This window comes from Lactiplantibacillus paraplantarum (assembly GCF_003641145.1).
Taxonomy (GTDB): Bacteria; Bacillota; Bacilli; order Lactobacillales; family Lactobacillaceae; genus Lactiplantibacillus; species Lactiplantibacillus paraplantarum.
On sequence record NZ_CP032744.1, the window covers coordinates 57672 to 288357 of the forward strand.

Genomic DNA, 230686 nt, shown 5'->3' on the forward strand with positions numbered 1-230686 from the left:
GTGCCAGTTCACATTGAGCGCGGGGGTGCCGTTGAGTGCTTTAACGTATTTTTCAAAATTATCGAAGCACCGTTCCAAGAATTTGATAGAAGGGGCATCGACCATTTGACCATTCTGATCAAAGGCTTTAGCAGCGTAGCTTAACATGTATTCATTGCCGGGAAGTACCTGAGCATCAACTCCGGGCGCATTGAGAATATTGCGCAAGTCACCTTGAGCACGGCATGTCCCCTGTACGCCAAGGGAAGTACCAACTAACATGACTGGTTTATTAGCAAACGGATGGAGTTGGTATGAGAGCCATTCGATGACGTTCTTGAGTGCGGCTGGAATGGCATGATCGTATTCGGGTACACCAATAATAACCCCGTCTGCCTGGCTAATTTTATCATTTAAGATTTGAACGGTGGCTGGAATATCATCTTGATCAGGCTCATTGAATAGTGGGATTCCGGTAATCTCATTGACGTCAATCGTAGCCCGCTGACTAAAGTGGTGATTCATAAATTGTAATAGTTCACGATTGTAAGATTGTTGTGCAGTCGTACCAATCAAGGCGACATATTTCATAATCAACATTCCTTTATTATTTTTTAGTTTGATAAGTACATCGATTGTTTACGCTTTCAATATAATTAATCGTATAGAAAAAACAACCTTTAATTTTGACCAGTTTCGCAAAACACTATTGTGACAACGATAACAAGCGAAAGTTGTTTTATTCGATCAACGATTATTAAGTAGGAACTAAGCGAGCAGCAAACTTTATTTTAGTTTTTTATAAATTATATTTATAAAAAGGAAGCCAGTGATTGTCGTTGATTAAAATAAAATCTAATATATGAACAAAAGAGACGTCGTCTTAAGCCCTAGTACAGCTGATTTCATTACATTCACGGGTTAAGTATTGCTAAATTTTGATTGACAGACTTATAAATTAAGTTATGGTGATACTGAAAAAAGGAATACAGCTGTTGATGTCAGCTTATGTGAAAAAATTAACAATCAAGAAATCATTAGGAGGAATTGCAAATGTTGAGTCAAGTAAAATGGAAGGGCTTTCTTTTGCCGTTAGTCTTTGGAATTGGTCTCTGGTTACTTACACCACTACGACCGTTAGCGATTAGTATTATCGCGTGGCATCTCTTTGCTATTTTTGTAGCAACGATTATTGCTTGTATCACCAAGCCGTTGCCGATGATGGCCGTCACGCTGATTGGGATTGTTGTCGCGACGTTAACGGGTGTTTTTACGATGGACGAAGTCGCGACCGGTTTTGGTAATTCGACAGCGTGGATGGTTGCCATGTGCATGTTCATGGCTGCTGGTTTTATCAAATCGGGACTTGGCAAGCGGATTGCTTATTTATTTGTCAGCTTATTTGGTAAACGCACGTTGAGTTTAGCGTACGCCCTATCCTTTGTTGATGCCGTGTTGGCGATTGGTATTCCCAGCAATAATGCGCGGGTCAATGGCATCATGTACCCAATCATTGATAATCTTTCTCGTGAAATGGGCTCTGACCCAAAACAGGGGACCCAACGGAAATTAGGCTCATTTTTAGTTTTTACTGAGTATGAAGTTAATAATATTACATCAGGCCTATTTTTGACTGGCTTGGCTGGTAACATGGTTGCGATCGGCTTAGCCAAAATGCAGGGAATCACAGTGACCTGGATGCAGTGGTTCATGGCTGCCTGTGTTCCGGGAGTTTTATCGCTACTAATTATTCCGTGGGTATTATATAAAGTTTATCCACCCGAAGTTAAGGAAACCCCCGATGCGCATCGCTGGGCAACGACACGGCTGACGGCTCTCGGAAAAATGACCGCTAGTGAAAAAATTATGTCGGTAACATTTGTTTTAGCCATCATTTTATGGTTAGTTGGGACTAAGATTGGCATTGATGCTACCGAGGTTAGTTTTATTGCGGTCGTTATTTTACTAATTACCGGCGTATTAACCACCAAAGATTTGCTTAATGAAAATTTTGCTTGGAATATTTTAGTCTGGCTGTCAATCATTATGATGATGTCCAAGAAGTTAATGACGTTAGGATTTTTCCCTTGGTTTTCAAAAACGTTGGGGCATTTACTGAACGGGATGAACTGGATTAGTGTTCTAATTATTTTGTTTTTAGCCTATTTCTACTTACATTATATGTTTCCAAGTGTTTCAACGCAGATTTCAGCACTATACGCCGGCTTTTTATCCATCGCTATTGGTGCTGGCGTGCCCCACGTCTTGGCGGCTCTATTGTTGGCATTTGCTGGCTCAATCAACTTGTCTACGACGCCATATTCGGCAGGCCCTGCTGCATTACTATCAAGTACGGGTTATGTGACGAGTGCGGAGTGGTGGAAACTAAGCGCAATTGTGGGTGTCATTTTTAATATTATTTGGTTAGGTGGAGGGCTACTCTGGACGAAGTTATTAGGTTTGTGGTAAATACTTAATTATAAGCGGCAATTCGTGATCAGTACTGACTGCGAATTGCCGTTTATTTAGTGTTAAAATTAGTCAGCAAGTAAAACTGAGCGTGGAGGTATTAATGTGAATGAACGTGATTTGAAGTATTTCTGCTCATTAGTTGAGACGGGAAATTATACAGCCACAGCTACCCAGTTTCAGGTTACGCAACCCGCTATTTCGGCTGCTTTGAGACGTTTAGAGTCTGAATACCATGCGATCTTGTTAACACAGGCCAATCATCGAGCACAATTAGTAACGACTGCGGCCGGGCGTACCTTGTATATTAAGGCTAGCCAACTTTTAAAGGCTTTTTCTCAAATGGCGTTAGAAGTTCAGCACGCTAATGAACGGCAGGTCCGATTGGGTTTTTCAAACGTAGCGGGTGGAATCTGGCTCCCACGGGTGATTAAAAAATTTATATCAGTTCACTTATTGGATCAAGTAACGACGACGATAGCTGATTCTGAAAAGTTATTAGTTGATTTGCGGAATGGTAAGTTAGATGCGGCCGTGTTTTCAACACTGCTGCCAGAACACTCGACTGATTTACGGGTGAGCATCTTAGAGGAGCATCAGTTGCAGGTTTTGGTTAATGTCAATAGTCCGCTAAGCCAGCTAGAGACAATTCGCGCAACTGATTTACAAGGCATACCAATTATTGCTCGGCCCAAACACGCCTTGCCCCGGCTAGCGCTGGAACAGTATTGTCAGCGCGGTCGGATTAGCCCTAAGATTATTTATGAGGCGGCGACAAATGCGTTAGTTGAGGGACTGGTTGCCCAAAATATCGGTGTAGGGATGGTTATTGCAGGTTCCATCGTGTTAAGTGATCAGGTTGTGGGGATTCCATTGGCCCCTAAGGAACAATTACATTGCTACATGCAGCTGGCAGTCCGGAAGTCCTTTTTACCCAATACTAACCAGCAACAGTGCATAGATGTTTTGCGCCAAATTAGACAAACATTCGTGTGACTGCCGTGTAAATGTTAAGACAGAAAAATAGCGTTCAGACCGGCAATCGTCAATCTAAACGCTATTAGCTCACTTATTGCGCCAACATCTTCTGTGCAAATTCTTTAACGAGTTCAATCTGTTCAGCTTTGAGTTTACCCCCAGCACTGCCGATGATTTTCATGCCCTTGCCACCCATAACTTGATGAAAATGGCCAATTACGGGGATGCCCTTTTCAGTTGCGATCTTTGTGAGGGCCTTGTCCGAAACCATTTCGGGTCCTCCTGAGGTGGTAAATAATGCGATTTGCTTAACTTTCGTAGCATCTAAGCTTTTCATGAAAGCAGATGCCGATTTGTCGGGTTTTATAAAATAAGTTCCCCCGCCAAAGAAGAGCGTATCAGCTTGTTCAACGGGCGTGTCGATTGATTCTGCGGGGACGCCAGCCACGGTTGCGATTTGTTCGGCAAATGCCTGAGTATTACCATTACGAGTTTGATAACGAATTGCTACTGTCATGGAAAAAACCTCCAATAAATAAATTAATGTAAATTAGGTGCTTATAATTAGTATGACAGTCATAGGCACGGACTGCCTAAGTTGGTATACTATTGGTAACATCAATTCTAGTATAAATCGTTTTGAAATCGATTACAAAAATACTGGTGAAGTCAGTAATGGACTGTGAATCAGTGGCCACATGCCGGGTTACTGTTAATAGCATGATTGGTTAGATAATGGAAATCGCTGATTATCCGAAAGATAATGAGTGGTGGCGAACCAATTACATCATTGATCATCGGGTTGTCGTGCTCAAACGATCGATTTTTATCCGGTAATTGATGGCGAAACACATTGAAGCACCGGCGTCGCGTTGGGTATTCAGCATCTTAATTACTTTGCTGAGGCTAATGGCGATGATTGAGGTTGGGGAGCGTCAGCAAGTTGGGGTCCACCCGGTATTAGTTGGGCCAGAGAAAGGATGAGCGATCATGCCTAAAATTTATTTTTTATGTACGGGCAATGCTTGCCGTAGTCAAATGGCCGAGGGTTTTGCGCGACAATTATTAGGGTCAGCCTGGGAAGTTGCGAGTGCGGGCGTGGAAATTCACGGACTGAATCCGTTAGCTGTCCAGACAATGGCCGAAGTTGGCATTGATATTAGTGACCATACTTCTAAACTAATTGATGTGGCTTACCTTAATCAGTGTCAGGTTGTTGTCACACTCTGTGGTGATGCACGTGATCGCTGTCCGGTGACCCCGCCTACAGTGATTAAGTACCATTGGCCACTGCCTGATCCTGCACGGGCTACTGGCGCGACTAATGAACGATTACAAGTCTTTCGGCAGGTACGTGATCAAATTAAGCTGAACGTGACGACCCTAGCGCAAACGTTAAGTCAGAACTAAGTTTCAAGTGCGGCCTCTGTTTATAAACAGGTGAGTTAGAGACGTTCAGTAATCGTTTGAAATTAAAATTGTGATATTTAAAATTCGAAGCTTCCAAGCTACTCAAGCTTGGAGGCTTTTTTGCTGTCTGGATACGCGCTACTAGTAGTTCAGTGACTGGAGTAGCCAAGTTAGTTATATTTGTGAACGAAGACACATGTATAAAACCTACATTTAATAGTGGTAAAAAGTAGTGTTTTTACCCATTACCTCGAAGAGACTGACGCGTTAATATGAAAGCGTAGTCAAGATGAATGACCGGTCATCAGTTCAATAGGACTGTTCAAGTTAAAAAAATCACAATTTAGTTGGAGGAGGAATCAACGAATCATGAAAGATTTTAAAGATAAGGTCATGTTTATTACGGGTGCTGCACACGGATTTGGGCAAGTGATTGCTGAGGGTGCCGCCGATCGTGGTATGAAATTAGCCATGGTTGATATTGATGAACCGGCTTTGAAAGAGAGTTATCAGCACGTTCTCGACAAAGGTGCCGAGGCGTTGATGATTACAGCCGATGTTACTAAGGAAGCGAGTGTGGATGACGCTGTCGAACAGGCAATGGAAAAATTTGGTCGCATTGACTTGCTGATCAATAATGCGGGAATCGCATTACCCGGCCGGATTTGGGAATTGCCGACTCGTGATTGGGAATGGATCATGCATATCAATCTAATGAGTCAAGTCTATGCGATGAAGCGCATTATTCCCATTATGATTCAACAGAAAACCCACGCGGATATTCTTAACGTGGCTTCAATTGCCGGTTTGGTGGATACACCCGGAATGCCATCGTACCATGCCAGCAAGTTTGCTTCCGTAGGGATGACTGAGGCGACGGCTTATGATTTACAGCGTGCCGATATTGACATTGACATGCACGTGATGTGTCCAGGATTCGTGCAGACGGATCTCTATCACACTGAGAATCACCGACCAGCGCAATACAGTGATCCAACGGACCCATATTATCAAAGTGAAGCGTACTTAAAGGGGCAACAGTTTGCGAAGTATGTTATTACCAATGGGAAACCGATTGATACGATTGCCGATACCGTTTTTAAAGCCTTAGAGGATAACCGGTTTTATATTTTGACTCATCCCGAATATAACCCATTGATTGAAGATCGAGTTAAACGGATCGTCACGGATGGTGCACCAGACGTTCACATTATGGACGGGATTATGTAACAATCGTCACGCAGACAAAGGAGTGTTTTACCATGGCAAGTTTTATTGCAAGTGATCAGGATGTTAAGAACTTTTTGACGGCACCAAGCATGAATGACCAAGAAGGCATTGGGTTTGCTTATGCCACTGACGAAGCGGTGCTTAAGGCTTTAATTCCAGCTCCATTAAAATTAATGGCACCGGTAGTTTGCGGCTATGTCGTTCATATGGGCAAACCAACCTTCAGTGCCCCATACCTTGAAGAAAGTCTATTTGCTCTCGTTAGCTATAAAGATAAGATGATGGGGGCCTATCCAATCAATTTACTGCTCCACGGACCCGGCGCGGAAAGTGGTGTGATTGCAGGGCGTGAAGGTGCTGGAATTCCTAAGAAGCTGGCGGATGCCATCGAATTACGTCGGAATGACAACAGTGCGACGGCCACGGTCGAACGCCATGGCAAGACATTACTGAACGTTTCGTGGACGGCCGGTGAACTGAATGATCCGTCAATTATGAAACAATTTGCGGGGCAGCTCGCGTTAGGTAAGGAAGCCGAAATGAATAGTTTCTTCTACAAATATGACATTGATCAACATGAAGATGGGACGAACCATTTCAGTAATGTCCAATTAGTTGCGACTCAATTACGGTCCTTAGCTGATCAAGTTGAACCTGGGAATCTAAGCATTCAGTTGGAGTCAACCGATGATGATCCGTTTGGCGAACTGAAGGTTTTGAAGCCACTTGGCGCTGCATGGTTCCATTTTGATACGTCAGTGATGTTTAATACTTTGAAATTGGACGAAGTTGATGCCGCGACAACGATGCCTAAGCTTTTAACGGGCCGCTATGACCGGAGTTTCTTCAATCCAAAGGCAGCTACCTATATTATTTAAGCTGATTATGAAAGTGAGGAATAGCTGATGTCAGAAGCAGTAAAAAGTCTAGTGAACAATGATTTAGCAGACGTGATGTTTAACCGCCATTCAGTGCGGCAGTTTGACCCGGATGTCAAAATTGAGCGTGCTGAGTTACAAAAGATGATTGCGGAAGCAGCCACTGCGCCATCGGCATGTAATTTACAGTCATGGCACTTTGTAGTGATTGATACGCCCGAAGCAAAGGCTAAATTCAAACAGGCTGTGATGAAGTTCAATTATCCGCAAGTTGACAGTGCATCAGCCATCGTCTTTATTGCCGGTGATACTCAGTCGCACTATGTTTACCGCGATGTCTGGAACAAGGTTTATCAAGACGGTAATATTACGAAGGAGCGTTTGGATCAAATTCTGGGAACTTTCTTACCACTATATGAAAATGCAACGCCAGATTTCTTGAAATTTGATGCGACGATTGACTGTTCCGTTGTTGGGATGCAGTTGCTACTAGTTGCACGGGCTCATGGGTATGACGCCAATGCCTTCTCCGGTATCGATTTTGAGAAGATGATTCCAACATTGGGTCTTGATCCTAAACGATACGTGCCAGTAATGGGGATTGCGATTGGGAAAGCGGCACAGGAACCGCTGCATACCACCCGGTACGATGCTAAGACCCAGACCGATTTTCTCGGTTGAAATTAACATAATAAGTTTGTGAAAAGAGCGGCTAACCCGCTCTTTTTTTGAACGGCTGATAAGTTAAAGCTTAAATAAGAGCCACTGGTCAGTCCATCAGTAACCAGCTTTACAAAAGCGCTTACATTGCTTATGATGAAGGCGATAAGAGCGACTAAGGAGGCTAATCGATCATGCAATTAAAACCGTTATTGCGGCAGTTAGCTGCAGCATTTGAGGTAAACATTGATACAAAATTTACACATAATCCTGAAGTGACACACGTTCAATTTGTTGATATGACAGAAGCTTTGATGGTGCATCGCCTGTATTTGCAACCCGAATCGAGCCAGATTGTTCGATTATCTTATAGTTGGCACGGCCACCGGCGAACGGTTGGTGTGGTTAATTTGGGTGTGAGATTAACCACGGTGATTGCTGCTCAGAATCAGTTACTAAAATTGTTAATGACACTCGGTAAGTGTTTACATCATGATATTCAAATTCAAGCGGCCATCAATCAGCTAGCCATTAATGCGATTACGGCAGACTTTGATACAACATTGGCGCAAGCGGTCCGGCTGCTGAAAAATCCGCTGGCGATTATTGATTTAAATGGTGAGATTCTGACTCGTTCACATACAACGCAACTGAATGGAACGAGTATCCATGCGGCAGTTGAAACGAACCGGGTTGGCCAGTGGTTGTTGGATCATGGGTTTGCGCCGGACACGCCTGATTTTTTGACGCAGGTCTATGTGGCGGAGGATCGTTTGTCAGCAGGGCCGATGTTAATTACGCCATTAGCGAATGGAACCGAGCCCATTGGTTATTTAGTCATGCCGGCACTCAATCAACCGTTAAATGACCAGCAGGCACTCCTCATTAATGCGATTGGCCAGGTTATTGCTGGATCGTTAGTTAAAAATCAAATTATGCCGACTGCTGAGTCACAACGAGACCGATTATTGAATTTATTGTTAACTGAGCGGCAGGGAGGAACATTTGCTGATCAGTTTGCTGAACAACATGTGCAACTACCAACTGCGATGGTTCTGATTCGCTGTGAGCCATTAGCTGATCAGGCGCCGATGATTTTACAACAACGGCTCCAATATTTAATGTTACCACGGTTTAAGCAAGTGTTAGTTTCCACCTATCATCAGCAATGTATGGCGTTGATTTCAATTGGTTTGGCCGCATACAATCAGAATCAATTCAAAATAGCGCTCCAACAAATTACCAAGCAAGCAGATTGTCGCCTAATCGTTTCCCAACACTATGTTAATCCAGAAGATACGTTTGCGGCGTATACGGTTTGTGAACGAACGGCGCAATTGAAGACTGGCCGGGGTCGGGTGATTTTTTGTGAAGACCAGTTTTATAATTTAGCATTAGCTCGGGTCAATCATCTCGAAATTTTACCTTTCTTTATTAACCCGGCATTACGCTTGTTGCTGGCTTATGACCAGCAAAATCATGCTGAACTATTGCCGACGTTAGATGCATACTTACATGCGACTTGTAATTTGACCCGAACGGCTAAGCAATTATATGTTCATCCAAATACTCTGCGTAATCGACTACAACATATTAGTGAGTTAACGGGATGTGACTTACGGGATGCTGAAACGTGTTTTAAATTAGCCGCTAGTTTTAAATTACAGCAATTTTTAGTACAACATCAGTACCAGTATCGACCGGATATTCCAATCCCAACCCAAGACTAAGCGAAGCTAAAAGTGTGCAACCGGTTGTGAAAAGACGGCCGTGTCAGTAAAATTTAATAAATCGGTGAGTTGATAACTGTCAATAATAAACGCGTATTTATTGAGCTAAGAGGCACTGGCTGAACTATTCAGCATGAGCTGTATCATTAAAATAGTTATGCAACCGGTTGCATTGAGGCTGAAAGCGTTTTATAATGTAAGTGAGTTATAACAATGTCTTTCAAGGGCGAATAGGCTAAATCAAGTTTTGCAGTGTCTATAGATAATGGCATAGTTGTTTAATCAGTATAAATTAATTGTGTGGGTAATTCACAAGGAGGAAACATTAATGAGTAAATTTACGGATATTAAAGGGTTTGTATTTGATTTGGATGGCGTGATTGCGGATACGTCCGTCTACCACTCACAAGCTTGGCATCAATTAGCTGATGAGTTGGGCGTGGCCTGGAGTGAAGAGCTCGCCGATAACTTGAAGGGTGTTAGCCGAATGGATTCGTTGAATCTGATCCTGAAAACAGGTGGTAAGGAAAACGATTATACAGAAGCTGAAAAAGAGGCTTACGCGACTAAGAAAAATACGAATTACTTGAACCTATTGAAAGGTATGGATAAAACGGCAATTTTACCTGGTATTGAGGCCTTTTTAGCTGACTTAGCTAAGCATGGTTATCGCTTATCATTAGCCTCAGCTTCTAAGAATTCACCACTTGTTCTAGAACAATTAGGATTGGCACATTACTTTGAAGCACGGGTTGATCCAGCGACCTTAAAACACGGCAAGCCCGATCCAGAAATTTTTGCGCGTGGTGCAGAAGTACTGGGGCTTAAACCGGAAGAATGTGCGGGTGTTGAAGACGCTAAGGTTGGAATTCAGTCGATTAATGGTGCTGGTGAGACGTCGATTGGTATTGGGGATCCTGCCATTTTGACGGGGGCAGACGTTAACTTTAAGTCAACGAGTGAATTAACCTTAGCTAATTTGGAAGCAGCCTTAGCATAAAATCTATATGATCTTAATATTTAGGAACTATCTTGCAATCTCTAGTACTATTGAGATTAGCAAGGTAGTTTTTTTGCAAGGTGACGATCAATAAGCAATGTTTCACGTGAAACATTGCTTATTTAAATCTGTGAACAGCTATTCAAAATAGCAGAACTAGCCTAAAATAAAGAGGAGCTTGTTAATGATTGTTACCAATTAATATGGAGGAAACTATGAATAATGATCGTAAGTCTATGATGCCATTATCGCAACGACATCATATGACAATTCCGTGGAAGGACTTTATCCGTAATGAAGATGTGCCGGCTAAGCACGCAAGTTTGCAGGAGCGGACTTCAATTGTCGGTCGAGTTGGTATTCTGATGTTGTCGTGTGGTACGGGGGCGTGGCGAGTTCGTGACGCGATGAATAAGATTGCCCGCAGTCTTAACTTGACGTGTTCGGCGGACATTGGCTTGATTTCGATTCAATACACGTGTTTTCATCACGAACGTAGCTATACACAAGTATTATCTTTACCGAACACCGGCGTCAATACGGATAAGCTAAATATTTTAGAACAATTTGTCAAGGATTTCGATAAGCAGTATGCTCGATTAACGGTGGCGCAAGTACATGCGGCCATTGATGAGGTGCAAGTGCGCCCTAAACAGTATTCACCAGTGGTTTTAGGATTAGCAGCCGGATTAGCATGTAGCGGATTCATCTTTTTACTCGGCGGCGGTATTCCAGAGATGATTTGCTCCTTTCTAGGGGCAGGACTCGGTAACTATGTTCGTGCATTGATGGGTAAACGATCAATGACGACGATTGCAGGCATCGCGGTCAGCGTTGCCGTAGCTTGTCTGGCTTATATGGTGAGCTTTAAAATTTTTGAATATAATTTTCAAATTCTAGCGCAACATGAAGCTGGTTATATCGGGGCAATGTTATTCGTGATTCCGGGGTTCCCATTTATTACGAGCATGTTGGATATATCCAAGCTAGATATGCGTTCGGGTTTGGAACGGTTAGCTTATGCAATTATGATTACTTTGATTGCTACGCTGGTCGGATGGTTGGTCGCAACCTTAGTGAACTTTAAACCCGCTGATTTTTTGCCATTAGGGTTGTCACCATTAGCGATTCTTTTATTACGTTTACCGGCTAGTTTCTGTGGGGTTTATGGTTTCTCAATTATGTTTAATAGTTCGCAAAAAATGGCCATTACAGCGGGTTTTATTGGCGCGATTGCCAACACATTACGGCTTGAACTAGTAGAATTAACAGCCATGCCACCGGCCGCTGCGGCTTTTTGCGGGGCGCTCGTTGCGGGCTTGATTGCTTCGATTGTTAATCGCTATAATGGTTATCCACGAATCTCATTGACTGTCCCATCGATTGTAATTATGGTACCAGGATTATATATTTACCGAGCGATTTATAGTATTGGTAATAATCAAATAAGTGTTGGTTCGTTGTGGTTGACCAAAGCGGTATTAATTATCATGTTTCTACCATTAGGGTTGTTTGTTGCGCGCGCACTGTTGGACCATGAATGGCGTCATTTTGATTAATTAGACAGTATGGTATTGAAGATTGTTGAATGAATATAGTTTAAAAAGTCGTTTAACCACTGGACAGGAGTGTCTAGCAGTTAAACGACTTTTTGAATGGCCTTTGACTGAAAATTATTCGACGGAAGTTTACAATTAGAATAGCAACTTATTAAGGAGGCTGGTGATGGTAGCGATTACTAATTTAAGGTCATTAGGCGGTTATCGGAATGTGCATCAACAGGTCGTTAAAGATGGATTGATTTATCGGTCAGGACAACTTAATCAGTTAACGCCGGCGCAAAAGCAATATTTGGCGACAACGTTAGGAATTACGCGGATCATTGATATGCGGAGTGCTGACGAGCGCCATCAATTTCCCGATGTCACGTGGCCACAAGTACAGTATCAAGTGTTAGATGTATTGGCCCAGGTCATGAACAATGATGCGAGTTTGCAATCGATGGTCAGTAGCACAGGGGCAGTTCATGAGCGAATGATTCAGTTATATGAACAATTGGCATTAGACCCAACTGCTCGTCAAAGTTATCGCCGATTTATTCAATTATTACTAGTTCCAAACCAACCGCTAGTGTTTCATTGCTTTGCCGGCAAGGATCGGACTGGGGTCGGTGCGGCCCTGTTTTTGAAGATCATGGCTGTTAGCGATGAGCAGATTATGGCTGATTACTTGTTAACGAATCAGGCACGTGAGCACGCTAATCAGCAAATTCTGGCGACGATGGCGTCTCAATTAACGCCGGAACAGCAGCGGGCTGTTAGTCAGGCATTATTAGTAGATGCAGATTACTTGAGTCATTATTTTGAAGTTATCAGAGCCCATTACGGCACATTCTCAAATTATTTACAGGCTGGCTTAGAATTGACTACCAAGGAGTGTCAACAGCTGCGTCAATTATATTTGACTAGGTAGTCAAGAATCGTAAAACTGTAAAAATCACGTCAATGCTCAGTTGGAACTAGCCTGAGTACTGGCGTGATTTATCATTATTAGTGGTCAACGCTATCAGTTGACAATAGTTGGTCAAGCATGTGATTACCAGCTTGCAAATCAGCGTGTTGATAATGTTGAGCGCGAATGCGCATTGGATCGCCACCATGGTAATATTCGTACATTAATTGACGTTGGCCGAACCCGGCGCTGGTCAAATCGAAGGCTAAGTTCAACAGGCGAGACCGTTCTTGGGCCGTTGCCCGATCGGTGGTCAGAGCCTGGTTTAAGATAGCGGCGTTATCACCATTAAATTCTGCAAAGCTAGGTACGCCAACCATGGAACCGGCTGCTAAGTGTTGGGTTACCCTGAGCGCCTCATCATAGAATTCGGGAAGGTTTGAACGGACGGCCTGTAATGCTTGTAGACTTGGTGTATAGATGCCAAATTTATCCAAATGACCATCGTCTTCTGAGCGAGTGATGGTGCCTTTGATGAGCTCAAGATTAGCCGTCAAACGACCAAGTTTTTCTTGGACCCCTAGGAACCCATCTAAACCTAGGATATGTGCGATACGAATTGCCAAACTAGTTGCTAATTCGAGTTTGGTAATGCCACGAACCTCGTCTTGATGGGACGTATGAATGAACATGCCAGAATCAATGAAGAAACGATTACTCATTTCGACGTTATTTTCGACAAAAACCTTTGACCATGGAATAAAAGCGTGATCGAAAACAATGTAAGCATCGATTTCGTCAAGGGCGTTACTTAGAGGGTAGTCGTCGATTGAAGCAGCCGGATGGTCCAATAATTTACGACAAATAATTTTGACGCCGGGGTTATTGAGTGGTGTGGCAAAGGCGACGGCGTAACTACTATCACCATTTGCTAGCAATAACTCTGGTGGATTGAAGATCAGTAAGTCATCGGCAATGGGGGCCATTGTATTGACCATTTTGGCACCCGAAACAAAGATGCCGTCTTGGTTACGTTCAACGGTATGAACACCTGCGTACCCGGATGGAATATTATTAATGGCTTTTTGACGGTTGAGTTGTGGGTTTTGAAGGGCATGGCTAATGAAGATGTCGTTAGTTTTGATCTCCTTAGCGTAATTACGAGCATTCGCTGCAAAATTGGTATATTGGTTGTGTCCGAGGAAGGCAGCGCGTTCTGCTAAGACGGCCATACCAGTATTAAGAAAATCTGGTGTGCGCCCTAACATACCACTGTTACTTTGTGCAATTTCCTGATAAGCCCGGTGTTTTTGCCGCAAATCCTCAACGGTACGTGGCACTTTAAAATCAATATCATAGCGCTGACCGTTTTCTTGATAAGTGTGTACTTCAGCATGAGTATGTTGAAGTGCGTAATATTGGTTATTCAGGGCTAAAGTTTTACGAAAGATTGGGACGTCGGCGACATTGACGCGGTGTCCATTCAAATAGACCGCACGCCCATCATTGAGCTGTTCGATAGTATGCATGTGTATTTTCCCCCTAATGAAAGTTCTATTCCAATATACCACGAATGGAAGCGAATTCACTAGGTGCCCAATGTTTTAATTTAGTGCGCAGGATAAACGACATGAAAGCGTTCTAGGACCATTTGTGCGGTTTGGGGGTCAAAGAGCTGGTGTGCACTTTGGTACTCCTGTTCAAAAAAGACGTCATGAACGTGGCGCCAATAGGCATAGGTGCGGTCGCCTTCACCTTCTAAATAAGCGTGTGTCGCAGTGATGTCAAGGTAGGGGGTAATCATGACTTGGTCAGTACGAGTCACACAGACCGGTTGATCGTGGGCGTCTAAGATGACATCGTAAGCCCCAACTTTTGGAAGTGGTTCATCAGCTTCGTATAGATCATAAGCGCTGGTGGTAGCCGTCTTTGTGCCAGTTAGTACGAGTTGTGCGAGTTCATCGGCTTCGCTACCAAACTGATAGGCGCTCTGTAACGGGGTTGTTTTTGGCAGATTCAGTGTAGATTTAGCTTGTTCAAAAAAGGATTGGACATCCATTGTGGGGCCTCCGATTGGTTTTAGTTTTAAGTTTAGCATAAACTGACCATTGGCATTTTATTTAGCGTGGTATAATGACCCTATCTTGGGTAATTGCAGGCGATACCCAGACCAAACATTGCCGTTGTGGAAAGGACGAACCATGCGAATTAATGTGTTGCAACATACCCCAAATGAGGGGCCTGGCATGATTGCCGATTGGGCGCATGCCCATGGCCATACCATGTATGTCTATCATCCGTATCAATTCGGTGTTCTCCCAACGGCGGATGAGACGGAGATGCTTGTTATCCTCGGGGGACCGATGAGTCCCAATGATGATTTACCGTGGATCAAACAAGAGCGTCGCTTGATTCAACAACTATTAGACCGCAATGTGCCATTGTTTGGGGCGTGTTACGGCGCGCAACAGATTGTGAAGACCTTAGGCTATCCAGTCACTAAAGCTCCAGCTAAGGAGGTTGGTTGGGCGCCCGTTTATCGGCAGAGTACGGTGATCCCAGGAATTCCAGCCAGCTTGTCGGTACTACATTGGCATGAAGAAATGTTTGCCGTGCCAGACGAGGCGACTTTATTGTTTTCCAGTGACCGCGTGGCTAATCAAGGATTTGTATTCAATCATCGGGTCGTAGGCCTGCAATTTCACTTAGAACCAGCCGCGGATAATGTACGGGAAATGGTGGTTAATGATGGTCGTTATATTGCTGGTTCGGCTTTGAAACAAACGACAGCAGAAATCTTACAAACGCCGGTGCCAAGCCAGAATCAACAAGTTTTGAATACGATTTTGGATTATATCACGACTGAATAAAACTGTTAAAAATAGTGCGAAGGTGTTATCAAAAATACCGTTAGACCTTGATAGGGTTAACGGTATTTTTGTTCAGCAAACTGAACATCAATAAAAAGCCTGAATTTGTTGTAATTCTTTGAGATAACCAGTTTTTAATGCTTCGGGGTAAATAATTTTAACGTTGCGGCCTAATCCTAGTAAATAGTCGATCATATAAGCTAGTTCATCTTGATTATAGCCACCAACGAGGTAGTCTTGACCGTCCTGATGCTCTAAGCGCATATTAGGATAATTATTTTTCTGGACGTGTTCACGGCCCAGCGGTGTTAGCACGCATTTGTATCGTATGTTGTGATGGTCACGATCATAAGCGTGTTGCCGTTCGGCGAGTTGTTCCCAAGTGTATTGCGCTGGTTGCTCGCTGACTTGAAAAGACTTAATGGTATCACAGCGGTAAATTCCCCAAACATTACTGTCGAGATCGTAGCCACTGAAGAACCAAATTCCATGTCGATATAATAAATCAAAAATTTGAAATTTAGCGGTCACAAGCGAGGTTGTCAACTGGACAACCGTTTCATCAAGTATCGCTGTTAATAAATCACTTAAATGTGTCGGCGCATCTAGGTTAGGAATTGAGTAGTAGTTAACGACGCGCTGTAACTTAGCGACTTGGCGCTGATTACTTAAGGACAGCGTCGCCATGAGCTTTTTGTAAATTGTTTGGTAGGATTTTTCAAAAGGCGTCGCTGACAGTAAGCTGAGCGCTTTGAGTGCAAAAAAGAGCGCGTTGATTTCCTGACTATTCAATAGTATCGGGACCCATAGTTGTTGCTGCATGAGCTGGTAACCGCCATAACGACCGGGCTCAACGTAAAAAGATAAGCCAAGCTGTTCTAATGAGCTAATATCGCGCAGGGCCGTACGTTTGGAGATGTTAAATTCTTGCATTAGTTCTTTAACGTGAAATGTTTGTCGGTAGCTTAGAAAAATCAACTCTTGATTAAGGCGTTCAGAACGATTCATATAATTTCTCCTAAAAAACTATTTTAATGGTGACATAGACTGGCACCTTTTGACTGTAGTATATAACTGTTGTCAATTACGACCAACGATTAATTTAATCATAAGGAGATTTTTAAATATGCAAACTTTGATCATTAATGCTCATCCAGACTTTCGGAACACGGCGCACTACTCTATTCAGTTAGAACAGGCCTTTTTGCAACATTTTCAGAGTCGTTTCTCTGAGGATACTGTTGATATCATCAATCTCTACGATATGGCTATGCCACAAGCAACGGTACCTGAATTATTAGGAATTTGGGAAAAACAGGCTCAGCATGTGACCTTATCGGCTCGGGAGCAACAACTATTTGCAATCAATCAACAACTCTTACAGCAGTTTAAAGCTCATCATCGGATTGTGATCGCGATGCCGTTGCATAACTTCAACGTGCCAGCACGGTTAAAAGACTATATTGATAATATTTTAGTAGCTCGAGAGACTTTCCGTTACACTGAAAATGGGTCGGTGGGCTTGATGACTGATGACTATCGTGTCATGTTACTGCAGGCCAGTGGGTCAATTTATACTCGCAATGACCGTTACACACCAATGGAATTTTCACGGCTATATCTTGATAAGATGTTCACGGAAATCATGGGTTTTGATCAGTTTGAGATAGTACGGGCACAAGGGTTACAAACGCAAGGTGTCGATGTACCACAAGCATTGAAGCAGGCCAAAGTAGATTTGGCGGCCGCTTTTGAACGGTTTTATCATTAACGACAGTCGTTGTAATGATTAAAATAATTGAAAGGGTATTAGTGGTCTGATATTGATGGCCACTAATACCTTTTTCGACGTGCTGTGCAAAGTGACTGCGTAGTGCATGATTGGCCCAAAAGGATGTCTTGTTGTTAAAGCGGTTGGTTTTGAATTGAATGCCAGACTTACATGGGCGGGATTTGTCCCAATCTACGGTAGTGGCAGATCTTTACTAACCGTTTGGCGTTCAGAACCGGTATACTGGAAGCAGTAATTTAATAAGCGTGAAGGGAGCCCCAAATGAAACAAATTGTAGCGGGAATTATTGCGCATGTCGATGCGGGTAAAACAACGCTGTCCGAGGTGTTACTTTATCGGTCAGGTACATTGCGGCAATTAGGGCGTGTGGATAATGGCGATGCCTTTTTGGACACAGATACGCTTGAAAAACAGCGCGGCATTACGATTTTTTCACACCAAGCAAACTTACAATATAATGATATCAATTTAACGCTTTTGGACACTCCGGGTCACGTGGATTTTGCAACGCAGACGGAGCAAGTGCTATCCGTCTTAGACTATGCGATTTTAGTTGTTTCAGCGACTGATGGTGTTCAGGGATATACACGGACGCTATGGCGATTATTAGACCGGTATCACGTACCAACTATGTTATTTGTAAATAAGATGGATGCGCCGGGCACGGATGGCGAACAATTGCTCAAGCAAATCCAACAAACTTTATCGCCAGGTTGTGTGGCGTTTAATACGTTGGGGGCCACCACAGCTTGCGACAGCCAACCGATCCTCTCTGCAGCGACAGTTGAAGAGATTGCGATGCAAAATGACGAGGTGTTGGCAGATTATTTAGAGACGGGAGCGCTGAGTGATGAGACGGTCCGGCAAATGATTCAACGCCGGGAAGTCTTTCCGTGTTATTTTGGTGCGGCGCTCAAGTTAGATGGGGTTGATGCCCTGATGGCCGGCCTTGACTATTGGACAAAACCGCAGTCGACGAGTACCGATTTTGGTGCGCGAGTGTTTAAGATTACGCACGATGATCAGGGTGAACGGCTGACCTGGGTTCGAATGACCGGCGGAGAATTACATCCTAAAGATATTGTACTAGATGATCAGAAAGTCAATCAGCTGCGGATTTATAATGGCACTAAATATGCGACAACGCCTGTGCTGACGGCTGGAGCAGTTGGCACCATTACCGGTCTGACGGGAACACGACCGGGACAGGGGCTGGGTAGCGCGGCATCTGGTTTATCGCCGGCCATGCAGCCGGTACTGACTTATGCGCTTGATTCTCAAGCCGAAGAACTACATGCATGTTTGACAGCCTTGCGTCAACTTGAAGATGAGGATCCGCAATTACACGTGACTTGGTCAGAACCACTCCAGGAATTGCGAGTACAGGTCATGGGAACGATTCAGCTAGAAGTACTGCAACAAATCTTAAAAGATCGTTTTCAACTGTCCGTACAGTTCGGAACTGGGAGTATCTTGTATCAAGAAACGATTACCAAGGCGGTTGAAGGTGTCGGTCATTTTGAACCGTTGCGGCACTATGCGGAAGTACATTTGTTGCTGACGCCCGCACCGCGGGGAAGTGGGCTGCAATTTACGACCGATTGTTCATTGGAAGTACTTGGCCGCAATTGGCAACACCAAGTGGTATCAACGCTACAAGCCAAAACACAATTGGGTGTCCTGATTGGCGCACCTCTAACAGATGTTAAAGTAACACTGGTTAGTGGTCGGGCTAGCAATGTTCATTCAGTTGGTGGGGACTTTCGTGAAGCGACGTGGCGGGCGTTGCGCCAAGGCTTGATGATGCTAAAACAACGTGGTGATTGTCAGCTGTTGGAGCCGTGGTATCGGTTTCGTCTCGAAGTTGGTCAGGAACAAGTTGGCCGGGCGATGACTGATATTCAGCGGATGAATGGCCAATTCGATGCACCGGTCGCGAATACGAGCGTGGCCACGGATGGGACTGACTTAACGACAATTACGGGAACGGCGCCAGTAGCAGCGATGCAGGACTATTCACAGACGGTTCGAGCTTATACGCATGGGCAGGGGCAATTGGAATGTATCGTGGATGGTTATCGGCCGTGTCATAACGAGATGGCTGTTGTCGCTAAGGCCGAATATGTCCCCACAGCAGATTTAGAAAATACACCGGACTCGGTCTTTTGTGCACATGGTGCCGGTTATCCGGTAGCTTGGGATCAAGTGCCAGAGATGGCGCACGTCCCGTATGTTTATTCGGATACGGAATTAGCACATTTTAAGGCGCCATCAAAATAGAAATTGAGGAAATGCAGATGATGGATGTGACGTTTAATTCGACGTTTGCGGTAACCTTGCAACATGAGTTGCACCAGCCAGTATTGAGTTTGCCATTGTCGCTACAAATTGGTGATTTAACTCGGCTAACAACTGATGGTCCAGCACAGCTCGCCAACAGTGCCGATGACCCAATTGTTAAGCAAGCATTGGCAACATTAAAATCTCAAGTTAAGCCGGGGGCGGTACTACGAGTGTGGTGGTCCACCATGCCGGATGATTGGTTAGGGTTTGACTGGCTATGTCAGCAGTTAGCAGACACAGACGCACAATTGAGACAAGTGGTGGTGCCGCTAAGTCAAGTGATAACTCAGCCAGGTCTAGCTTTGCAGACCTTGGCTGATTTATCAGAAATACTGCCAGAAGATATTGCGCATTACTTACAGTTGGCACAAGTCGTTTCTAAGAACGAACAGCGTGCTCATAGTTATGAATGGCAAGCGCTTGTGGCAGAAAATGCGCCGTTACGGGTCAATCTTAACGGGCACTTAGTTAGTGTCGCCGCTGACTTTTATGACAGCTTGTTAGAACGCCAAATACAACCGGGACGCCCAGTTGTGCAAATTATTGGTGAGATGCTGATGCGCTACTCACTGGGCTTGCCAGACTGGTGGTATCGTGCACGCATCCAACATATCTTGTCGACGAGAGGATGATTAATGTGAAGAAAATTGCGCCCCTGTTTGTTGGTTTGGGGGCCGTTAGTTTTGGAATTCCTGCATCACTATTTAAGATTGCACGCCAGCAAGGAGTCGTCAATGGCCCACTGCTATTTTGGTCCTTTCTGAGTGCGGTTGTGATTTTAGGTGTGATTCAAATTTTCCGCCGAGCGCGTTTGCGTAATCAACAAACGAATTGGAAGCAAATCGGACTGGTAATTGCGGCTGGAACGGCTTCGGGATTTACTAACACCTTTTACATACAGGCGTTAAAGCTTATCCCGGTTGCTGTGGCCGCGGTAATGTTGATGCAGGCGGTCTGGTTATCAACATTACTAGGAGCAGTGATTCATCATCGGCGTCCTTCCCGACTGCAAGTGGTTAGCATTGTTTTGGTATTGATAGGCACGATTTTAGCTGCTGGTCTGTTTCCAATTACGCAGGCGCTCTCGCCGTGGGGCTTGATATTAAGTTTTTTAGCGGCATGCTCGTATGCTTGCACGATGCAGTTTACGGCTAGCTTAGGCAATAACTTAGACCCGTTATCGAAAACATGGTTACTGTGTTTGGGCGCTTTCATACTCATTGCTATCGTGTGGTCACCGCAATTAGTTACGGCACCCACCACGCCAGCAACAGTCGGCTGGGGAGTACTGATTGCACTATTCTCAATGGTTTTCCCACTGGTTATGTATTCATTGTTTATGCCGTACTTGGAGCTTGGCATTGGCCCAATCCTTTCTTCTTTAGAATTACCAGCCTCGATTGTTGTTGCATTTGTATTGCTTGATGAAACTATTGATTGGGTGCAGATGGTTGGCGTGGTCGTTATTATCACGGCCGTAATTCTGCCAAACGTGTTAAATATGCGACGAGTTCGGCTATAGTTCAGGTCAATACCAAACTCAAAATGAACATGTTGTACTGGATTCATTTTTAATTTTTGAGTGTACTGTGTTTTTTGTTTCACGTGAAACATTCATCTAATTGATGCTCTTTATGAATAGTTGGTGAATACCTTATTTATATCAATGATTAAATGCGCTTCACTTAAGGATAACTTGAATTGAAAGGTGGTCAGGCTGATGGCGCTAACTTATCGGATCGTCCGCGCTGAAGTAGACAGTGATTTTGGAAAAATTCGACAGTTATATTATGAGACCTGGCAATCAGCCTATCGTGATTTGATGCCCGCAAGTTATTTACAGCAATTAACGCCGGCAACTTGGCACCCGGAACGACGATGGCAAAATATGTTGTTGGCCATGACGGCTACCGGTGAAGTGGTGGGGGTTTGCACATTTGGTCCGGCCAGACATGCGAACTATGAGGGGTGGGGCGAACTGTATTCGCTATATGTTCACCCGCACTATCATCAGCATGGCATTGGTCAGCAGTTAATGATGCAAGCCCATCGCCGCTTGAAGGCAGACTATCCACGGAATTACCTACTTGTTCTGGCAAATAATGCCGTGGCCCAGCGTTTTTATCAACGTAATGGATTTCACGACACTGGTCAGATTTATGTCGATCATGCGCCGTTTGGTGTTTTGCATGAGCGGATTTTTGAAGATTAACGCAAAAAAACGAGCCTTGTGCCCGTTTTTTTATAGTTTAGCAATCAATTGGCGTGCGACCGCGCGTGCTGAGAACGGGTTTTGACCAGTGATCAATTGGCCGTCAGTAATGGCATATTCGCGATAAAATCGATGCTGACTAAAGATAGCACCGTGAGCAGTGGCTCGTTCACGGTTAAGGAATGGGACAATCCGCTGCTTGCCGGCAATCAACTCTTCAGTTGCGGTAAAGCCCGTAATAGTTTTGCCAGCAATCAAGTATTGGCCCGTTTGGTCTTTGATATTTAGGAGGCCAGCAATTCCGTGACAAACGGAAGTCACATACCCACCATGTTGATAAATGGCCAGTGCGATGGCTTGTAACTCAGGGTTGTCCGGAAAGTCCCACATCACACCGTGGCCCCCGGTATAGTAAATAGCAGTGTAATCATCGGGATCGACTTGACTAGGTTTGAGCGTGTTCTTGAGGGCCCGATTAATGAAATCAGGATCTTCATACACGGCCATCGTGGCGGCATCGGTGTATTTCATACTACGCGGGTCAAGGGGTACGAAGCCACCATTAGGACTAACGTAGTCAACAGCAATTTGAGCTTGCTGCATTTCATCGACGAACTCAGCGGCTTCGCCTAACCAAAGACCAGTCGGATCGTTAGTTCCTTGGTAACGGGTGACGTTGGTTTCAACAATTAAAACTTTTTTCATTAAGCATGTCTCCTTAAAAAGACTGATCTGAAGGCCAGTGGTTGGCTAATTAGGTTGAAGACTGATAATGATTTTACCGGTGGCGTGACCAGAATGCGAATATTCTAACGCCTTGTTGATGTCGGCGAGGGGGATAACCCGATCAATAACTGGGTTAATCACGCCCTGTTCAATTAGTTGTCGCAGGCGCACAAGTTGCTGGCTACTAGGTTGCATGAACAGAAACGAGTAGGTAGCCTGAGCTTGTTTTTCTAGTCGACTCAGTTTACGTGTTGCTAGTCCCAATAACCATTGCTTCCATAATGGTAGTCCGTAATCCTTCCCAAAACGCGCGTTGGGAAGGCCGGCAATGCTGACGATTTGACCGCCTGGCTTGATAATTTGAAAAGCGGCTTCGAGGGATCGCCCACCGCGAGTGTCTAACACGGCATCGTAATTGGATAATACATCGGCAAAGTCTTGTTGATGATAGTCAATGATTTTATCAGCACCTAGTGATTGAACGAGGTCAAAATGTTTTGCACTAGTGGTTGTTGCAACGTAAGCACCAAAATATTTGGCCAGTTGAATGGCAATAATCCCAATGCCACCCGAACCGCCGGGAATGAAAACTTTTTGTCCCGGTTGGATGTGCATTATATCGTGCAGTGCTTGGTAACTAGTTAAACCTACTAATGGAATTGCGGCAGCTTCTTCAAAATTAAGGTTGGCTGGTTTCAGTGCGATGGCTTGATGATCAATGGCGATAAATTCGGCAAAGGTTCCAATTCGATCTTTGGGTGCGCGACCGTAAACAGCATCTCCGACTTTAAAATCCGTCACTTGGGCGCCAACAGCAGTAATCGTGCCAGCAAAGTCACTGCCCATAATTAGTGGCATGGGGTATTGCAGTAACAATCTTAGGTCGCCATCTTTGGTTTTTAAATCAATTGGGTTGACGCTGGCAGCAATAATCTTGACGAGAACATCAGTGGGGGCTACTGTCGGAATAGGAACTTCCGTAACCGTGGGGGTTGTTTGTTTATATTTAGTAATAATAGCAGCTTGCATAGTGGACTCCTAACGTATTGGTTTAAAGGTTTAACATCTTGAACAAAGCATGCTGTTGATTTTAGTCGCTCACTTACAAAAAGTCAACGATTAATGCTTGACTTTCAAAATGGGCAAGCGTTAAATGGTTTAATAATACGAACGATATTTAGAGAGGTGTGTTTTCTTGGCAGAACGAACGATGGCAATCTTTAAGAAGGGCGTACCGATTTTTACGATTCTTCAAGACGAAAATCGGCAACGAATTTTGGTGATGCTGTGCCGAACTGACCAGATGACGGTTAACCAAATTACAGCGCAAATCGCCTTATCACGACCGGCTGTATCGCACCATTTAAAATTAATGCTGGATGCGGGTATTCTAGCAGTCAGCAAAACTGGGACGGAGCGTTATTATCGAGCTAATATGACGGCGACCTTAAAATTATTGAAGGACTTGACGGCATCATTAGAGACGGATTTGGCCCGGCCCAAGTCAATAGACAAATGAGCTGTGGCAAAAATAAATAAGGTTGAAAAAACAGGTATTACCAGAATAGAATTTATTCTGGTAATACCTGTTTTTAGTTCACTTAATAGTGAGACTGAGGCGTGTCTGAATAACGCCTTCAAACTAATGGTTAGCCGCACCGCGACGTACTATTAATTTGAGGATGGTACTTGAATATCTTTGAAAGTGTGCCGATAAAGTAGCCAGCCAAGTAGACATGTCAGGACATCGGCAACCGCTTGGGCCCAAATAATGCCAGTTAGTCCAAAGAACTGTGCCAGAATAACAATGGCGATACCTAGTAAGATTGCTTGCCGCGAAAGCGCCATGGCTAGAGCACTCAAACCCGCACCGACTGATTGAAAGACGGTTGTGAACACGAGAATGAAGCCTACTAATGGTGTCGTAATCAGCATTGCTCGCAACATGTGTGTGCCCATAGTGACAATGGCGGGTTGATTCATAAATAATTTAATGAGTTGAGGCGCAAAAATCATTAGGATAATCGCACAAATGGTTGCATAGCCACCTTCGACTTTTAAATCGAAGCGCAACGTTGCCCGCAGTCGTGACCAATTTTTAGCACCGTATGTGTAACCAATTAAGGGCTGGGCTCCAAAAGCAAAGCCGACCATGACCATCATAACGACCATGTAAACTTTTTGAACGATTCCCATAGCAGCCACGGCTTGGGCGCCGTATGCAGCTAAGTAACTATTCAAAATCATCATGCCAAAACTCTGGGTTAGGTTAGTCAGTGAGGCAGGAATCCCAACAGCGACGACGGCTTTCAGGGTTGGCCGTGAGATATGGGCTAACTTTGGTGCTAACGAGAGCGTTTTGGTTCGGCGCATAAAAAGGACTAACAGACTGGTGTTGACCGCGTACCCCAAAACGTTGGCAAAAGCGACGCCCGCAGCGCCCCAGTGAAAACCAAATAAGAATAGGGGATCGAGAATAATGGTCAGTACCGTTCCACTGATGGTCGCAATCATAGAGAGCTGGGCCAGTCCTTCGGTTCGAATAATATTACCAGGAACCAATGAAACGACAATGAAGGTTGATCCTAATACCAGAATACGATAAAAGTCGGCAATGTAGGGGCGGGTAGCTGCCGTGGCACCCAGTAATCCTAAAATCGGTTGCTCGAATAGTAATAATAAGGCTGTTAGTACTAAGCTAAGCGCAATCGCAATATAAAAACAGAAGCTACTGATCCGTGCACTCTGGTGATAATCATGACGACCAAGAACCCGTGAGATAACGGCGCTCCCACCAAGACCAAAAATATCACCAACTGCTAACATAAACGAAAATAGCGGACTACCGAGGGCAATACCGGCAACTAAATCAGCATTACCAGTCTGAGCTACAAAAAAAGTATCTGCTAGGTTGTAAATCATGCTGGCAACCATGCCAAGAACAACGGGAAAGGCTAAGTGAAAATAAGCTTTGGGAATCGGGGCCTTCTCAAATAAATCATTCATAAAAATAAGTCACTCCTTCTCTGAACGGTCGGTCGAAGCGTGACTAGACGAACAGAAAGATAATATAAGTTAATGATACGCTTGACTGTCAAGCTGCTCAAGGTGACAACCTGGGAAGGTCAGTTAGCTGGAGGAACGACAAAAAAGCATTGCCTAGTGTTATTAACAGCAATGCGAAAAATTAACGTGAATTTTTAAGAGATTAACGTAAGTCGATTTGGTGTAGGTTAGCCGGCATCTGACCAATATGATGGCCGACCGTTCCTGCGTGCATCGCTTGAGCACCACTGATAAAATGTGCGCCAGTGGCTGCAATTAATCCCATTCCTAACACTGTAATAATACTTAATACCATCATTATTCACCCGCTTCTGATTATTTCTGCACTTCTATTGTAGCGCTTACATTGTCGTTGTCATTTGAGTTGTATTAGAATGGAATTAAGGTTTTCACTTTTTCGGGTGGACATCAATATTGGCATAGAGTTAAGTCTGCACGGTGCTAGTTAATCTGCCATGAATCATGATTAAGACGTGCCATTTTTGTAAGTTCAAAAGCAGCCAGCTTAGGTCCGCTGGAAACAGTGCGAGTTAGCGTAAACTTGCTTAGTTAATGTGTCTTACGCCGACCTCCAGGCATTTCTGCCAATTGCCGGAACGTGGTGGGCACAGATTTGAGCCGAAAACCCACGTCTCAAATACTGGCCTTTCACTAACCAAGCACAGGACGCTTGCTAAGTGAAATTTCACCACTGGGCATTGTCAGAAACGCCTTCCAGTCGGGATAGCGTTCGAATGGCTGACAAGGATATACCCAACTTTTGCTGAATTTGTCGTTGTTTTTCATAAACGTTAATTTTATCAATCAACTGTCAGATTGAAAAGGTCTTGTGATAACTCACTATTTCTGAATTACCGTAGTAATAATTGAATATTTCGAAAAAGTGGAGAAGGCACTCTGATATTTAACTTAAAGGGTTCAGTATCAAAATAGCCAACGACAAATTGTACTGAGTTCAGTGGCCGTTCATCAGCCATTCGAGCGGCTTCCCGACTGGAGGGGCTGGTGACAATGCTCAGTAGCCAAATTATTCTTAGCTGGAAGTGGGTTGCTTCCGGCTTAGAATAAGACTCGTATTTGAGACTGGGCGGGTTGTGCACGGGCTCAAATCGACGTCGGCTTACGTTCCAGCAATTGTCACCCAGCCCCGGAGGTCGGAATCGGACGCGCATTGCTGACGAACAGGAATCCATCTGTTTGGCACGTTTTAATCAAGGTTAATGCTAAATAGCGGCTAGCATAACGCGTCAAAAGTATAAAATTTAGAAATGAAAGTGAGTGGTATTTTGGACGTGCAAGAAGGTTACATGCCATTCCATGGCTATCAAACGTATTACCGAATCGTGGGTGACCACTCTTCAACTAAAACACCACTAGTCTTATTACATGGTGGTCCAGGATCAACGCATAATTACTTTGAAGGTTTTGATGACCTGGCCGCTCAAACGAGACGACCGGTTGTGATGTATGATCAATTAGGTTGTGGACGCTCATCAATACCTGATGATGCGCAATTATGGCAAGCAACAACTTGGGTGGCAGAGTTACAGGCGTTACGTACGTATTTAGGTTTAGCCGAGATTCATTTGTTAGGGCAATCCTGGGGCGGCATGCTAGCTATTATTTATGCTTGTGACTATCACCCCGAAGGTATTAAAAGCCTGATTTTAGCCAGTACCTTGTCCTCGGCCCAACTGTGGGCCCAAGAACAGCACCGAATGATTCGGCTAATGTCCCCGGTAGACCAGGTCGCTATTGCGGATGCGGAACGGCAGCAAAATTTTACGAGTGCCGCCTATCTGACTGCTAATCAACATTTCATGGAACAACATGCTTCGGGACCAGTCACTGATGCGGACCCCGAGTTTCTACGGCGATCGAAACATGCAGGAACTACAGCCTACCGTGTGGCATGGGGACCTAATGAATATAATCCAACGGGGACGTTAGCGGATTATGAATATACTGAGAAGTTACGCCAATTGCAGGTACCAACTTTAGTGACCAGTGGGACTGACGATTTGTGTACACCATTAGTTGCTAAGACGATGGTGGATCACTTACCCAATGCGACCTGGACATTATTTCCGCATAGCCGACACATGGCATTTATTGATGAGACGCCGGTCTATATGGCGCGCTTACAACGATGGCTGGTGGCGCATGACTAGAAAAATGGTGCAAATCATTTCCCGGGAAATAAAAGTAAAAATTAGAGTTACTAAAACAAACACGATCACCAATCAGTCGATGATCGTGTTTGCTTTAGTGTTGGTAAATAAAGACCAATTGATTGGCTGATGAGCGGGTGGCATCAAATTGATAATCAGGATGGTCAAATGTGCGAATGGTGGCTACATCGGTGATTTGATGTTCAGCCATAAAGCGCACCATCGCACCGCGTGCCATTTTAGCTAGGGTTGCTTTAGTTTTTAGCTTGCCGTCAACGAGACTTGCAAAGACAATATCAATCATCATTTGGTGCGGAGCCAGATAAGGTGTAATGGTCTTGGCATACTCTTGAGAAGCGAGATTGATAATTGGTTCTGGCTCGGGGGTCAAGGCCTGATAGAGTTGATTGCCCCAAAATTCATAGAGGTTCTTCGCCTGACCGATGGCTAACCGTGCTTGCATCTCTAGCCGATAGGGGACGATACCATCGAACGGCCGGAGAATACCATAAAATCCTGATAGTATTCGCAAATTTGCTTGAAGGTAATCAAGAGCTGATTGGGTAAAGACGTCTGGGGCCATGTAGCGGTACTGAATACCACTATAACTGAGAATAGCGGGAGTCCGATTGCGGGTTAAGTCAACTTTTTGAAGCCAATCATAGTTTGGCTGTGCCAGCTTATCGCTGCAATGCCATAAAGTCTTGGCCTCAGAATAGCTGAGGTGTTGTAATTGGGTTAACAATTGTTGCGTCTGATCAAGATAGATTGGTTCAGTTAAGGTTGGAAAGGCATCTTGATCAATAATCATTTTTTTTGCAGGTGCAATGATAATTTTCATAAGGCCACTACTTTCGAAGAGTTGCTTTCATGATGATGAAGAGATTAAATCAAAAATTAATCTATAGAAATATGATAGCACATCAAACAAACATACGTTCCTTAAATTGTAAATTGCGGTATAATAGAACTAATAATCTGATTATCGAAGGAGTCTATTAATATGGATATTTCACTACTAAAACAAGTGGTTCAATCGACCAATAAGATTGCGCTTAGTACGGCGGTCAATAATGAAGCCGATGTTAAAATTGTCAACTTTGTCTGGTACGAAGATCAACCAGATACGTTATATTTCTCATCAGTCAAGACGAGTCCCGCTTTGAAAGTCTATGAACAGAATCCTGATATTGCGTTTATTACGATTCCTAACGATGGAACGGCCGGTAATCCATATTTGCGGGCACAACACGTTAAGTTACAGCGGTCAACGAAGACAATGACGGACTTGCTACCCCAATATTTAAAAACGGTTCCGAATTATCAACAGGTTTGGGATGCTATCGGGTCAACGTTAGTCGTTTTTGAGTTAAAACTGACTGATCTTTTTGTTGACGCGGGTGTTGGTGGCGAGAAGCAAACATTGACTTTTAATTAAAACTAGATTTCTATATTAAAAAGCGTTTCAAGACCGGCTTGGGTTAAGCTATGGTCTTGAAACGCTTTTTGGGTTGACAAAGTTAAAACTAGTTACGATGGCATTACTTCACGTAAGCGGTTCGATAATTGGCGGCACCGCTGAAATCATTGTAGCTGACGCCCCGTAAATGTGACTTAACGAGCAGGTGTGAACGGCCCTCATAGAGAGGGGTAACGGCCTGATCGGTTAGCGCTGTTTTAGCGGCTTGGACTAAGTCCTGATAGCGCTTGGTCGCGTTCAAAGCATCTGGACCATCGGCGGCTTGCATCGCCTGATCATAAGCCTTGCTTTGGTAGTGGCCCATGTTGGAGTTGCTGTCAGCAGTCAAAATCGATAATGATTGTGATGGGTCGGCAAAATCCATACTCCAGCTAGTTAGGTTAAGCTGGAAGGCCCCCTTAGAAACTTTTCCCAGCATTGCAGTAAATGGCATCGCCTTGATTGTTACCTTCAGTCCGGGGAGATGACTGGTCAATTGTCCCTGGATGAATTCAGCGACCTGATGTGAGTTGTCATCATCACCGCAAGTAATCGTCAGGGTTAACTGCTTTTGGCCTAGTTGTTGTTGCGCTTTACGATAGGCCGTCCTTGCCTGCTTTAGATTATAACTGACAGTACCGGCAACGGTCGCGTCATTGACAAAGTCGGCACCAGTTTTGGGATTCTTAGCCATATTGTGCACGCCAAAACTTTTGGCTGGAAGCGAACCATTTTCGAGAACTTTGTTGGTCAGTTGCGACCGGTTGATGGCTAAGGATAAAGCGGTGCGGAGTTCACGGTTGGCAGCCACGTGGTCATGGTGATTGTACTGAATAAAGCTGATTTGACCACCCGCAAGTGTTTTGAGTTCTTGATTGTTTTTATTTTGGACACTCTGTTCACCGTTAAGTGTCACACTATCTAAATGATTAGACTGATATAAGTTATAGGCAGTCGTATTGGACTTGATAACCTGATAATTAATTTGGTGCAGCTTTACCAGCTGGTGGTCGTAATAAGTTGGATTCTTTTTTAGCGTCCAAGTGTTATTAGTCCCGGTCCAGCCAGTAAGCGTAAACGGCCCGTTATATACGGTTGTCGCGGCGGAAGTCCCATACTTCTTCCCATATTTGTTAACCGCATTTTGATTGACTGGATAAAAGGTCGAAACGGCTAAAATCTTTTTAAAGTAGGCGACGGGTTTACTTAACGTAATCGTTAATTGATAGTCACCATTAGCTTTGACACCGAGGGTTGATGGCTTTTTCTTGCCAGCTGCAATAGCGTCGGCATTTTTGATGTTCGTGAAGACATAGGTGAATTCAGATTTACTTTTAGGATCAAGGGTTCGTCTCCATGAATAGACAAAGTCGTGAGCGGTCACCTTGTTACCGTTACTCCAGCGCGCATCGTGGCGTAATTGAATGGTGTAGGTATGCCCATTATTGGTGACAGTCGTCTTAGTAGCCAAGGCGTTGACCGGTTGGCTCTGACTATTCAGCCGATAGAGCCCTTCGTCAACTTGGGTGACTTGGCTATTAGAAACGCTGTCCGTCATTTTAGCAGGATCTAAGCTCATAATTTCTGAGCTAGCTGATAGATTGATAACTTGTGATTGTTTAGTCGTAGCTGAGTGCGAGTGGGCGTTGACGGTAAACCCGATGCCGCCAATAATGGCCACGCTGCTGATTGTTAAAATTAATTTGTGTGTTCCGGATAAACTCATGATTAGATCCTCCAAAAGAATAATTGTATTTGGTTAGTTTGATCCATGAGTTTTGCCATCGTTTTGTGACCATTGATTTCACCCCGTTTTTATCGTCAAAAAAACCGTCCTTATTCAGCCAATGCTGCGTTAAGGACGGTTTGATAACCGCGGTGCCACCTTAATTGAGTGTTCGCCAATTTAGCGATTAAATCACGCGTACACTCCTACTCCATAGGAAACTAACATTTCCCTGACAACTGACGTATGTCGCACGTCTTTCCGTACTCTTAACTGGCGTTAATTTCGGCAAAGCCCTCGGTGGTCCATTTAATTACCTGCGTTCGGCCATACTCTCAGCAACGATGACTCTCTGTGCGGGCACGATAATCTTGATCTCCACCTCATTGGTTTATAAGGACGATATTTTGTTGAAATGAGTATACCGCTTTAGAAAATCAGTTGTCAAGAGCCGGAAAAATATTGTTAAGCTAAATTCAGCTAGATAGAAAAATAGGCATTAGTCAGGACGATCGGCTTGATAGAGTTGCCAAGATGATATTGAGTAGCAAGTTTAAATTTTCTTCGTACGCATTAATTGCTTTCATTGTGTGGTAATAAAAATTATAATGACATCAAAGATGAAAACGGATTCAAAAATGTTTAATAAAGTTTAGGAGGGCTAATCATGAGTTTTAGAGTGGTTGCTGGTTATTTCGGTGAGTTTAGTGATGAGGCCAAACAGGCTAATCAAGACTTAGGCGTGATTGGGATGTCGTTTCAGTATCAATGTAATCTCGTTTATTCAGAAGGGGCGGGACCGAACTTTGGTTTTCGGACGGACACCCAGGCGATTGATGTGTTCGATGCGCTAAAAGTTGGCTACGATGGCTTTAAAGTGCAGGCCGGCCTAGTTAAAGCGATGGGATTAGTTGATTATCAATTGGTTGGTGGCCGTTACGAATTAGTTGGTCATGACTTTCGGGAATTGTCGTTGGCCGAAATCAATACGAACTTGGAGGCAATGCCCGGACTTTTGGCTCAGGGACCAATGCCGGTTCGTTATGTAACTTATCGTCGGACGGATGACCCCATCGATGTTGTTGGTTTTAGTGGTAACTGGGCGCTGGGGGACAGCGTTGGTTTTCGACAGTTAAGTGAGACATTAGCAGAACCACTGCAAGCACCATTGGCAGAACTGATTACAGCAATTGATCAGCTTGGCTTAACATTACAACAAATTGATCTGCCTACACCGCTAAATTCAACGTCACTTCCGCCGCATTTGAGTGCTGATGCTCATCAGGCAAACGTTGACGTGTGGGTGGCACTAACACAGCCACAGGGGGACGAGCAGCAGGCTTTGCAGGCTATTCGTGTCGCTCAGGAATGCAATCAAAAGTTGCGTGAAGCACTGACCCGTGTTTATTTGAAGTAGGATGTTTCACGTGAAACAATTGGTGATGTGCAATCCGTTATTTTCTTTAGTGTGTTGTATGATATGATACGCACGAACCGTAGCACATCTTCACGGGAGAAAATATGTTATTAGAGACTTATCAGCATCGCTCATTTATTAAACAATCTGGCAATATTTTAACGACGTCGCGATCGCGCGAAACACCTTTTGAGATTGGCTGGAACACTGAAATTCGAGCATATGAATGGTTGCGTCAGCAGTATCAGCAACACCGGGTGAGATTAAACAGGCAACATGCGTTGATTTGGGCGTGGCCGCAATCAACGATTAGTTATCCAATTGTTCCGCATACCGATCGCCGGGTAGCCATTGTGCATCTCTGGCTCGACGTCCCTGATGAATTGGTATTATTAATGAACTTTGAGGCCTGGACGATACCGCTCATAGGTGCGCGATTTATGGAAGATGATAATATTCCCATCGAACGTGATTGGGAAAAACTTTTCGATGAAGCGTGGCTGATTCAGCATGAATATGCAGCCAGCGATGATTGGCTGGATCATCAAGCGGTTTTTCCTTACGTGGATCGTGCTTGGATCAAGCGCATTAAGTATCTTCGCGGTTACCGCTAAGTTTAAGTCATAGGGAGGCGTGGTCTTGCGATGCTATCAACACCACATTTATTACAAGCAATTCAACAAACGACCACCGCAATTTTAAAAACAAACCTAGTTGGTATTTACCTGCACGGGTCCTACGCCTTAGGCTCATATAACGAGCAAGTCAGTGATTTAGACTATCTGATCGTTGTTCGGCGACCGTTAACGTTAGCTGAAAAACAGCAGTTAATGACAGCTACCATAACGCAATTGTGGCCATTAGCGCCACACAAAGGTTTGGAGTTTCACGTGCTGTTACTTAGCGTGACTCAGCATTTTGTGCATCCTTGCCCGTTTGATTTCCACTTCTCAAAATATCATTATGAACGTTATCAACAGGCACCACAGGCCTACCTAAAGGCAATGCACGGTACTGACCCTGATCTTGCCGCTCATTTAACGGTTGTGCGAGCAGCTGGACAAGTCTTGCTTGGGCCAGCCATTACTACTGTCTTTGGTCCAGTTCCTGCGGCGGACTACTGGGACAGTATCAAATCTGATATTGCGAATGCAGAAACGGCGATCGTTCAGTTACCGATGTATACGGTATTGAACCTGTGTCGAGTTCGGGCTTACCAACAAGACCAGTTAATTGTTTCTAAGCAGGCCGGGGGTGAATGGGGGTTACAACAGCTGCCAACACAGTGGCATCCATTGATCAGGCAGGCGTTAGCAGCCTATGCTGGTCAACAGGACGAACAGGTTATACGATGGTCACGACCAAACTTAGTGGCGTTTGCACGAATCATGTTGGCCGAGTTGGGTTTAAAATCAGAATAGTTTGTAAGTTTAACAAAAATGCTTACTAGTGATTAATCACCAGTAAGCATTTTTGTGTTCACCAACTTAAAGTCGGCTGTTATAAATCAAGAAACTAATGTAGCAAGTATCGCCATCTGGTAAATCATAGCCGGTATTTGTATTGCTACCGTCGTTTTCGTGTAAAACCACGAATTCACCTGAACCGTAATCTTGATCGTTTAAATATTTCACTAAACGTTCATCACATTCAGCTAAAGTCTTGCCGGTAACAACGCGCCGGTTCCAACCACGATGGATTTCAGTATTTGGATTAAGCATTTTCTCAACTCCTCTTAGCTATAAAGTCATCAATTGCGCTTGCCGAGCGGGCTGCCGATCAAGATCGGTACGCGTTAGGTCAGCGTCGATTTGGTGGGTACTGTTAAAAATAATGAAACGTTCACCAACGGCTTGGACTTGCTGGTAGTTATGGCTTGCCATGATGATAGTTTTGCCGGCAGCTTGTAGCCGTTGCAGTAGGGTTAGCATTTGCTGCTGAGCGGCAATCGTCAGGCCGTTCAGCGGCTCATCTAACAATAAAATTTCGGGGTTCAAAGCGAGGACGCTAGCTAGTGCCACGCGCTTTTTTTCACCACCCGAAAGTTGGTAGGGAACCCGGTCTGCCAAGTTAGCACAGTCTGTTAATTGTAAACAATCAGTGACGCGTTGTGCAACCATGGCTGCTGACAAACCTAATTGTCGGGGGCCAAAAGCAACTTCTTCAGTAACCGACGTGTTAAATAATTGAACGTCAGTATTTTGAAAGACCATGCCAATCTGCTGGTGGAGTTGTTGCCGTTGCTGGGCATCAGCTAAATAAGTAGCGGTAATGGCCTGGTCATGGAGCTGATAAGTGCCACTAGTTGGACTAGCTAAGCCACTCAAAAGGCGTAAGAGTGTTGACTTTCCAGATCCATTAGGTCCCATTAAGCAGACGAAATCACCTGCATGGACCGTTAAGTTGAGATTTTTCAAGCCACACGTATCAGGATAATCATAGCAAATATTTACCAATTTAATCAATACCACGTTAATGCCCCCAAAAAATAAATAGTACCCAAACGATAATTGCTGGACTTAGCGCTAAATAATCGCGCCAATGAGTATGGCTAACAGCCGGATGCGCGTAGTGACCATTGAAACCGCGTGCTTCCATGGCGGCGTACAGTTCTAGGGCGTAAGTGTAGCTTTTGAGATATAAGTTGCCAAATAATGCCCCAATCAAACGGTATGGGTGAGCAGCTGGTGCAACTGTCCGCAATTCTAGTGCTTCCATCGTCAGCAATAGATGTTGGCCGAGCATTCGTAAGTACGTGATCGCAATGGCCAAAGTCATAATTAATAAATCAGGGCAATGGAGTGCCTTCAAGCCAGTCAATAAGTCTTGAAATGGTGTGGTTAGGCGGTAATACTGAGCGTTTGCCAGCATTAGACTAGTTTTAAGACCAAAGAATAATAGCGTGGTGGGACCGGCCAGCCAGTAACTCGGTAGCACGAATAGCAGGGCTGCACCGACACTGATCAACCAACTACCCATAAAATGGCGTAGCTGATGCGGTGGTAACCATAGTAACTGGCACCCAACTAAGAGTGCTAGGCCCCACAACAGAAGGGGATTATTAATCAGTGCAATTAAAATAACCAGTAGCAGTAATCGAATTAATTTGAATTGCGGTGCCACGTGCCAGCGGGAAGCCACTGCTACTGGCGCGGGTTGGGCGAGGCGGTGGAGTAATTGCCGCAAATGTTGTTGATTGCGGTGCCAGAACTTCGCTTTGGTTGGCGGAGTTGGGGTTGTCGTCGTTGTTTGCAACCAAGCTGGAATATCAGTGTTGGGACGTATCGGTTTCATGTTGAAGGCCTCGAATCAAAAGTAGAAAAATCAAAACAGCGGTAATAGCCGATAAAATATAGCCGACACTGACTGGTAAGCCCGCAATGGCGTAATCACTGAACAGCGCCTGAAAATGGAACCCGTGGACCATTCCTTGAGGCGCGTGAGTACTCATATGCTGTTGTGCCAGTCGTTGTTGCAATTCTTGGGGACTCCATTCGCCCCAGGCCGTATTGCTAGCCAACAAGCCTAATGGTGATAGCACGGCTAATCCTAGCAACAGGGCGATCCATGGGCGTTGGTTGCGGCGAGTGGGCGTCTGATAGAGGTTAGTTGGTGCGACCCGTTTTACAAATTGAAAGACGAGTAGCGTGAAAACAACTTCAACCCAACCGGCCACTAATAAGTGGGCAGTCAGCATTGCAGGCACGGTAATATTGAGGCCGTACGGGCAGTATAAAGGTGCGCCACTTGCCGTATGAGCAAGTAGCGGTTGCAATCCTAGTTCAATACCAGCCACCAACGCAGCCATATTGATACCTAAATAAGCGCCAATTGCGAGCCCTAGTTTTTCGTGATGCCATTTTTGACCTAAGCGATAGCAGGCGTAGCCGACAAACGGCATGATGACCGCCATATTCAACGCATTGGCACCGAATGCTAAAATCCCGCCGTCACCGAATAATAGGGCTTGTAGTAGTAATGTCACGGTCAGCGCAAGACACGCCGCCCATGGGCCAATTAAGACAGCTAGCAGGGTTCCCCCGACCGCATGAGCCGTGGTCCCACCTGGAATCGGCAAGTTGAACATCATAATTAAAAAAGCCAATGAAGCGGCGATGCCGAGCATTGGCAGGGTTTCATGATGTTTTTTGATTTGAACTTTAACTTTTAAAACGGCGACGGTCCAGACGGGAGCCATCGCGGTGACCAACGTTCCGCAAGTTGCGGGACTTAAATAATTATCCGGAATATGCACGGATGAGCACCTCACTAATTTGCAATTTGATCTAAGAGGTAACTAACATCTTGAATAATAAATTTGTGATTTTTGACCGTAATGACGCCGTCTGTTCGTAATTCCTTGAGCATCCGGTTGACACTGCTCCGGGAGCTAATACCACAGAAACCGGCAATGTCGTCATTGGTGACCACAAAGTCAATCAGAATCCCTTCGTTAACTTTTCGTCCGAACAAATCAACAAGACTATAGATAAAGGCACAAATGGCTCCTTTTTTACCGTTCATGACCATCCGTTGCAGTCGAAGAATGTTTTCGGACAACTTTTTACGGTAATAATTTTTAACGTAGTTTTGCAGTTCGGGCGTGCTGTTGACGTACTTCCAAAAAGCGACCCGGTTGACTTGATAGAAAGTGGCGTATTCGGACTCAATACGGACGTTAAACGGTTGGTCCGTAGAACGAGAAACTTCATCACGCAGCAGGGAGATCACGTCGGGCTTGGCAATATAAGATAAATTATATTCGCGACCGTCTTGTAAAATAATGCTGTTTTTGATGATGCCGTCCTTTAAGACGTACGTATAGTGTTCGGCTAAACCATGATAAGTCAGGTAAGTATGCCGCTTTTTCTTGATTGTCGGCACGTGATGGGCTTCCAAATAACTTAGTAAATATTCAATATCGGTTAATACCATCTTAGTTTTTCAGTTCTTTCGTGAATAATTTTTAAGGTTGAGGTCAGTAAAAATAGCGATTCTCAACAGTAATCACGACGGTAACGCTACTTAAGCATAGCGGTTTTCATGATTGTGACAATCGCATTTAAAGTATACATTTGTTAACTATTTTTGAAAACTTAAAATGTAACGGACAAGTTATCCGTCTTCTAGTATAACAAAACGTGCATGTAAAAATTAGTTTTTAGAGAAAGAGGATGGCTAAAAGTCATGGTTGCAATTGATTTACCATATGACAAGCGCACAATTACGGCTCAGATTGATGATGAAAATTACGCCGGTAAGTTAGTGTCGCAAGCTGCAACATATCATAACAAATTATCAGAACAGGAAACGGTCGAGAAGTCGCTGGATAATCCAATCGGCTCCGATAAGCTGGAGGAACTTGCTCGTGGGAAGCACAATATTGTGATTATTAGTTCCGATCACACGCGCCCAGTTCCTTCACATATTATCACCCCGATCCTATTGCGGCGGTTACGGTCAGTGGCGCCCGATGCACGGATTCGGATCCTCGTAGCTACTGGTTTTCATCGGCCATCAACCCACGAAGAATTAGTGAATAAGTATGGTGAAGACATCGTCAATAACGAAGAAATCGTGATGCATGTCTCAACCGATGACAGTAGTATGGTCAAGATTGGCCAATTACCATCTGGCGGCGATTGCATTATTAACAAAGTCGCTGCTGAAGCCGATTTGTTAATCTCCGAAGGCTTTATCGAATCACATTTCTTTGCTGGCTTTTCAGGTGGTCGGAAGTCCGTTTTACCTGGGATTGCTTCATACAAGACGATTATGGCGAACCATTCCGGCGAATTTATTAACTCACCGAAAGCCCGGACCGGTAATTTAATGCATAATCCGATTCATAAGGATATGGTGTACGCTGCTCGGACCGCTAAACTCGCCTTTATTATCAATGTTGTTTTAGATGAAGACAAAAAAATCATTGGGTCATTTGCCGGTGACATGGAAGCTGCTCATAAAGTGGGCTGTGACTTTGTCAAAGAACTTTCTAGTGTGCCAGCCATTGATTGTGACATTGCGATTTCGACGAATGGTGGTTATCCGCTTGATCAAAATATTTATCAGGCCGTTAAAGGAATGACCGCTGCTGAAGCAACGAACAAAGAAGGCGGCACGATTATTATGGTCGCGGGTGCTCGTGATGGTCACGGTGGCGAAGGGTTTTATCACAACTTAGCTGATGTTGATGATCCTAAGGAATTTTTGGACCAAGCAATCAATACGCCACGGCTTAAAACCATTCCTGACCAATGGACGGCCCAAATCTTTGCTCGAATCTTAGTTCATCATCACGTGATTTTTGTGTCAGACCTCGTTGATCCTGATTTGATTACGAATATGCACATGGAACTGGCCAAGACGTTAGATGAAGCCATGGAAAAGGCCTATGCGCGCGAGGGTCAAGCCGCTAAAGTGACGGTTATTCCTGATGGTTTAGGCGTTATTGTGAAGTAGTATGGCAACCACAGCAGAAATATTGCAACAAGTGGCGGCAGGGCAATTAAGTCCGACGGCGGCTGCCCAACAGTTAGAAGCGGGCAAAACCGCGGCATTAGGTTTTGCCAATGTCGATTTAGATCGTCAACGCCGCAATGGCTTTCCTGAGGTCATCTACGGTGCTGGTAAGACGGCAACCCAAATTGTGGGTATCGTGCAAGCTTTGTCCCAACAGACGTTGCCGATTTTAACGACCCGGTTATCCGCGGAAAAATTCGCGGCACTCCAACCAGCGTTACCAACGGCTGTCTATCATGCCACTGCGCAGTGTATGACGGTCGGAGAACAACCCGCACCGAAAACACCAGGGTACATTGCCGTGGTGACGGCGGGGACCTCCGATCAACCGGTTGCTGAAGAAGCAGCGGTAACCGCGGAAACTTTTGGCAATCGTGTTGAACGGGTCTATGACGTGGGTGTTGCGGGAATCCACCGACTGTTTGCCAAGTTGGATGTGATTCGTGGTGCCCGGGTGGTCATTGTGATTGCGGGCATGGAAGGTGCACTGGCCAGTGTCGTTGGTGGACTAGTTGATAAGCCCGTGATTGCAGTGCCGACCAGCGTTGGTTATGGCACTAGTTTTCAAGGTATGACCGCGCTATTGACCATGCTCAATAGCTGTGCGTCGGGGATTACCGTTGTCAACATTGATAATGGCTTTGGTGCTGCCTACTCAGCTAGTATGATCAATCAAATGTAAGATTCAGTTAACTGAACAAGGAGAAGATAAATGCAAACACTTTATTTAGACGCTTTTTCGGGGATTAGCGGTGATATGTTTCTAGGTGCATTACTCGACTTAGGACTTGATTTTGAGCAATTAAAAACCGAATTGGCTAAGTTGCACGTGCACGGTTATGAATTAACGCAGCAACGAGAAGCTCAGAGTAGCATCTATGGCACGAGCTTTGATGTTCAGGTTGCAGGTGGTAAGGACCATGGCTTTGTGGAACGTCACCATCATCAGCATGAAGCTGGGCATCATCATGATCATGAAGCGCGTCATTTAGCTGATATTGAGGCGTTAATTGACGGCAGTGACTTATCAGATACCGTGAAACACCACGCGAAAGCGATCTTTATGGAAATTGCGCAAGCGGAAGCAACGGTTCATCACATGCCACTAGCTGAAGTTCATTTCCATGAAGTGGGTGCGTTGGATTCGATTGTTGATATTGTGGGTTGCTGTATTGGGTTGGAATTGATGCAGATTGATACCATCATGGCTTCACCGTTAAGTGATGGCAGTGGCTTTATTAACGTTGCCCATGGTCAGATGCCAGTTCCCGTACCAGCCGTGATGCAGATGCGAGTTGGTAGTGCCATTCCGATTCAACAACGGTTGGATGTGCATACTGAATTGATTACCCCCACTGGGATGGGCTTGGTCAAGACGCTCGTACGTGAATTCGGACCGCTACCGGAAAATGCCGTGCCAACTAAAGTTGGTTATGGGTTTGGTAAACGGGACACGGGTGGTTTCAATGCACTGCGAGCCGTATTATTCGAAAAAAAAAACTAAGTCAGCAAATCGTTAACCGGACGACCGATGCTGTTTTAATGATTGAGGCTAATCTGGATGATCAGACGGGTGAAGGACTGGGGTACGTGATGAACCAGTTATTAACGGCGGGCGCATACGATGTGTTCTTCACGCCCATTCAGATGAAGAAAGATCGGCCGGCGACAAAGTTAACGGTTTTGGGAAACGTTAACGATAAGGACTTACTGACTAAGTTGATTTTACAAGAAACGACGACGATTGGTGTGCGTTACCAGACATGGCAACGTACTATTATGCAACGGCACTTCCTGACGGTCGCAACGCCGTACGGTGACGTTCAAGTTAAAGTGGCGACATATCAAGATATTGAGAAGAAGATGCCGGAATATGCGGATTGTGCCCAGCTGGCACAGCAATTTCATATTCCGTTTAGAACGGTCTACCAGGCAGCCTTAGTGGCGGTAGACCAATTAGATGAGGAGGCGTAATTTTTTGGTACATCAGTTGATTGCTGAATTTATGGGCACGGCCCTAATGATTATTTTTGGGGTGGGTGTTCATTGTAGTTCCGTATTAAAGGGAACCAAGTATCGCGGTTCCGGTCATATTTTTGCCATTACGACTTGGGGTTTTGGGATTAGCGTTGCCTTATTCATTTTTGGCAATGTTTGCATTAACCCGGCCATGGTTTTGGCGCAGTGCCTATTAGGAAATATCGCATGGTCTTTATTTATTCCGTATTCCGTTGCGGAAGTGCTTGGTGGGGTCGTGGGCTCAGTGATTGTTTGGATCATGTATGCTGATCATTTTAAAGCCTCAACAGATGAGATTTCACCCATTACAATTCGGAACTTATTCTGTACGGCACCAGCCGTTCGTAACTTACCGCGGAATTTCTTTGTGGAATTATTTGATACATTTATTTTTATTTCGGGTATTTTAGCGATTTCTGAGATTAAAACGCCGGGGATCGTGCCGATTGGTGTTGGCCTACTTGTATGGGCCATTGGGATGGGACTTGGGGGTCCCACTGGATTCGCAATGAACTTAGCTCGAGATATGGGGCCCCGAATTGCGCACGCCATTTTACCAATTGCCAATAAGGCCGATAGTGATTGGCAATACGGTATCATTGTGCCAGGAATTGCGCCCTTTGTCGGGGCGGCAATTGCCGCTTGGTTTATGCATGGCTTTTTTGGAATTAACTAAATTAAATAGAAGAAGGGTTTTATTATGGCAACATTAGCAACAAAAAAAGCAACGTTAGTAGCAGCATTAAAGGATTTACAACGGGTCACCGTGGCCTTTTCTGGTGGGATCGACAGTACCTTAGTTTTGAAGATGGCGCTTGACGTCTTAGGTCGTGACAATGTGACCGCCGTGGTTGCGAATTCCGAATTATTTACGGATGAAGAATTCGATAAAGCGATGAGTTTAGCTGAAGAGTTAGGTGCTAACGTTCAAGGAACTACGCTAGACTACTTGAGTGATGACCATATCAAGAACAACACCCCTGACAGCTGGTACTATGCCAAGAAGATGTTCTACAGCCGGTTGAATGACATTGCGGCTAATAATGGTAGTGCCGCTGTCTTAGACGGTATGATCAAGAATGATGAAAATGATTATCGTCCTGGTTTGAAGGCCCGTAGTGAAGCGGGGGCCCGGAGCTTGTTACAAGAAGCTGATTTCTTCAAGACTGACGTTCGGGCCTTGGCACAAGAGCTCGGTTTGACGAACTGGAACAAGGTCGCATCATGTTCAGTATCATCACGATTCCCATACGGGACGACGTTGACGCATGACAATATTGCTCAAGTGATGGCCGCCGAAAAGTATTTGCGTCGTTTAGGTTTTCCAACGGTCCGGGTTCGTTTCCACGACGATATTGCGCGGATCGAATTACCAGAAGCACGGATCGGTGATTTCTTAGTCTTCAACGACCGCGTTAACCGTCAATTACAATCACTTGGATTCCGCTACGTTACCCTTGATTTAGGTGGCTTCCGTAGTGGTCGGATGAATGATACGTTGACGAAGGAACAATTGGCCACTTTCGCTTAGACTTACTAGAATTTACGATATTGGTGTCATGATTAATCAAAGATGGACGTCCGAGCGGCGGCGATTTTGACTCGCCCGTCCATCCGTTGATAACCGTAGCCCCAGCTGATACACACGTTACGGTTATCGTAAAACACCCCAAAAAACGCAGTCCAAGGCCGCCCTTGAACTGCGTTTTTCGTGTCTTCGGTTTTAGATCAACAGGCGTCAAAGGTCACGACGAGCTTACCAACGACTTGATCAGCTTGCAATTGTTGTAGGCCAGTCACAAGTTGATCACGGTGCAAGACCTGAGTAATTAGTGGGTCGACCTTGCCAGCTTGGACCAAAGCTAATAAGGCGGCGGTCATTTGCCCCAAATCGGCAACTTGCGCTGGGTTACCGCTACGGTGGGCGCCACCGAGGTCCAATTTACTGATAGTTACAACTTGATTACTTGGAAAGTGTTCCGGAGTTGCTAATACACAGACAAGCTGGCCATTGTAAGCTAAGCGCGGTAAGTCCGCATCAGCATGACCAATGGTATTAATGATCAGATCAACACCGTGCTGCTGCGTTAGGGCTTGAATGCGTGTGGTCACATCTTCATGATGGTAATCGATTTGGACATCGGGATGCAGCGGCGCCACGAAGGCTTGTTTGTGTTGTGAAACAGTTGTAAAGACCGTTTTACCAGCAGCTTTGGCGAGCTGGATGGCCATACTACCGACACCACCAGCACCCGCATGGATCAAAACTGTTTGCGCAGCAGTCAGGTTCGCTTTGCGTAAGAGGGCTTGATAAGCGGTCAATCCGGCGCACAAGCTAGCGGCGGCCGTTTCAAAACTTACAGTCGTTGGAATTTTAGCTAACGCGGCCGCTGGCAAACTCACGTATTCGGCAAACGTCCCATTATTGGCGAGATTAGCGTGCCCACAAACTCGTTCGCCAGGCCGAAAATTAGTGACTTCAGCGCCAACGGCTTCCACGATTCCGGCAGTGTCTAGCCCCAGCGTATGAGGAAATTGCCAGGCGGCGTTTCCACCCGTGACTAATTTAAAATCAACGGGGTTAAGCCCAACTGCTTGAGTCTTGATTAATACGTCGTCTAGCTCGAGGTCGGGCATGGGGCGTTCTTGCCATTGTAACTGTTCCATAGTTTGAGCGGATGGATCTGGCACAACCAGTGCTTGCATCTTCAATCACTCTTTTCTTAAAGACATATTTGCTTTTAATTATAACCGGTTAAGGCGCCAAAATTAAAATTTAATGCCTAATTGTTCAAAGGAAAATAGCGTTGATTCACTTAACAGAAAGGTTGACGTTAGCGGTTACAATCGTTAGACTGAGGTTAGCAATTGAATATTTTTAAACACTAGGGGTGTCCAAAAATGGGCTGAGATGGTGCTGTAAGTACCGATCCCTTTGAACCTGTAAGCTCAAACTTGCGTAGGAAAGTGTCACAGCTAATGTTAGCGGCCACTGGATCAATGCATGTTGATTGGTGGCCGTTTTTAATTGGTGTGACGGTCAATGAGGAGGAGAATTGCTATGGAATTACAATTATTGAATACTTTACGGGATCACAATCCGATTGTTTTTAACATTGCCAATTTTGTTACGGTTCAAGACGTTGCCAATGGGCTAAACGCGTTAGGGGCCTCGCCAATTATGTCAGCTGAAGTCCAAGAAGCGGAGACGATGGTCCAAATTGCCGGGGCTGTTTGCATTAATTTAGGAACACTGACCACCACCCAGATTGATCAAATACGAGTGGTTGGTAAGCTGGCTAATCAGTATCATAAGCCGGTCGTTCTTGATCCAGTGGCCGTTGGGGCGGTCCCTTACCGAAAAAAAGTCGCGCTAGAGTTACTAGCTGATTTTCAAGTCGATGTTATTCGGGGCAATGCTGGTGAAATTGCGGCATTGGCTGGCATGGATTGGCAAGCGAAGGGCATTGATGCGGGGAGCGGTCAGGGCGATCTGGTTGAAATTGCTCAAGCTTGTGCACAGCAATTCCAATGCTGTGTCATATTGTCGGGACCTACTGATGTTATTACGGATGGTCAGCGCGTGGTTAAAGTCGCTAATGGCACCCCGCTCTTCCAACGTCATGTGGGCTCGGGCGATTTACTTTCTAGTATCGTCGCGGCTTTTGCAGCCGTTAGTCCAACCGATGTTTACCAGGCGGCGCAAGTGGCTTGCTTAGTCTTAGCGGGAGCGGGGGAACTTGTCGCCAGTCAGCTGACGGCCGATCGTCCTGCCACATTTGCCATTGATTTGATTGACCGGCTGAGCTTAGTGACAGTGCCAGAAATTCAAACAATTGCTCAAATTAATTAAAATAATGAAGGGTCGCGAAGTTAATGAATGAATTTCCACAAGTGGCAACGATTGCTGGTACGGACAGTGGCGGCGGAGCCGGTGTCATGGCCGATTTAAAAACGATGCAGGCGCGTCACGTTTTTGGTACCGCGGTAGTCGTTGCCGTGACAGCTCAAAATACATTGGGGGTCCAAGATTTTATGGCAATGCCAACGAAGCTCATTGACGAACAATTTGCTTCGTTAGCAGCTGACTTAGACATTCGCGCTTGTAAAACGGGGATGCTTGCGGATGCTGAACACGTCCATGCCGTTGTTGAGAACTTGAAACGAGTTGATTTTGGGCCGCTGACAGTTGACCCAGTCATGATTGCGAAAGGCGGGGCGGCGTTATTAGCCGCGGATGCGATTAAAACGGTTCGCGACGAACTGATTCCGTTAGCGACCGTTGTGACACCGAATTTACCGGAAGCGGAACAATTGACCGGACAGTCTATCACTAGCAATCAAGCGATGGTTACAGCTGGACATGCGCTACAGGGGTTAGGTGCTGACAATGTCATTATTAAAGGTGGGCATGGTGATAATCCTGATTTAGCTAATGACTTCGTACTGTTGGCTGACGGGACCGCCTTTTGGCTTTCGGCCCCACGGATTGATACGGTGCGGACCCACGGCACGGGAGATACCCTATCGGCATGTATTACCGCCGAATTAGCAAAAGGACGGTCAATGGCTGCGGCCATTAAAACGGCTAAGGCGTACGTTGCTGGGACGATTCAGGATGGTATTCAGGTCGGGCATGGTCATGGCCCGTTGAATCATTGGGCAACCCCAAGTGAGCAGGTGATCGTTCATGACGCTTAAATTTGAACCCACACAATTACGTGCTTATTTTGTGTGCGGGACACAAGACGTGCCGGGACAGGATCTGAATGTGGTCGTCCAAACGGCCTTGGATGCAGGCATCACGGCATTCCAATACCGAGATAAAGGCAATAGCCAGTTGACTACGACTGAGCGTTTTGCATTGGGGCAGCAGCTGCGGGAACGCTGTGCGCAAGCGCACGTTCCCTTTATCGTCGATGATGATGTCGAGCTGGCACTCGCACTGCAAGCAGATGGAGTCCACGTTGGTCAAAAGGACGACCGGGTGACACAAGTTATTCAACGGGTCGCTAATCAAATGTTTGTCGGTTTATCTTGTTCAACCTTAGCTGAAGTGCAGATTGCTAACCAATTAGAAGGCATTGCCTATCTTGGTAGTGGTCCCATCTTTCCAACGACATCTAAGGTCGATGCGGATCCAGTCGTCGGGTTAGCCGGATTACAACAATTGGTTGTTGCTGCCAAGTATCCCGTTGTCGCCATTGGCGGAATTACTGTCGCGCAACTGCCAGCTATTGCGGCTACTGGTGCGGCTGGCGCTGCGGTGATCTCAATGTTAACGCGTAGTCCCGATATGGCTGCCACGGTCAAGGCGATGCTAACGGCTACGGAGGTGCACTGATGAAACATGGCGGGATTTTTCGGAGCCAATTTTTACTGTGGCTCGGTGCGGCTATCTCAATTGCCGAAATCTTAACAGGTACGCTGATGGCACCACTGGGGCTGACACGCGGATTGGCTGCGATTGTATTGGGGCACTTGATCGGCTGTGGTCTGTTCTTGGTTCCAGCCGGCTATTTGGGGGCTAAACTGCACCAGTCTGCGTTAGCGTCAGCCCAACTGGCTTTTGGTCGCGGCGGAGTGTTACTAGCGTCAGGGCTCAACGCCTTGCAACTCGTTGGCTGGACGGCGGTGATGATCGTCAATGCTCAGTTAGCCATGAATAGTATTAGTGGAAAGCTATTTGGCTTTCGAAGTCCGCTACTAATGGCAACGATCGTGGCGATTTTGATTATTGCGTGGTTGCTTATGGGCAGTCAGTTACTGTTCAAAATCAACAATGCCGTTGTAGGCTTGTTGGTGCTCGGGACGGTGTTAATGCTCGTAATGGTATTTATGGCACCGACAACTAGTCAGTCGATATCAACGGCTAGTATGACGTTTGGGCAAGCAGTTGAATTGAACGTTACGATGGCACTCTCATGGTTGCCACTAATTGGTGATTATACCCAGCGTGTTGATCGTCCTTTACCGGTCGCACTAGTCAGCGCGGGTGGCTATATGCTAGGCAGCTTAGTGATGTTTGTGACGGGACTACTAGTTGTGTTACGGACAGGTCAGACTGATATCACGGCATTGCTGACACGGTCCGGTTTAGGATTGGTTGCATTGCTGATTATCGTTTTTTCAACGGTGACGACGACATTTTTAGATACTTATTCGGCCGCCACGAGTTTGGCTAATCTGACCGGTAGTCGCCATGTTAATCGATTAGCCGTTGGTGTGACGGTAGTTGGGCTATTGATTGCGCTGACGGTTGCCATGACTTATTATCAGAACTTCCTGTATTTGATTGGTTCGGTCTTCACGCCGCTATATGCTATTATTTTCGTCACGTACTTTGTGCGGCACGCCACGTTACCATACTGGTTGAACTTTTGCTGGTGGGTTGTGGGAATTGTCGCCTATTATCAGTTACAAACCATTGATTTCATTGGTGGCACGACGCTATTAGTATTGGTTGGGCTGAGCATCGCCGTCTGGTTGACGGGAATTATCGTCAAACCAACTGCACTCAGATATCGCGAGCTTAGTCATTGACAATTAGATGTAAAAAGTAAATGATAATCCCATTGGTAATGCGCATGTTACCGTGGGATTTTTTTGAGAGAGGGCGACAGAATGGTTAAACCGATAATTGGAATCGCACCAGGCGTTGTGACAGTGAACAGCCAGATGTTCCCAGGGCGGGTCCGTGATTATGTGAATCGTGATTATTTGAAATCAGTAACGGATAATGGCGGTGTGCCATTGGTATTACCGGTAACGACCGACGCAACGACGATTGAACGATACGTTGGAATGATCGATGGTCTATTACTTTGTGGTGGTGCAGATGTGGCCTCATTGACGTATGGGGAGGAACCCCAGCCTAAATTGGGTGGGGTAAATCCGGAACGGGATCAGTATGAAATTGCGCTGATTCGTGCCACCCACGCCGTTGGTAAACCGGTGTTCGGTATCTGTCGGGGCTTACAAATCTTAAACGTGTGTTATGGTGGCAATCTTTATCAGGATATGAGTGAATTACCAGCTGGTCAGGGTACCTTAAAACATATGCAAGGACAATTGGCCGCTTACGGCATGCATCACGTGAAGGTCGTACCAGGTACGACCTTAGCTGAATATTTAGGCACCACTAGTGACGCAATCGCAGTCAATTCATTTCATCATCAGGCCGTGAAACAGGTGGCAACGGGCTTTCAAGTGGTGGCCCAAAGTGCGGATCAGGTTGTTGAAGCAATTGAGGCGACAGCTGGTGGTCTACAGTTGGGGGTTCAGTGGCATCCAGAAATGATGCAACAGGTAAACTCCGTGCAGGCGCGGTTGTTTGCGGCGTTTGTGCGAGCTTGTGTGGCGTAGATAGCATTGACTAGCAAATTGATAAAATAGGGCGTGGTTATTCTGAATTGTAGGATAACCACGTTTTTAATGTGCAACCGCAAAACCAATGAATGTTTCACGTGAAACATCTGAAATGGTGATGGCAACTAGATAACTAATTCAAGATATTGTAAGCTGACGTGTAAAACAATTCGTAAAGCTGTTAATACTGTCAGCGCTTTCGTATAATGGAATAAAGTTATTGCTAAGGGGGTGACCGCTATGGAACGAATTGAAGCTGGCATGAGCGTAATGACGTTGAAGAAGCAGACCTATCGGGTTATCGCTGTGATTAATCAGGGGCAAGAACTGTTAGTTCGCGCCCACGAGCCAGAAACAGCTGACATTGAAATAATTCCAGCGACTACAGTTGTTCAAGTAACTGAACAAAATTCAACAGACGATGCAGCCGTCGCATTGGATACAGTCACGGTCGTTGGCGAACGGTATGTCGATGATATTGTGGCAACGTTAACGACGCTCAGAGTGGGTATGGCGGTGTTGCTCCAGCGAGAAAGTGGCAATCAATACGATGATAATGCCATCTCAGTGTGGACGTTGCAACATGCTAAGTTAGGCTACATTGCCCGGTATCAGAACCAGCCGTACGCGGCACTGATAGATCAGGGGCAACGATTGTATGGCGTTGTGACGGTATTGGATCAGCAAAAACAGCATCTTGAATTGATGCTATGGCGGACTACTGCAGTCCCAAGTCCGATTGAGGCCTTGCAAATCCGCCAACGATTGGCTAAGCCGAGGACAAATTTAGGGGCAGTGCCAACGCATTCGTTACAGACACCGTTAGGAACAATTGTCATGATGTGTAATGGTCACCCGATTAAGTATCAGCAGGTTCCGTTATCGCCATGGTTGACGCCCGCTGATGAATTACACGTTACCAAACGTTATCTATTAACGCCCGATTGGTCACAAGTACCGCCGGACAGCCTCATTACTTGTCAAGTGACGGCGAAGGCCGACGTGGTTCAGCGGTGGCAAAATGAACACATTTCAGCAGCGGTCTTAACGAACGCCAGTAGCTTTTATGTGGTCGGTATCAGTGCTCAAACCAAGACGGGATTGAATGATAACTTGGTCGCTGATGCTGCGCAACCCACGGTTATTTACCGGGTTGGCCAGGTTAGTGCTCATATGCAGGCCGGCTTTATGGTCAGCTGGGCGCCGTTTGGTGATCCGCGCGTGCAACCAGCACTGAAATTAGCATTGCACTTCTCCTCGCAACCGCTAGTTCCTTACCATCCAGTAACACCTAGTCGCACCAACGCGACGTTTACGCAGCAAGAGTTGGCAGCCTTGTTAGTCTCCGCATTACCAAATTATCAGGGTGGTCAACGCTTAGAACCAAGCGTGACAGCGATAACGGTAGAAAAATTGCGTCAGACGTTAGGTGATCAGACGTATCATGCGCTGGCGAATTATCAGCGTCATGTTCAGCTAGTTGCGGGTAGTACGGAAGGTGTCAACGAGACCTTGTTACAGGCGTTGATTCATGCAGTCACGTATCATGAGTTGACGACCATGCACTATTACCAGCCGACTGTAGGGATGGTCGACCAGGTTATTTATCCGATTCAATTATTTAGCACCACGACTAAGGATGAGGATGATGCACAATTAGTGGGCTGCTTAGCGCTTTACAATTACGAAACGTTTGAAATCCAACAGGTGCCGCTGACGGCAATTGCTCGTATCGCGATTATTGCCGATCCGGAGCATCCCCAGACAACACCGGAGACGGAAAGTCCGGATTGGTTACGCATATTCTTACATGGGTGGAATGACGATTTTTGAACGAATAGTCAAAATTAATTTGCGTACGATTTTTGGTTAGGTTATTTGGTTGCCGAATGGGTCTGTAAATATTCCTGGGCGGCGTGAATCATATCTGCATTTTGTTGATTTAACAATGGCGGCAAGTTGTCGAAGTCAAAGTAGTCGAGTTTGAGTGTTTCGTCGGTGGCTTGGGTTAGAACATGGCCGCCAATGGGGTTTACAAGAAAGAGCGCACTGATTGTTTGGGCCACATCGCCGTTGGGATAAGCTGTCTCGCCTTTGTCAAAGATGGCAATCCGATCAACAACTTCGACATCAATGCCACTATCTTCCTTATACTCTCGTACGCAGGCCGTGGCATATGTTTCACCATATTCCAGATAGCCACCAGGTAAGCTCCAGTTGTGCGTATCGGTACGAAGATTCAGTAAGACTTGTTGCTGATCGTTGACTAAAATACCAGCGGCCGTATTCAAAATGATTGGTTTGTGACCAACCAAAGCCCGAATTTCTTTAATGTAATTTGCCATGACGAAACCTCGTTTCTAGTTTAATTACCCTTATTATACCGATAATTTCAGTCAAGTGTTGTTAGTTGATAAATTTATACCGAGTTAGCTTGAACCGCATTACAGCAAGTGTGTACTGACTATATGTCACTAAATGTGTTTGCGTCGATGCACTTTTTTAGCTAAGATAAAGGCTATATACTGTCAGCCGTGATAGTGTGAGTTCTTTGATTTTATGAAAAGAGAGTAATTTATGCAGAGAAAATTAAGTACGGGCCAGATGCAAATGATTGCACTGGGCGGCACGATCGGAGTGGGTCTGTTTATGGGATCCAGCTCAACGATCAAGTGGACCGGGCCGTCAGTGCTAATTGCGTACATCGTATCAGGGGCCTTTCTATACCTGATTATGCGGGCACTAGGTGAGATGTTGTATGTCGATCCGAATACCGGTTCGTTTGCCAAGTTTGCTTCTGAATATATTCACCCCGTTTTTGGATACTTGACGGCCTGGAGCAACATTTTTCAGTTCGTCGTCGTTGGGATGAGTGAAATGATTGCACTAGGCGGTTACTGCCGGTATTGGTGGCCGAACTTACCAGATTGGATTCCGGGTCTAATTGCCATTGTGTTCTTATGTGCGGCCAACCTGATCTCGGTTAAAATGTTTGGAACGCTGGAAACCTGGTTCTCACTTATTAAAGTGGTGACGATTATTCTGATGATTATTGCCGGTTTAGGTCTGATTATTTTCGGATTTGGTAATGGTGGTCATCCAATTGGCATCAGTAATCTATGGACCCATGGTGGTTTCTTCACTGGTGGGGTGAAGGGCTTTGTCTTCGCGCTAGCAATCGTGTTGGCGTCGTATCAAGGGATTGAACTGATCGGGGTCACAGCTGGTGAAGCTGAAAATCCACAAAGCACGATCGTTAAAGCGATTCGTTCAACGGTTGCCCGGATTTTAATCTTTTACGTCGGCGCCATCTTCGTAATTGTCAGCATTTACCCCTGGGATAAGTTAAGCCAGATCGGTTCACCATTTGTACAGACGTTTGCCAAGATTGGGATAACCGCCGCGGCTTCGATTATCAACTTCGTGGTTATTACGGCCTCCTTATCGGGAACAAATTCTGGAATTTATAGTGCGAGCCGAATGACTTACACGTTGGCGGAAAGTCATCAGTTACCAAAGAAGATGACGCTGTTAAACCGACACGGTGTTCCGTTTTATGCTGTGATTGCGATTGCGACCGGGATTCTAATTGGGGTCGTCTTGAACGTTGTGTTACCAATGTTTTTCAAGGACGCTGGTGAGATATTCGTGATGGTTTACAGTTCGAGTGTCTTGCCCGGTATGGTACCGTGGTTTGTTATTCTAGTGAGTCAAATTGCGTTTCGTAAGCAAAACGCAGCCAAGATGGCGAACCATCCTTTTAAAATGCCATTATCACCCTATTCAAATTATTTAACGTTGGCCTTCCTCGCGTTAACACTGGTCTTCATGTTTATTAATCCAGAAACGCGCTACTCAATTTTAGTCGGTGTTGTATTTCTGGTCATCATGACATTGATTTATTTCCATAAATACGCCGGTAACAAGGAAGAAACGTTGTAATCAAGAGTACTTGCCAGTAAATGGTGAGTGCTTTTATTTTGGGCTTTTATTGCGTTAAAATTAGGTATCAATATCAATATCAATATCAATATAATTATCAGGAAAAGTGGTGGCACGATGGTCAAGCAAGGACATTATGCAAAAGTCAGCAAACAGAAACGGTTACGACAATTAAAGCAACGACGTCAGGCCCAGGAGAAGCGGGCGATTATGCCAGAAATGGTTAGCGAATTTTTGCAAGTGCGTTACCACCTGACGCAAGCGGCAAAACAGCGGCCGGCGATGCGACAGATGATGCAACGTTTTATGGCACAGTGGTTAGCCGCCGGGCAAGCAGAATTGAGCGACAATGGTCAGACAACGTGGTCAGTAGTGGCATTGACGAAGCAAACGTTACAGACCTTTAATCGGCAGTTACCGTGGCAGGGGTATGCCTTAGTTGACCAGGAAATGGCGCGCTGGACGGCCTTTCTGAACAAGGAAGTGCCGGCTGTGCCGTTAAGTGAGCGGATTACGTTAACTGAGGCACTAACCCCAGCGACATGGCAGGCCTGCCTATCAGAGCAATTAGCTGTCAACGCTTTATTAGCATTAACGGGTGATTCACGACAATTGGGCCAAATAACGACTGAGCAAGTACGACAGCTACAAACCAGTATTCAAACAGCGACGGGGATTGATTGGGAAAAGGTTGCTCAGTTGCTTGATTCGACAGTAATTGCCCAGAATACACTTTCCGAAGCTGAGCTGGATGACAAAACGCGCCAATGGCTAGAAAAATTACAGAAGCTAACGCCACGAGATTTCAACAACCATGTTGAATGAATAGTCAAAAAAGGAGAATGATAAAATGCATTTTATCACGTCAGATCACGTTCAGTTAGATTATACGGATGAAGGCCAGGGGCAGCCAATCGTTATTTTGACGGGATTTGGTGGCGCTAAGGATATTTGGCGCGCTCAAATCCCGGTACTGATTCAGGCGGGCTACCGGGTCATTAATTTAGATGGGCGGTGCCAAGGTTTATCTGAGCACACGGCGAAAGGCTTACGTATGAGTCGTCGCGCGGTGGATGCGCATGAATTGATTGAAAAATTACAACTCGAACAACCAATTTTACTCGGTAATTCGATGGGGGCCGCGACTTGGTTTGCGTACGTGTCATTGTATGGTGATATGGGAATTAAGGCCCTGATCGACGTGGATCAGACGCCGAAGATGATCAATACACCCCACTGGCAATATGGGTTCAAGCAGGTTCAATGGCAGGATATTCCGGACTACTTTAGAATGCCGCTGGGACACTCGACATTCAAGCACATTGATGATGCGACGTATACGCGCGTCAAGGCAGTGGAAGCGCAGGCACCGTTCGATGCGAAATTAATGTTTCCGTTGTTGGTCAACCATGCGGTTCAGGATTGGCGGGATGTGATTCGCCAATTGACCGTACCGTTCTTGATCATTGCGGGTGCCAAGTCACCGTTCTTCAATCCCGACTTTGCGGCAGTGACTGCTCAAATGGCACTACGAGGACAGAGTGTGGTCATTCCGGAAGCTGGTCATATCGTGATGGCGGAACAGTCGGCAGCATTTAATAAGGCGTTGTTGGAATTTTTGGCGACGTTCTAAACGAAAAGCACTTTTAACACCTGTATTAAAGGTGATATTATGGTCTTGAATAGTAGTCCCATCAAACAGGTTTAGAATTGCATAATGTATTATGTAACATATTATGTTGTCTTGAATAGCAGCCCCATCAAAAACAGTTTCACGATACTAAAAAAATGGCTCACCAACTAAAACAGGTTGGTGAGCCATTTCAATTTGTTAACTAATTACTAATCAATCACGCCATCTTTGCCCATCCATCGGAACCGAATAAACTTTCCAATCTCGGTCACAATCAAGACGACGATCCCGCAAACAATCGGGATGCCCCAACCATACCAGAAGTTGATGCTAGTCGTATGGAAGACGGATTGCATGAATGGTAGGTAAATGATTCCCAATTGTAAGAGAATCAGAATACCAATGATGTAGAACGCCATCTTATTTTGGAAGAAGTACTTGGAAATGACAGGGTGGTCATTCCGCAAGTTGAAGAGGTAGAAAATCTTACCAAAGATGATGATGTTCAGTGACATGGTACTGCCGACGACGTTTGGTAGCCCAAGTGCAGTCAAGTAGTTGTAGGCGAAGATCCCCAATCCAGAAATTAAGAAGGAGACATAGCCGATTTCAAAGTAATCCAGTTTTGACAACAACCCAGACTTAACATTTCGGGGACCCCGGGCCATGATGCCGGCCTCGGGTGGCTCAAAGATGAACGCGAACTGAATGGTTAACGCGGACACCATGTTGATCCACAGTAATTGCGTCGGGTACAGTGGGAGCTCGTGGCCCATTAGAATGCTAATGATGACAACGAGACCTTCCGCGAAACTAGTTGGGAGTAAGAAGCGAATCGTCTTACGAATGTTATCGAAGACGTGGCGCCCTTCACGAACGGCGGCGACGATATCAGCAAAGTCATCGTCGGCCAGAACCATATCGGCGGATTCCTTAGCAACTTCGGTCCCCTTGATTCCCATGGCAACCCCAATATCGGCTTGCTTGAGGGCCGGGGCGTCGTTGACCCCATCACCAGTCATCGAAACGACGTGATTATTGGCCTGTTGGGCACGAACAATCCGTAATTTGTTATTCGGTGTTGCCCGCGCGAAGACATTATAATCATCGATGCGTGCTTGCAACTGCTGATCATCCATTGCGTCAATTTCAGGACCAGTAATCGCGTTGACGTTGGCGGCCAAGTTTAACTTGTTGGCAATTGCCATCGCCGTATCAGGGTGGTCCCCCGTGATCATTTTAACTTGCACGCCTGCTTGCCGTAATTCGGCGATCGCGGTCGCCGCTTCTTCACGAGGTGGGTCAATGATTCCAACTAAGCCGGCTAAATGCAGCCCACCAATGGCTTGTGCATCAATGGTGGTCACGTCATCGTCCACAACTTGGTAAGCTAACGCCACCACGCGTAAGCCATCAGCGGTTAAGTCGTCCATAGCGTTATCCCAGTATGCCGTTTGGTTAGCTTGGTCAGTTAAACGCAGGACGGTCGCGGGTGAGCCCTTGACCATCAGTAAGCGTTGACCATCTAAGTCGGCTAGGCGAGCAGAAAAACGGAAGGCGGAGTCGAATGGTAATGATTCGATTTCTTCAACCTCAGGATCATGACCAGTCATTTTACGATACAGCGTTGTCAAGGCACCATCAGTTGGTTCACCGGTCAGTTCCCAGCGATTGTTTTCAAAATGCAACTCAGCGTCGGTCGTTTGCCCGGCAATCTTCACGAGCCATTCCATCGCGCTATCTTGGTGCCAGTCGACCTGCTTACCGTTGAGCTTAAGATGACCATCGAAGTTAACACCACCGTTGTCATCATAGCCGACCCCGGTCACGTCAAACGTGTGCTCGGGTGTCACGACCTTAGTGACTGTCATTTCATTCTTGGTCAACGTCCCAGTCTTATCGGTGTTAACGATATCTACGGCACCTAAAGTTTCCACGGCGGGCAGTGACTTGACGATAACGTTTTTCTTTGTCATCTGTCGGGTCCCCATGGCTAAGACCACCGAAGTACTAGCCGGCAATCCTTCTGGCATCGAGCCAACCACCATCGTAATGACTGCGATTAGTAAAGTTGGCAAACTATAGGTGTCCATGACCATTCCTAACAGGAATAACAAGACAGCTGCTACCACAATGGCGATGGATAAGCCCACCCCTAATGAATTCAAGTTACGCATCAGCGGGGTAGTTGTTTGTTTAACGTCACTAACAGATTGCTGGATGTGGCCAATTTCGGTATCTTCGGCGGTAGCCGTGACAATTCCGAACGCTGAACCACTAGTAACTGCAGTTGATGCGTAGACCATGTTTTTGCGGTCAGCTAAAGCTAGGGCATCTTCTGACATGGGCTCTTCCTGTTTTTCAACGGGATTAGTTTCCCCAGTTAGAACGGATTCCTGCACGTTAAAGTTATCCGCAGAAATAAGACGCATATCTGCAGGCACGGCATCGCCAGCTTCCAAATTAACTAAATCACCAACGACTAGCTCACGAGCGTCAATTTCTAACTTTTTACCATCACGGATGACGAAGTTTTTAGAAATCAACATTTCTCGAATTCGTTCTAGCGCATTACCAGCTTGACGTTCTTGAACATAGCCAATAATCGCGTTAGCAATAATGACGAGCCCGATAACGATGGAATCAGAATAGTGGTGCATGAAGAACGTTAAGACCGCCGCTGCGGCCAAAATGTAGATAATACTATTATTAAACTGCTTGATGAATTGGACGAACCGGGATGTACGCTTAGTTTCCAGTTCGTTGCGACCGTCATGTTGTAAACGGTCGGCAGCTTCAGCAGTGCTCAATCCATTTTCAGGATCAGTCGCGTACTTAGTGGCTAAGGCTGATTCATCAAGCTGCCATAAGTTATCTGCATCGGGAGGGTTCTGGGTGTCGTTTTGCTCCTCGTTAGGATTCAACGACTGGTTGTTATCATTTATCATTCAATTCGCTCCTTGAAAATTAAATTATTACCGGTGAGGTTCTGTAAAATCACGACGTTTATTACGTGTTAAGTAGGCCAATTTCGCCACATCCTTTCTTAATTAGCGTTATTATAAATAATATTATATACGAACAATCCGGGTAATTACCATTAAAATATTTGACAAATTCATGACTAATTATTACGTTGGTTGCAATAATATATCAGATTTTTACTAGTTTGTCGCTGAAAAAGACTGGTTTTGCTCGGATTATCTTGAAAAGCGAATAGGGGGATTCAGGATGACTACTAAGTTAGCACTATTACAATATGATCCAGAGCCGGCAGCGGTGGTTGCACCAGACATGGATGGCCGCTTTACTGTTCCAGACAAACTACTCTACATATTTACTGGTGACGATTATTTTCAAAAATTTGTCACTCAGTATCACGGGTGCCGGTTAGGGCACTTCGATACGGTCACTAAAATCAGCTGGGTTTATCAAATCATTTACCATGGTCAAAAGTTAGCGGTAGCGCAAGCTCCCTTGGGTGCCCCGGCCGCAACGATGTACTTAGAAATGTTGATTGATTTTGGTGCTCAAACTGTTATTGCGGTTGGTAGTTGTGGTGCATTGACTGCATTACCGGAGTGTCAATTATTAGTGCCAACGGTGGCTTTACGGGATGAGGGCACCTCTTTTCACTATCTGCCAGCAGCTAATTGGGTGCCGCTTGATCCAAGAGCCATGCGAGCAATTGGGGTAACTTTGACTAAAGCCCAAGTCTCGTGGCAAATGGTCAAAACGTGGACGACGGATGCTTTCTTTCGTGAGACCGTGACTAAAGTCCAAGCCGTCCGCCAGCAAGGTTGCCAAGTTGTTGAAATGGAATGTTCGGCCCTAGCCGCTTGTACCGCGTTTCGGCAAGTTGCCTTTGGACAGTTATTATATACGGCGGACACCTTAGCACAATTAGATCACTATGATCCGCGAGATTGGGGTAAGGGGGGCGTCTTTACCGCTATTGAATTGGCAGCACAGAGTTTATTGAATTATTGAGCGGATAAAAAAGCGAGCAGTCTGGGACTGTTCGCTGATAGTAGTTAGTCTTCAGTAGGGTCCTTCATCAATAACCAGAGAACCAGGTAGGCAATAATGCCGGGAAACATTGGGGTGATGGCTAAAATGACAAACAGTAAACGTGTCACGTTAGTATTCCAATTAAAATGTTCGGCAATCCCACCGATCACTCCAGCAATCACTCGATTGTTTGCTGAACGATGAATATTGATTTTCATAAGTTAAATCCCCCTCGTATTAATCTAACTATAATGTAGCAGGTTTGGTTCGATAACGCTACTAATTTAATTGGTTGGAAACGGCGTAGTGGTAAGAACCGTGGTATAGTAGGTGATTTCAGTCAAAGCTTGGTGAAGTGCATGATCGTAGCGTTTGCTCAGGGGCGCGTTATCGATAAAATGACCGTTACTTTGTAGGGTTTGCGGTACGTTACCGATCGGTGTTGGCTTAGGTAATACGACCATTCCTAATCGTTGTAAAACTGGAACTAGTGCGGCTGCCCCAAATTGACCGCCCCGCATATTGTCAGAATATGAGATAATCTTAGCTGGTTTACGGGCGCCTTCGAATGCCAAAAAATCGAAGGCGTTTTTCAATCCAGCTGGCATCGCGTGATTGTATTCGGGTGTCAGGATAATGTAACCGTCCGCACTAGCCATATCGGTTAGCCATTGCTGCTGGTTAGCAGGTAGCTCGCGGTGCGGGTTCGCCATCGGTGGCTCGGGTTCATCGAAAAAGGGAAGCTGATAGTTGGCCAAATCTAAAAATTGGTAGTGAATCGTAGAATGAGTCGGTAATTGGTCAATGATTAATTTTAGATGGTTAAATAAAGCGCGGCCGTTAGCTTGTGACCGAGTACTCCCTAAGATGATTGCAATTTTAAACATAGTGGGACCTCCAGATGTTTTTATTGATTCTAATGAATACAAAATGATAGTATAGACTTAATAATATTAGTATGCAAGTATTTATTCATATGAATTAAAAGGAGCTATTTAAATGACAACACCATTAGTTAGTCAGTTGATGACGGAACTAAATCAATTTTTGACGCAGGATAGCGTTGATGATCAAGAAAAACGCTGGGCCATGCAACAAACGACTGATCCGCAATTACAAGCGGCATTAAAACAACTATCGACGACGGATATTAAAATTATGGCGTATCTGGGACAGCACGGGCCAAGTCGAGCTAAGTCGCTACCAGCACCAACGGGTCTTTCACAAGCAACGATTTCTCGTGGCTTGACCAAATTAGCTCGGTTAGAATTGGCCACTAAGTATCGTGATTTGACCAATAATAAAGAAATTCTCGTACGATTGACGGCGCTGGGTGAAGCGGGTGCCGAGCTGCATACTCAGTTGGATGCGGCGATTGCAGCCAAGGCACAAGCGATTGCTGATGACTACTCTGACGCGGAATTGACACGTTTTGTTAGCCTGATGCGCCGGATTCGCGAAATCAAAATTTAGCACTTGATGTTACCGAGTGCTAAATTGTTGCATTCCCACAAAATGGTGTTAGTATATATATCGAAGGTCAGGAAAGGTCAAACAAAGATTTGAATTACTGACCAGTATTAATAGCCAAGTGAAATTTTGAAAGGGGATTGTTAGTATGGCTAATACTTTAATGAATCGGAACGATTTCGGTATGTTGGATCCGTTCGAACGGATGGCACGCTCTTTCTGGGCACCATTAGAGAACATGGATCAAGTATTGAAGACCGACATTAACGAAACTGATGATCAGTATCAAGTGAAGGTTGATGTCCCTGGTATTGATAAGCAAGATGTGAAGTTGGATTATCGTGACAATGTGTTGTCTATCAAGGTTCAAAAAGATAGCTTTGTGGATCATGAAGATCAAGATCAAAACATTGTGATGAATGAGCGTCATACTGGCACCTTGCAACGGCAGTATATGTTACCAAACGTTGCGGCGGATAAAATTACGGCAACCCAAGCTGACGGTGTCTTAACGATTACGTTACCTAAGACCCAGCCGAGCGCGAATGACGGTCAAATTGAAATTCAATAATTAAAGCACCAGTAACAAGTAAGCGGCCCACCGATAATCAAATCGGTGGGCCGCTTTTTGACATCAACAATCGGTATGAACGATGACCGGTGGTTAGGTTGACTTGAAAGCTACCCCATTTGGTTAAGGTAAAATTTTTAACACAGACGATTCGCACAATTTCACTACTAGAAATACGTAGAAATTGGTGGGGTGGCAGTTGGTCCATTAAAGTGTGTAAGTGGCTATGAATAAGATAAGTACTAGTAGTTGTTTCACAATAAAGTCGTTTGTTGGCAGTGTAAAAACGTGACACCGATTGAAGTGGCAGCTTAATGAGTAAGCAATCTTGAAAAGTGTTAATGAATTGCTGATTGGTCAAGGCTTCAATATTTTGTTGCAGTTTTTTGATTGCCGAAGTTAACTGCGGGCCGTGAATAGTCACGAAGACCTGACGAATCGTTGCAGAGATGGCTAACTGGACTTGCATCGTTGATTTTCCCTTAAATGACGATTTTGATAAGCTCATTGTAGTGGAGACCACAGATTGACACTAGTGTTTATCGTTACTTGGTCAACTAAGCGGGCTAACTGGTCAGGAAATATGACAAAAAATTTCCCGGGAAATAATTGTCACTGGTGGTCGCTAAGTATGATAAGCTAATTAACGGTATAATACTTACTGAAAATTAGTGTCAGTTAGATATGGAGATGACGAGCATGGATGACGCAGAACGTGAACGCGGACCATGGCATCGTAATTTGATTGTTTTATGGTTTTGTACGTTCGTTGCGGGAATGGCATTTAGCGAAATTATGCCATTTCTTTCATTATTTGTTAGTCAGTTGGGTGATTTCACGAAGGCCCAGATTACATTTTATAGCGGGTTAGCTTTTGCAGCTGATTACGCGATTTCAGCAATTTCGGCACCACTGTGGGGCATCATTGCTGATAAAAAAGGTCGTAAGATCATGCTATTGCGCGCGTCCCTAGGGATGGCAGTTGCGATGGGGTTAATGGGTTTTGTCACGAATGTCTGGCAACTAGTTGTCTTGCGCGCGTTACAAGGTGTGTTTGCGGGCTTTATTTCTAATGCCCAAGCCTTAGTCGCGTCCCAAACGCCACGTAAATATAGTGGACGGGCGTTGAGCACTTTGATCACTGGTGCCGTTAGTGGTCAATTGTTTGGCCCAGTAATTGGGGGCTTGCTAGCCCAATTGTTTTCGATTCGAAACACGTTTTTTATCACGGCCGGATTATTAATGGTGGCGTTCTTATTGAGTCTGTTCTTTGTACAGGAACACTTCAAACCAGTCGCACATCATCGTGAACCAGGTGACAGTCGCAATCCTTTAGCAGCGTTTCAAAATCCGCGCTTGATTATTGTGATGTTATGTTCGACGGCCATCGTCCAATTTGGAAACGCCTCGATTGCACCAATCATTAGTTTATACGTGCGTGAATTGATGCATTACCGTGGCCCGATTACGGTTGTGGCCGGAATTATCGCAGCTTTACCGGGTATTTCAAACATCTTTTCAGCACCGCGCCTTGGACGTTATGGTGATCAGCACGGTTCTGGTAAGGTATTGTTATTTGGCTATATTTTTGCGGTGATTATGTATTTCCCACAAGGCATTGTTACGAGCGTCGTGGCCCTCGGAATTTTGCGGTTTGCCATTGGGATTTCAGATGGTGCGCTGTATCCAGAGATTCAAACGGTTTTGACTAAGAACACGCCAGTACACCTTACTTCAACGATTTTTAGCTATAATCAATCTTTTCAAGCTATTGGTAATATGTTCGGTGCCTTGCTCGGCGGCTTAGTGGCTGGTTGGTTCAATTACAACGCGGTATTCATTATGACGGCGTTGCTTTTGTTAATTAACCTCGGTTTAATTTTGTGGTTAGTTCCTGATATTTGGAAGAACGGCAAACGGACAGTTTCCTAGGTGTTTGGCAGTTAGTCTATTAAATCGGCTAGCTGCCTTTTTTGTGACTTGTCCTTGCACATGATATTAATTCGGTGTATCGTTAGTTTTATGAATATCGAAATAAGCAAACAAGAGCAAGCTGACCAGCAACGAGTCGCAATTTTTAAAGCACTGGCCGACGCTAACCGATTACGGATTATCCGGGTGCTCTATCAAGCACAACGGGAAATGACTTGCAGCGAAGTGGGGGCGCAATTAAATATTAGCAAGTCAACCGTCTCTTATCACTTTAAGGCCTTACGGTTAGTGGGTCTCACCAATACGCGACGAGAAGCACAGACGAAGTATCTATCCTTACAATTAGCGACCTTTAACCGGTTTTTACCGGGATTTTTAGCAACACTTTAGTTTTTTGCTTTTTAGTTCGACGATTATCGAACTAAAATTTTAGAAAGAAGATGTTAACTACTTATGACCACAACCCATCAACATAGCCGCTACTTAACACTTGGAATGATGTTAGCGGCAACGAATATGCGCTTACCAATTACAATGATGCCGGGATTAATCAGTTCTTTGAAGCGGACACTGGGTTTGCCGAGCTCGATGGCGGGCTTGCTGACCACGATTCCGTTATTGACGTTTGCCATTATGTCCCCATTGATTGCACATTGGGGGCGGCGCTTTGGCAACGAACTGACAATTTATATCATGTTGATCTTTTTGGCCGTTGGGAGTTATCTGCGGGTCATCCCAACGATTGCGGCCCTTTTCATTGGGACGTTATTAGTTGGGATTGGCGCGGACGGTGGCAACGTCTTGATCCCGGCGATTATTAAAGATAATTTTCCGACGAAGATTCCAATCGCAACTAGTCAATACACGCTGTCAATGCTATTAGTCGGTTCACTGGGGACGGGACTTTCGGGAGTGTTGGCGGCGCACTGGTCGTTACCACTAACGATGGCGGTGCTATCCGTGATTGGACTAATTAATTTGGTCGTCTGGTTGCCAAACTTGAAATATAATCATCGTGCACCAGCAGTTGCGATGACCGCAAGTGATGGGCAGTCAACGGTGACTCACGGGAGTGTTTGGCGACGGCCGCTAGCGTGGGTCGTTACTGCCTTTTTCGGCTTGCAAGCCCTGGTTTACTATTCATTACTGACTTGGTTACCAACGGTATTTGTTGCCCACGGTTTCTCCTTGATTGTGGCTGGTAATTTAGTTACGATCATGCAATTGAGCGGTCTACCGATGTCGTATTTAGTGCCAGCGACTTCTGGTCATCGGCGAGGCGTTTTAGCAATGATTATGGTGGTAGGTGTCGGTTTTATTGCCGGTATCGGTGGTATTTTATTTTGCGGAACGAGCTTTTGGGTGGCAGCACTGTCCTGCGTCTTGCTAGGATTAGGATCTGGGGCAGCCTTCAGCTTGGCGGTCGTCTTCTTTACGCAGAAAACGACTAATGGGTTTGAAACGGCTGACCTATCTGGTATGGCCCAATCCGCGGGTTATTTGTTAGCTGCCGTGGGGCCCGTCCTATTCGGCTGGTTAGGTGGTCAATTAGGTTGGGGGCCAGTACTCTGGTTGGCTATCATTTTTTCCGCGTTATTAGCATTATCTGGCAGCGTCATTTTCCAGCATGCGACGATTTATGAGTAATTGATATCACAATAATGCAGAACGAGATTGGCCAAAGTCAATTTCGTTCTTTTTTTTGGAACTTTATCTTTGCCTTAGAGCTACTCTAAGGGACTACACTAAGCATTATTCAATTAAGGAGGCCACAGTAATATGGCGATTATTCAAATTTTAACGGTCGTCGGTGTGGCGATCATTGGGGCAACCCTTGTAGGTGACCCAACCAAACAACGACAATCAAAATCAGTAAAGGGGCAAAAATAAAATGACAGTTTTAACGACAACGTACCAATTAACTAATGGCGTCACAATTCCGAAAGTTGCATTTGGCACATGGCAGATACCTGGTGGCGATGCAACGTATCAAGCCGTTCGTGCGGCCTTAACAGCGGGATACCGGCATATTGATACCGCGTTGGCCTATCACAATGAAGCTAGTGTTGGTCAGGCGATTCGTGATTCCGGTATTCCACGTGAGCAAATCTTCGTAACGACTAAATTACCGGCTGAAACGAAGTCGTATCAAGGGACATTGGGTGATTTTAATCGCTCACTGAAAAACTTGGGCTTAGACTACGTTGATCTTTACCTGGTGCATGCACCGTGGCCATGGGGACAGGTTGGTCGGGCTTACGATGAAGCTAACCTTGATGTTTGGCAAGCGATGGAAGCTATTTATCAAAGCGGTCGGGCGAAAGCGATTGGCGTCTCTAACTTTGCTGTCCGGGATTTGAAAAACATTCTCAATCAGGCGACGATACCGCCAATGGTCAACCAAATTCAATATTACCTTGGGTTCACAGAACCTAAAATTACCCGTTTTTCTGAAGAACATAAGATGCTTGTCGAAGCATACTCGCCATTAGCAACGGGCGGTGTCCTTGATAATCCCCAAGTGCAAGCTTATGCCGATAAATATGGCGTCAGTGTGGCGCAGTTAGCGTTGCGCTTCGTTTTGCAAAATGGGGTCTTGCCATTGCCTAAGGCGGTTAATCCGGCTCATATTGAAGCGAATACGCAATTGGACTTTACGATTAGTGCGGCCGATATGCAAGCTTTAAACGATTTGCCAGATGCGGCTGGTTCTTACATGCACAACCCAACGCAAGGTTAACGAACAAAATGTTTGACCGCACTTGGGTCGATAGGAGTAAACTGAACATAATTAATGAACGATAAGGAGCGATTTGATGACAACGATTAATGCAGCTAACGCGGGTACTTACGCGTTTGATGATCAATTTAAAGTTAACCGAATGGGTTATGGTGTTATGCAATTAACAGGTCCTGGGACGTGGGGCCCATACGCTGATTCTGAAAATGGGATCAAGGTGGTTAAGCAAGCACTGGAATATGGCGTTAACTTCTTTGATACCGCCGATTCATACGGTCCATGGTTTGCTGACCGGTACTTAGCGGCGGGCTTGAAGGATGCCGCTAATCGTGATCAGATCTTTATTTCTGATAAGGTCGGTCAAACGCGGCAGGGACCGAATGTGTGGACGCCACTTGGTGAGCCACGGTATCTGCGCCAGCAAGTAGAAGTTTCAATGATGACACTGGGGATTGACCATGAAGACCTAGTCTTCTTACATCGAATTGACCCTCATTACTCGATTGCGGATCAAGTCGGTGAACTCAAAAAGCTTCAGGATGAAGGCAAAATCAAGCATATTGGTTTGAGCCAAGTAACTGTTGATCAAATCAAAGAAGCCCAAAAGGTAGCCAAAATTGATGCTATCGAAAACCTTTATAATGTTGCCAATCACGGTGATGATGACGTTGTTGACTACGCGGCTTCACAAAAAATGGCTTTCCTCCCATGGTTCCCATTAGCAACGGGTGAACTGGCTCAGACTGGGAGTGTCCTCAGTACGATGGCTCAAAAGTATCAGGTGAGCCCAGCGCAAATTGCCCTAGCTTGGCTATTGAAGCGGTCCGATAATATCATCCCAATTCCAGGAACGAGTTCCATTGAACATTTACGGGACAATGTGGCAGCGGCCAACGTTGATTTATCAACGGCCGATTTTAATGGTTTGAGCCAATTAAGTGTTAAATAAGTATTTAGGTCGGGAGTTCCCGGCCTTTTTGTTTACCCAGCGCGAGTTAAACGGGCTTGAAATTCGTGGAATTGACAGTTAGAATGAATAAACATTGAATGAGAAAGAGGATTGAGCAGATGAGTACGCGTTTGATTAGTGATGAGCCAACAATTTATTTAGCAGGACCTTGGTTTACTGAGGGCCAACCAGAACGATTAGCTAAAATCGAAAAAATAATGGACGAATTAGGATTGGCTTATTATAGCCCACGGCTAGATGGCATCGATTTGACTCCGGATGCGACCGAAGCTGATCGAAACGCAGTATTTGCGGACAATGTTGACCATTTAAAGCGGGCCAAGTTAGTTGTGGCCGTGGTTGATGGCTTTGATACCGGGACCATCTGGGAAACCGGGACGGCATATGGCTTAAACATTCCCGTTGCCTATTATGGGGAAACGTTAGCTGACGGCACATTTAACGTCATGCTGGCTAAGTCCGGTAAAGCAGTTATTGAAAACATGACTGATTTAAAGGCTTTTCTACAAGATCCGACTACTGATAATTTTCAATATACGGGAACCATTCGCTAATTTGAACGATTAGTCAAAAATAAAAAGACGGACCACTTGAATTTAATGAGTGGCCCGTTTTTTTGTGCGACGAAAAGAAGAATAACTGTTACCCAGTGGCCAGCTATTTTAAAAATTGTAATATTTCTTAAAAACAATGTATTTAATTGGAGAAAAGTCAGCAAAAGGTGTTACGCTATGGGCAGAAATTGGTTGACTAGCACAAATATTAAGAAAGCACCAAACCGTAAAAAAAGTTTGGTTCAAACTGGACAATCACTATCCAAGTTGTATAATGTACCTGTAAGCGTTATCAGAATCTAATTCCTATTTTGGGGGCGTTATTTATGGTTAAAAGTAAAGCAATTATGATTGGTGCCGGGCTATCGAACATGGCTGCGGCGGTCTATTTGATTCAAGATGGTCATTGGGACGGTAAGGACATCACGTTCTACGGTGTGGATATGCACGGCGCGAACGATGGTGGTGCCACGACTGATTTTACCAATGAGTATTGGAATAAGAATCATCCGATGGCCAACACGACTGGGTATGTTGCCCGGGGTGGTCGGATGCTGAATTACCGGACGTACGTTGACTTAATGGATTTATTGGACCGGATTCCATCGGTAACTGAACCGGGGATGACGGCGGCCGAAGATACGCGTGATTTTGATGCGAAACATCGGACGTATGATATTGCCCGCTTGATGCAGGGTGGTAAAGGCATCATTAATGCTGGTAAGTTAGGATTCAACAATAAGGATCGGACCTTACTGACTAAGTTGATTATGATGCCAGATAAAGAAGAAACGAAGCTCGACAACGTTTCGATTGCAGAATACTTCAAAGATGATCCACATATGTTCCAGACGAATTTCTGGTATATGTGGGAAACGACCTTTGCTTTTAGAACCCAAAGTTCGGCGCAAGAACTACGGCGTTACATGCATCAAATGATTTATGAATTTACACAAATTGAACACTTAGTTGGTGTCAACCGGACGCGTTACAACCAATTCGAAAGCATGATTTTGCCATTGATCAAGTACTTGCAAGGGCAAGGTGTGACCTTCATTGATAATAAGATCGTTAAGGATTGGCAATTTAAAGACACGCCAATGCAAGACGAAATTACGGTGACGGGCTTAGTCATTGAGGATGCGCAGACTGGCGAAACGGAAGAAGTCGAAGTTGATGAGGACACTGCGGTGATCTTCACTAACGGTTCGATTACCGATTCTGCAACGATGGGTGATTACAACACACCTGCTCCCGAAAATATGGGTTATGGTGTCAGTGCTAGCCTGTGGAAGAAAGCGACTGAACGGTTCTATAACTTAGGGACGCCAGACAAGTTCTTCAACGATCGGAATGCTAGTGAATGGGTTAGCTTCACGTTGACGACTAAGAACCACTTATTCTTAAATGAAATCGTTCGGATTACCACTCAGGAACCCGGAAATGCGTTGAACTCCTTCTTATCAACCACGCCAATTACGCCGTTGAATCAAAAGGATGTGAACATGTCGATCGTGGTGCACCACCAACCACACTTTACGACACAGCAACCAAACGAAACCGTTCTGTGGGGCTACTTCTTGTATCCACGGCGCCAAGGTGAGTTCGTTAACAAGCCGTATATTAAGATGACGGGTAAGGAAATGGCTCAAGAATTAATTGGTCAACTTTCCAAAGTTGATCCGGGTCCGGGTAATATTAAGGATAAAGAAAAGGAAATCTTGGACAGTATCGTGAACAATATTCCGGTATACATGCCATATGCTTCGGCGCTCTTCAATAACCGGGCGAAGTCTGACCGGCCAGAAGTCTTACCAAAGCACTCAACGAACTTAGCCTTTACGGGTGAATTTGCGGAACAACCATACCAGATGATCTTCACGGAACAGAGTGCGGTTCGTTCTGGTGAGATTGCTGCTTATCACTTTGCGGGCGTTCCAATGGATAACTTGGTTAAGACACCACGGTACGATAAGGATCCAAAGACCTTGCTCAAGGCAACTAAAAAGATGTTTGATTAATTAAATGCTAGCTTGTCAGTGGTTAATGCTGATGGTGGCATGACTTAAAAACGCTCCCCATGAAAGGTGACTTTCATAGGGAGCGTTTTAGTGTGCATCACAATCATAACGGTTCGTCGAGACGCCGTGGCTAATCGGATCAGGCTGCTAAGCGGTCTAGTAATATTTGTCCACGCAGCTGATCAAATTTTAAGCTACTTTAGCTGCTATTTTAGATGGCGCATGTTTAGTAGTGGCTTTGACCGTGCGATGCTTTTTAGCCGCAATTTTGGCCGTTTTTTTAGCAGCTTGCTTGGCGGCTTTTTTGATTAATTTTGGCGCCACTTTTGTAGTTTTCGTTGGTTGGGCTAACGTTTTTTTAGTGGCGGGAGTCGTTACCTTTTTAGTTGGTTTGATACTTGCCTTAGGATGCTTGATCGTTAGCTTCGTTGCTTTTGCCTTGGTGGTCGTCTGCTTTGTCAATTTGATTGTCTTTTTAGGGGCTTTGATCTTAGGCGTTGTTTTCTTAGTGCTGGTGGCTTTAGGTCCAGCCTGCTTGGTGGTCTTCTTAGCAATTGTCAACTTAGTCTTCGGGGTTTTCTTGGTCGCTTTTAATTTAGCGGCCGGGGTGCTCCCTTTAATTATCGTGGTGGCTTTGGCCCAGCCGAGGGCCTTACCGTGTTCGCTGATGAGGTAATAAGTGGTCGACGCATGTTTGCCGGTTACTAAAGCAATCGCCTTAGTTGCCGTGTAAGTCTTTTTAGTACTGAGTTTCGCTTTGACCGGACTAACAAAGGCGATTGCCCGATCGGCGGCAAAGTGAATTGTATTCAAAGTCGTGGTGGTCTTCGCATGCAACGTGATGGCGGGGAAGTGAGTCGCTTTAGTGAGTGCATGGGTAGTGGCTTTTGGGGTTACCGTGGCGGCATTAGCCGTGGTGGTCATGGCAAATGGGCTGGCAGCCAATGGTAATGCCAAAGCAAGTGTTGCAACGACTGATGTTAATTTTTTCATTTCAAAATCCCCCTTAAAGTGAATCTTTTTTGATTCGCAGATAGTTTAGCACCTGGGCTGTTTGACAACAATCGTAATATCAATAAAATTATCAAAAAGTGCCGAGATTTAATCGTAATAATTAAAGGCCTGATAACAAACGAACTGTGATGCAAGATAACTGTAAGACTACTAAAAATTGTCGTTAATTAAAGAACTAACGTTCGCATCTGGTGGGGAAGTTATGGTATGCTAGAACGGTATTTTTACTGAAAGGGGTGGACGGCATTGCCAGCAGCAACAACTTTAATAACCCCCGCTGAAAATCGTTTCTTTCTGTTAAGTGAACGAGCTCGCCGGCGGACCACGCTCCAACAAATTAGTGCGTTATTACGCGCACACGTAACGGTAAAGGCTGACAGTGATTTCTTGAAACCGACTGTGCGTAATTTGATCTTACAAGATCATGGCCAATGGCTGACTGACTGTAGTCATGAGTGGCAACTTTTGGCAAGCCTGCCGTACGTTGTCAATCCGAGTGAAAGTCGACAAGCCTGGCATCATTGTGAGTTGTGTCATAAACCGGTTCGTTATGAGTACCATGTCCAAAATAAGCAGAATCATCGTGAGTTGATTGTCGGTTCTGAATGTGTGAAAAAGTTCATGAACGCCGAAACGCGTTACTTGATGGTGATTACGACAGAAGATAACTTTTATGCGGTGGCCCAGTATCAGACGCTGACTACCGCTGTACCAACAGTGCCAACAATCATGTTTGCCCAGCCATGGCTACCGCAATTACCAGCTGAGCGAGTCCCCCCAAGCGCGCAAGTTGCGACAGACAACGACCCAAACCGTCACGACGTACCTAAAACGTCGCACCAAGCAACTACCATTGCAGGAACTAAAGCCCGCTGAACAAACCTATCAGCGGTTAGTCCATGATGAACAAGCTGTGATCGAAGCAGCTGAGCAGGCGGCACGTCAAGCAATTGTGACCAATCAACAACAACGCCAGGCACAAGCACAGCAAAGTGCTGTGAAGGCCGAGCAAACCTTGCGCCAGAGTCACGCCTATCAACGTTATTTACAGCAGCTGGCGGCCATTATCGTGATGCGTCCGGAGCGACCAATGGCGAAGCAACAGTTTGAAAAAGTTACGCCACCAGCGACCGAACGCCCTTTGGTGAACTCTTATCAATTCGGGCAAATGGTGACTGAATATCGACAGACTGGAAAGATTCAAGTTCGGCGCCTAGCCATGCTTGATCATCAGTTCGTTGCCGCACTTAATCAGGTGACTCAACAGTTAGATGAACAACAAACGACGCGTTTTTATGACGATGTCTTCAATAGTTGTTGGGGCTGGCAGTATCATCAGCAGGCGACCCAACGTGCGGATTGGGAGCACTTATTGACGACCCGGTGGGGCCAATCATTGTCGCTGGCTTGGTTTGAACAATTAGCCACGCAAACGACGAGGTTACAAACTCAACAGTGGCTTGCGGACAATGCTGATGCCGGTATGCAAACAGCACTACAGCAACGTTTAGCTGCGCATGAAGACCGCCAACCGATTGCCCGTGATCGGATGACTAGACCGGAACTGCGTCAGTTTTGTTTGCGTGAACAACCCGCTGCGCCGACATTAGAAGCATTTGAACAGGTCTTTGACCAACAGTATCAATTGCCCGTCGACCGGCAAGCAACAGCCCACGAAACGTTGGCCTATTACTATATTGCGCGTCAATATCAAGGTGACCATCAGCGTGCATTACAACAACTGAATTGGTTATTGAAAGCCTAAATGTTTCACGTGAAACAAAAACGGCCACTGATTTTAATTTTCAGTGGGCGTTTTGAATTCAGTCGATGATGTTATTAACTATTAATGACGCTGTGGTAGCGAGCGGCTGCAAATTCATACAGCGGCCGGTTGAGTGGTGTGACCTCAACGGCTTCTTCAAATGGTGCCGTAACCATGGTGTCGTCAGCGTTCTTAGCGAGTTTGACGGCCCAAGTTGGATCATAAAGTAATTGTTGGCCCACTGCGACAAGTTCGGCAGTTTGTAACACAGTTTTGACATCGTCGCGGGTCCGGACGCCGCCAACACCAACTAGCGGCAATTTACCTTGTAACGCTTCGTGCACATAGGTCATGATGGATTTATCTTGATACTGCGAGTCTCGTGAAACACGATCATAGTTGTTGAGTGAGACATGAACGTAATCTAACCGACTTTCCCGTAGTTGTGAGAGTAGCCAAAGGGTATCTTCAAACCGGATACCTGGTTCTTCGAATTCTTCTGGTGAGAAGCGATAGCCAACGATGAAGGGCCGGTCAGCATATTGATCTACGGCTGCAAAGACGGCTTTTAATAATTCGTCAATAAAACGGAACCGTGCTTGTGGTGTGTGACCACCGTATTCATCGGTGCGGCGATTACTATGTGGTGAGAAGAACTGTTGGATCAAATAGGTATTGGCACCGTGTAATTCAATCCCATCAAAGCCGGCTTGAATCGCACGACGAGTTGCTTCGCCGAACGCTGCAATCGTTGCGTGAATCTCGTCAATCGACATTGCGCGTGGCGTTTCCGCATCGTCACGCAGGGCCGCAACGGCACTAGCAGAGACAATCTGTTCGCCATTTAGGACGTCTCGGTGCGTCATCCGACCGGCGTGAAAAATCTGAACGATGGCCTTGGCGCCTTGACTTTGAATACCATGAGCAAGTCCACTTAGACCGGGTAGCATACTGTCATGGGCGATGCTAAGTTCGCCATGCCACCCCTTACCAAGGTCTTCAACGTTGGCCGCCCCCGTAATCACGGCACCTAAGCCAGCGGCCCTTTGTGTGTAGTAGTCGATTTCGTCATGGGTGATACTACCGTTGTAAAAGCTTTGAGTGGTCGTCATCGGCGACATCATTAGGCGGTTGCGTAAAGTGACACCAGATTTGAATTTGAGTGGTTCGTTAAAACTAGTCACAATAAAACATCCTTTCGAGTCAGTTATACTTACTTTTTGTAAGGCTTGACTTCAGTTTAGCCGTTGAGATTGGGTTTATCAATTTTAAAGTCGCCGTTTTAAGTCGGTTTTGGCATAATGGTGTGAGCCGAATAGAATAATGGTCTCGTGACCATGAAAGATAAGGTTAGAGACAAATAAAATACCTTTGTCGACGTTAAACTGGTCGGCAAAGGTATTTCGAAATGTTATTCAAGGGTAGTACGAAAGACTAGTCATAACTTATCGTGGCAACATTTAAGCTTTAAACGGATTCCAGAAACGCCCACCGTTGACCTTAAAGAGGGTGATGCCGAGGATGATCAGCAGAGCAACTAATGTTAACGCGAGATAGTCATTACGTTTGAAACGTTGGGCCATGTACCAGCTGCGCCGTTTACCCTTGCCAAAACGCCGCAATTCCATTGCCTGACTGATGGTCTCGATTCGATCTAAACTTGAAAAAATCAGGGGAAGTAGAATCTGAATACCACCGCGAATGCGGGTCATAAAATGCGCCTTTTTCGACATTTCAAAGCCCCGAGCCTGCTGTGCCAGGCTGATAGTGCGGTAATCAGCTTGAACGTCTGGAATGTAACGCAACGCGATCGCTACCGAATAGCTGATGCGATAAGAAATGCCAATCTTATTGAGACTCGCAGCAAATTCGCTAGGATTAGTCGTCATGAGAAAAATCAAGGCGAGTGGCACGGCAAACTTGTACTTTAATAACAAATTAAATTCGTAAAAAAGTTGTTCGGCTGTCAAGTTAAAATAGTGATCAGCAGATCCCAGTAGTAAGTGTTCGGTGCCATAAATCGAGACGCCATAATGAGGCGCAAAGACGTACACCATCACTAAGTTTAAAACGGAAAAACCAATAATGACGTTAAGCACGAACGCAATGTCGCGATAGTGAATTTTTGAAAAGCGGAACAGAATCAGTGAAAAAAGCATCACACCGATTAAGTAACGCGTATCGTAAGTCATCATCCCGATAACTGATAAGCCAACAAAGCAGAGCAGTTTCGTACTGCCACTGAGTCGGTTTAAAAAGGTATGGCGGTCGTTGTACCCAATCAATAATTCATGTTGCATCTAACGCGCCTCCCGTTCAGCTTGGACGAATTTGGCGACGAATTCCGTCGGGTCCAATTGGTGTTCTTCCGCCAGGGTGTATAAACTTGTCTTGGCTAAGGAAGCTTGCTGAATAATGGATGCGTTGGTCAACACATCGGCTGGGCGAGCATCCATCAAAATGTTGCCGTGGCCCAACACAATCGTGCGATCCGTGTATTCTAACATTAGGTGCATATCATGCGTGATCAACATAATCGTCATGTTTTGTTCCTGATTGATCTTAGTTAAGAAGGTCATCATTTCAGTATAGTGCTGCAGGTCTTGGCCCGCGGTTGGTTCATCCAGAATCAGCATGGCCGGTTCTAAGACGAGAATAGCCGCAATCGTGACCCGCTTCTTCTGACCAAAGCTCAGTGCAGAAATGGGCCAATGCCGAAACTCATAGAGACCACAGACCTTCAGAACGGCTAGTACCCGTTGTTTCACTTCATCGTCAGTGACACCGCGGAGTATTAAGCCCGCCGCTACTTCGTCATAAATCATCGTTTTCGAAATCATCTGATTGGGATCTTGAAGAATGTAGCCAATCTGGTCAGCCCGTTCTTTGACTGATTGGTCAGCTAGAGAACGGCCGTTAAACCGCATTTCTCCGGATTGTGGCGTCAAAAAGCCAGTGATCAGGTTACTCAATGTTGACTTACCAGTTCCGTTTTGACCAACGAGGCTGATCATCTCACCTTGATAGAGTGTAAGGGTAACATCGTTAATAATCGGGCTAGTAGGCTCATAACCAAATGTCAGGTTTTTAATTGCAAGTAACGGTTGATCATGAACGACGGGTGTTTGTAATTGAACCCCTGCCGTCCAGTTTTGCAACGTCGCAGTGAGGTCGGGCACTTGTAAGGCTTGGAGGTTATCCAAGTGTTGGCAAGTCGCTAGATCAACACCGGCTAGTTTGAGTGCGGAAAGATATAGCGGTTCCCGTAGTCCTAATTGCGTCATGAGTGATTGCCGTAAAATCGTTTCTGGGCGGTCATTCGCCACAATCGTGCCATCTTGCATGACAATCAGACGGTCAATTGGTTGTTGTAAGACATCCTCGATACGGTGCTCAATAATGACGACGGTCAGTTCCTGCGAGTGCGTAAGCTGATCAATGAGTGCCATTGAAGCTTTGCCCGATGCGGGATCAAGGCTCGCTAACGGTTCATCAAATAGTAGAATTTTACTGTTGTCAATCAGGACACCGGCCATGGCGACCCGCTGCTTTTGACCACCCGATAATTCTTGCGGCCGATGGGTCAACAAATTTTGGAGATCGAGGGTTTGAGCCCACCGTTCAGTTGCTTGTCGCATGGCCGATTGCGATTGCTGATCATTTTCCAGTGAGAAAGCCATATCTTCAACTACGGTTAGCCCCACGAATTGGCTATCGGGATCTTGAAGCACGGTACCAACGTCTTGGGATAACGCAAAAATTGAACTTTCAGTAACCTTTTGCCCAGCTACGGTTGCCTGGCCCGTCACTGTTCCCGGATAGGATTGTGGAATTAGGCCATTCAGACAGCGCCCTAATGTAGATTTGCCGGAGCCAGAAGGTCCAGCAATCAATACTTTTTCGCCAGGATAAATCTCTAGATTAATATCGTGTAAAGTTGGTTCCGTTTGGCTGTTGTATTGAAATGAAAAATCTTTAAAGCTAATAATGGGTGCGCTCATGTTATTAACGTTCCTTTTTTAAGCTCCCACGTTGGGTCCGCGTCCGGGCATACAGGACTAGCAGAATGGTCCCAATGATGGCAACTGAGATGGAATCGGCGATCCAAGTAATGACGCCTTGAAGATAGACTTTGTTAGCCGGTTCATGGTAAATAATAATATCACCAGTTGGCGCTAAAAGCACCCAACCAATAAAGTTGACGATGATTTGGTAAATATTAAACCAGACTAATTTGGCCGTTCCTAATACACCATTTTCAATTTTGAGCCGATTCTTGGCTAGTCCGAAGGCAACCCCGATTAGACCGTCAACGATGACCCAAGTCCACCAAGGTGAGCCGTAAGTCACAAAGTCGTTCAAAGCATGACCGATAAAGACGGCCAAACCGGCTGCGACGGGTCCGAAAATAGCGCCTAATAAAGCCAAGAAGCCCATGGCAACGTTAACTTGGGTATTCGGGACACCTGTTGGGATAGCAACGAACTTCATGAGAACGAAGATTACGGCGGCACCGATCCCGGTAGCCACGACAGTACGGATTGAATTAGATTGCTTATTTTGCATGGTGTAACACTCCTTAAATATTGAGAATGAATAAGTTCTAATAACTGTTGATAAAAAAGCAAATTTGTTAATTCAGATTAATAAGGAACCAAAAAACGCGCCTAAAAGCGAATGCTTTCTAGGACGCGTTTGCGTGTTACCACCGAGATTTTCCCACAGGGACTTATCATGATCGTAACGGATCGCTCCGACTGAGATGGCCCCAGTAGCTTCTTCAAGACCATCTTCAACTAACCACGTCATCGTTTTGCACCAAGGAACACGACTCTCTAAGCACGTTAGCTAGACTACTCATCTTGTCACAGCTTTTTCTAATCTGAATTTAACTATTAAAGCATACGCCAAAGTTGATAGTGGTGCAAGTAAAACCGAACAGTTGAAGCCGGTTACATCTTAAACAAACGGAAAATCACGATAATAATAGTAAAATTCTGGTCGTGGCACCTTGGTTATTCGGGTCTTTAAGCTAAAATAAGCACGAATCATCGGTCAGAATGGTTGTTAATTAAACAAAGCCAATAAAAGTATATACAAATGATTTCATTTAGCTACTAAAAGGGGTAAACTAGTTGACAAGACCAAATGATAAAAGGGATGTGAGAAATTTGGCTTACAAATATGAAACGATTGCAGATAGTCTGCGTCAAGATATTAAGTCTGGTAAATATACGCCGGGCGAACTGATGCCTGATCAGAATAAATTGGCTGAAACTTTTGATACGACAAGAATTACGATCCATAAAGCCATTCAATTACTAATTATCGAAGGGATGGTTTACTCTAAGCGTGGTGCTGGGACCTTTGTTCGTAAAGACTTTGGTTTAACTGAACGGCGCCAAGAAACGTTAGTAGATCGGCCACTTGGGACGACACAAACTAATGCGGGTAAAAAAGTAACGAGTAAGGTACTTGAATTACAGGCCCGCTTGCCAACTAAGCGAGAAGCTGAACAATTATTAATTGATGAAATGGATCCAGTTTATGTCATTCGTCGGACGCGATACGTTGAGGGTAAAGTTTGGGCTTATGAACATACGATTATGCCAACTAGTATTGTGACACTGACGAAACAAGTTTTAGAGGGGTCCGTCTATGGCTACTTAGAAAAAAATAGTGGTAAGAAAATTGCGGGCTCACATCGGATTATTTCGGCATCGCGAGTCACAGCTGATGATGTAGCCGCAATGGGTGCGACTTTAAACGATCCCGTGTTAGTTATCAATCAAATTAGTTATATGGATGATGGTCAGCCCTTTGAAGTCTCTGAATCACATTTTCCGTATGAGACAAGTACGGTCGTGGCAGATGTTCAAATACATTAAAGTAATCGGTAACCGCAGCGATGAGTGGCTACCGATTTTTTAGTGGAAATTGGCTAATGGAGTTGCATTCAAGAAAACGGTGGACCATAATTAAATTGATATAAAAAGAAAGCGCTTTTATAAATTGATGATTTTTTTGGGGGGATAAGATTATGCCAGCTAATTTTTATCAACGATTAATTGATAAGTATGAACCAATGACGGAAGCGGCTTTTTTGGTCTTAGTCAGCGTTCGCCAGCCGATTACCAGTGAAGCTATTCCGCAAAAAATTGCCGAAATGACGAATAATCAGCTACAGTTGGGCTTAGGAACCTTGTTTACGAATTTGCATGCTATGACGAAAGATTACTTGATGACAGAGCGGGTCGACGAAAATGATGTCCATACTTACGAAATTACGGGGAGTGGCGAATCAGTGTTAGCAGCCGAGCGAAAACGACTGCAATTATTGAATCAAATTTGTGAGCAGGCGGGATTATAACGGATTGCGGGTTAATCTAACGGGGAAGTGAGTATATGTGGCGATATCAAATGGCGGTTAAGGGCTCAGAGCAGGAATTGCGGTGGCTCAATCATCAGGCACAACGCGGGCAATTACTGCGGCATATCAGGGGGAACTGGTATCAATTTCAAAAAACGACGACGCAATATCAAGTCTTTAGTGAATATGTGAGTGGCGCCGTTGCAACTGAAATTGACGACCAGCACACACCGTTCAAATTATTAGCACAGTTACAATTGACGAAGCCAGCCGTACAGGTGATTTATACGGGCACGGCTCAGGCTGGTTTGCAGGGGACACGAGTGGATCACCAAGACGCGCCGTTGCAGCTGAAAATTGCACTGGCACAACGAGGACATTTGTTAAATGTCATGAATATCAGGCTAGTGGTTGGTCTGATACTGGCCGTGATTGTGATTGGCCTGAACGTGAGTGATAACGTGGCCAGTTGGGGAATGTTTGTATGGCTGATCTTTACCTTCTATCCTGCGTGGCAAGCGAGTCGGATTCATAAGCAGGCGAACGCGCTACGAGTCATTACGCAACAGTATGATGATGCTTGGCGGCCAACAATGCATGTTTTCTTGAAAAATATGCCCGCCGAGCTGGATACAGAAAAAGTAACTAGTCTGGGGGCGTGGGTTTACGTAGGTCAAGATCATCACGGAATGTACTGGTATGACTTGAAGACGCTGGCAAGTGCAATGGAAATCAAGCAATCGCTACAACCTGTCGTGGGAGATAGCGTTTCTATATCGATTGTTAGCTGGCTTGGATTAGCACCGATTGGTTTTATTTAATTTAAAAATGGAAGTGGTTGGTATGTGGCGGCATCGGTTTTTAATAAAGGGTTCCGAACAGGAATTAGCGTGGTTAAATGCACAGGCTAATCGTCGGTATTTATTAACGGCCATTCGGGGTAATTGGTATCAATTCAAAAAAGTTGCAACGCGCTATCGCATTTTTAGTGAGTACGTACCACAAGCCGTTGTGGCGGATCTGAATAAACACAATAGTGCGTTTAAAGTATTAGCCAAAGTGCAAGTACAAGAGCCAGATATCCAGATTGTGTATACTGGTAGTGACCAACCAGCGCTACAACAAACGACCGTAACGTCCGGTAATCCCAAGGTGCGGTTACAAGTTGCATTACACCTACGTGATCAAGCAATGAACACAATTAACGTGAGTCTTTATGCGGGGGTCTTCGTGTGGGGACTGTTCTTGATTTTAATACTTCGGCAAGGTAATACTGATTTAATGGGCGTATGGATGTTATTCTTACTTATCGGTATCTTGGCGGTACTAGGGTTGTATCGGACGGCTAATAATTTACAGAAACAGATTAGTCAATTACGGCGAGACACAGAACAGTATGATGGTGCCTGGTTGCCAACAATGCACGTCTTTGTGAAGGGGCTGTCTGCGGAACTCGATACTGAAGTGCCAACGTTAAAATCATTAGGTCGCTGGACGCTGGTTGGCCATAGTAAGCAAGGGTTATATTGGTATGATTTACAGACACTGGCTACGACATCAGAAATTAAACAAGCCCTACAACCATTTGTTTCGACCGATACTAGTGTTGATGTGCTTAGTTGGCTAGGACTTGCACCGGTGGGCTGGTTTGTTTAACTGTTTAAAATCGTTTGTAAAATTAACGTATAAAGCGTTAGACTGTATAAAGGCTAACGCTATTTTGCGTCGACATGACCAACGATAATATAAATGATAAAAAGTGACATATAATCATAATAGTAGTATTCTAAATAAAAGACAAAGCTGGAATGGGTGGAGTACACGCAAATCATTTATTTAATATGGTTTTAATGCGCAGATTTTACTATAAAAAATTTTTTATTTGTCACAAATATTTCATATAATCGGGTTAAATTGTATAGTATAAGCTCGGTTGTGCTGAAAATAATCGGACTGATTACGCAGAAAGCTTAGTGAGGTGATTTTGATGCGACTTAAGGATTTAACAGGTGCGACTTTCAGCCGCTTGACCGTCATTGAACGGGCGGAGAGTGCACCTAATGGTAATGCACGTTGGTTGTGTCAGTGTTCATGTGGACGACAAGTAGTAGTCGATAGCTATCGACTACGGAAAGGGATTACTAAGAGTTGCGGCTGTTTACGAGCAGACGTTAGCCGAAAAAACATCTTTGAAAACCCAAAAACTCGTAAGAACATGGGACGTAGTGATAATTTGCCACTTTACCAAGGAACTTCGGTTGACCGCTTAAAACCGAATAGTCGCAATCGGAGTGGGGTCATTGGGGTTTCTTTTGATCGTTGCTCACAGAAATGGGTCGCTCGGCTAATGTATCGCGGTCGATTAGTCTTAAATCAACAATTTGCTGACATGGATGACGCCATCATGGCTCGCAAACAGGCAGAACAGCGCTATGTGATGCCCGTATTAGAGGAATATGCTAAATCAAGCGCGGATTAAGTCGCGTACATAATAAAGTCCGCCGAAAAAACTGGCGGGCTTTTTTGTTTATTACCCGGGAAATAATTAAAGCATTATGGGTAAAGTGAAGATTAATCAGTTGTGTTTGTTAAGCAAACTAGTTAGACTAAACAAGCAATTTAAATCAGAACGGAGGATTTTGAATCATGGAAATGGGTTTAGCAGGAAAAACGGTGTTAGTCACTGGCTCAACGAAGGGGATTGGTCGCGCCATTGCCGTGGCTTTTGCTAAGGAAGGCGCCGACGTAATCATCAATGGCCGACGTGCGGATACTGTGCAAGCCGTTGTCAATGAGTTAGCTACGGCTTATCCGGCAACAAATCCGATGGCCGCACCGTATGATATTAGTGATCCGCAGCAAGCCGATGAAATGTTTCAACAAATTCCAACGGTTGACGTTCTTGTCAATAATATGGGAATTTTTGGCCCCATGGCTTACGATGAGATCGATGATGCAACCTGGGAACGATTCTTTAAAGTGAATGTGTTATCTGGCAATCGGTTGGCGAAACATTATTTACCAGCCATGTTGGCCCAAGATTTTGGTCGGATTATCTTTATTGCGAGTGAAGAAGCAGTTATGCCATCGGGAGAGATGCCACAGTATTCGATGACTAAATCGATGAACCTTTCTTTGGCAAAGAGTCTGTCGAAACTAACAGTCGGTAGCCATGTAACTGTTAATACGGTCATGCCGGGGTCAACATTGACTGAAGGTGTTCAGTCAATGTTGGACGAGATGTATGCTGATTCGGATTTACCAAGGGATCAGTGGGAACATGATTTCATGGTCAACCACCGGCCGTTATCACAAATCCAACGTTTAATTCGTCCGGAAGAAATCGGCCGCTTAGCTGTGTTTGTTGCTAGTCCGTTTGCCAGCAGCTTTTCTGGTGAAGCGTTACGTGCGGATGGTGGCTTAGTGCCAACTATATTCTAGTAAATAATTATGACCAAGCACGACTTGAACTTAGCTTTGGTAGGGTGCGAGTCATACTAAAAAAACGTGGGACAAAACTAATTGTGCGCCGTTTCTTGAGAAGAAGTCTTTTTTTAAGAAACGGCGCACAATTTTTCTGTCAATATTGTCGAAATAGGCGCAAAAAGGTTGCTGCTTCCGCGCTCGTTTTTTAGTCTATCGTGAGGGTGCCTGAAAATTAGCAACTTTTAAAGCGGTAATTGGATATTAAATGTAAGTGGGTAGCGATTCTTAGGTGACACAACTAGCACGAGAGATTGATGATGAAGGGTTAAGTGAGCCCTTTAAAAAAAATATTTTTTATTGACCAGCTAGTCATTGACTTGCTGGTCAATAGCGTCTATGATAGCGACATCAATAAAAAGGACGTCCTAAGTTGGTAGCTATTGTTAAGAATGGGAGTGTGTTATATGAATAACGAGCCATTATTAAAAATTACACATTTACAGAAAAAATTTGGAAAGTTTCAAGCACTCAAAGATATTGACTTTGAGATTAATGCTGGGGAGGTATTTGGATTTATTGGACCAAATGGTGCTGGTAAATCAACGACGATTCGAATATTACTTGGAATTTTAAAGGCCAGCGCTGGTCAAGCAACAATCTTTGGACAAGATGTCTGGCAGGATAGTGTGGCGATTCATAAACGGATTGCTTACGTGCCAGGGGATGTCTACCTATGGCCGAATTTAAGTGGGGGTGAGATCATTGATTTATTCTTGAAATTAAATGGTGGTCAGCACACTGCTAAGACGGATGCTCTGATTAAGCGCTTTGAATTAGATCCGCGTAAAAAGGCCCGTACTTATTCTAAAGGAAATCGACAAAAAGTTGCGTTGATTGCGGCGTTTTCAACGGATGCCGACTTTTATATCTTTGATGAACCGACATCAGGCTTGGACCCGTTAAATGAGCAGACTTTTCAAACCGAAGTTCTAGCCTTAAAGCAACAGGGGAAGAGTGTTTTGCTATCCAGTCACATTCTCTCAGAAGTAGAAAAAATGTGTGATCGTATTGGAATTATTCGAGAAGGTCAAATTGTTGAGACGGGGACCCTGGCTGAGATGCGACACTTGACCCGAACCACTGTTGATGTGCAAACCCGACAACCATTGACGGATCTAGCAGCATTAGCGGGTGTCCACGGTGTTACTGAACGCCATGGTGAAAATCATGTCAGCTTAGCAGTTGATGCTGACCAGTTAACGACGGTGGTGCAATATTTAGCTAGTCGCCAACTCTTAACATTAACGACGACGCCACCAACACTGGAAGACTTGTTTATGCGTTATTATACGACGGATAAACGGACGGTTGAGGGGAAGTGAAACGGATGGCAACGCGATTATTTGCTCGAACTGGATTACTGATTCAGTTTAATCTAAGACGTGATTGGAAAAAATTGCTTATCTGGGTTGCTGTATTAACAGGGCTATTCACGGCGATTGCGGCAAAATTTGATGGTATTTATGGGACTCAAACAGCATTAAATGAAATTGTCAAGACACTCAAAATGCCAGCGATGATTTCCCTATTTGGAGCGTTTACGGCCAAGTCGCCCTATACGACTGCCAAAGTGTTTGCAACCGAAATGGTAGTTTTTATTGCCATATTTATGATTATTATGAATATTATGGTGGCTGTTGCCACGTCGCGGGGTGATGAAGATGACGGCTTGTTGGAGTTAGTCCGGGCTCACGCTGTTGGTCGGTTGGCTCCGCTATTGGCTGGCGTAGTCGAGCTGACCGCGCTGAACGGCCTAGTGGGGATTCTTTTTGGATTAGGGCTGACGGTTGCAAAACTTCCTGGGGCGACGATCCAAGGTAACTGGTTGATTGGCCTAGGATTAGGTGCACTAGGTTGGGCTTTTGGAATGTTGACACTATTACTTGCCCAGGTCATGAATAGCGCTAGTGGAACGACGATGTTGAGCTATGTGGTGCTGGGAATTATGTATGTCGCACGAATGGGCACGGATGTCAGTCACCCACGATTGACATGGTGGATTCCCTTTGGTTGGATTGAAAAACTAGATGCTTATCAGGCAAATCAATGGCTACCAGTTAGCCTGTACTTGCTGTTAGGAATCGGTTGTTTGAGTGTTGCGGCCCTTTTAAATGTTCAACGTGATTTGGGTGCAGGCTTGATCGAGCAACGACGTGGTCGACGCCAAGCTAGCTTGTTATTGCGTGGCCCGGCAACCTTATTGTGGCGTCAATCGCATGGCGTAATTATCGCATGGCTATTAGGTAACTTTATTCTAGGCGCATCGTATGCCTCTGTATTCAATACAATCGGTGATTTGGCTAAGAGTAACCCGATGATTAAACAATTATTAGGTGCATCGGCCTTAGCAGCAGCTAACCGGATGATTGTCAAAAATTTTATTGCGATTTTAGCCATTGTAATGGTGATTGTTGCCCTGATTCCAGCGGTTCAGTTAATGTTGAAACTAGTTAATGATGAGCAGAAGGGGTATCTTCATCAAGTCTATGCAACGGCAACGTCGCGGTGGCATGTGTGGGCTAGTTACACTGGGTGGTCACTCATAACTGGCATGGCCGTTTTATTAGCTGGCCTCAGCGGCATGTATTTGATGGGCTTAGTTAGCATGAAAGATCCAATCAATTGGATAACGTACTGGCACGTCTTTTGTGCTTATGGGCCAGCGATGTTAGTGATGGTAGCGGTGGCGAGTGTTTTAACTGGTTGGCTGCCTAAATGGCGCTATGCTGCTTGGGCATGGGTATTTTATGCCTTTTTCTCATTATATCTTGGTAACTTGATAGATTTGCCGAAGTGGGCCCGTCATTTGACGCCACTTGGTTTTGTTAATAAGGTTCCAATCAAGGCTTTGGATTGGGCCACTGGTGGCTGGTGTCTAGCATTAACTGTGCTACTATTAGTAGTAGCGGCATTGGGCTATCGGCGGCGTGATTTAGCTCAGTAAATGAAAGGAGTGCGTCACATGGTGGTAACACGATCAGTCCCTAAAGATCCTGCCAAAGTCGAACGTATTATGCAGGCAGCCATGCACGCATTTGCGGCGCATGGGTATCGCGATGCTAAGACGGATGCGATTGCATCTGTGGCAGCGGTATCAAAGGGACTAATATTTCATTATTACGGTAGTAAGCAGGGGCTGTACATGGCCACCGTTCAAACGGCAACGGATACGATTATTACCACAATTAATCAGCAGATTTTTGATGTGCCGGATGATTTAGTAACCTTAATGGTTCGAAGCGCCCAGTATAAGGCAGCGTTTGGTAAAGACCATCCGGATGAAATGAAAGTTATGATTGAAGCTTATGGTGCTTTGGAGCGATTGCCAGCAAAAATACAAGCGCAAATAAAAGTTTTGTATGCAAAAGCAATGGCTATTTCCCGGGAAATGATTGGCCGGGTACTTGATAAAATGCCGCTCCGCAAGGATATTGATCGTGAGGCAACAATTGCCTTGATCATGGGAGTCTATAATCAGATTTTTATGGAATTTCAGGCATACATGCGGGAGAACAATGACGTTCAATCGATGGATGATGTCGAATGGATGGTCAGTCGCGCAAAGGCTTATATGGGGATTTTAGAACATGGCTTTGTTGCGTCTAATTTAAAATCTGAGTAGTAATAATTGAAATAGAGCAGTGGTCTAATGTAAGTTTGGACTATTGCTCTATTTCGATCTGACAGTGGCTATTGATGATCATGGTTATTCGCTTTTTTCGTTTGAAGACTAAAAATGTGGTAAGTTAGACTTATTAGATGACGGATGAAGTGAGGGATCAGAATGGAATTACATTTAACGGCACGACAAACAAGATTGTGGCAGCGGCTATTGGCACTGACGCGTGACCAGCTAATGGGACTCTCAATGCAAATTGAATCGACTGGTCACGTTGATTCAGAGATGCTTACAACACTTGCTCAACAGTTTGGCTTAGATGAACCGTTGCCGAATGATCGACTGAGCCAACGTGTTTTATGTACGTTGGCCCTGGCACAGAGCTCGGCTGGACTAGCGCAGATTTTTGCAAGTAACTGGCAGGTCGAAGATATCGTGTTGACATTTGGAACGCCGCAACAGCGCCAACGGTATTTCACACAACAACGGATTTTTGGATTGGCGACATTACCATCACAAGTTACAACTAGTAGCACAGTTACGGCGACACCTGTCACGGCTGGCTGGCGATTATCTGGTACGGTTAAAGCGGTATTGAATGTTGCACAGGCGACCGATTATTTAATCCTAGCACAAACACCTTCGGATGCGATGGGGACTTTTATGGTTGCTGCTGATCAGCCAGGCGTCACTGTCGGTAGCCAAGTGATACCGTTGGGTTTGCATGGATTAGCGATGGCTGACATTCAACTTACTAGTGTACCAGTCACGGCAGCTGAGCAACTTGGTCAGTTGGGCCGAGGGCAACAAGTGATGCAGCGTGCGCAAAGTCTGGGGCAGCTATTTGCCGGTGCGATCACAGCGGGAATCTGGCAACATGCAACGGACCAGACGCGTCAATTGACATTGACAGAACAACCACCATTAGCAGACTTGTCACCAGTATTAGCACTTACAGCGGCCTTGCAGACGAGTGTTTTTAATGCGGCTCAGCAAGCGGATGATGAGCGTTCATTTACGAATGCTGCGCAATTGGCAGCTTTGTTTGCTAGCCAGAATGCGCTGACACCATTTGAAAAGCTGATGCCGCTGATGGGTGAGTTGGCGTATACGCAGCACTCGCCATTAGTTGCGTTGCGAAATGATGTAGCGACGCTACCGCTGATTGTTGGGACAACTGCCCAACTAGCACTGACATTTGCTGCGACGAGTTTGAATGATGAAGATGCTGACGTACCAACAACTGGGGGACGAGCGGTACCGGAACATTTGGTTGTGGCCGACTTGCATCGTGTGGTGAAACGTTTGAACTTGACCAAGGATGTGCCAGTCAATGTTGGGAGTATTGCAACGGCTAAGCGAATTGTGGCCCTGGGTCGAGGCGCCATGGAGCCAGCTGTGTTGCTACAAGCACAACAATTGGCCAAATGGATTGGAGCGGCAATTGCCGTTACTCAGCCGTTGACAGCAATGGAACAATTTAGTGTTGAACAACAGATTGGCGCAATGGCAGTGACTGTTGCACCCGAAGTATTGATTAATATTGGGGTAGCTGGTGATGATGATTATTTGGCGGGGATGGCAGGTGCTCAGCACGTCCTTTCCGTTAATGTGGATGAGCAAGCGCCGATTTTTAACCATTCCCAACAAATTTTTGTGGGTGCAGCGGCGGAGTTCTTGGCCGGGATGGTCGCGGCATTAAATTAATAGAAATTTCATAATAGGGCACCTGTAGGTTCGGGGGGGTGGCCTCCAAATAAAACACGAAAAAATATGGGTTGTGAGAACACGTCGCATATTTTTTCGTGTTTTATTTGAATTGAATACTAGTAGTCATCACTTAATCAGTGAAATAATTAGTGACTACTGTAATTTAAAACGAGTCGTTAATTTATCTAGAATTGGAATTTTAAATAAGGCAATCAAAATAATTGAGTAACAAATATAGGTGACAATTTCTTGAATAATACGAGTTGTCAGTAAAACTGACCATGGTGTTAAATACATGATGTGTAGCCATAAGCTATTCAAAAATAGATTAAGGATAAAGGCCACGATGAAGTTAGCGACCAGAACGCGTACTAAGGAAGTTTGCTGGTGAAAGGCCAGTCCAAAGATTAGCCCGGTCAAAAATGCGGTTAAGAGAAAACCAGGGGAAAAAAGTGAACTTAGGAAATAGTAACATCCCCAAGAGATTGGCGAGTGCGGCACTGCCCGCAGTAACCCAAGGTGAAAACAAACGTGCTGTTAAGGCGATGATAATGAAAGCAAAGGAAATCTTAGTTAACAATAATTGGATTGAAAGTAAGCTGCCTAAGATAATCTGCATCGCAATTAGCGCGCCAAGTAACGGAATCCGTTTAACTGTGAGTGATGATGTCATAATAGTTAATGCCCCCCTGAGTGTGTTGAATGTATTTTAGTGTAAATGATGGTGAAATGCTAGACCTGGTTTTATTAGTTATAGTTAGTATAAAAAATATCATCACATTAAACGCTATAACTTGTCATAGCGTTTAATGTGATGACTAATTCATTCATCTATATGGCTCCTGTTGGACAGGAGTCATAGTTATCGATACAATGTGGATAAAACTTAGCATGGAGGCGTCTAGATGGCATATATCACGAAGAAAAAGATTGCGAAAGCATTTCATGATGTTGTCTTGACGAAGGGCTTTAGTCGGACGTCCGTAACGGCAATTATGGATACTGCCGATTTTAGGCGACAAACATTTTATGATTATTTTCAAGATAAATATGAATTATTAACCTGGTTTATTGATGATACATTGGCGGAAACGGTTGAACGTAATCTGAATTATTTGCCCTGGATTGATATTATTAAGCTGGTTTGTTACGAACTAGATGCTAATCGACGGTTCTACGCGGAATGTATTAATTCCCAACATGAAATTGATGTGACCGCGTTAGTTGGTAATCACTTGGCAGCATTGTTAACTGAATTGACACAAACGCATACAGCTGAAACCGCAGCCTTGATTTGGCTACTGTGTTTAGGGATTGCACAATCATTAACACATAATATAGTTGCTAACCATCCTGAAGATTATGAAACATTGTCACAGGATGCAATTGCTGCAATCGAAATGACGCTCAAAATTTTGCGCTAGTTAGGCCAGGCAGCCGTTGTAACTGGCTGATTTAAGGCAGTTAACCAAGCAGGATCAGCTAATTTCAATAGGGTTAGGGACAGGCCATGCATGCCGTTAGAAGTTAAAAAGGTCCCCACCTTATTAAAGTCAATTTCCAATGCAGCTAAAGTGAGTAACTCATGAACATCATTATTGAACACCATGAGCTCCATTGGTGTTGTACCACCGAGTGAATTAACGAAAACCGCGTAATGATCACCGGCGTGCCATTGAAAATTAAGATGGAGTTTACTGATTAATTCTTGTGCCAGCAGTTCCGATGACTGGAAGGGTTCACGTCGATAACCAGGTTCACCATGAATACCAATGCCATAGTAGATTTCTCCCGGATTTAATGTGAACGATACCGTTGCTTGTCCTGGAATATGCGCGCCACTTGCCGCGACACCGATGGTATGAATGTTTGCCACTAGTGTGGATGCAAGTTGATTAAGTTCATTGATGGAAGCACCTTGAACAGCAGCGGCTCCGAGAATTTTATGAACTAAAATGGTGCCAGCAACGCCCCGACGTCGTTGTTTGAGGGAAGCGTTATCAACTGAAATGTCGTCTGCGACAATACATAGTCCGGTTTGCCAGTGTTCTGCTTGTAGTTGCTGTTGAGCAGCAGTGAATGCCGCAACGTCTGCTGGAAAATTCTTAACAATAAAAAAGGCCCGGCGTTGTTGTGTCACTTGCTTAGTAACTTTAATAATTTCTTGTGGTGTGGGTGGTTGAAAGACTTGCCCCATAATGGCGGCTGTCAGCATACCAGTTCCAACGTAGCCCCAGTGCGCTGGGTCATGTCCGCTACCCCCACCAGCAATTAATGGAACCTGATCATCTTGAAAGTTACGGTCATAGCATCCCAATGTATGAGGAACCCATGTTAAATTTGGATAGGCCCATTGAATACCCTGAATAGCTTGATTTAGGGCGTTTTGGGGTTCATTAATGATTTGCATTGAGACACCTTCTTAACTGTTAATTTAACTTTATTATAACGCATCCGAATTAATGGACTAATCGTAAAGTGGCGGACAAAATGAGGAAAGTGTCCATTATTTTTGAAAGCGGATTCATATAAAATGAACTTGTTAATTCGAGAAGGGAAGGACAGCAATATGAAAAAGATTATTAATGATCCTAAAAATGTCGTTGACGAGATGGTAGACGGATTGGTACGTTCCTATCCACAATACTTAACTAAATTATCGGATACAGAAGCGATGGTTCGAAGTGATCAAGCGTCAATGCAAGGTAAGGTTGGCATTGTTAGCGGTGGTGGCAGTGGTCATGAACCTGCCCATGCCGGTTTTGTTGGGCCAGGAATGCTTAGTGCAGCCGTAGCAGGGCAAGTTTTTACATCACCAACGCCAGATCAGATTTATGCTGCTATTAAAGCTGTTGATCAGGGCAAGGGTGTTTTCTTGGTCGTGAAGAACTATTCTGGTGATGTCATGAACTTTGATATGGCTAAGGATATGGCTGAATTAGATGATATTCAAGTTAAATCGATAGTGGTTGATGATGATATTGCTGTTAAGGACAGTCTGTATACTCAGGGTCGGCGGGGAGTTGCGGGAACCGTTTTTATGCACAAGATTCTCGGGGCAGCGGCTGATCAAGGAGCTAGTCTGGATGATTTGGCAAGCTTAGCAAAGCGCGTTTTACCAAAGATTAAAACCATTGCGGTTGCATTATCCGCAGCCACAGTGCCGGAGGTTGGCAAACCAGGTTTTGAGTTGGCAGATGATGAAATTGAGTTTGGCGTTGGTATTCATAGCGAACCAGGCTATCGGCGTGAAAAAATCAAGCCGTCGAAACAGCTTGTCCAAGAATTGTTAGGTAAATTGGATGATGAGGGAAAACTTCAGTCAGATCACCAATACGCGGTTTTAGTGAATGGTATGGGGGCAACCCCCTTGATGGATCAATATGTTTTTTGCCATGACCTATTAGATGAGTTGGCATTGCGTCAAATTAAACCAGCTTTTATGAAGGTTGGTAATTATATGACTTCTATTGATATGGCTGGCATCTCATTGACGATGTTTGAGGTGACTGATCCACAATGGTTAGATTACTTACTGTACCCGGTTAAAACGATTGCGTGGTCATAAGGAGGAACTGAAAATGTTAACAGTTGAAAACACAACGACATGGTTGAACAAATTTGCAGAACAGATTGAACAACACCAAAGCTATTTAAGCGAATTAGATACACCGATTGGTGACGGCGATCATGGTGGTAACATGGCTCGTGGCCTAGCAGCGGTTAAGACAGCACTAGCGACTCAACCAGATGATTTAACTAAACTTTTTCAAGTAACGGCGATGGCATTAATTAGCAAGGTAGGTGGTGCCTCGGGGCCATTATATGGGACGGCGTTCTTAGAAATGGCCAAGCAAAGTAAGACTGATACAGACTTAGACGTCTTGTTAGCAGCTGCGTTAGCTGGAATTGAAAAACGAGGTGGGGCTACAACGGGCGACAAGACGCTAATTGACGTGTGGGCGCCAGTTGTTCAGGCGGTTCAGGCCGGCAAGTTAACACAGACCGTTATTGATGACGCAGTTGCGAGCACCAAGCCGATGGTGGCTAAAAAGGGGCGAGCTTCATATCTAGGTGAGCGTTCCGTGGGTCATCTTGATCCAGGCGCCGTTTCAAGTGGTTATTTATTCACAACGTTATTAGCAACGGAGGGGATCTTATGAGTTTAGGAATTGTGGTTGTCTCACACGTTCCAGAAATTGCTGCCGGTGTCCAACGTCTATTAGCACAAGTTGCTAAGGATGTTTCGATAACGATTGCTGGGGGAACCGATGATCATCAAGTTGGTACCAGCATGGTTAAGATTACACAAGCATTTGAAGCCAATACGGCGGACGAATTATTAGCTTTTTATGATCTCGGTAGTGCCAAAATGAATTTAGAAATGGCCATTGAAATGAGTGACAAAACTGTTCATTTGTATGATACGGCTTTGGTTGAAAGCGCTTATACGGCAGCCTCGTTGTTGCAAGCGGATGTTTCACTTACGGATGTTGAAGCTCAATTAACGCCATTAAAAATAAAGTAGGACGGTGATTAAGCATGCACGGCTTTTTAGGTGAGTTTTTAGGCACCATGGTTTTAATTGTGTTTGGTGTTGGTAGTGGTGCCGCCATGAATTTGAAAGGTAATTATGCACGGCATCAAAATTGGACGTTTATCTGTTTGGCGTGGGGACTAGCGGTCACATTTGGTGTGTATGTTGCTGGCCAATTTGGTTCAGATGGTCATTTGAATCCAGCGGTAACAGTTGGTTTCGCGCTATTTGGTTATTTACCAGTGACCAACGTTGTACCGTATTTATTGGGACAATTCTTTGGTGCTTTCGTCGGTGCCATTATCATTATTATTCAGTATTATCCACACTTTCAAGCAGCCAAAACATCAGCAGATGGCAATCAAGTCGGTATTTTTGCGACTGGGCCGGCCATTAGTAATCCTGTATTTAACTTTCTGAGTGAAACGATTGCGACCTTCTTCTTTATCTTTGTGTTGTTGAATTTAGGTAATTTTACTCAAGGATTAAAACCCTTGATGGTGGGGCTGCTCATTGTAGTTGTAGGACAAACTTTGGGTGGAACGACTGGTTTTGCGATCAATCCAGCACGAGATTGGGCCCCACGGTTAGCCTATACGATACTCCCAGTTCCCAATAAAGGTACTGCTAATTGGAGTTATGCTTGGGTGCCGATGTTTGGACCATTACTAGGCGGGATTTTAGCGGCCGGATTGGAAACGATAATTGGATAGTTTTTTAACAGCTGTGGTTATTTTATTAGCCACAGTTGTTTTGTCATAGGGTATAATTAATAAAATAATGCAAATTTATGCAATCGCTTGCAATGAAGATGAAAACGTTTTATATTTAGTAGGATAGATTCAAATAGATCGGGGGGATCATGATGGCAACTATCAAGGATGTTGCCCAGCGTGCGGGTGTTTCACCTTCTACAGCATCACGTGCAATGCATGGTAGTAAGATTATTAGTAAACCAACACGTGATAAGGTCATTAAAGCGGCGCGAGAATTAAACTATGCGCCAGACTTTAATGCGCAGAACCTAGCAACTAAGGCTAGCAATACAATCGGGGTGGTACTACCTGTGGATCATCACGAGATCTTTTCTAACCCATTTTTCTTAGAGATGATCCGGGGTATCAATGAAGTATGCAGTAAAAATGGGTCAATGACGACATTAGCCACGGGTATTTCAAGTGACGAGCTGGTGCATAATATTGATGTCATGATTGCACAGGGACATATTAGAACTTTCATTTTACTGTATTCTGAAAAGGATGATCCGGTAGTTGAACGGTTGAAACAATTTGACGTTCAATACGTTGTGATTGGTAAGCCTTATCAAGAAGTCAATAAAACATCGTATGTTGATAATGATAATATTCAAGCTGGTACGGATGCGGCCCAATATTTAATTGACCATGGTCATCGCCGGATTGGTTTTTTATATTCTGATTTGTCACGGATGGTTCAAAGTGACCGGATGCTTGGTTATCAACGTGTGATGATGCAAAATCACTTACCAAATATTATGCTGGAAGAACGGTTTGAAACTCATGCAGCGGGTGTAAAAACACTACATAAGTTTTTTGAGCAGTATCCCGATGTTACTGGATTCGTGGCCGTCGACGATATGCTGGCACTGAAACTGCAACAGGTTCTTCATAATGATCCGGACTGGAAAGTAAAACAATTCTCACTAATTGGTTTTAATAATTCGATTTTTTCTGATTTGGCGCATCCCATGTTGACATCGATTGCAGTCTTTCCACAACGTTTGGGTGAAGAAGCTGCCAAGATTGCGATGGCTGATCATCCAGCTGATGAGCTATCGACAGCTGTGATTGTGCCGCATCAAATTGTTAAACGTCACTCAGTTCACCAAATTAAATCTTTACAGTAGTCAGTATATTACTGCTTAATAGGGGGCACTTTTGAGTATGGTAACGCTAAACGATGTCGCAAAAAAAGCCAATGTGTCAAAAATGACTGTTTCACGGGTCATTAATCATCCAGAGCAGGTGCGCCCTGAGTTACGAGAGATGATTTTAAACGTCATGACACAATTGAATTATCATCCTAATGCGGCGGCGCGGGCGCTAGTAGGACGCCGAACCCGGGTTGTCAAACTAACGATTTTTGAAGATATGGACACTACGGAACCTTATTACATGATGCTACTTGCAGGCATTGCGAATGAATTAAATCAGCATCAATACGCCTTACAAATTGCCACTCGAAATAGCTATGAGGTTGGTGAATGTGATGGGTACATTTTAACTGGCATTCGTCAGACTGACTATGCGTGGGTTGAGCGCTTAAATCAGCCGGTGGTCTTTGTTGGTAGTAATCGTCAGGGCTACGACTATGTCGATACGAATAATTATCAGGCGATTCATGAAAGTACGCACTATGCAGCAGAATTGGGATATACGCACCTGGTTTTTATTGGAATTGCAGTTGCGGAGCCCTTTGAGTTGGATCGTGAGCGGGGTTTTCGAGAATATGTTACGGCGCACCATATTAGTGCTCAAATTATTCGTTTAGCCAATCATTCGCACGTTGCAACGGCATACGTGAAGGCTCATTGGTCTGGGTTTCCACGGAATACGGCGTTTATTTGCGCGAGTGATCGGCTGGCAATTGGTGTTGAGACAGCAATTATCAATCAAGGCCGTCAAGTTCCTACAGAATATGGCGTTATTGGTTTTGATGGGGTGTTATTAAATCAGATTGCGGCCAAACGTTTGACGACTATGAAGCAACCGCTTGAAGCGATGGGGCGTGCTGCTGCACGGTTATTGTTAGCCAACATCACTAATTCTAGTAGTCTTTTAAAACCACATGATCAAGCAAAAATAATCATTAATTCACGGTTGTCGGTTGCCGAATCGACCCGTTAAGAGGAGTTTAAACAGATGAGCAAGCATTGGTATGATCAGCAAACAATTTATCAAATTTATCCTAAAAGCTTTAATGATAGTAATCATGATGGTATCGGGGATATTCCGGGTATTACGGCAAAGGTCCCTTATTTGAAACAACTAGGTATTACAACGTTATGGCTAAATCCGATTTATCGGTCCCCCCAGGTTGATAATGGGTACGATGTTTCTGATTATTATCAGGTTGATCCTAGTCTAGGAACCATGGCAGATGTTGAAGCGCTGATTGAGACGGTTCATGAGCATGGCATGTATCTTATTTTTGATTTTGTGTTAAACCATACCTCAGACCAGCATCCGTGGTTTAAGCAAGCAGTAGCCGATCCGCAGAGCAAGTATCGAGACTACTATTTATGGCAAGATCCCGCAGCTGATGGTGGGCGACCCAATAATTGGGGGTCGTTTTTTGGTGGTAGCGTCTGGACGAAAGATCCAGCGGGTGGGCCACAATACTATTTTCATTTGTTTGATAAACGTATGCCGGACCTTAATTGGAAAAATCCAGCGGTTCAACAAGCGATGCGTGATGTCGCTGAGTTTTGGGTTGAAAAAGGGATTGACGGTCTTCGTTTGGATGCCTTTATTCATCTTGCTAAGGCCGATTTTCGCCAAACCTATCCAAGCAAGGGTGGTGAGGCGACCCCGATTATTAGCGATATGTTTTATGCGCATTTGCCAAAAGTTCATCAGTACTTGCATGATTTTGTGGCTGCCATTAAGGCCAAACATCCCGAGACTTATGTGGTTGGCGAAGCATCATCCGCGGATCCACATTTGATGGTTGATTATACGAAGCCAGGAACGGATGAGTGTGATCAGGTGATTACGTTCAGGACTTTTGCGGATGATAATACTCAGGATGACCCAAGCTTTTCTGATATGTTTCAGCCCCGGCCGATGGATGTGACGGTTTATAAGCAAAACACGGTCGGTATTCAAGCGGCACTAGCAGACACCAGCCTCCCCACGCTTTATTGGAATAATCATGATATGGCGCGGGTAGCGACTCGTTATGGCGATCCTGACTATCCACAAGAAAGCGCTAAAGCACTGGCGACAGCCTTGTATTTGCAACGTGGAATTCCAATTATTTATTATGGTGAAGAACTAGGATTAACGAATATTCGTTACCAAAATGTTGATGATTTTGAAGATCAGACGGTACCGACCTTTGTTACCAGCGCAAAAGCTGCTGGCAAATCGATGGCTGAAATCATGATGATGTTGAATCGGACACATAAAATGGCAGGACGGGGACCAATGCAGTGGGATAATACGGCTTATCATGGTTTTTCTGATCACTTACCATGGAAGCATGGTGAGACCGATGGCATGAACGCTCAAGCAGAAATAGCTGATCCCGATAGCATCTATCACTATTATCAGCAACTATTAAGGTTAAAACAGCGTGGACTCTTCACTAACGGACAGTTTATTATGTTGGGAAGTACTGAACAGTTGTTTACTTACCTCATTGATGATGGTAACGAGCGGGCTGCGGTTGTCTGCAATTTAAGCGCACAGACACAAACTTATCCGTTACCATTTGTAGGTGGTGAAGTGTTGCTCACACAGGGACGTGCAATGTGTGAGCAGCGACTAGTTACTTTGCCAGCTTGGGGCAGTATAGTGGTTAAATCGGCATAATCAATGCTAGTGCAAATTTATCCTAAAATTGGTATGCATAAAAAATGTGATGTAATTTAATTAACTTATCAATCTTTATATTAATTGGTATAAAGGCCGATATACGAATAAATCCTAACGTTTGAAAACGTTAGGATTTATTTTTAGCATTATTCTGTTAACGTTAACATTACGAAAACGCTTGCGAAAGCGTTTGCATAGTTGCATAATAAATTATGGTAAATGAATTAAGATACTTCGCAAGGAGGAAGCACTATGAGTACTTGGAAAAAGTTGGGGATGGGTGTCCTAGCCACTGGTTTAGCACTCACGCTCGTAGGTTGTGGTAATAGTAAATCTTCATCTAGTAGTTCAAAGATGGATAAGACGTTAAAGGTTTCGGCGGATCCTTCATATAAGTCGTATATGAAGTCGGTGATTCCAAAGTTTGAAAAGAAGTACAACGTCAAAGTTAAGGTTTCATACAAGGCAATGCTTGATGAAGACGATGCTTTGAAGTTAGATGGCCCTTCAGGCAAAGGTCCTGATGTCTTAATGGCACCATACGACCGGGTGGGTCAAATGGCCTCACAGGGACAATTATCAACGGTTAAGTTGACAAGTGGTCGTTACAACGCAACGGGGAAGAAATCTGTTACTTACAAGAACAAGATTTATGCTGCACCTGTAACGATTGAATCTGATGTTTTGTACTACAACAAGAAGTTGATTAAGACTGCACCTAAGAACTTCAAAGAACTCGAAAAGTTAGCTTCTGACAAGAAGTATGCTTATGCTAATGACAAGACGAAGTCAGTTGCTTTCTTGACACAATGGACTAACTTCTACAACTCCTTTGGGGTTATCAAAGGCTATGGTGGTTATGTCTTTGCTGATGATAACACAAATGCTAAGAAGATGGGCTTGAATAATTCCGGTGCCGTCGAAGGTTTAACTTACATGACCAAGTGGTTTACGAAGTACTGGCCAAGTGGGATGCAAAATGTAACGTCAAACGAAAACTTTGTAACGTCACAATTTACGTCTAACAAGACGGCTGCTGTTATCGATGGTCCTTGGATGGCGGCTACTTATAAAAAATCTAACATCGATTATGGTGTTGCTGTCTTACCTAAGTTAAACAACGGTAAGGATTATCAAGCATTTGCCGGTGGTAAAGCTTGGGCAATCTCAAACTACTCTAAGCACAAGACGGCTGCACAAGCTTGGTTAGACTTCATCTCAAACAAGACTAACCAAAACAAGTTGTACAAGTCTGCTAGCGAAATCCCAGCAAATACGGCTGCTCGTAAGGAAGCTGTAAGTACTGGTGATGACATGGCTACGGCCGTTTCAAAGCAATACGATAAGGATGTTCCTTTGATTAACTTACCACAGATGTCAGAAGTTTGGACACCAGCACAAACAATGGTTACCAACGCTGCTAGTGGCAAGATGACACCAAAGCAAGCTGCTAATAAAGCACAAAAGACGATCTTAACTAATATCTCACAAAAGTATGATAAGTAATTAAAATTGTAATTTAAGGGGGCTGAAACAAAATTCGTTTTGTCTCAGCCTTTTTAAAAGAAAAAATGGACTAAATTCAGAATTTATTTAGGAAAGGGGTGCGGGCGACATGCAAGAAAAAGATGCAAAAAAAGCGCAACGCCTGTCAATTATTCCCGGGCTAGGTCAGCTGTATAATGGTCAGACCATTAAAGGTGTCGGCTTCATCGTTATTCTATTAGCGTTTGTTGCTGAATTCATTTTTGGTGGTTTCAGTGCATTTGCTAACTTAGTCACATTGGGTTCTGTCTCAATGGAAGACAACTCTTTGTTCATGATGATTTATGGGACATTGCAGATTCTATTGACGATCGTTTTCATCGTGTTTTATATTGCGAACCTTTACGATGCTAAACACGTTGCACAATTAATTAATAATGGTAAAAAGGTTTCCCATACGTTTAAAGAATTGGGAGCTAGTCTAGTGGATGGTGGTTTTGCTTATTTATTAACCACACCGGCCTATATCTTAATGATTTTTACGATTGTATTCCCGGTACTAGTTACATTACTGATGGCCTTTACCAACTATGATTTTGCCCATATTCCACCGGCTATGTTACTGGACTGGATTGGGTTCAAGAACTTTACGTCAATGTTCTTCCTGAGTAGTTATCGGGCAACCTTTAACGCTGTCTTTGGTTGGACCGTTATTTGGACGGTATGTGCGACCACGTTACAGATTATTATTGGGATTGCCACAGCCGTGATTGCCAACCAAAACTTTATCAAAGGTAAACGTTTCTTTGGGGTGATTTTCCTACTCCCTTGGGCAATTCCAGCGTTTGTTTCCATTATGAGCTTTTCAAATATTTTTAACGATTCTGCTGGTGCGATTAACGTGCAAGTGATCGGTCTATGGAATACTTTAGTCCCATTTGCCCACATTGCGCCAATCCACTGGATGACAGATACGTTCTGGACCAAAGTTGCTATTATTATGATTCAAGGCTGGTTAGGGTTCCCATATATCTACGTTATGATTACTGGGATTCTACAAGCCATTCCAGAAGATTTATACGAAGCTGCCACGCTAGATGGTGCGACAGTGATGCAAAAGTTCAACAAGATTACGTTGCCAACGATTTTTGCTATCGCAGCGCCAATCTTTGTGACGCAGTATACGTTTAACTTCAATAACTTCTCGATGATCTATCTGTTTAACCAAGGTGGCCCTGGTGATGTCGGTGCTAACGCCGGTGGGACGGATATCCTGATCTCATGGATCTACAAGTTAACAACGGGGACGTCACCACAGTATTCATTGGCCGCGGCCGTTACGTTGATTATTTCCGTCTTAGTTATTGGGATCTCATTGATTGTCTTCAAGAAGACCCACGCGTTTGAAATGGGGGACTAGTGTTATGGATAATGCACAAGCAGTGGCACCTAAGAATGCCAATTCAAAGCAAAATAGCGCGCGTCGGCACCGTTTCTGGAAAGAATTCTTTACGTATCTGTATATGGTCATTCTCGGCATTATTATTATTTATCCCGTTTTGATCACATTCATCACGGCGTTTAAGGATGCTAACGTGCAAGCCTTCGTCCTTGATTTTGGTGGCAAGTGGACGTTGGTTAACTTTAAGAATTTATTTACGCAAACTCTTTATGGTAGCTGGTATCTGAATACCATGATTATTTCCGTTTCATGTATGGTGATTCAAGTGATTGTTGTCACGCTAGCCGGTTATGTCTATAGTCGTTACCGCTTTGCAGGGAAGAAATTCAGTCTGACGTTTTTCATTGTCATTCAAATGGTTCCAACCATGGCTGCTTTGACTGCTTACTATGTCTTAGCTAACATGTTGAATGCTTTGGACCATTACTGGTTCTTGACGGCAATTTACATTGGTGGTGGGATTCCACAAAACACTTGGCTGATGAAAGGATACTTTGATAACGTTCCATATGATTTGGATGAATCAGCTAAGTTAGATGGTGCTGGTAACTTTAAGATTTTCTGGTCAATTGTGTTACCACTAGTTAAACCAATGATTGCGGTTCAAGCATTGTGGGCCTTCATGTCACCGGTTCAAGATTACCTGATGGCGAAGTTCTTATTGACGTCTGAATCACATTACACGGTTGCCGTGGGACTACAAACATTTATTAATAACGCGCAAAATCAACAAGTGGTGCTCTTCTCAGCTGGGGCGATTTTAGTGGCGTTACCAATTGCAGCCTTGTTCTTCTATCTCCAACGGTTCTTCGTTTCAGGATTACTTGCTGGTGGGAGCAAGGGCTAAAACAAATTTTAGTAGGGGTGAAATTAGATGCAGCGTACGAAAAACAAAACAACCGCCTTTCCGGTCCGGTTTTTTGGTAGCCTCTTCTCACCTCGAAGAATGTTTGCCAACCGAGACCAGTTCAACTGGTTGCAAATTATCGTGATATTTATCTTTTTGACGGCGGTCATGGTGATGCCAATTCCGTTTTATTATAATCATCAAACGAATTTTAACTTATCACCATTCTTACCACATATTGATAAGATGATGGCTAGCAATCAGATGCAAACGGCTATGAAAGCCGCGAATTATCATGATCAGCAGTTCAAGGATGTTAAACATCAAGTCATTATTAAAACCAAAGAGAATGTCGCTGGTTTTGACCTCACAGCTGAAGATATGGCAGGACGGCAAAACGTCATTAACTTGCATACAAGTACGTTTCAGGTGAAATCAGTCGGTAGTGAATTTAAGGCAAAATACGTTCCAGGACATGATTTGAAGACGGATGCCCACGCTTTTCTTGTTAACTCCTGGTACCAGAGTAATAAAGTGATGATCGGGTTATTTATGCTCATGGCACTTGGATTGATTATTGTTGGGGTCAACCTAATTCTTGTGAATGGCGCGGCCTTCTTCTTATTCTTGTCACGGCATAATAAGATTACACATATCCGTAATTTCCGCGAAGGGGTTAACTTAACATTAATGATGATGGGCATTGGTAGTCTGTTGGCGATGGTGATTGGCTTAATTCACTTTGATGTCACCATTGAGCTGACGGTGCAGTCATTAAGCTTGGCATTCGTTGTGTTATGGGTATATCTGAAAACAAAATTCAAGGATCCAGAAGTTGATCAAACCATGTTGCTCTAGATCAATTAGTAAGCATAGAAATGAGGAAGATTAATGGCACGCGATACGCAAACGCAATTACGTAACAAAATGATTTACTCAGTCTTTGTTCGGAATTACTCTGAGGCTGGTAATTTTGCTGGCGTAACTGCTGACTTACAACGAATTAAGAATTTAGGGACCGATATTTTGTGGTTACTGCCGATCAATCCGATTGGTGAAGTTAATCGTAAGGGAGTACTTGGTTCGCCATATGCAATCAAGGACTACCGGGGGATTAACCCGGAATATGGGACACTAGCCGATTTTAAAGCATTAACGAATAAAGCACATGAATTGGGTATGAAAGTAATGTTAGATATTGTCTACAATCATACTTCACCCGATTCAGTTCTAGCAACTGAGCATCCAGAGTGGTTTTATCATGATGCGGATGGTCAGCTGATGAATAAAGTTGGTAACTGGAGCGATGTCAAAGATTTAGACTACGGGCACCATGAATTGTGGCAGTATCAGATTGACACGTTGTTATATTGGAGCCAATTCGTTGATGGTTATCGTTGTGACGTTGCGCCATTAGTTCCACTAGATTTCTGGTTGGAAGCACGGCAACAAGTTAATGCGAAGTATCCTGGAACGTTATGGCTAGCAGAGTCGGCTGGAAGTGGCTTTATTCAAGAACTCCGGTCACAGGGTTATACGGGACTATCGGATAGTGAACTTTATCAAGCATTTGATATGACATATGATTACGATGTTTTTGGTGATTTCAAGGATTACTGGCAAGGTCGAAGTACGGTTGACCGTTATGTTGACTTGTTGCAACGGCAAGATGCCACTTTCCCTGGAAATTACGTGAAGATGCGTTTTTTGGAAAATCATGATAATGCGCGAATGATGAGCTTAATGCATAGCGAAGCGGAAGCCGTTAATAATTTAACCTGGATCTTCATGCAACGTGGTATTCCATTGATTTATAACGGCCAAGAATTTCTGGCAACACACCAACCATCCTTATTCGATCGGGACACCATGATTCATGATCGTCATGGTGATGTCACGTCATTAATTCAGAAGTTAGTGGTAATTAAACAGCAAACAATTATGCGGGCTGCTGATTATCAAGTGACCGTCGTTGAGGATGGCATTATTAAAGTAACCTACCGTGCTGATGGTCAAGCTCTAACTGCTTGGATCCCGTTAAAGGGCCAGGTTGCAACGGTAACGACGCAGTTAGGCGATAGCAGTTATCAGAACATGCTAAATGACGCAGTTGTTACAGTGAAAGACAATAAAATAACTGTTAATGGCCAACCAATTATCGTCAAGTACGTTACGGATACGGCATTAACCTCAATTGCTGACCAATCTAACTGATTGATTGGTAGCTTAGACTAATCGATAAAAAAGCAACCGTTTGCGGGCGGTTGCACGCGTAGTAGCTTAGAAGTGAGAAAACAAGGGAGTGGATTTCGATGGTTGAAATGAATCTCGATCACATTTATAAAAAATATGAAGGTAACGATAAATATTCTGTTACTGATATGAATCTTGATATTAAAGATGGTGAGTTCATCTTCTTCATTGGCCCATCTGGCTGTGGTAAATCAACAACATTACGAATGATTGCTGGCTTGGAGGACATCACTGAAGGTGACTTCAAGATGAATGGACAGGTCATGAATGACGTAGAACCAAAGAATCGTGATATTGCCATGGTTTTCCAAACTTATGCACTATATCCTAACATGTCAGTCTTTGACAACATGGCCTTTGGATTAAAGATACGGAAAACTTACAGTAACACTGAAATCAAGAAGCGTGTTGATAATGCCGCTGAACAGTTAGGGTTAACGGATTATCTGCAACGGAAACCAGCCAATTTATCTGGTGGTCAACGGCAACGGGTAGCCCTAGGCCGGGCAATTGTTCGGGATGCGGGGACGTTCTTATTGGATGAACCATTGTCTAACTTGGATGCTAAATTGCGTGTTGATATGCGAACGACAATTGCCCAGATGCATCAACGTTTGAAGACCAATATGATTTATGTTACCCATGATCAAATTGAAGCGATGACGATGGCTGACCGGATCGTGATTATGAATGATGGTAAGATTATGCAAGTTGGGACACCACACGAATTGTATAACGAACCAGTCAATCAATTTGTTGCTGGTTTCATGGGATCACCATCAATGAACTTCTTTAATGCGACTTTGCATGATGGTCGTGTAACGGACGGTGAAGGTCTAGATGTTGCGGTTCCAGAAGGCCAATTAAAGGCTTTGAAAGCGCAAGGCTATGATCAGCAAAAGATGATTGTCGGGATTCGGCCAGAAGATATTCACGCTGAACAAATTGCACTCGAAGCTATGCCAGATTCAATCGTCAAGACCAAGGTCATGGTATCTGAATTCTTAGGTGCTGAAAGCATGCTTTACTGCACGGCTGGTAAGTCCAAGTTTACGGCGCAAGTTGATGCACGTGATTATCATAATCCGGGCGAAAACGTAGAAGTTGCTTTTGAAATGACGAAAGCGCACTTCTTTGACCCTGAAACTAAGGATGTTATTCGGTAATTTCGAACTACGGAGGAGCAACAACCATGAAACGTATTTTTGAAGTAGATCCGTGGCACGTCATTAGTCATGAACTCGTACCAACGGATAAGCGATTACAAGAAAGTATGACCAGCATCGGTAACGGTTATATGGGCATGCGTGGGATGTTTGAAGAACACTATTCTAACGACACACTGAAAGGAATTTACATTGGTGGCGTTTGGTATCCCGATAAGACCCGAGTTGGCTGGTGGAAGAATGGTTACCCAGATTATTTTGGTAAAGTGATCAATTCAGTTAACTTCATCAAAGTCAATATGACGATTGATGGTGATCAGGTTGACTTGGCTAAGGATACGGTCAGTGACTTTACATTGGATCTTGATATGCATACGGGGATCTTACGGCGTTCATTTGTTATTACTAAGGGTGAAAAGCGCGTTCGGTTTATGATTGATCGGTTTGTCAGTGTGGCACAAAAAGAATTATTTGATGTTCACTACAGTGTGCATAACTTGAGTGCGGACCCGGTCCAAATTAGTTTTATTTCTCAAATTGATGCGGACGTCTTCAATGAAGATGCAAACTACGATGAACAATTCTGGCAAGTGCTAGACAAGAGCCATGCGATTACTGGTGGCAGTATGTTTGCAGAGACCAAGCCCAATGATTTCGGAACCCCACGCTTTACACTGGGCATGCAAATGCTACATGCAACGGCTTTTCGGGGCGTTAATGCACCGGAAACTGAAAAGGCGGTCACGAATATCTTCCGGGGAACGTTAGCACCGGACGAGACTAAAAACTTTGAAAAGCGGGTTCTCGTGGTGACTTCACGGGATTATACGGACATGGCGGCCATGCGGGCTGGTTTGGCTGAACTGAGTGAGAAGGTCAGTGCGCAGTCATATGAAGACTTGCGGCAGGCTCATATTGATGGCTGGGCCCAACGGTGGCAGTTATCGGATGTCTTAATTGATGGTGACGATGCGGCACAACAAGGCATTCGCTTCAACTTATTTCAGCTATTCTCAACCTACTATGGTGAAGACAAGCGCTTGAATCTGGGGCCAAAAGGCTTTACTGGTGAAAAGTATGGTGGTGCAACGTATTGGGATACCGAAGCGTTCGGGGTACCATTCTATCTCTCATTGGCGAAACCAGAAGTAACGGAGAATTTACTGGAATACCGTTATAATCAGCTTGCTGGGGCCTTCCATAATGCTAAAATGCAAGGCTTAGCCGGCGCCTTATACCCAATGGTGACCTTCAACGGGATCGAATGCCATAACGAATGGGAAATTACATTCGAAGAGATTCATCGGAACGGGTCAATTGCGTATGCCATCTTTAATTACACGCGTTATACCGGCGATGAGACCTACTTGAAGACTAAAGGGATCGATGTTTTGACGGGGATTTCACGTTTCTGGGCTGATCGGGTTCACTTCTCAGAACGGAATCAGCAGTACATGATTCACGGTGTCACCGGTCCTAACGAGTATGAAAACAACGTGAATAACAATTGGTACACGAATTTTATGGCGCGCTGGACGTTAGAATACACGTTGGCTAGCTTGAAAAAAGTTGATGCCACTAAACGCGCGGACCTTCAGATTACAGATAACGAGCTTGCTAAGTGGCAAGATATTGTTGATCGGATGTACTTCCCACATGATGATCAGCTAGGAATCTTCGTGCAACAAGATGGTTTCCTGGATAAGGATGTTCAGCCGGTTACAAGCATTCCTGCCGATCAACGGCCGATTAATCAACACTGGTCATGGGATCATATTCTACGGTCACCATATATTAAGCAGGCGGATGTCTTACAAGGAATTTATTACTTCATGGATAAATTTACGGCGGAACAGAAGAAACGTAATTTTGACTTCTATGAACCGTTGACCGTCCATGAATCCAGTCTTTCACCAGCCGTCCATGCCATTCTAGCAGCGGACTTACATTATGAGGACAAGGCCGTGGAAATGTATGAACGCACGGCCCGGCTTGACCTTGATAATTATAATAATGATACGGTCGATGGCCTACACATCACGTCGATGACGGGGTCGTGGCTTGCAATCGTTCAAGGCTTTGCCGGCATGCGGGTGAAGGATGATACCTTAGCCTTTGCGCCATTTGTGCCTAAGGCCTGGTCACACTATCAATTCCACGTTAACTTCCGTGGTCGATTGATTAAAGTAGATGTTGATCAGCAAGGAACGACCGTTGAACTGGTTAGTGGGGACCCACTGACTATCGAACTCAATGGTCAAGCTGTTAAGGTTGCCAACACGGTCACAACTAAATAACTGAGAAGACTTGATTGCGGTCTGACCGTAACTGAGCGCAGTCAAGTATCCACCCTAGAATGATCTCAGAATCATTCCAACCTAACTTCTAAATGGACCCGTATCAGTTGATACGGGTCTTTTGGTTTGTGCGTGTGAATAGGAAGCGGTTGACCACAATACAAAGACAATTCGCTATGAGCTCAGTTATAGCGAATTGATAGCAGGCGACATATGACTATCCTTGAATTATTTAGTTAGTGTCGTATAATTTGTCTTTAGGAGGGTGATTATTTATTAAGTACAAAGTTGATAATGGTGCATACCCTAGTGGTAAGGATGCTATTGATCCCAAGCGAGTTAAATATCTGAAACTGATTAGTAAGTTAGCGACGTTTACGTGTATTGCGATGTACGTGTCGTATATTCCGCAAATCATTTCGAATTTCTCAGGTGATCCAGTATCGCCGCTACAGCCACTTGTGGCAATGATTAACGGGATATTATGGACGGGCTATGGCTGGTTCAAGACCTATAAAGATTGGCCCGTTATTATTTCAAATGTTCCCGGGGTGATTTTTGGCTTTATCACTGTTTTAACCGTATATATTCATTAACCGAATGACGAACTGACTATAAACTAAAAGTCCGCTGATACGTTTAAACGCGTATCGACGGACTTTTTTGCAAGGTATTAAGCGTTCTTTAAAGCAGCCTGAGCTAGCAACAGACCACCGGCAATTCCAGAATTGTTACCTAATCCAGCGGGAACGATGTAATCATTCAGTGGTGGGACTTCTTCGTAGCCGTTGAGATAGGCCGCAAATTTTTCGCGAATTATCGGGAAGAGCTGTCGTTGATTCATGACGCCACCATTAAGAATGATTTTATCCGGTGCGAAGGCGACGGTTAGATTGACACACGCTTGCGCGATGTAGTCGGCAATGATTGGCCAGACCGGATCGTCAACGGGAATGTCTTTGCCAGACTTGCCGGTCCGTTTACCAACTGCTGGTCCGGCAGCTAAGCCTTCTAAGCAGATATCATGGTAGGGACAGCTAGATTTGAAATCATCCCCAGGTAACCGATTGAGTCGCATGTGGCCAAGTTCAGTATGAGTTCGACCATTAAAAATCTGATTGTGGCTAATAACACCAGCACCGACACCGGTCCCAATTGTCATATAAATGCTGTTAGGAACGTCTTTGGCGATACCGATCATTGATTCGCCATAAGCAGCTTCGTTAACGTCGGTTGTCCAGTAGAATGGAATATCAAAGCGACTTTTAAGATGACCTAGAAAGTCAAAGTCGCCCCAACCAGGTTTGGGAGTAGTAGTAATGTAACCATATTTAGGATCATCGGGGTTAACACCGATGGGACCAAATGATCCGATTCCAATCGCGTCAACGGGATGAGTCGTAAAATAGTCGTCAACTGCCGCCATGGTTTCAGCGGGAGTTGTCGTGGGGATCGAAATCCGGTCGCTAACTTGTCCGTTCTCAGTGCCCGTGGCACAAACAAATTTTGTGCCACCAGCTTCAATTGCACCTAAAAGCATAGTGTGCCTCCTAATAATCAAAAATGTAGTCTTATTTATTAAATAGTATACGCTTAATTAAAAACTTTGTTAACGATTACATTAACTTTGATGTAAATAAATTAATTGGCTAGTGAAATCAGCGTTGTTGGGTTTGAGTAGAAGCCCAATCGTATTTAACTGGTGACCTGTATAACGATTGCCTGATGAATCAGTATAGGTTAATTCAGCATCGAGATAGTGTAATGGTAATGGGTGCTGAGTTTTGACAGCAGAATTAAGCCCATTTAAGTAACAACAGATTGCTTGCGTTTTATCTGTCGTTACTAGCAACCACGCAACAACGTGTCTTTTTGTCGGTAGACGATAAAAATGGGCCTTGATAAAAGTAGACTTCAGTTGCTGATATTTAATCAAGGCTCCTTGAAGAAGTTGCTGTTCACTAGGGATAAGTTGTTTAGGATTAAGTTCCAATCCTAGTTGCCCGATACAGGCCAATTGTAATCGAGTTTCAAATGGTGTTATTCGGCCATTTTGCGCATTGGGTGATGCGGTTATATGGTTGCTAAATATCCGTGGTGGAAATAGATAACTAAATCCGTTCTCAATCGTTGCTCGGTCGACTGGATCAGTCAAATCGCTTATCCACGTCTGATTGATGTATGGTAGCATACCAAAATCAAACCGGCCGCCACCAGCTGAACAGTTTTCGATAATAAGCTTGGGACAGGCGCGCTTCACGCGTGCGAGAATATCATAAAGTCCACAGACGTAGCGGTAATACAGTTCTCCTTGTTGTGCAGCCGGTAAGTGTGTGCTGCCAACCTGTGTAAGATGGCGATTCATATCCCATTTAAAATAATCGAGTTGGTTATTTTGAACCAAGTTCGTCAGAGTAGTGACTAAGTGGTCACGGACAGCAGCTTGCGAAAGATCTAAGACTAGCTGGTGGCGAGCTGTGATGGGTGTCCGATCAACATATTGTAATACCCAGGCAGGATGTTGTTGGTAGAGCTGACTGTTAGTGGTGATCATCTCTGGTTCCACCCAGAGACCGAAGCCCATTCGATGATGATGGGCTTGTTGGGCAAGGGGTTTCAGACCATTAGGAAATTTAATGGGGTCAACAAACCAGTCCCCCAATTGCCCATTTTCACCGTTACGGTTGACAAACCAGCCGTCGTCTAAGACAAGCATTTGTAAGCCTAACTGGTGGGCGTGTTCGATTAAGTGTTGAACTTTAGACTCCGAAACGGCAAATGTCAGTGTTTCCCAAGTGTTAAGCACACTTGGAATGTTGGTCTGGGAGGGCATCAGCTGATAACTAAAAGCGTGAAATACTTGCGACATGCCGTTAAAACCAGTATTTGTCCAAGTTAACACGGCTTCAGGAGTCTGGAAACTGCTATTTGGTTTTAGCTGCCATTCGAATGTAGTAGGTTCAAGACCAATTGTTAGGCGGCTGTGTTGATATTGATCAAGTTCGACAGTACTGTCGAAGTTACCACTCCATGCTAGTGCACAACCAATAACAGTCCCCGCTAATTCTGTCGTGTTAGGTTCCGCTAGAGCCATGAACGGTTGGTGTTGTGGGCCACTAGTGCCGCGCAGACTTCGAACCGTTTGTAACCCTGGGTGTAAACGGTTAAACGATGGATTAGCTTCATGTGCATGGGTACCGCTTAATGTCAGCGCAATATATTGGTCAGTTGGTAGATCTAGTTGAGCGCTGGATAGAGCTGTTAGTTGCAAATTATTAGTACCGTGATGGTGCAGAGTTGTGCTTCGCAAGATAATCGGCTGATTTTCAAAAATAGTGTAGTTAAGATCCATCTGTAACTTAGTCACTGAATCGGCCAAATGAATGACTAGGGTTGTTACAGGCGTGTGTTTGCTAACGGTTGGTGGCAATTGGCGCGAGTTGATTGGCTGATCATTCACAGAAAAACCAGTATATTCTAAAACTGGCAGTAATTGGTTGTTAGCATCTTTAATAACGTAAGCTGGCTGGCGATAGTCACCACTGCCGATAGTGGAATATTCGAGTGGCAGTGAAGTCACGGAATATGGAAAGCGTTCTGTTGGGTCATTAGCAAAAGCATGGCTACCGGATGGCATCGGCTCAAAGTACGGTTGTTTTGAAAAGTAACGTCCAAAATATCGATGCACTGGGTAACGATGAACTAAAATTTGAATAACATAGCTAATTTGGTCATTATGAAGATTGATTAAGCCGGTTTTGGGGTCATATTCAACAGGCATGACGTCCTCCTAATAAAGTTTAGACAGTTGTAGCAGCAACTGAGCTAGCTGCCGGTTCAGTCAGCGCAACGAGCTGTTCACCAGCTTGGACATTCGTGACTTTGAGTCGTTCAACATTAGCGTAATTGGCCGTATTTGTGACGACTAGCATGACGGTTGGATCATAGTTAGCGGCTTTTAAGGCAGCGACGTCAAACGTTCCGAGTAGATCACCTTGATGAACGGTATCGCCCTTCTGGACGTTAGTAGTGAAGTGTTCGCCATTTAAATTGACCGTATCTAATCCTAAGTGAATCAGAATTTCGGCACCGGCAGTTGTTTTGATGCCATAAGCATGGTGGCTATCATAAGTGACGGTGATGATACCGTCAGCTGGTGCGACGACCTGATCAGCGCTTGGCACGATTGCGGCGCCTTTACCCATGATTTCAGCCGAGAAAACTTGGTCGTTAACTTGTTTGAGACTTTCGCTAGTCCCCGTTACGGGTGCACTGATAATCTCATCATTAACATTGATGACGGTACTAGTTGGTGCTGGTGATTTTACTTGATCACGATCATCACCGAGTGTTCGTTTGGCATAGATAAAGGTTGGAATAAATGCGACGACAAACGAGATGACACCACCGAGTGCGAACGCTGGAATCGACTTTGCAGCAATCGAAATGAACCCGATAACTGATGCGGGACCCATCGCCACGGACAGAACGTGGAATAGCCCTAAGAAAGCTGAAGCAATTCCTGAGGCAATCGCTGCAAAGACAAATGGGAATTTCATCTTGAGGTTGACCCCGAAAATAGCAGGTTCCGTAATTCCGAGTAACGCTGAGATCCCGGCAGAAGAAGTCAGGGCTTTTTGCTTTTGGCTCTTAGTGGCAAAGAAAATAGCTAAAGTGGCAGCACCTTGCCCAATGTTGGCCATTGAGGCGACTGGGAAGATAAAGGAACCACCAGTTTTGGCAACATTGGCCAACAACTGGGTTTCGATTGCTGGGAAAGTTTGATGGAGACCAGTAATAACAATTGCAGAATATAATAAACCAAAGATTCCCATACCAATCCAGCCGGTGCTGTTATATAAGCCTACTAAACCGTTAGTTAATACATCGCTCACCGTTCGTAAGACGGGGCCGACGATTGTAAAAGTTAGGAAACCAGTAATCACAATGGCGAACATCGGGGTAAACGTGAAGTCAAATGCCCCTTTAATGTGTTTATGGAAGAATTTTTCAAGGGTAGCTAGAATGAAGGCGACGCCTAAGACTGGGAGTACTTGGCCTTGATAGCCTGCTTGGGCAACGTGTAAACCAAAGACGTTCCAGTAAACCATCTTACCGGCGGCCATGGTCGTTGCAACGCTATAGCCGTTAACTAGTGATGGTAAGACCATGATCATGCCCATCGTAGCACCCAGATAGGGGTTGCCGCCGAAGCGCTTCGTTGCTGAAAATCCTAAGAGGATGGGCAAGAAAGTAAACGGCGCACTAGCCATCGCGTTAATCATTTCGGCGATACCTTTGAGACCGGGGTAAACTTCAACAACTGACTTGGCCATAAAAAGATGCTCGGCAGTCAAAACGTTGTTTAGTGCCATTAATAGACCCCCAGCAACTAGTGCAGGGACGATTGGAATAAAAATATCAGATAAGACTTTAAGGAAGTCCATTAATGGATTTTTCTTTTGACCCGCAGCGGCAACTGCCTTGATATCATCGGGGGTCGCTTCTTTAAGACCAGTTTTGGCGATTAAGGCGTCATAGACTTTATCGACATCGCCAGGGCCAATAATGATTTGGTATTGGCCGTTAGTTTCGAAGGTCCCCTTAACGTCTGCGTCGTCATCTAAGGCTTGTTGATCGATCTTGGATTCGTCCTTGATGACCAAACGGAGGCGCGTCGCACAGTGGGCGGCGGCTTGAATGTTGTTTTTACCAATTGCATTAAGTACACGGTCAGCAACTTCTTGATGATTCATAATAATTCACTCCCTGAGTCTAAAATTGTTTTTAGTTTAATAATGCAAGCGCTTTACAGACCCAATGATAACAAGTTTGAAAAATATGTCAAGCGTTTGATATAAAATTGAATTGCGTGATAATCTTGTTAAAAAGCCGTATTTGGAATGCTGACATGAAAATATAATATAAAAATGTCAAACGATTGACATATCGGTGTAAGCGGTTTTATAATGGTGACAATTAAGTCGAACGTTGAAAAGGAGCTCATCGTCATGATATGGAATCGTAAAACCCGTTATACCCCTTATGAACAGTGGCCAGCAACTAAGCTACCACAGCTCGTTGCCCAGGCGCGCCAGTCTAAGTGGCGGATGCAACATCATATTCAGCCCGCATCAGGTTTGTTAAATGACCCCAATGGCTTTTCATACTTTGATGGTCAGTGGCACCTGTTCTACCAAGTTTTTCCGTTCGGTCCGGTACACGGACTGAAGTCATGGCAACACGTGACCTCTAAGAACTTGGTGGATTGGCATGATGAGGGCTTAGCGATTCGACCAGATACGCCGTACGACTCACATGGCGCGTACACGGGTACGGCACTACCAATTGATGATCAGTTATTTATTATGTATACGGGTAATGTCCGTACTGCCGACTGGCAACGTGAATCGTATCAATTAGGCGCCTGGATGGACACGGATAATCACATTAAAAAGCTGTCCCGGCCACTAATTGCGCATGCTCCGGCTGGGTACACGAGTTCGTTTCGTGATCCGGACTTGATCCGGACTGACCACGGCTACTACGTGTTGATCGGTGCGCAGACGACTGCTGAAATCGGTGCTATCTTGGTTTATTTCTCAAAGGATCTGACCACCTGGACGTGTCAAGGCGAGTTGAACGTTCCCGCAGATGCACGGGGTTATATGATTGAGTGTCCGAATCTGGTCTGGATCGATCAACAGCCCGTCTTATTGTTCTGTCCCCAAGGGTTATCACAAGCAACGACCCCGTATCAGAATATTTATCCAAACATGTACCTAGTTGCCGATCAATTGGATCTGGCTCAGGCACAATTAACTGAACCCCACGCCCTAACGCAATTGGATGACGGCTTTGACGTGTACGCCACGCAGGCGATCAATGCGCCGGATGGCCGCGCGTTAGCCGTCAGCTGGATTGGGTTACCTGAAATTGCCTATCCAACTGATCGTGAAAATTGGGCCCATTGTTTGAGTTTAGTTAAGGAACTAACGCTTAAAGATGGGCACCTCTATCAAAATCCAGTGGCAGCGGTGGATGATTTACGGACGACGGCGCATGACCTAGTCTTTGAGCAACAACGGGCGACGGTGGCCGCATTGAATGGCAGCTTTGAACTCTTACTGACGGTTCCCGCTGATAAAACGGTTACGGTTAACATCGCTGATCAGCAGGAAAGTGGCCAGTTGCAGGTGACCGTTGATGCCAACCACGGTCAGGTCATGATTGATCGGCGGCATACGGGAAATTCGTTTGCCGAAGATTATGGTCAGACTCGTCAAGTTGAGTTAACGGCCCATCAGACAATAAAAATCCGGCTAATCATAGATGTGTCAGTCTTTGAATGCTATATTGATAATGGCTATTCCGTGATGACCGGTCGGTTCTTCCTAAACGATGTTCCGAGCCGACTTAAGGTTCAAGGTGATTCTAAAACAGTTACCGGTAAAGTCTGGGAATGGCGCCAATCAGAGCATACTGGAGTCGATAACAATGAAACCAAAATTAAATGATGTTGCCAAGCTAGCGGGGGTCTCAGCGACTACGGTTTCCCGGGTCATTAATAACCATGGCTACCTGAGTAGTCAGACTAAAGAAAAAGTTTTCGCGGCGATGCGAGAACTGCATTATCAGCCGAATAATATGGCACGCTCACTGCAAGGAAAGAATACGCGCTTAATTGGCGTCATCTTTTCAGATATTAGTAATCCGTTCTTTGGTGAACTGGTGTCCCGGATTGAAAAAATCTTATTTGCTAAAAATTATAAGGTGATTTTATGTAATAGTGCGGATGATCCGCAAAAAGAACGCGACTACTTACAAATGTTAATGGCTAATCAGGTTGATGGGATTATTGCTGGTGCCCACAACTTAGGCATTGAAGAATATCAACAATACGGCCTTCCGATTATTTCATTTGACCGGTACTTATCCGACAATATTCCCATCGTTAGTTCGGATAATTACCAGGGGGGCTGGCTAGCAACCCAGACATTGCATCAGGCGGGGGCGACTAACGTGGCTATTTTTACAGGTAAGTCACACGCGGGTTCGCCAACGAATGGTCGCCGTGAAGGCTATGAAGCCTACTTAGCGGCCCAACAGCTAACACCCCATGTCCATGAATTACCGTTTGAATTGACCCCCGCGCTGAAGATGATGGAAATTAAGACGATTATGACACAACATCAGTATGATGGTATTTTTTGTAGTGATGATTTGACCGCTTTACTAGTGCTCAACGTCGCGCGACAACTGTCATTAACGGTTCCTGAGCAATTACGCGTTGTTGGTTATGATGGCACGGCGCTCATGCGTGATTATCATTCTGAATTAACAACAGTAGAACAGCCGTTAGCGGATATTAGCACGTTACTGGTTTCTCTACTATTGCAGCGGATTGAGGATGCGAATTGTACACTGGAATCAAAATATACATTACCAGTTAAGCTCATCAAGGGCATTACCGCGTAACTAAGGAGTTAATCGTAATGATGGCAGCAACAATCAAGTGGTGGCAACAAGCCGTTGTCTATCAGGTCTATCCGCGGAGTTTTCAAGATACCAATCATGATGGTATTGGTGACTTAAAGGGGATCACGGCTCACCTAGACTACTTAAAGCAATTAGGAATCGACGTCATTTGGCTCAATCCCATTTATCGCTCACCCAACGATGATAATGGTTATGATATTAGTGATTATCAACAAATTGCGGCCGACTTTGGCACTATGACTGATTTTGATGAACTATTGCAGGCCGCCCATGACCGGGGCTTAAAGATCATCATGGACTTGGTTGTTAACCATACCTCTGATGAGCATCCGTGGTTCCAACACAGTTGCCAGGACCGCACCAATCAGTATCGTGATTTCTACTTTTGGCGCTCAGGGAATGGCAAAAAAGCGCCCAATAATTGGGATGCGGCTTTTGGTGGCTCAGCATGGCAATATGATGAGCAGACCCAGCAGTATTACTTACACACGTTTTCAACAAAACAACCTGATTTAAACTGGGAGAATCCGACCTTACGAGAGGCAGTTTATACGATGATGACCTGGTGGCTGAACAAGGGGGTTGACGGTTTTCGAATGGACGTCATTAACCAGATTTCTAAGTTGCCGGGGTTACCAGATGGCCCGCTGAAACCGCACAGTCAGTTTGGCGATGCTCGGGTAACGAACGGACCGCGAGTACATGAATTCTTACAAGAAATGAATCAGCGCGTGTTGTCGCAATTCGATATTATGACGGTCGGTGAGACCCACGGGGTGACACCAGCGGATGCGCTGAAGTATGCGGGCGCTGATCGGCACGAATTAGATATGGTCTTTGAATTTCAACATCTGCGACTTGATAATAGTCAGCATGGTCTTGGTAAGTGGAGTACGCGTAAGACGCCGTTAGTGGCACTAAAGAAAGTCATTAGTGACTGGCAAGTCGGACTTGAAGGGCGGGCTTGGAACAGCCTGTTTTGGAACAATCATGATACGCCACGGGCGGTCTCACGTTTTGGTGATGACCGACCAGCATATCGGGTACGTTCGGCTAAAATGCTCGCAACGTGTTTGCACCTCTTGCAGGGAACTCCGTATATTTATCAAGGTGAGGAACTGGGGATGACTGACGCTCATTTTACTGAACTAGCCAGTTATCGAGATATTGAATCGCTCAATGCCTATCGTGATTTAGTGACTGAGCGCCAGCTGCTATCACCGGCAGACATGATGGCTCGATTAGCGGCGCGTTCTCGGGACAACTCGCGAACGCCGATGCAATGGGACACGGAGGTTAATGCGGGTTTTAGTGACGCAACACCATGGCTTACGGTCAATCCCAACTATCATCAAATCAATGCCGCCGCGGCTTTAGCTGATTCGGATTCAGTGTGGTATTATTACCGACACTTGATTCAATTGCGACATCAATATCTCTTAGTGACGTTAGGCTCGTTTAAGCTTTTGTGGGCCGATGATCCGCAAGTGTTCTTATATGAACGGCAATGGGAGGGTCAGACCTGGCTAGTTTGTTGCAATTTCACAGCCGATACCCTGTCCCGACCACTGGATCAATATCTGACGCCCACGGCAAAATGCTTGATCAGTAATTATGGCGAGCAGCAGCCAAACAAATTGCGGCCATATGAGGCTTGGGTCTACCAGCTCGCATAGGTGTCCGGGGCTTGGCTAATTGAGGCGGCCTTTGAAATGTATCCAATCGTTACGATTAGCTTTAATCCGCTGAAAGCAGCGTGAATTGGTTTACTCAAAATTTTGCGATGGCCTTAATAAGCGACCACCTGACTAAAAAAACTGCTTTCAAAAGAATAACTTTTGAAAGCAGTTTTTTTAGCGCGCAACGACCACTTGACCCACGTGGGGCTCATCTAGTCGTTGGTGACCTTGAATGAAGCCCGTGAGGTTAAACGGTAGTTGTTCATCGATCGTCGTGGTCAATTGACCAGTATCTAGCAACTTGAATAGTAATTGTAAGGCAGCTTGATCAGAAATCACCTCGGTCGGTTGGATCGCTTGGAAACGAATTGATTTGCTGGTAGCTGGCAAGTGATGGGCAAATGAAGCGATGGTTGCATCAAATTTGGCCATGGCTAAATCATCCTTACCGCCAACCCCATCGATGGCAACGTTAATCACGACATCGCCACGATCGGCTAACACGTGAACTGGATTTTGATGTTGGTAGTCGACGAATTGATCAACACCGAGCGTCGCAATCAGACTGGCATAACGTTCGCTAGCGACCGCTATGACGTGCGCGCCTAAACGTTTGGCTAATTGAATAATCAGCAGACCTACTGGACTACCGGCGCCCTTAACAATGACGGTCTGATCAGCTTGAACGTCCGCAAAGTAGCGGACTACCTTGTAGGCGATGATGCCAGGTGTGACTAGACTGACAGCTGTAACCGGATCGAGGTCAGTTGGAACAGTCACCGCAAGATCATTATCCAGACAAATCTGTTCCGCGTAGGTATGATTAGTGCGCGCCGCCACGATGGTTCCAACGTCAAAGTCGGTAACAGCGGTGCCGACTTTGACGATACGTCCAATGACATCGTGTCCCGGAATGTGTGGTAATGTGATGCTTTGGATAGTTCCTAGTCGTTCTAAACGGTCTTCCTCCGTTAAGTTAACAGCTAAGGTGTTGATCAATAACTGATTGGCTGCTGGTAATGGTTGTGATTGTGCAAGTTCTTCAAATACGGTGGGTCCCCCAAATTTTTGATAGCCGTATGCAAGCATTGTAATCCCCCTCCTAGCGCGTCTAAGTTCGTTAGTTGAGACGGTGTATGATGTGATTCATTAGAAAATAAATCATACAAGCATCAATTAATTAGTTGTTAGACTGATCTAAAAACATGCTTTTGCCTAATTGTAGCGAGCAGCGGAAGAAAATCACAAGTAGGAACCATTATATTTCGGGCTTGGTTCGGTTACCGATTAAATTAAACGGATTGTTTTGTAGATTGACGTTTTAGACCCCACCCAGTGAAGCCACTAATAATTGAAAATACTGGTGATAGTAAACTAAAGAAACAAAATGGTAGGTAAGCTAAGGTTGAAACCCCCAGCGTATTGGCGGCAAAAGCACCGGCAACGCCCCATGGAATCAAGTAGTTGATGACGGTCCCACCGTCTTCAAGGACACGGCTGAGAGCTAAGTTAGCCAGACCACGTTGGTTAAAGGTTGGCTTAAATGCCTTACCGGGCAAGATAACGGAAAGGTACTGCTCACCAACAAAGATGTTGACACCGATGCCGGCTAAAATGGCGGCCGTGATAGTGGCACCGGTCCCCTTTAGTCGCTTGGTTAAGGGGACCATCGCTGTTTGAATCAGGTTAAATTTCATGAGTAACCCACCTAAGGAGAGGGTTAATAAAATCAAGGATACCGTGCTCATCATGGCACTGATACCACCACGTGAGAGTAAGGCATCAACACTAGTATTGCCAGTTTTGGCAACGAAGCCGGTCTCGATCATTGTTGCAATTTTAGCCAACGCAATGTGCGGTTGTTCGACGAAAATCATGACGATGGCAAGTCCGATATTCATTAATAAGGTTGCAATGGCTGGAATCTTTAACAAGGCACAGGCAAACATGACAGCGAGTGGCAGTGCTGCCCACCAACTGATGGTGAAGTTATTGTTGAGAACTGTCAAAGTCGTCTGAATCTTATCTAAATGACTCTCTGTCGCAGCACCTGCACCTAAAACGGCGTATAGCGCTAGCGACACAATGAAGGCCGGGATCGTAGACCACATTAAGTTACGAATATGATCGAATAAATCAGCTTCGGCGATGGCAGCGGCAAGATTAGTTGAGTCTGATAGTGGGGAAGTCTTATCCCCAAAAATGGCACCTGAGATGATAGCGCCGGCAATCAAAGCTGGGTTGATGCCCATTGTAGTGCCAATCCCGAAGAGGGCAATTCCAATGGTTGAAATGATCGTAAAGGCACTCCCAATTGAAGTCCCAATAATCGCACAAACGAGAAAAACAGACGGCACGAACCACTGTGCGGAAATTAGGTGAAAACCAAAGACCATCATTGAGGGTATGATGCCGGCTGCAATCCAAACACTAATAAGGGCACCGATGAGTAGAAAAATAAAGATTGGGATGATGCCAGTCTTGATGCCATCAATAATGCCACCGTGAATATCGTCCCAATGAGCACCACGAATCCGTGCCCACAAAATGATGAGGGCAATCACTAAAATAACGGGAGTCTGTGGTGATAGGCCGAATTTGATCACACCAAGTCCCATAATTGCTAACATGAATAATAAAACGAGTAAGGCTTCTGGCAACTGAACTGAGCGCCATTTTTTTGAATTAGGCATAATAAATAACTCCTTTGAGGTCGCTAAACTATCATTAGGTAGGCCAATCACTGGCCGCTTTAATGGCAGTTGAACGCCGATAATAGTATTATGAATGCAAAAAATCGTCCCCGTTGCATAATAATGCAACAGGGACGATTGATTAGACCGTGGTACCACCCAGCTTGAGTCACAATATGACTCCACTCACTAGCAGTTAACGGCTCTAGTTGTTATCCGCCGGGCGTACCTGGACCTCTCCTACCGTATTTCATCGAGATTAACCTGATCGGTTCGCAGCACCCACCGACTTCCTGACGCACAGTTAATTCGCTACTTGAAAGTAAGATTATCGTTCGTTATTTGAATATAAGCGATAATAGCATGGTGTTTTTGATTCGTCAACTAAGATATGGCTAGAATCATGTGAGGCCAACAAATAAATGACCATTAGTGGGTACGCTCCAATGACCGACAATGGTAGAATAGGTAGTGTTGTAAGCGGTACCTTTACGGGCCAATCGTGACAAGTTTTTAAAACAAAAACTTTTTTAGGAGGATATCATATATGGCTAATCAATGGTGGCAGTCAGCAGTCGTTTATCAAGTTTATCCACGATCGTTTCAAGATTCAAATGGCGATGGAATTGGGGATTTACCTGGTATTACACAACGTCTAGATTATATCAAGCAGCTAGGTGCGGATGTCATCTGGCTTAATCCAATTTACCGTTCTCCCGGCGTCGACAACGGGTATGATATTAGTGATTACTATGATATTAATCCAGAGTTTGGAACGATGGCTGATTTTGACCAATTGCTGGCCACGGCCCATGCGAAAGGATTAAAAATTATGATGGACATTGTTGTCAACCATTCGTCTAATCAAAATAAGTGGTTTACGGCAAGTGCAAAGAGTAAGGATAATCCATATGCGGACTACTATATTTGGCGCGATCCCGTGGATGGTCATGCGCCCAATAATTGGGGCGGCTTTTTCGGTGGTTCAGTCTGGAAATACGTCGCTAGTCGTGATCAGTACTATCTACATTCGTTCGCAGTCGAACAGCCAGATCTGAATTGGGATAATCCACAATTGCGACAAGCAGTCTATGACATGATGAATTTCTGGGTTAATAAGGGTGTGGACGGTTTCCGGTTGGATGTCATTAACTTGATTTCCAAACCCGCTAGTTTTGCTGATGGGCAACCAGAAGCTGGTGAGCCGTACGCGGCAATTGGTGGAATTATTGCTAACGGTCCACACTTGCATGATTACTTACAGGAAATGAACCAACAAGTATTTGCAGGGCATCAATTGATGACGGTCGGTGAAACTCCTGGAGCTACGGTCGCCGACGCAAGGCAGTTAGCAAGCCTACAAGGGCAGGAGCTAAATATGGTGTTTGAATTCGAGCACATGGGTTTGGATGGTAATCCGGATCCAGCCTTGGGTAAATGGAATGACCAACCGGTTCGTCTAGTTGATTTAAAGCAGAGTCTATCTAAGTGGCAAACTGGCTTACAAGGCGCTGCTTGGAATAGCCTCTACTGGAATAATCATGACCAACCGCGAATCGTATCGCGGTTCGGTGATGAGCGACCAGTATACCGGGAACGCTCAGCGAAAATGTTGGCAACCCTGTTGCATTTTCTACAAGGAACGCCCTATATTTATGAAGGTGAAGAGCTCGGCATGACAAATGCCCACTTTAGCCAGTTAGCTGATTATCAGGATTTGGAATCGCTCAATGCCTACCACCACTTTGTTGATGACGAGCAGGTGGTGCAATCGGACCAGATGTTAGGGTACTTAGCCCATATGTCACGGGATAATGCACGTACCCCGATGCAGTGGGATGACAGCCAGAACGCTGGGTTTTCAACAGCAACACCGTGGCTAGCAGTTAATGCCAATTACCCTCGAATTAATACCCAGTTGGCGCAACGAACGCCCGGTTCAATTCTGAGTTATTATCAGCGACTGATCAAACTTCGTCATCAATTACCAATTATGACGACGGGAGATTATCGTTTGTTGCTGCCTGAGGACGCGTCAGTATATGCGTACATGCGGCATGCTGGAAGCCAGCATCTCTTGGTGATTTGTAATTTTACAGCGGCAACTCAGACACGACACTTTGCGGTGCTACCTGCAGATGCGCACCTATTGATCAGTAATTACGATGGGGATCATCGAGACGTATTACGGGCGTACGAGGCGAAAGTTTATCAGTTTTAAGTCGTCATTGGTTCGTAGCAGGGGTCGTGAATGCGATTTTTAACGGCAGTGATGTGATTACAAGTGCGAGTCGATCATGAGAATTCAAGAGTGGTTATTTAGTCAAAAATGTGCCCTAATAAGAACGCCCGACCTATTATTATGGATAGGCCGGGCGTTCTTATTAGGTACATGTATGGGTGTCATCAAGTTAGTGGTTAAGATTTTTGTTCGGCATTGTCAGCCGCAAACGTTTTTTCAATAATATCGATAACCTGTTTAACCAGGCCAATCGGAAATTGATGTGCGCGACGAATCAAATTGATGTGTACGCTAGGAACCTGAACGTCGTCGAAAGGAATCTCAACGAGATCATCGTCTTTATCGTCGCTGGGGGCCGTGATGTCGGAAATGAAGCCTAGCGCCAGGTTCTCCTTAACCAAGCCCTTGATCAAGGTGCTGCTATCAGATTCGAAGAGAACTTGGGGTTCGATCGAAAGCTGTTCAGCGAGTTGCCGGAAGACCAGTTTATTTAAGTAAGTTGCATTAAGCAGTACAAAAGGAGACTTTAGTGCTTCTGCAAAAGTCGGGTGTTCAGACTTTGCTAGGGGATGCTCAGGATTAGCGAGAATACGGAATTTAAAAGGCCGTAATGGCGTTACTGCTAGCCGTTCATCCAATGTTTGATCCAAGTTACCACTGATGGCTAAGTCCAGTTGGCCGGCTAAGACTTGTTTGACAAGCTGGTTAGCGCCCATCTCAACGGTGTGAACGCTATTGAGCAGGTCCTGTTCAATAATTGGTTTTGTCAGCGCTGGCAAGTAATGTTCACTGACAGATGGTTCGATACCAAACCGCAGCGTGTGTTGACGTAAGTGACTGATTGATTCGTTGACGTGTTGCCAGTTATTGATAATGTCGTTGGCTGCGAGCAATAGTTGCTGACCACTAGGCGTTAACACTAAGGCTTTGGTCTTTGCTTGGCGAAAGAACAGTGTCACTTGAAAATGACGTTCAAGTCGTTTAATTGCTTGGGAGATTGTGGGTTGGCTAACGTGAAAATCAGCAGCTGTTTGCGTATAGCTCTGGGTGCTGATTAAGCGTTGGAAGTAATACAAGTCTTTAATGTTCATGAAAAATGTAGCCTCCATAAAATATTAATGTTGGTTGCGCAATTAATAGTCGCAGGTAAGCAGGCTCCGACTGATTGATTAAAGCTGGTTATTATATGTCATGTTAATCATACCATTGTTATAACGAATAGTGTCAGGATAATTCGCGAAAATTAATTTGCAAAATAGTTAACGCACTTAAACTATAATGATTATTAATAAGGCTCATGGTGGTAATTGGTACATATGCAGTGTTGCCGGTAAATTAGGTTTCGAGGCATTATATAATTTTATCAGTTAAAGGGCTGCCACATTGCTTTAATTATTATTACGCGTCGGTCGTTCTGAATAACCGCCAGAAAAAAGTCATACTACTTAGTTGGCAATCAGTTGAGAATAAAGGTTAAAGGGCTAAAGCGATAAGTAAATATTATGCAGTTTGAGAAGCCTGTAAGTTAACGTAAACTATTATTAATAGGGGTATAAAAAATACTTATCAGTTAAGGTGCTGTTATATATCGACTGATAAATAAAAAATTGGTCTATGTGTCTTCGGTAGCGTTAATATACCCCGTTTTCTGCGATAATTAGTTGACAAGCAACTAAAGCAGTTAATGGGTTTAAATTATAAATGAAACGAATGTCATTATTTCGACTGATCACAATTAGTTAGATCTGTATTAATTAGCTAACGGCTATCTGGAACTCACCAGAGTTAACGAAAAACAACTTTTATATAAAATATTATAATACTAATTGCCATACGTGTCTTTTAAATGCCGATATGTCAGTAAATTAATTAAGTGTACATAAATAAAAGTTATATAGATGTAATCATTTTTTTGAGATAAATATTACTAGTGCGCAACTGCCACCAGTGGGCGATAATTTTTGTGAAAAAGGGTATTCAAATTTGAAAAATGTGGTTTATAATTAAGGTGTATAATCGGTTTAAAAGTTTCAACTTATATAAGGAAGGGGGGGAATATAATGCGATTAATCGATTTCAAGACTTGGATAATGGGGACGGCCGCCATGTTGACGTTGGTTGTGACAAACCAAACGGCGAATGCGGCGGATACGGCCACCGCAACCACTACTGAAACAACTCAAACTTCTGGTTCGAGTACCCTTGCCAATCACGTGGTGTTGCAACAAACTACGAGCAGTAGCAGTAGCAGTAGCAGTAGCAGTAGCAGTAGCAGTAGCAGTAGCAGTAGCAGTAGCAGTAGCAGTAGCAGTACGAAAAAAACAGCAACTGGTGCTGTTACGGAAACGGCGACTAGCAAAGCGGTCACAGCGTCTGAGTCATCAGCCCAATCATCGACCACAACGGACACTAGTCAAACGACTTCGGTTGCGGCAGTTACCCAAACAACGGACAGTACTGATACGACAGCGACGTCCCGGGCAACAGCTACTAACCAAGTAGCCCAACAAGCGGCTGGTGTGAAGGCAAGTAACGAACAAGCAGCGACACAGAATCAGCAACAAACGACCAATATGTACAGTGGTGTTGTGACCAGTCAAAAAGATTCGGCCTCAACGTCTACTATTACGAATCAGTCAACTGCGTCTGCGGCGATGCTATCCAAGTTGAGTCGGACTAGTCTTCGCAGTTTAGCACAACGAGCAACGGTCGCTATTAAGGGGCTTGATGCCACCGACGCAACGGTGACTGACGACAATGGTGTCACGTATAGTGCTACGGACGTATTGAGCTTGTATGCAAACTATATTGCGAAGTACCATTGGTCGATAGCCGATGGTGTTGAGGTGACTGCTGGCAGTACAGCAACAGTGACTTTGCCTGAGAATGTTGTCTTTACCAATGGTACTCAGCATATTGATGTCAAAAAATCAGATGGAACAGTTGTCGGAACTTTTACGGCTGAAACTGGTAGTCAAACCGGGACACTGACTTTTAATGATTATTTTGCAACTAGTGATGGCTACAATCGTCAAGGAAACTTAACGTTTTATGTCACTGGGACTAGCGCGACAACTGGAAGCAATACGGTTGGTATTAATAAGGTTGGTTGGGCAGATAGTAATAGTTTAGATGCCGATGGTAATCCTACCAAAATGATCTGGCAAGTTGTCGCAAACATTAACAGTGCGAAGTGGCAGCAAGTTGCGATTGTCGACCAGCTGGGGCTTTATCAAACGCACGAAGGTACCATGACGTTGGAAACTGGTCATTATACTGACGGCGCCTTTGTTAAAGACGCGGCATTGGGAACTTATGATTTTGCGACTCAGCAGTTTACTTACGCTGATGGGGTATCAACACCACAAGTAAGCGTGACGGTAGTGGGACAGCAAATGACAATTAATATTGACCAATTAGATACAGCGGTCAATATATTTTATGAAGTTGGCCTGATCGCGGGACACACGTACACCAATAATGCGGGTGTAACGTATGCACCTGTCACTGGAGATGCGACTGATCCCAATGAAGGCAGTTCGACAGGCGAACCAAAGAGCGAACAGTCGAACGCGGCCGTTAGATTTGGTGGTTCTGGAACTGCCAGTGATGACATTCAAAGTTATAGTTTGGTTATCACTAAAACTGATGGTGATGGCCAGTCAGTTGCTGGTGCCACTTATCAACTAGAGGATAGCACGGGTACGGTACTTCGGACTGATTTGGTGACCGATTCAGCTGGACAGCTACGTATCGGCAACTTGTCGGCGGGGACGTATATGTTAGTTGAGACGGCGGCTCCGAGTGGCTACCAGATCGACATGGGCAAACATGTCTTCACGGTATCTGCAGCACAAGCAACGGCCAACGTGGTCACAGGACGTGTGGTTGACCAACGGATTGCCAAGACAACACTTACTGTTAACAAGGTTTGGGCTGACGTGCCAGTCGGTGTGCAAACACCGACCGTCGAAGTGACGTTACAACGCAATGGTCAAGCCTATCAGACCTTGCAATTGACGTCAGCAAATGGCTATACGGGCACCTTCAGTGATTTAGATGTGACGGATGTTAATGGCAACACGTACACTTATACGGTGACCGAAACCGCTATTACCGGCTATATCAGTAGTCAAACAACTAGTGATGAGACGGTGACGCTAACGAATACGTATCAAACCGGAAAATTAACGGTGGTCAAGACGGATTCGAGTGGTGCTAATCGGTTAGCCGGAGCGGTTTTTGCGGTGAAAAATGCTGCTGGAACGCTGGTTGCACAATTGACGACGGATGCGACTGGTCAGGCACAGCTCACAGGTCTCGTACAAGGAACCTATACGGTCAGCGAAATTCAAGCGCCGGATGGTTACTTGATCAATACGCAAGCGCAAGTGGTCGTGTTGGATGAACAGAGCACGTATCAAGGTCAGTTAGTTTTTACTGACGAGGTCGAGCCGAGTGAACCGAGCGAACCAAGCGAGCCGAGCGAGCCGAGCGAACCGAGCGAACCAAGTGAACCAAGCGAGCCAAGTGAACCAAGTGAACCAAGTGAGCCAAGTGAACCGAGTGAACCAAGTGAGCCGAGTGAGCCAAGTGAACCAAGCGAGCCGAGTGAACCGAGCGAACCGAGTGAACCAAGCGAGCCGAGTGAACCAAGTGAACCGAGCGAACCAAGTGAGCCGAGTGAGCCAAGTGAACCAAGCGAGCCGAGTGAACCGAGCGAACCGAGTGAACCAAGCGAGCCGAGTGAACCAAGTGAACCGAGCGAACCAAACGAACCAAGTGAACCGGTGTTGCCGGGCCACACTGATAAGGAAACAAATTTAAATCAGATTGTTACAACGAAGATTGAGGCGGCTAAGTTAGCTAAGCAATCTAATTTAGTTGCCATGACTCAACTAACGAAAACGTTAGGACGGCCAACGCAACTAGTAGCAACTTCTAAATCAGTGGCTAAAGCAACTAATCGAAAGTCGGCGCAACAATTGCCACAGACTAGTGAACAATCGATGGATTGGCTTATGATTTTAGGCTGGCTATTGCTAGGACTAACAGTTGTTATTCGTCAACGACGTTTTAATTAAACAAAAAGGCTACTGAAACTGTATAGTTTCCAGTAGCCTTTATTTATACCATTGATAAACGGCGCACATTACCGACGATTTTGAGATGTTCGTTGGTCATGCTTGATTCTGACTGGTTGAGCAGCGGGCACTCGGTTGCCAACAACAACTCCAGCAACCGCAGCTAATCCAGCTGCTGCTAATAAACCTGCTAATAACATGGGCAAGACCTCCTCAATAGTTGTAAGCACTCGTCTTTGAATACTTGCAGTTTAGGCGACTTATTAACAAAATGCAATTATTTCACCGTAAATTAGTGAGAATTTGAATAACTTGAAATATTCTTAAGCAATTGCCGGTTATTGTTCATTCTGGCAAGGGCAGCGGCATCATTTAAATACTCGTGAATTTTAGCGGGATCTTCGGTTAGCTGGGCTTGTAAGAATTTAATGCGAGCCGCATAGTAAGTTACGTGGAAGCGAGCACAAATTTCAATCCCATAGTCAAGCAGTTGAAGACTGCGAGGCGTGTCACCAATATTGGCATAAAAAGCGCCAGTGTAATAAGCCAGATTGATTACACGCCAGACACTGGCAGTCGTTTCTAGTGGTAAGTTTGGCAGGGCGTGCCGAACTTTTTCAAAGTAATATTGGGCCTTATCGTTATCTTTATTCTGTTGATAGGCAATCCCAATGCCACAATAGGCCAATTGTGTATAGATTGTAATGTGGCTTTCATCTAAATCGGTAATGATTTGGTCAAAATTAAAAATGACATCGCTAATTGGATGGTGATTAAGTGCCGCAACGTAACCTTTTAGGTAGCAGTATTGTAATTTTGTTTCACGGTCGTGACGCGGCATATCCGCTACTTTTTCAAGCTGGACTTCAGCATCCTGATACTCTGTCGTAATCAGATCGAATTCAACTTGTTCCAAGACTTTTAAAACGGCGGCATCGGCCACACGTTCAGTTGGAAAGACATCTTCTAATTGCAGGTTTAGTCGCTGACAAAGCTGGGCAACGATTCGTATCGCGGGAGCCTTGCCGTTGTTTTCAAACTTGCTTAGTGTCGCCTGAGTACAAATGCCGTCTGCAAGGGCTTTTTGAGAAAGTCCGAGGGCTTTGCGACGGGCAATGAAAAGCTCAATATTCATGCCATCACGCTTCCTTTACATAGTTAAGTCATATTTGGAACTGCTTTCATTTAACTTAATTAAAAACTTTTTATATAATTTTGTCAATATTTAAACATAATTTTACATATTCTAAAAATATATGCTAGCCATATAAAAAACGCTCGCTAGCAACGGCTAGTGAGCGTTTATGAGTGATGATGATATCTTATTTAGCCATGTAAGCATTTTTGAAATTGTAGTTTGTACCAGAAGTATTGTAAATCAGGCCTTTTAGCTTAGGATTGACCATTTGTGCAATTGTTGCTTGGGTTAATGGCGCGACACATTCATCAGTACCGATTATTTTTTCGGCTTTGCCTAATGCAGTCCAACGTACCGTTTGGTTAGTAGCTTGTTCAGCCTGCTTGACGGCCGCATCATAGTCGGTGTTCTTCCACTTGCCAAAATTATAATCATTTGTTGAAGTGAGAATGCCGAGATCAGAAATAGGATCGGCAAAGTCAGCTTGCCAGCCAGAGATAGCTAGTTGAAAATCACCGGAAGTTTCACGAGCCAGCCGGTTTTTAAATGGCAAGGTCACATCAGTGATTTTTAAGCCAGGGAGTTCCTTTTCTAGCTGCCCTTGAACATATTCGGCAATTTCTTTAGTTTGATCAATATTATCATGTGTCAGTGTTAAGGTTAACGATTTTTTGCCAACTTCTTTTAGTCCTTCAGTCCATAATTGCTTGGCTTTAGCGTTATTCTGAGCAACTGCTTCAGTAACAGTGTTTTCAGTTGCAAAGTCCTCATTAGTAGCTGGATCAGTGGCGAGACCAGTAGTAACGAATCCCTTTGGTACTGCTGAACCATCGGCTAATACATTTGAAACGAGTTGGTGCCGATCAATAGTCAAGGACATGGCTTGCCGTAGCTTAGCATTGGCTAACGCGGGAACCTTCTTCTGATTAAATTCCAAATAATTTAGTCTGGATGTCTTGCGGAGCACTAACTTGGGGTTGTTCTTCTCGTTTTTAACTTGTTCACCACTTAACGTTGCCATATCGAGTTTATTGCTTTGGAACAAGTTGAAGCCAGTCGTAGTTGATTTAACGACTTGGTCATTGATCTTTTCTAAGTAAACGTGTTGCTTGTCCCAATATTTAGGATTGCGGTTTAAAGTCCAGGTCGTATTTGTTCCTTTCCATCCCTGCATGGTGAAGGGACCGTCATAGACCATCTTGGTGGCAGTTGTGCCGTAGCCCTTGCCATATTTCTGAACAGCGTGTTGGTTTTGTGGGAAGAAGATCGCGAAGCCCATTAGCAGTTTGAAGTAGGCTAGTGGTTTATCAAGCGTCACGGTCAGCTTATATTTGCTATCGGCCTTGATACCTAAACTAGCCACTTTGGCTTTACCATTAGTGATTTGGTCAGCATTTTTGATACCGGAATAAAGATAGGCGTATTGGGACGCGGTTTTTGGATTGATGGTTCGCCGCCAGCTGTAGACAAAGTCTTGTGCAGTTACGGGATCGCCATTACTCCACTTGGCGTTTTTTCGGAGTGTAAAGGTATAGGTTTTCTTATCCTTAGAAATGACCGTGTGTGTTGCAATTCCCGGTGTAATCTTATTATTGGCACCGATGCGGTATAGTCCTTCCATCGTGTTGTTGATCATATTGGCACTAATGGAATCGGTGACTAGTGATGTATCTAGAGTTGTTAACTCGGAACCATTTTCGGACCAATTCAAGACTTGTTTTTGTGCCATCCCCGTGTGTAAGTTGCCAGCATTATCTGTTTTAGTCTGACTTTGACTACAGGCCGCCAGTAAAAGCCCAGTTGTTGCTGCAGCAGTCGCAGTTGTCAATATTACTTTCCATTTCATATTAAAACTTCCCCCCAACTTGAATGGTCACGAGGATACATTAAAGTAAGATTAAAATCAAAGATTGAATTCTAATAATTAAGGTAATTAACAGCAACTAGTTTGGAAAATAGTCAAAAAAGTATCGTAACTATTGCTACGATACCTTTACGTTGTTAAATTAATTTAATGATGTATTTGATTAACCGACATAATATGCAAGTTGCTTATACGATAGCACTTATTTGGCCATGTAGGCACTCTTAAAGTTATAGTTGATGCCGGCTGTGTTGTAAATAAGTCCTTTCAATTTGGGGTTAACCATCTGAGCAATGACATTTTGTGAAAGTGGTGCAACACCTTGGTCAGTCCCCAATGTTTCAGCGGCAGTGGCTAGTGCTTGCCAACGTTTGGTTGTGCTAGTCGTGCTATTGGCCGTATCAATTGCTTGATCATAAGTCTTATTGGTCCACTTGCCAAAGTTGTAGTCGTTAGTTGACGTCATGATACCGAGATCGGAAATTGGATCGGCAAAATCAGCTTGCCATGCGGAGATGACCAATTGGAAGTTACCAGCAATTTCTCGAGAAATTCTTGTTTTGTATGGTACCGTGACACTTTGAACTTTCAGTCCGGGGAGCTCTTTTTCTAGTTGCCCCTGAACGTATTCGGCAAGAGCCTTCATCTGGTCAGTATCGTCATGCGTCAAGGTCAAAGTAACCGATTTTTTACCGGTTTCTTTCAAGCCTTGTTGCCAAAGCTTTTTAGCTTTAGCAGTATCTTGGGTCACCGAGGATTTGACCGTGTTTTCAGTTGCGAAATCTTTACCAGTAGTGGGATCAGTTGCTAGACCAGTGGTGACAAAACCTTTAGGTGTAACTGAACCGTCACCTAGAACATCATTGACTAATTGTTTACGGTTGAGCGTCAACGACATTGCTTGACGAATCTTTTTATTAGCAAGTAACTTAACTTTCTTTTGATTGAATTCCAAATAATTCAAACGGGAAGATTTACGGATTACTAACTTAGAATTATTCTTTTCATTTTTAACTTGTTGTCCAGAGAGGGTTGCCATATCAAGTTTGTTGCTTTGGAAAAGATTGAAAGCAGTTGTAGTTGATTTGACAACTTGATCGTTAATTTTGGTTAAGTAAACGTGCTTTTTATCCCAATAATTAGTATTACGCTTAAGCGCCCAAGTTGAGTTGGTACCCTTCCAACCGGTCATCTTGAACGGACCATCGTAGACCATTTTGCTAGAACTAGTCCCGTAATCCTTCCCGTATTTTTCAACGGCATGTTGGTTTTGCGGGAAGAATACGACGAAGCCCATTAATAATTTAAAGTATTGCATTGGTTTATCAAGCGTTACGGTTAACTTATACTTACCATCGGCCTTGATACCTAACGTACTAGCCTTGGCCTTACCACTGACAATCTTATCAGCATTTTTAATGCCGGAATACAAGTAAGCGTACTGCGAGGCAGTTTTAGGATTGACAGTTCGCCGCCAACCATAGACGAAATCTTTAGCGGTCACTTGGTCGCCGTTACTCCACTTAGCATTTTTGCGTAGCGTAAATGTGTAAGTTTTTTTATCACTAGAAACAGTGGTCTTGGTGGCAATTCCAGGTGTGACCTTACTATTCTTCCCTAAACGGTATAACCCTTCTTGGGAGTTGCTGATCATGGTACCACTAATCACGTCGGTTGCCAGAGATGGGTCTAAGGTAGTTAAGTCCTGGCCGTTTTCTGACCAATTGAGAACTTGAGTCTTGGCCATCTCGGACGTAGTATTGCCGGCGTTACTCGTACTAGATGAAGATTGCCCGCAACCCACTAATAAGACCCCAGTGGTTGCGGTTACTGCTGCGATTGTTGCAAATGATTTCCATTGCATATAATATGTACCCCCTAATTCAAATGATTATGATATACAGATGAGAATACATTAAAATTAGATTAAATACAATATTATTTTTTTAATCATTAAAATTATTAAGCAAAAAAAGCTATCACCACCTGTAGGGAGTTGTGATAGCTTAATTAACCAAACTAACGTTGCCATTGCATAGTATATTCCGGCTGATTAGTGGCTTGGTCAATGGTCTGATTGAGAACGCGGAAGCCACTGTGGTGATAAAATGCGACGGCTTGGCGATTAGCAATGTAAACGTTCAGCCGCAAGCATTGATGGTTGTTTTTAACCAGTGTCAACAACGCCGTGCCAATGCCCTGATGCTGGGCATCTTTACGAATGAAAAGGCCTGCAATGTAATTAGCTTGTAAGCCAATAAAACCAAGAATCCGATCATCGGGATCATCAGCTAATCCGATAATGATTTCAGCTTCTTGTAAGGCTGCACGAACGAAGGGAGCTTGTTCGTGCCAGTAACCAGTGTGTACAAAGGGGTGGGCCGTTAGATTACCTGATAACCAGATCGACATGAGTTGGTCGAGTTGTTGGGGCGTTAAATGAGTTAAGTGTTCAGTCTTCATAAATTCACACTCTGCTTTAGCAGGCGAACGCGAATAACTGCTGGAATTTTGTTCAATTCAGTAATTAAATCGGTTTGTGACAGCTGCTGAAGGTCATCCACGTCGATAATGGTATAAGCAGTCTGGTTCTTAGCGGCGTTAGCCATAGTGGCGATGTTGAGATTTGCTGTTGCTAATTTGGCTGTAATTTGACTTACCATGTTAGGTACATTTTGATGAATGATCGTAAAGCGGTAAGCGGCGTTAAATGGCACGTTTAAATCGGGTAAATTGATGGCGGCGTGAACGTTGCCAGTTTCTAAGTAGGTCATGATTGTGCGGGCTGCTTGGGTAGCGCCGTTAATTTCAGCCTCGATGGTCGATCCGCCGATGTGGGGTGTGACGGTTACAGCTGGGTGCTCGGCAAGCTGTGTTTCACCAAAGTCCGTGTAGTAGTGGGCAACTTTCTTCGTGGTTAGCGCGCTAATAACGGCCGTATTGTCGACGATACCAAGTCGTGAATAATTAAATAATTGTACGCCTGCTGGCATGGCAGCTAATGCCTTTTCATCAATTAGATGATAGGTGTCAGCATTCTTAGGGACGTGAACTGTTACAAAATCAGCATTTTTGACCGCATCTGGTAACGTTGCAGCGCGCTGAACTTGCTTCGCAATATTCCAAGCGGCATCCGCTGATAGATAAGGGTCGTAGCCAATTACATTCATGCCTAGATTCAGTGCTGCATTGGCAACTAAGGACCCAACGTGGCCTAATCCAATAACGGCTAGGGTTTTACCTGTTAATTCGATGCCGTTAAATTGAGTTTTGTCGTGTTCGGTTCGTTGGGAAATATCAGCTTCGGCATGCTGAGCCGAATAAGTCGTTGCAGCTAATAAGTTACGCGATGCCATGATGAGTAGTCCAATAATGAGTTCCTTAACGGCGTTAGCATTACTGCCCGGGGTATTAAAAACAGCGGTGCCGTTAGCAGTTGCCTGTTTAATCGGAACGTTGTTAACTCCGGCGCCAGCGCGGACAATTACCTTGAGTGACGTGGGTAATGATTCATCATGAAGGTTGACCGAGCGAATTAGGTAGGCGTCAGGATGTTCAGATTGATTAAGAGCGTAGTCAGCAGTAAAAGTATTCAGTCCGGCCGGAGCAATGGCATTATATGTTTTAATTTGATACATTCGTATTCCTCCTAACGATGATGGGCTTCAAAATTATCTAGGTAGTCGACGAGCGCCTGAACACCGGCTAGCGGCATGGCATTATAGAGACTCGCACGCATCCCGCCTACTAAGCGATGGCCTTTCAGGTTGACTAACCCGTGTTCTTGAGCATCTTGGATAACTTGATTATCTAGGTCGGTATTGCCAGTGATAAATGGCACGTTCATCGTTGATCGATCGCTAGTCTTAACAGGGTTAGTAAATAGTCGTGACTGGTCTAAAAAGTCGTAAAGTAAGGCAGCTTTAGCATGGTTACGGGCAACCATTGTATCAAGGCCGCCCTGCTGTTTTAGCCACTTTAGAACGAGTCCTGCCGCGTAGATGGCGAAAACTGGTGGTGTGTTGAACATTGAATTTTTCGCTGCAAATAGTTGATAATCCAACATGCTGGGCAGATTGTCAACGTGGCCGATTAGATCATCACGTACAATCACAATTGTTAGACCGGCTGGGCCAAGGTTCTTCTGGGCACCGGCAAAGATCAGTCCGAAATCACTTACTTGGTAGGACTCACCTAAGAAATTCGATGACATATCAGCAGCAAGTGGTACGCGCCCCGTATTAGGCAAGGCGGTCGTCATCGTCCCTTCGATAGTATTATTAGTTGTCAGATGAACATAATCGAGATTTTGATCAACTGGCCGTGCTAAAATTGGTAGTTGTTTAAAGTTTGTCTCGGCACCACTGGCTAGAACATGGACCTTTGTGCCAACCCGTTCGGCTTCTGCAGCGGCGCGTTGTGCCCAGTGACCACTGTCAAGTAACCCGATGCGATGATGACGTGCCAGATTAAGTGGGGCAGCTGTAAACTGTAGTGTGCCGCCACCTTGAAAGAAGAGTACGTGATAATTGTCAGGAATCGTCAGCAAATCTCTAAGGTCTTGTTCAGCATCGTGTAGGACTTGTTCGAATAAATTAGAGCGGTGTGATATTTCTAAAATACTCATGCCGGAATCTTGAAATGATGGCAATTCCGCTTGAATTTGAGCGATGACTGGCTGTGGTAAGACGGCGGGGCCGGCAGAAAAATTATAAATTGACATATAAGATCCTCGCTTTCAATTGATTAATTAGGGTAATATAAAAAGTCCTCGCAGTCAGATTCGACTACCAGGACGAGTAATAGCAAGTTTAAGCAATTGCACCCGGTAGCGAATGTTTTAACATCCGTGTTCGGGCTGATTTGCATACGCAAAATTAGGCCAACACAGATAGGTGTGTAGACCAGGAGGAACTGATATTATGATTGATATGCTTAAATAAAATCATCAGTACGACTCCCTTTCGTTAAACTGGCATTAGCGCCAGTAGGTTAATTGCGTTGGTACTAATTTAGCAAGCACTTTGTGGTTTGTCAAGCTGGATAATGAGAAAAAACTGTGACACAATCAGTATAATTAATAACAATTTAATCTTGGAGGCGCACGATGACAACCTTTTACGTGGTACGACATGGTCAAACAACGGCTAATGCTCAAAATTTAAAACAAGGTACGATCAATACGGCGATTACACATTTGAATCCCATTGGTCAGCAACAAGCGCAGGATTTACATGATACGTTTGATATTAGTTTTGCGGATCGCCTGATTTGTAGTCCACTCGATCGTACTCAGGCGACGGCTGCAATCTTAAATCAAGGTCGGGGGCTACCGATTAGCCTAGATGAGCGATTATTGGAAATTTCATACGGTCAGTGGGATGGACAGGATAATACGCGCCTGTTAGCGGCTTACCCGCAATACTTTGATCCGCTTTTGCAGGATGTTTTGCCTAGTTATGTGGAAGTTGCTACGGATGGTGAATCCTTTGCACAAGTACAACAACGGGTGCAGGCATTCTTGACAACAACAGCTCAAGCACATCCAGATGAGCGGATCATTGTCGTGACACACGGATTTACCGTTAAAGCAATGGTCTTAGCCGTTTTGAAACCAAGTGATCCGATGAGCCTGCCAGAGCCGGCCAATACTAGTGTGACCAAAATTGTGGTGGATGCCATCCATAGTCGACAGTACTTAGCGTACTACAATCGGTTAACACAATTTTAACGGGTCGGACTTAACGAACTGGACATTCCGGGCTACAATAGATGTTGGTTTGAAATAACCACATACTGTTGAACTTTATTTCAAATCAAGGTCGATTCAGGCAGCAACAGCAGACATCACATATAAACTCCTAAGTGAGGTGGTCCTAGCAATGGCGAGGACCACCTTTTTTGTAATCATAAGCGTTTGATCCGTGCCAATAATGCAGGCGCGGTATAATATAAATAGTATTTAAAAATTAGATGGGGTGAGTAATGATGACATATTCAGCAGCATCAACGCGCTATGATGGATTACCAATTCGGCGAGTAGGTAAGACTGGGTTACAATTACCGGTGGTCTCGTTAGGGTTATGGCGCAATTTTGGCGATGAAGCACCATTTGCTAATTCACGAGAAGTGGTGTTAGATGCTTTTGATCATGGTGTTTTTAGCTTTGATTTAGCAAACAATTATGGACCGTCGAAGGGATCAGCTGAACGGACTTTTGGACAAATCATGCAACGAGATTTGAAGCCATACCGCGATGAATTAGTGATTACGACTAAAGCTGGATATCCAGCATGGCCGGGACCATATGGGGCTTTTGGCTCGCGCAAGACTTTGATTAGTTCGCTGGATCGCAGCCTCAAACAGATGCACTTAGATTACGTGGATATTTTTTATTCACATCGCCCAGATCCTAATATTGATTTACGTGAAACAGCTGCAGCTCTTGATCAATTGGTACGACAAGGCAAGGCGCTGTATGTGGGAATTTCAAATTATGACCGAGAGCAGACGGCGACGATGATTAAATATTTTAATGAAATGCATACGCCGTTTACGGTCAATCAATATTCATATAATATGCTGAACCAACAAGCTCAGGCAACGGGTTTGATTGATTATTTAGGTCAGCATAATGCGGGATTAGTGGCATATGGTCCATTAGCTGAAGGGCTATTGACGCAGCGTTACTTGCGAGGCATTCCGGCTGACTTTCCGATTCATCGGACAAATAAATATTTGTTTGATCAGGGGATGACTAATGTGGTCAAGCAGTTGAATGACTTGAATCAAATTGCTCAACAACGGGGCCAAACCTTAGCGCAGATGGCATTAGCTTGGTTACTGCGGTCACAAATCGTTACCAGTGTCATTATCGGTACGACCAGTATTGATCATTTGCACGCGAATCTTGAAGCGACAAATAATTTAACCTTTAGTGATGATGAAGTTAAAGCGATTACCGCGATTTTGCAGTAAGTTTCATCAACACAATGGTAACGGCCACTCACTAGCATTCGTAATGCTAGTGAGTGGCCGTTAAGCTTCATGATGAATTATGGGTCAAACGTGACTGACGTCTTTGAGTGTTACTTTTTTAGCTCGATTATGCAAACAATATGATAATAAATTCTGTGTTGCCGCTAACTGAAGACAAACTGAATCCGGGTGATTTTAAAGCAATCTGAGTGAATGTTCGGCAACTCCGGTAGTTAACGGCTTAATTAGTTGGCCCGCGGAATTGCTGATTATTACAAATAACCGGTATATCAACGTCATCAAAATGTAATAGTTTTTATCGAACGTACGTTCTAAAAGTGTGCTATGATGGAGCTACTATTTCGATGAGGTGATCTAATGGAACAGCTGAAACCAATTGAAGCGTCGTTATTGCAAGCTTATGAGTTAAACTGCGTGGTCCGATTAACTTTAAGTGATGGTCACCAACCTAGTGGCTTGATTGCAGCTGTGGACGACCAGCAGCTTTTTTTGAATCAACAAGCGGGCGTTGTTAAGCCGATTGCTTTGAGTGACGTCACCGCCATTGATTTTCTTAAACAGTCTTGGTGGCAGCGGTAATCCTAGAGGTCGTATTTGGTCATGATTTCGTGACGACGAAATTTGGTAATGGCAGTAATCAATTCAAGTGGTAGGGGCTGATCCAGTGGAAATTGGACGGCCCCTTTACTAGTTTTATAATCGATTAACTGATCATGAAAAGCATCGATGGCACTTGGTGTTGGGTATAGGCCAAAATGGTGCTTAAATAACGCAAAATGAATGACGTTTTCGTGCCAATAAAAGGTCGGCATCTGGTACTTCAGCTGCTCTTGTGCTTCAGGCAAGATGGCCACAATGGTTTGTCTCAGGACGGTTAATTGATGCTGATAAGCCTGAGGGGTGTTAGCAATATATGTCTCAATCGGGGTCATGTTGAAGGTCCTCCTGGTCACGTAACTCGGTAGCTAAAGCAGCATCAGGGACAACGGTAATGGTGCGTGCAGGGCCACTGAAGGTAACGAGTCCAGCCTTAGCGCCCTTAGGCTTGCGCATCTGGCCAACGGTAAGCACGTCAACGGGAACTCGGTTCAAGTCGCGCCCCTTGCTGTAGTAGGCCGTCAATACAGCGGCTTCTTGCAATGTCTGCTCACTCGGGTGATTACTGTGAATGACTACATGTGAGCCGGGAATCTCACCACCAGCATGCATCCAGTAATAATCTTTACGGGCCGTCAATGTCAGGTGGTCATTTTGACGACTATTCTTACCGACCTCTACTAGTACATGGTCGTGGGTGTAGAAACGGCGTGGATGGGCAGGGGTTGGAGCCTTAGATGAATGTAGGACGTGAGTATGGATCGCGCCCGTAGCAATCAAGGTTTGTTTAAGGGTTGCGACCGCTTGTGGATTATCAGGGTCAAACGCTGCTTGTGTAGCTAGTTGATGTTGTAATGCTGCTTGAGCATTTGCCAGGTTTTGCTGGACGGTTGCTTGACCGCGTTTACTTTTGCGATACCGATGAAAATAATCTTCGGCATTTTCCATAATTGATTTTTTAATATCGAGCTTAATACTGAGTTGTTGACCAAAATGTTGGTAGTCAGGTAATTCAACGAAGTGGTGATGACCGTCGATCTGACTGGCGTATGTCTTTAATAACGTGCCCTTTACTTGCAAATCACTGGCATCAGGTAAGTGTTCTAGTGCTTTTGTCAATGATTCGATTTGTTTACGGGTGTGGTGAATTAAGTGCGCTAATCCAGTCTGGACTAGGTCGACATCAGTTGTGATTGTCATGAATTGGGTTCCTCTAATCTGTAAAAGTTAACCCCTTAATGATAACATGTTACAGTTGATTAGCAGTGAATGATTGATACCAGCGTTAGGATGTTAGCTAAATGGGGTTGAAAAAAGTTGAGCAATTTTCAGAAAAGTTCGGTATTCTATTACATGGGAGTTGATTGAGAAATGCAAAAAACATTAATTATTAACGCGGGTAGCTCGTCATTAAAATGGCAATTATTTGCTATGCCTGCTGAAACGGTGGTTGCTAGTGGCCTCGTCGAACGGATCAGTATGCCAGGTTCGATCTTTACTATTAAGTATGGTGACCATCAAAAATTCGAGACGACGGTCGATAACTTAGATCAGAATCATGCGGCGCAAATGCTGTTGACTGAATTACAACGGTTGGCCATTATTGATTCATTAGCAGAAATTACAGCAGTTGCTCACCGGGTCGTTGCGGGTGGGGAAACGTTCAAACAAGCGGTTGAAGTAACGCCAACCGTACTCGAAGCCATCAAAGGGCTTAGTGACTTTGCTCCATTGCATAATCCAATGGAGGCGCGTGGTATTGAGACCATGGCGCAGGCGTTACCGGCCGTGAAACAGTACGCGGTATTTGATAGTCAGTTCTTCACTGACTTACCAGAAATGAATGCGATTTACAGTTTGCCATATGAACTGACTCAAAAATACCATATTCGTCGTTACGGTGAACACGGTATTTCCCATGGTTACCTAACCGGTCGGGCTGCTGAATTATTGAGTAGGCCTAAAGCCGAGGTTAATCTTGTGACGTTACATTTAGGCAGTGGTGCTTCTTTAGCTGCTGTTAAAAATGGACGGGCCTTCGATACGTCCATGGGATTTACGCCATTGACGGGTGTCACAATGGGAACGCGAGCAGGTGATGTTGACCCAGCCATCTTGCCATTTCTAATGAAGACCCTAAACATTGATGATCCAAATGAAATTATGATGATGCTCAATAATCAATCAGGGCTATTAGGTATTTCGGAGATTTCACCGGATATGCGTGAAATTCGCGCACAGGAAACGACCAATCCACAGGCGCGCTTGGCCGTTGAAATTTTTGTTAACCGGATTGCTAAGTACGCTGGCAGTTATTTAACAGAATTAAAACGAGCAGACGCCTTGATTTTTGCTGGTGGTATTGGTGAACACAACGCGGCGTTGCGGCAACAGATTATTGATGAACTTAGTATTTTTGGGATTACACTTGATCCTGAATTAAATGAAGCGGGCAATGAGGGGATTATTAGTCGGAAGGATTCCAAGATTAAGGTGATGCTGATTCCGACTAATGAAGAGTTGGCAATGGTACGACAGGTTGCCGCACTGCAAAATTAAGCTTCTCTTAATTTGCGACTGCGATAAACAGTTTTTTGATGAGCCGTGCTATACTAACTGACAAGGTACCCGTGACGGGACTTGTAAGGAGGGAAGCTCTCTTCGCAGAGCGCATAGATGATCGGTTTATTGATCGCTTTAGTGATTGGTTTGTGGTTGCTCAAAGTTATCTTTAAAATTGGTTTTAAAATTATCGGTTGGGTGTTCATGATTGCGATTGGCTTGTTTTTATTTAAAATCGCATTATGGTTAGGCCTAATTGTTGTGGCCATTGCTGGTTTTGCTTTATTTGGCAGTGCGACGACGTAATTTAAAAGATAAAGATGAGCGTTATTAAAAATAGTATCATCCTCACTGAGAACCAGCAAGTTGGTATTATTAGTGATGGTTAATGCGGACTAAATGGTTATTTAGCTGAAAAAAGGAAGTCTCTGATTAGTGAGACTTCCTTTTTTTGGTTAAATCAAAGTACCAAGGTAAACCATCAATAGGCCACCAATAAGACTCAACATGAGGTATTGCCAGGCCGTGCGTTGATGCTGGTTACGTCCAAGTAACACAATTTCGTTGATCATGGTCGAAAAAGTGGTATAGCCGCCCATGATCCCAGTTCCTAAGAAGACCTGCCAACTGGGTGACAAGGAACTAGTCAAAATCCAACCGAGCAATAAAGCACCGGTTAGATTGATAAATAGCGTTGCGAATGGCAATGACCACTGATTGAGGGGCAGTGCTAAGCGCATGATACCATAGCGACTTAGCGCGCCAATTGCAGCACCGGTGCCAGCCAAGGTAATGAGACTTAGCATCAGAATTCCTCCTTTGGTAGCCAATAATTACTAAGCAAGTTACCAGCTACACCGGCAAGTAAACCTAGTCCTAGACTGATGGCAACGTAGCTTAAGGCTAAAACGCTATGGCCACTTTGAAACGATTGTAGCGTTTCAAAAGTGAAGGTCGAAAAAGTGGTGAAGCTACCAACGAGTCCGACACTCATACCGACAACAATGTCTTCTGAGACGGGTAGCCGCGCTGGTAGTAGGTTGGTAATCAGACTAAGAACGAACGCGCCGATAATATTGATCAGACACGTTATCCAGAAGTGTTGCGGCCAAGTGATGAGCAAGCTAAGTCCTTCACGAAGACCACCACCTAGGATTGCAAAGCCTGCAATTGCAATGATTCTTTTCAAGTGGGCACCTGCTTTCTGAAAGTAATTTTAGTTTACTGAAAATTTTCTTGAAAAACAATGGTCCTTGCAAATTAAAAATAAACATGCTAACCTACAAGGTAACTTATAAAAACACGGGGTATTCAGCCAATGCGCAACTAATTAATTCTAGTAACTGAACAGTGATCACACCTAAAGATATAGGGGTGGACTGTCCGTTTTGGGATTAATTAGGGTGCTGGTGGAATCCAATTGCCAGCGTTCTCATTTTGAGGACGTTTTTTTGTGCCATAAATTAGTCCCGGCAACTAAGGGGATGCTTATTAATGACAATGATTAATTTAAAAAATATTCAGAAGAATATCGCAGGACGACCATTATTTACGATTGAACGATTAGTCGCCAATGCGGGGGATAAGATTGGTGTGGTTGGTCGTAATGGTGCTGGTAAATCAACACTGGCCCATTTACTAACCGGCGACGATCATGATTATACCGGGCAAATTGGGGTGGACGAGCCGGTCAGTTATGTCGCTCAAATTGCGCCGACTTTTGACCAAAGTGGTGGTCAAGTTATGTTAACCAGAATTCGGCAGGCTTTGAGTGCCCGTCCGACAATTTTGATTCTAGATGAACCGTCATCTAATTTGGATGAAACACATCAGCAATGGCTCATTAAACAGCTGCAACGATTTCGCGGGTTGCTGCTGTTGATTTCACATGATCGCCAACTGTTAGATGCTGTCACGACACAGACTTGGGCGGTCGAACAACAGAAATTTACAGCATATGCGGGTAATTACGCGCATTATCGCGCAGTAAAGGAACAACAACTAGCAACGCAGGAGACTGCTTATCAGCTCCAGACTCGTCATCAGCGGGACTTATTGGCTGCCCAGCGCCAACGTAATGAAAAAGCCCAACGAATTCGCAAGGGTAATCGGCGAATGTCGCGAGTAGAGCGTGCCAAGACGAAAGCGACTAGAGAAGCAACAGCAGCAAAAATGGAACGGACTGCTAAGCGTATGGTGGCTCGCGGACAGCGAGAAGTGCAAGTTACCAAGCCGTTTATGACCAGTGGCTTTAAATTAGTAGCGACCGATTTTCCGGCGTTTACGGGTAAAACCGTGGTGACTGGTCTGAATGTGACGTTAACTGAGTACGGGAAAACACTACTAACCCATGCAGATTTTCAAATCGACCCGCAAGATCGAGTTGCCATCGTTGGTCCGAACGGCAGTGGCAAGACCACTTTATTGCGCGCGATTTTAGCCGACCGGGTGTCGGGATTGAAATTGGCCCCGGCGGCACGAGTCGGGGTGTTTAATCAAGATATGACGGCACTCGATAACACACATTCGGTGTGGCAAACGGTCCGGCAAGCCAGTCAACTACCCGATCAAACAATCCGCAATGTCATGGGTGCATTAGGTTTGCCAGCACGGTTCTATCCGCAATTAGTATCAGAATTAAGTGGGGGTGAACTTGTCAAGTTACAGTTGATCTGTATTTTGGTCGGTCAATATAACGTGTTGATGTTAGATGAACCGACTAATTATTTGGATGTGGATGCACTGGAGGCGTTAGCTGATTACTTGCAAAATTATCCCGGAACCGTGATTTTTGTTTCACATGATGAACCGTTTCGCCAAGCTGTCGCTACTCGCACTTTGCAGTTTAAGGCACAGCAATTAATCGATCCCGATAAAGTTGTTGAGGCACCTAAACCGACCGGGGCTGAGTTAGCGGTGCTCCGGTTTAAATATGACCAATTGATGGCTGACCCAACATCCTCGACAGCGGCTATTCAGGCGTTGCGTCAACAAATCGATCAGCTAAAGTCATCAGCGGGACCGCACTAGCATTAAGTGCAATCGAGGTGTGTTACTGAACAACTTTAAAAATTGTTCAAAAACAGGTTTTCTCATAATTGAGAAAACCTGTTTTGCTCTAGCTTTTATTTAGTGAAACGTGCCGCCTAGCGCCAAGAAATGACGAAGACGCCGACTTGTAAGAGTAAGACACCGCCAATCACAATGGTCCAATCCAACTTAGTCAGCGGAATCTGACGATAGTGAGTGCGGGGGGCATCTTCGACAAAACCATGTGAGTGCATGGCTTGGGCAAGATTTTGTGACCAATTGATAGACACTAAAATTGCTTTAAAGTAGAGTTGCGGTGACCAGAAAGATAAGGCTTGACCACGCATCAGGCCGGCTACCCGAATCACTTGAACTTCGTGCTGAATCCGCGGTACCAGGTTGTAAGCGGCGAGGACGCCATATGCAAATTTGGCGGGTAAATGCCAGTTCTGCTCAAGTGAGTCGGTTAATTGTAAAACGTCAGTCGTGAGCGTAAAAGTAGCGCCCGTAAAGACAAATGCATAGATTCGTGTGAACAGGACCCAAGCCATCAAAGTCTTGTCACCGCTACCGTTAATGTACTGGGTACTCCAAAGTCCAATTGCTGGTAGCAACGGAATGAGTAGCAACCACCCTAATGTTCGCAGTCGAGTTCGGTGACTAAGCAGGTAAATCAGTGCCAGAATAATCAGTGCCACGTTCAAACTTATAATTGTCGTGAATGAAATTTCTAGCGCAATGATGAGTAACAATAATAATTTCATGCTCGGATTCATGATTGCACCACCCAATCTAAATGGTGATTTTCAAAGTGTAACTGATAGTCGATCAATGGCATCAGACCGGTTAACTGGTGACTAATAATAATCAGTGTCTGCTTAGTCGCCGCTTGGGTGGTTTGTAATAACGCAACCAGGGCATTGATCGAATGCAAATCTAGCCCTTTTAAGGGTTCATCCATAAGTAGAACTGGTGACTGCATGATTAACATGAGCAGAATTTGTAGTTTCTTTTTCTGCCCCTCACTCAAAGTATAGATGACTTGCTCATCACGACCGGATAAGTTGAGTTGAGCTAAGGACGTTTGAATCCGATCCGCGGTAAAGTAGTCGCCATACGCATAGCGTTTACTTTGAGCCAGTTCTTCAGCGACCGTGATGTTTAAAAACTGAGTCTCAGCATCCTGAAAGAGTAAAGCAACGTGACGAGCATAGCGTTTACGCTTTAATTTGTTGATAGGAGTCCCTTCATAACGAATCTCGCCAGTGTATGGATGTAGGCGAACGAGGGCCTCAAATAACGTTGATTTACCGCTACCATTAGGACCCGTGATCAGCGTATTGTGTTGGGCTAACAATTGACGCGTTGTCGGTACTAATAGTTGGCGATCACCGGCCTGTAAAGTGACGTGGTCGAGTTGAAAACAAGGGCGTTCAATGTATTGCGGCGCTGACCATGACCGTTGTGGTTGCTCAGTAAAGGCTGCAAATAGCTCAGACCAGGCGGTACGGTCAATGAGCTGTAAGTGCTGGTCCTTGATTTGGACGACTTGATCGACGAGCTGTTCGTAACCTGTTAGGTCATGATCCGCCAAGATGATTGTCTTCCCATGTTGATCGCGTAGTTCCACGAGTCGGTCTAACAAGACGGCTCGTGCGGTAGGATCGACACTGGCAAAGGGTTCGTCTAGTAAGATGACATCGCTGTCCATAGCGACAATGATGGCAAGGGCCACCTTCTGTTTTTCGCCACCGGATAAATGATTTAATAGCCGTGACTGTAAGTTTTGAATGCCGACAAAGTCGAGTGCGCTAAGTAAGCGGGCCGGTATTTGGTCGCGGGGCACTTGTAAGTTCTCAAGTGCAAAAATCAGTTCATTTTCGACTGTGTCCATGGCGAACTGCTGATTAGGATTTTGAAACATCATCGCGACGCGTTGTGTGCGCTGATTAGTCGCGTTGGCAGCTAATGATTGGCCATCGAAGGTGATGCTACCGTGAGCTGGCGCTAATGGTAGCAGGCCTGCAATCAGTTGTAGTAGCGTTGATTTGCCAGTTCCCGATGGCCCAGTTAGTAAGACGAAGCTTTGACTAGGTAGTGATAAAGTTACGCGATCCAGAATGGGTGTCGACGCCTGTGGATAGGTGTAAGTTAAATTATTCAGCGCGATACTAGCCATTCGAGAAAGCCTCCATTTATTTTATTAAAGTATATTAGTGTGTTGATTTTAAAACGTGACTGCGGTCCAGTAAGTCAGTAATGGCTTTAGTTAGCAGGCCACCAAAGACAAACATTGAAATAAAGCGGACGACCACGTATAAGATTAAGAGCCATAGCTGTAATTTATAGTAACCATTACGGGCGAGGTCCCAGCCAAACGTGACCACAGTAGTTGTTGCGGCCGCAGCCGTTAAACCTAACCAGTCATAGTGTTTGTAGCCGGTCACAATATAGCCTAATTCAGCGCCAAAACCTTGGACAACGCCTGAAATCAAGGTCGTGATTCCCCATTGTCCACCAAAAAACATTTCGACGGTTGCTGCGAGGAGCTCCCCTAGCGTGGCCGAACCCTTCAAGCGAATCAAGTAACCAGCTAACATCCCCGGCATACACCACAGGCCGAGCAGTAGTTCATTGGCTAAACCACTTAGCCCAAACGGCGTAAGGGCGGCGGTAAGCACATTATAGACAAAGTTAGTCCCCATAAAGATTGCCCCAAAGAAAATACCAATGAGCGCTAGTAAAATAATATCGTTCAAGTACCATGATTTAACCCATTTCATTGTTAAATCCTCCCAAAAATAGTTTGTCATTCACGCATCCAAGCGACAAAAAACGCCTACCACGAGTATCGGTGGCAGGCGGCTAAGTCTGAATTGATGGTTCCCCAAATAAAAGCATTGCTCCCTGCGCTGGCATTGTCCAGATTCAGGTTCAATGGGTATTATCTCAGCCGTGATGGCACCCCAGTTGCTATGAATGATACGTCCAGTGTAACGGATAAGAGCGGTAAGCGCAATCAATATTCTCAGGATGAGAGCAAAGTATGATGAAAAGTCACAATTTTGTGGTTTACTATGGGTAAAGTAACTTAATTGATTAATAATCTTAGGAGGGATCTCGATGGCAGAATCAGTGTATGATTTTACAGAAACTGAGATGAGTGGTGCGCCACTTGACTTGTCACAATATCGCGGTCAGGTCTTGCTAATCGTGAATACGGCTAGCAACTGTGGCCTGGCGCCACAGTTTAAAGGATTAGAAGAACTTTATCAGAAGTATCATCAGGAAGGACTAGTGGTTCTGGGCTTGCCATCTAACCAATTTCATCAAGAAAAGGCGGATGACGACGAGACCCATGACTATTGTCAACGGCACTATGGGGTAACGTTCCCCATGACCAAACGGGTGATGGTTAATGGTGATGACGCTGATCCGTTGTTTACCTACCTCAAACAGGCGGCGGGACATGGCCGAATCAAGTGGAACTTTACAAAATTCTTGATTGGTCGTGATGGTCGTGTGCTCGAACGCTATGCCCCAACGACACGGCCGGCGACGTTTGAAGCAGCGATTCGTGATGCCTTAGCTGATCGTTCAGAAGATTAGCGATAAATTTGACAATGATCGTTTGATTTAAAAGAAAGAAGTGGCTTAGGTTGGAAACTTATACGTTACGTGATGGTTTAACGATACCTAAAATTGGCTTTGGAACATATAAACTGAATGGTGCCCATGGTGTGCAAGTGATTGACTCAGCGATTGACCGCGGCTACCGGTTATTAGATACGGCCTTTAACTATGAAAATGAAGGGGCCGTTGGCGAAGCGGTTCGGCGTTCATCAGTACCACGTTCGGAACTCTTGATTTCATCGAAACTTCCTGGTCGTCACCACATCTACGCGGAAGCTATTAATACGATTCAAGAGTCGTTATATCGAGCTGGCCTGGATTATTATGATTTATATTTGATTCATTGGCCTAACCCTAAGGAAGATCACTATGTTGAAGCTTGGCAGGCACTGATTGATGCCCAGAAGTTAGGCTTGATTCGTTCGATTGGGGTCTCGAATTTCTTACCAGAACATTTAGAACGATTGAACAAAGAAACGGGCGTTTTACCCGTCATTAATCAGGTCGAATTACATCCGTACTTTAACCAGCAGGCACAACGGGATTATGATCAAGCGCACGGTATTTTGACACAGGATTGGAGTCCCCTTGGCCGGGCGAGTGAGATGCTTCAAAATGAGACGCTCAAAGAGATTGCAGCGCACTACCATAAAAATGTTGGTCAGTTGATTTTACGGTGGGAACTACAGTTAGGGACCTTGCCGATTCCGAAGTCGTCAACGCCGAGCCGTCAAGCAGGTAATATGGACGTGTTTGATTTTGAAATCAGTACAGCTGATATGACCACAATTAATGGCTTGAGCCAAGCGGATGGTCGCTTGAATAATCAAGATCCAGCAGTGTACCAGGAATTTTAATTTGAATGATATAGAAAAAAGATAGCGACGTTGTGATGATAACTCGTCGCTATCTTTTTATGGACAACTGCTTGTTTATGATTAGTTTGTGATATCAGCGTAATCGCAATACATGGTGCAGTAGCGGTTGGCTGTTTTCATCTTGAAAGGTCGTGGTAGTATGACAAATACGTTTCTCACACTAGGAAAGGTTTTCAGCCGTGGTCACTCTACCTGTTTGGTTTGCTTTCTTGCAAATCATTTTGAGCATCGCACTAGCGATGTATCAGGTATGGAACTCCAGAAACAAAAAATAGCCACCCCAAAACTTTGGCCGGTATTGGGTGACTGTTCTTTGATTATCTAAATTTAAAGCCAACTGCTCTTAGAGCGGGCCTTGATTCAAGTCGGTATTAACGTACCGGTTTTTTTACTGCCTTTATTTTAACACGTATGCGCTTCAGAAAGTGTATTTTTGATTCAAAAAAATAAAGATAAGCTTCCAATCGATTGGCATAACTATTTTATTACGCGCGCTTAACCGCGATTACCTTAACTTGATAAGCCCCGTTCGGTGCGTTCACAGTGACCACATCGTCAACAGTATGATTAGCGAGCGCTTGACCGATGGGAGATGTGAATGAGATTTTTTGTTGTTCGAGATTGGCTTCCTGTTTTCCAACTAATTGATAGGTGATTTGGTCATGATCATCCAGAAATTCGATGGTCACGAATTTACCGATATCGAGTTGATTGTTGTCAGCTGGTTGAACGATTTGGGCGTATTGCAACTGCTTGTTGAGATAACGCAGGCGGCTTTCTAAGCGCCCCAAGTCCCGTTTGGCACTACTATACTCAGCATTCTCAGAACGATCACCCAGTGCCGCAGCCGCAGCCAGAATTCTGATTCGCTCGGGCCGCTGTTGCTTTAAGTCTTCAATTTCCTGTTCGATGGCATGGTAACCAGTCGAAGTCATTTTGTTAAAAGTTGGTTCCATAGCAAAAACCTCGTGTCCGTTGAATTTCTGGGAATATTTTACCGCAAATGTGATTAGAATGGTACCGTCTAGGTGATATCTGATGTTAATCACGATCGCGCAGGTGGTTGCTATACAGCATGATACCGCTAGTGACAGCGGTCAGGGCGATACCAGCGATCAGACTAATGAACGGCTGATTTATCGCAATCAGGAAGTAGAATAGGGCGGTGAAACCGATTAGTTCAATGAGTGCCCACAGGCCAAGGTAGCGCCATGACCGTTTGGGTTTGTCTTCTATTGGGGTGCTGACATTAACAGACAAAATGATCATAGTAAAAACGGCAATCATCAGGACAATATACAACGGATTGTCGTACGTAAAGGCTTTCTGAAGATTGTTTTTTTGCCAGCCTTGCCAAAATAAAATCAGTAAGATAGCACTATTTTCAATTAACAACGTGGTACGGATGTTCTTGAAATTTTGTAAAATTAAACGTTCGTCACGAATCTTTTTCATGGCAGGGATCTCCTAACTGGGTTCGACCCAAAAGACAGTATCGAGTGTTTGGTTGAGTACGTGACAGAGGTTGAGGCAGAGTTTCAGTGATGGGTTATAGGTGCCCTTTTCAATCAGGCTCAGGGTTTGACGGGTGATGCCAGTCTTTTCGGCGAGCTCTTTTTGTGTGATGCCGGCCATTAACCGGTAATGCTTGACGTGATTCGCGGTTAGCACTTCCCTTTTATGTAATATATATCTTCCGTATGAAGCTATTATAGCATATTTAAATTGGAAAGCAGTAGATGAGTTCTGAATAGCTAAATGAATTAAGCAATGCTATTTCGGCAATTTGTGCAAAAAAATAGCCAATGACTTTGCAGCCTTGGCTAGTCGTGGAGTTTCTCACATTCCACGGAGTTACGAACAAGTTAAGTATAGGCAAAATTATCGAAAAATACAATTAAATTATTAAGGAAGTTCGTCCTGATAGCTTAATGATGGTAACGATTGCAAAAAAGAAAAATAAAATATTTCGAACAAACCTCTTGAATTTTAGTCTAGACCAATATACAATTGGACTATACCAAACAAAGAGGGAGTCAGTTAATTATGAAAGTTATCGTAGTAAAGGATCAAGCTGCCGGCGGAAAAGAAGGCTACAAAGTATTTAAGAATGCTTTAGACAATGGTGCGAAAGTATTTGGGTTGGCAACTGGTTCGACACCCGTTACAACTTACAAAGAAATCGTTAATAGTGACTTAGATTTCAGTGACTGCACATCCGTTAACTTGGATGAATACGTTGGGATTGCACCAGACAACGACCAAAGTTATAAATACTTCATGCAAACACATTTATTCAATGAAAAACCATTTAAGGAATCATTCTTGCCGAACGGTTTAGCTTCAGATCCAGAAGCTGAAGTTAAGCGTTACGACAAAGTGATTGACGAACACCCAATTGACTTACAAATCTTAGGGATTGGCCGTAATGGTCACATTGGCTTTAACGAACCAGGTACTCCCCGCGATATTACGACGCACGTGGTTGATTTAACTGAATCAACGATTGAAGCTAACGCGCGGTTCTTCGCCAGCGAAAATGATGTTCCTAAGCAAGCTTTCTCAATGGGCTTAGCTTCCATCATGAAGAGCAAGCATTTATTGCTCGAAGCCTTCGGCGAAAACAAGGCTGATGCGGTTAAGGGTATGATTGAAGGCCCAGACACCCCTGAATTACCAGCAAGTATCTTGCAAAACCACCCAGACGTTACCGTTATTATTGACGAAGCGGCTGCCAGCAAGTTAAGCAAGAAGTACTAAACCTAATTTAAATAATTTGAAAGCCGTCCTTCATAACGATTGCGTTGTGAAGGACGGCTTTTTAATTTCGACGCTCAAATCGGTTATTGTCCAGTTAGTCTTTAAAAGAATTGCTTAATGTTGGCACTGATTGTGTGGATGGTTTGTTGTGGCAGTGTGGCGACCACTTGATTGTCTGAACGCTTGGCAGGGTCAATTGCTCGGATATGTTGTAACAAGGCAACACCATGGATGCTATCTTCGTTTATCGGTATAAATAACGGTGATTCGACATATTTGTTATTTGTCTGGTACTTGTCAGCGGTGCTGATTGGAATAACCAGAACTGTATTGAAAAAACGATTATACTGATTATTACTGACAATTAGACACGGGCGCTTTTTTCTAGTCTCGGTCCCTTTGGCTGGGTTAAGGTCAATCCATAAAATGTCTCCCTGTTTTAAGCTCATCAATCGAATTCATCACTTTCTAAGTCAGGCCCCCATTCAATTTCTGAGGTACTGAGATTACCGAATTGTTTTTCTTGGTCAGCAACAACTTGCCATAAATCTGGCTTGCTCTTGGCGAGGACAACTGTTCCGTTCGGATTGATTTGCCAATTAATCGTGTCATTTGATCCGATATCTAACAATTCACGAATAGTTTTAGGAATGGTTACCTGATTCTTGCTAGTGATTTTTGAACTAACTAGCGTTGTGTGATTAGAACTCATTGTCATCACTCCTTACATTTTCCTTACATGAAGCATAACATGATGAAGGAGGCAGTACCAAATATTATGCCTCATTAAAAAACAATTCTGAGCATGGTGAGACTAACAATTGAATGAGAATTATGACGATTATAAGATGTGCAGACAATAGACGAGAAAGCGCACCGTGGGACCAATATGATGCGCTTTCTCGTCTATTATTGATATTAAGCGGCTATCTTACAATTGCGCAGCCGCCGTTACTAGTTTCTTCTGGAATTGAAGTCCCATACATAGCACACCTAGGAGCAGCGCAATGACGCCGCTGACCACGAAGACGTTAATTCCCATACCAGCAACTAACTTAGTTAATGGATTAACGACGAAAGGACTAACTACGCCTCCGATTGAATAAATCGCGACGTATACACCTAAGGCCATCGAAACACTATTTTTGCCAACTGAAATCGAAATCAAATATGGAAATTGTCCCATCGCGATACTCATGGCAGCCCCCACGACGAAGCTACCCACGAAGGCTAACCACAATGAATGACCAAAGCCAATCAATAGGTAGGATAGGCCGTATAAGATAAATGAGATTGTAATCGATGAGTATTTGAACCGTTTGCCAATGACACCTACGATCAAGCCACATAACATCCCACCAATCAATGAAACGGTTGACGTCAGGGCAGCTTGTGAAGTTGCACCAAGCTTTTCTTCGACCACGAATAATGAAATATTGTTGTTCAAAACATTATTTAAGAGTAACGTGCAGAATCCCCAGAATGCACAGTAAAAGACATATTTGTTGAGCTTGATTTGTTCGCCGGTGCCCTGGTCATCTGCCGCATTAACGGTTGCCGGATGCATCGGGACTAACGTTAAAATCACAACCAGAACAAGCACTGAGAATAAGTAGATCCAGTAATTATTGACCCAACCGCTTGTTGCAGCTAGCTGGCCGCCGCCCATGATAAAGACGATACCACCAAGATTGGTGAAGGTCGTTGTTAAGCCCATAGTCGACTGACGTTCGGTTTCTGGTAGCATTTGAGAAATCAATACTTGCGACAAATTGGTGCAAGCACCTTGGCCTAGGCCAACCAAGCAAGAACAAAATAGCAGGAACATGAAATTTGTATGGAAGGCTAATGGCAGGAAGCCACCGACAATTACTAAAATAGCGGCGCTGAGTGTCAATGTCTTTAGGTTGAGTTTAGTTGCTGTTAGTTTTCCAATAATCAACCCTGCCAACATCATGAATAGGTTCGGTAATGATGTTAACATCTGGACACTGGTATTGCTGAGTGAAAAATTAGATGCAATTGCGGCATAGGATGGGGTGATTGCGAGCGCTGCCATGCCCATTGAACTGACTGCAAGCACGCCAATCCGGGTCTTAGAGACGTAGCTTTTACTTGGTACCGATATCGATTTTGTTGTTTCCATGCTGGACATCCCCTTAAATAATGAATCAATATTTAATTTATGATAATTATGATTTAGTCGACTGCGGCGAATCTTTCTTTTACGTAATCCGCTGCGCTTGTTCCTGCAATGCGGCCAGAAGTCCAAGTAAATCCAGAGGCAAGTCCTTCAAATGCAGGGTAGCTGTGCCCCTCATAGTAACCACCAGTATAGAGGCCAGGAATAGGTTTGAAATCGTCATCTAAAACGGCGAGATTTCGATCTACCCGGACACCACCGACTGTGCCAAGATAGGCTGCTTGGCTAACAAAGGCGTAGAAGGGACCGGCGCTAATTGGATATTCCAAAGATTGTGAGCGCTTACTAAATTCGTTATCGTTTTTGGACGCGACAGCTTGATTATAAGTGGCAACGGTCTGGTTCAGTGTTGAAGAATCCATACCAGCATTAGTAGCTAATTCAGTGAGAGTAGCACCCTTAAAGGCCGTTTTGCCAGCGACAGCTTCTTCAGCTAATGCGGTAAAGTCACCACTGCCAGTTGCTGCACCGGGACCTGCTTGGGAAACTTCTTCGCGATTATGGTCAGCAGTGAATGTATCGAGAGTGTTCTGATCCACGATGAAGAGATAGTGTCCACCCTGAGACCAAGCAGCATTCGCCCATTCGACAGTATCGTAGACCACATCTTCGTTGGTAAAGCGTTGTCCCTGCATGTTGACCCAGAGTTGTGGCGTTAATAATAATTGGGTTAATGGGCTGCCGGAAAAACCAGCAAGGTGTTGCTGGGAAGTCTTTTGAGTGACTTGGGATTTAGCTAGTTGGGCAGCATGAATGAGCGCATGACTGTCGATGTCAGTACCGCCAGCTTTAACCATAGCAGCCAGGCCTTCACCGTTATTTGGAACACCTAAGGTTCGCAGATGCTTGGTGTGCATGGTTTGAGCGACCTTTTTACGATCACCACCGTATCCACCGGTTGCCACAACGACTGCGTGGGCGGTGATTGTTAGCTGGTCACCTGAAGTGGTTGTGGCCGTTGCGCCAGTGACCGCCCCGTTGGTGATTGCCAAGTCAGTAAAGGTCGTATTAAAGTGAAAGTCGACACCGGCAGCCGTTAACGTTTGTTGAATACGTTGATAGCTCTCGTCCTTATGTTGGTACATATGATAGGAGCCGCCGCGATAGTCATTATTACGATGCGCAAACTGGGTCGTATGGGTAGTTGGATTGAGTTTGATTTCCATTCCCATTTGTTCCAACCAAGCTAAAGTGTTCGCCGAACGGTTAACGATTCGAGCGAGCAGAGTGCCATTGGATAAATAGTGATTGTAGTCGGCCAGTTGCGCAATGGCTTCTTGAGTTGTCACGTTAATACCAGCTTACCGTTGTTCCCGACTATTAATAGCAAAAAATCCACTTGAGATTTTTGTGTTGCCGCCAATTTGTGATTGCTTTTCAATGACGGTGACTTTAAGTCCTTGGGTAACGGCCGCATAGGCAGCGGCTAGCCCAGTGCCGCCCGTACCTGCGATTAAGATATCAGTATCAATTGTTTGATTAGTCATAATAGTGACACTCCCTTATTCGAATTTACAAAGTCAGTATAAAGCTAAAACATGCACAAGTTGATAGTGTATAATATCCTCATTAGTATGTTTATATATCTTTTAAGGGATTGACGGGTGGTAATAATGGCTTATGTAGAGACAATCAACAGCAATTATCAATTGAAAGAAGACGATTTCATCGGCTTGCATCGTAATTGTCTTTCAAATTCACCGAGTAGCAGTTCAGAGTTTCACATTCGCTTTATTGTGAGCCATAATTTTGCTGAATTAACATTACCGGAAAGTATGTGGCACTGTCACCAGATGATATTGTAATGGTTTCATCTACGCAGCCAATTAATATTATTAATAGGGGGGCACCGGTAAAGTTAACTGTTTTTGCGGAGCGCTTGCACGCGCCTACCCCATTAAACTTGGTCGTTGTCGGTGATAATCCGATGGTTCATGATTTAATGAATGCGGGTGAACAAACATTGCGGTTTATTGTTTACCGACAACTACAAAACCAGGTAACCCGCCGGTACTTTGATTTGTTGTCGGAGTTGGAACGGCAAGATTTGCAAGATGTTTTTATTGATTATCAACGAGAGATGACGGTGGGATTGTTAATGACAGAACTGTTACGGCATCACGAGGAACGGATCTCGATTACAGATTCGTATTTTCCTGGTAAAAATATTCGGCATGTTAATGCGGATACGCAATCAGGAATGATTTTCACGTATTTAGTTGCCCATAGCGCAGATGCGACGTTAAAAGAAACGGCATGTTACTTTGGTTATGATAAAAACTATTTTTCAAGATTGTGCCGGCGATTGTTCAACAAGAGCTTTTCAGAACAATTAACATTTATTCGTATTGAACTGGCCAAACGGATGCTGGCATTTTCTAATAAGCGGATTGAACAAATTGCCGTTGAATTAGGTTATAAAAATAATAGTAGTTTCTTTACTGCGTTCAAACGTGAAGTGGCGATGACCCCAAATGATTATCGGGAACAGCATGGGTATCGGCTGGCACATCAGCATATCAACGGTAATTGATTTAAAAATATGAAACGGCACGTTGCTGGAGTATCCCAGTAACGTGCCGTTGTTGATTTTGCCTATAGATTTTGTCCTTTTTCCCAAGTCGTTTTCGATAACAACAGCCCTTGCTTAACCAAAGTATCAAACAACGCATGGGTCCGGTTGGAAACTTCGGCGGCAGTTTCGGCGTTGGCCTTCGTCAAAAAGTCGGTCGCGTTACCAGTAATGGTCGCATCGGTTGCGGCAACCCGGCTACGGGCATATGATTGGCAACCGTCACGATAAGCATTAACGGTTTCAGAAAATTCATGCCAGTGTGGTTCAATCAAGACGGAGAGGGTCTTTGACAACCAGTAGACGTTATCAACGCTGACCGTGCTAGTTGTATTATGATAGTCCACCGGTGTGTCATTGATGTTGGTAAAGAATGGCACGTATGGGGCATAGGCGAAGAAACCTAGTGCGATCCATTGAATGGCGGCTTGTTTAGCAGGAACGTCATTCCGGATTTGCAGAATAGATGAGCACTGATTACGATCCATCGCGATAGACCGGTAACGGGTTTGTTCGCGGGTGTTACCAGAAGCGAAAGTGCCAAATGGATCGTAAGGCGTCCCGTTATAATGTGAAGACAAGAAGAACTGGACGTCTTCAATAGCCAATTTTTTGCTTGGTTGTCGGAAGAGCGGCATGTTTTGATCAGTTGGATTTTGATCGATTTCGGGATTAAATAGTTTTTGGCCATACCAGGTCCGTGGAGTGTTGTAATAAGCATCCGCTTCACTTTGGGTGCCAAAAATCTCACGGAAATTAAAGTGACCGGGTGCTGGGTTGAGGTGATACTTCTCAACGAAGTCCACTAAATCACTGGCACCCAGGAAATTGTCAGTATCACTGAGATCCATCTCTTGCACCACTGTTTGGTTGGGAACAATTGCGTAGGTGTCTTCGGGCATCCGAACCGCCCCCCAATGGTGACCACCAGCGGTTTCGAACAACCAGATATCGTCGTGATCGTTAAAGGCGATACTGTTACTTTCACCAGTCCCATACTTTTCGATTAGGGCGCCTAAGCGTTGGACGCCTTCCTTAGCACTTTTAATGTAGGGCAAAACGAGGGTGACCATGGCTTCTTCATCCACGCCGTCATGAACCAGTGGATCGTAACCGAGTACGCGGGCGTTGGTGGCAGTGGTTTCAGTTGCGCTCATCCCGACGTTTAATTCGTTGATCCCAGCTTCCTCGTACTGACCATCACTTTGATCGGCTTGGGGGGTTGCAGTATAGCGATAGGCATGATCAGGTAGCGGAACGGTGACGCCGGTAGTTACGGAAGTGTAGCTGGCGTTAGTTTGGTCGTGGGCTTCGTGCACAATAAACTTAATCGGATTAATTGGGCCGTAGCCATCTTCGTTGCGGGCAACGATGGTCGAACCATCCATGCTGGCGGCTTTCCCAATTAATATTTCAGTACAATCTGAATCTTTCTTCATTAGTAGGTCACTCCTTAGTTATCTATAAGTATAGGAGCTTGGTGGCGAAATTCAAAGGCATCTTGAATTTTAGCGACAAAATAATAAATTGATGAGAATCATATCGGTCATAAAGTGTGTCGATTAATTAAAATCATTTGTGAAAACGCAATCATAACTGATGTGGACAATTTATCAATATTGCGATTGTTACTGTTTTGACAGCGTTTTGGAATTTTGTGCCAACTTATTTGTTTGTGAATCTGTGAGTTTAATTCTGGCACAGTTTCCTGTGCCACGGGTCTACCTAGAAGTTCTTGAAACCGCTTACCGTGGCGGATATGATTAAGTTGTTAAGAAAAAGGAAGGAGCTTTACCTGATGAGTGAAAATGTAAATACGAATGCAACCCAAAGCGCTCCTGTTGCGAAAAAGAAACTGGGCGTTAAGGCTCGCGTTCAAAAATTTGGGAGTGCACTAAGTAATATGGTTATGCCGAACATCGGTGCCTTCATTGCTTGGGGCTTAATTACCGCCATCTTTATGGCCGGTGGTTGGTGGCCAAATGCTGGATTAGCTAAGATGATTCAGCCCATGGTCCATTATTTATTGCCATTATTGATAGCGTTTACTGGTGGGACTTTGTTTGCCGGTCACCGTGGTGGGGTCGTTGGTGCGATCGCTACTATGGGTGTCATTGTTGGTTCTTCGATTCCAATGTTTATCGGTGCCATGATTATGGGACCTTTAGGTGGTTGGTGCATTAAGAAGTGGGATGATGCCATTTCTGATAAGATTAAGAGCGGCTTTGAAATGTTGGTTAACAACTTCTCTGCTGGGATTATCGGGATGCTGTTAGCAATCCTTGGCTACTTTGCAATCGGCCCATTGGTTGCTGGTGCGAGTGCTGCTATGGCCGCTGGTGTTGACTGGATCATTAAGATGAAGCTATTGCCATTAGCCAACGTCTTCATTGAACCGGCCAAGATTTTATTCTTAAATAACGCGATTAACCAAGGTATTTTGACACCACTTGGGATTCAAGCTGCATCTAGTGCGGGTAAGTCAATTCTGTTCTTACTTGAACCAGATCCAGGTCCAGGTCTTGGGGTATTATTAGCCTTTGCCTTGTTCGGTAAGGGGACTGCTAAGGCCTCCGCACCAAGTGCGATTATTATCCATTTCCTTGGTGGGATTCATGAAATTTACTTCCCATACGTATTAATGAAGCCAGCGTTGTTCCTAGCTGTTATCGCTGGTGGGGTTACTGGGACGGCCACCTTTAGTTTACTAAACGTTGGTTTACGTTCAACGCCTTCACCTGGTTCAATTATTTCGTTACTATTAATGTCACCAAAGAGTGTTTCTAACTACATTGGTTTAATTATCGGGGTAACGTTAGCAACCTTAGCATCGTTTATCGTTGCGGCGATTGTTTTGAAACGTGATAAGTCAACTGATAGTGATGACTTAGCCGCTGCTCAAGGTAAAATGAGCGACATGAAGAGCGGTAATACTGAAGCCGGCAGTGCAACTGACGCTGAACCAGCTGATGTAATCGCTTCATACAAAGATGTTGACCATATTATCTTTGCCTGCGATGCCGGAATGGGATCATCTGCAATGGGTGCTTCCTTATTACGGGACAAGGTCAAGAAGGCCGGCATTAGCATGTCTGTCACGAACACGGCGATTAGCAATTTGAAAGACGAACCTGGTTTATTGGTTATTACTCAAAATGAATTAGCCGACCGTGCGGCACAAAAAGCACCACACGCCTTACGGTTAGCCGTTGACAACTTCTTGAGCAGTCCAAAGTATGATCAAGTTGTGGTTAACTTAAAAGCTCGTGATCAAGTTAGTGAGACTGCGCCTGCATCCGCAGCACCACAAGCAACCGCAGATGCGCCTGACGAATTGCCAGCTAACTTAGATTTGAGTGTTGTTGATGAAATTGTCTTTGTTCACCACGATGGTCATTTAGGAACGGCTACAATGGCAACATCCTTAATGAAGGATCGGGTCAAGAAAGCCAACAAACATGTGAGTGTTAAGAACTTAGGCATTGACGAATTGGCTGATAATAATAGTTTGTTAGTGGTTTCAAGTGCTGAAGCAGCCAAGAACTTGAAGACGCGTTACACGCAAGTTCAAGTCCTGATTACTGACGATCTATTGAGCTCACCTAAGTATGATAAGATGGTATCAGAATTGAAATAAAATGATATTATTACCATTTATCGTATGAGGTGGCACCATGGTTAAGTTTACACAACGTCAAGATGAGTTGTTACAGTTACTGCTAGCGAATCCCAATGGTCTTTCAATGAGTCAGATTGAAACCGGTCTCAATAGTAGTCGGCGAACGATTTATCGCGAGTTCAGCAATTTGGAATTAGTACTAGCCAATGCTGATTTAAAGATTATTAATGAGAAGCACCACTTCCAACTAAGTGGTTCACAAACAGCACTGACTGAGTTTCAAGGTCAATTAACAGCAGAGCGCAGAATTGCCCCAGCGTTTGATTCGCAAACGCGCCAGAATGCCCTGGCTTGCCGGTTGTTAATGACGGACCATTCCGTAAAGTTAAAAGAACTTGCACTTGACTTTGATGTGAGTGTTGCAACGATTTCAAATGATTTAACGGCATTAGCAACACCCTTTGCCGACTACGATTTATCGATTGAACGGCTGAAGTCCCGGGGTATTCAGGTGGCGGGAACTGAGGGTAGCATTCGCAACCTGTTTGCCACCATCTTGAATAATGAAATCAACGACTATGAGTTTTTTAAAACAATTGGAAAGCTGAACCAAGGTTTGGCGGTGTCAGCGAGTGATGAACAATCGTATTTTTTGAACTTACTGGATGCCCAGACGTTGATTACATGTTATCAAGCGGTGCGCAGTCTAAAGAAGAAGTACTTTGCATCAGTGCCAGATGGTCAGCTGCAACAGCTGATTATCACGTTGACGACGGGGGTCATGCGATTACAACATGACCGGCGTGTCACGTACTTGCGCGGGATTAATCGGGATGATTTCTTGAAGTATCAACGGATCGCCCTTGCAATCATGACGCAATTACCCACTGAGATTAAGACGGTGGTGACCGGAGCTGAGATTGATTTTCTCGCCCAGCAGATTAAAGGGCTGACATTTCGAATTGATCAGGATGCGTCACTATCGAATTATGATTTGCAATTAACTTATCGGGTTAAAAAGTTGATTGACGCGGTCGCGACGAACTTTAATTGGTCGTTTGGAACGGATGACCGCTTGTTGAATAACTTGACGGCTCATATGCAAATTGCCTTACAGCGTAATGGTGTTACCGGCCCGGTGCCACCCACTTCAGAGTTACAAGAGGTGCGTGAACAGTATCCCAAACTGTATTCGGCAGTGGTGCGCGGCTTTGCAACGGTCTTTACGGATCAAGATTTTACAACCGATGAGCTGACGTACTTGTTGATCCACTTTGCTAGTACGTATGAGCAACAGTTGAGTCATCAGGCGCTCAAAGTCTTAGTACTATGTCCGAATGGGATGACGACGGCTCGAATCTTAAAAACACGGTTGATGCGCTTAGTTCCTGAAATCACAGCTATCGAAGTTGCCCGAATCGGGAATTTAGGTCAAGTTAACTTACAGGACTTTGACATGATTTTATCAACGACGACGTTGCCTGGATTTAAGCTGAATTATCGAGTGGTCAGTCCGCTGTTGCTGGAAAACGAAGTTACTGCGTTGCGCGAATACATTCATCAGTATTTTCCAAGCACCAAAGTGGTCGATTCACCGGTTGATGAGCCAACGAAACTCAATTTGGATTTCGATACCGTTTATCAACAGATGACGATTGCCAAACAAATCTTAGACCGCTTTACCATTACACCGATTCGCAACGATGATGAGACGGTGGCCGAGACGCTAGTTAAGATCACGCGGCATATTGATTCGAACTTGATCCATGATCCGCTAGAAGTTGCGGGTCGGTTGTTACACCGCTTAGGACTGGCGCCGGTCGGTATTCCCAATACGAACTTGGCGTTGGTGCATACGTTAAGTCAGGAAGTCACAGCACCTTATTGTGCGATTTTCGAACTTGATCAACCATTACCATTTAAGAGTATGGATAACCAATCGATTCGGTTGCAACGAATCGTCCTGATGCTCGGACCTGCCAATATCAGCGATTTTGAAAATCGGTTGATGGGTAAGTTAAGCGCGCTAGTCATTGAAAGTCAGGCCAATACGCAGACGTTTATGACTGGTGATCGCCAGCAACTTTATCAATTAATTAGTAAAGCATTTTTGAACGAACTAACGAAATAGCGTAGGTGAAAACAATGGAAGCTTTAGATAAGAAAATGATTGCGTTGAACCAACAAGTGGCAACGCAAGAAGAAGGCATCCGCTTAGCCGGTCAATTATTGGTTGATGGCGGTTGTGTCGAACCAGAATACATTGATGCAATGCAGGCTCGTAATCAGGATGTCTCCGTATATATGGGTAATTTCATTGCCATCCCCCATGGTACTGAAGATGGCATGAAGTATATTAAAAAGACCGGGATTTCCGTGGTCCAAGTACCAATGGGTGTGAGCTGGGGTAATCCAGATGATAACGACGATGATAAGACTGTAACGGTTATCTTCGGAATCGCTGGGTTGAACGGTGAACACTTGAACCTCTTGTCTCAGATTGCCATATACTGCAGCGACGTGGCTAACGTTGCCAAGTTAGCGGACGCTCAATCTGAAGATGAAATCATAAATCTATTAAAGGAAGTTGATTAGTATGTTAGACGTACATTTTGGCGCAGGGAATATTGGTCGGGGCTTCATTGGCGAAACCTTGGCTGACAACGGGTTTAAGATTACTTTCGTTGATGTTAACGATACTTTGATTGACGAATTAAACAAACGGAATGGTTATACCATTGAATTGGCTGCTGAAGGCCAAGAACATATTGAAGTTCACGATGTTAAAGGGATTAATAACGGTAAGGATCCTAAGGCGGTTGCTGAAGAAATTGCCCAAGCCGATATGGTTACGACTGCGATTGGACCTAAGATCTTGAAGTTCATCGCGCCATTAATTGCTGACGGGTTAAAGTTACGGCAAGCTAACAACAATACGACACCAATTGATATCATTGCTTGTGAAAACATGATTGGCGGGAGTCAGTCATTAAAGCAATCCGTTTATGAATCATTAAATGAAGACGAACAAGCTTGGGCTGACCAAAATGCAGGCTTCCCCAATGCCGCTGTTGACCGGATCGTGCCGCTTCAAAAGCATGATGATCCATTGTTCGTTTCAGTTGAACCATTCAAGGAATGGGTTATCGACAAGTCCCAGATGAAGAACCCTAAGATTCAATTAAAGGGTGTTGATTATGCTGACGACTTGGAACCATACATTGAACGGAAACTCTTCTCCGTTAACACGGGTCATGCCACTGTTGCCTATACTGGTAACATGAAGGGCTACAAGACGATCGGCGAAGCGGTCAAGGATGACAGTGTTGTTGACCAAGCTAAGCACGTCTTAGGTGAAACCGGTGATTTGTTGATTCAAAAGTGGGGCTTTGATCCTGAAGTGCACCATGCTTATCAAAAGAAGATTTTGAGTCGGTTTGAAAACCCATATATCTCTGATGATATTGAACGGGTCGGCCGGACACCAATTCGGAAATTAGGTTTCAACGAACGTTTCATTCGCCCAATTCGGGAATTGAAGGAACGTGGTCGCGATTACAGCGCCTTAGTTGATACAGTTGGTGAAATGTTCTTCTTCAACTATCCTAATGATAGTGAAAGTGTTAAGTTACAACAATTATTGAAGGACGAACCAATCGAACAAGTCATTCGCGAAACAACTGACTTAAAAGATGAAGATTTAGTTAATGAAATTAAAGCTGCTTACGAAAAGCATTTAGCTGCGACTAAGTAGATTGCTCAAAAAACTAGTTACTAACCGCCATGGTAATTAGACAAAAAATCGCTCAGAGTTAATTTCTGGGCGATTTTTTGCGTATTAAGTAAATAAAACGAATGATAACTTTACTAGTTTGAACATGATTATGGATGGACCTAAACGATTGACAAATAAATGAGCTTAATAGACCTCACGCTATTTTTCCCAGAAATGCCACCATGGTTTAGCGGCTTGACTTGCTTGTTGATCAAGCCGAACGAGTACTTGATTCAACCGTTCACTGAGTGAGTCCAAGCGACGGATAATCATTTCTTGTTGCCTGTATAGCTCAGCGTTACTAGGACCATCTGGCTTAGCTGCTGGTGCCATTTTATTAGGGTCAATTGATTTGGATGTTGGTGTAGCTTCAGGGACTTTTTCTGTCTTATTAGACTGAGTCATGGTTGTCGGTTTCGCCATTGGTTGCTTAGTTGTCGTAGCTATTTTTGCACCAAAAGCTCGTCCCAACGCGGTTGCTAATGTTGTTCCCTGTTCTGCGAGTTCGATGGCTGCCTGAAAAGTCTTTAGATCGGCGGCAGTGTATAGGCGATGACTGTTATCGGCAGGTCGGAAGCGATTTTCATCATTAAGTTGTTTTTCGACCATGGTGCTGTATTTGCGCAATGTCACGGCTTTAATACCAAGTTGTTCAGCGGCAACGGAAGCGACTAATTCGGAGTCCTGTTCAGGACTGATCGTTTGTGTAGGCACAAGAATTCCTCCTTTAAGTTGTATCGTTTCTATAACGCTATTATATCGAATTTTTAGTTGATGGGACACCGATATACTAAGATTTTGTGACCTATGTACGTGATTCAGACCCATAAATCGTAATTTCAAGGGGAAACATGCTATGATAGAACGGAAATCAATTGGAAATGAGGATTAGACATGATCGAACCAGTCGATAAGACGACTTTTGCGACGGTTGCGGACGATACCGCACTAACGGTGGTTGATTTTTGGGCCGATTGGTGTGGCCCTTGTAAGATGCAGGAGCCAGTGCTTGAAGCGCTAGATGAGCTGTATGATGGACGAGTTAAATTTGTGTCACTTGATGTTGATCAACATCAGGAAATTGCGCAACAGTTTGAAATTATGAGTATCCCGGCGTTGGTCATTTTTAAGAACGGTCAACCGGCCGAAAAGGTAGTTGGCTTTCATCCGCAAGCGGCGTTGAAGAAGTATCTGGATCAGAAGTTAGCGGAAGTAACGACTGCCTAACCGTTAACTTTTGATGTGTGTTAAAGCGAACAATAGGGCCTCTTGAGAATCTGTTATGGGATTCTCAGGAGGCTTTTTTGGCTTTTAAGAACAAGGGCAATGGTTAAGCGTCATGCGACAATTGATAGGCAACCCAAGCACTGAACATGGCAATACCAAGAATTGCGAGATTAACGAGTATGGTCTGTATCAATGGTTGGGATGTCGAAGAGCTGTACCATTGTTCTAATAAAAAAGCATATAAGAATACAGGTGCAAATAGAAAGTTAAATGACCGTTGTTGGCGGTGCAGCAAAATAATTGTACTGCCTGACAGCCATATCAGTACCGAGAGAATCAGCGTTACCAACGGGCTAACCAACATTGTCAGTGTAGCTATGGTAGCAATTAAGTAGGGCGTTGTGATAAGTGGGTTCTTCAATACAGTCATCGGGTCCTCCTTGTATAAAACTTAATATTAATTTTAGTGTAGCATACTGTTTAAAAACTTTGTGATTCGACCGAAAATAATAATATTGATATTGTAATTTTTGTGATAAATCAGTTTGGCTGTCAAGTTAGAAATCATTAATAGTTTAAGAGGAAGGGAGCCTAATAATGGCTAGTTGGTGCAACTGACATTATTAATAATTAACTGGTTGCTCGTGCGGTCAATATAATTGGATAATATCATGTTAAATTTAGGTAGCGTAATGATAGTAAAATGGGGGACTAATGATGAAAAAGTTGATCTGGGCGTTGCGGATTGGAATTGTACTCTTTGGTGCCTGTTTAGTCTGGGAACAAGTTCAAGTTAATCGCCAGGAAGCTAGTCACCAGCGGACTAATCACCAACGGCAGTTACGTTCTGGTACCACAACGACTTTCAGAGCAGTGCGTCAGACACGCCTTAGTGATTTCTCGGCTACTAAGGTGGAAGCTGCCCAAGTTTGGCTACAGATGAAAGGTACGCGGGTCATCAATGAAGCAACCCCGTTACATATTCGTAAGATTTCTGCTGGTCAGCGGATTCAGCCGGATGATCCACATAGTGCCGTCTATTCTCGTCAGATGACTCAAGTCTATAGTGATGATTGGCGAGATGCCAATAATAGTGTGATTTATACGCGTAATGCTGACAATACTATCTCGGTCACACATGGTCGTTCAGTCCAACGATTACCAGGAGCGATGGCAACCCGTGATACACACTCGTTACGACCAGTGCAGACAATGACCATTTCAGCTAAGCCGTCCGCAACGTTGCTCAAAGTAGTCCAGCTCATTATTTAGTTGAGAACTAATCAAAGGCTAACCACGACAGCTGCATTGTCGGGTTAGCCTTTTTGATGTGATCCTGGTCAATTAGTAGTTCTCATAGAGTTGTTCGATTAGGTCGTCACTATTTGTAATGAGCTGTCGATTCAACGATATTAGATAATCTGGTTGTGATGGATGAACGATATTATAGAAAGTATCTTCGATGATGCAACCTGTCAAAGTAAACGTACGTTGGCGGCCTTGAACAATAATGGTGAAGGTTCGCCCGCGACTGGTTACGATAACGTTTAACCCCATTAAATGCGTTAGGTTCAGACCTAGGGTGGCGGTTGAATCTGTTAATCCTGGTGTGCCAGTACGCTTGATCAGGACTATGCACTCATCAATACGCCGTAGTGAATTAAACATTGAAAATTTGCTCGTATTAATTGTATCTGTTTTGACAGCTCGTGGCCGCCGTACATATGGTCCAACGACTAAGTTCATAATGATTCCCCCAAACCATTTAGTTGATTAGCTTAATCATAACCAGTGCGAACGATTAGTGCGAAGATTTCGGCACGTGGTGGAAGTTAGTTGGTCCAGTTTACGAGTTAGCTTTGGAAGTTTTACTAACATTGTCGTAGTGAGTAAGGTCGTATACTTAGTCAAGAAAAATTCGCAATTACTGATGATTAAACCAATTATCGTCAGTAATTGCGAATTGAGTAATATTGTTGATAGTAATTAAATCAGGCTTTAACTTTGCCCGCTTCTTTACGTGCTTTGACTGCCAATTCGGGGAACCAAATGGCAATTTCATGATGTGCATTTTCACGACTGTCTGAGGTATGGATAATATTTCGTAAAATGCCGTCTGGATATTCGTGGGAGAAGTCACCCCGAATAGTGCCAGGTTGTGCTTCGGCAGGCCGGGTGCTACCAGCTAAACGATGCACCGCTTTGACGACGCCGGTACCACTCACGATAATGGCAACGAGTGGACCTTCCATCATGTAGGTCTCGATTTCCTTAAAGTAAGGCTTGCCAACCTTCTCACTGTAATGTTGTTGAAGTTGTTCCGCGGTTGCTTTAATAACCTTTAAGGCGGCAATTTGATAACCTTTGCGTTCTAACCGGGTGATAACCTCACCAATGTGTCCTTCACTGACACCATCGGGTTTAACTAGGACCAATGTTTTTTCAGAATTTGCCATAATACGTGACCTCCTCGCTTTTTGAAAGCGGTATCATTTATAACTTAAATTGTAGGTGACTTTTGGGAGCACGTCAACTAGAATCACCATTTTATCATGAAAATCACTTGTAAATTAAGGCCAGCTGGTTAATAATTGGGACGCGATACGCAGATTTAACTTGCTTGATTATTTTATATCATGGGAATGAATCGCTATAATAAAATTAGTAAATCATAAAAGGATTTGATACGCATGCCACCACTTGATTTAACCCATATTCGACAACGCCACACAGTTGCTGAACTGATCGCGCTAGGAAAGGCGCGACGCCAAGTCACCTCATTTGAAAAATTAGGGACATTTACACCGGTGAAGCGAAACGCCAGTGATTATTTGAAACACGTTCGGGAGATGCTGGTTCCAGAATTGTTGCCATTACGTCGTGAACGAATGTCTGCCTCGGCTTTTGCATTCTTCCGAGGATCAGTTGAATTGATGGATTATGACTTGGACTACCAGTCATCAACTAAAATTCCGGCCGTTGTTTGTGGTGACGCCCATATTGGTAACTTTGGGTTCTATGCATCACCAGAACGGCGACTAGTGTTTGATCTAAATGATTTTGACGAAGCCGGAGTTCATCCGTGGGAATGGGACCTACGACGATTACTAGTCAGTGTACTACTAGCCGCGCGCGATTCTAATTTTAAGCCTAAAAAGGTTGAAAAATTAGTGCAAGCCGCGAGTGCGAGCTATCGTGAAGCCCTTAAGGGAATGTTTGATCAGACCACGCTGGATCGTTTTTATCGCGATAATGAAGTTCAAGCTGTTTTAAATTTCGGTGGCGCACCGGAAGATACGGCCGACTTGATTGCATCTTTGGTAAAAAAGGCACAAAAACGTAATTCAGAGCAAGTGGTACGTAAGTTTACGGTCACTAATAGTCAGGGCGAACGGCAATTTAAAGATAATGCGCCCCGCTCGGTTCATATTGACCGACAGACTTATCAGGGGCTAAAGGCTGGGATTCACGAGTATTTATTGAATGTCCGGACGGATGTCGCTTTGTTGTTGTCACAATATGAAGTCACCGATATTATTCGTCACAGTGTGGGTGTCGGTAGTTTTGGGTCGTTGTGCTACTTGGTTCTTCTGACGAGTACGGATGGCAGTCACATGGTGTTACAAATTAAGGAAGCTTTACCAACTCGGAAAGTGGGGAGCCAGTCGCGACCAGCCTTAACTGCCGCTATGGAATTGACGGAAGGGCAACGGATCGTAAGTTCACAACGGATTTTGCAAGCGACTTCGGACGTGTTTCTAGGTTACTTCCAGATGAAGAATAAGAGTTTTTATGTTCGTCAATTTCGGGATATGAAGGAATCTATCGATATTCCAACACTGGGTTGGGGTCAGTTCCAAGCTTATGCCAATACGTGCGCAATGATTTTGGCAAAGGCTCACGCGCAAAGTCCAACGGCGGCCATGATTCGAGGCTACGTTGGTAATTCGGCGAAGTTTGATGAAGCCATGGCTAAGTGGGCCACGGCGTATGTTGAACAAGTTGATAATGATTATCAAGATTTCTTAGATGAATAGTGTTTTTTGAACGATACTTTGAGCAAACGTGACGTTGCAACGAGTTACGGTCACACTGGTATTAGAAATAGTCGTTAGCATAATATGAGGCCATTGGAATTAATGATATTCCGGTGGCTTTTTTGTCGTTACCTAGCCATATACTAAAATATTTTCGAAGAATGTAAACGCTGGTTTGCCGGCACTTTTCGTTGATCAGATAAGTGATTTTGAAAATTGATAGGCTAAAATGGTTGCACTTTTTCAATAACTTGATATACTTACTATTAGTAAGTGAAACGAAGAAATTAGTTTTGAAAGGATTGTTTGATATGACAAAATATGGTGTAATTGTAGGTTCTATTCGTAAAAATTCTTATTCTAAAGGGGTCGCTGAAGCCATCGTTGCTGGGTTACCAGACGACGCTGAAGTAACGTACTTAAATATCGCTAAGTTGCCACTATATAACCAAGACTACGATGCGGATTCACCCGTAGAATATACAGAATTTCGTCAGGCTGTTGCGGCTCAAGATGCGTTCATCTTTGTCACACCTGAACATAACCGTAGCATCCCAGCAGCCTTGAAGAATGCTTTGGACGTTGCTTCACGTCCATGGGGTCAAAGTGTTTGGGGCGGCAAGCCGGCTTTGGTTGCTTCCCAATCGATCTCTGGTATCGCTGGCGTCTTAGCACACCATGTTTTACGTCAATCCTTGGTCTTCTTAGACATGCCAACGATGCAACAACCAGAATTGTACATCGGTAATACTGATAAGTTGGCTGATGAAAACGGTCATATCACAAATGAAGGAACGCAAACATTCTTAGCAGGTGCTGGTAAGCAATTTAGTGAATTTGCTGCGAAGTTTGTCAAATAACCTTGAGTCATTAATATACTTTAAGTTAACGTAAAAACGTGCTTATAAAATCAATTTTGATTTTATAAGCACGTTTTATTATCGATACAATTAGCCAGTTGTTTTGAGCCCCAGCCAGGAATCAAGCATGATTGCTAGTCGCTTCATGATAAGCGTGTAACCGCGCTGTTACCAGATGAGCTGGGTTACCGACCGCAGTAACGTGGGCTGGAACGCTATCTAAAACAATCGCCCCGGCGCCAATTTTGCTGTGGGCGCCAATCGTAACGGGTCCCAAGATTTGGGCGTGGGCCCCAATGAAAGCGCCGCGCCCAACATAGGGATGCCGGCGCCCGGCTTGTTCAGTTTTACGTGCGCCTAAAGTGACGCCGTGTAAAATTGTGACGTCGTCTTCAATGACCGCCGTTGCACCAATGACAGTACCGATACCATGATCTAAAAAAACGCGGTGGCCGATTTGTGCGGCCGGATGAATCAGAATACCGGTGCACCGCGCAGCATGTTGACTCAGCAAGGCAGCTATTAATGGTAAACGGTGTGTTTCAAAATAATGGGCAACCCGGTACCAGGCGAGCGCGTGAATACCGGGATAGGTTAGGATAATCGTCCCCAAATTGGTAGCGGCGGGGTCACGATTTAGGATAGCACGAGCCGTCTGCCACATCTAATTTGTCTGGACGCTAGCAAACCCGCGCTCAAGGTCTGCTAACAAGTCATCACTGGCCTCAACGCCGACTGATAAGCGAATCAACTCGTCTTTGATGCCATTCTGTAAACGAATCGCGCGTGGGATGGCACCGTGAGTCATTAAGGCTGGAATTTCAATTAAACTTTCTAATGCTCCGAGACTTTCGGCGAGCGTAATAACTTGTAAATGTTCAACGAAGGTCTGGGGGTTCATTCCTGGTTGTAATTCAAACGAGATCATTGCGCCGAAGCCATTCATCTGTTGCTTGGCAATCGAAAAATCGGGATTATCAGGATCGCCTGGATAGTAAATCTTAGCAACTGCTGGGTGCGACTTTAAGTAAGTAAAGATTTTAGCGGCATTGTTCAGGTGGGCTTGCATGCGCAATGCCAGAGTCTTCATACCACGTTGTAATAGCCAGCTTTCTTGCGGGGCCAAAATACTACCGATGGCATTTTGCAAGTAGCCGATTTTTTCGCCAAGTGCTGGCGTCTTGGTGACAACCAAGCCACCGATAACATCACTGTGACCACCGAGATACTTGGAAGCACTGTGTAAAACAATGTCAACGCCTAAATCCAGTGGTTTTTGGACGTATGGGGAGGCGAAGGTGTTGTCGATGATACTCAGTAAATCGTGTGCTTGCGCGAGCTTCGCAATGGCAGCAATATCCGTAATGTGTAATAACGGGTTCGTCGGTGTCTCCAAATAAATCGCCTTAGTTGTGGGGGTAATTGCGGCTTCAACGGCGGCCAAATCACGTGTGTCAACGGATGTAAAAGTCATACCGAAGTGCTTCAAAACGGCGTCAATCAAGCGGAAGGTGCCACCGTAGACGTCATTTCCCACAATAATGTGGTCACCAGCCGAGAATAGTGAGAAGACGGTATTAATGGCAGCGGAGCCAGAAGCAAATGCGAAGCCAGCGCTGCCATGTTCGAGAGTGGCAATTAATGCTTCGACGGCGGCCCGGGTTGGATTGCCTGTCCGTGAATACTCGTATTGGTTTTGACCGATTTTGGTTTGGCGGAAGGTCGAGGCCATGTAGATGGGTACCGAAGTCGCACCAGTAGTTGCGTCTTCGCTAATGCCACCGTGAATTAATTGAGTTTCGAATTTCATTGTTAAAGTCCTCATTTCGTATAAATTTTTTGACTTAGATACCGTTCGCTACTGTCTGGAAAGATGGTCACGATATGACTATTGACGGGCAAGGTCGCTGCTAGTTGTAAGCTGGCGGCAAGGGCAGCGCCGCTAGAACTACCGACTAACAAGCCGTGTTGACGGGCTAACTGTCGCACTTGTGAGAAGGCGTCGGCGTCAGTGATGGTCAGTGTCTGATCGATGCGAACTTGATCGAAAAATGGTGGGATAAATTCGACACCGATCCCCTCAGTACGATGTGCGTGAGCCGGTCCACCATTTAAAATGGAACCTTCTGGCTCAACGACTACGGCTTTGGTTGCTGAATCTTGAGCTTGAAGATAAGCCGCAACGCCGGCAAAAGTCCCGCCGCTACCGGCTCCGGCGACGAAGGCGGTTATAGGTGCAGGCATGTCCGCCAGAATTTCTGGTGCCAGTGTGTGGTAATAAGCGGCCGGATTCGCAGGATTCTTGAATTGCATGGGGACGTAACTGTTTGAGATCGTTGCGGCTAGTGCCTCAGCTTTGCGAATGGCACCTTTGATTCCTTCCTCGCTAGGTGTATGAACGATTTCAGCACCCAATGCTTGCATTAAAACTTGTTTTTCCATACTGAACTTTTCTGGGACTACCAAGATGGTCCGCAAGTGATGCGTTTGGGTTGCTAAGGCTAAACCAATTCCGGTGTTACCAGCAGTTGGTTCGATAATCGTTGTTGTTGAATTGATTTGGCCTCGTTGCAGGCCGTCTTCAATCAGATAGGCCCCGAGTCGGTCTTTGATACTGCCACCGGGATTGAACATTTCGAGTTTGGCATAAATATGACTGTGATTTGGAACGTCGATGGGTAATGCCATCAAAGGTGTGTGACCGATAAGCTCTTGTACGTGCTGAATGAGCATATAAATTCCTCCAAATAGATGTGGTGGGGTGCCAAAAACGACAAAAAGGGCGCGAGAATTCGAATGAATTCCTCGCGCCCAGTACAATATCCAGCCATGCTGGACATTGATTTTAGGATGACACTCCTCAAAAAGTCAATGCTTAACAGGCCGAACATCGCAATAAGCGCGCGGTTCGACAACAACAGTTATTCAAAGCATTACTTGTTAATTGAGTCATGTCTGATCCTCCTCTGATTAATTGGCACTAACTATACAAGATATCTTTGCGGTCGTCAAGCAGTGAGTAACTAATTTTGGCGTGACGTGTTACTTGGAATTTACTAAGACTATTATGAGACGAGCATTAGCATTGATTTTTGAGTGTTATCAAAATAATTATTTTAGCGGTGGTGGCGAATCAGCCGATCAAAATTCGCTGCGGTTGGTTTTTGAACCAGTCAGAATTAAGCCTGTTTCGAGAGTTGAGGCCGATTAACATAGTGGACTAGCATCGGCGAATTAATGTCTGCTAAAAATTTAAAACAGCACCACCCTAGTTAACTAAATTAGGGTGGTGCTGTTTAACATTATAATTAAAATGATATTACTTATTCCATAAGTATTTAGCATCAAAATCATTATCGAATGATGATAAGATCTTAGGACCGTCATCGGTAACGACAAGGGTGTGTTCGTACTGACAGCTGAGGCTGCCGTCTAAAGTGCGAACTGTCCAACCGTCATCGGCAGTTTCGCCAGAACGCCAGTCGCCAATGTTGACCATTGGTTCAATAGTAATGGTCATACCAGCCTTCAAACGGGTGCCGTGTCCGGCTTCACCATAATGTGGAACGTCGGGCTTTTCGTGCATCGTTGGTCCAATACCATGACCGATGTATTCGCGAACGACGCCGTAACCCATTTCGTTTTCAGCATAATTCTGAATGGCCCAACCAATGTCACCAATACGGTTGCCAACTACAGCCTGGTCGATACCGAGGTATAGGGCTTTATGGGTCACTTCCATGAGCTTCTTAACTTCTGGCGCTAGTGTACCAGCGACAAAAGCGTGGCAAGAATCACTGAGGTAGCCGTGGTAATTAATGACTGTGTCGACTTTTAATAAGTCACCGTCTTTAACCAAGATATCCTTACTAGGACAACCGTGGCAAATCATATCATTGACACTGACACAAGTTGAGTACTTGTAACCTTCAAAGTTAAGTTCGCCAGGGGTGGCATCGTGCGCGATGATGTATTCGTAAGCGAAGTGATCAACATCCCAAGTCGTAATTCCCGGCTTGATGTAATCTTCAAGGGCATGGAACAAGCCAACCATAATATCACCGGCAGCTTGCATCCCCTTGATTTCGCGATCTGATTTAAGCGTAATCATGAGGTTCCTCCAAAAAATTAATTATATTGTGAAGCTAAAGGATTGTTCTTCTCCAGTATACTGCAAGCATTGTGCTGCGACAAAACGCATTGTTTGCATTTGATATTGGCAGCGCTGTCAGCCAACCGAGATCAAAAAAATATAAAAAAATTGGTACGTCAAAAATGCCAAATTGGCGGGGCATAGTTGGATTGGTTGCGGACAACTTAATATAAAATTGGAATTTTACCCTTTTCATCGGCCAAGATAATGATACAATATATTGTGTTGTTTCGAACGGAAACACTACATGTAGTAGTGCGACGTGACTGGTTGGCCAACTAGACACCTACAACCGCATTTGAAAACGGAAAGAGGAGCATGATTTTGAGTAATTATTTTAAATTCTTATCACACCAACTGAAGGGTTGGCCACAACAAAACTACTATTTATTCTATTTTAGCTTAGGATGTCAAGTAATGACGTTAGTGAGCGCCCCAATCACAGCATTGTCTATTTTAACATTTATTGGAACGACATTGGGTGTTCTTTGTGTGTTAGCCATTAATGCAGCTAAGTCAGTTAATGGGTTATTAGGGGTCATCTCCGCGGCTTGTTTCATTGTAGTTGGTTTTTCAGCTAAGAACTATTTAAGTATCGGAGAACAATTGGCTTACGTTGTGACGCTAGATATTCCGGTGCTACTAAGTGCTAATTGGAACGTCAACATGGTTTCGAAAATTCGGAAATTTACGGGTAAGACATGGGTGATTGCAATTGTTGCAACCCTAGTTGTCTATGCGATTTCGGGCTATCTCATTGGTGCCTTGACCGATGATCCGCGGCCATGGATTGATGCGATTAGTTTTGCGATTTGCTTAACGGCCGGGGTGATTTGCTTCCTTCGGTATAACAACCAATATTTCTGGTGGATTGCCTCTGGTTTGGCACAGATGGTGCTCTGGTTCATCTCGTTCCGTCAAGGTTCCGCGACATTGGCGATGTTCATTAACAGTTCCGTTTATTTGATGAATGATGTTCTGGCCTTTACCGTCTCACCTTGGTATAACAAGCATGAACGTGCTCGGTTGATGGCTGAAGAACAAGCGGCAAGTGATGCTGCCAGTGCGGATGCTAGTGATAATCAGGCATTTGGGTTAAATCATTAAGGGTCAACTGATAAATCTACTGATGTTAATAGCGTTAATATTCTAATAAGACGAGTACTATAATTCTTTTGAATTAGGGTACTCGTCTTTATTTGAATAATCGAATTTACAGAAATTATCAAAATATGCTTTTGTGTTGACATTATTTTTAACAATGTTAAAATTTAATAAATAATATTCAATGAAAGAGGGACGTTATGGACTGGTTTATGAATTTAGAACAAGAAGATCAGGAATTTGTTAAACAACTGGTAATTGCCTCAGGCTCTCTGAAACAACTCGCTAAGATTTATCAAGTAAGTTATCCAACTGTGCGCATGAGGCTAAACACGATTATTCAAAAAATTAATTTTATTGAGGATAATGGTGCCAATACTTTTGAAATGAAGGTTATGAAATTAGTAATCGATGAAAAACTATCGTTAGAGGTAGCAAAGCAGATTATTACTGACTTTAGGGAGGAACAACATGAGTGATTTTAAAGGAATTTTACTTGGTATGTTGGTCGTTGCAGTACTCTATGTGTTAGATCGCTACTTACCAAGGTGGTTTGGCGCTATTCCGGGAGTAGGCTTTTTAGGCTTTATTATTTACATTGTTTTTGCAAAAGAGGTTTCTTTATTATCAATAGTAACCGTTTTGTTAGTTGGTGAAGCAATTCTGAATGGTATCTGGATAGATGCACTTGCGAACCGAAAGAAAAAAATAAAAAAAGAAGTAGCAACAATGAAAGCAAAAGATTTATTGCGAAAATAGGGATATTGATAAAATTAATATGTATAGAACCAATAATTTTAAAATTGTGAAAAAAAGACCTGTCAGCAAATTCAAATCAAAGTTTGTTGACGGGCCTATCTTTTGTATTAGAAGAAATAATCATTTGAGTGCGTACTAACTATTTTAATTTTACGGGTCTACAGGGCAAATCTATTGCTCCAAAGTTAGCTAGAATGCTTGTGGAATCGAATCTTAAAAATGACTGTCGAAATCAGCGTTAAGATCCATGCACAGATGGATAAGATAATAGAATCATGTGTAAGTGCAGACATTTGATAATTTAGCAATACTGTATTAGTGCCTCGTTTAGCGAACACTAATGGGTTGCCAATAGCATTTGTTTTTAGATGTGTCGTTGTTATACCGTTCAGTTTTACTTGGCTATGTTGATAGGTCACTATGGGTAAATAAACAGATTTATTATTGTGTGAATGCCAGGTTAATTTAAGAGTACCGTTATTGATCACTTGCTTATTAAATTGCTTTTTGTTAATAATATTTTTCTCAACTAAACTATAAGGATGCATTTTCAAATAATGTTGAGCATCAATCCTTGTATAAGTTGGTAAATAATCTGGGGTTGATTTCTCAACAGTTTTTACTCCATCACTGAGATTATTAGACCTAAATGCGCGACGAACCTTATCTGCACTGATTTTTTTTTGATTAGTGATTGCGTTAGTTGCACTAATTGGCTGGTCAGAATGCCAGATAGATGCCAAATCTGATACGTTGACGTAAGCATTGAAAGTGGTGAAACAAATCCCCAATATTAGACTTCCTCGAATGCCAGAAATAAAACTGTTGTGCTTATTTAACAGTTCGGTGCAACTGATACTTAATGCAACTAATAAGAATATTGCAGCAACACCTCTCATACGAGAAGGAAATTGTAATAATGTTGTTAATTGTGGAATGGATTTGCTAAGCGCATTCCACAACATTAACCGTGAAGATAAAACTAAAAAGAATATACCGATTAAAGTAAATACCTGGTTGTTTTTCGATGTTTGCTTAAAATGAATAATTGTGTAAATGATTTGGGCCAAAAAAAGTACTGATAAAACTATCCCTAGTTGTGTTTCAGTTTCAGATTGAAATGATAGCTTAATTGCAGCTGCATCAATATTCATGGTAGGCCAGGTAGATAATAAATGATTTCCAGAATATACTTCGAATAAACCGCCCCAAACATTGAGCGTTAGGATAAAAGCTAAAAGGGCTGCAGCAAAAACACGTACCAAAAGAGCAATTTTTTTGGTGCTAGATATGAAGCCAATAATAAATAAGAAAAGTAGCGCAATTGTTGTAAAAATGACGCTTAAAAAGTGTGTTTGAATTAATAGTGCCATTGAGATGCCAAGACCAATAATATTTACTTTATTAGTATCATCGAGAAAATCAACTGCATATTTGAGGATATACGGAATTAAGACCAATCCAAATGATGTAAAGTGTTGGTTTAGAACCCAGCCTGTAATAGAGATACTTGTCATAAATAGAATCCCGGAGATGATTGCAAAATCTTGATTAGAGTGTAATCGTTTGGAAAGCGAGTAGACGCCATATGCAGCGGTCACCAAGATAAGTAGATCAACAGCTAATTGGAATTTTAGCCAGCTACCTAATAACATTAATAGTAATCCCATTAAGTAGCTAACGAAAGGACCATATAGTGGTGTGATAATTCGACCCGCTTGTTGAAACCCATAGTTCGCTTGGAAATAATTAAAGTTTTTATTGGCTATTTGCTCAGCTGTATCAAAAAAACGATTAAAGTGAAATATTGAGTCTGACCCGAGGACCATGCTCTTTGTTAGAATTTGTGGCAATAGAATGATCAGCCCAATAACGATAAATAGTGCGAGGGCTTTCAGATCTGTAAAGTGGTCATTTCTTGAAAATATTTTTTTGCTTGTGATTATTTTTCAACTCCTTGTAAGCGTTAGATGGCATGTTATATAAAATATAGTAACTGATAATATGAGTTTAAAGTTATTTATTTTTAACATGTATTAGTTTTTTAGTGACTTGGTTAGAGGAACTTTGATCAAGGAAACTAATATTAGGACGATTACCCAAGCGATGTAGCTGATTGTTTTACTAAGGACCGTCAGATGACTTGGCACATAACGAATAGTTAAAATATTACGTCCACGTTGTTGATGAACAGTTATATTACCTATCCAATTGCGAGTAATCTGTTTTTGAGATAGGCGGGTACCGTTGAGCGTTAGTATGGATCGTTGGTAAGCGACCACGGGGATAACTCGTGACTTGGCAACCGTAGATTTCCAGGTCAATCGTATTCCACTGTGAATAACATGATACTTAAATAGATGCTGTTGTTCAGAGAAGCTTTGTCGATACTTCCGGTAAACTGCTTTGTAAGCATCAGGATCATTTTTGATTCTTTTGGAAACTGGCATATAATCTGGAACCGTTCGATCTATAGCTTTGATTAAGTTTCCAATGTGACGCGTATGAAATTTAGGCTGTAATTGTGTTATGGTGGTCAATTCTGTATGAACATTTTGAGGACTAGTTCCAATCCCTTGAGCTAGAGTTGTATTTGGATCCATTATCGAATGGATATTCTGGGCAACTCTTTGTGTACAGAGGCTAAGTGATAGAATCCCCAGAAAAACACTGATTGCCAATAATCCTTGATGCAGTGAGACAGACTTCGTGTTCCGAGCTGTGTCATAGTAGATTAGAGCTGCCGAGAGCATTATGAAAGGATCGGCTATTAAGGTTATGCGGCTCGGCATCTGGAGGAAGGACTGCAGGAATGGCATTGAGTTCTGCACGATATCCCAAGGGAAAAAATTAGTACTGAGAAGAAGGTAAAACAAAGATACACTGACAAATAGTTTAGTAAATGGTAAGAGTCGTGACCAGAAGAGGATCAGTCCGGTTAACATCGCATAGGCAATGATTGTTAAAACAATATCGCTATTAGAGTAAACGCTAGTATAAATGGGTTGTAAGACTCGACTAGCGTGGTCCATCAAGTCCATGCCGACAGGTGCGATTAAAGTATTGCCATGATAGACTTCAAACATCGGTATTAAGGCGTTCAAACTTAGGATAAGGGCTAATAGAACACCAGCCAAGAAGTTTAGACTAGTGTATAACTTTTTCCTGGACTGCCAGATTCCATGAATAAAGAAAGGAATTAAAAAAGGTAAAAACATACCAATTGTGAGGACTTGGAACTGTGCAAGGAGACCAACAAAAATCCCTAATTTTAGCATGGATGGTAATGACCAATCTCCATGATATAGATCTAAGATTGGCCCAATAAAGATTGGCAATAATGATACGGCAATTGAACGCCACATGATTCCAAATAAGAAACCGTAAACAGCACTAGAACTCAGAAAAATGACGCTTAAGGCAATGGCTAACTTGGGTGGAAGTCGTAGTTTTTGAGCAGCGTTGTACATGAGATAGCCGCCTAGAAAGTAAACAATGAATAACGTAATGATTTGAAAACGAAACCAATTGCCAACTAGTAATAATAGTGCACCACAGAGGACCGCAACTAATGGACTATAGAGACTGTTGACAATGCGCCCGGCTTGTTGGAAAGAATAGAGGTTAATAAAGCTAAAGTTATGGTTTTTGAGCTGCATGGCAGCTTCATAAATTCGACTATATTGAAAAGGACCATCAACGCCGTATAACGCCTGATGATTGAGTAAAAGTGGACTAATTATAAATAATGTGGCTAATCCGATGATGATAATGGCGGTTCTATTTTTGTGCATGAGTGATAATAACATCCTTTCGTTTAAGTCGTGTTTATTGATGTAATCAATTGGAAATTGCACCTGATTGAATGACACAGTTGGATAAGCCGTTGCACTGCTTAAGATGACTGACATGTTTAACTATATCAGTTTTGTATATCCGAAACCACTGGATGTTAGGTTAAATGATACCTCATGTAATTAATGGTAGTTGGAATAATAACCAGCTATAAAATGAGACGCTAATAAAAAAAGGTAATAAATGATTTCGACACATGTCTAGACTTGATCTGCCGGGTGTGATATACAAACGTCATTGGATTATTACTTAAACATTGACAACTTGTCTAAACAAGTCTATATTCGTAAATGAAAACGATAACAAAGAGGTGGTTGCCGTGAATAAAGCGGCCTTAGTTTATCAAGATTTGCTCCAAAAAATTGATGCGGAAGTTTATCCGCTTGGCAGTTACTTGCCGAGTGAACATCAGCTTTGTGAGCTATATGGCATTTCACGCGAGACCGGGCGCAAGGCGTTAGCAACGCTAGCGGAGGATGGTTATATTCAGAAAATTCGTGGTAAGGGTTCGATTGTGATCGAGCATCGCCAGTATGAATTCCCAGTCTCTGGCATTGTTAGTTATAAAGAATTAGCCGAGAAATTACACATTAGGACGCAAAACATTGTTTATGATTATCAACCTGATGCAACATTACCGGTTGCTGATTTTACATCACTCGGTACGGAATTAACGGAAGCGCCGGTGACAGCTATTAAACGGGTTCGAGTGATTGATGGCGAACCAGCAATTATTGATAAGGATTATATTTTGAAGTCAGTTGTCCCGGAAGTTCCGAAGCAAGCGGCTGAAGATTCATTGTATGCGTATTTTGAAAATCAACTTGGCCTGACGATTGGTTACGCGACGAAAGAAATTACAATGGCCCCAGCGACGACCGAAGACCGCGAGCATTTAGAATTGAACAAGGGGGCCTATGTGGCAGTTGTCCGGAGTGTGACCAGTCTCACGGATGCGCGCGCCTTTCAATATACGGAATCTCGACATCGGGCCGACCGCTTTAGCTTCCGTGATTTTGCTCGGCGAACTAAAAAATAAGTTGTGGTATGAGAGGAATAGGACATGAAATTATCAGAACAAGTGATTTATCAGATTTATCCGAAGTCATTTTATGATAGCAATGGCGATGGTATCGGTGATTTACGGGGTGTTATTGAAAAAATCGACTATCTAAAAAAACTGAATGTCGACATGATTTGGTTTAATCCGTTTTTTGTCTCACCACAAAATGATAACGGTTACGACATTGCGGATTATTATCATATTGATCCCATGTTTGGCACGATGGCCGATTTCGAAGAACTCGTGGCGATACTCAAGAAAAATGGCATTGGTGTCATGCTCGACATGGTCCTGAATCACACTTCCACCGAACATGAATGGTTTCAAAAGGCATTGGCCGGTGATGAAAAGTATCAACAATTTTATTATCTTCGCCGTCCTAAAGCTGATGGCAGTTTACCGACCAACTGGGAGTCTAAGTTTGGTGGTCCAGCCTGGTCGCCATTTGGTGAGACTGGTTTGTATTATTTACATTTATATGACCCGACTCAAGCTGATTTAGATTGGCATAATCCGGCCGTACGTCAGGCATGCGCCGCCGTTGTTAATTTTTGGCGGCAAAAGGGGGTGCAGGGCTTTCGCTTTGATGTTATCAACGTTACCGGTAAGGCTGAGCAGTTGGTGGATGCACCTAAGGGGGTTCCTAGTAAAACGTTATATACCGACACTCCCATCGTTCATGATTACCTAAAGGAATTGAACGCGACTAGTTTCGGCCAGGATGCTGATAGTGTAACGGTGGGTGAGATGTCCTCGACGACCGTTGCGAACAGTGTTGGTTATACTAATCCGGTTAATCATGAACTCTCGATGGTCTTTAATTTCCATCACTTAAAGACGGATTATGTCGATGGTCGTAAGTGGTCCCGAATGGCTTTTGACTTTCCTCGGTTGAAGCAACTATTAGATAGTTGGGCCAGTGGGATGGCTGCTGGTGGTGGCTGGCAGGCTTTATTTTGGAATAATCATGATCAGCCACGAGCACTGAATCGCTTTGGTGATGCTGGTCAGTACCGAGTCAAGTCCGCCGAAATGTTAGCGACAGTTATTCATCTCTTACGCGGCACACCGTTCATCTATATGGGTGAGGAACTCGGCATGACTGATCCGGACTATGACAACATGGCTGATTATGTGGATGTTGAAGCATTAAATGCCTATAGAGCCTTGATTCGTAGCGGGTACAGTCATCACGATGCGTTTACAATCGTTAAGACTAAAGCCCGCGATAATTCGCGGACACCGATGCAATGGGATGATAGTGCTACGGCCGGTTTTACAACTGGTAAACCGTGGTTGATACCGACTAATCAGGACACAATTAACGTTGCCCATGAATTAGCTAGTGGTGAAATATTTGACTATTATCAGCGATTAATCAAATTAAGAAAAACGATGCCGATCGTCGCAGATGGCGGGTACCAATCTTGGCGCTTAGATGACCCGCAAGTCTTCGGCTATTGGCGGACGTACCATCAGCAAAAGCTATTAGTGCTTAATAATTTCTATGGCAAGTCGACAACGGTGACACTTCCGGAAGAAATGGTCGGTGCACAGGTGTTACTTTCCAATTATCAAGATGTTAATGTCACAGCACAATTGACGTTACAACCTTATCAAGCAGTTGCGTTGTTGTTAGGTTAAGAATGGAGGAATGGGTATGGCAAAGGCACAAACAGTGACAATTTTGTCACCAGTCAATGGGGACGTTATTGCATTAAGTGCGGTTAAGGATCCGGTTTTTTCAGCTGGTATGATGGGACTCGGATTTGGGATTCAACCGTCAAGTGGGGAAGTCGTTGCGCCGGTCAGTGGGAAAGTCACGATGGTGGCTGAAACGAAGCATGCGATTGGATTCACAACGCCCGATAATAATTTGGAAGTACTAGTACATCTCGGAATCGATACGGTCGATTTAAAGGGTAGTCCGTTCACGGTTCAAGTTGCCGCGGGCGATGATGTTCAGGCGGGCGATGTGATCGCCACCATGGATTTAGCGGCTATTCAAGCTGCTAATCGTCAGACAACGGTGATTTTAGCGGTGACAAACGCTAGTGATAAATTAGAATCCCTAGATGTGGCTACCGGAAAAAAAGTCGCCGGGGCCGTGACAGCCACGGGCCGACTAAACGCCAATACGTTCAATGCTAAACGCCAGAATCGGCTACCGAAAGCAGGCAAATATGACCAGTTGGCAGCGGACATTGTGGCTAATGTTGGTGGTGTTGAGAATATCAGTAGTCTGATTCACTGCATTACTCGGTTACGTTTTTACTTGAAGGATGAAAGCCAGGCTAACGATGATGTCGTCCGGGATTTAAAAGGCGTTATTGATGTAGCCAAAGCGGGCGGTCAATATCAAGTAGTCATTGGACCTGCCGTCACGGACGTCTATGATGCAGTCATTAAACAAATTGGCCCGGAATTTTCAAATGATTCAGAGACGGCCAAAGCCGTTGCTGAGACTGCCGCGGCAGCTCAACGACCAACAACAACGTGGGGCAGAGTTAAGTGGGGCATTAGCAGTTTAATTGGTGTCATCACAGGTTCGATGATTCCCGTCATCGGATTATTAGCCGCCTCTGGTATTTTAAAGGGGATTCTCGCGCTACTGACCACGTTCAAGGTAGTCAGCCCGACCGCACCAACGTACGTGATTATTAATGCCATGGGTGATTCGGTCTTTTACTTCTTACCAATCTTTGTCGGCTTTACGGCTGGTAAAAAGTTAGGGGCAGATCCGGTGATTATGGGAATCATTGGTGGGGTGTTGACTTATCCAGCTATTGTGACGATGGCGAGTGGTAAAGCGACGAGCACGCTCTTAGGAATGGGAATCAATGCGGATTTCTTTGGTCTACCGGTACACGTTGCCTCGTATACGTATTCAATTTTCCCGATGATTGCGGGGGCATGGTTAGCAAGTAAGTTGGAACCATGGTTAAAACGGGTGATTCCAACGGTATTACGAATGATTTTTGTGCCATTATTTGAAGTTGTGATTGTTTCCGGTGCGATTCTGTTATTCCTTGGCCCAATTATCACCGTACTTTCAACGGGATTGGCGAATATTATTGTGTGGGTCTACAATTTAAGTCCCGCGATTTCTGGCTTAATTATTGGTGGTTTCTATCAAGTGTTGGTAATCTTTGGGTTGCACTGGGCGGTTATTCCAATTGTGGCCAACGATATTGCAACGACGGGTCATAGTTACTTGAATGCAATTGTTTCAGCAACAATGGTCGCTCAAGGTGGGGCGGTACTCGCGATTGCCTTGAAGTCAAAACTGGCTAATATTCAAGAACTGGCTTGGCCAGCAACGATCTCAGCCTTCTGTGGTGTTACCGAACCAGCCATGTACGGGATCAACTTGAAGTACGGCCGGGCCTTTGTGACTGCTAGTATTGGGGCGGCAGTTGGGGGCTTCTTGACCGGTTTACTACGGGTCAATATGTGGGGCTTTACCGGTGCACTAATCGGTTTCACGTCTTTCGTTAATCCGAAGGGCTTGGACTTTAGCTTTTATGGTTTCTTGATTGCATCCGCGGCAACGATTGTCGTGTCATTCGCCTTAACCTGGATGTTTGGGTTTAAGGATGAAGATGTCAATGCGGTTAAAGTTGCACCTAAAAAGCGGCACTTGGGCGAAGCGGCGTAGTAAACATCAAGTCTAAAATAATTGATTAACGTTAGGACAAGCAAGGATTTTTCCGATTCGGAAGAATGCTTGCTTTTGATATTTAGTCGCCCTAACAAATCAGGAATTGTGATGGCAAGTCATGGTGATTAGTCTAATTGTAATGATAGAATTTTGGTGAATCATGATTAGACAGTGAATTTAATTTTACGGATTATTGGGAATTAGGTTAAAGGTTTTATATTGGGGGATGACGATTATGGGGAAAATCAATGAAGTATCCGTTCTAGCTCCAGTTACCGGCCACATATTGTCGTTAGCATCAGTTCAAGATTCCGTCTTTGCAACGGGTAAGATGGGACCTGGGTTCGGGATTCAACCCACGACTGGTCAAATTGTGGCACCAGTGAGTGGTCGGGTAACGTTAGTAGCGGCGACGAAACATGCGATTGGGATTGTGACAACGGCTGGTCTAGAAGTACTGATACATCTAGGTATCGATACGGTGGCCCTAAATGGTGAACCATTTACGCTCCACGTGCAAGTTGGCGATGAGGTGGTGGCCGGAACATTACTGGCTGATATGGATTTAGCGGCGGTTAAGCAGGCACATAAGCTGACAACCGTTCTTGTTATCGTGACAAACGGGCAGAATGCACTCACAGCGTTAACGGTATTACCATTAACGAAGCCGGTCGCGGCCGGGGGCGTCGCTGCAATCGCTCACTTGGCAGTAGTCACAACAGCAACGGCGACAATGGGATCGTCTACTAATCACACTGTGTCACGTTATCAAGCGTTGGCAACGGCAATTATTGCCAATGTAGGCGGTCAGCAAAATATTAATAGTGTGATTCATTGTATTACGCGGTTGCGATTTTATTTGAAAGATGAAGCCTTAGCGCATGATTCGATCATTGCGAACTTGGACGGTGTGATTGATGTTGCTAAGGCTGGTGGGCAGTATCAAGTTGTGATTGGTCCGGCAGTGAACGATGTTTTTGATGCGGTGATAGCACAACTAGGACCCGAGTTTACAGCAGCAAAATCAGTGTTGCCGACTACTACGACGATAAATGAAAAAAGTTGGTTATGGCGAGTACGTGGTGGAATTAGTGGTGTGATTGGCGTGATGACCGCATCGATGATTCCAGTGATTGGAATTTTAGCTGGCTCGGGGATCCTGAAAGGCATCTTGGCTGTGTTAACGGGGTTCAAGGTTTTGACGGTAGCGAGTGGGACATACATGGTGTTGAATGCGGTAGCTGATGCAACGTTTTATTTTCTACCAGTTGTTCTCGGTTTTACTGCTGCAAAAAAATTGGGCTCTGATCCAATCGTGTTGGCAATCGTTGGAGGCATTCTCATCTATCCGAGCCTGATAACTGCGGCTAGCAAGGGAGCGACGGCGCAAATTACGTTCTTGGGTGTTCCGACCCACTTGATGTCGTATTCAGCATCCGTATTCCCAATGATTGTGGCTGCGTGGCTAGGCACATACGTTGAGCGGGGGTTAAAACGAGTCATTCCGTTGTATTTACGGAGTGTCTTCATTCCGATTATTGAGGCCCTGATTCTGGCTATAGTAGTATTAGTGGTGGTCGGTCCCCTAATTACGATTATCAGTAAGGGCATGGCCAACGGTTTGGTCGCCGTCTATAATTTTAGTCCGGCCTTATCAGGGTTAGTCATTGGTAGCTTATATCAGACGATGGTAATTTTCGGATTACATTGGGGAATTATTCCGATTGTGATTAATGATATTGCGACGAATGGTCATAGCTACTTGAACGCCATTTTATCCATTACGATGGTTGCTCAAGGCGGTGCAGTTCTGGCCGTATTCTTAAAATCTAAGAATAAGCATTTGAAGGAAATCTCGTTGGCGGCAGCAATCTCGGCCTTTTGTGGCGTTACGGAACCCGCGCTATACGGGGTTAATTTGAAATATAAGCGGGTATTTATTGTCGCCAGTATTGCCAGTGGTTTGGGTGGCTTATTGACCGGATTATTACGTGTTAATAATTACGCGTTGTCTGGTTCGTTGATTGGTTTTCCGGCGTTCATTACACCGGGAGTTGGTATTGGGACTAACTTCTATGGTTATTTAATATCTCATTACGGGACGCTAGTGCTTGCAACAACGTTAGTCTATTTATTTGGCTTTTCAGATAAACGATTAGGTTCTAAAACAAATTTAAGAGCGGATCAGTAACTAAAACAAGGCTCCTGCTGAATATAGCGGGGGTCTTGTTTTTATGAGCTAATGGCTTGTAACCGCGCCTGCTGTTGAATGGCTTCAACGTAAATACGAACAAAATCAGTGCCGTACAGGACGGATAATTGTTGTTCTAAATTTGGCGTTGGTGGTAATACTTTTAATAAGGGCCGAATCCATTGGTTAGTCGGTAATAGTCGTAATAAATGGTGACTAGTAAACTGCGAAAACAAGAGATTACGGCCAAAGTATTGCCCGAGATGATCTTGAAAAGCTGGTTGCTTAACTGGCACCAGTTGTAGACTGCTATTGTTCATGTTACCCAACAATAACTTGGCGTGACTAAAATCGTCGTGAAGGTCAAAGTGTTGGTTTTTATAAGCTTTAGCGATTTCAGGAGCTAATTGGACTAACCAGATAAGTTGATGTTGTTCCAAATGCAAAATCAATCTGAGTGTCATAACATCAGTTGTTGTGAGTTGGTAACTGTAGCGCTGTAATATGGCTGGCGTCAATGCTTCGTGTAAAGTACGCTGAACGGTATCGAAATTACCAGCCTCCCAACTAATGGTTAATTGATCATGATTCGTGAGCCATAGTAAATGATCTGCGATTCGTAGGGTTAAAAACCGTGGAGCGGCCGTGTGCGGCCGTTTTAGCATTAATAACCAGTATGAACTGGCACTGGAACGAGCAAAGTTACGTGCTAAGACGTGAGCATTTGTTGGTAGTGCTAATTGGACGGCTAATTGCAATTGTCGGCGATCAGTGGCAGTATTAACAAACTGGTGCGGGTCGTGTGTGATACGTCGTTTTGCCATAGACATTCCTCCTTATTAATACACTACCTTAATTATAGGTCAAAAAGCGGGGAATGGCGTATTGAATGTTTAGGTTTAGAGATGAATATGGAAATTGAAAAATTTTCATATACTTATATGTGTTGGCTGATAAATAACTGGCTAGTGTAAAATAGGCTGGATGGTTATGCCATGATAGCGTTACTTTGTATAAATATATTCACTATAGTTATTGTTCTGTATAAAGCTCGGAGACTGCATATCATTAAGAATTGTATAATGATAGGTGGAGTTAGGATTTTCATGATATAATAGCCTTGTTTATATTCAGGGTAAGAGTTATTAATTTAGTGAAGTAATTTTAGGAGGAGTTTTTTACTATGAAGCGAGTTATTACGTATGGAACTTTTGATTTATTACATTATGGGCATATTGAATTGCTCAAGCGTGCCAAATCGCTTGGTGATTACTTAATTGTTGCTTTATCAACAGATGAGTTTAACTGGGATAGTAAGCAGAAAAAGGCTTATTTCTCATATGAAAAACGAAAGGCGCTATTGGAAGCTATTCGTTATGTTGATTTGGTTATTCCTGAAAATTCATGGGATCAAAAAGTTAGTGACGTAAAATTGTACCAGATTGATCGCTTTGTCATGGGTGATGATTGGACTGGCAAATTTGATTTTGTTGGTGAACAAACTGATGCTGAAGTCATCTATTTACCACGAACTCCTGAAATTTCAACCACTAAGATTAAGCAAGACTTGAATTTCAATCAAAAATAAACGTGTGATGGGGAATTCAATAAAATGGCATTAAAAGATATTATCAGTCAGGTTTATCGTCGGCTGTTCAATGTAATTGCGACTGTGTGCCCAGTGAGAAAACACGTTGTTTTGTTTGAGGCGTTTAATGGTAAAGTTCCAATGGATAATCCGTTATATGTTTACGAAGCACTTCAGATTGCGCATCCAGATTGGAAGCTGGTCTGGGGTGTTAAGCGTCAGTTGGTTGCAGAAGCCCAAGAAAAGTATCCCAAGTTGAAAATCATTCCACGATTCTCAGCCAAATGGTTATTAGTGGCACCAGTGGCAGAGTTCTGGGTTCTGAATGCTCGGATGCCATATTGGTTAAAGAAAAACTCACGAACGACTTATATCCAGACTTGGCATGGTACACCGTTAAAGCGTCTGGGTATTGATATCCCAAATGTTTCAATGCCTGGTACTGATACAAATCAGTATCGTCAGAATTTCACAACGGAGAGTAAACGTTGGGATTTTTTAATTGCGCCAAATCAATTTTCGAAAGAGGTCTTTCGAAAAGCATTTGATTTCAAAAATCAGTTCTTGGATTATGGCTATCCTCGTAATGATCGGTTAGTGCATCAACGTAAGAATCGCGATGTGATTGCGGCAATTAAAAAAAGAATTGTTGGAAATAAGACAGGCAAAGTGATTTTATATGCGCCAACTTGGCGAGATGATTTTTTCATCCGTAAGGGTATGTATAAAATGAACTTGCCTTTTAGTTTGGCCGCAGTTGTTAAAAGTCTTAGTAAGGAAGATGTGCTTATTATTCGACCGCATTACTTGGTGGCTGAGTCGATTAATATTCAAGGCTTTGAAGATAACGTTAAATTATGTGTGGATGAAGATATTAATGATTTGTACTTAATTAGTGATCTATTGATTACGGATTATTCTTCGGTCATGTTTGATTACGCAATCTTAAATCGGCCGATGTTATTCTATCCTTATGACTTAGCACATTATCAGGGTGATGTTCGTGGATTCTACTTTGATTACAACAAGGTTCCTGGTCCGATTGTCACTAATGAGCAGGATTTTCTGGCAAAGCTAGATCAGTTCTTGACTAATGGTGGTTATCCAAATGAGATAGCTAAGATGATGGCATTTCGGACACAATTCACGGAATGGGAGCAAGGAACGGCTAGTCAACGAGTTGTGAAGTTGATTACTAATATTAGTGGAAAAAAGTTCGATTAAACAGATTTTGAAGTGCGATAAATGTTTTGTACCTGATTAGGTTTTGATCGTAGGTTAATTATAAATGATCATATAACATGACATTGAATCTGGATAATGACAACGTATATCACGTTTGAAAACTGGATAAAGGTGAAGATTGTGAAAGAAAAGGGATTAGTGAAGCGAGAATCTAATCAGTTAAGTGTAATTGTTGCTTGTTACAATGTGGCAGAATATTTACGTGACTGCTTGGATTCATTATTAGCTCAAACATTTAAAAATTTTGAAGTAATTATGATTGATGATCATTCAGATGATGATACTTCAAAAATCATTGATGAATATGCACAACAATACGATAACTTCAAGGCTGTTCACAACGAACAAAATCTTGGACCGAGTGCATCTAGAAATCTAGGAATTGAGCTGGCCAACGGTGACTGGCTCGCTTTTGTAGATGGCGATGATACGTTACCAAGCCGTGCATATGAGCTCATGATTGGCTCATTAGTGAAGTCTGGTTCGCAAGTCGTGACTGGTTTTGTTCGCCGTTTTGATAGTGGACGTAATAAGCCATCGTATTTACATGGCAAAGCAATCATTGATGATTATCGGCATGCATCATTTGCTGAGCATCCAGAGTTGTTATACGACACTACAAGTTGGAATAAAATTTACTCGCTTGCATTATTACGTCACAATGGCATAAAATTTCCGACTGGACAAATATATGAAGACGTTTCATTTACACTAGATGCATTCTTACACAGTAGTGGAATTGATATTTTAACCGATGTTGTTTATAACTGGCGTTGGCGCGAAAGTAGCGGCAACGCGTCGTTCACTCAGGTTAAAAATGAATTGCCAAAATATCTTGATCGTATTACTAGCCTAAACCAGGTTCGGAGTTTGTTACTAGATAACGACTTATGGAATGGTAAGGTCAAAGAACAAGCTGAGTTCAAGTTATTAGATGTGGATATTCCGCTATTTATGAATGATATTGCAGATGCCGATGAGTCATTTGTATATCAGTTTCAAGAAGAAACAGTCCGTTTCTTTAGAGATTGGCAGCTACTAAATACGCCAATCATACGTACGCTTTCGGTAAAAAAACAGTATCAGTACTACGCGCTGCTAAACGGAAAGTTTGAATTATTGAAAAGAATCTCAGCCAATGCATTTAATGGGCGAGTTGCTAGGTTAGAGCAAAAGAGTCTTAATCTCCCAGAGTTTCACGCACTCAAGAGGCTGAAATCTAGAATATCTAAGGTTCAATGCTTAGATGGTACGATTCTTTTTAATGGTAGTTTACAAGCAGGAAGAAAAGCACCCCGACATTTTCCGTATAATCCAGAAGTAGTTAGTGTTTATTTGGAAAATATTATTACAGGAAAATGCATCAGTTTATCAACTTTTTCGCGCCAATTTACAGTGTTTAATGTACATCTTCGGAAAATGCAGATTCCATCAAGTAAATTTAGTCTAGCATTGAATGTGGAAGATGCAATTCGTGAATTAGGTGAAGGAACTTATAAAGTACGAATTGATTATCGCGAGAAGAAATCTGCTAAGTTATTAACGACCTATTTAGGACAACCAATGAAAGGCGCTGGTAAAATTGCACCTTTTGAAATCAGTGATGGCAAGTTGTCAGTTGTTTATGGTTATAACACTAATTGGGAGATGACTATTAAAGTGCAGCCAACTGCAGAATTAGTAGTTGGTAGTGAGTCATCCCCAACGATTTTAACGGAAATTCGCTTAGATCATAGCAGTACTTTAATTATTGGTGGAACAACTCCAGAGTCTAATTTATCGTTAAGTATTAATGATACGATTATAGGTCAGAACAGGGAAAGTGATGGCTTGTTTGAATTTCGAGTGGGGTCTGAATTTTTGCAACGATTTTTAAATCACTCGATTAAACTAGACTTTATTAATTCGGAGTCAGGTATGGAAGTGATACCCAATTTTAAGTTTGAAGTTGGGATGCCAACAACTTTATTTGGGAATAGGTTAAGTATTGCGCTTGATGCCCGATTAGGGAAGGGACTCTGGATTAAACCAGATGTTTCTACCATTACCTTGAGTCAGGCCGATGTTCAATTGAGTTCAGGTAATATTTATCTTAAGCTAATATTCAATGATGAGTCAGTTATGAATTTAGATATCGTTGGTGGTAAAGTTGAGTTGTTATCAACAAATTTGGTTAATCGTTATCTGGATGGCGGCACAGTAGAATATCAAAATACACATACTTTAATCGGAAAAGTTCCCTTGAATGTTGGTCAGCAGTTGTTAATCTTATCTGGAAGATATCATCTATATCTTAATTTAAAGACATCAGATGGACATAATCAACGTTTCAAAGTATACAGCTATAATCTGACAGATGAGTATTTGATTAATAGAACTATGCTTACTAAGATGGCATCTGTGTCTGCTTATACTGATAAATTTGGCTATTTGAAATTAAGCGTTCTTCAAAAACGCCCATGGATAGATCGGACAAAGATACGCCGTGGACTGACATTCTCAATTTTGTATCCTTTAATGCGGTTACTACCGTTAAAAAAAGATACAGTTGTTTTTGAAAGCCTTTGGGGACAACTGTTTAATGATAGCCCACGTGCGATGTATGACTATTTGTCCAACAAGTATCCGGCAATGAAGTTTGTATGGGTCTTCAAGGATGAACAAATACCAATTACCGGCCATGCAATCCGCGTACGACGGATGTCTTTCAAATATTGGTATTATATGGCACGAGCTAAATATTTAGTGCAAAACACAAATTTACCTGATCAATATGCAAAGCGCAAGGGGCAAATTGAAGTTGAAACTTTGCATGGAACCTTCATGAAAGTTATGGGATTTGACGAACCCCATTTCAAACATGCCAGTAATCGAGTACAGGCTAATTTTGCACATCGAATTGGTCGTTGGGACTTAATGTCAGTACCGTCAGATTTTATGAAAGCGCATGGTGCACATGCATTTGACTATCCAGAGCAAAAAATATTAACTACTGGATTTCCACGCACTGACGAACTAATTCATAATAACAATGCGAATTATATTCAACAGATTAAGCGTCGGTTGAATATTCCGGATAATAAGAAAGTAGTACTGTATGCGCCAACATACCGGACCACAGATAAACCATTTGATTTAGAACTGGATCTCAATCAGATGCAACGGATGTTGAGTGACGATTGTGTCCTGCTGGTACGTTTACACTATTTTGTGTCACACTCGCAAAACTTTGTGAATCAGAGTGGCTTCGTCTATGATGTGAGTGATTATAATAATATTAATGACTTGTATTTGGTCAGCGATGTTCTGATTACTGACTATTCGAGCGTCATGTTTGATTTTGGCTATTTGCGTAAACCAATGATCTTTTTTGCTTATGATAAAGATTGGTACCTTGATCCTGCAAATCGAGGTATTTACATGGATTATGATGCTACTGTGCCCGGGCCAGTTGCTAAAACAACGACAGAAGTTATCAGTGCACTGAAGAACCTTGATAATTTACCATCGCTGTATCATGGTAAGCTGATCGATTTTTATAATCGTTTTTGCCAATATGGTCGTTCTGGTGATGCCACAGAGAAGTTAAGTGAGGCAATGCTGAACTTAAATCCGGAAGCACAAGATTCCATTGAAATGCATTTGATTGGCAACAAGTTTGTGCGGCTTTTTAAGTTAAACAATATTCAGTCACAATTACTGAATGCGTTGGGACAAAAGGTTGCCAAGAAAAACATTGCAATCTTTGAAAGCTTCTTTGGTCGCCAATATTCAGATAATCCTAAGGCAATTTATGAATATATGAGAACTAATTATCCGCAAATCAAAGCTTACTGGAATGTTAATAAGGAATATGAACAATACTTTATCGATAATCAGATTCCTCATCTAACAAGATTCAGCTTTAGGAGCATTTGGAAACAGGCTCGAGCAAAGTACTGGTTTACAAATACTCGGCGTCCGTTCCGATGGTATAAACCTAAGGATACAGTTGTTGTTCAAACTTGGCATGGGACACCATTAAAGACGATTGGTACGGATGTTCAACAGGTGACTATGCCTGGTGTAACGAGGATGAAGTACCATAAGCAAGTGGTTCGAGATTCTTCTCGATGGGATTACTTGCTGACGCCTAACCCATACTCGTATGAGATCATGCATCATGCCTTCCGAAAAAACTATTCACAACTATTACCGACAGGGTATCCACGTAATGATCGATTGAGTACTGCGACGCCAGAAGCTATTATCAATATTAAGCATAAACTTAATATTGATAAGAATGCTAGAGTTGTTTTATATGCACCTACCTGGCGAGATAATGACTTTGTACGCGCTGATCATTTTCGTGCTGAATTACATTTGGACTTAAACAAGTTCATTCAAAAGACACCTAAAAATACGATTATTCTTATTCGAACGCATTACATGATTGCTAATAGCTTAGATCTATCAAGCTATGGTAACCGGGTTATTAATGTCAGTGATTATGAAGATATCTCAGATCTTTATTTGATTAGTGATCTTTTAATTACGGATTATTCCAGTGTGTTTTTCGATTATTCAATTCTGAAACGGCCTATGATTTTTTACGCCTACGATTTGGCGGCCTATGCGGATGATATCCGAGGCTTTTATGTAGACTATGATTCAACCGTTCCGGGTCCAATCGTCGAGAATAATGATGAGTTGATGCCACTGATTAATGAAGCCTTAACTGAACCGGCGCGTTTTATCGATAATGAGAAGTATCGTCAATTCTTGAAAAAGTTTGCCGGATGGGAAGATGGCCAGGCTACAAAACGGTTGTTAGATATTGTACTTGACGGACAACCAGCCTATCAGCGACGCGAAGTTGAAACGGCTGAAGGATACGCGGTTAATGATCAAGTTACAATTTCACCAGCTAGTCTTCTCTGGAAAAACATCCCTGGATTACCAGGAGATCAGTTTGTTGGAAACTTCGATGAGATTAACAACGATGGTTTGATTACTATCAAAAAAATTGCGAGTTTAGTTCCAACCAATTTTAGTGCCGATGAATTATATACCGGTGGTTATTGGATAAATGCGCAGGTACAAGGACAAGATATCTGGCTCATGATGGCGGATATTTCTAAAAAGTCGAGAGCCGACAGCTATTAGTAATTGCATACTCAGTGGGTTGTTAAGTCAGTTCACTGGTAGACAACCGCATAATAATAAAGGCAATATATTCTTGAACGTTCAGGAATATATTGCCTTTATATTATTAATACATGTCATTATCTGCATAGTTAAAGATGAGTCAGCATTACTTTGTAGACCAACCAATACGAGCTCATGAAGCATGAATAACGCTCAGAAAGATAACGTTTGCACGATATAATAATACTTATAGTAAATTTTAATCATAATAATAGATTTTAAAAATCTTTATTATAAATTTAATGGATCACTTTAGAAAGTTATGAAAGGGTTTGGGGCTAATTGTTGAAACAACGTTTTAATATCACGGTGGTAAAGTAGTGATGGAAATTTGGAGGAGAACTATTTGAAAAAGATAGTGGCAATGATTAGTTCTGGTAAGTTAGTGATTGAAGTGTCTCAGAATAGTAAATTTGAGAACTTACAATCGATTCTCACTAATCATGTTCAATCATACTATCTGAATAAAAAAGTTTTGAGTATTGAAGAAGATGCGGTTAACTATCGGTTTACATTGGATTTAACTCAAATCTTAAGCGCGCTGGTTGAACATGATGATGCGCCGTATACCTATACCGATGAGATGATCGGGGAAGTCCGTGAATATGATCGTTCACTCAGAATCTCGGTTCGGAGTGAATGGCAGTTGGCACATATTGAGCGATTTTGGAACACTGAGCGCAGTCACTATTTGCAACCGTATGTAACAAAAAAGAATGCCCTGGCATTCCTGCTCGACCGTGAACTCAGCTTGAAACATTATGTGAACTATAAAGTTGTTCGGAAGATTAGGCTTCATACGGATTGCGTCGCATTTGAAGACTTTTTTGACACACTATTCTTTCCACTAGCAGACTGTCATCTGGTAATTGTTGAACGAAGTGGTAAAAAGACGTTTCAACGGGACTTTGACTATCATCTAATCGAGACCAAATATGCGCGTGTTTATCGTTATGCATACAAGATCGAGCTGACCATGGCAGAGCTGAGTGACTATCTTAAACAGTTGGACCAATCCAACGAATTGGGTCTGGATTTATTCTTCATCGGTCATTTAGCGGGTACGGATGTCCCATTAAAATTCCGAATCGGTAATTCACGCTTTATTACCAAATATACGATGCGAGGCGAACTGGCACTCAAAGATCCAGCCAAGAAGCAGTGGCTATCATTGTACCTGTACTTTACAATCAAAGGGTTGAATTTATCGTTCACGTTCAATGCTTATCAGGAAGACGCTTATGCGTACTTTAGGGCGCACCGACATCGCTGGCGAGCGGTTGCCAAGCAGGCAGCTGGTCGTGATATCTGGATTATTGGTGAGCGTTCTTTAAGGCCCAAGATAATGGGTTCCGGTTCTTCAAATATTTACGTGAATAACATCCAGAAGTTGAAGTGTACTATGTAATCCGCAAAGCTTCAATCGAGCGTAAGAATGTTGGCTTGCTAGGAAATGTGATTGACTTTGGATCAGCTGAACATTTTGAGAAGGTTATTCAAGCTAAGTATATTTGTGGAACACATCACTCAGATTTTCTATATCCAATTCGAAGTAAGTCCTATGAACAAGCACATCCATGCCAAACGAATCTTTTTATAGCACGGGGGTTTGGTACGAAGAATATTACCCTATTCTATGGTAAGTCCATCGTGAATGGGTTTTACACAGATTTATTTATTACGAGTTCGCAAAAGGAGAAGTAAATTGCGGTATCTGATTTAGGCTATGCTGGCAATGAAGTTGCGGTGACGAGCATAGCACGCTTTGATAGCTTGTTCAAAGATGACTGGCCATTAAAACGCCAGTTATTGGTTATTCCAACGTGGTACGATTGGATCACTAATGACGAAATTTTTAAGAAGAGTGAGTATCTTGAACGCTATCGAGAACTATTATTTGATTTCCGCCTTAGAAAATTTGCGGAATGCTACCAGATGAAAATTGTTTTCTGTTTGCATCCCAACATGGAGTCCTGTGTCGATTATTTTAAAGATGCTCCGGTGACAATCATTCATCAAGGCAAGGCTGATGTTCAGATATTGATCAAAGAGAGCACCATGATGCTGACAGACTACTCCAGCGTTGCTTTTGACTTTAGCTTTTTGCATCGTCCGGTACTCTATTATCAGGTTGATCAGACTCAATTTATTGGTAAGTACACGTCCCATATCGACTTGGATAAAGAATTACCAGGGTCAATTGCGGATTCGCTGGATCAAGTTTTTGACCAGTTATTTCAATACGGTACGCAAGACTTTGCGATGTGACCACAAGATATTAAAAAGGCTGATTGCAAGATTGCGTATCCGGGTACGCAATCTTGCAATCGCTTCTTTAATGCTGTTACCCAGCTACAAGATAAGTCTGTCAAAGAAAAAATACGTAGTGACGTGTTCTATCTGAAGCTTCAACGACGTTTCCGGTACACACGTAAGTTATATTTTCCAACCATGAAGTTCTTGTATTGGTTCTGGTCACATTTTAGTCCCGTTGAGCCCAATCGAATTATGTTTGAAAGTAGTGTTGGGCAACGCTATGAAGATTCGCCACGGGTTATTTATGGGGCAATGGTAAGTACGTATCCGGACTTAGAATATATTTGGGTGTCAAGAAATGATCAGCCCTTGCAAGCCAATCCCAATACAAAGATTTTTCGGCGATTGTCATTTGATTATTATCGCTATCTTGTGACAAGTCGGTATTGGATCAATAATCAAAATTTTCCAACTTATTTGACGAAGCGCAGGGGAACCGCCTATTTGCAGACTTGGCATGGGCAGCCAATAAGAAAATGTAGCATGATCAGGAAGTTATATCAAGGGCGTAAATCAGGCTATCTGAAGTGGGTGACACACGCTAAAAAAAGTGGATAGCTTTGGTGTCGCCATCGTCGTATGCGACTAAGGCCTTACGCTCGGATTTTCAATATGCGGGACCAGTTATTGAAAAGGGCTATCCCCGGAATGATTTGTTTTTTTGCCAATGACGTGGAAATGACGCGATAAAAAATTCGTAAACAGTTAGATATTGCGTCGGATAAAAAGGTGATTTTGTACGCACCAACTTTCCGAGACTACGAAAAGTCGCATAGGCGGTTTGTACTAGATAATCAACTAGACTTTGGTGAATTCGAACACCAGTTAGATGACGATTATGTCTTGTTGATGCGTGAACACGTGGTGGTGGACTCTAAATTACAAATTTCAGAAGCTGTGTCACATAATATTATTAATGCTTCCAGTTATCCAAGTGTCCAGGAGCTTATGATTGCAAGTGATAGGCTGATTGCTGATTAATCGCTCATTATGCTTGATTACTTAGATACCAACAAACCAATCTACTTTTTCTGCTATGACTTGGAAAAGTACTTAACTTTGCGAGGGGGCTACTTCGATTCTACAAAAGAGGTCCCCAGGCCAGTGGTCGAAAGCGCGGTAGCCTTGTTTAATGAAATCGGCTAAGATGACCAGTATTGGCAGACATGTGGTGAGAAATATCAAGTGTTCAAACAGAAGTTTGCGCCTCATGATGGTAAGCATACAGTCGACATTGTGTATTAGATATTTTTCTCAATGGTGAACAAGAACTAACAAGGTCAACTAACAACGATTTTCGAGAAACTATCTTGAAAGTCGTTGTTTTTGATTGGTTAAGCGGGGCAGCATGCTGACTGATTTTTACATACTGCCTAAACTGATGGACGTATGTCCCGAGTTGCTCAGTGATTGCTGATATGGATGAAGAAGCTTGTGCTGGTTGTGTGACTGTAACTAGCGTCAGAGCTAGTCAGAATCTTAATATGAATAATTTGAAATACTTCAATAGAATGTTCTCCGTGGAAGCTGCAAATGTAACCAAAAAATAATTTATATCAAGATAATTAACATGTGCATTACAATATAATACTGGTAACTATACACTAACTGTTTGTCGAATTTGATCCGGTAAGCTTCAATATTCGAAAATGGAATATTAGCCAGTCGAAACAGGATTTGTTTGCGAATCTAGCACAGGTTATGATAAAGGTGAGGATTGACGAGAAAGACTAATTAAACGATTGAAACGAGGGTGTCAGAATGAAACGAATTGTTGTGGGAATTACGGGAGCGTCCGGTACGATTTACGCGGTCGACTTATTAGAAAAGTTACATCAACTTCCAGATGTTGAAGTTCACCTGGTAATGAGTGCGTGGGCTAAGAAAAACTTGGAGTTAGAGACTGATTACTCGCTCGCGCAGTTGACGGCGCTAGCGGATGCTACCTATCGGGCTAATGATCAAGGAGCAACGATTGCCAGCGGTTCGTTTTTGAATGACGGCATGGTCATTGTCCCAGCTAGTATGAAGACAGTAGCGGGGATTGCGTATGGCTTCGGCGATAATTTAATATCGCGGGCTGCTGATGTCACGATTAAAGAACAACGTAAACTTGTGATTGTTCCACGTGAAACACCGTTAAGTGTGATTCATTTAGAAAATCTAACGAAGTTGGCAAAACTCGGTGCCCAAATTATTCCACCGATTCCCGCTTTTTATAACCATCCTCAGTCTATTCAGGATTTGGTCAATCATCAAACAATGAAGATCTTGGATGCGTTTCATATTCATAATGAAACTGATCGCCGTTGGGAGGGGGATTAAGTATGGCAACTTTTACGACTGAGCAGGCCGGGTATCAAATGCAAGCGACACTCCAAGTGATTGGATATGACTTGTTGATTGTCGTTACTGGTGGGACTAATCCCCATATTGGTGACGTGACCACATTGACTGCCAGCACGGTGCCCGAAACGGTTAAGTTTCCCAGCCATGATGGTCGCTTCCATAAAGATAATTTCATTTCGGAACGAATGGCCAAGCGGATTCAGCCCTATCTAGATGGAAGCTGTACAATTACTGCGGGAATTCATGTCAACCAAATTACTAAAGCACAAATAGCAGCTGCGGCACCAATGACTGATGAACTTAGTCGTCAGATTATTAGCTGGTTGCAGGTCCATCCCGTCCATGCTGAGAAGCCGGAATATTATGGACAGGATGAGCAACCGCGGTAGACTCATGACGTATGGGTATAGAGAACGTTGTAAGTGTCCCTGACTATTAGTAAAAGGATTCACTAATTGGATGATTTTTGTTAATTATTAATTTTTTAGTGATAGTTATATAAATAATATAGATTAACACCCTCTTACATGTTACCGTATTCACAATAAGGTGATTTAATTAGTAAATACAGGGGGAAGAATGATGAAAACGTCATTTATTATAGGTGTGTCTTTGTTAAGTGCTATGTGTATTTTTTCTCAAGCATCAGCTAATGAACAGAGGACGTATACGAGCCAAGAGAGTGTAGCTACGTACGAAACATCCTCATCTTCAAATAGCTTACAATTATCGAATGTGGAGACAGCGTCAATAAACTTAAGCAACTACTATACTACTAACCCTGGTAAAGTAGTTATGCTAGTAGACGCACACACGTATACTGATAATGAGCTGAAAAACCCAATTAAAAAGGTAACTAAGGGTTCAGTAGTTAACGTGTATGGTGTTGAAATTGCCCCAAGCGGTTATCCGCGGCTGAAGGTTGATGGAGGGTATCTAACTGCAAACAAAAAGAATGTTGTTAAGGCAACTGAAAAAATAAATAATTATTATACTGTTAATCCCGGTCAAGTTGCGTTACTAATTAATGATTATGTATACTCGGATGTGGATTTTACAAACAAAGTTCGCTCTATTTCAAAAGGTTCATTGATCACAGTTCAAGGAATTGAGTATACTTCAAGTGGTTATCCAAGATTGAAAGTTGATGGAGGATATTTGACAGCGAATAAGTCTCTTGTAACCAAGCCAACTGATAAGATAGCTAATTACTATACTTCAAATCCCGGTCAAGTTGCACTTTTAGTTGATGATTATATTTATTCCGATTTAGATTTTACGACCAAAGTTCGAGCTGTCTCAAAAGGTACACTAGTGAGTGTACAAGGAATTGAATATACTTCAGATGGTTATCCAAGACTAAAAGTTAGCGGAGGGTACTTAACGGCGAATAATTCCCGTGTTACAAGGCCAGTTTCAACGCTCTCCAATTATTATGTTACAAATCCAGGCAAAATTATCATGTTAGTTAATGCGCATATTTATGGGGATGTAAATCTTCAGAATCGAGGCAGTGCTGTAACAAAAGGAACGGTGGTTAATGTACAAGGAATTGAGTTTGCACCTAATGGGTATCCCCGCTTAAAGGTGAGTGGTGGCTATCTTACAGCAAATAAGGCTAATGTTGCTCAATACAAAGAAACTGCTAACAACGAGAAAATTCAACAAGTTATTAAACTTGCCAAAACCAAGCTGGGTGACCCTTACACTCAATCTCAGGCGGGACGACTCGGACCAAATTCATTTGACTGCTCGGGCTTTGTTTATTATTTGTATAAGACTGCGGCAGGTGTCACTTTGAACGGAACAGTTACAACAACTGAGGAGAAATCCGGGTATGAAGTTTCATTAAATTCATTAAAACCAGGTGATTTATTATTTTATGGTACTAGGGGTAGTACTTATCATGTTGGGCTATATGAGGGCAATGGGGTAATGATTCATGCTTCAACACCTGAGGATGGGGTCAAAGAGACCCAGATTCAGTATTATATGCCTAGCTTTGCTCGAAGAATTTTAGATTGATTAGCATAGACCATTAGTGAGAGCCTATGTGATTTTCCTTAAAACAGCACTACAGAAGGACAATCGGTAACAAGCCTAGGCTTAGTACTGATTGTCCTTCTTTGATTTTAAAATGGTTCTATAATATCTGTTGTTGATAATTAAGTAAAAATTTGATTACTGGTAGCACACTGTCAGCTTATTTACCAGCATCTTTCTTTGCTTGTTCCACCAAGATATTATCGACCACGTCTTGCAAGCTAGTCTTAGCTAACCGTGCTTCCGCCGCTGTTTGCGCGTCTTGATAGTATTGTTTCAGGACGGTTTGAATATTACCACCAACAATGCAATCCGGGTTGGTCTTAGGATCGACAGCGAGTAGCGGCTTATCGCCTTCAATTGCATAAAAGACACTGAGTAATGAGATTTGACTCAATGGTTTAGCCAACGTTGGTTGAGCGGTACCGGGCGTTGTAGTAATTAGTCCGGCTTGTCGAAGCTTGCTCATTAATCGGCGAACAACGACTGGACTAGTCTCAATGCTGCGGGCGATGGCGTCACTTGTTAATTTAGTATCGGCGTAGATTTTAATGTAGGCTAATAAATGGGTTGAGTCGCTAAAACGAGTTGAAACACGCATGTCATCACTTCCTGTAACTTAATTGGTTACTATGATTATAAATAAATCCGCTTATAAAAGCAATTAACAAGTTTATTAGCCATAATGATGTAACTTTTATAAAGAAGGTTGTTTCGGGTGACCGAATCAGTTATGATATAAGTGCCAAAATTGAGCAGTTACTGCAAAAAGGAGCTTATTAGCATGAGTGAAATTGAAACCATCCAGGCATACTATGCCGCCTCATTGGGGAAGGATGGTCGTATTACCCGGACCCAGCGACAGATTTTAGCCGCGGCCCTCGATTTATTTGCAGAAAAAGGCTATGAAGAGGTCGGAACACGTGAGATTGCCGAGCGGGCTGGTGTCGCGGAAGGAACGCTTTTTCATAATTTTGTTAATAAAAATGGTATTTTGGATGCGATTATGCAACCAATCGTACAAAATATCTTACCAACCATGTTGAACACTTTGGATCAAGCCGTTTTAGATCGCCCTAATCAGACGCTACAAGCATTTGTTGTGGCACTAGTACGGGATCGAGTTGCCTTTGTCTCACGCAACCGAGCATCTTTGGCGGTTATTTTGTCACAATTTTTCAACAATGCCCAAGACCGAGCCGCTGTATTGGGAATGGTCTCACCGACTATTTTGGCACAGGCGAATGAAGCGATGGACCGGTTGAAAGCTGCACGGGAACTCGTTGATTGGCCGAATCGAATGGTTTTACAACTTGTGTTTTCAACTATTGGGGGCTATTTAGTAGAACAGGTGCTATATCCGCAATTAACGGATTTGAGTGATGATCAGTTAATTCGTTATCTCAGTGATTTTTTAGTTAATGGTTTAAGCCCACGGCGAATCCCCTTACAAGATGATAGTAACGCGATATAACAAACTTTAGGGGTGCCAAATTAATAATTAATAATAGTTGACTAATAGGTTAATGGTGCTATACTACCAAGTGGAATTAAAGTGAGTGCTCAATTACGGGGCCGCACTGTTGAGGATCACATAGTAGTCCACAACCTGAATTCTAAACCAATAGAAGAGAGGGTTTCATAATGAAATCAGCAAAAACGAAGGATCACGCTAAGATGAAAGCCGCCGAAGAAAAGGCGATTCATTCAACGGGTGCCGATAGTAAGAGCTTGGACGAAGTCAATGGGAGTGTCCGGGTCCCTAAGGATGCCAATTTCTGGCGAACCTTAATTGCCTACACTGGACCGGGCGCACTAGTAGCAGTTGGTTACATGGATCCAGGGAACTGGATCACATCAATTGCCGGTGGCTCACAATATAAATATGCGTTACTTTCTGTGATTCTGTTATCAAGTTTAATTGCCATGTTGTTACAAGCAATGGCGGCTCGTCTGGGGATTGTGACGGGTAAAGATTTAGCACAACTGACACGGGAACGAACGTCAAAGGGAATGGGTATTTTTCTGTGGGTCGTCACTGAATTGGCGATTATGGCCACGGATGTTGCTGAAATTATCGGTTCTGGGATTGCTTTGAAGTTATTATTCGGATTTCCACTAATTGTTGGTATTTTAATTACCACGGCCGATGTTTTGATTCTGTTATTATTAATGAAGCTTGGTTTTCGGAAAATTGAGGCAATCGTGGCAACTTTAGTCGCGGTGATCCTCTTCGTCTTCTTATATGAAGTGATTATTTCACAGCCTAACGTTCCTGAAATGTTAAAGGGCTATGTCCCAACGAGTCGGATTGTCAGCAACCGTTCCATGTTATTCTTAGCACTGGGGATTGTTGGTGCAACGGTTATGCCACATAACTTGTACTTGGGTTCGTCGATTTCACAAACCCGCCAAGTTGATCGCAGTGATGAAAAAGAAGTTGCTAAGGCCGTTAAGTTCACGACGATTGATTCTAATATTCAATTAACGGTGGCGTTTGTTGTCAATAGTTTGCTGTTGATCTTAGGTGCAGCGTTGTTCTTCGGTACTAAGGGCGACCTTGGCCGGTTCGTTGACTTATACAACGCTCTTGGCAATAGCAAAGTGGTCGGCTCGATTGCGAGTCCGCTACTCAGTATGTTGTTTGCGATTGCACTATTATCTTCTGGTCAAAGTTCAACAATTACGGGAACCTTGTCAGGCCAAATCATCATGGAAGGTTTTATCCGGTTGAAGATGCCACTCTGGGCACAACGGTTATTAACTCGGTTGATTTCGGTCACACCAGTGTTAGCCTTTGCTATTTATTACCATGGTAACGAAGCGAAGATTGAAGATTTACTGACAATGTCACAAGTCTTCCTAAGTATTGCATTGCCATTTGCTATGATTCCGTTGGTAATGTATACAAGTAACCGGGCGCTGATGGGGAATTTCACCAATCGCGTTTGGGTTAAATGGACGGCTTGGATTGTGACGGTCATTTTAATTATTTTAAACATTTATCTTATTTTACAGACAGTTGGTCTAGTCAAGTAAGTCGAAAACGAAAAAACGCGTTGCTACTAATTCGGTAGGAACGCGGTTTTTGTTGGCTGGATGGTGAAGGGGGTAGCAGTTATTAAATTTGTTAAACAGGGCAATAAACCAGTTTCGAGGTCATATAAGTCGTGGACACATTCACGCGGTTGGTCATGTTCAGCCATTTTAAGTAGTTGAGACTGGGTGAATTGGCACTGATTGGCTGGGAGAATTAGGTCCGGATGACTATGCCGGGCTAGGGGCTGTGCATGGTCGTGAACCAAGTAAGCAAAGTTGGGAGCGGTGTTGAGAATTAGCGTTAAAACACTAATTTCGCTTGGATCTAACTGATTGGCCAATTGGTTGGTTTGGCTCGAGGAGTAGACCATCGCAGCGTATACTTGCGGAGCAATCTCAGGTAGTTGGTGGCTGGGCGGTGTCAGAGTGACCGTCAAGCCTAACTGCCAGCTAGCGAGTAATAAGCTGGGAATGGTAACGACTTGGGCTGGGCTTAGCAAGATTGCTTGACCTGCGTGAACATTTTGTTGTTGTAAACTGGTTTCACATAGGGCCAAATCTTCGAGCATATCGGCCCCGGTATACCAGTTACCATTTAAGTCTTTCAGGACTGGTTCGGCGTATTGGCGTTGCAATTGACGGGTGATTGCCTTAGTAAGTTGACTCATCGCGGGGCCTCCTTTTGTAATTGTCAGAGTGGGGGTTACTTAGCGTTAGTTAGATACTTCATTTTGGTGATACTTTGACTGCTGGCGTCGATCGTAGCTAGAACTTGATTTTGAGACGATTTAACAATGAGTTTAGTTGGTTGAGGAGTTAAATTATGCTTAGGTTGGTGCGTGCTGGCACCGGTGGCTAGGTTAGTATCACGAGTGACTTTGTTAACTAGAGTGGATGAAGTTGGTTCAGAATTAGTAACGGTCGTATCAGCAGAGGCAGAGACTGAAGTGGCAAATAAGGTTCCGGCGGCCATCAAAGTAATCGTTAGTTTTTTTAACATGTTATTCATAATAATCAAACTCCTTTTAGTTGTTATTATTTAGTTACGAGCGCAGTGGGATGACAATTATTGTGCGGTTGGCATTAGCCAGTCGTTGGAAAGTAGCTGATGAAAGTGGCGGCCAAGTGGTACCCATAATTGGGACTTGCGAATATTCTTTAATGTATCCCAAAATAGTGGATCTTGTAGTTGGTCATCGCTAAGTTTAACTTTGACGAACTCACCGTCTTCCGTTTTGGCGATGACGAGTGGGTACGTAACTTTGACTAGTTGGACAGCAGTGATATTTTTAATTTTTGGATCAGTATCTAATAACATATTTATAGCTCCTTAGTTGGTATGAGTCAGTTTTTGTTTTTGAAATTAATTTTTAAGTTGGTTGGTTTGATTGAATGACTATAGTTTACCGACAATTTGGCAAGGTAACTATCGACTTTCCATAAACTTTATCTAAGAAATTCTTAGATTCGAGCTTAGATTGCGTGATTAGGGCCGTTACGTTGCGATTGACGGTATTATAAAAGCTAGTTTTAGACGTTAAAAAGCGTCAAAAACTAGCTTGATATTGATAAAGGGTATTGTACTAGTTAATTTGTCATGAATCATGATTAAAAATGGCCATTTATAAGTTTAAAAGCTACCAGCTGAGACACAGTGAAAAGCGTGCAATTTAACGAAAAATCACTTGATTAGCGCGTTCTACACCGGCTTCCAGGCATTCCTGCCAATTGCTGGAACGTGGTGGACACAGATTTGAGCCGAAGCCCACGTCTCAAATACTGGTCTTCCACGCCCTAATGCCATATTGACGAAACGTGTTCGGGTCAGACCAGGACTTCCGGTTAGCTACGCTATGACGCCAAGCGGAAGCCCGCCGCTTAACGCCCTAGCTAGGCTAATCCTCAGTCCCAACCCGTCTGAACCGCACACTCTTAAATCACTGAGCATTGTCAGAAATACCTTCCAGCCGGGATCGTGTTTGAATGCAGTTATTGATGGGCTCAACTTTAATTAAACTAGTCGTTGTTTCATATACAGCAACAGCTTAAACTGTAATTGTTTGGGGTTGGCAATAACTGCAATCAGCTATTCGTTTTTTAGTTACCATGCTAATATTTAAGCGTTTCAAACCAGTAGATTCAGACTAATGCCATGGTTAGCTAAAAGTTCCACACAACAAATATTCCACAATCAATTGTATCAAGGCGCGTGATTGTTTATCAGCCATTCGAGCGGCCCGCTGAAACGTGCTCGTTTTCAACCCGTGGCCCCTCACAGGCTTTCAGACTGGAGGGGCTGGGTGACAATGCTCAGTAGCCAAATTATTCTTAGTTGGAAGTGGGTTGCTTCCGGCTTAGAATAAGACTCGTATTTGAGATGACGTGGGTTGGGCGTTAGCTCAAATCGACGTCGGCTACGTTCCAGCAATTGGCACCCAGCCCCGGAGGTCGGCATAGGGCGCGCATACGCTGAGGAATAGTAAGCCAACTAACTGGCACGTTTTAATCATGATTTGTACCAAATAATAACTAGCACAATGCATAAAGAGTTATTTAGTTATTGGCCAGCTGATTGTAAAGATACTACCAGTTGGCTGGTTATTGGTAATCTTAATGGTAGCCTGATTTAAGGTTACCAATTGCTGAACAATTGCTAGCCCCAGGCCACTTCCTTCAACTGTCTGTGATCGTGATTGGTCAACTCGATAGAAGCGTTGAAAGACGGCTTGTTTTTGATCATCTGGAATGCCCTCACCATGATCAGCCACGGCTAGTTCGACCGCTTGACTAGTTTGTTGCAAGCTTAACCTGATTGGTTGATCATGCGGTGAATACTTATGGGCATTGTCGAGTAGTGCCACAACGATTTGTTGGATCATCTCAGCATTGCCTTGAACGCAAATATCGGGTTCAATTGCGAGCTCTAGAGGCTGGTCAATTGATGGTTGATAGTGTTCGCCCAATGTCAATATTAAGTGGGATAAATCCTGATTAGTTAAAACTAATTTGGCGCGGTCAGCTCGTGACAAATGAAGTAGATTTTCAATCAAATGCTGCATTCGTAAAGATTCTTCGTCGATGAATTGCAGTGATTCGGGAATTACTTCTGGATGAGCGTCACCGCGCCGCCGAATTAAGCTAAGGTTACCCCGAATTGCTGCAATTGGGGTTCGCAATTCGTGGGAGGCGTCTGAAATGAATTGACGTTCATGCTGTAAACGTTGATTTTGTGTGACTAATAATTCGTTGAAAGCTTGTCCTAAATCATTGATTTCGCGGGGGCTGGCCGGCACATCTAAGGTGGGCTGATCACTGTCGGGATTGTTCGAAGTATACCTGGTTGCATGCAGTAACTTGATTGTTGGGTCACTCAAGCGAAGTGCTAGTCGGTGAGCCCACCACGTTCCTAGGGCTAGTGCTACACAGGTAACAGCGATCATTAATAAAATCAAGATAAAGAGACTATTCATCAAACGCCGCAAACTGACCCACAGTTGGTAAGTATTATGGCCGTCTTTTTCGCTATAGGATAGGAAAAAACCAAATCCTCGTACATAAACGAGTGGACCAAGCAGTTTAGTCTGTTGTTTGGCAAAGAATGCTTTAGATGAGGGCGTCGTAATAATCGTCCGTTTGGTTTTAGTAGCCGTAGTCAAAGTCGCTTTTTTGGTTGTTACTCGAATAAAAGCCGGTTGTTTCGTATTCCGGGTCGTTGTATTGTTCCATTGAATAAAACTGGGGACGTCTTTGATATTAGCCTGATTGAGACTAGTCATCAGGTCACGAGCTTCCCGGGTTGTATTAACGGTTTGTTGGGTTCCAACCATAATTAGTGTAATCAGGCTTATGAGCAAAGTAATTGTTAGCATTAGCCGTCGAATAGCCTTGTTAATGAGCTGCTCATAGGTGGGGATGGTTTTAATTTTGGACATCAGACATCGGCTCCCTTAGTTTGTACCCGACGCCTCGTACGGTCTGAATTAACGGGGCTGCACCGGGGGATGTGATTTTATTGCGTAAATAGCCGACATAAACATCAACGACATTTTGTTGGCCAAGAAAGTCAGCACCCCAGACTTGGTCGAGCAAGTCATCACGCGTAAAAACTTCGTCGGGGTGAGCCAAGAAGAATTGAAGCAGATCGTATTCGCGATGCGTCAAGGTAATCTCTGAGTCAGCATTCGTGACTCGGTGCGCTTTAGTGTCTAATTGAATATCGTCAAGCTGGTAGACTTGATTAGGTTCGACTTGATTTTCAATCCGTCGTTGAATGACGCGGATTCGCGCCAACAATTCTTCAATTTCAAATGGCTTGGTAATGTAGTCGTCGGCTCCGTTATCTAGTCCAGCGACCTTATCGCCGACGTAATCGCGTGCAGTCATAATGATTACCGGTACCTGATCATGCTTGCGAATGCGGCGAAGAACTTCCATGCCGTCAAGTTTTGGTAACATCCAGTCCAGCAGGATGAGCAGTAATTCATTTTGATGCGCCTGGTAGGTTGCCATCGCAGCTAGTCCATCAGCTGCTACTAAAACGTTAAAATCTTCAAATTGAAGTTCTTTAGTGAGGTACCCAGATAGTCCGTCTTCATCTTCAACAATTAAAATCGTGTTTTTCAATGTCGTACTCCTCCTAATAACCATAGTTTGTGTTTAATTATAGCGAATAATTATGACGGTTTTCCGATATTTTGACTTATTTTTGTGGATTTATGTGAACTGAATGAAAGCGATGTGGGACTTATGCTAAAATTGGACTATGAAAAATGGAAGGTAAGTGAGCAAAAATGGGACTTTTTCGTGACGCCATGCAAGCGCTCTATCACAGTGGTCATTATGGTTATAACATCAATGTAAAAAAGACGGCGCCGGCCGTTGATCCTAAGGAAGTACCAGCGATTGCAGCGTTAGGTCGTATTAATCGGACCCCTAATTTTAAGACATGGTCGGTTGATTCGCCTTATAAGACAGCCGAATTTACGACTAAGTTAACCGCAGCAGTGGCAACTTGCGATTTAGAAATGCAGGATATTGAAATTAAGCCTCAGATTGATGGTCGCTGGGGTGATCAATAAGTGGAATTTGTTCCCACGAATTCTAATCGTTGTATTAATTTAGTTTTAGACCAATTAATCAATTGTAACGGGGTGAGTCGATGTTTTCGTACGATCAAGTCCAGCAGTTAAATCGCTTGGAAATTGAAATTTATAAATATATTGTGGGTCATCCTGTTGAAGTTAGCACCATGACGATTCGGCAGTTAGCAGAACATAGTCACGTGTCAGCAACGACGATTTTGCGTTTTTTGAAACACATGGGTTACGACGGCTACGCAGAATTCAAGTTCACCTTAAAAGAACAGTTGCGGCAAGATGCGACGCAACCATTAGCACAGACAGTCGTTCCAATGCGGACGTTCTTTGATCGCATGAACCTTCCTGATATCACGGCTAAGCTTCACCAGGTAGCAGCGTTTGTTCATCAGGCGCGGATGGTGGTGTTAATTGGATCAGGAACGAGTGCGGGTTTAGCCGCGTATGGAAGTCATTTGTTGGCCAACTTTGGCTTATATAGTTTGATAATCAGTGATACGAGTCAGCCACATCCAGTTCAGCAGCAAGATTTGTCGGACACCGTTTTCTTGGCCCTATCGGTATCTGGTGAGTCTGAAGATATTATTGAACAAAGTATTTATTACCGACAAAATGGTGCTAAAGTGGTTGCCATTACAGCTAGTAGCCATTCAACGTTGGCGGGAATCGCGGATGTGGTATTAACTTACGACACGCCGGAAGTTCAGGCAATCAGTGGCGGTAGCACGTTGTCACAGTTGCCGGTGATTTATTATTTGGAACAATTAGCGATGATTGTCCAGCCGTTAACATAAATGAATGCCAAACCAATCTATGGAATATGTTCCATAATTAGAACAAATTCCGATAAAAGGAACACCAACCATTTTATCGTGAAAGGGTATACATTTCGGCGATGACAGGTATAATGAATTTTGTAGGAAACGTATTCATGGGTACAAATGTCAGATGACTGGACTACTTTGTAACGGACTAACTCAATTTTATGTAAACGGTTAACTGTTAGTTAATCGTTGGCTTACTTAAATTATTTTGATTATCCGGGGACGTTCGTTGCACGAATACGTGAGATTAAATTATTCTAGGGGGTCACGACATGAGCGAAAACAATAAGTCGAGCTTTGTTAATGACCGACTTGTCCCTTTCTTTGGTAAGATTGCTGGATCTCGTCACCTAATTGCCTTACGTGATGGGATGACATTAGCGGTACCAATGATTATTATCGGGTCGGTCTTCATGATTATTGCGCAATTCCCTATCAAGGGTTATCAGACCTTTATGGCCAACACCTTTGGTTCGAATTGGGCAACGATCGTTCAATATCCAACTAACGCATCGTTCCATATTATGGGACTGATTGCAGTTATTGGGATTTCTTATAACTTGGCCAAGAGTTATAAAGTTGATCCAATTTCTGCTTCCATTGTTTCGTTAGGTGCTTGGTTCTTAACGATTCCACTAAACACCGACAAGGCCGGTGCGTTATGGGTACCGTTAACCCAACTTGATTCAGCTGGGTTATTCACGGCACTACTGATTGGATTGTTTATTACTGATTTTTACGTCTTCATGGTTCACCGTAACTGGACGATCAAGATGCCTGATAGTGTGCCACCGGCTGTCAGCAACTCGTTTGCTGCCTTAGTTCCTGGGTTTGTTATCTTGTTCTTGATGTGGTTACTTCGGTTAGCCGTTGAAGCATCACCAATGCAAAGTATTCCAAATGTGATTTCATTCGTCTTGGCAAAACCGTTGGGCCTGTTAAGTAACACGTTACCAGGAGCCTTGGTTGCTGAATTCGTCGTATGTATTCTTTGGATTTTCGGGATCCACGGTGCTAACGTGGTTTCTGGGGTTATGCAACCAATCTGGCTAGCTGCGATGTCACAAAATGCGGCAGCTTTAAAGGCCGGTAAGGCTTTACCAAACGTTGTCACGCAACAATTCTTTGATAACTTTGTCCACATGGGTGGTTCTGGTGCGACGCTTGGGTTAGCCTTTATGATTGCTTTTGTTTCACGGAGTGCTGAATTCAAGACATTAGGTAAGTTGATTATTGGTCCTGCCATTTTCAACATCAATGAACCGATCGTCTTTGGGTTACCAATCGTTATGAACTATCGGATGGCCATTCCATTTATTGCGGCACCGTTAGTTAACGTTACGACGACGTACTTTGCAATGTCGACTGGCTTAGTTGCTAAGACTGTTGGGGTCATGGTTCCTTGGACCACGCCGCCAATTATCTCTGGTTACTTGGCAACCATGCATATTTCTGGTGCTGTATTACAAATCGTTAATATTGTACTTGATGGTGCGATTTACTACTTCTTCTTCAAGGCCCTAGATCGTGATAAGGTTAAAGAAGAAAAGACCTTCGCTGCCAAGGAAGCTGCTGGTGAAACAGTTAAAGCTTAATTTATGATTGTGTAGTGATGAATACCACACTTAGCAGATTGTTCTCAAATCTGCTAAGCGTGGTATTTTTGTTAGTGATTAGATGAAGCTGGTAGCTAAAATAATAGGCCTTCGATGGAAGCTTTGAAAAGAAGTTAATGCTTGGCGTGCTATTTAGCGTCAAGCATAGCACATGCTAGGCAACTTGATTATGTGGATGGTGTGAATAAGCTTTAAAATGCGGCATAGCGAATTAAAAAGAACTAAACAGTCGTCGAGCACTGTTTAGTTCCTAATTATTAGTGGGTATGGAACTGTGGGTGTAGCATCCGTGGATGGCCGTGGTCAGTTCCCTTATACTGCAATAACCAGTAGGCGTTTTGCGGTAAAGCGCTACGGGCAATGATGTGTGCAACAGTGTAGCGAATGGTGTCAGCATTAGCGTTGGTCCACAGGCGCCAAGTCGGTAATTTGGCAGCGTGCACGCGTTCCCAATCACCCAGCACCTGTTCGCTGGCCGTTAAGGCATTGAGCAATTCGGGTCGTTCGGTACCAGTTAGTTCAATATAGTAGCAGTAGGCCTGCGAATGCAGGGAGGCGGACTGACTCATGGCGGGATGCTCCTTTAAGATGGATTTGTAAGTTACCGTTGAAATCAATAACCCTATTTACCACAATGGTACAACCGTTTGACTATTTTGACTAGCTTTTTCACTTACTGTTATTAAAATGTAATATTTAAACTTTCAGTTAAAAATAATCAAGTGTCAACCCTTGACCTGGAACGGGTTTCAGCGCTTATATTTAATGATGAAAATGTCAAGGGGAGGGTTACGATGATGGAGACGGGGATTTTAAAGCAAATTGACTTAACAACGACAACCGAACGGTATTTTTTTGTACAGGCGCAGCGACTCGCAGGTTATATCTGGATCCGTTCAATTCAAAATTTTAAACCATTGGAATTAACGTTTCGAATTAGTGACTTACGGGTAACCCAGCACCAAGCAGTCGCTGATCGTGGTGATATTAAGTATGAATTTAATGATGATACGAATGGATTAGTGAGCCAGCTGGCGGTTTGGGTGCACTAAAAACGTAACTGTCTGAAAATATTGAGTCGAATCAGTGCCTATTAATTCATGACTAAGTAAAGCAATAACTAACGTAGCCAAAACGGGTCCTAACTTGAAAATGATCATTTTCAAGTTAGGACCCGTTTTAATGATGGCTTTAATGTTACTTGGTGTTATCGGTATAAGTGATCTTGTCTAAGCCTTGTGTATCGTAGTTAAGATTCGTTTTACCATCGTAACTAGTATTTTTAGCATTCAACTTAGTCTCCATATTGCTGAGCGTTTCCGTACTTAGTCCTAACTGAGTGCGTAAGTGGTCAGAAGTTTGTTGTAAGGTCTTAGTGCTAAGAATCTGATAGGAACTAGTATTGATCCAAGCCGGTAAGCCGACGACTTGTGTTGAGTGGATATGTTTCATGTTGGCATGGTCATGGGTCGCTAGGCCGACGAGGTCGTCAAAACTTAAATCGGTCTGTAAGTTACCCTTTAGTGAAGATAATAATTGATTATAGCGACTATACGTTTTAGTATCAGCAAGTTTGGTCAATACGGCACGCATGACTTGTTGTTGACGCAATTGGCGTCCATAGTCGCCTCGTGGATCTTGATAACGCATCCGAGTATAGGCGAGCGCCTGAGTCCCGTTTAAGTGATGGCGACCCTTAGTTACCGTAACGTGGTCAAATGAGACGTTCATGGGACTAGTAATTGTAACGCCACCGACAGCATTGACAATCTGTTTGAGCCCACCCATATTGATTGTCGCGTAATAATTGATTGGGACGTTGAAAAGTTTGCTGACACTTGCTTTGGCCATCTTAGAACCACCAATATTGTAAGCGGCATTGAGTTTTTGAACATTGGTATCTTGGTCACCAGCCATTTCAGCGAGTGTGTCGCGCGGAATGCTGGTAATCACCGTTTTTTTAGTTTGGGGATTAATCGTCACAACCATAATGGTGTCAGAATTCCCTTTATCAATACGACCGTCCGCCCCGGTATCGACACCTAGTAATAAGATGCTGAGTGGCTTGGTTGTGTCAATCTTGGCACTACTATTGCCAGTGTAAATGGTTGACTGGTAACGGGCCTGTGCTTGACGAATAATTAAACCAATCGCAATCACTGCAATCACAATAATGATACTGACCGCAATAAGCACTGGCCGTAATTTTGAAGATGCTGAATGTCGCATATTCAAATCCTCCCTTAGTTGAAGTCGTTGTGGCGTTCCCCGTGTTAGCGACTTCTTGTAATCTTGAAAACACTGTTTCTAGCATACCCGGTTAGTACGATCCCGGAAAATACTTATTTTGAGTGTACTTAATTTAAAAAATAGATACCAGTCACTCGAATTGGATTGGAAACTTAGCAAATCAGATTAAAAGCTTGCGGACAGGATTACGGCAGAAACGTGGTTGTTGGCTTATACTGACATTGAACTTAAATATTCAAAGTGAGGTCTTATAATTTGACAGTCTTTCGTGCGTTTTCTAACCAAGAAGTTTTAGATTATTTAGCGGCCCAAGTCACTGACGGGCGCGTTTTAACTGACGAAACAACGCTTAACAAGTATTCCTTTAGTCCCCGCTTAACAGATGATGATAGTGGCCTGGCCTTAGCATATATCGAAGCCCAGTCGGCTAAAGATATTCAGGGGACGCTTAAAACGGCCCGTAAATACCATTTAGCGGTGATCCCACAAGATCAAACGACTAGTACAGTCATTGGTGCCGATGGATTAAAAGATAGCCTGATTCTATCGACAGCTAAGATGAATCACATCCTTGAAATTAGTAAGGCCGACTCGGTAGCCGTTGTTGAGCCTGGTGTTATCAATGGTGATTTGGATCAGGCCGCTCGCAAGCAAGGGATGTTCTACGCACCAGATCCTGGTTCTAAACCAATCTCTGGGATTGGTGGTAACGTGGCGACCAATGCTGGTGGTATGAGCACGGTCAAGTATGGGGCTACAAAGGACAACGTATTAGGTGTGAAGGTTATCTTAGCAGATGGCCGTGAAGTGAAGTTAGGTGGCCGAACATTGAAGCAGGCCTTTGGTTATGATTTAACACAATTGATGGTAGGCTCGGAAGGGACACTTGGGATCATTACTGAAGTGACCGTTAAATTATTACCAATTCCACTAGGAACACCAGTAATGGGGGTTGCTTTCTTTGATAATATGACGGCATTGGCGAAGGCTGTTACGGCGATTCGTATCTCAGGTGTTTATCCGACGATGCTAGAAGCTCTTGATGGCAATACGGTCGCAGCCCTTGATCGTTATGAGAAGACGCACTACGCCAAGGATAGTGCGGCCATGTTGATTTTTAAATTGGATAATGGTGGTCAAGCTAGCATGGCCGTCGTCGAAAAGTTGTTGACGGAGCAACGGGCTAGCAATGTGACAATCACAACTAAGCCTGAAGAACAGGCTGAACTTGAGCAGTTACGGCGGGACATGTTACCCGCGGTCTTTGCTGGGCAGAACCATATTATGGAAGACATGGCAGTGCCGCTATCACAATTGGCACCTTTAATGGACTATATTCAAGATCTGTCGCAGCGATTGGATGTTGAAATTTATACGGCTGGTCACGCTGGTGATGGTAATGTTCACCCGACCTTGGTCTGGCCAACGACAGAAACCAAAGTCCCTGAGAAAGTGGTTATCGCATTGCAAGAGATGTTCAAGAAAACCTTGGCGCTGGGTGGCACGATTTCGGGGGAACACGCGGTTGGTATGTTGAAAAATCAATGGAACAATGCTGAATTAGGTGAAGATGTCGATATGTTACAACATCAAATTAAGGCGCTCTTTGATCCGATGAATATTTTAAATCCAAAACGAAAAATTAACTAATGACATCGTTAACAAAGCGGTTAAGTTTTAGTAGCAGTTGCTGGGCAGACATTGCATAACTTAGCGTAATTGCCTTATTATTAAGGTAGTATCATAAAATGAGTTGTTGGTTAATGAGTCACTAAGATGCAGGCAGTGTGGGTTAACCGATATGAAGGAGGACCCCAGTGATACCTAAAAGTGCACGAATCCGGCTTGAATTTGACGCTGAAGTGTTGCGCAATGAGATTTTTGATGTGCACGACTTTGGCAGCTTTCAAAATTTTTGGCATCGATTTGAAAATTTCTTGGCGGATCGGATGGTCGTTGGTCATTTGAATGTTTTAGAAGGTCGCGGCTTAATTCCTAGTGATTTTGCGGATGATGATGGTCAATTAGCTTATCAAGTCGGTGAGACTAATTACCGGATTGCTTATGATCAGATTGCACGTGAGTGGACAGTTACCATCCGTTAAGATAGATTTAAGAGAGAATAGAGTCTTATATTGGAGCGATATTGATTGAGCACAACAAATTCCCAACCAGGTGCAGATAATGACCAGCTTTTACCAGCACCACCGGAACTTTTGCAAGCCGTTGATCAGCTGAAGGCTTATTCATTGCGCTATGAAGTGGCAATGAAGCTGGTCTTGGATAAATTGGATTATATTAGTCGTGAATACGAATTGCGCTACGGCTATGCCCTAATTGACAGTAAGCAATCACGAATTAAGTCACCCGAGAGTATTGTCGGCAAGATGCAACGTAAACATTTACCACTAACGTTGAATGCCGTTTTTAATAATTTACATGATATTGCGGGTATTCGGTTAATTGTCCGCTTTTTAAGTGATGTGAAGACGGTTGAAGATTTATTGGCAACGCAGGCAGACATCAAGGTGCTACGGGTGAAGGACTATATCCATCATCCGAAAATGAATGGGTATCAAAGCTTACATTTAATTCTTGGTGTGCCAGTCTACACTGTTGATGGGCCCAATATTATTGAAGTTGAATTACAAATTCGGACCATTGCGATGAACTTTTGGGCATCGTTGGAACATGAACTAAATTATAAGAAGAATGTTCCGCATCAAGACGCGTTAAGATTATCATTGACCAAGAAAGCCCAGCTGATTACTGAGTTAGATCAGGAAATGGATGATATCAAACGACGGATGTATGAACCCAAAACACCACCTAAAGAAGTATAAATGATCCCAGACCACCTTAGTTGTAAGCAACTAAGGTGGTCTGGGATTTTTTAGTGTGGCTTGATGTAGGTCAAGTTCCAAGCGTCGTGCAATTAGTATCCTAATATTGAGCAGGCACGTTGTGCGAGTTAACCATGATTTATGATCAATTAGCTAACACAAGCTGGCGCATCAAGTTTGAAGTTGGATTACTTTCGCTATTGTAGGTACCATGTTACTTTTAATACGCGAGATAATTTTTAATGGTTTAAAGCATAACTAATTTAATAGCGACGATTGGTTCGGCTAGTTAACAATTAAAACATGACACGTTCTCAGCTAGTGATCAGCCAGCTCCTTGACTGGCTTGCCGCGATACCACCAGTCATTGATGAAGCGTGCCAATTCCTCTGGTGATTCGTGGAGTCCAGTCTTCAACCAATAACGCACGACGCCCACGATACCGTTAAGGTAATATTCAAACATGTATTCTTTTTCGCGATTACCGATACCATCGACTGGGGCTTGATTATGCGCTAATATCTCGCGTTTAGTCGTTGCGATAAAGCTCATTAAGAAGTCTTGATCGGTTGTCAGAATGAAAGAAGTTACGGCATGCCGTTTTTTTACGACTTCGAAGATGCCGGTTAGGATAGCTTGCAAAGAGTCGGGATTGAGATGCTTGTCGATGACCGCCAGTAATTCCTCGGTGGCGTCTTGTTCCATCTTTTCCATGCAATCCTTAACGTCTTCGTAGTGGGCGTAAAAGGTGCCCCGATTAATGTCGGCGGCTTTACAAACAGCAGTCACGGTAATTTCGTCCAGTGACTGGCGTTGAAGTAAATTGATTAAACTGTCTTGAATGAGACGTTCGGTCATTTGCGAACGACGGTTGTTTTTTGTACCTACCACTGAAGTTCACCTCATTATTTGAACAATATAGTATAGTTTGTTTATTTAATGACGCTTTTATGAAAATTGTTGGTTGAAATTATAACTGTTTTCATTTAACATGTTGTTATTATTTAAACACATTGTTGATTAAATGTCACGATGTCGTTTTAAGAATCTGAATTAGGGAAGGGATATAACGTGAAAGGGAGCCGTAGACGTTTTACAATCCAAGCGATTGTTTGGCTGGTTGTGATGGTAGCGGCCATCATCTTCCTGCCAAATATCAGCAGTCTGGTACGTGATAAGGGCCAGACCAAATTACCAAGTAGTGCGAAGAGTCAAGTTGCACAAGTTATCCAAAATCATTGGGGGCGTAATCAGAATAATACGCGTCAAGTGGTAGTGGTCTTCAACAATGGTGATTCGAAATTAACCAGTGATCAGAAGCAAGCAATCGATGGGACGATTCAGCGCTTCAAAGATCAAAAGTCCAAGTATCATGTGAAATCAATGACGGCCGCTAGCGACAATGCTGCTGCCAAGAAACAATTGATTTCAAAGGATAAATCAACTGAATTATTACAATTAATGGTTGGTAAGAATCAGACCGTTGCGAACATGACGAAAAATATCACCGCCGGAGCTAAAACGACTGGTGTTAAGACGTACGTGACGGGGAGTGATATCTTAAATGATGATTTCACTCAAGAAACGGAAGCTGGCATTCAGAAGACGGAAATTATTACCGTGATTTTCATCTTCATTGTGCTAACGTTAGTTTTCCGGTCACCAATTGCACCATTAGTGTCGTTGTTGTCAGTTGGGGTGTCATTTATCATTTCGCTAAGCGTTGTGATGAACCTTGTTGATAAATTTAACTTTCCATTATCGAACTTTACCCAGGTCTTCATGGTCGTGGTCCTGTTCGGGATTGGGACCGACTACAACATCTTACTGTTCGATCAATTCAAAGAAGAACTCAGTCATGGCGATAGTCCGGTCGCCGCGACTGGTCGCGCGTTAAAGATTGCCGGACGAACGATCCTATACAGTGGATCGTCACTATTGATTGGGTTTAGTGCCCTGGGGCTAGCGAACTTCTCAATTTACAAGTCAGCGGTTGGGGTTGCCATTGCGGTTGCAATCTTACTGGTCGTCTTGTTAACGTTAAACCCATTCTTCATGGCTATTTTAGGACCACGGTTGTTCTGGCCAACGAAGAAATTTGCGGGTGGTAGTACGAGTAAGATGTGGCACGGCATTGCGGCTTCATCTGTTCGTTACCCAATCATTGCCTTAGTCGTTGTCTTAGGAGTTTCGTTGCCATTTATTTTAACGTATAACAATGAGTTGAACTATGATACGTTGGCTGAATTAAACGACACGATTCCAGCAAAGAAGGGCTTCCAAGTTGTTCAGGATCACTTCTCCAAAGGGACGGCGGAACCGTCAACCTTGTATATTAAGACAGACCATGCCTTAAATAATGAAAAAGATTTAAAAGTCATCGACAGCTTAACGAAACAGTTACAAAAAGTTAAGGGTGTCAAAACGGTGGCGTCCGTCACCCAACCAGGTGGCTCACAAATCGACCAATTATATGTTAGTGATCAATTAGGTACTGTCACTAGTGGGATGAAGTCTGCTAGCAAGGGGCTAACTAAGATCGGTAGCGGGTTAGATAGTGCCAATAGTAAATTGAAGAGTGCCGATATGGATGGTAGCGCGAAGTCGGCTAAGAAGTTAGCGGATGGAGCGGATGAAGTATCATCAGGACTCAATACTTTAAATGGTAAGACTGGGACCCTTTCAAGTGGGGCTAGTCAGTTAGCAAGTGGTTCGAGCTCGTTAGCGAGTGGATTAGTTACTTATACTAATGGTGTTTACACGGTCAATAATGGTTTAAACCAGTTGAATAGTAAGACTGGGACGTTGGCTAGTGGAGTTAATCAGTTGACTACAGGTGCTAATAGTCTGTTTAGTGGGACGAATACTTTGAGTTCTGGATTAGATACCTTGAATGGGTACAAAACCAAAATCTCTAGTGGAACTGGAACTTTAACTTCTGGAGTTTCACAATTGCAAACTGGTGCAACTGCACTAACAGCGGGTCTTCAAAAAATGCAGACCAGTGTTAACTCTAGTGTCTCAGATGCGACAAGTACTGCTAATACACAAAAATTAAATGATTTACAAAAAGGTCTAGAGCAATTAAATGAGGCAATGAAACCGTTGCTGTCTACGAGCTCGACTTCGCTACCAGATATTAGTGGAATGACAACAACTGCTTCGACTCTGGCGGACAACAGTAAGGCTGTTCAAAACGATACAGCTAATTTACAAGAGGCGCTAACTGCTTTGGAAAAAGTGGCCTCAAGTTCTGGAGATGTTAGTTTAAGTGACGATGATATTCAGACGGTGGTAAATGCTGTTAATAAGAACGGTGGAACTGCATTAACTACTCAACAGACTGCTGCATTAACTGCTGCGTTAACTGCCGTCGGAAAACAAATTACTCAAAAAGTTAATAGCGCAAGTTCCTCAATGTCATCAAGCATTACCTCAACTCAGACCAGCGCACAGAAGTTGCAAACAGACTTAGCAGCAATGGGTAAGACAGGTGAAACCTTAACCAAGGAGTTGGATACACTCTCGACATTGAGTAGTGAATTGAAGCAACTATCTAACTTGCAACAATTAGCTAAAAAATCAACGGAGGCCAATAATGGTTCTTTGGAAGTTATCTCAAAGCTGCAATCTGCGATTAGTGGGATGCAACAGATTCAATCTGGCTTAAACGGTACCAATGGATTGGTAGATGGATCTCAACAAATTACTACTGGCTTGAACCAGCTTCAAAGTGGGGCAAGTTCCTTAGCATCACAATTAAATACGTATACCAATGGCGTCTCAACAGCTGCGACTGGTGCAACCAAAGTCAATAGCGGTGCATCACAAGTGTCAACTGGTTTGACAAGCTTACAAGGGCAAATTCCAACGTTAACGAGTGCCATCAGTGCACTTGATTCTGGGACTAACCAATTAGCTGCCAACTCTTCAACGTTAAACAGTGGTGCTTCACAATTGGCTAGTGGGACTGCAAACTTAAATTCACAAGTACCTACCTTGGTAAGTGGTGTAAGTAAGCTTAACAGTGGTGCCTCGCAAGTGGCCTCTGGTAACGAACAGATGTACACCAGTATTCAAAGTTTAGTTGGTCAGATGAAGACGCTCCAAGATGGGTTGAAGACCGCCAGTGACGGGACAACAACGATCAACAAGGGTGTTGGATCAGCTAATAGTTACTTGACTGGTTTGAAGGACTCAGCGGCTGCTAAGACTTACTACGTACCAAAGAGTACTTTAAAGGGTAAGACTTACAAGTCTGCTTTGAAGGCTTACATGTCTGGCAATAACCATGCAACGAAGTTAACGATCGTCTTGAATGAAAATCCAAGTTCGAAGTCAGCGATGGATAAAGTAACGGCAATTCAAAAGCAAGCAACGAACAGCTTGAAGGGAACCGCGTTAGATGGTGCCACCATTGCGATTGGTGGTCAAACGTCTGAAACGAATGATACCCAAGCAATTGCTTCGAGTGACTTTATTCGGACTGCTGCGATTATGTTAGTCGGAATCTTGATTGCCTTAATGGTTATTACGCGTTCGGTCTTACAACCGTTCTACATCTTAGGGACGTTGTTATTGGCTTACATTATGTCCTTGAGTATTACCCGTATCTTGAGCAACTGGTTCTTGGGTCAAAGCATGTTAACTTGGAACACACCGTTCTTCGGGTTCATCATGTTGATTGCCTTAGGGGTCGATTACAGTATCTTCTTGATGATGAAGTATCGTGAATTTGATAATTCGGCTGCCACACCAAGTACTCGAATTGTCAGAGCTTCCGCCGTCATTGGGGCCGTGGTCTTATCCGCTGCCTTGATCTTGAGTGGGACGTTCGCCGCCTTGATGCCATCCGGTGTCTTGACGTTGATCCAAGTGGCAATGGTTGTGATTATCGGCTTGATTATCCTGGTATTCGCCATTCCAACGATTATTCCAAGTTTGATTCGCTTAACTTATCCGTTGACGGATCGGATGGAAGACGAAACAACTGCTGACAAGCAGACGAAACGAAATCGCCAATAAAATAGTTAAGTTATGCGATAATGAAGTATAACCAACGGGCGCCGTTCAACCAATAGGTTGGGCGGCGTCTTTTTTAGGAGATGAGGTTAATGGAACGATGTGCATGGGCTAATTCGTCACTAGCAATGCAAGCGTATCATGATAATGAATGGGGTCACCCGCAGCATGATTCCCAACGGCTTTTCGAGTTACTGTGTTTGGAAACTTACCAAGCGGGGTTAAGCTGGCAAACGGTGTTAAATAAACGTGCTGCTTTCGATGAAGACTTTGCGGACTACAATATCGAGCGGGTGGCAGCAATGACGTCTGCAGATGTCGACCGCTTATTAACGGACGCTCGGATTATTCGTCACCGTCAGAAGCTAATGGCGACGATTAACAACGCGCGTGTGATTCGGGACTGGCCGGATGGTGATAACTTTGCTGATTGGTTGTGGTCATTTGTTGATGGGCATCCAATTCGACAGGCCTGGTCGTCGATTGATGAAGTCCCAGCAACGAATGCGCTTGCACAGCGTGTGTCTAAGGAAATGAAACGTCGGGGCTTCAAGTTTGTGGGGCCGACGACAATTTATTCTTATTTGCAAGCGACCGGTATTATTAATGATCATGTCATTGATTGCCCTTGGGCGCCTGAAAATAGGAGTGTATAAAATGAGTTAAAGCCATACTCGGTTATTACAATTGAGTATGGCTTTTTATTAACGGAAAATAACTTAAGTATTAACTTAGCTATTAATTACCATTTATAAATAAATACTTATTGATACTATAAAAAATAATTGACAAACAGTGTTGGAATTTGCTAAGATACGGCGTATGATTCAACGGAAGAATTAATATATCAATAGGGGTGTGCTGAGGTGGGAAAGTTAAAGTATTGGGGATTTTTGCTGGGACTATTAGTTTGGGGAATGAGTGTGGCGACAACGACTGTCCGAGCCGATGCACTGGATGAAGTGCCTGCCAAAGCATTGAATCTGGATGGCCTATTTGAAGTTGGACAATTCGATAAAAACAGCGCGTCTAAGATAGCGGTTACAAAGTTGAACGGTGAACAAGCCCACGTTTTTGAACTGAATCATGACAATAATCAGGTTGGTGCCATCTGGTCAACACCAGTCAATCGCTTTAATATGAACGTGGATAATAAAATAACGATGTGGGTCAATCTAGCGGCCAGTGAAGGATTAGCATTAGTTTTGCAAAATGATCCACGTAAGACAGCGGCAATCAGCCGTTTTGGAACTAAGAATATTATTGGTGAAAACTTGGGTGTTTATGGAACGGATACTTATCATCGTAAGACCGCACCGGCGACAATTGCCAAGACAGCTATTCAGAAAAGTTGGGCACTGGAAATTGATACTAAGGTCAATAACGGGGGATTCTTAGGACTTTATCAACGTGGTAATTCATTTGATGAGAAGATGCATAAGAATCACCTAGCATCAATCTATCCAGCTGCCCCTGAAACGTATACTCAACGTGGAGGGCTAACCACAGCCTATCATTTTGAGCAGAACCATCAGGCAGCTCAAGAACGACTTAAAGTTAATAGTGGTCAATGGTATCCAGTAAAACTGACGTGGTCAGCTAAAAACAAAACGATGAGCTATTCGTTCGATGGTGGGCCCGTCAAGATTTTCCAAATTGACACGCAAGTTTTTGGAAAGAGCTTTCGAAACTTGACTTGGGGTGTAACTAGTACGGCTACGGCGAATAATACGCGCGCACTAGTTGCTTTTGAGACATTACCACACCCGATTGAAGTTGAATCGGACTTGAATGTTAGAAATCTAACGCAAGCACTTCCCGTTTATGAAGGCAGCTGGGTCCGCGGTGGCGATGAGCTTGAGTATGAGTATGTCCTTAGTTACTTGGGTGGTGACAATGATTGGCAACGGGTCGAGGCAAACTTAGCCTTGCCGGCACACGTGGTTTTTAGTGAGGCCAATATCCGTTATGAGGACGGTCATGAAGAAGTAGTTGGGTTGCCTGAAGATGATAAAAAGGCAGTGGAACGAATTCAACATTCACTCAGCCAGGCGCTCTCCGCGAATAATCGGCATGCATACATCACACTTAAGGGAGAGGCCGAACGAGTAACACAAGATACTAAAGTGGCGGATGATATCAGTTATTTTGTTGGTCATGAAAAGCAATCTGATACGCCAACGCCGCACTTTACAATTACGACGGGTAAATCAGTCGGATTGATGGTCGAACCAATTAAACCAGTAAAAAAAGGTGAAGGTGCGACGGTTAAGGGCCAAATTAGGCTCAATGATGAAAGTGACTTTGACAACGAAGGTATGCGCGTTGAAGTTAAGCTGAATGGTGAACGGCTCGAAGATTATTTGTTGGATCCTGACGAAGCAGCCGGCTACGTAGAGTTGGACTTTGATCCAGAAGAGTTAAATGAAGGTGAAAATGAATTAGTGTTACGCGCACGCAGCAAGGATAATGCGGTATCTGATCCAGTGACAGTTACGGTGTTAGTGCTCAATGGTGAATTACGGATTAAATCTTATAGTGAAAACAGTACGTTTGAAACAGTTAAGTTATCGGGAGCAACTCAAATCAGTCGGCCACAGGACATGCAACTCGTTATTGTTGATGAGACTGGGAGTAATAACAAATGGCGGTTGGATGTTGCGGCAACTGAGTTCAAAACGGCACAGGGAGCAAAGTTAGCTGGTGGACTATACTATCATGATGGTGAGCAGATGAAGCCAGTTACTGAGAACAATGCGCAAGTAGTCGTCGAAAAGCGGACTAATGTGGGGGAGGATTATCATGTCACAAAGGACTGGTCTACACAGCAAGGGCTAATGATTCAAACTAGCCCAGAGGCAATACCTGGCCAGTATCAAAGTACCATTAAGTGGACGTTAAATTCAGTCCCAGGGAAGTAATACGTGGTGGTACCATGCAATAATTACCAGTTAGCTAAGGTGGCAGATTAAGCGACCAGCAAAATTTTTGCGACAGTATTTCAGATATAATGCTGAGATGCAGATTCGCCTCAACTGAGTTTCAGTTTATGGAGCTGAGTGGCCAAATTGGTCCTCAGTTCTTTTTTTATCAGTTAGTAGCGTCGCTGGATGGCGCTACCCATCGCTTTAGAGCAATCGTATAACTGAATTAAAAATATTCGGTAACAAGCCCATAAATAACCTAATCGTGTTCACAAATTAGTCAGATTTCGCGTGTACTTTAAAAGTTGTGAACGCAATTGTCATACCAATACTTTATCTGAAGGAGGGTTTAAGCGTGAATTTCTTTAAACGCGCATGGCTCAATTTAACGGCAAAAAAAGGCCGTTCAATTCTATTAGTACTCGTCACATCGGCAATTATGCTGTTTGTGTTAGCGGGATTATTAATCAGGAATGCTGCCGATACGGCAACTAGTAATGCCAAGAAGAGTGTCGGGGCAACCGTCACTTTATCTGCTAACCGGGAGGCGGCTTTTAAGAAGATGCGCAGCTCGACGTCTACGAGTAAGAGCAGTCGACCTAAGCTAACCACATCACCCGTTAAGTTGAGCGATGCTAAGAAGATTGCTAAACTCAGCAATGTTGCAAGCTATAATGCAACGGTTTCAACTTCCGCCAATGCGAAGGGTTTTGATACGATTTCAACATCTAATAGCAGTACTGGCGGTGGAATGAAAGGTATGGGTGGTTCAAGTAGTAGTGGTACTGGTGATATCTCAATTACTGGTGTTACTAATACTAGCAGTGTTTCGACCTTTGAAAGTAGCTCAAGTAAGATTACTAAGGGTCGTGGGATCACGGCTAGCGATGAAGGCACTAATAATGTCGTCATTGAAAGCGAATTGGCTAAAGAAGATAGCCTGAGCGTCGGTGATACGATCAAGTTAAAGTCAACAACTGGTGATAAGAAGACCTACACCATGAAGATCGTTGGGGTCTATAAGGCGTCATCTAGTGCCAGCACGCAACAGGGCCCTGGTAGTACCGATGTCAGCAATAGTGTCTACACGTCATACACGTTCGCTAACACGGTCAAGGGTTCTAAGTATAAAAACACGGCTGATTCGGTTACGTTCGATATTTCGGACCCAGCTAAAGTTAGCAGTGTTAAAACGTCTGGTAAACAGTTGATCAATACGTCGAAGTATTCATTGTCAACGGATGACAGCAGTTACCAAACGGTTAAGAGCTCGATGAACAACGTCAAATCATTTGCCGATAAGATTGTTTGGCTTGTCGCTATTGCTGGGACCATTATCCTAGCCTTGATTGTCATTTTGATGATTCGTGAACGTCGCTACGAAATTGGGGTCTTGCTCTCATTAGGTGAGAGTCGTTGGAAGATTGTAGCCCAATTCTTTGCTGAAATGGTGATGGTCTTGATCGTCTCGGTTGTCTTGGCCGGTTTTGGTGGTAAGTTTGTGGGTAATAAACTGGGGGACCAGTTAGTCTCGCAACAAACAACGACCGCAACGACTACGACTAGTTCAACTAGTCAGCAAGGTCAACCTGGAGGCGGTGGTGCCCCTAGTGGTAATGCTGGTGGTAGCAAGCCTAGTGGTAATATGCCAGGCGGTGGCCAGAATGGCGGTACGGCTAGTGCAACAGCCAAGACGGACCTGGACATTAATGTCACAGTGATGGACCTAGTTGAACTTGGTGGTTTTGGTTTAGCGATTATGTTCTTGTCGATTATGCTAGCTTCGGGCGGCATACTACGACTACAGCCGAAGAAAGTCTTAATTGATTAGGAGGGGCGGCAATGTTAAAAGTAAATGATCTTGGTTACTGGTATGACCGCCAAGAAAATAGCCTGTTTGAGCACGTCGACTTGGAGTTTAAATCTGGAACATCATACGCAATTGTTGGTCAAAGTGGGTCTGGAAAGACAACTTTTCTCTCACTACTAGCAGGGTTAGATAAACCACGCGCTGGCCAGATTGAACTCAATGGTGAGCCAATTAATAAAATTGGATTGACTAATTACCGAAAGTCGAAAGTTGCCATTGTCTTTCAATCGTATAATTTGTTGACGTACATGTCACCATTGAATAATCTCATGACTGCCATGGCAATTACGAATTCAGAACACCGTGGTGATAAGGATTATGCGATGAAGATGTTACGGCGGCTAGGAATTACGGATGACCAGATGAAGAAAAATGTGCAGCGTTTGTCTGGTGGTCAGCAACAACGAGTTGCCATCGCCCGCACGATGGTGTGCGATGCTAAGCTAGTGGTTGCCGATGAACCAACGGGTAATTTAGATGAGGAAAATACGAAATATGTGATTGACCAATTCCAAAAGATTGCCCATGAACAAAAGAAATGCGTGATTATTGTGACGCATGAACCGGACGTCGCGGATGTTTGCGACCATTCATTCCGGTTAGAAAAGCATCAATTTGTTGCTGAAACCTAGTATGATATTGGTAAATCAATGTTGAGCTAGTCATTAGGTGGCGAGAATTGTTTGGCTTTTGCCATTTGACACAATGAATAACCAAAAATAGGTCCCCAGAATTGTTTGATTCTGGGGACCTATTTTTCATTCGCGGTGAATCATTACTGGGATAGAGCTGATTTTTTAGGACGAACTTGCCAGCGAATAATAAAGGCGACGATAATAAATAGAACAAGGTAAAGTACTGAAATACCAATCGCGTAAGCAGTGGGGATGCTTAATTTGGCAGCAGTGTGAGTGTGAGTGGCTAAACTAACAATGACGGATACGTCTGATAATGTGTGGAGCATCATCGACCAGACTAAGTTATTAGTTCGCAGATAAAGGCCGCAGAAAACGAGCCCTCCCATTGCGGCGTAAAAGACTTGGGGAATGACGTAGCTAAGAGTCAGTTGACTACTGTTAATGAGTAGGTGGGTAAAACCAAATAATAAACTGTCAATGCAGATGGCTAGCATTATCCGATTGGGAAAACAGTCTCGCAGTAATGGTAGGAGCATACCCCGGTAAAGGTATTCTTCAGTAATGCCAATTAATAACGTATAGCCGATATAGAAACCCAATATTGGGGTCCGAGCCAACTGAAATAATTTAATGTAATTACTGGTCATAGGTAACAATAAAATAATGATACCAGGAATGAGCTGCAGGCTTTGATGAGCGAGTGACTGTGAGTGCCACCACTTAATCGGTATTTTAAACCAAAAATGGTTTAATAATAGAAATAGTAAAAGTATCAGTAAGTCTTGGGTTAGACCACTGTACAATGTTGGTACTGGTAATAATGCGCTTAATTTAAAAAGAATCGGAACCAAAATAAAAATACTAATAACGGCACCCCAACCGTGTTTAGTTAGTTGCATTTAAATCTCCTCCACAAGCTAATATTAACTCTAGTATAGACCAATTTGAAATGTTGGGTGCTTTAATAACTAAACAGTCGCTTGTCAGTGGTCATTATGGTAGCCATGCCCGATTTTGGCGCAGAATGGGTACCATTAATAACACGACAATGACAACTTCTACAATTTGAAAACTAGCAGTGGAATGAATTCCTGGTAAATTGATTGGTGGTTGCATCAAGCTAAAGAAATCATTAGTGGCATGGATAATCAGTGGCCAAAATAACGATGCTGTCTGCGCAGTAATTAGGCACAAAAGTAAGCCGAATACAAACGTAAATACTAGTTGTAATAAGGTTAGACTGAGGGCTTGGTGACTAAGGTTAATCAGGTGCGTTAGACTAAAGAGGAGGCTACTAAAGATTGCAGCTTTGATCACGCCTAGTGTTTGACGGCTTGCTTGAAACAGCATGCCTCGAAAAAAAGTCTCTTCAAATAAGCTGATGAGTATGGCGATAAATAGGATCGTTAACGTGGTATTCAGACGATGCGCGGTCATCAACGTGTAACCACCCATTAAGCCAGTTACAATTAAAGTTGGTTCGAGGGGGTGCAAACGTTGTCTCCAAGTGGCAGTTAGACTATAGGTGAGAGGTTGTTGTAGCCAGTCACGATTTAATATGAGGGCGATTGCAATAAAAATCATTTCCTCAAGGCCAGTTGTTAATGATGAGGAAAGATGGCTTAAGAGGGGAAACTGGAAGATCAGGCCAATTAATAGCATACTTCCTAACATGCAGCCCCATAGTGCACTGATTAATTTAATTTGACGGCGCATTTAATCAGGCCTTTCCATAATGTCTTTAGTATCAAGCATACGCCTTTTAACTACTGATAACGAAAAAAAACGTAACGACAATTAATGTCGTTACGCTGTTTTTGTTATCAGTTATATTTTATAAAGCCCAAGCAGACATGCCTTGTGCATTGTATAAGTTAACGGCAGCGTTAACTTGGTCTTGAACAGAGCCACTGCTGATATGCATGTTTTGGAATAAACCGTAGGCACCAGAAGTACTGTTCTTAACAGATGATTGCCAGTTTGATTCACGCGTAATGATGGTATTCCAAGTTGAAGCTGAAACGCCAGTCCGTGATGCCATTTGGCTTAAAACATAGCTTTGCATGTTGCTACCATTGTAGCTTGAAGTCGTTGAGCTAGTTGATGATGCAGCTGAGCTAGTGGCATTTGATGAAGCCTGGCTAGTGGTTGCAGCGGAACTAGAAGCTTGGCTAGCAGCTGATTGTGTTGAGCTTGCTGAAGAAGCGGCACTCGTTGCAACACTTGAAGTAGCTTGGCTAGTTGCTGAAGAAGTAGCAGCAGAACTAGAAGCTTGGCTAGCAACTGATTGTGAAGCAGCACTAGTAGCACTGGCACTAGTTGCAGTTGAAGTAGCAGCTTGACTAGTTGCTGATTGTGGTGCAGTACTTGTAGCAGAAGTCGTAGTAGTAGTACCGTTGACTTCAAGCTTATCACCAACGAAGATTAAGTTAACATTAGCCAACTTGTTTGCCTTTTCGATAGTTGATACTGAAGTGTTGTGTGCTTTGGCAATGGCTGAAACAGTATCGCCGGCCTTAACAGTATAAGTATCAGCGTTGGCAACCGTTGTTGAGATAGCGAATAAAGCTAATGCAGCAGTTGATGATAATACAAGGTTTTTGATCTTCATAATAATTAATACACTCTCCTATAATTTGCGTGTGTTCGATTATTTACATGTGATTTACTATTGGTCAAGCAGTTGATGTCTCAACCAATCAACAGTGACTAGTATAACTAGTGAGTGTTGCAGTGCAATAATCAGAACATTACGTTTTTAGGGGGTGCTTGTAATATAAGGCCGTTTTTGTAATGAATTGTAATATTTGAGCTGGATTTCATGTAAAATAGCGCTGTCAATACCGATTAATTAGTTAGAACATCAATAATACCAATGGTTAAACGGGAAAACTAATAATGAAAACAGTTGGCTTTGTTCTAGAAAACTAGTGAATTCAGATTGATTTATGAAAAGTAAACGTGATTGTCGACAATTTTAAAGATTTAAGTAGTGGATTTATAGTTATTGATTCATCCTTAGATTCAGTTAAAGTAACGATTGAACAGTAATTTTTTACTAACTAATTGGCTTTTTCGATTAAGTTGACCATTTGTTGAATTAGGCTGATGACCTGGCCGATTTATGAAAGGGGCCGTTAATTAATTACTATTATAGTAGGTTTGTATCCAAAATAGTCTGCGATGATTATTGCGGCATCATGGTTTTAAGTGATAATAACTGAACTAATCCTAGTTGCTGTTGAGTGTTTGTTGTTGAGCAGTAAGTAATTACTCTTCCGTAGTGGGCTAATGAATGAAGCAGGCGTATCATTAGACGGCCAGTCTGGCAATTAACGTCGTTTTCTGAAGTCTCTCGATTATGATTGGGCTATTCAGACGATGCTTAACGGTACCTACTTGTTGAGTAACGTTCACTAGTATTGGATGGAGACGGCTAGTTGTGTATCGGAATAATGGGTTTATTAAGTTGTGGGTTAGGATTGACCGCTAATCCATGTTAACAATGTTGTCATTACATAGGAGTTTTGAACTCCAGTGGTGCTTGATGGCAAAAACGAGTACGGAAGAATTGACCTGTGGCACATAGGTAGCGCCAGTAACCTTGGAAAAGCAAAACGCGTAGATTACTCAAGTTGTTTTGAGTAATCTACGCGTTTTGGAATTTTATTCAGTTAATTATTAATTTAAAGTAGCTTTTTAGTACCAGCCGTTAGCCAACCAGTGACTCTTAGCATTGCTCCATGAACCGTAACGTGAAGAAACATAACTGTTTGCAACCCGTTCTTGGTTAGCGGCGGAGTAATCACCGTTTAAGTATGAAGCACTTAATTGGTACTTACCGATGTATTGACCGTTACGAGCGGAGTATGAACCGCCAGATTCTTTACCAGCAATCCAAGCCTTAGCAGCACTATCAGAACCACTGTTACTGTAGTTAGATGTTGAACTAGTCGTTTGCGTCGTAGTCTTAGCAGCAGGTGTGCTGGTTTGGGCTTGACTTGATTGCGTCTGGCTAGCTTGGTTTGTTTGGGCTTGGCTAGTTTGGGTTGAAGCTTGCGTCGTGGTCGTTTGTTGCGTCGTTTGCGTTGAAGTGGTCGTGGTGCTATCACCATTAACTTCAAGTTGTTGACCAACTAAAATTAAGTTAACGTCTTTTAAGTGGTTAGCTTGTTGGATTGCAGCAATCGTCGTATTGTTTTCAGCAGCGATAGCAGAAACCGTATCGCCAGATTTAACAGTTACCGTAGCGGCTTGGGCAGTAGCACCAATGGCAAAGAGACTAGCAGTAGCGGCAGCAGTTGATAATAAAGCATTCTTAATCTTCATTTATAATGTACACTCCTATTTTTTAGTCCGAATTTGGCTTGGCCCCGTGAATCTTCCAAGCGCTCAATGGTACCTAGTATAACTGGTGATTGTAACAGGAAAATAGCAGGAGTTTTACGAATTACATCGATTATTGTAATAAATGGGGTGTTTTGTAATCTTTTGTAATATAACGTGCCAGGTACTAATTTTTGAATCCGCTAATTAATGATATTTGAAGACAAAGAATGAGTCTGTTGGTCAACCTAACTAAACGTATCCTTTGCGAATAAAAGCCCATTATAAGTAGGATTGGTGGTCATTGCTTTAATCACTAGACTTAGTTTAGTCAATTTATAAGTCGATTTAATGGTAATGTAAGCGTTTGTTTATTCGCCAGACAACTTACTTTTGGTAACTTGAAACTAGTCAGCCTTTAATTGGACTAACCAATTATCCGTTTGCTTGTTACTAACGATCAGTTGTGGGGTAGCTTGTAAAGCAACATTAGTCTTCTGAACGGTACCACTAAAGGGCGTTGGCAGTGTGTGCACACCATGGTCGTCTGTGAGAGTTGCCAAAGTGTCCCCTGCCATGAGATGCTCGCCATTAGTTGGCAAGCTAATTTGACTAACTAGGCCTAAGTTTTGCTGGCCTTGAGTGCTTAGCCCTAGCAGTAGCCGTTGGTGTGATTTGGTCTTTAACCATACGTCACCGTATAACATCGGCGCGTGTTGTTCCTCATAGTCATGACGATAGAAATGGATCATTTGTTTCCAAGCCGATTCTTGTTTTGCCATCGTATTCTCCTCTAATTCAGTGCCAGTAGTTGGTGCATTAATTGAAAGTGGTGCATGATTGCTAGTTTTTTGATTGTTCCTAATCCTGGAAATTTGGTGCCTTCAGCATAGGCTAGTAGGGCGGCCAAAGCTGGGGTGCGATTTAATCCCGTTAAGTGGGTGGGCGCCCAAGCTGTTAGCTTCGTGAGTGCTTCGAAAAATTTCTTCTTTTGACCACGCATATTGGTATTACTATCTGAGACAAAATGATGGATGCGGAGGTCACCATTAACCGTAACATAAATAATATGTAACGCAATTGCGCGTGACGGCATCCCGTGATCAAAGTACGGACGGCCCATTAATGAATAATCGCCAAAGCCATCAAAGCCAACTGGTGATAGGTGCCAGTTGGCTGGTGCAAAATAAGCGTCGACTAATTCCTGGTAATCCGCAACGTGCGCTGGTGTTGGCACGGGATCGGTCAATAAGATAGCACGGGTTGGGAGTAGTTCGTGTAGTCGCGCCTCATCAGGAATCAGAATATGCCCGGTCTGACGCAAAGTGTTAGTGTGTTGGTAAGTCTTAAGCAACGGATAGTTAGGTGCTACTAGCAAGCTCGTCTGACCAAGACCAGTCGTCAGAAAATCGTGACTAAAGTCAGCTGCAAGAATCGCTCCCGGATGGTAAAACGGATAGGGACGCAGGTCTGGCAGTGGATGGAGTTTAACGGTATTGAGTCCGTAGACGCTTACTTGGGGATTGGCAATGATGCTAAACGGTTGTTGTGCTTCAATGAAAGTCCGAACGGTCTGTTGTAATTCCTTAGAATCACGGACTGGTTCAATAACTGGGATGATGTCGGGACCTAATTGATTTTGCTCGCACAAGGCTTTTAAGGCCAATAGATCATACATTCGGCCACGTAAGTAAGGGTAGTAGGTACTCATAATTGGTCACGCAAATCTGGCGCTGTCAATGCCTGGTATTTTAGTTTGAGCGCTTGATATTCTGCGTTACGGGCATCCAGTTCTGTTTGCAAGGCCGTTATGGCGTCACTTTGGGTATCATCAATAAAGCGATCATATAAGTTTTGTTCCGGAT

At 43.7% G+C, this 230686-nt stretch carries 211 protein-coding genes, 4 pseudogenes and 2 riboswitches (2 of these 217 only partly in view); of the genes and pseudogenes, 130 read left to right on the forward strand and 85 right to left on the reverse strand.

All coding sequences use genetic code 11. The features are described from left to right. Nucleotides 1–570: the beginning of an FAD-binding protein gene (locus LP667_RS00230; RefSeq protein ID WP_021730373.1), read on the reverse strand. The gene continues 1800 nt to the left of window position 1, outside the view; only the first 570 of its 2370 coding nucleotides appear in the window; the start codon lies at nucleotides 568–570; its stop codon lies beyond the left edge, outside the window. A gap of 462 nt (nucleotides 571–1032) precedes the next feature. Between LP667_RS00230 and LP667_RS00235 the strand changes: the two genes are divergently transcribed. Then, the gene (locus tag LP667_RS00235) at nucleotides 1033–2448 is read left to right on the forward strand and encodes a DASS family sodium-coupled anion symporter (RefSeq protein WP_021730374.1); all 1416 of its coding nucleotides are present in this window, start codon (nucleotides 1033–1035) and stop codon (nucleotides 2446–2448) included. 105 nt (nucleotides 2449–2553) lie between these two features. Continuing rightward, nucleotides 2554–3444, forward strand: coding sequence for a LysR family transcriptional regulator (locus tag LP667_RS00240; RefSeq protein ID WP_021730375.1), 891 nt, complete (start codon nucleotides 2554–2556; stop codon nucleotides 3442–3444). 73 nt (nucleotides 3445–3517) lie between these two features. On the opposite strand, the gene LP667_RS00245 is transcribed toward LP667_RS00240, so the two are convergent. Further along, complete coding sequence (locus tag LP667_RS00245; protein WP_021730376.1) at nucleotides 3518–3943, reverse strand: NADPH-dependent FMN reductase family protein; 426 nt, start codon at nucleotides 3941–3943, stop codon at nucleotides 3518–3520. Nucleotides 3944–4416: 473 nt separating this feature from the next. On the opposite strand from LP667_RS00245, the gene arsC reads away from it, so the two are divergent. From arsC to LP667_RS00285, 8 genes are all read left to right on the forward strand, one after another. Beyond that, a complete protein-coding gene (arsC, locus tag LP667_RS00250) occupies nucleotides 4417–4836 on the forward strand; it encodes an arsenate reductase (thioredoxin) (RefSeq protein ID WP_021730378.1) in 420 nt (139 codons plus the stop codon). Between the two features lie 369 nt (nucleotides 4837–5205). Further along, a complete protein-coding gene (locus tag LP667_RS00255) occupies nucleotides 5206–6066 on the forward strand; it encodes an SDR family NAD(P)-dependent oxidoreductase (protein ID WP_021730379.1) in 861 nt (286 codons plus the stop codon). A gap of 32 nt (nucleotides 6067–6098) precedes the next feature. Further along, entirely contained in the window at nucleotides 6099–6944 is an 846-nt protein-coding gene (locus LP667_RS00260; RefSeq protein WP_012778317.1) for an acetoacetate decarboxylase family protein, read from the forward strand. A 27-nt stretch (nucleotides 6945–6971) separates the two neighbouring features. Then, on the forward strand, nucleotides 6972–7625 hold the full coding sequence (locus LP667_RS00265; protein WP_021730380.1) for a nitroreductase family protein: 654 nt from the start codon (nucleotides 6972–6974) through the stop codon (nucleotides 7623–7625). 173 nt (nucleotides 7626–7798) lie between these two features. Next, on the forward strand, nucleotides 7799–9334 hold the full coding sequence (locus LP667_RS00270; RefSeq protein WP_021730381.1) for a PucR family transcriptional regulator: 1536 nt from the start codon (nucleotides 7799–7801) through the stop codon (nucleotides 9332–9334). A 328-nt stretch (nucleotides 9335–9662) separates the two neighbouring features. Further along, nucleotides 9663–10334, forward strand: coding sequence for a beta-phosphoglucomutase (pgmB, locus tag LP667_RS00275; RefSeq protein WP_021730382.1), 672 nt, complete (start codon nucleotides 9663–9665; stop codon nucleotides 10332–10334). Between the two features lie 215 nt (nucleotides 10335–10549). Beyond that, entirely contained in the window at nucleotides 10550–11893 is a 1344-nt protein-coding gene (locus LP667_RS00280; protein ID WP_056988323.1) for a threonine/serine exporter family protein, read from the forward strand. A 166-nt stretch (nucleotides 11894–12059) separates the two neighbouring features. After that, a complete protein-coding gene (locus tag LP667_RS00285) occupies nucleotides 12060–12806 on the forward strand; it encodes a tyrosine-protein phosphatase (RefSeq protein ID WP_021730384.1) in 747 nt (248 codons plus the stop codon). Between the two features lie 77 nt (nucleotides 12807–12883). Here LP667_RS00285 and LP667_RS00290 read toward each other — a convergent pair whose 3' ends face one another. Both LP667_RS00290 and LP667_RS00295 read right to left on the reverse strand, forming a co-directional pair. Continuing rightward, a complete protein-coding gene (locus LP667_RS00290) occupies nucleotides 12884–14314 on the reverse strand; it encodes a 4-hydroxyphenylacetate 3-hydroxylase N-terminal domain-containing protein (RefSeq protein ID WP_056988324.1) in 1431 nt (476 codons plus the stop codon). Between the two features lie 80 nt (nucleotides 14315–14394). After that, the gene (locus LP667_RS00295) at nucleotides 14395–14844 is read right to left on the reverse strand and encodes an ASCH domain-containing protein (RefSeq protein WP_056988325.1); all 450 of its coding nucleotides are present in this window, start codon (nucleotides 14842–14844) and stop codon (nucleotides 14395–14397) included. Nucleotides 14845–14986: 142 nt separating this feature from the next. Here LP667_RS00295 and LP667_RS00300 point away from each other — a divergent pair, with 142 nt between their 5' ends. Further along, nucleotides 14987–15655 carry a type 1 glutamine amidotransferase gene (locus LP667_RS00300; protein ID WP_033609243.1) on the forward strand — a complete coding sequence of 223 codons (669 nt, stop codon included), beginning with the start codon at nucleotides 14987–14989 and terminating at the stop codon, nucleotides 15653–15655. A gap of 87 nt (nucleotides 15656–15742) precedes the next feature. Here the strand turns inward: LP667_RS00300 and LP667_RS00305 are convergent, their stop codons facing one another. Continuing rightward, on the reverse strand, nucleotides 15743–16663 hold the full coding sequence (locus LP667_RS00305) for a helix-turn-helix transcriptional regulator (protein ID WP_021730388.1): 921 nt from the start codon (nucleotides 16661–16663) through the stop codon (nucleotides 15743–15745). Nucleotides 16664–16781: 118 nt separating this feature from the next. Between LP667_RS00305 and LP667_RS00310 the strand changes: the two genes are divergently transcribed. From LP667_RS00310 to LP667_RS00330, 5 genes are all read left to right on the forward strand, one after another. Next, entirely contained in the window at nucleotides 16782–17426 is a 645-nt protein-coding gene (locus tag LP667_RS00310) for an FMN-dependent NADH-azoreductase (protein ID WP_021730389.1), read from the forward strand. Nucleotides 17427–17708: 282 nt separating this feature from the next. Continuing rightward, nucleotides 17709–19727, forward strand: coding sequence for an elongation factor G (locus LP667_RS00315; RefSeq protein WP_056988326.1), 2019 nt, complete (start codon nucleotides 17709–17711; stop codon nucleotides 19725–19727). Nucleotides 19728–19738: 11 nt separating this feature from the next. Beyond that, complete coding sequence (locus tag LP667_RS00320; RefSeq protein ID WP_244282792.1) at nucleotides 19739–20422, forward strand: DUF3658 domain-containing protein; 684 nt, start codon at nucleotides 19739–19741, stop codon at nucleotides 20420–20422. Between the two features lie 5 nt (nucleotides 20423–20427). Continuing rightward, nucleotides 20428–21312 (forward strand): EamA family transporter, encoded by an 885-nt coding sequence (locus LP667_RS00325; RefSeq protein WP_021730392.1) that lies wholly within the window; start codon nucleotides 20428–20430, stop codon nucleotides 21310–21312. Between the two features lie 198 nt (nucleotides 21313–21510). Next, a complete protein-coding gene (locus LP667_RS00330; RefSeq protein ID WP_021730393.1) occupies nucleotides 21511–22002 on the forward strand; it encodes a GNAT family N-acetyltransferase in 492 nt (163 codons plus the stop codon). 30 nt (nucleotides 22003–22032) lie between these two features. On the opposite strand, the gene LP667_RS00335 is transcribed toward LP667_RS00330, so the two are convergent. Both LP667_RS00335 and LP667_RS00340 read right to left on the reverse strand, forming a co-directional pair. Then, nucleotides 22033–22707 (reverse strand): type 1 glutamine amidotransferase domain-containing protein, encoded by a 675-nt coding sequence (locus LP667_RS00335; protein WP_021730394.1) that lies wholly within the window; start codon nucleotides 22705–22707, stop codon nucleotides 22033–22035. A 45-nt stretch (nucleotides 22708–22752) separates the two neighbouring features. Further along, nucleotides 22753–23757 carry an NADP-dependent oxidoreductase gene (locus LP667_RS00340; RefSeq protein ID WP_021730395.1) on the reverse strand — a complete coding sequence of 335 codons (1005 nt, stop codon included), beginning with the start codon at nucleotides 23755–23757 and terminating at the stop codon, nucleotides 22753–22755. 166 nt (nucleotides 23758–23923) lie between these two features. Between LP667_RS00340 and LP667_RS00345 the strand changes: the two genes are divergently transcribed. Further along, on the forward strand, nucleotides 23924–24247 hold the full coding sequence (locus LP667_RS00345; RefSeq protein WP_021730396.1) for an ArsR/SmtB family transcription factor: 324 nt from the start codon (nucleotides 23924–23926) through the stop codon (nucleotides 24245–24247). 152 nt (nucleotides 24248–24399) lie between these two features. Here the strand turns inward: LP667_RS00345 and LP667_RS00350 are convergent, their stop codons facing one another. Together LP667_RS00350 and LP667_RS16645 are read right to left on the reverse strand one after the other, a co-directional pair. Then, the gene (locus LP667_RS00350) at nucleotides 24400–25734 is read right to left on the reverse strand and encodes an MATE family efflux transporter (RefSeq protein ID WP_021730397.1); all 1335 of its coding nucleotides are present in this window, start codon (nucleotides 25732–25734) and stop codon (nucleotides 24400–24402) included. A 202-nt stretch (nucleotides 25735–25936) separates the two neighbouring features. Then, nucleotides 25937–26092 carry a hypothetical protein gene (locus LP667_RS16645; protein WP_021730398.1) on the reverse strand — a complete coding sequence of 52 codons (156 nt, stop codon included), beginning with the start codon at nucleotides 26090–26092 and terminating at the stop codon, nucleotides 25937–25939. Between the two features lie 970 nt (nucleotides 26093–27062). Here LP667_RS16645 and pepI point away from each other — a divergent pair. Next, on the forward strand, nucleotides 27063–27965 hold the full coding sequence (gene pepI, locus LP667_RS00365; RefSeq protein ID WP_021730399.1) for a proline iminopeptidase: 903 nt from the start codon (nucleotides 27063–27065) through the stop codon (nucleotides 27963–27965). 94 nt (nucleotides 27966–28059) lie between these two features. On the opposite strand, the gene yaaA is transcribed toward pepI, so the two are convergent. Further along, nucleotides 28060–28806, reverse strand: a complete 747-nt coding sequence (yaaA, locus tag LP667_RS00370) for a peroxide stress protein YaaA (protein ID WP_021730400.1) — start codon at nucleotides 28804–28806, stop codon at nucleotides 28060–28062. A 162-nt stretch (nucleotides 28807–28968) separates the two neighbouring features. On the opposite strand from yaaA, the gene LP667_RS00375 reads away from it, so the two are divergent. Continuing rightward, nucleotides 28969–29403, forward strand: a complete 435-nt coding sequence (locus LP667_RS00375; protein ID WP_021730401.1) for a hypothetical protein — start codon at nucleotides 28969–28971, stop codon at nucleotides 29401–29403. A 103-nt stretch (nucleotides 29404–29506) separates the two neighbouring features. Here the strand turns inward: LP667_RS00375 and LP667_RS00380 are convergent, their stop codons facing one another. Next, nucleotides 29507–31150, reverse strand: a complete 1644-nt coding sequence (locus LP667_RS00380) for a peptide ABC transporter substrate-binding protein (protein ID WP_021730402.1) — start codon at nucleotides 31148–31150, stop codon at nucleotides 29507–29509. Between the two features lie 667 nt (nucleotides 31151–31817). Between LP667_RS00380 and LP667_RS00385 the strand changes: the two genes are divergently transcribed. From LP667_RS00385 to LP667_RS00395, 3 genes are all read left to right on the forward strand, one after another. Next, on the forward strand, nucleotides 31818–32567 hold the full coding sequence (locus LP667_RS00385; RefSeq protein WP_021730403.1) for a hypothetical protein: 750 nt from the start codon (nucleotides 31818–31820) through the stop codon (nucleotides 32565–32567). Nucleotides 32568–32671: 104 nt separating this feature from the next. Then, nucleotides 32672–33181 (forward strand): hypothetical protein, encoded by a 510-nt coding sequence (locus LP667_RS00390; protein ID WP_021730404.1) that lies wholly within the window; start codon nucleotides 32672–32674, stop codon nucleotides 33179–33181. 30 nt (nucleotides 33182–33211) lie between these two features. After that, entirely contained in the window at nucleotides 33212–33988 is a 777-nt protein-coding gene (locus tag LP667_RS00395; protein WP_021730405.1) for an aminoglycoside adenylyltransferase domain-containing protein, read from the forward strand. A gap of 66 nt (nucleotides 33989–34054) precedes the next feature. Here the strand turns inward: LP667_RS00395 and LP667_RS00400 are convergent, their stop codons facing one another. Genes LP667_RS00400 through LP667_RS00420 form a run of 5 tightly spaced genes read right to left on the reverse strand, consistent with a single transcriptional unit; the run spans nucleotide 34055 to nucleotide 37502 of the window. Next, nucleotides 34055–34288, reverse strand: a complete 234-nt coding sequence (locus LP667_RS00400) for a hypothetical protein (protein ID WP_021730406.1) — start codon at nucleotides 34286–34288, stop codon at nucleotides 34055–34057. Between the two features lie 18 nt (nucleotides 34289–34306). Continuing rightward, nucleotides 34307–35038: an energy-coupling factor ABC transporter ATP-binding protein gene (locus tag LP667_RS00405; protein ID WP_021730407.1), complete on the reverse strand. Its 732-nt coding sequence runs from the start codon at nucleotides 35036–35038 to the stop codon at nucleotides 34307–34309. Nucleotide 35039: 1 nt separating this feature from the next. After that, complete coding sequence (locus tag LP667_RS00410) at nucleotides 35040–35861, reverse strand: energy-coupling factor transporter transmembrane component T (protein WP_021730408.1); 822 nt, start codon at nucleotides 35859–35861, stop codon at nucleotides 35040–35042. Then, nucleotides 35836–36822 carry a cobalt transporter CbiM gene (gene cbiM / locus LP667_RS00415; RefSeq protein ID WP_021730409.1) on the reverse strand — a complete coding sequence of 329 codons (987 nt, stop codon included), beginning with the start codon at nucleotides 36820–36822 and terminating at the stop codon, nucleotides 35836–35838. Before cbiM ends, LP667_RS00410 begins: the two co-directional genes overlap by 26 nt. A gap of 14 nt (nucleotides 36823–36836) precedes the next feature. After that, a complete protein-coding gene (locus LP667_RS00420; RefSeq protein WP_003641710.1) occupies nucleotides 36837–37502 on the reverse strand; it encodes a Crp/Fnr family transcriptional regulator in 666 nt (221 codons plus the stop codon). Between the two features lie 252 nt (nucleotides 37503–37754). On the opposite strand from LP667_RS00420, the gene larA reads away from it, so the two are divergent. From larA to larE, 6 genes are read left to right on the forward strand one after another with little or no spacing between them, the layout of a single operon-like run. Next, nucleotides 37755–39029: a nickel-dependent lactate racemase gene (larA, locus tag LP667_RS00425; RefSeq protein WP_003641711.1), complete on the forward strand. Its 1275-nt coding sequence runs from the start codon at nucleotides 37755–37757 to the stop codon at nucleotides 39027–39029. Between the two features lies 1 nt (nucleotide 39030). After that, the gene (gene larB, locus LP667_RS00430; RefSeq protein WP_003641712.1) at nucleotides 39031–39771 is read left to right on the forward strand and encodes a nickel pincer cofactor biosynthesis protein LarB; all 741 of its coding nucleotides are present in this window, start codon (nucleotides 39031–39033) and stop codon (nucleotides 39769–39771) included. A gap of 30 nt (nucleotides 39772–39801) precedes the next feature. Continuing rightward, complete coding sequence (gene larC / locus LP667_RS17205; RefSeq protein WP_056988327.1) at nucleotides 39802–40593, forward strand: nickel pincer cofactor biosynthesis protein LarC; 792 nt, start codon at nucleotides 39802–39804, stop codon at nucleotides 40591–40593. 38 nt (nucleotides 40594–40631) lie between these two features. After that, nucleotides 40632–41063, forward strand: coding sequence for a nickel pincer cofactor biosynthesis protein LarC2 (gene larC2 / locus LP667_RS17210; RefSeq protein WP_003641714.1), 432 nt, complete (start codon nucleotides 40632–40634; stop codon nucleotides 41061–41063). A gap of 4 nt (nucleotides 41064–41067) precedes the next feature. Then, nucleotides 41068–41784 (forward strand): D/L-lactic acid transporter LarD, encoded by a 717-nt coding sequence (gene larD, locus LP667_RS00445; RefSeq protein ID WP_003643656.1) that lies wholly within the window; start codon nucleotides 41068–41070, stop codon nucleotides 41782–41784. A 24-nt stretch (nucleotides 41785–41808) separates the two neighbouring features. After that, nucleotides 41809–42639 (forward strand): ATP-dependent sacrificial sulfur transferase LarE, encoded by an 831-nt coding sequence (larE, locus tag LP667_RS00450; RefSeq protein ID WP_021730411.1) that lies wholly within the window; start codon nucleotides 41809–41811, stop codon nucleotides 42637–42639. Between the two features lie 197 nt (nucleotides 42640–42836). On the opposite strand, the gene LP667_RS00455 is transcribed toward larE, so the two are convergent. Continuing rightward, nucleotides 42837–43814, reverse strand: coding sequence for a zinc-binding dehydrogenase (locus LP667_RS00455; RefSeq protein WP_021730412.1), 978 nt, complete (start codon nucleotides 43812–43814; stop codon nucleotides 42837–42839). Between the two features lie 171 nt (nucleotides 43815–43985). Continuing rightward, nucleotides 43986–44091: riboswitch (TPP riboswitch) on the forward strand. Nucleotides 44092–44169: 78 nt separating this feature from the next. On the opposite strand from LP667_RS00455, the gene thiM reads away from it, so the two are divergent. The 6 genes from thiM (at nucleotide 44170) to LP667_RS00485 (ending at nucleotide 50309) form a co-directional block, all read left to right on the forward strand. Beyond that, nucleotides 44170–44961: a hydroxyethylthiazole kinase gene (gene thiM, locus LP667_RS00460; RefSeq protein WP_021730413.1), complete on the forward strand. Its 792-nt coding sequence runs from the start codon at nucleotides 44170–44172 to the stop codon at nucleotides 44959–44961. A 23-nt stretch (nucleotides 44962–44984) separates the two neighbouring features. Next, nucleotides 44985–45809 (forward strand): bifunctional hydroxymethylpyrimidine kinase/phosphomethylpyrimidine kinase, encoded by an 825-nt coding sequence (thiD, locus tag LP667_RS00465; protein WP_021730414.1) that lies wholly within the window; start codon nucleotides 44985–44987, stop codon nucleotides 45807–45809. Further along, nucleotides 45799–46452, forward strand: coding sequence for a thiamine phosphate synthase (gene thiE, locus LP667_RS00470; RefSeq protein ID WP_021730415.1), 654 nt, complete (start codon nucleotides 45799–45801; stop codon nucleotides 46450–46452). The genes thiD and thiE overlap by 11 nt, the downstream gene beginning before the upstream one ends. Continuing rightward, nucleotides 46452–47651 carry a putative hydroxymethylpyrimidine transporter CytX gene (cytX, locus tag LP667_RS00475; RefSeq protein WP_021730416.1) on the forward strand — a complete coding sequence of 400 codons (1200 nt, stop codon included), beginning with the start codon at nucleotides 46452–46454 and terminating at the stop codon, nucleotides 47649–47651. The genes thiE and cytX overlap by 1 nt, the downstream gene beginning before the upstream one ends. Before the next feature lie 81 nt (nucleotides 47652–47732). Further along, the gene (locus LP667_RS00480; RefSeq protein ID WP_015825020.1) at nucleotides 47733–48473 is read left to right on the forward strand and encodes a gamma-glutamyl-gamma-aminobutyrate hydrolase family protein; all 741 of its coding nucleotides are present in this window, start codon (nucleotides 47733–47735) and stop codon (nucleotides 48471–48473) included. A gap of 243 nt (nucleotides 48474–48716) precedes the next feature. Further along, nucleotides 48717–50309, forward strand: a complete 1593-nt coding sequence (locus tag LP667_RS00485; protein ID WP_021730417.1) for an HIRAN domain-containing protein — start codon at nucleotides 48717–48719, stop codon at nucleotides 50307–50309. A gap of 41 nt (nucleotides 50310–50350) precedes the next feature. Here LP667_RS00485 and LP667_RS00490 read toward each other — a convergent pair whose 3' ends face one another. Next, complete coding sequence (locus LP667_RS00490; protein WP_056988328.1) at nucleotides 50351–50821, reverse strand: NUDIX hydrolase; 471 nt, start codon at nucleotides 50819–50821, stop codon at nucleotides 50351–50353. 232 nt (nucleotides 50822–51053) lie between these two features. Here LP667_RS00490 and LP667_RS00495 point away from each other — a divergent pair, with 232 nt between their 5' ends. The 3 genes from LP667_RS00495 to LP667_RS00505 all read left to right on the forward strand — a co-directional run bounded on the left by LP667_RS00495 (nucleotide 51054) and on the right by LP667_RS00505 (nucleotide 54051). Continuing rightward, nucleotides 51054–52418 carry an amino acid permease gene (locus LP667_RS00495; protein ID WP_021730419.1) on the forward strand — a complete coding sequence of 455 codons (1365 nt, stop codon included), beginning with the start codon at nucleotides 51054–51056 and terminating at the stop codon, nucleotides 52416–52418. A gap of 117 nt (nucleotides 52419–52535) precedes the next feature. Continuing rightward, the gene (locus tag LP667_RS00500; RefSeq protein WP_033609251.1) at nucleotides 52536–53243 is read left to right on the forward strand and encodes a hypothetical protein; all 708 of its coding nucleotides are present in this window, start codon (nucleotides 52536–52538) and stop codon (nucleotides 53241–53243) included. 25 nt (nucleotides 53244–53268) lie between these two features. Next, nucleotides 53269–54051, forward strand: coding sequence for an alpha/beta fold hydrolase (locus LP667_RS00505; RefSeq protein ID WP_021730421.1), 783 nt, complete (start codon nucleotides 53269–53271; stop codon nucleotides 54049–54051). 209 nt (nucleotides 54052–54260) lie between these two features. Here LP667_RS00505 and LP667_RS00510 read toward each other — a convergent pair whose 3' ends face one another. After that, nucleotides 54261–56999: a cation-transporting P-type ATPase gene (locus LP667_RS00510; protein ID WP_021730422.1), complete on the reverse strand. Its 2739-nt coding sequence runs from the start codon at nucleotides 56997–56999 to the stop codon at nucleotides 54261–54263. Between the two features lie 283 nt (nucleotides 57000–57282). Here LP667_RS00510 and LP667_RS00515 point away from each other — a divergent pair, with 283 nt between their 5' ends. Further along, the gene (locus LP667_RS00515; protein ID WP_021730423.1) at nucleotides 57283–58041 is read left to right on the forward strand and encodes a nucleoside phosphorylase; all 759 of its coding nucleotides are present in this window, start codon (nucleotides 57283–57285) and stop codon (nucleotides 58039–58041) included. A gap of 44 nt (nucleotides 58042–58085) precedes the next feature. Here the strand turns inward: LP667_RS00515 and LP667_RS00520 are convergent, their stop codons facing one another. Beyond that, the gene (locus tag LP667_RS00520) at nucleotides 58086–58280 is read right to left on the reverse strand and encodes a PspC domain-containing protein (RefSeq protein WP_021730424.1); all 195 of its coding nucleotides are present in this window, start codon (nucleotides 58278–58280) and stop codon (nucleotides 58086–58088) included. A 66-nt stretch (nucleotides 58281–58346) separates the two neighbouring features. Beyond that, the gene (locus LP667_RS00525) at nucleotides 58347–58949 is read right to left on the reverse strand and encodes an NADPH-dependent FMN reductase (protein ID WP_033610900.1); all 603 of its coding nucleotides are present in this window, start codon (nucleotides 58947–58949) and stop codon (nucleotides 58347–58349) included. 112 nt (nucleotides 58950–59061) lie between these two features. Between LP667_RS00525 and LP667_RS00530 the strand changes: the two genes are divergently transcribed. After that, complete coding sequence (locus LP667_RS00530; RefSeq protein WP_021730427.1) at nucleotides 59062–59535, forward strand: MarR family winged helix-turn-helix transcriptional regulator; 474 nt, start codon at nucleotides 59062–59064, stop codon at nucleotides 59533–59535. 145 nt (nucleotides 59536–59680) lie between these two features. Then, nucleotides 59681–60103, forward strand: a complete 423-nt coding sequence (locus tag LP667_RS00535; RefSeq protein WP_021730428.1) for an Hsp20/alpha crystallin family protein — start codon at nucleotides 59681–59683, stop codon at nucleotides 60101–60103. Between the two features lie 37 nt (nucleotides 60104–60140). Here LP667_RS00535 and LP667_RS16875 read toward each other — a convergent pair whose 3' ends face one another. Further along, nucleotides 60141–60611, reverse strand: coding sequence for a LytTR family DNA-binding domain-containing protein (locus LP667_RS16875; RefSeq protein ID WP_021730429.1), 471 nt, complete (start codon nucleotides 60609–60611; stop codon nucleotides 60141–60143). Nucleotides 60612–60802: 191 nt separating this feature from the next. Here LP667_RS16875 and LP667_RS00545 point away from each other — a divergent pair, with 191 nt between their 5' ends. The 7 genes from LP667_RS00545 to LP667_RS00575 all read left to right on the forward strand — a co-directional run bounded on the left by LP667_RS00545 (nucleotide 60803) and on the right by LP667_RS00575 (nucleotide 68320). Continuing rightward, entirely contained in the window at nucleotides 60803–62035 is a 1233-nt protein-coding gene (locus LP667_RS00545; protein ID WP_056988329.1) for an MFS transporter, read from the forward strand. A 90-nt stretch (nucleotides 62036–62125) separates the two neighbouring features. Continuing rightward, nucleotides 62126–62425, forward strand: coding sequence for an ArsR/SmtB family transcription factor (locus tag LP667_RS00550; RefSeq protein WP_021730431.1), 300 nt, complete (start codon nucleotides 62126–62128; stop codon nucleotides 62423–62425). Between the two features lie 63 nt (nucleotides 62426–62488). Next, complete coding sequence (locus tag LP667_RS00555) at nucleotides 62489–63682, forward strand: CynX/NimT family MFS transporter (RefSeq protein WP_021730432.1); 1194 nt, start codon at nucleotides 62489–62491, stop codon at nucleotides 63680–63682. A gap of 244 nt (nucleotides 63683–63926) precedes the next feature. Beyond that, complete coding sequence (locus LP667_RS00560) at nucleotides 63927–64775, forward strand: aldo/keto reductase (protein ID WP_021730433.1); 849 nt, start codon at nucleotides 63927–63929, stop codon at nucleotides 64773–64775. A 76-nt stretch (nucleotides 64776–64851) separates the two neighbouring features. Continuing rightward, nucleotides 64852–65724, forward strand: a complete 873-nt coding sequence (locus LP667_RS00565; RefSeq protein ID WP_021730434.1) for an aldo/keto reductase — start codon at nucleotides 64852–64854, stop codon at nucleotides 65722–65724. Between the two features lie 119 nt (nucleotides 65725–65843). After that, nucleotides 65844–66299 (forward strand): nucleoside 2-deoxyribosyltransferase, encoded by a 456-nt coding sequence (locus LP667_RS00570; RefSeq protein ID WP_021730435.1) that lies wholly within the window; start codon nucleotides 65844–65846, stop codon nucleotides 66297–66299. A 326-nt stretch (nucleotides 66300–66625) separates the two neighbouring features. Next, a complete protein-coding gene (locus tag LP667_RS00575; RefSeq protein ID WP_021730436.1) occupies nucleotides 66626–68320 on the forward strand; it encodes an oleate hydratase in 1695 nt (564 codons plus the stop codon). Between the two features lie 189 nt (nucleotides 68321–68509). Here LP667_RS00575 and LP667_RS00580 read toward each other — a convergent pair whose 3' ends face one another. Further along, nucleotides 68510–69313 (reverse strand): hypothetical protein, encoded by an 804-nt coding sequence (locus LP667_RS00580; RefSeq protein ID WP_021730437.1) that lies wholly within the window; start codon nucleotides 69311–69313, stop codon nucleotides 68510–68512. Nucleotides 69314–69580: 267 nt separating this feature from the next. Between LP667_RS00580 and LP667_RS17310 the strand changes: the two are divergent. Continuing rightward, nucleotides 69581–71099: pseudogene (locus tag LP667_RS17310) on the forward strand (hypothetical protein). Nucleotides 71100–71173: 74 nt separating this feature from the next. On the opposite strand, the gene LP667_RS00590 reads toward LP667_RS17310, so the two are convergent. The 5 genes from LP667_RS00590 to LP667_RS16655 all read right to left on the reverse strand — a co-directional run bounded on the left by LP667_RS00590 (nucleotide 71174) and on the right by LP667_RS16655 (nucleotide 75908). After that, on the reverse strand, nucleotides 71174–72283 hold the full coding sequence (locus tag LP667_RS00590; RefSeq protein ID WP_021730439.1) for an NADH-dependent flavin oxidoreductase: 1110 nt from the start codon (nucleotides 72281–72283) through the stop codon (nucleotides 71174–71176). A gap of 276 nt (nucleotides 72284–72559) precedes the next feature. Then, nucleotides 72560–73399, reverse strand: coding sequence for an energy-coupling factor transporter transmembrane component T family protein (locus LP667_RS00595; RefSeq protein ID WP_056988330.1), 840 nt, complete (start codon nucleotides 73397–73399; stop codon nucleotides 72560–72562). Then, on the reverse strand, nucleotides 73400–75100 hold the full coding sequence (locus LP667_RS00600; protein WP_021730441.1) for an ABC transporter ATP-binding protein: 1701 nt from the start codon (nucleotides 75098–75100) through the stop codon (nucleotides 73400–73402). 4 nt (nucleotides 75101–75104) lie between these two features. Then, the gene (locus LP667_RS00605) at nucleotides 75105–75665 is read right to left on the reverse strand and encodes an ECF-type riboflavin transporter substrate-binding protein (RefSeq protein WP_021730442.1); all 561 of its coding nucleotides are present in this window, start codon (nucleotides 75663–75665) and stop codon (nucleotides 75105–75107) included. Nucleotides 75666–75737: 72 nt separating this feature from the next. Then, nucleotides 75738–75908 carry a hypothetical protein gene (locus tag LP667_RS16655; RefSeq protein ID WP_021730443.1) on the reverse strand — a complete coding sequence of 57 codons (171 nt, stop codon included), beginning with the start codon at nucleotides 75906–75908 and terminating at the stop codon, nucleotides 75738–75740. Nucleotides 75909–76234: 326 nt separating this feature from the next. Between LP667_RS16655 and LP667_RS00610 the strand changes: the two genes are divergently transcribed. From LP667_RS00610 to LP667_RS00655, 10 genes are all read left to right on the forward strand, one after another. Beyond that, complete coding sequence (locus LP667_RS00610) at nucleotides 76235–76987, forward strand: GntR family transcriptional regulator (protein ID WP_050584241.1); 753 nt, start codon at nucleotides 76235–76237, stop codon at nucleotides 76985–76987. Between the two features lie 152 nt (nucleotides 76988–77139). Then, nucleotides 77140–77469, forward strand: a complete 330-nt coding sequence (locus LP667_RS00615; protein WP_021730445.1) for a helix-turn-helix domain-containing protein — start codon at nucleotides 77140–77142, stop codon at nucleotides 77467–77469. 35 nt (nucleotides 77470–77504) lie between these two features. After that, nucleotides 77505–78290: a hypothetical protein gene (locus tag LP667_RS00620; protein ID WP_021730446.1), complete on the forward strand. Its 786-nt coding sequence runs from the start codon at nucleotides 77505–77507 to the stop codon at nucleotides 78288–78290. Between the two features lie 7 nt (nucleotides 78291–78297). Next, nucleotides 78298–79125 carry a hypothetical protein gene (locus LP667_RS00625; RefSeq protein ID WP_050584247.1) on the forward strand — a complete coding sequence of 276 codons (828 nt, stop codon included), beginning with the start codon at nucleotides 78298–78300 and terminating at the stop codon, nucleotides 79123–79125. Nucleotides 79126–79456: 331 nt separating this feature from the next. Further along, on the forward strand, nucleotides 79457–79948 hold the full coding sequence (locus LP667_RS00630; protein WP_021730448.1) for a hypothetical protein: 492 nt from the start codon (nucleotides 79457–79459) through the stop codon (nucleotides 79946–79948). Between the two features lie 167 nt (nucleotides 79949–80115). Further along, on the forward strand, nucleotides 80116–80910 hold the full coding sequence (locus LP667_RS00635) for an SDR family NAD(P)-dependent oxidoreductase (RefSeq protein WP_021730449.1): 795 nt from the start codon (nucleotides 80116–80118) through the stop codon (nucleotides 80908–80910). A gap of 449 nt (nucleotides 80911–81359) precedes the next feature. Continuing rightward, complete coding sequence (locus tag LP667_RS00640; RefSeq protein WP_021730450.1) at nucleotides 81360–82277, forward strand: ABC transporter ATP-binding protein; 918 nt, start codon at nucleotides 81360–81362, stop codon at nucleotides 82275–82277. A gap of 5 nt (nucleotides 82278–82282) precedes the next feature. Next, nucleotides 82283–83899, forward strand: coding sequence for an ABC transporter permease (locus LP667_RS00645; RefSeq protein WP_021730451.1), 1617 nt, complete (start codon nucleotides 82283–82285; stop codon nucleotides 83897–83899). Between the two features lie 18 nt (nucleotides 83900–83917). Next, a complete protein-coding gene (locus LP667_RS00650; protein WP_021730452.1) occupies nucleotides 83918–84577 on the forward strand; it encodes a TetR/AcrR family transcriptional regulator in 660 nt (219 codons plus the stop codon). 162 nt (nucleotides 84578–84739) lie between these two features. Further along, entirely contained in the window at nucleotides 84740–86281 is a 1542-nt protein-coding gene (locus tag LP667_RS00655; RefSeq protein WP_056988331.1) for an FAD-binding protein, read from the forward strand. A 156-nt stretch (nucleotides 86282–86437) separates the two neighbouring features. Here the strand turns inward: LP667_RS00655 and LP667_RS17315 are convergent. Beyond that, a pseudogene (locus LP667_RS17315) lies at nucleotides 86438–86957 on the reverse strand (folate family ECF transporter S component). Between the two features lie 232 nt (nucleotides 86958–87189). Between LP667_RS17315 and dhaS the strand changes: the two are divergent. Continuing rightward, nucleotides 87190–87708: a dihydroxyacetone kinase transcriptional activator DhaS gene (dhaS, locus tag LP667_RS00665; protein ID WP_021730455.1), complete on the forward strand. Its 519-nt coding sequence runs from the start codon at nucleotides 87190–87192 to the stop codon at nucleotides 87706–87708. Here the strand turns inward: dhaS and dhaQ are convergent. Next, nucleotides 87705–88694 carry a DhaKLM operon coactivator DhaQ gene (dhaQ, locus tag LP667_RS00670; protein ID WP_021730456.1) on the reverse strand — a complete coding sequence of 330 codons (990 nt, stop codon included), beginning with the start codon at nucleotides 88692–88694 and terminating at the stop codon, nucleotides 87705–87707. The genes dhaS and dhaQ overlap by 4 nt on opposite strands. Before the next feature lie 159 nt (nucleotides 88695–88853). Between dhaQ and dhaK the strand changes: the two genes are divergently transcribed. The 15 genes from dhaK (at nucleotide 88854) to LP667_RS00745 (ending at nucleotide 105504) form a co-directional block, all read left to right on the forward strand. After that, entirely contained in the window at nucleotides 88854–89852 is a 999-nt protein-coding gene (gene dhaK, locus LP667_RS00675; RefSeq protein WP_033609254.1) for a dihydroxyacetone kinase subunit DhaK, read from the forward strand. A gap of 13 nt (nucleotides 89853–89865) precedes the next feature. Then, complete coding sequence (dhaL, locus tag LP667_RS00680; protein ID WP_021730458.1) at nucleotides 89866–90447, forward strand: dihydroxyacetone kinase subunit DhaL; 582 nt, start codon at nucleotides 89866–89868, stop codon at nucleotides 90445–90447. Next, nucleotides 90444–90812: a dihydroxyacetone kinase phosphoryl donor subunit DhaM gene (dhaM, locus tag LP667_RS00685; protein ID WP_021730459.1), complete on the forward strand. Its 369-nt coding sequence runs from the start codon at nucleotides 90444–90446 to the stop codon at nucleotides 90810–90812. The genes dhaL and dhaM overlap by 4 nt, the downstream gene beginning before the upstream one ends. Before the next feature lie 14 nt (nucleotides 90813–90826). Then, nucleotides 90827–91534: an MIP/aquaporin family protein gene (locus LP667_RS00690; protein ID WP_021730460.1), complete on the forward strand. Its 708-nt coding sequence runs from the start codon at nucleotides 90827–90829 to the stop codon at nucleotides 91532–91534. 152 nt (nucleotides 91535–91686) lie between these two features. Next, nucleotides 91687–92706: a LacI family DNA-binding transcriptional regulator gene (locus LP667_RS00695; RefSeq protein ID WP_021730461.1), complete on the forward strand. Its 1020-nt coding sequence runs from the start codon at nucleotides 91687–91689 to the stop codon at nucleotides 92704–92706. A 37-nt stretch (nucleotides 92707–92743) separates the two neighbouring features. Further along, a complete protein-coding gene (locus LP667_RS00700; RefSeq protein ID WP_021730462.1) occupies nucleotides 92744–93706 on the forward strand; it encodes a LacI family DNA-binding transcriptional regulator in 963 nt (320 codons plus the stop codon). A gap of 15 nt (nucleotides 93707–93721) precedes the next feature. Then, nucleotides 93722–95395 (forward strand): alpha-glucosidase, encoded by a 1674-nt coding sequence (locus tag LP667_RS00705; protein ID WP_021730463.1) that lies wholly within the window; start codon nucleotides 93722–93724, stop codon nucleotides 95393–95395. Between the two features lie 255 nt (nucleotides 95396–95650). Then, nucleotides 95651–96904, forward strand: coding sequence for an extracellular solute-binding protein (locus LP667_RS00710; protein WP_021730464.1), 1254 nt, complete (start codon nucleotides 95651–95653; stop codon nucleotides 96902–96904). A gap of 109 nt (nucleotides 96905–97013) precedes the next feature. Further along, nucleotides 97014–98303, forward strand: a complete 1290-nt coding sequence (locus tag LP667_RS00715) for a carbohydrate ABC transporter permease (RefSeq protein ID WP_021730465.1) — start codon at nucleotides 97014–97016, stop codon at nucleotides 98301–98303. A gap of 4 nt (nucleotides 98304–98307) precedes the next feature. Continuing rightward, a complete protein-coding gene (locus LP667_RS00720; protein WP_003641772.1) occupies nucleotides 98308–99192 on the forward strand; it encodes a sugar ABC transporter permease in 885 nt (294 codons plus the stop codon). Between the two features lie 27 nt (nucleotides 99193–99219). Next, nucleotides 99220–100050, forward strand: coding sequence for a DUF1189 domain-containing protein (locus tag LP667_RS00725; RefSeq protein WP_021730466.1), 831 nt, complete (start codon nucleotides 99220–99222; stop codon nucleotides 100048–100050). Nucleotides 100051–100083: 33 nt separating this feature from the next. Next, nucleotides 100084–101406: an alpha-amylase family glycosyl hydrolase gene (locus LP667_RS00730; protein ID WP_021730467.1), complete on the forward strand. Its 1323-nt coding sequence runs from the start codon at nucleotides 100084–100086 to the stop codon at nucleotides 101404–101406. Nucleotides 101407–101504: 98 nt separating this feature from the next. After that, nucleotides 101505–102611 carry an ABC transporter ATP-binding protein gene (locus tag LP667_RS00735; protein WP_021730468.1) on the forward strand — a complete coding sequence of 369 codons (1107 nt, stop codon included), beginning with the start codon at nucleotides 101505–101507 and terminating at the stop codon, nucleotides 102609–102611. 26 nt (nucleotides 102612–102637) lie between these two features. After that, nucleotides 102638–104908, forward strand: coding sequence for a glycoside hydrolase family 65 protein (locus tag LP667_RS00740; RefSeq protein ID WP_021730469.1), 2271 nt, complete (start codon nucleotides 102638–102640; stop codon nucleotides 104906–104908). Nucleotides 104909–105231: 323 nt separating this feature from the next. Next, complete coding sequence (locus LP667_RS00745; protein WP_003641779.1) at nucleotides 105232–105504, forward strand: SemiSWEET family transporter; 273 nt, start codon at nucleotides 105232–105234, stop codon at nucleotides 105502–105504. A gap of 77 nt (nucleotides 105505–105581) precedes the next feature. On the opposite strand, the gene LP667_RS00750 is transcribed toward LP667_RS00745, so the two are convergent. The 3 genes from LP667_RS00750 to LP667_RS00760 all read right to left on the reverse strand — a co-directional run bounded on the left by LP667_RS00750 (nucleotide 105582) and on the right by LP667_RS00760 (nucleotide 110664). Continuing rightward, nucleotides 105582–106448, reverse strand: coding sequence for a fructokinase (locus LP667_RS00750; RefSeq protein ID WP_021730471.1), 867 nt, complete (start codon nucleotides 106446–106448; stop codon nucleotides 105582–105584). 81 nt (nucleotides 106449–106529) lie between these two features. Beyond that, nucleotides 106530–108689 carry an alpha-galactosidase gene (locus LP667_RS00755; RefSeq protein ID WP_021730472.1) on the reverse strand — a complete coding sequence of 720 codons (2160 nt, stop codon included), beginning with the start codon at nucleotides 108687–108689 and terminating at the stop codon, nucleotides 106530–106532. 19 nt (nucleotides 108690–108708) lie between these two features. Continuing rightward, the gene (locus tag LP667_RS00760; RefSeq protein ID WP_021730473.1) at nucleotides 108709–110664 is read right to left on the reverse strand and encodes a sucrose-specific PTS transporter subunit IIBC; all 1956 of its coding nucleotides are present in this window, start codon (nucleotides 110662–110664) and stop codon (nucleotides 108709–108711) included. Between the two features lie 255 nt (nucleotides 110665–110919). On the opposite strand from LP667_RS00760, the gene LP667_RS00765 reads away from it, so the two are divergent. From LP667_RS00765 to LP667_RS00775, 3 genes are read left to right on the forward strand one after another with little or no spacing between them, the layout of a single operon-like run. Continuing rightward, nucleotides 110920–112425 (forward strand): sucrose-6-phosphate hydrolase, encoded by a 1506-nt coding sequence (locus LP667_RS00765; protein WP_021730474.1) that lies wholly within the window; start codon nucleotides 110920–110922, stop codon nucleotides 112423–112425. Beyond that, the gene (locus LP667_RS00770) at nucleotides 112406–113386 is read left to right on the forward strand and encodes a LacI family DNA-binding transcriptional regulator (protein WP_021730475.1); all 981 of its coding nucleotides are present in this window, start codon (nucleotides 112406–112408) and stop codon (nucleotides 113384–113386) included. The genes LP667_RS00765 and LP667_RS00770 overlap by 20 nt, the downstream gene beginning before the upstream one ends. Nucleotides 113387–113406: 20 nt before the next feature. After that, complete coding sequence (locus tag LP667_RS00775) at nucleotides 113407–115083, forward strand: glycoside hydrolase family 13 protein (RefSeq protein ID WP_033609269.1); 1677 nt, start codon at nucleotides 113407–113409, stop codon at nucleotides 115081–115083. Between the two features lie 177 nt (nucleotides 115084–115260). Here the strand turns inward: LP667_RS00775 and LP667_RS00780 are convergent, their stop codons facing one another. Together LP667_RS00780 and nhaC are read right to left on the reverse strand one after the other, a co-directional pair. Continuing rightward, on the reverse strand, nucleotides 115261–116175 hold the full coding sequence (locus LP667_RS00780) for an NADP-dependent oxidoreductase (protein ID WP_021730477.1): 915 nt from the start codon (nucleotides 116173–116175) through the stop codon (nucleotides 115261–115263). Nucleotides 116176–116378: 203 nt separating this feature from the next. Then, a complete protein-coding gene (gene nhaC, locus LP667_RS00785) occupies nucleotides 116379–117779 on the reverse strand; it encodes a Na+/H+ antiporter NhaC (RefSeq protein ID WP_033609270.1) in 1401 nt (466 codons plus the stop codon). Nucleotides 117780–118326: 547 nt separating this feature from the next. Between nhaC and LP667_RS00790 the strand changes: the two genes are divergently transcribed. Continuing rightward, the gene (locus LP667_RS00790; RefSeq protein ID WP_021730479.1) at nucleotides 118327–120000 is read left to right on the forward strand and encodes a glycoside hydrolase family 13 protein; all 1674 of its coding nucleotides are present in this window, start codon (nucleotides 118327–118329) and stop codon (nucleotides 119998–120000) included. 197 nt (nucleotides 120001–120197) lie between these two features. On the opposite strand, the gene LP667_RS00795 is transcribed toward LP667_RS00790, so the two are convergent. Then, nucleotides 120198–121112, reverse strand: a complete 915-nt coding sequence (locus LP667_RS00795; protein ID WP_056988332.1) for a LysR family transcriptional regulator — start codon at nucleotides 121110–121112, stop codon at nucleotides 120198–120200. Between the two features lie 969 nt (nucleotides 121113–122081). Between LP667_RS00795 and LP667_RS00800 the strand changes: the two genes are divergently transcribed. Then, complete coding sequence (locus LP667_RS00800) at nucleotides 122082–125105, forward strand: SpaA isopeptide-forming pilin-related protein (protein WP_121018922.1); 3024 nt, start codon at nucleotides 122082–122084, stop codon at nucleotides 125103–125105. Between the two features lie 68 nt (nucleotides 125106–125173). On the opposite strand, the gene LP667_RS17215 is transcribed toward LP667_RS00800, so the two are convergent. The 7 genes from LP667_RS17215 to serC form a co-directional block, all read right to left on the reverse strand. After that, nucleotides 125174–125305 (reverse strand): hypothetical protein, encoded by a 132-nt coding sequence (locus tag LP667_RS17215; RefSeq protein WP_021730483.1) that lies wholly within the window; start codon nucleotides 125303–125305, stop codon nucleotides 125174–125176. Between the two features lie 92 nt (nucleotides 125306–125397). After that, nucleotides 125398–126240, reverse strand: coding sequence for a helix-turn-helix transcriptional regulator (locus tag LP667_RS00805; protein WP_021730484.1), 843 nt, complete (start codon nucleotides 126238–126240; stop codon nucleotides 125398–125400). Between the two features lie 187 nt (nucleotides 126241–126427). Then, nucleotides 126428–128089 carry a peptide ABC transporter substrate-binding protein gene (locus tag LP667_RS00810; protein WP_021730485.1) on the reverse strand — a complete coding sequence of 554 codons (1662 nt, stop codon included), beginning with the start codon at nucleotides 128087–128089 and terminating at the stop codon, nucleotides 126428–126430. A gap of 220 nt (nucleotides 128090–128309) precedes the next feature. Continuing rightward, nucleotides 128310–129971 carry a peptide ABC transporter substrate-binding protein gene (locus LP667_RS00815; protein ID WP_021730486.1) on the reverse strand — a complete coding sequence of 554 codons (1662 nt, stop codon included), beginning with the start codon at nucleotides 129969–129971 and terminating at the stop codon, nucleotides 128310–128312. A gap of 155 nt (nucleotides 129972–130126) precedes the next feature. After that, nucleotides 130127–130570: a GNAT family N-acetyltransferase gene (locus LP667_RS00820; protein WP_021730487.1), complete on the reverse strand. Its 444-nt coding sequence runs from the start codon at nucleotides 130568–130570 to the stop codon at nucleotides 130127–130129. After that, a complete protein-coding gene (locus LP667_RS00825; RefSeq protein ID WP_021730488.1) occupies nucleotides 130567–131745 on the reverse strand; it encodes a phosphoglycerate dehydrogenase in 1179 nt (392 codons plus the stop codon). The genes LP667_RS00820 and LP667_RS00825 overlap by 4 nt, the downstream gene beginning before the upstream one ends. A gap of 11 nt (nucleotides 131746–131756) precedes the next feature. Further along, entirely contained in the window at nucleotides 131757–132830 is a 1074-nt protein-coding gene (gene serC, locus LP667_RS00830; protein ID WP_021730489.1) for a 3-phosphoserine/phosphohydroxythreonine transaminase, read from the reverse strand. A gap of 384 nt (nucleotides 132831–133214) precedes the next feature. On the opposite strand from serC, the gene LP667_RS00835 reads away from it, so the two are divergent. The 3 genes from LP667_RS00835 to LP667_RS00845 all read left to right on the forward strand — a co-directional run bounded on the left by LP667_RS00835 (nucleotide 133215) and on the right by LP667_RS00845 (nucleotide 135685). Then, complete coding sequence (locus LP667_RS00835) at nucleotides 133215–133838, forward strand: histidine phosphatase family protein (protein ID WP_021730490.1); 624 nt, start codon at nucleotides 133215–133217, stop codon at nucleotides 133836–133838. 257 nt (nucleotides 133839–134095) lie between these two features. Further along, nucleotides 134096–135085: an aldo/keto reductase gene (locus LP667_RS00840; RefSeq protein ID WP_033609258.1), complete on the forward strand. Its 990-nt coding sequence runs from the start codon at nucleotides 134096–134098 to the stop codon at nucleotides 135083–135085. 378 nt (nucleotides 135086–135463) lie between these two features. After that, entirely contained in the window at nucleotides 135464–135685 is a 222-nt protein-coding gene (locus LP667_RS00845; protein WP_003641799.1) for a hypothetical protein, read from the forward strand. A gap of 2 nt (nucleotides 135686–135687) precedes the next feature. On the opposite strand, the gene LP667_RS00850 is transcribed toward LP667_RS00845, so the two are convergent. Then, nucleotides 135688–136038 carry an iron chaperone gene (locus tag LP667_RS00850; protein WP_021730492.1) on the reverse strand — a complete coding sequence of 117 codons (351 nt, stop codon included), beginning with the start codon at nucleotides 136036–136038 and terminating at the stop codon, nucleotides 135688–135690. Then, the gene (locus LP667_RS00855) at nucleotides 136025–136903 is read right to left on the reverse strand and encodes an NFACT family protein (RefSeq protein WP_021730493.1); all 879 of its coding nucleotides are present in this window, start codon (nucleotides 136901–136903) and stop codon (nucleotides 136025–136027) included. Before LP667_RS00855 ends, LP667_RS00850 begins: the two co-directional genes overlap by 14 nt. 171 nt (nucleotides 136904–137074) lie before the next feature. Between LP667_RS00855 and LP667_RS00860 the strand changes: the two genes are divergently transcribed. Then, entirely contained in the window at nucleotides 137075–138262 is a 1188-nt protein-coding gene (locus LP667_RS00860; protein WP_021730494.1) for an acetate/propionate family kinase, read from the forward strand. Nucleotides 138263–138379: 117 nt separating this feature from the next. Beyond that, nucleotides 138380–138571 carry a hypothetical protein gene (locus LP667_RS00865; RefSeq protein WP_021730495.1) on the forward strand — a complete coding sequence of 64 codons (192 nt, stop codon included), beginning with the start codon at nucleotides 138380–138382 and terminating at the stop codon, nucleotides 138569–138571. Nucleotides 138572–138720: 149 nt separating this feature from the next. On the opposite strand, the gene LP667_RS00870 is transcribed toward LP667_RS00865, so the two are convergent. Both LP667_RS00870 and LP667_RS00875 read right to left on the reverse strand, forming a co-directional pair. Then, nucleotides 138721–139071, reverse strand: coding sequence for a fluoride efflux transporter FluC (locus LP667_RS00870; RefSeq protein WP_021730496.1), 351 nt, complete (start codon nucleotides 139069–139071; stop codon nucleotides 138721–138723). Beyond that, entirely contained in the window at nucleotides 139071–139454 is a 384-nt protein-coding gene (locus LP667_RS00875) for a fluoride efflux transporter FluC (RefSeq protein ID WP_033610426.1), read from the reverse strand. The genes LP667_RS00870 and LP667_RS00875 overlap by 1 nt, the downstream gene beginning before the upstream one ends. A gap of 305 nt (nucleotides 139455–139759) precedes the next feature. Between LP667_RS00875 and LP667_RS00880 the strand changes: the two genes are divergently transcribed. Further along, a complete protein-coding gene (locus LP667_RS00880) occupies nucleotides 139760–141295 on the forward strand; it encodes an ABC-F family ATP-binding cassette domain-containing protein (protein ID WP_021730498.1) in 1536 nt (511 codons plus the stop codon). 116 nt (nucleotides 141296–141411) lie between these two features. Here LP667_RS00880 and LP667_RS00885 read toward each other — a convergent pair whose 3' ends face one another. From LP667_RS00885 to LP667_RS00895, 3 genes are read right to left on the reverse strand one after another with little or no spacing between them, the layout of a single operon-like run. Beyond that, the gene (locus LP667_RS00885; RefSeq protein ID WP_021730499.1) at nucleotides 141412–142071 is read right to left on the reverse strand and encodes an energy-coupling factor transporter transmembrane component T family protein; all 660 of its coding nucleotides are present in this window, start codon (nucleotides 142069–142071) and stop codon (nucleotides 141412–141414) included. Beyond that, nucleotides 142068–143474, reverse strand: a complete 1407-nt coding sequence (locus LP667_RS00890; RefSeq protein ID WP_021730500.1) for an ABC transporter ATP-binding protein — start codon at nucleotides 143472–143474, stop codon at nucleotides 142068–142070. Before LP667_RS00890 ends, LP667_RS00885 begins: the two co-directional genes overlap by 4 nt. Nucleotides 143475–143508: 34 nt before the next feature. Beyond that, nucleotides 143509–144078 (reverse strand): ECF transporter S component, encoded by a 570-nt coding sequence (locus LP667_RS00895; RefSeq protein WP_021730501.1) that lies wholly within the window; start codon nucleotides 144076–144078, stop codon nucleotides 143509–143511. Nucleotides 144079–144180: 102 nt separating this feature from the next. Continuing rightward, a riboswitch (TPP riboswitch) is annotated at nucleotides 144181–144274 on the reverse strand. Between the two features lie 144 nt (nucleotides 144275–144418). On the opposite strand from LP667_RS00895, the gene LP667_RS00900 reads away from it, so the two are divergent. Together LP667_RS00900 and LP667_RS00905 are read left to right on the forward strand one after the other, a co-directional pair. Further along, nucleotides 144419–144904 (forward strand): glutathione peroxidase, encoded by a 486-nt coding sequence (locus tag LP667_RS00900; protein ID WP_021730502.1) that lies wholly within the window; start codon nucleotides 144419–144421, stop codon nucleotides 144902–144904. Nucleotides 144905–144954: 50 nt separating this feature from the next. Then, nucleotides 144955–145785: an aldo/keto reductase gene (locus LP667_RS00905; protein WP_021730503.1), complete on the forward strand. Its 831-nt coding sequence runs from the start codon at nucleotides 144955–144957 to the stop codon at nucleotides 145783–145785. A 506-nt stretch (nucleotides 145786–146291) separates the two neighbouring features. Here the strand turns inward: LP667_RS00905 and greA are convergent. From greA to LP667_RS00920, 3 genes are all read right to left on the reverse strand, one after another. Then, nucleotides 146292–146762, reverse strand: coding sequence for a transcription elongation factor GreA (gene greA, locus LP667_RS00910; RefSeq protein WP_003643694.1), 471 nt, complete (start codon nucleotides 146760–146762; stop codon nucleotides 146292–146294). Between the two features lie 85 nt (nucleotides 146763–146847). Then, nucleotides 146848–147261 (reverse strand): hypothetical protein, encoded by a 414-nt coding sequence (locus LP667_RS00915; protein ID WP_021730505.1) that lies wholly within the window; start codon nucleotides 147259–147261, stop codon nucleotides 146848–146850. Nucleotides 147262–147273: 12 nt separating this feature from the next. Further along, nucleotides 147274–147477: a helix-turn-helix transcriptional regulator gene (locus LP667_RS00920; protein WP_021730506.1), complete on the reverse strand. Its 204-nt coding sequence runs from the start codon at nucleotides 147475–147477 to the stop codon at nucleotides 147274–147276. Nucleotides 147478–147852: 375 nt separating this feature from the next. On the opposite strand from LP667_RS00920, the gene LP667_RS00925 reads away from it, so the two are divergent. Further along, a complete protein-coding gene (locus LP667_RS00925) occupies nucleotides 147853–148566 on the forward strand; it encodes a glucosamine-6-phosphate deaminase (RefSeq protein ID WP_021730507.1) in 714 nt (237 codons plus the stop codon). A gap of 101 nt (nucleotides 148567–148667) precedes the next feature. On the opposite strand, the gene LP667_RS00930 is transcribed toward LP667_RS00925, so the two are convergent. The 4 genes and pseudogenes from LP667_RS00930 to LP667_RS00945 form a co-directional block, all read right to left on the reverse strand. After that, nucleotides 148668–149015 (reverse strand): type II toxin-antitoxin system PemK/MazF family toxin, encoded by a 348-nt coding sequence (locus LP667_RS00930; protein ID WP_033609259.1) that lies wholly within the window; start codon nucleotides 149013–149015, stop codon nucleotides 148668–148670. After that, a complete protein-coding gene (locus LP667_RS00935; protein ID WP_021730509.1) occupies nucleotides 149015–149278 on the reverse strand; it encodes an AbrB/MazE/SpoVT family DNA-binding domain-containing protein in 264 nt (87 codons plus the stop codon). Before LP667_RS00935 ends, LP667_RS00930 begins: the two co-directional genes overlap by 1 nt. A 219-nt stretch (nucleotides 149279–149497) precedes the next feature. Next, the gene (locus LP667_RS00940; RefSeq protein ID WP_021730510.1) at nucleotides 149498–150712 is read right to left on the reverse strand and encodes an MFS transporter; all 1215 of its coding nucleotides are present in this window, start codon (nucleotides 150710–150712) and stop codon (nucleotides 149498–149500) included. A gap of 53 nt (nucleotides 150713–150765) precedes the next feature. Next, nucleotides 150766–152256: pseudogene (locus LP667_RS00945) on the reverse strand (FAD-dependent oxidoreductase). 126 nt (nucleotides 152257–152382) lie between these two features. Here LP667_RS00945 and LP667_RS16925 point away from each other — a divergent pair. Together LP667_RS16925 and LP667_RS00950 are read left to right on the forward strand one after the other, a co-directional pair. After that, nucleotides 152383–152574 (forward strand): hypothetical protein, encoded by a 192-nt coding sequence (locus tag LP667_RS16925; RefSeq protein ID WP_021730513.1) that lies wholly within the window; start codon nucleotides 152383–152385, stop codon nucleotides 152572–152574. Continuing rightward, complete coding sequence (locus LP667_RS00950) at nucleotides 152574–153302, forward strand: helix-turn-helix domain-containing protein (protein ID WP_021730514.1); 729 nt, start codon at nucleotides 152574–152576, stop codon at nucleotides 153300–153302. The genes LP667_RS16925 and LP667_RS00950 overlap by 1 nt, the downstream gene beginning before the upstream one ends. A gap of 62 nt (nucleotides 153303–153364) precedes the next feature. On the opposite strand, the gene LP667_RS00955 is transcribed toward LP667_RS00950, so the two are convergent. Then, the gene (locus LP667_RS00955) at nucleotides 153365–154780 is read right to left on the reverse strand and encodes a C69 family dipeptidase (RefSeq protein ID WP_021730515.1); all 1416 of its coding nucleotides are present in this window, start codon (nucleotides 154778–154780) and stop codon (nucleotides 153365–153367) included. A 359-nt stretch (nucleotides 154781–155139) separates the two neighbouring features. On the opposite strand from LP667_RS00955, the gene LP667_RS00960 reads away from it, so the two are divergent. Genes LP667_RS00960 through LP667_RS00975 form a run of 4 tightly spaced genes read left to right on the forward strand, consistent with a single transcriptional unit; the run spans nucleotide 155140 to nucleotide 160714 of the window. Next, entirely contained in the window at nucleotides 155140–156978 is a 1839-nt protein-coding gene (locus tag LP667_RS00960; protein ID WP_021730517.1) for a PTS mannitol transporter subunit IIBC, read from the forward strand. A gap of 37 nt (nucleotides 156979–157015) precedes the next feature. Beyond that, a complete protein-coding gene (locus LP667_RS00965) occupies nucleotides 157016–159091 on the forward strand; it encodes a BglG family transcription antiterminator (RefSeq protein ID WP_021730518.1) in 2076 nt (691 codons plus the stop codon). A gap of 14 nt (nucleotides 159092–159105) precedes the next feature. Next, the gene (locus tag LP667_RS00970; protein WP_003641824.1) at nucleotides 159106–159555 is read left to right on the forward strand and encodes a PTS mannitol transporter subunit IIA; all 450 of its coding nucleotides are present in this window, start codon (nucleotides 159106–159108) and stop codon (nucleotides 159553–159555) included. Nucleotide 159556: 1 nt separating this feature from the next. Next, entirely contained in the window at nucleotides 159557–160714 is a 1158-nt protein-coding gene (locus tag LP667_RS00975) for a mannitol-1-phosphate 5-dehydrogenase (RefSeq protein WP_021730519.1), read from the forward strand. A 180-nt stretch (nucleotides 160715–160894) separates the two neighbouring features. Here the strand turns inward: LP667_RS00975 and LP667_RS00980 are convergent, their stop codons facing one another. Further along, nucleotides 160895–161449 carry a MerR family transcriptional regulator gene (locus LP667_RS00980; protein ID WP_021730520.1) on the reverse strand — a complete coding sequence of 185 codons (555 nt, stop codon included), beginning with the start codon at nucleotides 161447–161449 and terminating at the stop codon, nucleotides 160895–160897. Between the two features lie 180 nt (nucleotides 161450–161629). On the opposite strand from LP667_RS00980, the gene trxA reads away from it, so the two are divergent. Continuing rightward, nucleotides 161630–161962 (forward strand): thioredoxin, encoded by a 333-nt coding sequence (gene trxA, locus LP667_RS00985; protein WP_021730521.1) that lies wholly within the window; start codon nucleotides 161630–161632, stop codon nucleotides 161960–161962. 103 nt (nucleotides 161963–162065) lie between these two features. On the opposite strand, the gene LP667_RS00990 is transcribed toward trxA, so the two are convergent. Then, nucleotides 162066–162392 carry a hypothetical protein gene (locus LP667_RS00990; RefSeq protein WP_033609260.1) on the reverse strand — a complete coding sequence of 109 codons (327 nt, stop codon included), beginning with the start codon at nucleotides 162390–162392 and terminating at the stop codon, nucleotides 162066–162068. Nucleotides 162393–162676: 284 nt separating this feature from the next. On the opposite strand from LP667_RS00990, the gene LP667_RS00995 reads away from it, so the two are divergent. After that, nucleotides 162677–163234 carry a hypothetical protein gene (locus LP667_RS00995; protein WP_021730522.1) on the forward strand — a complete coding sequence of 186 codons (558 nt, stop codon included), beginning with the start codon at nucleotides 162677–162679 and terminating at the stop codon, nucleotides 163232–163234. A 72-nt stretch (nucleotides 163235–163306) separates the two neighbouring features. Here LP667_RS00995 and LP667_RS01000 read toward each other — a convergent pair whose 3' ends face one another. Then, nucleotides 163307–163708 (reverse strand): hypothetical protein, encoded by a 402-nt coding sequence (locus LP667_RS01000; protein WP_021730523.1) that lies wholly within the window; start codon nucleotides 163706–163708, stop codon nucleotides 163307–163309. A gap of 245 nt (nucleotides 163709–163953) precedes the next feature. Beyond that, on the reverse strand, nucleotides 163954–164418 hold the full coding sequence (gene ndk, locus LP667_RS01005; protein WP_021730524.1) for a nucleoside-diphosphate kinase: 465 nt from the start codon (nucleotides 164416–164418) through the stop codon (nucleotides 163954–163956). A gap of 234 nt (nucleotides 164419–164652) precedes the next feature. Between ndk and LP667_RS01010 the strand changes: the two genes are divergently transcribed. Further along, nucleotides 164653–165999 (forward strand): DUF2252 domain-containing protein, encoded by a 1347-nt coding sequence (locus tag LP667_RS01010; RefSeq protein ID WP_021730525.1) that lies wholly within the window; start codon nucleotides 164653–164655, stop codon nucleotides 165997–165999. A gap of 311 nt (nucleotides 166000–166310) precedes the next feature. Continuing rightward, the gene (locus tag LP667_RS01015) at nucleotides 166311–166859 is read left to right on the forward strand and encodes an NADPH-dependent FMN reductase (protein WP_021730526.1); all 549 of its coding nucleotides are present in this window, start codon (nucleotides 166311–166313) and stop codon (nucleotides 166857–166859) included. 121 nt (nucleotides 166860–166980) lie between these two features. On the opposite strand, the gene epsC is transcribed toward LP667_RS01015, so the two are convergent. The 4 genes from epsC to map all read right to left on the reverse strand — a co-directional run bounded on the left by epsC (nucleotide 166981) and on the right by map (nucleotide 170970). Further along, nucleotides 166981–167523 (reverse strand): serine O-acetyltransferase EpsC, encoded by a 543-nt coding sequence (epsC, locus tag LP667_RS01020; protein WP_021730527.1) that lies wholly within the window; start codon nucleotides 167521–167523, stop codon nucleotides 166981–166983. Beyond that, the gene (locus LP667_RS01025; protein ID WP_021730528.1) at nucleotides 167524–168669 is read right to left on the reverse strand and encodes a trans-sulfuration enzyme family protein; all 1146 of its coding nucleotides are present in this window, start codon (nucleotides 168667–168669) and stop codon (nucleotides 167524–167526) included. A gap of 11 nt (nucleotides 168670–168680) precedes the next feature. Then, nucleotides 168681–169592: a PLP-dependent cysteine synthase family protein gene (locus LP667_RS01030; protein ID WP_021730529.1), complete on the reverse strand. Its 912-nt coding sequence runs from the start codon at nucleotides 169590–169592 to the stop codon at nucleotides 168681–168683. Between the two features lie 586 nt (nucleotides 169593–170178). Then, entirely contained in the window at nucleotides 170179–170970 is a 792-nt protein-coding gene (gene map / locus LP667_RS01035; protein ID WP_021730531.1) for a type I methionyl aminopeptidase, read from the reverse strand. Nucleotides 170971–171330: 360 nt separating this feature from the next. Here map and pnuC point away from each other — a divergent pair, with 360 nt between their 5' ends. The 3 genes from pnuC to LP667_RS01055 all read left to right on the forward strand — a co-directional run bounded on the left by pnuC (nucleotide 171331) and on the right by LP667_RS01055 (nucleotide 172875). Beyond that, nucleotides 171331–172119 (forward strand): nicotinamide riboside transporter PnuC, encoded by a 789-nt coding sequence (pnuC, locus tag LP667_RS01045; protein ID WP_033609262.1) that lies wholly within the window; start codon nucleotides 171331–171333, stop codon nucleotides 172117–172119. 197 nt (nucleotides 172120–172316) lie between these two features. Next, nucleotides 172317–172595: a DUF2089 family protein gene (locus LP667_RS01050; protein WP_021730533.1), complete on the forward strand. Its 279-nt coding sequence runs from the start codon at nucleotides 172317–172319 to the stop codon at nucleotides 172593–172595. After that, entirely contained in the window at nucleotides 172588–172875 is a 288-nt protein-coding gene (locus LP667_RS01055) for a hypothetical protein (protein ID WP_021730534.1), read from the forward strand. The genes LP667_RS01050 and LP667_RS01055 overlap by 8 nt, the downstream gene beginning before the upstream one ends. A 185-nt stretch (nucleotides 172876–173060) precedes the next feature. Here the strand turns inward: LP667_RS01055 and LP667_RS01060 are convergent, their stop codons facing one another. Continuing rightward, nucleotides 173061–174728 (reverse strand): hypothetical protein, encoded by a 1668-nt coding sequence (locus LP667_RS01060; protein WP_131505614.1) that lies wholly within the window; start codon nucleotides 174726–174728, stop codon nucleotides 173061–173063. A 183-nt stretch (nucleotides 174729–174911) separates the two neighbouring features. After that, nucleotides 174912–176786 carry a glycosyltransferase family protein gene (locus LP667_RS01065; protein ID WP_021730536.1) on the reverse strand — a complete coding sequence of 625 codons (1875 nt, stop codon included), beginning with the start codon at nucleotides 176784–176786 and terminating at the stop codon, nucleotides 174912–174914. Between the two features lie 263 nt (nucleotides 176787–177049). Between LP667_RS01065 and treR the strand changes: the two genes are divergently transcribed. The 4 genes from treR (at nucleotide 177050) to LP667_RS01085 (ending at nucleotide 183645) form a co-directional block, all read left to right on the forward strand. After that, a complete protein-coding gene (gene treR / locus LP667_RS01070; protein ID WP_021730537.1) occupies nucleotides 177050–177769 on the forward strand; it encodes a trehalose operon repressor in 720 nt (239 codons plus the stop codon). A 24-nt stretch (nucleotides 177770–177793) separates the two neighbouring features. Next, the gene (treC, locus tag LP667_RS01075; protein WP_021730538.1) at nucleotides 177794–179437 is read left to right on the forward strand and encodes an alpha,alpha-phosphotrehalase; all 1644 of its coding nucleotides are present in this window, start codon (nucleotides 177794–177796) and stop codon (nucleotides 179435–179437) included. A gap of 16 nt (nucleotides 179438–179453) precedes the next feature. After that, on the forward strand, nucleotides 179454–181451 hold the full coding sequence (locus tag LP667_RS01080) for a PTS sugar transporter subunit IIABC (protein ID WP_021730539.1): 1998 nt from the start codon (nucleotides 179454–179456) through the stop codon (nucleotides 181449–181451). A gap of 229 nt (nucleotides 181452–181680) precedes the next feature. Beyond that, the gene (locus tag LP667_RS01085; protein WP_162257774.1) at nucleotides 181681–183645 is read left to right on the forward strand and encodes a PTS sugar transporter subunit IIABC; all 1965 of its coding nucleotides are present in this window, start codon (nucleotides 181681–181683) and stop codon (nucleotides 183643–183645) included. A gap of 41 nt (nucleotides 183646–183686) precedes the next feature. Here the strand turns inward: LP667_RS01085 and LP667_RS01090 are convergent, their stop codons facing one another. Then, on the reverse strand, nucleotides 183687–184469 hold the full coding sequence (locus LP667_RS01090; protein ID WP_056988334.1) for a hypothetical protein: 783 nt from the start codon (nucleotides 184467–184469) through the stop codon (nucleotides 183687–183689). Between the two features lie 359 nt (nucleotides 184470–184828). Here LP667_RS01090 and tagD point away from each other — a divergent pair, with 359 nt between their 5' ends. The 11 genes and pseudogenes from tagD (at nucleotide 184829) to LP667_RS16935 (ending at nucleotide 198355) form a co-directional block, all read left to right on the forward strand. Continuing rightward, the gene (gene tagD / locus LP667_RS01095) at nucleotides 184829–185233 is read left to right on the forward strand and encodes a glycerol-3-phosphate cytidylyltransferase (RefSeq protein ID WP_021730542.1); all 405 of its coding nucleotides are present in this window, start codon (nucleotides 184829–184831) and stop codon (nucleotides 185231–185233) included. A 24-nt stretch (nucleotides 185234–185257) separates the two neighbouring features. Beyond that, on the forward strand, nucleotides 185258–186457 hold the full coding sequence (locus tag LP667_RS01100; protein WP_021730543.1) for a CDP-glycerol glycerophosphotransferase family protein: 1200 nt from the start codon (nucleotides 185258–185260) through the stop codon (nucleotides 186455–186457). A gap of 96 nt (nucleotides 186458–186553) precedes the next feature. Further along, nucleotides 186554–191623, forward strand: a complete 5070-nt coding sequence (locus LP667_RS01105; RefSeq protein ID WP_080235578.1) for a bifunctional glycosyltransferase/CDP-glycerol:glycerophosphate glycerophosphotransferase — start codon at nucleotides 186554–186556, stop codon at nucleotides 191621–191623. Nucleotides 191624–192011: 388 nt separating this feature from the next. After that, nucleotides 192012–193073 (forward strand): hypothetical protein, encoded by a 1062-nt coding sequence (locus LP667_RS01110; protein WP_021730545.1) that lies wholly within the window; start codon nucleotides 192012–192014, stop codon nucleotides 193071–193073. Next, nucleotides 193061–193369 (forward strand): hypothetical protein, encoded by a 309-nt coding sequence (locus LP667_RS01115; RefSeq protein ID WP_050584242.1) that lies wholly within the window; start codon nucleotides 193061–193063, stop codon nucleotides 193367–193369. The genes LP667_RS01110 and LP667_RS01115 overlap by 13 nt, the downstream gene beginning before the upstream one ends. Before the next feature lie 42 nt (nucleotides 193370–193411). Continuing rightward, nucleotides 193412–193933, forward strand: coding sequence for a CDP-glycerol glycerophosphotransferase family protein (locus LP667_RS01120; RefSeq protein ID WP_050584243.1), 522 nt, complete (start codon nucleotides 193412–193414; stop codon nucleotides 193931–193933). Between the two features lie 183 nt (nucleotides 193934–194116). Continuing rightward, nucleotides 194117–194539 carry a CDP-glycerol glycerophosphotransferase family protein gene (locus tag LP667_RS01125; protein ID WP_021730547.1) on the forward strand — a complete coding sequence of 141 codons (423 nt, stop codon included), beginning with the start codon at nucleotides 194117–194119 and terminating at the stop codon, nucleotides 194537–194539. Between the two features lie 135 nt (nucleotides 194540–194674). Further along, a pseudogene (locus LP667_RS16930) lies at nucleotides 194675–195127 on the forward strand (CDP-glycerol glycerophosphotransferase family protein). Nucleotides 195128–195742: 615 nt separating this feature from the next. Then, on the forward strand, nucleotides 195743–196306 hold the full coding sequence (locus LP667_RS01140) for a UbiX family flavin prenyltransferase (protein WP_021730549.1): 564 nt from the start codon (nucleotides 195743–195745) through the stop codon (nucleotides 196304–196306). Between the two features lie 2 nt (nucleotides 196307–196308). Further along, the gene (gene lpdD / locus LP667_RS01145; RefSeq protein WP_021730550.1) at nucleotides 196309–196719 is read left to right on the forward strand and encodes a gallate decarboxylase subunit LpdD; all 411 of its coding nucleotides are present in this window, start codon (nucleotides 196309–196311) and stop codon (nucleotides 196717–196719) included. Nucleotides 196720–196909: 190 nt separating this feature from the next. Then, nucleotides 196910–198355, forward strand: coding sequence for a DUF5776 domain-containing protein (locus LP667_RS16935; RefSeq protein ID WP_021730551.1), 1446 nt, complete (start codon nucleotides 196910–196912; stop codon nucleotides 198353–198355). Between the two features lie 178 nt (nucleotides 198356–198533). On the opposite strand, the gene LP667_RS01155 is transcribed toward LP667_RS16935, so the two are convergent. After that, nucleotides 198534–198974, reverse strand: coding sequence for an Rrf2 family transcriptional regulator (locus tag LP667_RS01155; RefSeq protein WP_021730552.1), 441 nt, complete (start codon nucleotides 198972–198974; stop codon nucleotides 198534–198536). A gap of 183 nt (nucleotides 198975–199157) precedes the next feature. Between LP667_RS01155 and LP667_RS01160 the strand changes: the two genes are divergently transcribed. Together LP667_RS01160 and LP667_RS01165 are read left to right on the forward strand one after the other, a co-directional pair. Next, nucleotides 199158–199847 carry a TetR/AcrR family transcriptional regulator gene (locus tag LP667_RS01160; RefSeq protein WP_021730553.1) on the forward strand — a complete coding sequence of 230 codons (690 nt, stop codon included), beginning with the start codon at nucleotides 199158–199160 and terminating at the stop codon, nucleotides 199845–199847. A 203-nt stretch (nucleotides 199848–200050) separates the two neighbouring features. Beyond that, on the forward strand, nucleotides 200051–201412 hold the full coding sequence (locus LP667_RS01165) for an Nramp family divalent metal transporter (protein WP_033609274.1): 1362 nt from the start codon (nucleotides 200051–200053) through the stop codon (nucleotides 201410–201412). Between the two features lie 26 nt (nucleotides 201413–201438). Here LP667_RS01165 and LP667_RS01170 read toward each other — a convergent pair whose 3' ends face one another. The 5 genes from LP667_RS01170 to LP667_RS01200 all read right to left on the reverse strand — a co-directional run bounded on the left by LP667_RS01170 (nucleotide 201439) and on the right by LP667_RS01200 (nucleotide 206035). Beyond that, entirely contained in the window at nucleotides 201439–202080 is a 642-nt protein-coding gene (locus tag LP667_RS01170) for a hypothetical protein (protein WP_021730555.1), read from the reverse strand. A 35-nt stretch (nucleotides 202081–202115) separates the two neighbouring features. Continuing rightward, entirely contained in the window at nucleotides 202116–202421 is a 306-nt protein-coding gene (locus LP667_RS01175) for a hypothetical protein (RefSeq protein ID WP_021730556.1), read from the reverse strand. A 57-nt stretch (nucleotides 202422–202478) separates the two neighbouring features. Further along, a complete protein-coding gene (locus LP667_RS01180) occupies nucleotides 202479–202730 on the reverse strand; it encodes a hypothetical protein (protein ID WP_021730557.1) in 252 nt (83 codons plus the stop codon). A 1231-nt stretch (nucleotides 202731–203961) separates the two neighbouring features. Further along, nucleotides 203962–205344 carry a sensor histidine kinase gene (locus LP667_RS01195; RefSeq protein WP_021730558.1) on the reverse strand — a complete coding sequence of 461 codons (1383 nt, stop codon included), beginning with the start codon at nucleotides 205342–205344 and terminating at the stop codon, nucleotides 203962–203964. Continuing rightward, nucleotides 205331–206035 carry a response regulator transcription factor gene (locus LP667_RS01200; protein ID WP_021730559.1) on the reverse strand — a complete coding sequence of 235 codons (705 nt, stop codon included), beginning with the start codon at nucleotides 206033–206035 and terminating at the stop codon, nucleotides 205331–205333. Before LP667_RS01200 ends, LP667_RS01195 begins: the two co-directional genes overlap by 14 nt. 167 nt (nucleotides 206036–206202) lie before the next feature. On the opposite strand from LP667_RS01200, the gene LP667_RS01205 reads away from it, so the two are divergent. The 3 genes from LP667_RS01205 to celB all read left to right on the forward strand — a co-directional run bounded on the left by LP667_RS01205 (nucleotide 206203) and on the right by celB (nucleotide 208927). Continuing rightward, nucleotides 206203–206490 (forward strand): hypothetical protein, encoded by a 288-nt coding sequence (locus LP667_RS01205; protein WP_021730560.1) that lies wholly within the window; start codon nucleotides 206203–206205, stop codon nucleotides 206488–206490. An 80-nt stretch (nucleotides 206491–206570) separates the two neighbouring features. Next, complete coding sequence (locus tag LP667_RS01210; RefSeq protein ID WP_021730561.1) at nucleotides 206571–207302, forward strand: MurR/RpiR family transcriptional regulator; 732 nt, start codon at nucleotides 206571–206573, stop codon at nucleotides 207300–207302. Nucleotides 207303–207604: 302 nt separating this feature from the next. Then, on the forward strand, nucleotides 207605–208927 hold the full coding sequence (gene celB, locus LP667_RS01215) for a PTS cellobiose transporter subunit IIC (RefSeq protein ID WP_021730562.1): 1323 nt from the start codon (nucleotides 207605–207607) through the stop codon (nucleotides 208925–208927). Between the two features lie 278 nt (nucleotides 208928–209205). Here celB and LP667_RS01220 read toward each other — a convergent pair whose 3' ends face one another. Then, complete coding sequence (locus LP667_RS01220) at nucleotides 209206–209517, reverse strand: hypothetical protein (RefSeq protein ID WP_021730563.1); 312 nt, start codon at nucleotides 209515–209517, stop codon at nucleotides 209206–209208. A gap of 225 nt (nucleotides 209518–209742) precedes the next feature. On the opposite strand from LP667_RS01220, the gene LP667_RS01225 reads away from it, so the two are divergent. After that, nucleotides 209743–210000, forward strand: coding sequence for a hypothetical protein (locus tag LP667_RS01225; RefSeq protein ID WP_225351101.1), 258 nt, complete (start codon nucleotides 209743–209745; stop codon nucleotides 209998–210000). Between the two features lie 145 nt (nucleotides 210001–210145). On the opposite strand, the gene LP667_RS01230 is transcribed toward LP667_RS01225, so the two are convergent. Beyond that, nucleotides 210146–211177 (reverse strand): LCP family protein, encoded by a 1032-nt coding sequence (locus tag LP667_RS01230; RefSeq protein ID WP_033609281.1) that lies wholly within the window; start codon nucleotides 211175–211177, stop codon nucleotides 210146–210148. Between the two features lie 276 nt (nucleotides 211178–211453). On the opposite strand from LP667_RS01230, the gene LP667_RS01235 reads away from it, so the two are divergent. The 3 genes from LP667_RS01235 to LP667_RS01245 all read left to right on the forward strand — a co-directional run bounded on the left by LP667_RS01235 (nucleotide 211454) and on the right by LP667_RS01245 (nucleotide 214041). Beyond that, complete coding sequence (locus LP667_RS01235) at nucleotides 211454–212848, forward strand: FAD-binding oxidoreductase (RefSeq protein ID WP_021730566.1); 1395 nt, start codon at nucleotides 211454–211456, stop codon at nucleotides 212846–212848. A 167-nt stretch (nucleotides 212849–213015) separates the two neighbouring features. Further along, nucleotides 213016–213303, forward strand: a complete 288-nt coding sequence (locus LP667_RS01240) for a hypothetical protein (RefSeq protein ID WP_021730567.1) — start codon at nucleotides 213016–213018, stop codon at nucleotides 213301–213303. A gap of 45 nt (nucleotides 213304–213348) precedes the next feature. Continuing rightward, the gene (locus tag LP667_RS01245; RefSeq protein ID WP_021730568.1) at nucleotides 213349–214041 is read left to right on the forward strand and encodes a GTP pyrophosphokinase; all 693 of its coding nucleotides are present in this window, start codon (nucleotides 213349–213351) and stop codon (nucleotides 214039–214041) included. 318 nt (nucleotides 214042–214359) lie between these two features. On the opposite strand, the gene LP667_RS01250 is transcribed toward LP667_RS01245, so the two are convergent. Continuing rightward, nucleotides 214360–214932 carry a TetR/AcrR family transcriptional regulator gene (locus tag LP667_RS01250; RefSeq protein ID WP_021730569.1) on the reverse strand — a complete coding sequence of 191 codons (573 nt, stop codon included), beginning with the start codon at nucleotides 214930–214932 and terminating at the stop codon, nucleotides 214360–214362. A 180-nt stretch (nucleotides 214933–215112) separates the two neighbouring features. On the opposite strand from LP667_RS01250, the gene LP667_RS01255 reads away from it, so the two are divergent. The 5 genes from LP667_RS01255 to LP667_RS01275 all read left to right on the forward strand — a co-directional run bounded on the left by LP667_RS01255 (nucleotide 215113) and on the right by LP667_RS01275 (nucleotide 224489). Continuing rightward, nucleotides 215113–219066, forward strand: a complete 3954-nt coding sequence (locus LP667_RS01255) for an MMPL family transporter (RefSeq protein ID WP_021730570.1) — start codon at nucleotides 215113–215115, stop codon at nucleotides 219064–219066. A gap of 89 nt (nucleotides 219067–219155) precedes the next feature. Then, nucleotides 219156–219719, forward strand: coding sequence for a DNA-3-methyladenine glycosylase I (locus LP667_RS01260; protein WP_021730571.1), 564 nt, complete (start codon nucleotides 219156–219158; stop codon nucleotides 219717–219719). Nucleotides 219720–219929: 210 nt separating this feature from the next. Continuing rightward, the gene (locus tag LP667_RS01265; protein ID WP_021730572.1) at nucleotides 219930–221984 is read left to right on the forward strand and encodes a lectin-like domain-containing protein; all 2055 of its coding nucleotides are present in this window, start codon (nucleotides 219930–219932) and stop codon (nucleotides 221982–221984) included. Between the two features lie 358 nt (nucleotides 221985–222342). Next, nucleotides 222343–223818 carry an ABC transporter permease gene (locus LP667_RS01270; protein ID WP_021730573.1) on the forward strand — a complete coding sequence of 492 codons (1476 nt, stop codon included), beginning with the start codon at nucleotides 222343–222345 and terminating at the stop codon, nucleotides 223816–223818. An 11-nt stretch (nucleotides 223819–223829) separates the two neighbouring features. Beyond that, nucleotides 223830–224489 (forward strand): ABC transporter ATP-binding protein, encoded by a 660-nt coding sequence (locus tag LP667_RS01275; protein ID WP_021730574.1) that lies wholly within the window; start codon nucleotides 223830–223832, stop codon nucleotides 224487–224489. 143 nt (nucleotides 224490–224632) lie between these two features. Here the strand turns inward: LP667_RS01275 and LP667_RS01280 are convergent, their stop codons facing one another. The 7 genes from LP667_RS01280 to LP667_RS01310 all read right to left on the reverse strand — a co-directional run. Beyond that, entirely contained in the window at nucleotides 224633–225394 is a 762-nt protein-coding gene (locus LP667_RS01280; RefSeq protein WP_021730575.1) for a CPBP family intramembrane glutamic endopeptidase, read from the reverse strand. 94 nt (nucleotides 225395–225488) lie between these two features. After that, complete coding sequence (locus LP667_RS01285; protein WP_244282795.1) at nucleotides 225489–226079, reverse strand: CPBP family intramembrane glutamic endopeptidase; 591 nt, start codon at nucleotides 226077–226079, stop codon at nucleotides 225489–225491. A 250-nt stretch (nucleotides 226080–226329) separates the two neighbouring features. Continuing rightward, nucleotides 226330–227106 carry a LysM peptidoglycan-binding domain-containing protein gene (locus tag LP667_RS01290; RefSeq protein WP_056988336.1) on the reverse strand — a complete coding sequence of 259 codons (777 nt, stop codon included), beginning with the start codon at nucleotides 227104–227106 and terminating at the stop codon, nucleotides 226330–226332. A gap of 1088 nt (nucleotides 227107–228194) precedes the next feature. Further along, a complete protein-coding gene (gene apf, locus LP667_RS01295) occupies nucleotides 228195–228824 on the reverse strand; it encodes an aggregation-promoting factor (protein WP_033610024.1) in 630 nt (209 codons plus the stop codon). A gap of 404 nt (nucleotides 228825–229228) precedes the next feature. After that, nucleotides 229229–229603: a glycine cleavage system H family protein gene (locus LP667_RS01300; protein ID WP_021731996.1), complete on the reverse strand. Its 375-nt coding sequence runs from the start codon at nucleotides 229601–229603 to the stop codon at nucleotides 229229–229231. Nucleotides 229604–229614: 11 nt separating this feature from the next. Beyond that, nucleotides 229615–230532 (reverse strand): sce7725 family protein, encoded by a 918-nt coding sequence (locus LP667_RS01305; protein WP_033609525.1) that lies wholly within the window; start codon nucleotides 230530–230532, stop codon nucleotides 229615–229617. Further along, nucleotides 230529–230686, reverse strand: the 3' portion of a protein-coding gene (locus LP667_RS01310) for a hypothetical protein (protein ID WP_021731994.1). It continues 559 nt past the right edge of the window; 158 of the gene's 717 nt are visible here — the last part of the coding sequence; its start codon lies off the right edge, out of view; the stop codon is at nucleotides 230529–230531. The genes LP667_RS01305 and LP667_RS01310 overlap by 4 nt, the downstream gene beginning before the upstream one ends.

Coding starts and splice junctions, on each gene's coding strand:
- LP667_RS00235 (WP_021730374.1), top strand. CDS start 1,033: ATGTTGAGTCAAGTAAAATGGAAGGGCTTTCTTTTGCCGTTAGTCTTT.
- LP667_RS00245 (WP_021730376.1), bottom strand. CDS start 3,943: ATGACAGTAGCAATTCGTTATCAAACTCGTAATGGTAATACTCAGGCA.
- arsC (WP_021730378.1), top strand. CDS start 4,417: ATGCCTAAAATTTATTTTTTATGTACGGGCAATGCTTGCCGTAGTCAA.
- LP667_RS00255 (WP_021730379.1), top strand. CDS start 5,206: ATGAAAGATTTTAAAGATAAGGTCATGTTTATTACGGGTGCTGCACAC.
- LP667_RS00260 (WP_012778317.1), top strand. CDS start 6,099: ATGGCAAGTTTTATTGCAAGTGATCAGGATGTTAAGAACTTTTTGACG.
- LP667_RS00265 (WP_021730380.1), top strand. CDS start 6,972: ATGTCAGAAGCAGTAAAAAGTCTAGTGAACAATGATTTAGCAGACGTG.
- LP667_RS00270 (WP_021730381.1), top strand. CDS start 7,799: ATGCAATTAAAACCGTTATTGCGGCAGTTAGCTGCAGCATTTGAGGTA.
- pgmB (WP_021730382.1), top strand. CDS start 9,663: ATGAGTAAATTTACGGATATTAAAGGGTTTGTATTTGATTTGGATGGC.
- LP667_RS00280 (WP_056988323.1), top strand. CDS start 10,550: ATGAATAATGATCGTAAGTCTATGATGCCATTATCGCAACGACATCAT.
- LP667_RS00285 (WP_021730384.1), top strand. CDS start 12,060: ATGGTAGCGATTACTAATTTAAGGTCATTAGGCGGTTATCGGAATGTG.
- LP667_RS00290 (WP_056988324.1), bottom strand. CDS start 14,314: ATGCATACTATCGAACAGCTCAATGATGGGCGTGCGGTCTATTTGAAT.
- LP667_RS00295 (WP_056988325.1), bottom strand. CDS start 14,844: ATGGATGTCCAATCCTTTTTTGAACAAGCTAAATCTACACTGAATCTG.
- LP667_RS00300 (WP_033609243.1), top strand. CDS start 14,987: ATGCGAATTAATGTGTTGCAACATACCCCAAATGAGGGGCCTGGCATG.
- LP667_RS00305 (WP_021730388.1), bottom strand. CDS start 16,663: ATGAATCGTTCTGAACGCCTTAATCAAGAGTTGATTTTTCTAAGCTAC.
- LP667_RS00310 (WP_021730389.1), top strand. CDS start 16,782: ATGCAAACTTTGATCATTAATGCTCATCCAGACTTTCGGAACACGGCG.
- LP667_RS00315 (WP_056988326.1), top strand. CDS start 17,709: ATGAAACAAATTGTAGCGGGAATTATTGCGCATGTCGATGCGGGTAAA.
- LP667_RS00320 (WP_244282792.1), top strand. CDS start 19,739: ATGCAGATGATGGATGTGACGTTTAATTCGACGTTTGCGGTAACCTTG.
- LP667_RS00330 (WP_021730393.1), top strand. CDS start 21,511: ATGGCGCTAACTTATCGGATCGTCCGCGCTGAAGTAGACAGTGATTTT.
- LP667_RS00335 (WP_021730394.1), bottom strand. CDS start 22,707: ATGAAAAAAGTTTTAATTGTTGAAACCAACGTCACCCGTTACCAAGGA.
- LP667_RS00340 (WP_021730395.1), bottom strand. CDS start 23,757: ATGCAAGCTGCTATTATTACTAAATATAAACAAACAACCCCCACGGTT.
- LP667_RS00350 (WP_021730397.1), bottom strand. CDS start 25,734: ATGAATGATTTATTTGAGAAGGCCCCGATTCCCAAAGCTTATTTTCAC.
- LP667_RS16645 (WP_021730398.1), bottom strand. CDS start 26,092: ATGATGGTATTAAGTATTATTACAGTGTTAGGAATGGGATTAATTGCA.
- pepI (WP_021730399.1), top strand. CDS start 27,063: ATGAAAGTGAGTGGTATTTTGGACGTGCAAGAAGGTTACATGCCATTC.
- yaaA (WP_021730400.1), bottom strand. CDS start 28,806: ATGAAAATTATCATTGCACCTGCAAAAAAAATGATTATTGATCAAGAT.
- LP667_RS00375 (WP_021730401.1), top strand. CDS start 28,969: ATGGATATTTCACTACTAAAACAAGTGGTTCAATCGACCAATAAGATT.
- LP667_RS00380 (WP_021730402.1), bottom strand. CDS start 31,150: ATGAGTTTATCCGGAACACACAAATTAATTTTAACAATCAGCAGCGTG.
- LP667_RS00385 (WP_021730403.1), top strand. CDS start 31,818: ATGAGTTTTAGAGTGGTTGCTGGTTATTTCGGTGAGTTTAGTGATGAG.
- LP667_RS00390 (WP_021730404.1), top strand. CDS start 32,672: ATGTTATTAGAGACTTATCAGCATCGCTCATTTATTAAACAATCTGGC.
- LP667_RS00395 (WP_021730405.1), top strand. CDS start 33,212: ATGCTATCAACACCACATTTATTACAAGCAATTCAACAAACGACCACC.
- LP667_RS00400 (WP_021730406.1), bottom strand. CDS start 34,288: ATGCTTAATCCAAATACTGAAATCCATCGTGGTTGGAACCGGCGCGTT.
- LP667_RS00410 (WP_021730408.1), bottom strand. CDS start 35,861: ATGAAACCGATACGTCCCAACACTGATATTCCAGCTTGGTTGCAAACA.
- LP667_RS00420 (WP_003641710.1), bottom strand. CDS start 37,502: ATGGTATTAACCGATATTGAATATTTACTAAGTTATTTGGAAGCCCAT.
- larA (WP_003641711.1), top strand. CDS start 37,755: ATGGTTGCAATTGATTTACCATATGACAAGCGCACAATTACGGCTCAG.
- larB (WP_003641712.1), top strand. CDS start 39,031: ATGGCAACCACAGCAGAAATATTGCAACAAGTGGCGGCAGGGCAATTA.
- larC (WP_056988327.1), top strand. CDS start 39,802: ATGCAAACACTTTATTTAGACGCTTTTTCGGGGATTAGCGGTGATATG.
- larC2 (WP_003641714.1), top strand. CDS start 40,632: ATGATTGAGGCTAATCTGGATGATCAGACGGGTGAAGGACTGGGGTAC.
- larE (WP_021730411.1), top strand. CDS start 41,809: ATGGCAACATTAGCAACAAAAAAAGCAACGTTAGTAGCAGCATTAAAG.
- LP667_RS00455 (WP_021730412.1), bottom strand. CDS start 43,814: ATGCAAGCACTGGTTGTGCCAGATCCATCCGCTCAAACTATGGAACAG.
- thiM (WP_021730413.1), top strand. CDS start 44,170: ATGGAATTACAATTATTGAATACTTTACGGGATCACAATCCGATTGTT.
- thiD (WP_021730414.1), top strand. CDS start 44,985: ATGAATGAATTTCCACAAGTGGCAACGATTGCTGGTACGGACAGTGGC.
- thiE (WP_021730415.1), top strand. CDS start 45,799: ATGACGCTTAAATTTGAACCCACACAATTACGTGCTTATTTTGTGTGC.
- cytX (WP_021730416.1), top strand. CDS start 46,452: ATGAAACATGGCGGGATTTTTCGGAGCCAATTTTTACTGTGGCTCGGT.
- LP667_RS00480 (WP_015825020.1), top strand. CDS start 47,733: ATGGTTAAACCGATAATTGGAATCGCACCAGGCGTTGTGACAGTGAAC.
- LP667_RS00485 (WP_021730417.1), top strand. CDS start 48,717: ATGGAACGAATTGAAGCTGGCATGAGCGTAATGACGTTGAAGAAGCAG.
- LP667_RS00490 (WP_056988328.1), bottom strand. CDS start 50,821: ATGGCAAATTACATTAAAGAAATTCGGGCTTTGGTTGGTCACAAACCA.
- LP667_RS00495 (WP_021730419.1), top strand. CDS start 51,054: ATGCAGAGAAAATTAAGTACGGGCCAGATGCAAATGATTGCACTGGGC.
- LP667_RS00500 (WP_033609251.1), top strand. CDS start 52,536: ATGGTCAAGCAAGGACATTATGCAAAAGTCAGCAAACAGAAACGGTTA.
- LP667_RS00505 (WP_021730421.1), top strand. CDS start 53,269: ATGCATTTTATCACGTCAGATCACGTTCAGTTAGATTATACGGATGAA.
- LP667_RS00510 (WP_021730422.1), bottom strand. CDS start 56,999: ATGATAAATGATAACAACCAGTCGTTGAATCCTAACGAGGAGCAAAAC.
- LP667_RS00515 (WP_021730423.1), top strand. CDS start 57,283: ATGACTACTAAGTTAGCACTATTACAATATGATCCAGAGCCGGCAGCG.
- LP667_RS00520 (WP_021730424.1), bottom strand. CDS start 58,280: ATGAAAATCAATATTCATCGTTCAGCAAACAATCGAGTGATTGCTGGA.
- LP667_RS00525 (WP_033610900.1), bottom strand. CDS start 58,949: ATGTTTAAAATTGCAATCATCTTAGGGAGTACTCGGTCACAAGCTAAC.
- LP667_RS00530 (WP_021730427.1), top strand. CDS start 59,062: ATGACAACACCATTAGTTAGTCAGTTGATGACGGAACTAAATCAATTT.
- LP667_RS00535 (WP_021730428.1), top strand. CDS start 59,681: ATGGCTAATACTTTAATGAATCGGAACGATTTCGGTATGTTGGATCCG.
- LP667_RS16875 (WP_021730429.1), bottom strand. CDS start 60,611: ATGAGCTTATCAAAATCGTCATTTAAGGGAAAATCAACGATGCAAGTC.
- LP667_RS00545 (WP_056988329.1), top strand. CDS start 60,803: ATGGATGACGCAGAACGTGAACGCGGACCATGGCATCGTAATTTGATT.
- LP667_RS00550 (WP_021730431.1), top strand. CDS start 62,126: ATGAATATCGAAATAAGCAAACAAGAGCAAGCTGACCAGCAACGAGTC.
- LP667_RS00555 (WP_021730432.1), top strand. CDS start 62,489: ATGACCACAACCCATCAACATAGCCGCTACTTAACACTTGGAATGATG.
- LP667_RS00560 (WP_021730433.1), top strand. CDS start 63,927: ATGACAGTTTTAACGACAACGTACCAATTAACTAATGGCGTCACAATT.
- LP667_RS00565 (WP_021730434.1), top strand. CDS start 64,852: ATGACAACGATTAATGCAGCTAACGCGGGTACTTACGCGTTTGATGAT.
- LP667_RS00570 (WP_021730435.1), top strand. CDS start 65,844: ATGAGTACGCGTTTGATTAGTGATGAGCCAACAATTTATTTAGCAGGA.
- LP667_RS00575 (WP_021730436.1), top strand. CDS start 66,626: ATGGTTAAAAGTAAAGCAATTATGATTGGTGCCGGGCTATCGAACATG.
- LP667_RS00580 (WP_021730437.1), bottom strand. CDS start 69,313: ATGAAAAAATTAACATCAGTCGTTGCAACACTTGCTTTGGCATTACCA.
- LP667_RS00595 (WP_056988330.1), bottom strand. CDS start 73,399: ATGCAACATGAATTATTGATTGGGTACAACGACCGCCATACCTTTTTA.
- LP667_RS00600 (WP_021730441.1), bottom strand. CDS start 75,100: ATGAGCGCACCCATTATTAGCTTTAAAGATTTTTCATTTCAATACAAC.
- LP667_RS00605 (WP_021730442.1), bottom strand. CDS start 75,665: ATGCAAAATAAGCAATCTAATTCAATCCGTACTGTCGTGGCTACCGGG.
- LP667_RS16655 (WP_021730443.1), bottom strand. CDS start 75,908: ATGACGTGGTTAGTTGAAGATGGTCTTGAAGAAGCTACTGGGGCCATC.
- LP667_RS00615 (WP_021730445.1), top strand. CDS start 77,140: ATGCCAGCTAATTTTTATCAACGATTAATTGATAAGTATGAACCAATG.
- LP667_RS00620 (WP_021730446.1), top strand. CDS start 77,505: ATGTGGCGATATCAAATGGCGGTTAAGGGCTCAGAGCAGGAATTGCGG.
- LP667_RS00625 (WP_050584247.1), top strand. CDS start 78,298: ATGGAAGTGGTTGGTATGTGGCGGCATCGGTTTTTAATAAAGGGTTCC.
- LP667_RS00630 (WP_021730448.1), top strand. CDS start 79,457: ATGCGACTTAAGGATTTAACAGGTGCGACTTTCAGCCGCTTGACCGTC.
- LP667_RS00635 (WP_021730449.1), top strand. CDS start 80,116: ATGGAAATGGGTTTAGCAGGAAAAACGGTGTTAGTCACTGGCTCAACG.
- LP667_RS00640 (WP_021730450.1), top strand. CDS start 81,360: ATGAATAACGAGCCATTATTAAAAATTACACATTTACAGAAAAAATTT.
- LP667_RS00645 (WP_021730451.1), top strand. CDS start 82,283: ATGGCAACGCGATTATTTGCTCGAACTGGATTACTGATTCAGTTTAAT.
- LP667_RS00650 (WP_021730452.1), top strand. CDS start 83,918: ATGGTGGTAACACGATCAGTCCCTAAAGATCCTGCCAAAGTCGAACGT.
- LP667_RS00655 (WP_056988331.1), top strand. CDS start 84,740: ATGGAATTACATTTAACGGCACGACAAACAAGATTGTGGCAGCGGCTA.
- dhaS (WP_021730455.1), top strand. CDS start 87,190: ATGGCATATATCACGAAGAAAAAGATTGCGAAAGCATTTCATGATGTT.
- dhaQ (WP_021730456.1), bottom strand. CDS start 88,694: ATGCAAATCATTAATGAACCCCAAAACGCCCTAAATCAAGCTATTCAG.
- dhaK (WP_033609254.1), top strand. CDS start 88,854: ATGAAAAAGATTATTAATGATCCTAAAAATGTCGTTGACGAGATGGTA.
- dhaL (WP_021730458.1), top strand. CDS start 89,866: ATGTTAACAGTTGAAAACACAACGACATGGTTGAACAAATTTGCAGAA.
- dhaM (WP_021730459.1), top strand. CDS start 90,444: ATGAGTTTAGGAATTGTGGTTGTCTCACACGTTCCAGAAATTGCTGCC.
- LP667_RS00690 (WP_021730460.1), top strand. CDS start 90,827: ATGCACGGCTTTTTAGGTGAGTTTTTAGGCACCATGGTTTTAATTGTG.
- LP667_RS00695 (WP_021730461.1), top strand. CDS start 91,687: ATGGCAACTATCAAGGATGTTGCCCAGCGTGCGGGTGTTTCACCTTCT.
- LP667_RS00700 (WP_021730462.1), top strand. CDS start 92,744: ATGGTAACGCTAAACGATGTCGCAAAAAAAGCCAATGTGTCAAAAATG.
- LP667_RS00705 (WP_021730463.1), top strand. CDS start 93,722: ATGAGCAAGCATTGGTATGATCAGCAAACAATTTATCAAATTTATCCT.
- LP667_RS00710 (WP_021730464.1), top strand. CDS start 95,651: ATGAGTACTTGGAAAAAGTTGGGGATGGGTGTCCTAGCCACTGGTTTA.
- LP667_RS00715 (WP_021730465.1), top strand. CDS start 97,014: ATGCAAGAAAAAGATGCAAAAAAAGCGCAACGCCTGTCAATTATTCCC.
- LP667_RS00720 (WP_003641772.1), top strand. CDS start 98,308: ATGGATAATGCACAAGCAGTGGCACCTAAGAATGCCAATTCAAAGCAA.
- LP667_RS00725 (WP_021730466.1), top strand. CDS start 99,220: ATGCAGCGTACGAAAAACAAAACAACCGCCTTTCCGGTCCGGTTTTTT.
- LP667_RS00730 (WP_021730467.1), top strand. CDS start 100,084: ATGGCACGCGATACGCAAACGCAATTACGTAACAAAATGATTTACTCA.
- LP667_RS00735 (WP_021730468.1), top strand. CDS start 101,505: ATGGTTGAAATGAATCTCGATCACATTTATAAAAAATATGAAGGTAAC.
- LP667_RS00740 (WP_021730469.1), top strand. CDS start 102,638: ATGAAACGTATTTTTGAAGTAGATCCGTGGCACGTCATTAGTCATGAA.
- LP667_RS00750 (WP_021730471.1), bottom strand. CDS start 106,448: ATGCTTTTAGGTGCAATTGAAGCTGGTGGCACAAAATTTGTTTGTGCC.
- LP667_RS00755 (WP_021730472.1), bottom strand. CDS start 108,689: ATGCCTGTTGAATATGACCCCAAAACCGGCTTAATCAATCTTCATAAT.
- LP667_RS00760 (WP_021730473.1), bottom strand. CDS start 110,664: ATGAATCATCAAGAAGTTGCTGACCGTGTACTTAATGCAATTGGTAAA.
- LP667_RS00765 (WP_021730474.1), top strand. CDS start 110,920: ATGATATGGAATCGTAAAACCCGTTATACCCCTTATGAACAGTGGCCA.
- LP667_RS00770 (WP_021730475.1), top strand. CDS start 112,406: ATGAAACCAAAATTAAATGATGTTGCCAAGCTAGCGGGGGTCTCAGCG.
- LP667_RS00775 (WP_033609269.1), top strand. CDS start 113,407: ATGGCAGCAACAATCAAGTGGTGGCAACAAGCCGTTGTCTATCAGGTC.
- LP667_RS00780 (WP_021730477.1), bottom strand. CDS start 116,175: ATGCTTGCATACGGCTATCAAAAATTTGGGGGACCCACCGTATTTGAA.
- nhaC (WP_033609270.1), bottom strand. CDS start 117,779: ATGCCTAATTCAAAAAAATGGCGCTCAGTTCAGTTGCCAGAAGCCTTA.
- LP667_RS00790 (WP_021730479.1), top strand. CDS start 118,327: ATGGCTAATCAATGGTGGCAGTCAGCAGTCGTTTATCAAGTTTATCCA.
- LP667_RS00795 (WP_056988332.1), bottom strand. CDS start 121,112: ATGAACATTAAAGACTTGTATTACTTCCAACGCTTAATCAGCACCCAG.
- LP667_RS00800 (WP_121018922.1), top strand. CDS start 122,082: ATGCGATTAATCGATTTCAAGACTTGGATAATGGGGACGGCCGCCATG.
- LP667_RS17215 (WP_021730483.1), bottom strand. CDS start 125,305: ATGTTATTAGCAGGTTTATTAGCAGCAGCTGGATTAGCTGCGGTTGCT.
- LP667_RS00805 (WP_021730484.1), bottom strand. CDS start 126,240: ATGAATATTGAGCTTTTCATTGCCCGTCGCAAAGCCCTCGGACTTTCT.
- LP667_RS00810 (WP_021730485.1), bottom strand. CDS start 128,089: ATGAAATGGAAAGTAATATTGACAACTGCGACTGCTGCAGCAACAACT.
- LP667_RS00815 (WP_021730486.1), bottom strand. CDS start 129,971: ATGCAATGGAAATCATTTGCAACAATCGCAGCAGTAACCGCAACCACT.
- LP667_RS00820 (WP_021730487.1), bottom strand. CDS start 130,570: ATGAAGACTGAACACTTAACTCATTTAACGCCCCAACAACTCGACCAA.
- LP667_RS00825 (WP_021730488.1), bottom strand. CDS start 131,745: ATGTATCAAATTAAAACATATAATGCCATTGCTCCGGCCGGACTGAAT.
- serC (WP_021730489.1), bottom strand. CDS start 132,830: ATGTCAATTTATAATTTTTCTGCCGGCCCCGCCGTCTTACCACAGCCA.
- LP667_RS00835 (WP_021730490.1), top strand. CDS start 133,215: ATGACAACCTTTTACGTGGTACGACATGGTCAAACAACGGCTAATGCT.
- LP667_RS00840 (WP_033609258.1), top strand. CDS start 134,096: ATGACATATTCAGCAGCATCAACGCGCTATGATGGATTACCAATTCGG.
- LP667_RS00845 (WP_003641799.1), top strand. CDS start 135,464: ATGGAACAGCTGAAACCAATTGAAGCGTCGTTATTGCAAGCTTATGAG.
- LP667_RS00850 (WP_021730492.1), bottom strand. CDS start 136,038: ATGACCCCGATTGAGACATATATTGCTAACACCCCTCAGGCTTATCAG.
- LP667_RS00855 (WP_021730493.1), bottom strand. CDS start 136,903: ATGACAATCACAACTGATGTCGACCTAGTCCAGACTGGATTAGCGCAC.
- LP667_RS00860 (WP_021730494.1), top strand. CDS start 137,075: ATGCAAAAAACATTAATTATTAACGCGGGTAGCTCGTCATTAAAATGG.
- LP667_RS00865 (WP_021730495.1), top strand. CDS start 138,380: ATGATCGGTTTATTGATCGCTTTAGTGATTGGTTTGTGGTTGCTCAAA.
- LP667_RS00870 (WP_021730496.1), bottom strand. CDS start 139,071: ATGCTAAGTCTCATTACCTTGGCTGGCACCGGTGCTGCAATTGGCGCG.
- LP667_RS00880 (WP_021730498.1), top strand. CDS start 139,760: ATGACAATGATTAATTTAAAAAATATTCAGAAGAATATCGCAGGACGA.
- LP667_RS00885 (WP_021730499.1), bottom strand. CDS start 142,071: ATGAATCCGAGCATGAAATTATTATTGTTACTCATCATTGCGCTAGAA.
- LP667_RS00890 (WP_021730500.1), bottom strand. CDS start 143,474: ATGGCTAGTATCGCGCTGAATAATTTAACTTACACCTATCCACAGGCG.
- LP667_RS00895 (WP_021730501.1), bottom strand. CDS start 144,078: ATGAAATGGGTTAAATCATGGTACTTGAACGATATTATTTTACTAGCG.
- LP667_RS00900 (WP_021730502.1), top strand. CDS start 144,419: ATGGCAGAATCAGTGTATGATTTTACAGAAACTGAGATGAGTGGTGCG.
- greA (WP_003643694.1), bottom strand. CDS start 146,762: ATGGAACCAACTTTTAACAAAATGACTTCGACTGGTTACCATGCCATC.
- LP667_RS00915 (WP_021730505.1), bottom strand. CDS start 147,261: ATGAAAAAGATTCGTGACGAACGTTTAATTTTACAAAATTTCAAGAAC.
- LP667_RS00925 (WP_021730507.1), top strand. CDS start 147,853: ATGAAAGTTATCGTAGTAAAGGATCAAGCTGCCGGCGGAAAAGAAGGC.
- LP667_RS00930 (WP_033609259.1), bottom strand. CDS start 149,015: ATGAGCTTAAAACAGGGAGACATTTTATGGATTGACCTTAACCCAGCC.
- LP667_RS00935 (WP_021730509.1), bottom strand. CDS start 149,278: ATGAGTTCTAATCACACAACGCTAGTTAGTTCAAAAATCACTAGCAAG.
- LP667_RS00940 (WP_021730510.1), bottom strand. CDS start 150,712: ATGGAAACAACAAAATCGATATCGGTACCAAGTAAAAGCTACGTCTCT.
- LP667_RS16925 (WP_021730513.1), top strand. CDS start 152,383: ATGGCTTATGTAGAGACAATCAACAGCAATTATCAATTGAAAGAAGAC.
- LP667_RS00950 (WP_021730514.1), top strand. CDS start 152,574: ATGGTTTCATCTACGCAGCCAATTAATATTATTAATAGGGGGGCACCG.
- LP667_RS00955 (WP_021730515.1), bottom strand. CDS start 154,780: ATGAAGAAAGATTCAGATTGTACTGAAATATTAATTGGGAAAGCCGCC.
- LP667_RS00960 (WP_021730517.1), top strand. CDS start 155,140: ATGAGTGAAAATGTAAATACGAATGCAACCCAAAGCGCTCCTGTTGCG.
- LP667_RS00965 (WP_021730518.1), top strand. CDS start 157,016: ATGGTTAAGTTTACACAACGTCAAGATGAGTTGTTACAGTTACTGCTA.
- LP667_RS00970 (WP_003641824.1), top strand. CDS start 159,106: ATGGAAGCTTTAGATAAGAAAATGATTGCGTTGAACCAACAAGTGGCA.
- LP667_RS00975 (WP_021730519.1), top strand. CDS start 159,557: ATGTTAGACGTACATTTTGGCGCAGGGAATATTGGTCGGGGCTTCATT.
- trxA (WP_021730521.1), top strand. CDS start 161,630: ATGATCGAACCAGTCGATAAGACGACTTTTGCGACGGTTGCGGACGAT.
- LP667_RS00990 (WP_033609260.1), bottom strand. CDS start 162,392: ATGACTGTATTGAAGAACCCACTTATCACAACGCCCTACTTAATTGCT.
- LP667_RS00995 (WP_021730522.1), top strand. CDS start 162,677: ATGATGAAAAAGTTGATCTGGGCGTTGCGGATTGGAATTGTACTCTTT.
- LP667_RS01000 (WP_021730523.1), bottom strand. CDS start 163,708: ATGAACTTAGTCGTTGGACCATATGTACGGCGGCCACGAGCTGTCAAA.
- ndk (WP_021730524.1), bottom strand. CDS start 164,418: ATGGCAAATTCTGAAAAAACATTGGTCCTAGTTAAACCCGATGGTGTC.
- LP667_RS01010 (WP_021730525.1), top strand. CDS start 164,653: ATGCCACCACTTGATTTAACCCATATTCGACAACGCCACACAGTTGCT.
- LP667_RS01015 (WP_021730526.1), top strand. CDS start 166,311: ATGACAAAATATGGTGTAATTGTAGGTTCTATTCGTAAAAATTCTTAT.
- epsC (WP_021730527.1), bottom strand. CDS start 167,523: ATGTGGCAGACGGCTCGTGCTATCCTAAATCGTGACCCCGCCGCTACC.
- LP667_RS01025 (WP_021730528.1), bottom strand. CDS start 168,669: ATGAAATTCGAAACTCAATTAATTCACGGTGGCATTAGCGAAGACGCA.
- LP667_RS01030 (WP_021730529.1), bottom strand. CDS start 169,592: ATGCTCATTCAGCACGTACAAGAGCTTATCGGTCACACACCTTTGATG.
- map (WP_021730531.1), bottom strand. CDS start 170,970: ATGATTACGCTTAAATCAGATCGCGAAATCAAGGGGATGCAAGCTGCC.
- pnuC (WP_033609262.1), top strand. CDS start 171,331: ATGATTTTGAGTAATTATTTTAAATTCTTATCACACCAACTGAAGGGT.
- LP667_RS01050 (WP_021730533.1), top strand. CDS start 172,317: ATGGACTGGTTTATGAATTTAGAACAAGAAGATCAGGAATTTGTTAAA.
- LP667_RS01055 (WP_021730534.1), top strand. CDS start 172,588: ATGAGTGATTTTAAAGGAATTTTACTTGGTATGTTGGTCGTTGCAGTA.
- LP667_RS01065 (WP_021730536.1), bottom strand. CDS start 176,786: ATGTCAGTCATCTTAAGCAGTGCAACGGCTTATCCAACTGTGTCATTC.
- treC (WP_021730538.1), top strand. CDS start 177,794: ATGAAATTATCAGAACAAGTGATTTATCAGATTTATCCGAAGTCATTT.
- LP667_RS01080 (WP_021730539.1), top strand. CDS start 179,454: ATGGCAAAGGCACAAACAGTGACAATTTTGTCACCAGTCAATGGGGAC.
- LP667_RS01085 (WP_162257774.1), top strand. CDS start 181,681: ATGACGATTATGGGGAAAATCAATGAAGTATCCGTTCTAGCTCCAGTT.
- LP667_RS01090 (WP_056988334.1), bottom strand. CDS start 184,469: ATGGCAAAACGACGTATCACACACGACCCGCACCAGTTTGTTAATACT.
- tagD (WP_021730542.1), top strand. CDS start 184,829: ATGAAGCGAGTTATTACGTATGGAACTTTTGATTTATTACATTATGGG.
- LP667_RS01100 (WP_021730543.1), top strand. CDS start 185,258: ATGGCATTAAAAGATATTATCAGTCAGGTTTATCGTCGGCTGTTCAAT.
- LP667_RS01105 (WP_080235578.1), top strand. CDS start 186,554: ATGACAACGTATATCACGTTTGAAAACTGGATAAAGGTGAAGATTGTG.
- LP667_RS01125 (WP_021730547.1), top strand. CDS start 194,117: ATGAAGTTCTTGTATTGGTTCTGGTCACATTTTAGTCCCGTTGAGCCC.
- LP667_RS01140 (WP_021730549.1), top strand. CDS start 195,743: ATGAAACGAATTGTTGTGGGAATTACGGGAGCGTCCGGTACGATTTAC.
- lpdD (WP_021730550.1), top strand. CDS start 196,309: ATGGCAACTTTTACGACTGAGCAGGCCGGGTATCAAATGCAAGCGACA.
- LP667_RS16935 (WP_021730551.1), top strand. CDS start 196,910: ATGATGAAAACGTCATTTATTATAGGTGTGTCTTTGTTAAGTGCTATG.
- LP667_RS01155 (WP_021730552.1), bottom strand. CDS start 198,974: ATGCGTGTTTCAACTCGTTTTAGCGACTCAACCCATTTATTAGCCTAC.
- LP667_RS01160 (WP_021730553.1), top strand. CDS start 199,158: ATGAGTGAAATTGAAACCATCCAGGCATACTATGCCGCCTCATTGGGG.
- LP667_RS01165 (WP_033609274.1), top strand. CDS start 200,051: ATGAAAGCCGCCGAAGAAAAGGCGATTCATTCAACGGGTGCCGATAGT.
- LP667_RS01170 (WP_021730555.1), bottom strand. CDS start 202,080: ATGAGTCAACTTACTAAGGCAATCACCCGTCAATTGCAACGCCAATAC.
- LP667_RS01175 (WP_021730556.1), bottom strand. CDS start 202,421: ATGAATAACATGTTAAAAAAACTAACGATTACTTTGATGGCCGCCGGA.
- LP667_RS01180 (WP_021730557.1), bottom strand. CDS start 202,730: ATGTTATTAGATACTGATCCAAAAATTAAAAATATCACTGCTGTCCAA.
- LP667_RS01195 (WP_021730558.1), bottom strand. CDS start 205,344: ATGTCCAAAATTAAAACCATCCCCACCTATGAGCAGCTCATTAACAAG.
- LP667_RS01205 (WP_021730560.1), top strand. CDS start 206,203: ATGGGACTTTTTCGTGACGCCATGCAAGCGCTCTATCACAGTGGTCAT.
- LP667_RS01210 (WP_021730561.1), top strand. CDS start 206,571: ATGTTTTCGTACGATCAAGTCCAGCAGTTAAATCGCTTGGAAATTGAA.
- celB (WP_021730562.1), top strand. CDS start 207,605: ATGAGCGAAAACAATAAGTCGAGCTTTGTTAATGACCGACTTGTCCCT.
- LP667_RS01220 (WP_021730563.1), bottom strand. CDS start 209,517: ATGAGTCAGTCCGCCTCCCTGCATTCGCAGGCCTACTGCTACTATATT.
- LP667_RS01225 (WP_225351101.1), top strand. CDS start 209,743: ATGATGGAGACGGGGATTTTAAAGCAAATTGACTTAACAACGACAACC.
- LP667_RS01230 (WP_033609281.1), bottom strand. CDS start 211,177: ATGCGACATTCAGCATCTTCAAAATTACGGCCAGTGCTTATTGCGGTC.
- LP667_RS01260 (WP_021730571.1), top strand. CDS start 219,156: ATGGAACGATGTGCATGGGCTAATTCGTCACTAGCAATGCAAGCGTAT.
- LP667_RS01275 (WP_021730574.1), top strand. CDS start 223,830: ATGTTAAAAGTAAATGATCTTGGTTACTGGTATGACCGCCAAGAAAAT.
- LP667_RS01280 (WP_021730575.1), bottom strand. CDS start 225,394: ATGCAACTAACTAAACACGGTTGGGGTGCCGTTATTAGTATTTTTATT.
- LP667_RS01285 (WP_244282795.1), bottom strand. CDS start 226,079: ATGATTTTTATTGCAATCGCCCTCATATTAAATCGTGACTGGCTACAA.
- LP667_RS01290 (WP_056988336.1), bottom strand. CDS start 227,106: ATGAAGATCAAAAACCTTGTATTATCATCAACTGCTGCATTAGCTTTA.
- apf (WP_033610024.1), bottom strand. CDS start 228,824: ATGAAGATTAAGAATGCTTTATTATCAACTGCTGCCGCTACTGCTAGT.
- LP667_RS01300 (WP_021731996.1), bottom strand. CDS start 229,603: ATGGCAAAACAAGAATCGGCTTGGAAACAAATGATCCATTTCTATCGT.
- LP667_RS01305 (WP_033609525.1), bottom strand. CDS start 230,532: ATGAGTACCTACTACCCTTACTTACGTGGCCGAATGTATGATCTATTG.